The sequence below is a fragment of the Phenylobacterium montanum genome, from assembly GCF_018135625.1.
Lineage (GTDB): Bacteria > Pseudomonadota > Alphaproteobacteria > Caulobacterales > Caulobacteraceae > Poindextera > Poindextera montana.
Genome location: NZ_CP073078.1, coordinates 3,814,183 through 4,038,204 on the forward strand (window position 1 = coordinate 3,814,183; position 224,022 = coordinate 4,038,204).

At 68.9% G+C, this 224,022-nt stretch carries 212 protein-coding genes and 3 tRNA genes (2 of these 215 cut by a window edge); 112 read left to right on the forward strand and 103 right to left on the reverse strand.

Annotated features, from left to right (window positions below; all coding sequences use genetic code 11):
* The 5 genes from atpA to KCG34_RS17285 all read left to right on the forward strand — a co-directional run.
* Positions 1–1,127, forward strand: the 3' portion of a protein-coding gene (gene atpA, locus KCG34_RS17265) for a F0F1 ATP synthase subunit alpha (RefSeq protein ID WP_211936864.1). Its footprint begins 409 nt before the window's first position; the window shows 1,127 of its 1,536 coding nt (coding positions 410–1,536); the start codon falls outside the window, past its left edge; the stop codon is at positions 1,125–1,127.
* Between the two features lie 22 nt (positions 1,128–1,149).
* Entirely contained in the window at positions 1,150–2,022 is an 873-nt protein-coding gene (locus KCG34_RS17270; protein ID WP_211936865.1) for a F0F1 ATP synthase subunit gamma, read from the forward strand.
* Between the two features lie 17 nt (positions 2,023–2,039).
* Entirely contained in the window at positions 2,040–3,590 is a 1,551-nt protein-coding gene (gene atpD / locus KCG34_RS17275) for a F0F1 ATP synthase subunit beta (RefSeq protein WP_211936866.1), read from the forward strand.
* Positions 3,591–3,866 carry an ATP synthase F1 subunit epsilon gene (locus KCG34_RS17280; RefSeq protein WP_211936867.1) on the forward strand — a complete coding sequence of 92 codons (276 nt, stop codon included), beginning with the start codon at positions 3,591–3,593 and terminating at the stop codon, positions 3,864–3,866.
* A gap of 88 nt (positions 3,867–3,954) precedes the next feature.
* Positions 3,955–4,197 (forward strand): CBU_0592 family membrane protein, encoded by a 243-nt coding sequence (locus KCG34_RS17285; protein WP_211936868.1) that lies wholly within the window; start codon positions 3,955–3,957, stop codon positions 4,195–4,197.
* Here the strand turns inward: KCG34_RS17285 and KCG34_RS17290 are convergent.
* From KCG34_RS17290 to KCG34_RS17315, 6 genes are all read right to left on the reverse strand, one after another.
* On the reverse strand, positions 4,184–4,960 hold the full coding sequence (locus KCG34_RS17290) for an alpha/beta fold hydrolase (protein ID WP_211936869.1): 777 nt from the start codon (positions 4,958–4,960) through the stop codon (positions 4,184–4,186). The genes KCG34_RS17285 and KCG34_RS17290 overlap by 14 nt on opposite strands.
* Positions 4,957–5,433 (reverse strand): RNA pyrophosphohydrolase, encoded by a 477-nt coding sequence (locus tag KCG34_RS17295; protein WP_211936870.1) that lies wholly within the window; start codon positions 5,431–5,433, stop codon positions 4,957–4,959. Before KCG34_RS17295 ends, KCG34_RS17290 begins: the two co-directional genes overlap by 4 nt.
* Positions 5,434–5,453: 20 nt before the next feature.
* Positions 5,454–6,620 (reverse strand): divergent polysaccharide deacetylase family protein, encoded by a 1,167-nt coding sequence (locus KCG34_RS17300; RefSeq protein ID WP_211936871.1) that lies wholly within the window; start codon positions 6,618–6,620, stop codon positions 5,454–5,456.
* 113 nt (positions 6,621–6,733) lie between these two features.
* Positions 6,734–8,173, reverse strand: coding sequence for a S41 family peptidase (locus KCG34_RS17305; protein ID WP_211936872.1), 1,440 nt, complete (start codon positions 8,171–8,173; stop codon positions 6,734–6,736).
* A gap of 73 nt (positions 8,174–8,246) precedes the next feature.
* Positions 8,247–9,449, reverse strand: a complete 1,203-nt coding sequence (locus KCG34_RS17310) for a murein hydrolase activator EnvC family protein (protein ID WP_211936873.1) — start codon at positions 9,447–9,449, stop codon at positions 8,247–8,249.
* Positions 9,450–9,498: 49 nt separating this feature from the next.
* A complete protein-coding gene (locus tag KCG34_RS17315; protein ID WP_211936874.1) occupies positions 9,499–10,149 on the reverse strand; it encodes a hypothetical protein in 651 nt (216 codons plus the stop codon).
* A gap of 124 nt (positions 10,150–10,273) precedes the next feature.
* Between KCG34_RS17315 and KCG34_RS17320 the strand changes: the two genes are divergently transcribed.
* Both KCG34_RS17320 and KCG34_RS17325 read left to right on the forward strand, forming a co-directional pair.
* Complete coding sequence (locus KCG34_RS17320) at positions 10,274–10,693, forward strand: MAPEG family protein (RefSeq protein WP_211936875.1); 420 nt, start codon at positions 10,274–10,276, stop codon at positions 10,691–10,693.
* 72 nt (positions 10,694–10,765) lie between these two features.
* Positions 10,766–11,341 (forward strand): hemerythrin domain-containing protein, encoded by a 576-nt coding sequence (locus tag KCG34_RS17325; RefSeq protein WP_211936876.1) that lies wholly within the window; start codon positions 10,766–10,768, stop codon positions 11,339–11,341.
* A 49-nt stretch (positions 11,342–11,390) separates the two neighbouring features.
* Here the strand turns inward: KCG34_RS17325 and KCG34_RS17330 are convergent, their stop codons facing one another.
* On the reverse strand, positions 11,391–11,921 hold the full coding sequence (locus tag KCG34_RS17330) for a hypothetical protein (RefSeq protein ID WP_211936877.1): 531 nt from the start codon (positions 11,919–11,921) through the stop codon (positions 11,391–11,393).
* 185 nt (positions 11,922–12,106) lie between these two features.
* Between KCG34_RS17330 and KCG34_RS17335 the strand changes: the two genes are divergently transcribed.
* Entirely contained in the window at positions 12,107–13,180 is a 1,074-nt protein-coding gene (locus tag KCG34_RS17335) for a tetratricopeptide repeat protein (RefSeq protein WP_211936878.1), read from the forward strand.
* On the opposite strand, the gene KCG34_RS17340 is transcribed toward KCG34_RS17335, so the two are convergent.
* Positions 13,177–14,055, reverse strand: a complete 879-nt coding sequence (locus KCG34_RS17340; RefSeq protein ID WP_211936879.1) for a LysR family transcriptional regulator — start codon at positions 14,053–14,055, stop codon at positions 13,177–13,179. The genes KCG34_RS17335 and KCG34_RS17340 overlap by 4 nt on opposite strands.
* Before the next feature lie 330 nt (positions 14,056–14,385).
* Here KCG34_RS17340 and sdhC point away from each other — a divergent pair, with 330 nt between their 5' ends.
* The 6 genes from sdhC to KCG34_RS17370 all read left to right on the forward strand — a co-directional run bounded on the left by sdhC (position 14,386) and on the right by KCG34_RS17370 (position 19,542).
* Positions 14,386–14,793 carry a succinate dehydrogenase, cytochrome b556 subunit gene (gene sdhC / locus KCG34_RS17345; protein ID WP_211936880.1) on the forward strand — a complete coding sequence of 136 codons (408 nt, stop codon included), beginning with the start codon at positions 14,386–14,388 and terminating at the stop codon, positions 14,791–14,793.
* 1 nt (position 14,794) lies between these two features.
* Positions 14,795–15,190 (forward strand): succinate dehydrogenase, hydrophobic membrane anchor protein, encoded by a 396-nt coding sequence (sdhD, locus tag KCG34_RS17350; protein ID WP_211936881.1) that lies wholly within the window; start codon positions 14,795–14,797, stop codon positions 15,188–15,190.
* A 1-nt stretch (position 15,191) separates the two neighbouring features.
* Positions 15,192–16,979, forward strand: a complete 1,788-nt coding sequence (gene sdhA, locus KCG34_RS17355; protein WP_211936882.1) for a succinate dehydrogenase flavoprotein subunit — start codon at positions 15,192–15,194, stop codon at positions 16,977–16,979.
* An 11-nt stretch (positions 16,980–16,990) separates the two neighbouring features.
* Entirely contained in the window at positions 16,991–17,773 is a 783-nt protein-coding gene (locus KCG34_RS17360) for a succinate dehydrogenase iron-sulfur subunit (RefSeq protein ID WP_211936883.1), read from the forward strand.
* Positions 17,774–17,962: 189 nt separating this feature from the next.
* Positions 17,963–19,192, forward strand: a complete 1,230-nt coding sequence (locus KCG34_RS17365) for an NAD(P)/FAD-dependent oxidoreductase (RefSeq protein WP_211936884.1) — start codon at positions 17,963–17,965, stop codon at positions 19,190–19,192.
* 29 nt (positions 19,193–19,221) lie between these two features.
* Entirely contained in the window at positions 19,222–19,542 is a 321-nt protein-coding gene (locus tag KCG34_RS17370) for a 2Fe-2S iron-sulfur cluster-binding protein (RefSeq protein ID WP_211936885.1), read from the forward strand.
* 12 nt (positions 19,543–19,554) lie between these two features.
* On the opposite strand, the gene KCG34_RS17375 is transcribed toward KCG34_RS17370, so the two are convergent.
* Positions 19,555–20,778 carry an acyltransferase family protein gene (locus tag KCG34_RS17375; protein ID WP_211936886.1) on the reverse strand — a complete coding sequence of 408 codons (1,224 nt, stop codon included), beginning with the start codon at positions 20,776–20,778 and terminating at the stop codon, positions 19,555–19,557.
* A 281-nt stretch (positions 20,779–21,059) separates the two neighbouring features.
* Between KCG34_RS17375 and KCG34_RS17380 the strand changes: the two genes are divergently transcribed.
* A complete protein-coding gene (locus tag KCG34_RS17380) occupies positions 21,060–21,989 on the forward strand; it encodes a hypothetical protein (RefSeq protein WP_211936887.1) in 930 nt (309 codons plus the stop codon).
* A gap of 18 nt (positions 21,990–22,007) precedes the next feature.
* Here KCG34_RS17380 and KCG34_RS17385 read toward each other — a convergent pair whose 3' ends face one another.
* The 5 genes from KCG34_RS17385 to KCG34_RS17405 all read right to left on the reverse strand — a co-directional run bounded on the left by KCG34_RS17385 (position 22,008) and on the right by KCG34_RS17405 (position 26,833).
* The gene (locus KCG34_RS17385) at positions 22,008–23,465 is read right to left on the reverse strand and encodes a flavin monoamine oxidase family protein (RefSeq protein ID WP_211936888.1); all 1,458 of its coding nucleotides are present in this window, start codon (positions 23,463–23,465) and stop codon (positions 22,008–22,010) included.
* Positions 23,466–23,795: 330 nt separating this feature from the next.
* Entirely contained in the window at positions 23,796–24,431 is a 636-nt protein-coding gene (locus KCG34_RS17390; protein ID WP_211936889.1) for a TetR/AcrR family transcriptional regulator, read from the reverse strand.
* A 303-nt stretch (positions 24,432–24,734) separates the two neighbouring features.
* The gene (locus KCG34_RS17395; protein ID WP_211936890.1) at positions 24,735–25,211 is read right to left on the reverse strand and encodes a hypothetical protein; all 477 of its coding nucleotides are present in this window, start codon (positions 25,209–25,211) and stop codon (positions 24,735–24,737) included.
* Positions 25,208–25,876 carry a DUF5671 domain-containing protein gene (locus tag KCG34_RS17400; protein WP_211936891.1) on the reverse strand — a complete coding sequence of 223 codons (669 nt, stop codon included), beginning with the start codon at positions 25,874–25,876 and terminating at the stop codon, positions 25,208–25,210. The genes KCG34_RS17395 and KCG34_RS17400 overlap by 4 nt, the downstream gene beginning before the upstream one ends.
* 273 nt (positions 25,877–26,149) lie before the next feature.
* Positions 26,150–26,833 carry a hypothetical protein gene (locus KCG34_RS17405; protein WP_211936892.1) on the reverse strand — a complete coding sequence of 228 codons (684 nt, stop codon included), beginning with the start codon at positions 26,831–26,833 and terminating at the stop codon, positions 26,150–26,152.
* A 184-nt stretch (positions 26,834–27,017) separates the two neighbouring features.
* Between KCG34_RS17405 and rbfA the strand changes: the two genes are divergently transcribed.
* The 4 genes from rbfA (at position 27,018) to pnp (ending at position 31,179) form a co-directional block, all read left to right on the forward strand.
* A complete protein-coding gene (gene rbfA, locus KCG34_RS17410; protein ID WP_211936893.1) occupies positions 27,018–27,485 on the forward strand; it encodes a 30S ribosome-binding factor RbfA in 468 nt (155 codons plus the stop codon).
* Positions 27,475–28,422: a tRNA pseudouridine(55) synthase TruB gene (gene truB, locus KCG34_RS17415; RefSeq protein ID WP_211936894.1), complete on the forward strand. Its 948-nt coding sequence runs from the start codon at positions 27,475–27,477 to the stop codon at positions 28,420–28,422. The genes rbfA and truB overlap by 11 nt, the downstream gene beginning before the upstream one ends.
* A 14-nt stretch (positions 28,423–28,436) precedes the next feature.
* A complete protein-coding gene (gene rpsO / locus KCG34_RS17420; protein ID WP_211936895.1) occupies positions 28,437–28,706 on the forward strand; it encodes a 30S ribosomal protein S15 in 270 nt (89 codons plus the stop codon).
* Between the two features lie 325 nt (positions 28,707–29,031).
* Positions 29,032–31,179 (forward strand): polyribonucleotide nucleotidyltransferase, encoded by a 2,148-nt coding sequence (gene pnp, locus KCG34_RS17425; protein ID WP_211936896.1) that lies wholly within the window; start codon positions 29,032–29,034, stop codon positions 31,177–31,179.
* A 62-nt stretch (positions 31,180–31,241) separates the two neighbouring features.
* Here the strand turns inward: pnp and KCG34_RS17430 are convergent, their stop codons facing one another.
* Both KCG34_RS17430 and KCG34_RS17435 read right to left on the reverse strand, forming a co-directional pair.
* Positions 31,242–32,069: a BON domain-containing protein gene (locus tag KCG34_RS17430; RefSeq protein ID WP_211936897.1), complete on the reverse strand. Its 828-nt coding sequence runs from the start codon at positions 32,067–32,069 to the stop codon at positions 31,242–31,244.
* A gap of 157 nt (positions 32,070–32,226) precedes the next feature.
* Positions 32,227–32,499, reverse strand: coding sequence for a CsbD family protein (locus KCG34_RS17435; protein WP_211936898.1), 273 nt, complete (start codon positions 32,497–32,499; stop codon positions 32,227–32,229).
* 129 nt (positions 32,500–32,628) lie between these two features.
* Between KCG34_RS17435 and KCG34_RS17440 the strand changes: the two genes are divergently transcribed.
* Together KCG34_RS17440 and KCG34_RS17445 are read left to right on the forward strand one after the other, a co-directional pair.
* Complete coding sequence (locus KCG34_RS17440; RefSeq protein WP_211936899.1) at positions 32,629–33,015, forward strand: OsmC family protein; 387 nt, start codon at positions 32,629–32,631, stop codon at positions 33,013–33,015.
* Between the two features lie 10 nt (positions 33,016–33,025).
* Positions 33,026–34,285: a bifunctional alpha/beta hydrolase/OsmC family protein gene (locus tag KCG34_RS17445; RefSeq protein ID WP_211936900.1), complete on the forward strand. Its 1,260-nt coding sequence runs from the start codon at positions 33,026–33,028 to the stop codon at positions 34,283–34,285.
* Positions 34,286–34,478: 193 nt separating this feature from the next.
* Here KCG34_RS17445 and KCG34_RS17450 read toward each other — a convergent pair whose 3' ends face one another.
* Complete coding sequence (locus KCG34_RS17450; RefSeq protein WP_211936901.1) at positions 34,479–35,729, reverse strand: polyhydroxyalkanoate depolymerase; 1,251 nt, start codon at positions 35,727–35,729, stop codon at positions 34,479–34,481.
* Between the two features lie 141 nt (positions 35,730–35,870).
* Positions 35,871–36,467, reverse strand: a complete 597-nt coding sequence (locus KCG34_RS17455; protein ID WP_211936902.1) for an SCO family protein — start codon at positions 36,465–36,467, stop codon at positions 35,871–35,873.
* A 118-nt stretch (positions 36,468–36,585) separates the two neighbouring features.
* On the opposite strand from KCG34_RS17455, the gene KCG34_RS17460 reads away from it, so the two are divergent.
* A complete protein-coding gene (locus KCG34_RS17460) occupies positions 36,586–37,998 on the forward strand; it encodes an ActS/PrrB/RegB family redox-sensitive histidine kinase (RefSeq protein ID WP_211936903.1) in 1,413 nt (470 codons plus the stop codon).
* 96 nt (positions 37,999–38,094) lie between these two features.
* Complete coding sequence (locus KCG34_RS17465) at positions 38,095–38,652, forward strand: ActR/PrrA/RegA family redox response regulator transcription factor (RefSeq protein WP_211936904.1); 558 nt, start codon at positions 38,095–38,097, stop codon at positions 38,650–38,652.
* Between the two features lie 3 nt (positions 38,653–38,655).
* Here the strand turns inward: KCG34_RS17465 and mmcB are convergent, their stop codons facing one another.
* The 9 genes from mmcB to nepR form a co-directional block, all read right to left on the reverse strand.
* Positions 38,656–39,111, reverse strand: a complete 456-nt coding sequence (gene mmcB / locus KCG34_RS17470; RefSeq protein ID WP_211936905.1) for a DNA repair putative endonuclease MmcB — start codon at positions 39,109–39,111, stop codon at positions 38,656–38,658.
* A gap of 62 nt (positions 39,112–39,173) precedes the next feature.
* On the reverse strand, positions 39,174–39,692 hold the full coding sequence (locus KCG34_RS17475; protein ID WP_211936906.1) for a lipocalin family protein: 519 nt from the start codon (positions 39,690–39,692) through the stop codon (positions 39,174–39,176).
* 173 nt (positions 39,693–39,865) lie between these two features.
* On the reverse strand, positions 39,866–40,993 hold the full coding sequence (locus KCG34_RS17480) for a ferritin-like domain-containing protein (RefSeq protein WP_211936907.1): 1,128 nt from the start codon (positions 40,991–40,993) through the stop codon (positions 39,866–39,868).
* Positions 40,994–41,149: 156 nt separating this feature from the next.
* A complete protein-coding gene (locus KCG34_RS17485; RefSeq protein ID WP_211936908.1) occupies positions 41,150–41,752 on the reverse strand; it encodes an FMN-binding negative transcriptional regulator in 603 nt (200 codons plus the stop codon).
* 3 nt (positions 41,753–41,755) lie between these two features.
* Positions 41,756–42,163 carry a PaaI family thioesterase gene (locus KCG34_RS17490; protein WP_249138061.1) on the reverse strand — a complete coding sequence of 136 codons (408 nt, stop codon included), beginning with the start codon at positions 42,161–42,163 and terminating at the stop codon, positions 41,756–41,758.
* A gap of 81 nt (positions 42,164–42,244) precedes the next feature.
* Entirely contained in the window at positions 42,245–42,385 is a 141-nt protein-coding gene (locus KCG34_RS17495) for an entericidin A/B family lipoprotein (RefSeq protein ID WP_211936909.1), read from the reverse strand.
* A 30-nt stretch (positions 42,386–42,415) separates the two neighbouring features.
* Positions 42,416–44,185 (reverse strand): sensor histidine kinase, encoded by a 1,770-nt coding sequence (locus tag KCG34_RS17500; protein WP_249138062.1) that lies wholly within the window; start codon positions 44,183–44,185, stop codon positions 42,416–42,418.
* A gap of 91 nt (positions 44,186–44,276) precedes the next feature.
* Positions 44,277–44,897: a sigma-70 family RNA polymerase sigma factor gene (locus KCG34_RS17505; protein WP_211936910.1), complete on the reverse strand. Its 621-nt coding sequence runs from the start codon at positions 44,895–44,897 to the stop codon at positions 44,277–44,279.
* A complete protein-coding gene (gene nepR / locus KCG34_RS17510) occupies positions 44,897–45,088 on the reverse strand; it encodes an anti-sigma T factor NepR (protein ID WP_211940872.1) in 192 nt (63 codons plus the stop codon). The genes KCG34_RS17505 and nepR overlap by 1 nt, the downstream gene beginning before the upstream one ends.
* A 251-nt stretch (positions 45,089–45,339) precedes the next feature.
* On the opposite strand from nepR, the gene phyR reads away from it, so the two are divergent.
* Positions 45,340–46,128 carry an anti-anti sigma factor/receiver protein PhyR gene (gene phyR, locus KCG34_RS17515; protein WP_211936911.1) on the forward strand — a complete coding sequence of 263 codons (789 nt, stop codon included), beginning with the start codon at positions 45,340–45,342 and terminating at the stop codon, positions 46,126–46,128.
* Positions 46,129–46,213: 85 nt separating this feature from the next.
* Positions 46,214–46,387, forward strand: coding sequence for a DUF1328 domain-containing protein (locus KCG34_RS17520; protein WP_211936912.1), 174 nt, complete (start codon positions 46,214–46,216; stop codon positions 46,385–46,387).
* 255 nt (positions 46,388–46,642) lie between these two features.
* Here KCG34_RS17520 and KCG34_RS17525 read toward each other — a convergent pair whose 3' ends face one another.
* The 3 genes from KCG34_RS17525 to KCG34_RS17535 all read right to left on the reverse strand — a co-directional run bounded on the left by KCG34_RS17525 (position 46,643) and on the right by KCG34_RS17535 (position 48,910).
* On the reverse strand, positions 46,643–47,275 hold the full coding sequence (locus KCG34_RS17525; RefSeq protein WP_249138063.1) for a CHAP domain-containing protein: 633 nt from the start codon (positions 47,273–47,275) through the stop codon (positions 46,643–46,645).
* A gap of 118 nt (positions 47,276–47,393) precedes the next feature.
* Complete coding sequence (locus KCG34_RS17530; protein ID WP_249138064.1) at positions 47,394–48,491, reverse strand: acyltransferase family protein; 1,098 nt, start codon at positions 48,489–48,491, stop codon at positions 47,394–47,396.
* A 116-nt stretch (positions 48,492–48,607) separates the two neighbouring features.
* Positions 48,608–48,910 (reverse strand): DUF8200 family protein, encoded by a 303-nt coding sequence (locus KCG34_RS17535; RefSeq protein WP_211936914.1) that lies wholly within the window; start codon positions 48,908–48,910, stop codon positions 48,608–48,610.
* Positions 48,911–49,174: 264 nt separating this feature from the next.
* On the opposite strand from KCG34_RS17535, the gene KCG34_RS17540 reads away from it, so the two are divergent.
* Positions 49,175–50,284, forward strand: a complete 1,110-nt coding sequence (locus KCG34_RS17540) for an S-(hydroxymethyl)glutathione dehydrogenase/class III alcohol dehydrogenase (protein WP_211936915.1) — start codon at positions 49,175–49,177, stop codon at positions 50,282–50,284.
* Positions 50,285–50,384: 100 nt separating this feature from the next.
* Complete coding sequence (locus KCG34_RS17545) at positions 50,385–51,896, forward strand: hypothetical protein (protein WP_211936916.1); 1,512 nt, start codon at positions 50,385–50,387, stop codon at positions 51,894–51,896.
* On the opposite strand, the gene KCG34_RS17550 is transcribed toward KCG34_RS17545, so the two are convergent.
* Positions 51,893–52,774 carry a bifunctional helix-turn-helix transcriptional regulator/GNAT family N-acetyltransferase gene (locus KCG34_RS17550; protein WP_211936917.1) on the reverse strand — a complete coding sequence of 294 codons (882 nt, stop codon included), beginning with the start codon at positions 52,772–52,774 and terminating at the stop codon, positions 51,893–51,895. The genes KCG34_RS17545 and KCG34_RS17550 overlap by 4 nt on opposite strands.
* 101 nt (positions 52,775–52,875) lie before the next feature.
* On the opposite strand from KCG34_RS17550, the gene KCG34_RS17555 reads away from it, so the two are divergent.
* From KCG34_RS17555 to KCG34_RS26025, 5 genes are all read left to right on the forward strand, one after another.
* Entirely contained in the window at positions 52,876–53,967 is a 1,092-nt protein-coding gene (locus KCG34_RS17555) for an AI-2E family transporter (RefSeq protein WP_211936918.1), read from the forward strand.
* A gap of 441 nt (positions 53,968–54,408) precedes the next feature.
* Positions 54,409–59,334, forward strand: a complete 4,926-nt coding sequence (locus tag KCG34_RS17560; protein ID WP_211936919.1) for an NAD-glutamate dehydrogenase — start codon at positions 54,409–54,411, stop codon at positions 59,332–59,334.
* 121 nt (positions 59,335–59,455) lie between these two features.
* Positions 59,456–59,878: an MAPEG family protein gene (locus KCG34_RS17565; RefSeq protein WP_211936920.1), complete on the forward strand. Its 423-nt coding sequence runs from the start codon at positions 59,456–59,458 to the stop codon at positions 59,876–59,878.
* A gap of 132 nt (positions 59,879–60,010) precedes the next feature.
* Positions 60,011–60,571 carry a CC0125/CC1285 family lipoprotein gene (locus KCG34_RS17570; RefSeq protein ID WP_211936921.1) on the forward strand — a complete coding sequence of 187 codons (561 nt, stop codon included), beginning with the start codon at positions 60,011–60,013 and terminating at the stop codon, positions 60,569–60,571.
* Positions 60,572–60,888: 317 nt separating this feature from the next.
* The gene (locus KCG34_RS26025; RefSeq protein ID WP_211936922.1) at positions 60,889–64,968 is read left to right on the forward strand and encodes a beta strand repeat-containing protein; all 4,080 of its coding nucleotides are present in this window, start codon (positions 60,889–60,891) and stop codon (positions 64,966–64,968) included.
* A 17-nt stretch (positions 64,969–64,985) separates the two neighbouring features.
* Here the strand turns inward: KCG34_RS26025 and KCG34_RS17580 are convergent, their stop codons facing one another.
* Positions 64,986–65,768, reverse strand: coding sequence for an SDR family NAD(P)-dependent oxidoreductase (locus KCG34_RS17580; RefSeq protein ID WP_211936923.1), 783 nt, complete (start codon positions 65,766–65,768; stop codon positions 64,986–64,988).
* Positions 65,769–65,922: 154 nt separating this feature from the next.
* On the opposite strand from KCG34_RS17580, the gene KCG34_RS17585 reads away from it, so the two are divergent.
* The 3 genes from KCG34_RS17585 to KCG34_RS17595 are packed head-to-tail and all read left to right on the forward strand — an operon-like array spanning position 65,923 to position 67,964.
* A complete protein-coding gene (locus KCG34_RS17585; protein ID WP_211936924.1) occupies positions 65,923–66,558 on the forward strand; it encodes a lysoplasmalogenase in 636 nt (211 codons plus the stop codon).
* A 9-nt stretch (positions 66,559–66,567) separates the two neighbouring features.
* Positions 66,568–67,176, forward strand: coding sequence for an ABC transporter ATP-binding protein (locus tag KCG34_RS17590; RefSeq protein ID WP_211936925.1), 609 nt, complete (start codon positions 66,568–66,570; stop codon positions 67,174–67,176).
* The gene (locus tag KCG34_RS17595) at positions 67,173–67,964 is read left to right on the forward strand and encodes an ABC transporter permease (protein WP_211936926.1); all 792 of its coding nucleotides are present in this window, start codon (positions 67,173–67,175) and stop codon (positions 67,962–67,964) included. The genes KCG34_RS17590 and KCG34_RS17595 overlap by 4 nt, the downstream gene beginning before the upstream one ends.
* Positions 67,965–67,968: 4 nt before the next feature.
* Here KCG34_RS17595 and KCG34_RS17600 read toward each other — a convergent pair whose 3' ends face one another.
* Entirely contained in the window at positions 67,969–69,879 is a 1,911-nt protein-coding gene (locus tag KCG34_RS17600; protein WP_211936927.1) for an ATP-binding protein, read from the reverse strand.
* Positions 69,880–70,142: 263 nt separating this feature from the next.
* Here KCG34_RS17600 and KCG34_RS17605 point away from each other — a divergent pair, with 263 nt between their 5' ends.
* Positions 70,143–71,231, forward strand: coding sequence for a ferritin-like domain-containing protein (locus tag KCG34_RS17605; RefSeq protein WP_211936928.1), 1,089 nt, complete (start codon positions 70,143–70,145; stop codon positions 71,229–71,231).
* A gap of 59 nt (positions 71,232–71,290) precedes the next feature.
* The gene (locus KCG34_RS17610; RefSeq protein ID WP_211936929.1) at positions 71,291–72,007 is read left to right on the forward strand and encodes a MerR family transcriptional regulator; all 717 of its coding nucleotides are present in this window, start codon (positions 71,291–71,293) and stop codon (positions 72,005–72,007) included.
* A 6-nt stretch (positions 72,008–72,013) separates the two neighbouring features.
* Here the strand turns inward: KCG34_RS17610 and KCG34_RS17615 are convergent, their stop codons facing one another.
* Together KCG34_RS17615 and KCG34_RS17620 are read right to left on the reverse strand one after the other, a co-directional pair.
* Positions 72,014–73,051: an LLM class flavin-dependent oxidoreductase gene (locus KCG34_RS17615; protein WP_211936930.1), complete on the reverse strand. Its 1,038-nt coding sequence runs from the start codon at positions 73,049–73,051 to the stop codon at positions 72,014–72,016.
* Positions 73,052–73,161: 110 nt separating this feature from the next.
* Entirely contained in the window at positions 73,162–73,554 is a 393-nt protein-coding gene (locus tag KCG34_RS17620) for a hypothetical protein (RefSeq protein WP_211936931.1), read from the reverse strand.
* A gap of 314 nt (positions 73,555–73,868) precedes the next feature.
* Here KCG34_RS17620 and KCG34_RS17625 point away from each other — a divergent pair, with 314 nt between their 5' ends.
* From KCG34_RS17625 to KCG34_RS17650, 6 genes are all read left to right on the forward strand, one after another.
* Positions 73,869–74,111 (forward strand): hypothetical protein, encoded by a 243-nt coding sequence (locus tag KCG34_RS17625; protein ID WP_211936932.1) that lies wholly within the window; start codon positions 73,869–73,871, stop codon positions 74,109–74,111.
* Between the two features lie 111 nt (positions 74,112–74,222).
* Positions 74,223–74,843, forward strand: coding sequence for a hypothetical protein (locus KCG34_RS17630; protein ID WP_211936933.1), 621 nt, complete (start codon positions 74,223–74,225; stop codon positions 74,841–74,843).
* Between the two features lie 8 nt (positions 74,844–74,851).
* Positions 74,852–75,154: a winged helix-turn-helix domain-containing protein gene (locus KCG34_RS17635; RefSeq protein WP_211936934.1), complete on the forward strand. Its 303-nt coding sequence runs from the start codon at positions 74,852–74,854 to the stop codon at positions 75,152–75,154.
* Between the two features lie 66 nt (positions 75,155–75,220).
* Positions 75,221–77,098 (forward strand): excinuclease ABC subunit UvrC, encoded by a 1,878-nt coding sequence (gene uvrC, locus KCG34_RS17640; protein ID WP_211936935.1) that lies wholly within the window; start codon positions 75,221–75,223, stop codon positions 77,096–77,098.
* Between the two features lie 29 nt (positions 77,099–77,127).
* Positions 77,128–77,730 carry a CDP-diacylglycerol--glycerol-3-phosphate 3-phosphatidyltransferase gene (pgsA, locus tag KCG34_RS17645; RefSeq protein ID WP_211936936.1) on the forward strand — a complete coding sequence of 201 codons (603 nt, stop codon included), beginning with the start codon at positions 77,128–77,130 and terminating at the stop codon, positions 77,728–77,730.
* 32 nt (positions 77,731–77,762) lie between these two features.
* Entirely contained in the window at positions 77,763–79,253 is a 1,491-nt protein-coding gene (locus KCG34_RS17650; protein ID WP_211936937.1) for a sensor histidine kinase, read from the forward strand.
* Here the strand turns inward: KCG34_RS17650 and KCG34_RS17655 are convergent.
* Positions 79,231–80,100 (reverse strand): pirin family protein, encoded by an 870-nt coding sequence (locus KCG34_RS17655; RefSeq protein WP_211936938.1) that lies wholly within the window; start codon positions 80,098–80,100, stop codon positions 79,231–79,233. The genes KCG34_RS17650 and KCG34_RS17655 overlap by 23 nt on opposite strands.
* A gap of 21 nt (positions 80,101–80,121) precedes the next feature.
* A complete protein-coding gene (locus tag KCG34_RS17660) occupies positions 80,122–80,613 on the reverse strand; it encodes an Lrp/AsnC family transcriptional regulator (RefSeq protein ID WP_211936939.1) in 492 nt (163 codons plus the stop codon).
* A 242-nt stretch (positions 80,614–80,855) separates the two neighbouring features.
* On the opposite strand from KCG34_RS17660, the gene KCG34_RS17665 reads away from it, so the two are divergent.
* The gene (locus KCG34_RS17665; RefSeq protein ID WP_211940874.1) at positions 80,856–81,953 is read left to right on the forward strand and encodes an NAD(P)/FAD-dependent oxidoreductase; all 1,098 of its coding nucleotides are present in this window, start codon (positions 80,856–80,858) and stop codon (positions 81,951–81,953) included.
* A gap of 20 nt (positions 81,954–81,973) precedes the next feature.
* Entirely contained in the window at positions 81,974–82,930 is a 957-nt protein-coding gene (locus tag KCG34_RS17670) for a phosphoribosylaminoimidazolesuccinocarboxamide synthase (RefSeq protein ID WP_376788224.1), read from the forward strand.
* Position 82,931: 1 nt separating this feature from the next.
* Here KCG34_RS17670 and KCG34_RS17675 read toward each other — a convergent pair whose 3' ends face one another.
* Positions 82,932–84,074, reverse strand: coding sequence for a glycosyltransferase family 4 protein (locus KCG34_RS17675; protein ID WP_211936941.1), 1,143 nt, complete (start codon positions 84,072–84,074; stop codon positions 82,932–82,934).
* A gap of 91 nt (positions 84,075–84,165) precedes the next feature.
* On the opposite strand from KCG34_RS17675, the gene KCG34_RS17680 reads away from it, so the two are divergent.
* From KCG34_RS17680 to ppsA, 7 genes are all read left to right on the forward strand, one after another.
* Positions 84,166–84,242: transfer RNA gene (locus KCG34_RS17680), tRNA-Met, on the forward strand.
* Between the two features lie 182 nt (positions 84,243–84,424).
* A complete protein-coding gene (locus KCG34_RS17685; protein ID WP_211936942.1) occupies positions 84,425–86,119 on the forward strand; it encodes an adenosylcobalamin-dependent ribonucleoside-diphosphate reductase in 1,695 nt (564 codons plus the stop codon).
* Positions 86,120–86,209: 90 nt separating this feature from the next.
* Positions 86,210–86,617, forward strand: a complete 408-nt coding sequence (locus tag KCG34_RS17690) for an Hsp20/alpha crystallin family protein (RefSeq protein ID WP_211936943.1) — start codon at positions 86,210–86,212, stop codon at positions 86,615–86,617.
* 11 nt (positions 86,618–86,628) lie between these two features.
* Complete coding sequence (lon, locus tag KCG34_RS17695) at positions 86,629–89,040, forward strand: endopeptidase La (protein ID WP_211936944.1); 2,412 nt, start codon at positions 86,629–86,631, stop codon at positions 89,038–89,040.
* Positions 89,041–89,128: 88 nt separating this feature from the next.
* Positions 89,129–89,584, forward strand: a complete 456-nt coding sequence (locus tag KCG34_RS17700) for a BON domain-containing protein (RefSeq protein ID WP_211936945.1) — start codon at positions 89,129–89,131, stop codon at positions 89,582–89,584.
* Between the two features lie 19 nt (positions 89,585–89,603).
* On the forward strand, positions 89,604–90,260 hold the full coding sequence (locus tag KCG34_RS17705) for a phosphoribosyltransferase (RefSeq protein WP_211936946.1): 657 nt from the start codon (positions 89,604–89,606) through the stop codon (positions 90,258–90,260).
* Between the two features lie 58 nt (positions 90,261–90,318).
* On the forward strand, positions 90,319–92,721 hold the full coding sequence (gene ppsA / locus KCG34_RS17710) for a phosphoenolpyruvate synthase (RefSeq protein WP_211936947.1): 2,403 nt from the start codon (positions 90,319–90,321) through the stop codon (positions 92,719–92,721).
* A 76-nt stretch (positions 92,722–92,797) separates the two neighbouring features.
* Here the strand turns inward: ppsA and KCG34_RS17715 are convergent, their stop codons facing one another.
* Positions 92,798–93,226, reverse strand: coding sequence for a hypothetical protein (locus tag KCG34_RS17715; RefSeq protein ID WP_211936948.1), 429 nt, complete (start codon positions 93,224–93,226; stop codon positions 92,798–92,800).
* A 129-nt stretch (positions 93,227–93,355) separates the two neighbouring features.
* Between KCG34_RS17715 and KCG34_RS17720 the strand changes: the two genes are divergently transcribed.
* From KCG34_RS17720 to KCG34_RS17735, 4 genes are all read left to right on the forward strand, one after another.
* On the forward strand, positions 93,356–94,315 hold the full coding sequence (locus KCG34_RS17720; protein ID WP_211936949.1) for a 1-phosphofructokinase family hexose kinase: 960 nt from the start codon (positions 93,356–93,358) through the stop codon (positions 94,313–94,315).
* Positions 94,316–94,377: 62 nt separating this feature from the next.
* Entirely contained in the window at positions 94,378–96,096 is a 1,719-nt protein-coding gene (gene polX / locus KCG34_RS17725) for a DNA polymerase/3'-5' exonuclease PolX (protein ID WP_211936950.1), read from the forward strand.
* A gap of 409 nt (positions 96,097–96,505) precedes the next feature.
* Positions 96,506–96,751 (forward strand): hypothetical protein, encoded by a 246-nt coding sequence (locus KCG34_RS17730; RefSeq protein ID WP_211936951.1) that lies wholly within the window; start codon positions 96,506–96,508, stop codon positions 96,749–96,751.
* Positions 96,752–96,794: 43 nt separating this feature from the next.
* Positions 96,795–105,398 (forward strand): glycoside hydrolase family 94 protein, encoded by an 8,604-nt coding sequence (locus KCG34_RS17735; protein WP_249138065.1) that lies wholly within the window; start codon positions 96,795–96,797, stop codon positions 105,396–105,398.
* 332 nt (positions 105,399–105,730) lie between these two features.
* Here the strand turns inward: KCG34_RS17735 and KCG34_RS17740 are convergent, their stop codons facing one another.
* Positions 105,731–105,925 carry a hypothetical protein gene (locus KCG34_RS17740; RefSeq protein ID WP_211936952.1) on the reverse strand — a complete coding sequence of 65 codons (195 nt, stop codon included), beginning with the start codon at positions 105,923–105,925 and terminating at the stop codon, positions 105,731–105,733.
* A gap of 95 nt (positions 105,926–106,020) precedes the next feature.
* Between KCG34_RS17740 and KCG34_RS17745 the strand changes: the two genes are divergently transcribed.
* Positions 106,021–107,085, forward strand: a complete 1,065-nt coding sequence (locus tag KCG34_RS17745) for a helix-turn-helix transcriptional regulator (protein WP_211936953.1) — start codon at positions 106,021–106,023, stop codon at positions 107,083–107,085.
* A 43-nt stretch (positions 107,086–107,128) separates the two neighbouring features.
* Here the strand turns inward: KCG34_RS17745 and KCG34_RS17750 are convergent, their stop codons facing one another.
* The gene (locus KCG34_RS17750; protein ID WP_211936954.1) at positions 107,129–107,545 is read right to left on the reverse strand and encodes a hypothetical protein; all 417 of its coding nucleotides are present in this window, start codon (positions 107,543–107,545) and stop codon (positions 107,129–107,131) included.
* A gap of 187 nt (positions 107,546–107,732) precedes the next feature.
* Between KCG34_RS17750 and folE the strand changes: the two genes are divergently transcribed.
* From folE to KCG34_RS17765, 3 genes are all read left to right on the forward strand, one after another.
* A complete protein-coding gene (gene folE, locus KCG34_RS17755) occupies positions 107,733–108,320 on the forward strand; it encodes a GTP cyclohydrolase I FolE (RefSeq protein ID WP_211936955.1) in 588 nt (195 codons plus the stop codon).
* Positions 108,321–108,390: 70 nt separating this feature from the next.
* Positions 108,391–109,215 (forward strand): SDR family NAD(P)-dependent oxidoreductase, encoded by an 825-nt coding sequence (locus KCG34_RS17760; RefSeq protein ID WP_211936956.1) that lies wholly within the window; start codon positions 108,391–108,393, stop codon positions 109,213–109,215.
* Positions 109,216–109,219: 4 nt separating this feature from the next.
* Positions 109,220–110,785 carry a GMC oxidoreductase gene (locus KCG34_RS17765; protein WP_211936957.1) on the forward strand — a complete coding sequence of 522 codons (1,566 nt, stop codon included), beginning with the start codon at positions 109,220–109,222 and terminating at the stop codon, positions 110,783–110,785.
* A gap of 129 nt (positions 110,786–110,914) precedes the next feature.
* Here the strand turns inward: KCG34_RS17765 and pdeM are convergent, their stop codons facing one another.
* The 4 genes from pdeM to KCG34_RS17785 all read right to left on the reverse strand — a co-directional run bounded on the left by pdeM (position 110,915) and on the right by KCG34_RS17785 (position 115,891).
* Positions 110,915–111,637 (reverse strand): ligase-associated DNA damage response endonuclease PdeM, encoded by a 723-nt coding sequence (gene pdeM / locus KCG34_RS17770; protein WP_211936958.1) that lies wholly within the window; start codon positions 111,635–111,637, stop codon positions 110,915–110,917.
* Positions 111,634–114,087, reverse strand: coding sequence for a ligase-associated DNA damage response DEXH box helicase (locus KCG34_RS17775; RefSeq protein WP_211936959.1), 2,454 nt, complete (start codon positions 114,085–114,087; stop codon positions 111,634–111,636). The genes pdeM and KCG34_RS17775 overlap by 4 nt, the downstream gene beginning before the upstream one ends.
* Before the next feature lie 324 nt (positions 114,088–114,411).
* Entirely contained in the window at positions 114,412–115,218 is an 807-nt protein-coding gene (locus KCG34_RS17780; RefSeq protein WP_211936960.1) for a lysophospholipid acyltransferase family protein, read from the reverse strand.
* Position 115,219: 1 nt separating this feature from the next.
* Positions 115,220–115,891 carry a CDP-alcohol phosphatidyltransferase family protein gene (locus KCG34_RS17785; RefSeq protein WP_211936961.1) on the reverse strand — a complete coding sequence of 224 codons (672 nt, stop codon included), beginning with the start codon at positions 115,889–115,891 and terminating at the stop codon, positions 115,220–115,222.
* A gap of 123 nt (positions 115,892–116,014) precedes the next feature.
* On the opposite strand from KCG34_RS17785, the gene KCG34_RS17790 reads away from it, so the two are divergent.
* The 3 genes from KCG34_RS17790 to KCG34_RS17800 all read left to right on the forward strand — a co-directional run bounded on the left by KCG34_RS17790 (position 116,015) and on the right by KCG34_RS17800 (position 120,474).
* Complete coding sequence (locus tag KCG34_RS17790; protein WP_249138355.1) at positions 116,015–116,950, forward strand: phosphatidate cytidylyltransferase; 936 nt, start codon at positions 116,015–116,017, stop codon at positions 116,948–116,950.
* A 7-nt stretch (positions 116,951–116,957) separates the two neighbouring features.
* A complete protein-coding gene (locus tag KCG34_RS17795) occupies positions 116,958–117,614 on the forward strand; it encodes a lysophospholipid acyltransferase family protein (RefSeq protein WP_211936963.1) in 657 nt (218 codons plus the stop codon).
* Between the two features lie 61 nt (positions 117,615–117,675).
* On the forward strand, positions 117,676–120,474 hold the full coding sequence (locus KCG34_RS17800; RefSeq protein WP_211936964.1) for an ATP-dependent DNA helicase: 2,799 nt from the start codon (positions 117,676–117,678) through the stop codon (positions 120,472–120,474).
* Here the strand turns inward: KCG34_RS17800 and KCG34_RS17805 are convergent.
* From KCG34_RS17805 to KCG34_RS17825, 5 genes are all read right to left on the reverse strand, one after another.
* Complete coding sequence (locus KCG34_RS17805) at positions 120,471–122,624, reverse strand: ATP-binding protein (RefSeq protein WP_249138066.1); 2,154 nt, start codon at positions 122,622–122,624, stop codon at positions 120,471–120,473. The two genes, KCG34_RS17800 and KCG34_RS17805, sit on opposite strands and share 4 nt — an antisense overlap.
* A gap of 162 nt (positions 122,625–122,786) precedes the next feature.
* A complete protein-coding gene (locus KCG34_RS17810) occupies positions 122,787–123,719 on the reverse strand; it encodes a prephenate/arogenate dehydrogenase family protein (RefSeq protein WP_211936965.1) in 933 nt (310 codons plus the stop codon).
* Positions 123,716–124,828: a histidinol-phosphate transaminase gene (gene hisC, locus KCG34_RS17815; protein WP_211936966.1), complete on the reverse strand. Its 1,113-nt coding sequence runs from the start codon at positions 124,826–124,828 to the stop codon at positions 123,716–123,718. Before hisC ends, KCG34_RS17810 begins: the two co-directional genes overlap by 4 nt.
* Positions 124,829–124,863: 35 nt before the next feature.
* Positions 124,864–125,661: a chorismate mutase gene (locus tag KCG34_RS17820; protein WP_211936967.1), complete on the reverse strand. Its 798-nt coding sequence runs from the start codon at positions 125,659–125,661 to the stop codon at positions 124,864–124,866.
* A 77-nt stretch (positions 125,662–125,738) separates the two neighbouring features.
* The gene (locus KCG34_RS17825; RefSeq protein ID WP_211936968.1) at positions 125,739–126,704 is read right to left on the reverse strand and encodes a DUF2125 domain-containing protein; all 966 of its coding nucleotides are present in this window, start codon (positions 126,702–126,704) and stop codon (positions 125,739–125,741) included.
* A 41-nt stretch (positions 126,705–126,745) separates the two neighbouring features.
* Between KCG34_RS17825 and KCG34_RS17830 the strand changes: the two genes are divergently transcribed.
* Entirely contained in the window at positions 126,746–127,306 is a 561-nt protein-coding gene (locus KCG34_RS17830) for a gamma-glutamylcyclotransferase (RefSeq protein WP_211936969.1), read from the forward strand.
* Here the strand turns inward: KCG34_RS17830 and KCG34_RS17835 are convergent.
* The 4 genes from KCG34_RS17835 to KCG34_RS17850 are packed head-to-tail and all read right to left on the reverse strand — an operon-like array spanning position 127,303 to position 130,284.
* Entirely contained in the window at positions 127,303–128,016 is a 714-nt protein-coding gene (locus KCG34_RS17835; protein WP_211936970.1) for a lysophospholipid acyltransferase family protein, read from the reverse strand. The two genes, KCG34_RS17830 and KCG34_RS17835, sit on opposite strands and share 4 nt — an antisense overlap.
* On the reverse strand, positions 128,013–128,657 hold the full coding sequence (locus KCG34_RS17840; RefSeq protein WP_211936971.1) for a YdcF family protein: 645 nt from the start codon (positions 128,655–128,657) through the stop codon (positions 128,013–128,015). Before KCG34_RS17840 ends, KCG34_RS17835 begins: the two co-directional genes overlap by 4 nt.
* On the reverse strand, positions 128,654–129,550 hold the full coding sequence (locus KCG34_RS17845; protein WP_211936972.1) for a cell division protein FtsX: 897 nt from the start codon (positions 129,548–129,550) through the stop codon (positions 128,654–128,656). The genes KCG34_RS17840 and KCG34_RS17845 overlap by 4 nt, the downstream gene beginning before the upstream one ends.
* Complete coding sequence (locus tag KCG34_RS17850; protein WP_211936973.1) at positions 129,547–130,284, reverse strand: cell division ATP-binding protein FtsE; 738 nt, start codon at positions 130,282–130,284, stop codon at positions 129,547–129,549. Before KCG34_RS17850 ends, KCG34_RS17845 begins: the two co-directional genes overlap by 4 nt.
* Positions 130,285–130,341: 57 nt before the next feature.
* Here KCG34_RS17850 and KCG34_RS17855 point away from each other — a divergent pair, with 57 nt between their 5' ends.
* Positions 130,342–131,241: an MJ0042-type zinc finger domain-containing protein gene (locus KCG34_RS17855; RefSeq protein WP_211936974.1), complete on the forward strand. Its 900-nt coding sequence runs from the start codon at positions 130,342–130,344 to the stop codon at positions 131,239–131,241.
* Entirely contained in the window at positions 131,234–131,770 is a 537-nt protein-coding gene (locus tag KCG34_RS17860) for a phosphoribosyltransferase (protein WP_211936975.1), read from the forward strand. The genes KCG34_RS17855 and KCG34_RS17860 overlap by 8 nt, the downstream gene beginning before the upstream one ends.
* Before the next feature lie 38 nt (positions 131,771–131,808).
* Here the strand turns inward: KCG34_RS17860 and KCG34_RS17865 are convergent, their stop codons facing one another.
* From KCG34_RS17865 to argH, 4 genes are all read right to left on the reverse strand, one after another.
* A complete protein-coding gene (locus KCG34_RS17865) occupies positions 131,809–132,030 on the reverse strand; it encodes a hypothetical protein (RefSeq protein ID WP_211936976.1) in 222 nt (73 codons plus the stop codon).
* 92 nt (positions 132,031–132,122) lie between these two features.
* Positions 132,123–133,397 (reverse strand): diaminopimelate decarboxylase, encoded by a 1,275-nt coding sequence (gene lysA / locus KCG34_RS17870; RefSeq protein WP_211936977.1) that lies wholly within the window; start codon positions 133,395–133,397, stop codon positions 132,123–132,125.
* Positions 133,394–133,723 carry a hypothetical protein gene (locus KCG34_RS17875; RefSeq protein ID WP_211936978.1) on the reverse strand — a complete coding sequence of 110 codons (330 nt, stop codon included), beginning with the start codon at positions 133,721–133,723 and terminating at the stop codon, positions 133,394–133,396. Before KCG34_RS17875 ends, lysA begins: the two co-directional genes overlap by 4 nt.
* On the reverse strand, positions 133,720–135,153 hold the full coding sequence (argH, locus tag KCG34_RS17880; RefSeq protein ID WP_211936979.1) for an argininosuccinate lyase: 1,434 nt from the start codon (positions 135,151–135,153) through the stop codon (positions 133,720–133,722). Before argH ends, KCG34_RS17875 begins: the two co-directional genes overlap by 4 nt.
* Between argH and KCG34_RS17885 the strand changes: the two genes are divergently transcribed.
* From KCG34_RS17885 to KCG34_RS17910, 6 genes are all read left to right on the forward strand, one after another.
* A complete protein-coding gene (locus KCG34_RS17885; protein ID WP_211936980.1) occupies positions 135,152–135,784 on the forward strand; it encodes a TlpA family protein disulfide reductase in 633 nt (210 codons plus the stop codon). The two genes, argH and KCG34_RS17885, sit on opposite strands and share 2 nt — an antisense overlap.
* A gap of 237 nt (positions 135,785–136,021) precedes the next feature.
* On the forward strand, positions 136,022–136,225 hold the full coding sequence (locus KCG34_RS17890) for a cold-shock protein (RefSeq protein WP_211936981.1): 204 nt from the start codon (positions 136,022–136,024) through the stop codon (positions 136,223–136,225).
* Positions 136,226–136,324: 99 nt separating this feature from the next.
* Positions 136,325–137,059: a GNAT family N-acetyltransferase gene (locus KCG34_RS17895; RefSeq protein ID WP_249138068.1), complete on the forward strand. Its 735-nt coding sequence runs from the start codon at positions 136,325–136,327 to the stop codon at positions 137,057–137,059.
* A gap of 83 nt (positions 137,060–137,142) precedes the next feature.
* On the forward strand, positions 137,143–138,552 hold the full coding sequence (locus tag KCG34_RS17900) for an APC family permease (protein ID WP_211936982.1): 1,410 nt from the start codon (positions 137,143–137,145) through the stop codon (positions 138,550–138,552).
* On the forward strand, positions 138,549–139,583 hold the full coding sequence (locus KCG34_RS17905) for an aromatic ring-hydroxylating oxygenase subunit alpha (RefSeq protein WP_211936983.1): 1,035 nt from the start codon (positions 138,549–138,551) through the stop codon (positions 139,581–139,583). The genes KCG34_RS17900 and KCG34_RS17905 overlap by 4 nt, the downstream gene beginning before the upstream one ends.
* 66 nt (positions 139,584–139,649) lie before the next feature.
* A complete protein-coding gene (locus KCG34_RS17910; RefSeq protein WP_211936984.1) occupies positions 139,650–141,128 on the forward strand; it encodes an AMP-binding protein in 1,479 nt (492 codons plus the stop codon).
* Here the strand turns inward: KCG34_RS17910 and KCG34_RS17915 are convergent.
* Entirely contained in the window at positions 141,125–141,580 is a 456-nt protein-coding gene (locus KCG34_RS17915; RefSeq protein ID WP_211936985.1) for a MarR family winged helix-turn-helix transcriptional regulator, read from the reverse strand. The genes KCG34_RS17910 and KCG34_RS17915 overlap by 4 nt on opposite strands.
* Before the next feature lie 187 nt (positions 141,581–141,767).
* Here KCG34_RS17915 and KCG34_RS17920 point away from each other — a divergent pair, with 187 nt between their 5' ends.
* Complete coding sequence (locus tag KCG34_RS17920) at positions 141,768–142,067, forward strand: hypothetical protein (protein WP_211936986.1); 300 nt, start codon at positions 141,768–141,770, stop codon at positions 142,065–142,067.
* Positions 142,068–142,207: 140 nt separating this feature from the next.
* On the opposite strand, the gene KCG34_RS17925 is transcribed toward KCG34_RS17920, so the two are convergent.
* A complete protein-coding gene (locus KCG34_RS17925) occupies positions 142,208–143,368 on the reverse strand; it encodes a Gfo/Idh/MocA family protein (protein ID WP_211936987.1) in 1,161 nt (386 codons plus the stop codon).
* Between the two features lie 129 nt (positions 143,369–143,497).
* Here KCG34_RS17925 and KCG34_RS17930 point away from each other — a divergent pair, with 129 nt between their 5' ends.
* From KCG34_RS17930 to KCG34_RS17940, 3 genes are all read left to right on the forward strand, one after another.
* The gene (locus KCG34_RS17930) at positions 143,498–143,809 is read left to right on the forward strand and encodes a hypothetical protein (protein ID WP_211936988.1); all 312 of its coding nucleotides are present in this window, start codon (positions 143,498–143,500) and stop codon (positions 143,807–143,809) included.
* A gap of 106 nt (positions 143,810–143,915) precedes the next feature.
* Entirely contained in the window at positions 143,916–145,385 is a 1,470-nt protein-coding gene (locus tag KCG34_RS17935) for an HWE histidine kinase domain-containing protein (RefSeq protein WP_211936989.1), read from the forward strand.
* A 55-nt stretch (positions 145,386–145,440) separates the two neighbouring features.
* Complete coding sequence (locus KCG34_RS17940; RefSeq protein WP_211936990.1) at positions 145,441–145,797, forward strand: response regulator transcription factor; 357 nt, start codon at positions 145,441–145,443, stop codon at positions 145,795–145,797.
* On the opposite strand, the gene KCG34_RS17945 is transcribed toward KCG34_RS17940, so the two are convergent.
* The 8 genes from KCG34_RS17945 to KCG34_RS26195 all read right to left on the reverse strand — a co-directional run bounded on the left by KCG34_RS17945 (position 145,798) and on the right by KCG34_RS26195 (position 155,591).
* Positions 145,798–146,445: an HAD-IA family hydrolase gene (locus KCG34_RS17945; RefSeq protein ID WP_211936991.1), complete on the reverse strand. Its 648-nt coding sequence runs from the start codon at positions 146,443–146,445 to the stop codon at positions 145,798–145,800.
* A 251-nt stretch (positions 146,446–146,696) separates the two neighbouring features.
* On the reverse strand, positions 146,697–147,647 hold the full coding sequence (locus KCG34_RS17950) for a DUF3667 domain-containing protein (protein WP_211936992.1): 951 nt from the start codon (positions 147,645–147,647) through the stop codon (positions 146,697–146,699).
* Positions 147,648–147,717: 70 nt separating this feature from the next.
* A complete protein-coding gene (locus KCG34_RS17955; protein ID WP_211936993.1) occupies positions 147,718–148,410 on the reverse strand; it encodes a response regulator in 693 nt (230 codons plus the stop codon).
* Complete coding sequence (locus tag KCG34_RS17960) at positions 148,410–151,118, reverse strand: DUF4118 domain-containing protein (RefSeq protein ID WP_211936994.1); 2,709 nt, start codon at positions 151,116–151,118, stop codon at positions 148,410–148,412. The genes KCG34_RS17955 and KCG34_RS17960 overlap by 1 nt, the downstream gene beginning before the upstream one ends.
* On the reverse strand, positions 151,118–151,705 hold the full coding sequence (gene kdpC / locus KCG34_RS17965) for a potassium-transporting ATPase subunit KdpC (RefSeq protein WP_211936995.1): 588 nt from the start codon (positions 151,703–151,705) through the stop codon (positions 151,118–151,120). Before kdpC ends, KCG34_RS17960 begins: the two co-directional genes overlap by 1 nt.
* A gap of 11 nt (positions 151,706–151,716) precedes the next feature.
* A complete protein-coding gene (gene kdpB, locus KCG34_RS17970) occupies positions 151,717–153,753 on the reverse strand; it encodes a potassium-transporting ATPase subunit KdpB (RefSeq protein WP_211936996.1) in 2,037 nt (678 codons plus the stop codon).
* Between the two features lie 29 nt (positions 153,754–153,782).
* Positions 153,783–155,492 (reverse strand): potassium-transporting ATPase subunit KdpA, encoded by a 1,710-nt coding sequence (gene kdpA / locus KCG34_RS17975; RefSeq protein WP_211936997.1) that lies wholly within the window; start codon positions 155,490–155,492, stop codon positions 153,783–153,785.
* Positions 155,493–155,504: 12 nt separating this feature from the next.
* A complete protein-coding gene (locus KCG34_RS26195; RefSeq protein WP_211940878.1) occupies positions 155,505–155,591 on the reverse strand; it encodes a potassium-transporting ATPase subunit F in 87 nt (28 codons plus the stop codon).
* Positions 155,592–156,378: 787 nt separating this feature from the next.
* Between KCG34_RS26195 and KCG34_RS17985 the strand changes: the two genes are divergently transcribed.
* Positions 156,379–157,239, forward strand: a complete 861-nt coding sequence (locus tag KCG34_RS17985) for a sterol desaturase family protein (RefSeq protein ID WP_211936998.1) — start codon at positions 156,379–156,381, stop codon at positions 157,237–157,239.
* A 24-nt stretch (positions 157,240–157,263) separates the two neighbouring features.
* On the opposite strand, the gene KCG34_RS17990 is transcribed toward KCG34_RS17985, so the two are convergent.
* Complete coding sequence (locus KCG34_RS17990; RefSeq protein ID WP_211936999.1) at positions 157,264–157,635, reverse strand: hypothetical protein; 372 nt, start codon at positions 157,633–157,635, stop codon at positions 157,264–157,266.
* Positions 157,636–157,756: 121 nt separating this feature from the next.
* Here KCG34_RS17990 and KCG34_RS17995 point away from each other — a divergent pair, with 121 nt between their 5' ends.
* The gene (locus KCG34_RS17995) at positions 157,757–158,599 is read left to right on the forward strand and encodes an SPOR domain-containing protein (protein WP_211937000.1); all 843 of its coding nucleotides are present in this window, start codon (positions 157,757–157,759) and stop codon (positions 158,597–158,599) included.
* A 13-nt stretch (positions 158,600–158,612) separates the two neighbouring features.
* Here the strand turns inward: KCG34_RS17995 and KCG34_RS18000 are convergent, their stop codons facing one another.
* Both KCG34_RS18000 and KCG34_RS18005 read right to left on the reverse strand, forming a co-directional pair.
* Positions 158,613–159,092: a hypothetical protein gene (locus tag KCG34_RS18000; protein WP_211937001.1), complete on the reverse strand. Its 480-nt coding sequence runs from the start codon at positions 159,090–159,092 to the stop codon at positions 158,613–158,615.
* A 146-nt stretch (positions 159,093–159,238) separates the two neighbouring features.
* Positions 159,239–164,974, reverse strand: a complete 5,736-nt coding sequence (locus tag KCG34_RS18005; protein ID WP_211937002.1) for a beta strand repeat-containing protein — start codon at positions 164,972–164,974, stop codon at positions 159,239–159,241.
* 812 nt (positions 164,975–165,786) lie between these two features.
* Here KCG34_RS18005 and KCG34_RS18010 point away from each other — a divergent pair.
* The 9 genes from KCG34_RS18010 (at position 165,787) to KCG34_RS18050 (ending at position 174,476) form a co-directional block, all read left to right on the forward strand.
* Positions 165,787–166,959: a tyrosine-type recombinase/integrase gene (locus KCG34_RS18010; RefSeq protein WP_249138356.1), complete on the forward strand. Its 1,173-nt coding sequence runs from the start codon at positions 165,787–165,789 to the stop codon at positions 166,957–166,959.
* Positions 166,956–167,609 (forward strand): hypothetical protein, encoded by a 654-nt coding sequence (locus KCG34_RS18015; protein ID WP_211937004.1) that lies wholly within the window; start codon positions 166,956–166,958, stop codon positions 167,607–167,609. The genes KCG34_RS18010 and KCG34_RS18015 overlap by 4 nt, the downstream gene beginning before the upstream one ends.
* Before the next feature lie 84 nt (positions 167,610–167,693).
* Positions 167,694–167,882 carry a helix-turn-helix domain-containing protein gene (locus tag KCG34_RS18020; protein ID WP_211937005.1) on the forward strand — a complete coding sequence of 63 codons (189 nt, stop codon included), beginning with the start codon at positions 167,694–167,696 and terminating at the stop codon, positions 167,880–167,882.
* Between the two features lie 269 nt (positions 167,883–168,151).
* On the forward strand, positions 168,152–168,484 hold the full coding sequence (locus KCG34_RS18025; protein WP_211937006.1) for a helix-turn-helix domain-containing protein: 333 nt from the start codon (positions 168,152–168,154) through the stop codon (positions 168,482–168,484).
* Entirely contained in the window at positions 168,481–169,932 is a 1,452-nt protein-coding gene (locus KCG34_RS18030; protein ID WP_211937007.1) for a replicative DNA helicase, read from the forward strand. Before KCG34_RS18025 ends, KCG34_RS18030 begins: the two co-directional genes overlap by 4 nt.
* On the forward strand, positions 169,932–170,987 hold the full coding sequence (locus KCG34_RS18035) for a hypothetical protein (RefSeq protein ID WP_211937008.1): 1,056 nt from the start codon (positions 169,932–169,934) through the stop codon (positions 170,985–170,987). The genes KCG34_RS18030 and KCG34_RS18035 overlap by 1 nt, the downstream gene beginning before the upstream one ends.
* Positions 170,984–171,610 carry an HGGxSTG domain-containing protein gene (locus KCG34_RS18040; RefSeq protein ID WP_211937009.1) on the forward strand — a complete coding sequence of 209 codons (627 nt, stop codon included), beginning with the start codon at positions 170,984–170,986 and terminating at the stop codon, positions 171,608–171,610. Before KCG34_RS18035 ends, KCG34_RS18040 begins: the two co-directional genes overlap by 4 nt.
* 114 nt (positions 171,611–171,724) lie before the next feature.
* A complete protein-coding gene (locus KCG34_RS18045) occupies positions 171,725–172,168 on the forward strand; it encodes a hypothetical protein (RefSeq protein ID WP_211937010.1) in 444 nt (147 codons plus the stop codon).
* The gene (locus KCG34_RS18050) at positions 172,104–174,476 is read left to right on the forward strand and encodes a hypothetical protein (protein ID WP_211937011.1); all 2,373 of its coding nucleotides are present in this window, start codon (positions 172,104–172,106) and stop codon (positions 174,474–174,476) included. Before KCG34_RS18045 ends, KCG34_RS18050 begins: the two co-directional genes overlap by 65 nt.
* 118 nt (positions 174,477–174,594) lie before the next feature.
* Here the strand turns inward: KCG34_RS18050 and KCG34_RS18055 are convergent, their stop codons facing one another.
* From KCG34_RS18055 to KCG34_RS18065, 3 genes are all read right to left on the reverse strand, one after another.
* A complete protein-coding gene (locus KCG34_RS18055; protein ID WP_211937012.1) occupies positions 174,595–174,825 on the reverse strand; it encodes a DUF6953 family protein in 231 nt (76 codons plus the stop codon).
* Between the two features lie 23 nt (positions 174,826–174,848).
* Positions 174,849–175,046 carry a YodC family protein gene (locus KCG34_RS18060; RefSeq protein ID WP_211937013.1) on the reverse strand — a complete coding sequence of 66 codons (198 nt, stop codon included), beginning with the start codon at positions 175,044–175,046 and terminating at the stop codon, positions 174,849–174,851.
* A 97-nt stretch (positions 175,047–175,143) separates the two neighbouring features.
* Positions 175,144–175,548: a polysaccharide deacetylase family protein gene (locus KCG34_RS18065; RefSeq protein ID WP_211937014.1), complete on the reverse strand. Its 405-nt coding sequence runs from the start codon at positions 175,546–175,548 to the stop codon at positions 175,144–175,146.
* Between the two features lie 97 nt (positions 175,549–175,645).
* Between KCG34_RS18065 and KCG34_RS18070 the strand changes: the two genes are divergently transcribed.
* Positions 175,646–175,930: a hypothetical protein gene (locus tag KCG34_RS18070; RefSeq protein WP_211937015.1), complete on the forward strand. Its 285-nt coding sequence runs from the start codon at positions 175,646–175,648 to the stop codon at positions 175,928–175,930.
* Between the two features lie 36 nt (positions 175,931–175,966).
* Positions 175,967–176,377 (forward strand): hypothetical protein, encoded by a 411-nt coding sequence (locus KCG34_RS18075; RefSeq protein ID WP_211937016.1) that lies wholly within the window; start codon positions 175,967–175,969, stop codon positions 176,375–176,377.
* A gap of 56 nt (positions 176,378–176,433) precedes the next feature.
* Here KCG34_RS18075 and KCG34_RS18080 read toward each other — a convergent pair whose 3' ends face one another.
* Together KCG34_RS18080 and KCG34_RS18085 are read right to left on the reverse strand one after the other, a co-directional pair.
* Positions 176,434–176,703: a hypothetical protein gene (locus KCG34_RS18080; RefSeq protein ID WP_211937017.1), complete on the reverse strand. Its 270-nt coding sequence runs from the start codon at positions 176,701–176,703 to the stop codon at positions 176,434–176,436.
* Positions 176,704–176,742: 39 nt separating this feature from the next.
* Complete coding sequence (locus KCG34_RS18085) at positions 176,743–177,831, reverse strand: MrcB family domain-containing protein (protein ID WP_211937018.1); 1,089 nt, start codon at positions 177,829–177,831, stop codon at positions 176,743–176,745.
* Between the two features lie 154 nt (positions 177,832–177,985).
* On the opposite strand from KCG34_RS18085, the gene KCG34_RS18090 reads away from it, so the two are divergent.
* Together KCG34_RS18090 and KCG34_RS18095 are read left to right on the forward strand one after the other, a co-directional pair.
* Positions 177,986–178,516 carry a hypothetical protein gene (locus KCG34_RS18090; protein ID WP_211937019.1) on the forward strand — a complete coding sequence of 177 codons (531 nt, stop codon included), beginning with the start codon at positions 177,986–177,988 and terminating at the stop codon, positions 178,514–178,516.
* A gap of 16 nt (positions 178,517–178,532) precedes the next feature.
* Positions 178,533–178,865, forward strand: coding sequence for a hypothetical protein (locus KCG34_RS18095; protein ID WP_211937020.1), 333 nt, complete (start codon positions 178,533–178,535; stop codon positions 178,863–178,865).
* Here KCG34_RS18095 and KCG34_RS18100 read toward each other — a convergent pair whose 3' ends face one another.
* The gene (locus KCG34_RS18100; RefSeq protein WP_211937021.1) at positions 178,866–179,621 is read right to left on the reverse strand and encodes an SOS response-associated peptidase family protein; all 756 of its coding nucleotides are present in this window, start codon (positions 179,619–179,621) and stop codon (positions 178,866–178,868) included.
* 171 nt (positions 179,622–179,792) lie between these two features.
* On the opposite strand from KCG34_RS18100, the gene KCG34_RS18105 reads away from it, so the two are divergent.
* The 5 genes from KCG34_RS18105 to KCG34_RS18125 all read left to right on the forward strand — a co-directional run bounded on the left by KCG34_RS18105 (position 179,793) and on the right by KCG34_RS18125 (position 182,798).
* Positions 179,793–180,095: a hypothetical protein gene (locus KCG34_RS18105; RefSeq protein ID WP_211937022.1), complete on the forward strand. Its 303-nt coding sequence runs from the start codon at positions 179,793–179,795 to the stop codon at positions 180,093–180,095.
* Complete coding sequence (locus KCG34_RS18110; protein ID WP_211937023.1) at positions 180,085–180,381, forward strand: hypothetical protein; 297 nt, start codon at positions 180,085–180,087, stop codon at positions 180,379–180,381. The genes KCG34_RS18105 and KCG34_RS18110 overlap by 11 nt, the downstream gene beginning before the upstream one ends.
* Positions 180,382–180,661: 280 nt before the next feature.
* Complete coding sequence (locus KCG34_RS18115; protein WP_211937024.1) at positions 180,662–181,468, forward strand: TIGR04255 family protein; 807 nt, start codon at positions 180,662–180,664, stop codon at positions 181,466–181,468.
* Positions 181,458–182,282 carry a hypothetical protein gene (locus KCG34_RS18120; RefSeq protein ID WP_211937025.1) on the forward strand — a complete coding sequence of 275 codons (825 nt, stop codon included), beginning with the start codon at positions 181,458–181,460 and terminating at the stop codon, positions 182,280–182,282. Before KCG34_RS18115 ends, KCG34_RS18120 begins: the two co-directional genes overlap by 11 nt.
* A 6-nt stretch (positions 182,283–182,288) precedes the next feature.
* The gene (locus tag KCG34_RS18125) at positions 182,289–182,798 is read left to right on the forward strand and encodes a hypothetical protein (protein ID WP_211937026.1); all 510 of its coding nucleotides are present in this window, start codon (positions 182,289–182,291) and stop codon (positions 182,796–182,798) included.
* Positions 182,799–183,319: 521 nt separating this feature from the next.
* On the opposite strand, the gene KCG34_RS18130 is transcribed toward KCG34_RS18125, so the two are convergent.
* Positions 183,320–183,396 (reverse strand) — tRNA-Arg (locus tag KCG34_RS18130).
* A 74-nt stretch (positions 183,397–183,470) separates the two neighbouring features.
* Positions 183,471–184,430: an ABC transporter ATP-binding protein gene (locus KCG34_RS18135; RefSeq protein ID WP_211937027.1), complete on the reverse strand. Its 960-nt coding sequence runs from the start codon at positions 184,428–184,430 to the stop codon at positions 183,471–183,473.
* A gap of 144 nt (positions 184,431–184,574) precedes the next feature.
* Between KCG34_RS18135 and KCG34_RS18140 the strand changes: the two genes are divergently transcribed.
* Positions 184,575–184,823: a zinc-finger domain-containing protein gene (locus KCG34_RS18140; RefSeq protein WP_211937028.1), complete on the forward strand. Its 249-nt coding sequence runs from the start codon at positions 184,575–184,577 to the stop codon at positions 184,821–184,823.
* A 67-nt stretch (positions 184,824–184,890) separates the two neighbouring features.
* A complete protein-coding gene (gene polA, locus KCG34_RS18145) occupies positions 184,891–187,746 on the forward strand; it encodes a DNA polymerase I (RefSeq protein ID WP_211937029.1) in 2,856 nt (951 codons plus the stop codon).
* Here polA and KCG34_RS18150 read toward each other — a convergent pair.
* The 5 genes from KCG34_RS18150 to KCG34_RS18170 form a co-directional block, all read right to left on the reverse strand.
* Entirely contained in the window at positions 187,743–188,660 is a 918-nt protein-coding gene (locus KCG34_RS18150; protein ID WP_249138069.1) for a DMT family transporter, read from the reverse strand. The genes polA and KCG34_RS18150 overlap by 4 nt on opposite strands.
* Positions 188,657–189,550 carry an SDR family NAD(P)-dependent oxidoreductase gene (locus KCG34_RS18155; protein WP_211937030.1) on the reverse strand — a complete coding sequence of 298 codons (894 nt, stop codon included), beginning with the start codon at positions 189,548–189,550 and terminating at the stop codon, positions 188,657–188,659. The genes KCG34_RS18150 and KCG34_RS18155 overlap by 4 nt, the downstream gene beginning before the upstream one ends.
* A gap of 178 nt (positions 189,551–189,728) precedes the next feature.
* Positions 189,729–190,727 carry an NADPH:quinone oxidoreductase family protein gene (locus KCG34_RS18160; RefSeq protein WP_211937031.1) on the reverse strand — a complete coding sequence of 333 codons (999 nt, stop codon included), beginning with the start codon at positions 190,725–190,727 and terminating at the stop codon, positions 189,729–189,731.
* A gap of 89 nt (positions 190,728–190,816) precedes the next feature.
* Positions 190,817–191,482, reverse strand: coding sequence for a cupin domain-containing protein (locus KCG34_RS18165; protein ID WP_211937032.1), 666 nt, complete (start codon positions 191,480–191,482; stop codon positions 190,817–190,819).
* Positions 191,479–192,066 carry a sigma-70 family RNA polymerase sigma factor gene (locus tag KCG34_RS18170; protein WP_249138070.1) on the reverse strand — a complete coding sequence of 196 codons (588 nt, stop codon included), beginning with the start codon at positions 192,064–192,066 and terminating at the stop codon, positions 191,479–191,481. Before KCG34_RS18170 ends, KCG34_RS18165 begins: the two co-directional genes overlap by 4 nt.
* Positions 192,067–192,216: 150 nt before the next feature.
* Between KCG34_RS18170 and rlmN the strand changes: the two genes are divergently transcribed.
* Positions 192,217–193,371: a dual-specificity RNA methyltransferase RlmN gene (gene rlmN, locus KCG34_RS18175; protein ID WP_211937033.1), complete on the forward strand. Its 1,155-nt coding sequence runs from the start codon at positions 192,217–192,219 to the stop codon at positions 193,369–193,371.
* Here the strand turns inward: rlmN and KCG34_RS18180 are convergent, their stop codons facing one another.
* From KCG34_RS18180 to hemC, 12 genes are all read right to left on the reverse strand, one after another.
* A complete protein-coding gene (locus KCG34_RS18180) occupies positions 193,372–194,622 on the reverse strand; it encodes a glycosyltransferase family 87 protein (protein WP_211937034.1) in 1,251 nt (416 codons plus the stop codon).
* A gap of 124 nt (positions 194,623–194,746) precedes the next feature.
* Entirely contained in the window at positions 194,747–195,679 is a 933-nt protein-coding gene (locus KCG34_RS18185; protein WP_211937035.1) for a TauD/TfdA family dioxygenase, read from the reverse strand.
* Positions 195,680–195,699: 20 nt separating this feature from the next.
* Positions 195,700–196,212, reverse strand: a complete 513-nt coding sequence (locus tag KCG34_RS18190; RefSeq protein ID WP_211937036.1) for a hypothetical protein — start codon at positions 196,210–196,212, stop codon at positions 195,700–195,702.
* A gap of 4 nt (positions 196,213–196,216) precedes the next feature.
* Complete coding sequence (gene arsC / locus KCG34_RS18195) at positions 196,217–196,636, reverse strand: arsenate reductase (glutaredoxin) (RefSeq protein WP_211937037.1); 420 nt, start codon at positions 196,634–196,636, stop codon at positions 196,217–196,219.
* Positions 196,633–197,343, reverse strand: coding sequence for an aquaporin (locus KCG34_RS18200; RefSeq protein ID WP_211940881.1), 711 nt, complete (start codon positions 197,341–197,343; stop codon positions 196,633–196,635). The genes arsC and KCG34_RS18200 overlap by 4 nt, the downstream gene beginning before the upstream one ends.
* Positions 197,344–197,361: 18 nt before the next feature.
* Positions 197,362–197,835 carry an ArsI/CadI family heavy metal resistance metalloenzyme gene (locus KCG34_RS18205; protein ID WP_211937038.1) on the reverse strand — a complete coding sequence of 158 codons (474 nt, stop codon included), beginning with the start codon at positions 197,833–197,835 and terminating at the stop codon, positions 197,362–197,364.
* Between the two features lie 12 nt (positions 197,836–197,847).
* Positions 197,848–198,210 carry an ArsR/SmtB family transcription factor gene (locus tag KCG34_RS18210; protein WP_211937039.1) on the reverse strand — a complete coding sequence of 121 codons (363 nt, stop codon included), beginning with the start codon at positions 198,208–198,210 and terminating at the stop codon, positions 197,848–197,850.
* A gap of 99 nt (positions 198,211–198,309) precedes the next feature.
* Positions 198,310–198,385, reverse strand: a tRNA-Thr gene (locus KCG34_RS18215).
* Positions 198,386–198,414: 29 nt separating this feature from the next.
* A complete protein-coding gene (locus KCG34_RS18220) occupies positions 198,415–199,953 on the reverse strand; it encodes a heme biosynthesis HemY N-terminal domain-containing protein (protein WP_211937040.1) in 1,539 nt (512 codons plus the stop codon).
* The gene (locus KCG34_RS18225) at positions 199,950–200,858 is read right to left on the reverse strand and encodes a COG4223 family protein (protein WP_211937041.1); all 909 of its coding nucleotides are present in this window, start codon (positions 200,856–200,858) and stop codon (positions 199,950–199,952) included. The genes KCG34_RS18220 and KCG34_RS18225 overlap by 4 nt, the downstream gene beginning before the upstream one ends.
* A complete protein-coding gene (locus tag KCG34_RS18230; RefSeq protein WP_211937042.1) occupies positions 200,855–201,574 on the reverse strand; it encodes a uroporphyrinogen-III synthase in 720 nt (239 codons plus the stop codon). Before KCG34_RS18230 ends, KCG34_RS18225 begins: the two co-directional genes overlap by 4 nt.
* Complete coding sequence (gene hemC / locus KCG34_RS18235) at positions 201,571–202,455, reverse strand: hydroxymethylbilane synthase (RefSeq protein ID WP_249138358.1); 885 nt, start codon at positions 202,453–202,455, stop codon at positions 201,571–201,573. The genes KCG34_RS18230 and hemC overlap by 4 nt, the downstream gene beginning before the upstream one ends.
* A gap of 136 nt (positions 202,456–202,591) precedes the next feature.
* On the opposite strand from hemC, the gene tsaD reads away from it, so the two are divergent.
* From tsaD to KCG34_RS18265, 6 genes are read left to right on the forward strand one after another with little or no spacing between them, the layout of a single operon-like run.
* Positions 202,592–203,689, forward strand: coding sequence for a tRNA (adenosine(37)-N6)-threonylcarbamoyltransferase complex transferase subunit TsaD (gene tsaD, locus KCG34_RS18240; protein ID WP_211937044.1), 1,098 nt, complete (start codon positions 202,592–202,594; stop codon positions 203,687–203,689).
* A complete protein-coding gene (locus tag KCG34_RS18245) occupies positions 203,686–204,690 on the forward strand; it encodes an NAD(P)H-dependent glycerol-3-phosphate dehydrogenase (RefSeq protein WP_211937045.1) in 1,005 nt (334 codons plus the stop codon). The genes tsaD and KCG34_RS18245 overlap by 4 nt, the downstream gene beginning before the upstream one ends.
* A gap of 60 nt (positions 204,691–204,750) precedes the next feature.
* The gene (locus KCG34_RS18250; protein ID WP_211937046.1) at positions 204,751–205,038 is read left to right on the forward strand and encodes a YciI family protein; all 288 of its coding nucleotides are present in this window, start codon (positions 204,751–204,753) and stop codon (positions 205,036–205,038) included.
* A complete protein-coding gene (locus KCG34_RS18255; protein ID WP_211937047.1) occupies positions 205,035–205,385 on the forward strand; it encodes a Rieske (2Fe-2S) protein in 351 nt (116 codons plus the stop codon). Before KCG34_RS18250 ends, KCG34_RS18255 begins: the two co-directional genes overlap by 4 nt.
* A gap of 52 nt (positions 205,386–205,437) precedes the next feature.
* Positions 205,438–206,706, forward strand: coding sequence for a cation:proton antiporter (locus tag KCG34_RS18260; protein WP_211937048.1), 1,269 nt, complete (start codon positions 205,438–205,440; stop codon positions 206,704–206,706).
* Complete coding sequence (locus KCG34_RS18265; RefSeq protein ID WP_211937049.1) at positions 206,703–207,392, forward strand: hypothetical protein; 690 nt, start codon at positions 206,703–206,705, stop codon at positions 207,390–207,392. Before KCG34_RS18260 ends, KCG34_RS18265 begins: the two co-directional genes overlap by 4 nt.
* 28 nt (positions 207,393–207,420) lie before the next feature.
* Here KCG34_RS18265 and KCG34_RS18270 read toward each other — a convergent pair whose 3' ends face one another.
* The 3 genes from KCG34_RS18270 to KCG34_RS18280 form a co-directional block, all read right to left on the reverse strand.
* Complete coding sequence (locus tag KCG34_RS18270; RefSeq protein ID WP_211937050.1) at positions 207,421–208,086, reverse strand: dihydrofolate reductase family protein; 666 nt, start codon at positions 208,084–208,086, stop codon at positions 207,421–207,423.
* A 206-nt stretch (positions 208,087–208,292) separates the two neighbouring features.
* Positions 208,293–208,481: a hypothetical protein gene (locus KCG34_RS18275; RefSeq protein WP_211937051.1), complete on the reverse strand. Its 189-nt coding sequence runs from the start codon at positions 208,479–208,481 to the stop codon at positions 208,293–208,295.
* A gap of 267 nt (positions 208,482–208,748) precedes the next feature.
* Positions 208,749–209,498, reverse strand: a complete 750-nt coding sequence (locus KCG34_RS18280; RefSeq protein ID WP_211937052.1) for a creatininase family protein — start codon at positions 209,496–209,498, stop codon at positions 208,749–208,751.
* 129 nt (positions 209,499–209,627) lie between these two features.
* Here KCG34_RS18280 and acs point away from each other — a divergent pair, with 129 nt between their 5' ends.
* Positions 209,628–211,568 carry an acetate--CoA ligase gene (acs, locus tag KCG34_RS18285; RefSeq protein WP_211937053.1) on the forward strand — a complete coding sequence of 647 codons (1,941 nt, stop codon included), beginning with the start codon at positions 209,628–209,630 and terminating at the stop codon, positions 211,566–211,568.
* 68 nt (positions 211,569–211,636) lie between these two features.
* Positions 211,637–212,251: an SRPBCC family protein gene (locus KCG34_RS18290; RefSeq protein ID WP_211937054.1), complete on the forward strand. Its 615-nt coding sequence runs from the start codon at positions 211,637–211,639 to the stop codon at positions 212,249–212,251.
* Positions 212,252–212,418: 167 nt separating this feature from the next.
* Here KCG34_RS18290 and KCG34_RS18295 read toward each other — a convergent pair whose 3' ends face one another.
* On the reverse strand, positions 212,419–212,802 hold the full coding sequence (locus KCG34_RS18295) for a group II truncated hemoglobin (protein WP_211937055.1): 384 nt from the start codon (positions 212,800–212,802) through the stop codon (positions 212,419–212,421).
* 187 nt (positions 212,803–212,989) lie between these two features.
* Between KCG34_RS18295 and KCG34_RS18300 the strand changes: the two genes are divergently transcribed.
* From KCG34_RS18300 to KCG34_RS18320, 5 genes are all read left to right on the forward strand, one after another.
* Positions 212,990–215,038, forward strand: coding sequence for an alpha/beta hydrolase domain-containing protein (locus tag KCG34_RS18300; RefSeq protein WP_211937056.1), 2,049 nt, complete (start codon positions 212,990–212,992; stop codon positions 215,036–215,038).
* Positions 215,039–215,061: 23 nt separating this feature from the next.
* Positions 215,062–217,572 carry a zinc-dependent metalloprotease gene (locus tag KCG34_RS18305; protein ID WP_249138071.1) on the forward strand — a complete coding sequence of 837 codons (2,511 nt, stop codon included), beginning with the start codon at positions 215,062–215,064 and terminating at the stop codon, positions 217,570–217,572.
* Positions 217,573–217,616: 44 nt separating this feature from the next.
* Positions 217,617–219,047, forward strand: coding sequence for a M20/M25/M40 family metallo-hydrolase (locus KCG34_RS18310; RefSeq protein WP_211937058.1), 1,431 nt, complete (start codon positions 217,617–217,619; stop codon positions 219,045–219,047).
* A 24-nt stretch (positions 219,048–219,071) separates the two neighbouring features.
* Positions 219,072–220,304: a kynureninase gene (gene kynU, locus KCG34_RS18315; RefSeq protein ID WP_211937059.1), complete on the forward strand. Its 1,233-nt coding sequence runs from the start codon at positions 219,072–219,074 to the stop codon at positions 220,302–220,304.
* Between the two features lie 116 nt (positions 220,305–220,420).
* The gene (locus tag KCG34_RS18320; RefSeq protein ID WP_211937060.1) at positions 220,421–221,800 is read left to right on the forward strand and encodes a methyl-accepting chemotaxis protein; all 1,380 of its coding nucleotides are present in this window, start codon (positions 220,421–220,423) and stop codon (positions 221,798–221,800) included.
* A gap of 7 nt (positions 221,801–221,807) precedes the next feature.
* Here KCG34_RS18320 and KCG34_RS18325 read toward each other — a convergent pair whose 3' ends face one another.
* The 3 genes in view from KCG34_RS18325 to KCG34_RS18335 are tightly spaced (at most 32 nt apart) and all read right to left on the reverse strand, a layout consistent with a single transcriptional unit that may run on beyond the window.
* The gene (locus KCG34_RS18325; protein ID WP_211937061.1) at positions 221,808–222,350 is read right to left on the reverse strand and encodes a TetR/AcrR family transcriptional regulator; all 543 of its coding nucleotides are present in this window, start codon (positions 222,348–222,350) and stop codon (positions 221,808–221,810) included.
* A gap of 15 nt (positions 222,351–222,365) precedes the next feature.
* Positions 222,366–223,355, reverse strand: coding sequence for a GHMP family kinase ATP-binding protein (locus tag KCG34_RS18330; protein ID WP_211937062.1), 990 nt, complete (start codon positions 223,353–223,355; stop codon positions 222,366–222,368).
* A gap of 32 nt (positions 223,356–223,387) precedes the next feature.
* On the reverse strand, positions 223,388–224,022 hold the 3' portion of the coding sequence (locus KCG34_RS18335; RefSeq protein ID WP_211937063.1) for a GDP-mannose 4,6-dehydratase. 376 nt of this gene lie beyond the right edge of the window; 635 of the gene's 1,011 nt are visible here — the last part of the coding sequence; the start codon falls outside the window, past its right edge; the stop codon is at positions 223,388–223,390.

Genomic DNA, 224,022 nt, shown 5'->3' on the forward strand with positions numbered 1-224,022 from the left:
GCATCATCCCGCGCAAGTCGGTGCACGAGCCGGTGCAGACCGGCCTGAAGGCCATCGACAGCCTGATCCCGGTCGGCCGCGGCCAGCGCGAGCTGATCATCGGCGACCGCCAGACCGGCAAGACCGCCGTGGCGATCGACACCATCCTGAACCAGAAGTCGATCAACGCCGGCGATGACGAGAGCGCCAAGCTCTATTGCATCTACGTCGCCATCGGCCAGAAGCGCTCGACCGTGGCCCAGATCGTCAAGACGCTCGAGGAGCGCGGCGCCCTGGACTACACCATCGTCGTGGCCGCCACAGCTTCCGAGCCGGCCCCGCTGCAGTTCCTGGCCCCCTTCGCGGGTTGCGCCATGGGCGAGTGGTTCCGCGACAACGGCATGCACGGCCTGATCATCTATGACGACCTGTCCAAGCAGGCCGTGGCCTATCGCCAGATGTCTCTGCTGCTGCGCCGCCCGCCGGGCCGCGAAGCCTATCCGGGCGACGTCTTCTACCTGCATTCGCGCCTGCTCGAACGCGCCGCCAAGCTCAATGAAGACAACGGCGCCGGCTCGCTGACCGCCCTGCCGGTGATCGAAACCCAGGCCAACGACGTGTCGGCCTACATCCCGACCAACGTGATCTCGATCACCGACGGCCAGATCTTCCTGGAAACCGACCTGTTCTACCAGGGCATCCGCCCGGCGGTGAACGTCGGCATCTCGGTGTCGCGCGTGGGCTCCTCGGCCCAGATCAAGGCGATGAAGACCGCCTCGGGCCCGATCAAGGGCGAGCTCGCCCAGTATCGCGAGCTGGCCGCCTTCGCCAAGTTCGGCTCCGACCTCGACGCCGCCACCCAGCGTCAGCTGGCCCGCGGCGAGCGCCTGACCGAGCTTCTGAAGCAGCCGCAATACGCGCCGCTGCTGGTCGAAGAGCAGGTCTGCGTGATCTATGCCGGCACCCGCGGCTATCTCGACGGCGTTCCGACCGCCCAGGTCGGCCGCTTCGAGCAGGAACTGCTGGCCCGCCTGCACTCCAAGCACCAGCCGCTGCTGGACAAGATCCGCACCGGCAAGGAGCTGAAGAAGGATCTGGAAGACGAGCTGAACAGCGCGCTGAAGGCGTTCGCTGAGACCTTCGCGTAAGCCTTGAGCAGGAGCGCCTGACATGGCCAGCCTCAAGGAAATGCGTAGCCAGATCGCCAGCGTGAAGGCTACGCAGAAGATCACCAAGGCGATGCAGATGGTCGCCGCAGCCAAGCTGCGCCGCTCGCAGGACGCCGCCCAGAACGCCCGGCCCTACGCCACGCGCATGGCCGCGGTGATCGCCAACCTGGCGGCGGGGGTGTCCGGCGACGGCGCGCCCAAGCTGCTTGTCGGCACCGGCCGCGACCGCAGCCACCTGATCGTGGTGGCGACCTCGGACCGCGGCCTCGCCGGCGGCTTCAACTCGTCGATCGTCCGCGCCGCGCGCGAGCGGATCGCCTCCCTGCTCGAACACGGCAAGGAGGTGAAGATCCTCACCGTCGGCAAGAAGGCCCGCGACCAGTTGCGCCGAACCTATGGCGACCGCTTTGTGGCCAGTTTCGAGGCCGGCTCCGCACCGACCCTGGAAGGGGCTCAGATCATCGCCGACAAGGTGCTCGAGCTGTACGGGGCCGGCGACATCGACGTGGTCACCCTGTTCTACAGCCGCTTCCGCTCGGTGGTGCAGCAGATCCCGACCGCCAAGCAGCTGATCCCGGCCGAAGTGGTGGAGGGCGCGCCCAAGATCGATCTCAAGGGCGCAGCCTACGAGTACGAGCCGGACGAGGAGACCATCCTCGAGACCCTGCTGCCGCGCAACATCATGGTCCAGGTCTTCTCCTCGATGCTGGAGAACCAGGCCGGCTTCTTCGCCGCCCAGATGACCGCGATGGACAACGCCACGCGCAACGCCGGCGATATGATCAACGCGTACACGATCAAGATGAACCGCACCCGTCAGGCGCAGATCACCAAGGAGCTGATCGAGATCATCTCCGGCGCCGAAGCCCTTTAGGACGAAAGAGTTAGACGATGGCCACGACCCCAGCCGCCGCCAAGAAACCCGCCGCCAAGGCTCCGGCCAAGAAGGCCGCCCCCAAGGCCGCAGCCTCCAAGGCCGCCGCGCCGAAGATCGCCACGCCTGCTGGCGTCGCCACCGGCCGCGTGGCCCAGGTCATCGGCGCCGTTGTCGACGTCGAGTTCGACGGCCACCTGCCGGCGATCCTCAGCGCTCTCGAAACGACCAACGTCGACCAGCGGACCGGCGCGCCGTTCCGCCTCGTGCTGGAAGTCGCCCAGCACCTGGGTGAGAACGTGGTCCGCACCATCGCCATGGACACCACCGAGGGCCTGGTCCGCGGCCAGCCGGTGGTCGACACCGGCGGCGCGATCACCGTGCCGGTCGGCCCGGCCACCCTCGGCCGGATCATGAACGTGATCGGCGACCCGATCGACGAAGCCGGTCCGATCGCCGACACCTATCGCCGCCCAATCCACGCCGAAGCCCCGTCCTTCGCCGAGCAATCCACCTCGGCCGAGATCCTGGTCACCGGCATCAAGGTCATCGACCTGCTCTGCCCCTATACCAAGGGCGGCAAGATCGGCCTGTTCGGCGGCGCCGGCGTGGGCAAGACCGTGACCATGCAGGAGCTGATCAACAACATCGCCAAGGCCTACGGCGGCTACTCGGTGCTTGCCGGCGTCGGCGAGCGCACCCGCGAAGGCAACGACCTCTATCACGAGATGATCGAGTCGAAGGTGAACCAGGCCGGCGGCGGCGGCGACAGCCGCTGTACCCTGGTCTATGGCCAGATGAACGAGCCGCCGGGAGCCCGCGCCCGCGTCGCCCTGACCGGCCTCGCCCAAGCCGAATATTTCCGCGACGAAGAGGGCAAGGACGTGCTGCTCTTCATCGACAACATCTTCCGCTTCACCCAGGCCGGCTCGGAAGTGTCGGCGCTCCTGGGCCGCATCCCCTCGGCCGTGGGCTATCAGCCGACCCTGGCCACCGAGATGGGCAACCTGCAAGAGCGCATCACCTCGACCAGCAAGGGCTCGATCACCTCGGTCCAGGCCATCTACGTGCCCGCCGACGACCTGACCGACCCGGCGCCGGCCACCTCCTTCGCTCACCTGGACGCGACCACGGTTCTGAGCCGTGACATCGCCGCCCAGGCGATCTTCCCGGCCATCGACCCGCTCGACTCCACCTCGCGGATCCTCGACCCGCTGGTGATCGGCGAAGAGCACTACACCGTCGCCCGCCGGGTGCAGGAGATCCTACAGCAGTACAAGGCGCTGAAGGACATCATCGCCATCCTGGGCATGGACGAGCTGTCGGAAGAGGACAAGCTGGTGGTCTCGCGCGCCCGCAAGATCTCCCGCTTCCTGTCGCAGCCGTTCCACGTGGCCGAGCAGTTCACCAACATGCCGGGCATCTTCGTCAGCCTGGAAGACACGATCCGCTCGTTCAAGGCGGTGTGCGACGGCGAGGGCGACCACCTGCCGGAAGGCGCCTTCTACAACGTCGGCACCTTCGAAGACGCCCTGGCCAAGGGCGCCAAGATGGCCGCGGAGGCTTAAGTGGCCGACAAGCTGCACTTCTCGCTGGTCTCGCCCGAGCGTGAGCTGTTCTCGGGCGACGTCGACCAGGTCGACGCCCCGGGCTCGGAAGGCGATTTCGGCGTCCTGGCCGGCCACGCGCCGTTCATGACCGCCCTGCGCGAAGGCTTTGTCACCATCCATGAAGGCGACAAGGTCCACCGCTACGAGGTCCAGGGCGGTTTCGCCGACGTGACCCCGGATGGCTTCACCATCTTGGCCGAGCACGCCCGCGACGCCGGCGTCGCCTCGGCCTGAGGCCGGGCCGAATTCAAGCTTTGAACGCCGCTCCGGGCGACCGGGGCGGCGTTTCGCTTTTCGACCCTTCGGGGCGGGAGACGAGGCCATGACCGTTTTCGACATCGCCGGCGTGGCCGGGGTGGGCCTGATCCTCGCGGCCTATGTGGGGACGCAGTTTCGCGGGCTCGACCCGACCCGGGCGCCGTCCCTGGTGATGAACCTTATGGGCGCGCTGTTGATCCTCGGCTCGCTGGCCAAGGCCTTCAACCTGTCGGCGGCGCTGATGGAGGGCGCCTGGGCGCTGGTGGCGGCGTTCGGCCTGGTCAAGCTGGCCCTCAGGCGGCGCTGAGCCGTTCCAGGCGCCCGATCCACGAGAGGCAGGCCTCGGCCACCTCCTCCCAGCCGGGCTCGGACAAAAGCCAATGGCTCATAGGTTCGAACACCTGCAACTCGCCGCCCAGACGCTCGACCGTGCGCAGCACCGTGGCTGGCGGATGCACCAGGTCGCGACCGCCGGCAATGCCGAGCACGGGCGCAGCTATGCGGCGGGGTGAGACCATCGTGGTCATGAACGGGTCCAGCCACCAGTTCAGCGTCTCCCAGAGCGCCCGCCCGCTCTCCGGCGCCATGCGGGCGAACACCGCCTTGCGATCCGCCTTGGCCAGCCGGTCGAAGCTGTAGGTGCGGGCGATGGTGTAGTCCGGCTCGATCGCCTGCAGCCAATAGGGGCCGAGCGCATAGAGGCTGACGGCCGAGACCGCCTCCTCGACGCTGCCGCCGGCCACGCCCCAGGGGGCGGAGGGGGCCAGCAGGATCAGGCCGCGCACCGGAGCCTTGGCCGCCGCCAGCTGGGCCACCAGCCCACCGAGGGAATGCCCGACCAGGATCGGCGCCTCGGCCTGCGCCCTGACCAACTCGGCGACGCCGGCGGCGAAATCGGTCATCGAGGCGGCGGCCCGCGATCCGCCGCCGCGCCCGGCGAGATCCGGGGTCAGCACCGGATGCCCCGCCGCCTCGAAGGGCTCGCGAAAGGCGTCGAAGGCCCAGCCGCCGCAGAAGGCGCCATGGACCATGATCACCGGCGGCCTTGCGCTCTCCCTGTCGCCCTTCATATGACCGGCCCAATATGGGCGAAGGCGGCCACGACCTGCTCGTAGGCGGCGCGCTTGAACGGCACGATCAAGCCAGGCGCCTCGGCCAGCGCGCCCCAGCGCCAGGCGTCGAACTCGACCTCGTGATGGCCCTCCAGGTCGATTTCGGCTTCCTCGCCCAAGAAGCGCATGGCGAACCACACCTGCTTCTGGCCCTTCCAGCCCTTGGCGATCTTGCTGCCGACCATGCTTGGCGGAAAATCATAGGGGATCCAGTCCGGCGTGCGCGCGATCACTTCGGCCGAACGCACCCCGGTCTCTTCCATGAGCTCGCGCCGCGCCGCAGCCTCCAGGTCCTCGCCGGCGTCGACCCCGCCTTGCGGGAACTGCCAGTTGTCGATCCCCGGCACGCCATGCCGCCGGCCGTACCAGACGCGGCCGTCCCGGTGGAACAGCACCACGCCGACATTGGGTCGATACTGCGAGAGGTCCAAGCGCGCCGCCTGACTTTGATCTAGCGGCGCATCGTCACCGCAGAGGCGGGGGCGAGCTGGTAGCCGCGTTGGGCCAGAGTGGTAGCCCAGCGCGCCACCTGATCCAAGGTCAGGGGATAGGCGAAGCCCGAACCCAAGGCCTGGCCGTTGCGGGTGGCGTCGGCCTCCAGCAGGATCAGCTGCTTGTCGATCGCATCGCCCGCCAGCTGGTCGTCGATCACCGCGTCGGCGGAGGCGCGCGGAATGCCGCCGCCGCGCTTCACCGCCGTGCCGTCGTCGATGAAGGCAAGGCCGCGCTGGTGCAGGTCGCCGGTGAAGGCGGTCATGGCCTGGTCCGAATTGAGGAACTTGGATCCCAGATAGTTGGTCACGCCGAAATAGCCAGTGGCCCGCGACAGCACCCAGTCCAGCTTCTCGATGGTCTCGGCCGTGCGCCCCTGGGCCATCAGGGTGTAGGGGCCGGGGTCGTTGTCGGGATAGTCGTTCGGCTCCATCGGCGCCTCGATCAAGACCTCGTGGCCGTTGGCGCGGGCCAGGTCGATCCAGCCCTGCAGGCCCTCGGAATAGGGCACGAAGGACAGGGTCACCTCCGGCGGCAGCTGCTCGATGGCCTGGCGGGTGGTCTTGCTGTTCAGGCCGAGGCCGCCGATCACCAGGGCGATCTTGGGCTTGCCGTTGGAGTGGAACGGCCGGGCATAGGCCTGGGCCGGGGTGCGCCCGTCCTGGGCGATGATCGGCAGAAGGGCGCCGCCGGGGCCGGGCTCGGTCAGGCCGGTGATAGGGGCGGCGGGCAGGGCCTGGCCGGCATGGTCGCCCGGCGCCGGCTCGGCCCCTGGCAGGGTGATCACCGCCTGGCCCTGCGGCTGGTCGCCCGCGGCGCCGCCGGGCAGGAGTTCAAGGCCGGACACGCTGACCGGCGCGGCGCCGGGCATTTCGGCGGTCAGGGCCTCGCGCCAGCCGGGCGGGGCGGCGCTGGGGTCCGCCAGGTGGATGCGGATATGCGGCAGGCCGGCCTTGGGATTGGCCGCGGCGAGGATCAGGACCAGGGCGCAGAGCAGGAACAGGCCCCCGGCCGCCGCGGCGCTCAGCGCCGGATTGCCCAGCACCAGGGCGGCGATCTCTCGCGCGCGCCCGCCGCTGGGCTCAGGCGCGGTGGGGATCACGAAGGTGCTGCGTTTGGCGAACATCAGGCTGGCCCATACACGGCCTGCGGACCGCAAGAAGCGGTCGCGCAGAATGCGCCCGAACCTCGCCGGTTATGGTTAATAATCGGCGAACCTGAAGCTGCGGCGGCGCCGCCTCAGGGGTGGCTGGGCGCAGGCGCCGCAGGCTTGGCGTCGGCCGGTTTGGCCGGCTTGGCGGTTGTCCCCGGCGCCACCGCGGCCGGGTTGGCGCCGGGCAGGATCGCGGCCAGCTTGGGCTTGGGCGTCGGATACTTGGGCGTGGCGGCCACCGAGCCGTACTTGAGCACGTCCAGGCCGCGCTGCAGCTGGAAGTCCTTCTTGGCGTCGAAGCCGGTGGGCGGCGCCTCGGCCGGCTCGTGCGGCGCGCGGCGGACCTTGCCTTCCTCGGCGTTCAGGGCGTTGGAGAAGCTGGCCTCCGAGAACTGGAACGCCTCGTTGGCCACGGCCTCGGCCTGTTCGTAGGTCTCGGCCACCTCCAGGTCCGGCTCGATGCCGGTCTTCTGGATCGAGCGGCCCGACGGGGTGTAGTAGCGCGCCGTGGTCAGCTTCAGCGCCCCGTCCTCGCCGTTGTGCAGGGGGATCACCGTCTGCACCGAGCCCTTGCCGAAGCTGGTCAGGCCGACGATGGCCGCGCGGTGGCGGTCCTGCAGGGCGCCGGAGACGATCTCGGCGGCCGAGGCGGTGCCGGAATTGATCAGCACCACCATCGGCAGGCCGTGCAGCATGTCGCCGTGGCTGCGGGCGTTGTAGCGCTCGATGTCCTTGGGATCGCGGCCGCGCTGCGAGACCACCTCGCCGCCGTCCAGGAACATGGACGAGATGCCGACCGCCTGGTCCAGCAAGCCGCCCGGATTGTTGCGCAGGTCGAGCACCAGGCCCTTCATCTTCGGGTTCTTGGCCTCCAGGTCCTTGACCGCCTCGGTGGCCTGCTCGGTGGTCTTCTCGTCGAAGGCCGAGACGCGGAGGTAGCCGTAGTCGCCCTCCATGTGCCCCTTGGCCGACTTCACATTGATCGACTCGCGCACCAGCTTGACGTCGAACGGGTCCTTGCCCTGGCGCACGATGGTCAGGGTGATCGGCTGGCCGACCGAGCCGCGCATCTTCTTCACTGCGTCGGACAGCTGCAGCCCGATCACGCTCTGATTGTCGATGGCGGTGATGTAGTCGCCGGACTGGATGCCGGCCCGCGCCGCGGGGGTGTCGTCCATCGGCGAGACCACCTTGACCGCGCCCTCGTCGCTGGTCACCTCGATGCCCAGCCCGCCGTATTCGCCGCGGGTCTGGTCGCGCATGTCGCCATAGTCGTCGGGGTTCAGATAGCCGGAATGCGGATCCAGCGAGGTCAGCATGCCGTCGATCGCCGCCTGGATCAGCTTCTTGTCGTCGACCGGGGTCACGTACTGGTTTTCGACCGTGGTCAGGACGTCGCCGAACAGCTCCAGCATGCGGAAGGTCTGGGCCCTCGGCGTATCGGCCACCGCCGGCCGGTTCAGATAGGCCATGGTCCCGGCGCCGAGGCAGAAGGCGGAGACACCGATCAGGAGATATTTGCGCATGAGCGAGGCCCTAGGGCTCCATTGCGTCATTTAGAAGACGCGAAAACTAAGCACAGACCTCGTTCGCAAACCCTCAACGCCGGGCTGTGCGGTCCGGCGCCTTGAGCCAGAGCGCCGGGTCCACCGGCGCGCCGTTCTTGCGGATCTCCAGATAGAGGTCCGGCGGCGGCGAATCCAGCTTGGCCATCCGTCCCACGGGCTGTCCCGCCGAAACCGTCTGGCCAGGGGCGGCCGTCGCCGTCTCCAAGCCCGCAAGCACCAGATGGTAGCCACCGCCCATCCGCAAGATCAAGACGACCCCGAAGCCTTTCAGGGGTCCGGCATAGTCCACGATCGCCGCGGCGGGGGCGACGACGGCCGGTCCGTCCTTGGTGCGCCACGTCCAGCCGCGCGATCGCTCGCCTCCGCCGGGCTCGGAATCGTTGAAGCGGCGAATGAGCGCACCCGCCACGGGCGCCTGGAAAAGCTTCTGCCGGCCGAACAGCCCCGCATGTTCCGGGTCCGGCGGCAGGCGCGCCGAAACCGGCGGCGCCGTGGTCCCCGCGGCCAGGCCGTGGCCCACGTCGCGCAGGGCCTGGGCCCTCGCCTCCAGCGCCTCGATGTCCTGGGCGGCGGCGGCGGCCTCGGTGGCTGATTGGCGGGCGGCCTGGGTGCGGCTGAGGATTTCGTCCTCCAGCTTGGCCCGCTGCTCGGCCAGCGCGCTTTCGCTGGTGATCAGGGCCTCGCTGGCCGTATCCGCCTGGCGGCGCAGGCGTTTCAGCTCGGTCGCCTGGGCCTTCAGCGCCGCGGCTCGCCGCTCCAGCTCCGGCGTCATGGCCTTGACCAGGATCGCCGCCCGAACCGCGTCGCGCACGTCGCGCGGATCGACCAGCAGAGCCGGCGGCGGGTCGCGCCGGAACATCTCCAGCGCGGTCAAGAGCCGCGCCAGCCGGTTCTGGTCCCCGCCCATGCGCGCGCGCAGGTCCTCCTCGCGCACCGCCAGGCCCGCCAGGGTCAACCGCTTCAAACTGATTCCGCCGCGGCCCCGCCCCTGGTCCGCATCCAGGGCGGCCAGCTGGCCCTGCAGCTGCAGCACCTCCGCCCGCGCCGCCTGGGCCGCGGCCAGGGCCGCGTCGCGGTCGTGCTCGCGCGCGCGCTGGTCCGCCTCGACTTGCGCCAGGGCCGGATTGGTCGCCGGGTTCAGGGACGGATTTTTCACGGCCGCAGCCAGCGCCCCGGCTCCGACCACCACGGCCAGGCCGGCCAGTACGGCGGGTGCGGCGCGCCAGGCGGTCATCGCCCATGGTTAGGCCCGTTCGCCGGCCCCGTCGACGGAGCTTTGGGTCTCACCCGCTCCGCCACGGCGGCGGCGAGCCCCCTCCACCGCCTTCCAGGCGGTCCCCCTCCCCCAACGGGGGAGGAACTGAAGCTTCGCGGTTCGGAACCCATTCCTCCCCCATCGGGGGAGGGGGACCATGCGCAGCATGGTGGAGGGGGCCAGCCGAGGGCTCGTCCTCAAAGCCCAGTTCTCTCAGCGCCTGCGCCTTGTCCAGCACCTCCAGCCGCTCGCCCTCGAACCGCTCGCGCTCAAGCCCCTCGAACCGCTCACCCAAGCCTTCAGGGGGCCCAGGGTCGCGGATAATGAAGTCCTTCAGCTTCTCCTTCAGCCGCTGGGCCGCCCCGGCCGCGGCCTGGCGCAGGGCCGCCGCCCCGTCCAGGGTCTCGGCCTCGGCGGTCCTCAGCCGTTCGCCGATCCGCGCCTCCAGGGCGATCGACTGGCGCACCGCCCGGGCCACCTGTGCGAACACCAGCGCCGGATCGCGCCCGACCGGCGGCGTCTCCGCCTCGGCTGCGTCCCTGGCCTTCTGCGCCTGGGTCCGGGCCAGGCCCATGGCCAGTTCGGTCAGCTCGCGCAGGGTCTGCATATGCCGCTCCGCCCGCTCCCGATGGCTCTCGAGCGGGTCGTCGTCATAGGGCAGGGCGGTGGCCATGTGCATGAACAAAACAAGAACATTGGATTCCAGTCTGTGTCAAGGTCGGGGTGTGAAGCACGACACCTGGAAGTTGCGCCGGAAGCGGTCTATGTTCGCTTTACGCTGTAAGCAACCGGACGCCCAGGCCATGGACCAGCAATCGATCTTCGCGCCGATGGGCGCGCTCGCCCTGCTCACCTTCGCGGTCCTGGGGCTGATCCCGGCGCGGCGGTTCCGCGCCGCCTCGGCGCAGCAGGTGACGGCGGACGACTTCCGGTTCGGCGAGTCCGAGCGCGTGCCGGGGCACGTCTCCATCCCCAACCGCAACATGATGAACCTGTTGGAGCTGCCGGCGCTCTTCTATGTCGCGGCGCTGATGTACTACGTGGCCGGCCGCGTGACCGCCCCAGTCCTGGGCGTGGCCTGGACCTATGTGGCCCTGCGCGCCGTCCATTCGGCGATCCACCTGACCTACAACAACGTCTTCCACCGTCTGGTCGTCTTCGCCGCCAGCAATGTCGTGCTGGGGGCGTTCTGGGTGCTGTTCTTCGTCCGCCCACATCCCTGACCCAGATCAAGGCCGTCTTTCGGCGATGTGATCGACTGTCGCTCGCAACCCGCGCGATCGGGGGAGGTGATCATGGCGGCGATCATCCAGGCCTTGAGGGAAGAGCATCGCAACATCGCGCGCCTGCTGGACGCGCTCAGCCACCAGGTCGAGGTGTTCGCCGAGGCCGGCGATCCCGACTACGACATCGTCCTGGGTGTCGCCGACTATTTCATCGATTACCCGGACCAGTGCCACCACCCCAAGGAAAACCTGGTCTATGCCCGCCTCAAGCACGCCCATCCGGGCGAGGCGGAGGGGCTGTTCGACCTTTTGGCCGAGCACCGGCAGGTGCACGAGCGGGTGGTCCGCTTCCACGAAACCATCGATCTGCTGCTGGGCCAGTCGGACATCGCCCGCGCCAGCATCGTCGCCGCCGCCCGCGCCTTCATCGCCCTGGAGCGCGAGCACATGCAGAAGGAAGAGGCGCAGTTCCTGCCCCTGGCCGAGCGCGTGCTGACGGCGGAGGACTGGGCCCAGATCGAAGCCGCCCTGGCCGAACGCCGAGACCCCCTGTTCGGCGAGCGCGCCGAACAGAATTTCGCCGCCCTGCGGGAGCGTTTGCTGGAATGGGAGGCGGAGTTCGGGGGGCGTAGGGGGTGCGGCTAGCGGGGCTAGGAATTCGTTCCCCTCGAACCCCAAAAGCTGCCACGGCGGGTCAGGGCGCCACGACATAGCCGTCGGCAGGCGATACCCAGATGACCCTCTGGTCTTTTCCCGGTTGGGACGCGCCGTCGATAGTCGCTTTGGCGATCAGGCCATCTCCATCTGGGAGATAGGCGGTGCAGAATTCTTGGCCGTACATCGGTTTCATGGCCGCACTGATGCTAGTGCGCAATCGCGCCGTTTGGGCATCGCTCGCCGGTTTGCCGGCAATGGAAAAGCTCGAAGCGGCGATGTCTTCCGGTCTGATGAAGCCGCAGACTTGACCGCCCTTCACCGCCACGTGGGCCATCCCGCTCATGGCGATCGCCGGCGAGGTCGCGACCAGGACGGTTGAGGGATTGTCTATGCCGCCGTCGGGCCGTGCCAAATAGCCCGCCAGCGACTGACAGGTCTTGCGGCTCGTATCAGGCGAATAGCATTGCAATTTGCCGTCGGAAGCGGGCGCGATGGGGGCGGGCAAGGTTGCGGCGGAAGCTCCCGAAGCCAAGGTTAAGGCCAGAGCCGCGAAGACGGGCAAGCGCATTCATTCTCCCGGTATTTGATCGGCCGGCGGGCCAGTACCAGCCTTGGTCCGCTGTGGAATTTAAGTGTCGGGCGTGCGAGGCGCCGATCTTGGAGCGAGCCGCGCGGCGCTCCTGTACCGATTTTTCGGCAATCAGGTTCGGGTGGTCAAGTCGATCCCTTGTCCGAAGCAACGCTAGTTCTATGTTGAACGCCTTGCTGTCGGGGGATTCGATGAATCGGCGAGTTTTTGGGGCGACAGGGTTGGTGTGCCTGTTCTTGGCCGGTGCCGTCGCGGCCCAGACCACCCGAGAAAACTGGATTCGCTGCGAAAATGCAGACAATGCGCCAGTCGCAGTCGCGGCGTGTGATGAGATATTGCGTCAGCGTCTCGCCCCATCCGACCGGGTGATCGCCTTGACCGATCGCGGCGCGTCCTATCTCAATGAAGGCCGGGTCAATCTCGCAATCAATGATTTCGACGAGGCGCTGGTTTTAAATCCGCAGTACCTGGAGGCCTTGATCAACAGAGCCGGCGCACTTATGCACCAGGGTGACAGGGCTCGGGCGGCGAATGACTATAGTGCGATCGTCGCCATCAATTCTCACTTCTTCAGCGCCGAAGATTTTCTCAGTCGTGGCATCGCTCATGAGCATCTTGGCCAATTCGACCTTGCCATTGAGGACTATTCATCGGCCATTCAGCGGCGCCCAAAGATCAGCCATACCCTTTATGGTGCCTATTTGATGCGGGGCTCGGCCTACGCCCATACGGGAAGCCCCGAGTTGGCAATCGCGGACTACAACCAGGCCAACAAAATCGAACCGGACGACGCCGAAATCTATCTCTACCGGGGCCAGGCCTATGGCCAAGCCAAAGATTTCAGCCACGCGATCGCCGACATCGACCAGGCCTTGGTGCAGCGGCCCAATTGGAACGCAGCCCTGACCGCCGGATGCAGGTTCCGGGCGATCGTAAATCGCGACCTCGACGCAGCGGCGAACTATTGTGACCTGGCTGTCAGGCGGTCGGGCGGATCCATCATCGATCTCGACAGCCGGGGCTTGGTGCGCCTGCAGCAACATCGGTTCTCGGAGGCCTGGACTGACTTTGACGCGGTGGTTCGGGTCCAACCGGCCGCGGCGCATAGCCTATATGGTCGCGGACTGGCCGCGCTGCGATTGGGCCGCATGGCGGAGGGGCAAGCCGATATTGCCGCGGCCGCCAAGCTCGACGCGAAGATCGCCGATACCTACTCGGCGTACGGGCAAAGGCCCTAGCTCTTCAACCCCTCCACCAACGCCTGCGCATAAGGCCCCAGCGCCTCCAGGTCCCGCACGCAGATGGTCAGGTCCCTGATCGCCCAGTCATCCGTCAGGTCGATCGCCGCCAAGGGTAACGTCTGCGCCGCACGCCGCGCCGTCGTGGCAGGCACTACCCCCACCCCCACCCCCGCGGCGACCAGGCGGCAGACGGCGTCGAAGCTTCGCAGCTGCACGCGCAGGCGGATGGCGGCGCCCAGGGGGACGGCCTTGGCGGCCAGGAAGCGCTGCAGCGAGCTGGTGCGGTCCAGGCCGACGAAGTCGAAGCCCAGCACCTCGGCGAAGGCCAGGCGCTCGCGCTGCGCCAGGGGATGGGTGGCTGCGGCCACCACCACGAAGCGGTCGGAGCGGAAGGGGAAGGTCTGCAGCCGCCCCATGTCCACCGTGCCGGCGACGATGCCCACATCGCCCACCCCGTCGGCGATCAGGGCGACGATCTCGTCCGACAGCCGCTCCTCCAGGTCGACGCTCACCTGGGGGTGGCGGGCCAGGAATTCGCTGAGCGCCTCGGGCAGGAATTCGGTCGAGGCGTTGGTGTTGGCCAGCAGCCGCACGTTGGCCCCGCCCCCGGCATAGGCGCCCAACTCCTCGTTCAGCCGCTCGGTCTGGGCCAGGATGGCGCGGGCGTGCTTGGTGAAGGCCTGGCCGGCGGGGGTCAGGGCCACGCCCAGGCGCGAGCGGGTCAAAAGCGGCGCGCCCAGCGACTGCTCCAGGGCGCGAATGCGGGTCGAGGCGGCGGCGAGGGCCAGGGCGGATTTGGCGGCGCCGGCGGTGATCGAGCCCTCGTCGGCCACGGCGCAGAACAGGCGAAGATCGGTCAGGTCGAAGCGCATGGGCGAGGGGCATCCTTCGTCATTGGCGAAGGAAGGCTACAGCAATGGCGCATTGTGTGGGGATGAAAATGAGAGGAGGTTTCGCGGATTCGAAAGGCGCTGCGGATTGTGCGTGCGTCCTTCGAGACGGCCGCTTCGCGACCTCCTCAGGATGACTAAGATATTGGGTTGCAAAGTTAATCGTCATGGTGAGGAGCGCTCCGTCAGGAGCGCGTCTCGAACCACGCACGCGCCTCTAAACACCCCCAGCCTTCCCCTACGCCGCTTCGTTGACACCGCTCCCCTGCGGCTTAAAAGCGGCGCAGTCCGAGCCATCAGGAGTCCCACCGCATGAGCGGAACCAAGACGGGCGCGGCGGCGCGGCCGCTGTCGCCCCATGTGCAAGTCTGGCGCTGGCACATCACCATGGCCGGCTCGATCCTGCACCGGGCCACGGGCGTGGCCCTCTATGGCGGGGCGCTGATCCTGGCCGGCTGGGCGGCCTGCCTGGCCTCGGGGCCGGCGGCGTTCGGGACCTGCAAGGTGATCCTGGGCTCGATCCCGGGCAAGCTGGTGCTGTTCGGCCTGACCTTCTCGATCTTCTACCACCTGGCCAACGGGATCCGGCACCTGGTCTGGGACGCGGGCAAGGGCTTCGATCCCAAGTTCGCCGACGCCACCGCCGCCGGGGCCATCGCCTTCGCCGCGGTGATCAGCGTGTTCGTATGGGGCATCGCCGCCTGGATGGGAGCGCTCTGAGATGGCCAGCTATCGCACCCCGCTCGGCCGCGCCCGCGGCTTGGGCGCCGCCAAGCACGGCGTCGGCCATTTCATCGGCCAGCGCGTCTCGGCCATCGCCCTCGTCGGCCTCGCCATCTGGGCGGTGTTCTCGGGGCTCAGCCTGGCCAAGTACGACTATGGCGCCACCATCCTGTGGCTGCGCTCGGGCTGGAACACGATCTGGGTCGTGCTGCTGATCGGGACCGGCTTCTTTCACATGAGCCTCGGCATGCGGACCGTGATCGAGGACTACATCCACAAGACCTCGACCAAGACCCTGCTCTTGATCCTCTCGACCTTCGCCTGCTGGCTGGGCGCGGCGGTCGGGGTGGTGAGCATCCTGAAGGCCGCCTTCCTGGGCGGCGGAGCGTACTGACATGGCCGCCTACGACTTCATCGATCACAGGTTCGACGTGGTGGTGGTGGGCGCCGGGGGCTCGGGCCTGCGCGCCGCGCTCGGGGCCGCCGAGGCAGGCCTGAAGACCGCCTGCGTGACTAAGGTGTTCCCCACCCGCTCGCACACCGTGGCGGCCCAGGGCGGCATCTCGGCCAGCCTGGGCAATATGGGCCAGGACGACTGGCGCTGGCACATGTACGACACCGTCAAGGGCTCGGACTGGCTGGGCGACCAGGACTCCATCGAATACCTGGTGCGCAATGCGCCGGCCGCCGTCTACGAGCTGGAGCACTGGGGCGTGCCGTTCTCGCGCACCCCCGAAGGCAAGATCTATCAGCGCGCGTTCGGCGGCATGACCCGCAACTACGGTGAGGCGCCGATCCAGCGCACCTGCGCCGCGGCCGACCGCACCGGCCACGCCATGCTGCACACCATGTACGGCCAGTCGCTGTCCAAGTCGGTGGACTTCTTCATCGAGTACTTCGCCCTCGACCTGATCATGGACGGGGAGCGTTGCGTCGGCGTCACCGCCTGGAAGCTGGACGACGGCACCCTGCACCGCTTCCAGGCCCAGACTGTGGTCCTGGCCACCGGCGGCTACGGCCGGGCCTATTTCTCGGCGACCAGCGCCCACACCTGCACCGGCGACGGCGGCGGCATGGTCCTGCGAGCCGGCCTGCCGCTGCAGGACATGGAGTTCGTCCAGTTCCACCCCACCGGCATCTACGGCGCCGGCTGCCTGATCACTGAGGGCGCCCGCGGCGAGGGCGGCTACCTGACCAATTCCGAGGGCGAGCGGTTCATGGAGCGCTATGCCCCGTCGGCCAAGGACCTCGCCAGCCGCGACGTGGTCAGCCGGGCCATGACCATCGAGATCCGCGAAGGGCGCGGGGTGGGCCCGAACAAGGACCATATCTTCCTGCACCTGGACCACCTGGATCCCAAGGTGCTGCACCAGCGCCTGCCGGGCATCTCGGAGACCGCCAAGATCTTCGCCGGCGTCGATGTGACCAAGCAGCCGATCCCGGTGCTGCCGACCGTGCACTACAACATGGGCGGCATCCCCACCAACTTCCACGGCGAGGTGGTGATCAAGAAGGGCGACGACAACGACGCCGTGGTCCCCGGCCTGATGGCGGTGGGCGAGGCGGCCTGCGTCTCGGTGCACGGCGCCAACCGCCTGGGCTCCAACAGCCTGATCGACCTCGTCGTCTTCGGCCGCGCGGTCGGCCTGCGCCTCGGCGAGACCCTGAAGGCCGGCGCGCGCCAGCCCGAGCTGAAGCCCGCCCAGACCGACGCCGGCCTGGCCCGCTTCGACGCCCTGCGCAACGCCAACGGCGCCGTCACCACCGCCGCCCTGCGCCTGGAGATGCAGAAGACCATGCAGGAGGACGTCGCCGTCTTCCGCACCGGCGAAACGCTCAAGAGCGGCGTCGAGCGCATGGCCAAGGTCCACGCCCAGCTGCCGGACCTGAAGACCTTCGACCGAGGCTTGGTCTGGAACACCGACCTGGTCGAAACCCTCGAGCTCGACAACCTGGTCGGCCAGGCGATCGTGACGGTGAACGGCGCCCTGAACCGCGAGGAAAGCCGCGGCGCCCACGCCCGCGAGGACTTCCCCGACCGGCACGACGACATCTGGATGAAGCACACCCTGGCCAGCTACGACCCGGCCACGGGCAAGGTCGGGATCGACTACCGCCCGGTGCACACCTACACGATGACCGACGACATCGAGTACATCAAACCCAAGGCTCGGGTTTATTGAGGCGCTGACGCATGGTTCAACTGACGCTCCCCAAGAACTCGAAGATCGGCCAGGGCAAGCATTGGCCAGCCCCCGCCGGCGCCAAGAAGGTCAAGGCCTTCCGCATCTATCGCTACGACCCGGAAAGCGGCCTGAACCCGCGCTGGGACACCTATGACGTGGCGGTCGACCAGTGCGGGCCGATGGTGCTGGACGCCCTCATCCACATCAAGAACACCATGGACCCGACCCTGGCGTTCCGGCGCTCGTGCCGGGAAGGGGTGTGCGGCTCCTGCGCCATGAACATCGGCGGTCGCAACACCCTGGCCTGCACCCACGGCTGGGAAGAGGTTCCCGGCGATGCGGTGCAGATCTCGCCCCTGCCGTCCCAGGCAGTGGTCAAGGACCTGATCCCCGACCTTTCGATCTTCTACGCCCAGTACGCCTCGATCGAGCCCTGGCTGCATACCACCACGCCCGAGCCCCAGCGCGAATGGACCCAGAGCCCCGAGGACCGCGAGAAGCTGGACGGCCTCTACGAGTGCATCCTCTGCGCCTGCTGCTCGACCTCCTGCCCCAGCTACTGGTGGAACGGCGAGAAGTATCTCGGCCCGGCGGCGCTGCTGCACGCCTACCGCTGGCTGATCGACAGCCGCGACGAGGCCACCGGCGAGCGGCTGGACGAGCTGGAGGACCCCTTCAAGCTCTATCGCTGCCACACCATCATGAACTGCGCCCAGGTCTGCCCCAAGGGCCTGAACCCGGCCAAGGCCATCGCCGAGATCAAGAAGATGATGGTCGAGCGGGTGATCTGATATTTCTCCGCTCATCCCGGCGAAGGCCGGGATCCAGGTCATAGAGCGCAGAGATTTCAGGGCTGAACACCAGACCGGCGGCGCCTTACGATCTGGATCCCGGCCTTTGCCGGAATGAGCGGGCTTTGTTGTGCCCGCTTGAGCGTTCGTGAGGTTGACGGCGGCGTCATTTTTCTGCAACGGGGTGGTATGGGCGAAATGGGCGCGCATGTGGTGATCGTCGGGGCTGGCCACGGGGGCGGCTCGGCCGCCGCGTTCCTGCGCCAGTACGGCTTCGAAGGGCCGATTACCCTGATTGGGGAAGAGGTCATCGCCCCCTACCAGCGGCCGCCCCTGTCCAAGGCCTGGCTGAAGGGCGAGGCCGACGCCGACAGCCTGATGCTGAAGCCGGAAAGCTTCTACCCCGAGCACAAGATCGACCTGCGCCTGCACCAGAAGGCGCTGAAGATCGACCGCTTCGCCAAGACGGTGGCGCTGAACAGCGGCCAGATCGTCCACTACGACAAGCTGATCCTGGCCACCGGGGCCCGCGCGCGGCCCCTGCCGGCGCCGGGCGCCAACCTCTATGGCGTGATGTCCCTGCGCAACGCCATGGACGCCGAGATGCTGAAGGCCAGCCTCGGCAAGGGCAAGCGACTGGCGGTGATCGGCGGCGGCTATATCGGCCTCGAGGCCGCGGCCTCGGCCCGCTACCTGGGCGCCGAGGCGACCGTGATCGAGGTCATGCCCCGGGTCCTGGCCCGTGTCGCCTGCGAGCCCCTGTCGCAGTTCTTCCAGGCCTATCACGAGGCCAAGGGCGTCAAGTTCGAGCTCAACGTCGCCGTCACCGCCTTCGAGGGCGAGAACGGCCGCGTCACCGGGGTCAAGCTGGCCGACGGGCGGACCATCCCCTGCGACGCCGCCCTGGTGGGCATCGGCGCGATCCCCAATGACGAACTGGCCCAGGAGGCGGGCCTGGACTGCGCCGACGGGGTGGTGGTCGACCTGAACGCCTGCACCAGCGACCCCGACATCTACGCCCTGGGCGACGTCACCCGCCGGCCGATGCCGCTCTATGGCCGCGAGATGCGCCTGGAGAGCGTGGCCAACGCCCTGGAGCAGGCCAAGCAGTGCGCCGCCTCAATCGCCGGCAAGCCTGTCGCCCCGCCGGAAGTGACCTGGAACTGGTCCGACCAGTACGACCTCAAGCTCCAGCTCGCGGGCCTGGCGGTCGACGCCGACGAGATCCTGGTCCGCGGCGATCCGGCGGCCGCCAGGTTCGCCATCTTCCACCTGAAGGGCGACGTCATCCGCGCGGTCGAGGCGGTCAACGCCCCGCCCGAATTCATGGCCGGCAAGATGCTGATCGCGTCGGGCAAGCCGATCTCACGCGAACGGCTTGCCGATCCGTCCATTTCAATGAAAGAAGTCGCCGCCTAAAGAAGGATCGGGACGGCAAGAGGGAGCCCATGGCCAAGATCACCTATATCGAACACGACGGGACCGAACACGCCATCGACGTGAAGCCCGGCCTCTCGGTCATGGAAGGCGCGGTCAAGAACAACGTGCCCGGCATCGACGCCGACTGCGGCGGCGCCTGCGCCTGCGCCACCTGTCACGTCTATGTGGACGACGCCTGGGTGGCCAAGACCGGCGAAAAGACCGCCATGGAAGAATCGATGCTCGACTTCGCCGAGGGCGTCGAAGCCAATTCGCGCCTGTCCTGCCAGATCAAGGTCACCGACGACCTTAACGGCCTGATCGTCCGCCTGCCGGAAAGCCAGCACTGATCTGGATATCCCTCAAGAACCCTTCCCCCTCGATGGGGGAAGGGCAGGGTTGGGGGTGTTCGCGGCGGCGACGAGGCTGAGAGCGCGGTCTGGCGCCCTTCTCCGCAACCGGCCCCCGCTCAGCAGCTCGGCCGCCCCCGGCGTCAGCCGGCGCAGGCCCCGCCCCAGGGCCACCACCGCTCCCAGCACCAGGACCGGCTGGGCCAGCAGGAACAGCGGATAGAGCGGCGCGCCCAGCGGCCCCGTCAGGCGGCCCACCTGCGGCCCTGCGAGCCAGATCACGATCATGTGGGCGCAGAACAAGAGGAAGATGAACGGCTCAAGCCGCAAGAGCGGCTCGGCCACGCGGCTCGCAGCCAGCCGCCACGCCAAGGCCCAGAAGAACAGCGCTGCAGAGAAGCGCATGGCCAGGCCCAGCGCCTCCGCGGCAGGCGGCCAGGCGGCGGCGAAAGCCTGCCCCCCGGTCTGCAGCCAGATGCTGGCGCCCGCCAGGGCCAGATAGGGCGCCCCGAGCCAGACCAGGCTCCGTCCCGCCACCCATCGCGGCGCCCCCGACCGCCGCGCCAAGAGGCCAAGGACGAAGAACAGCAGGATCGACGGCCGCAGCAGCAACAGGGTCTGCACGTCCCACACCGACCAGGCCAGGACGAACACCGCCACGGCCGCCAGCAGCCTCGTCTCCAGCCGCGCCAGCACCGGCGCCAGGGCCAGGCAGACGGTGAGGTCGCGCAGGAACGGCATCTGCACGTCGATGTCGTCGGGTTTGGTCAGGCAGAACAGCTCGTTCAGCGTCCAGGCCCACCCCGTCGGCCGCGGCGCCGCGATCAGCCCTAGGCTCGCCGCTCCGCCGACCAGCAGGATCGCGAGCGCGTTCCACAGCACCATGGGCGCCAGTACGGTCCTGGCCTTGCCGCGCAGAAACGCCGGCCAGGGTCGGCGCGCCAGGCTGCCCGCCGCCAGCCAGCCGGAAATCATGCTCAAAAGCGGCACCGCCGCCCGGCCCAGCAGCTCCGCCAGGGTCCAGCGCAGCATCCCCTGGCCGCTGGACCCCACCGCCGCCAGCTCAGGCCCCGTCAGCCCGGTCCAGGCGTGGACATAGACCACCCCCAGAATGCAGATCACCCGGGCGATCGTGACCGCGTCCGAGGTCTGGCTGCGGACCGAGGCGCGCGGTTCGGGAGGAGGGGCCGCCGGCGCTGGCCGCTCCTCCCGCAACAGAACAACGGGAAAGGACATGCTCGGACTGAAACGCGGAACTGAAGCGTTCGAGCCAAGCGGCGGAATGGGTCGGTTTGAAGGCCGGCGCGGATCGGCGCGAGCGGCGGTCGCCCGCTCGCAGGCCGCTCGTCCGGCGCATTTATTCTCAAGTCTTGGCCGTCAAACCACCCGGCGCGTCTATTCGACCCGATAACGAAGCCTTAACCGATTCCAACTCAGCGTCGGCCCAGTATTATCGAAAATGATATTTTCTCGATTTCCAGAGATGGACCACCATGGCTGACGGAGAACTCTTTCCGTTGCTCGGCGCCGACTTGCTCGCCGCGCTGCACAAGCTCGACGAGCAGGCCGAAGACCGCCGCGACCCCGGCAGGTTCTGGGCCGTGCCGGACGTGCCGATCGATGTCCGAGCCACTGCCGAGTGGCAGGCGCGCAGCCGCGGCGAGAGCCTCGGCGTGTGGATGACCGCCGCCATCCTGAACCACGCCCGCGCCCCCGAAGCGCCGACGACGGCAACGTCAAGCGTAGCCTTCTCGCCGGACCCTGCGCCCTTCGCCGAAACCGGCCCGGAAGACATCTTCCAGGATGCGGACGCCGGCGACGTGGCCGCGCCGTACGAGATCGAGGCCCCGTTCGCGCCCGAGCCGCCCGCCGCCGATGCGCCGGCGCATGACTGCGAACCGACGCCGGTGATCGAAGCGGAGGCCGAGGCCGAGACCTTGATCGTCCCGTGCGAGCAAGCTTTGGAATCGCCGGAAGACGACCTGGCCCTAGAAATGATCGCGGCGTTCCCCGCGGACGCACACGCGCCCGAAGAGGAAGCCACGGCCGAGCAACCTCTTCCTCCGGCGGCCTACGAAACCGCCTACGCCGGCGTGACGGCCTGGGCCCCCGCGTTCCAGCCCGCCAACACGCTGCATGGCGGTTCGGGCATGGACCTGATCCGGGAGACGATCCACGGCATCATCGCCTATGCGGCGCCGGCGCCCATGCCGGAGACGGGCTTCGTCGTCGGCGACGCAGACCTGGCGGAGGCTGGCGACGCCGCGGCCACCTCCGACGATCACGCGCCGCCGATCATGGCCTGGTCGCCGCCGGAAGCGCTGGAGCCCCGGGGGCTCGAAAACGATGACCGAGCCGCCCAGGCGGCTACGTACGACGCGCCCCAGGCGCTCCGGCCCAAGCCGCGCCGCTCATGGCTCGGCTTCCTGTCCCGGCGCCGCGACTGAGGTCGCGCTGAACCCGGTTCAGGCCGCCAGCGCCGCGTGCGCCTCGGCCGCCGCCCGTTCGCCGGCGCGGATGGCGCCTTCGACATAGCCGCACCAGACGGTCGAGGTCTCGGTCCCCGCCCAGTGGATGCGGCCTACCGGCCGGCGCAGCGCCTCGCCAAAGACCGAGATCACCCCCGGCCCGGCGACGCCGACATAGCAGCCGCGGCTCCATTCCTCGCTCGGCCAATCGTTGTCGACATAGTCGATCGGCTGGGCGGCCTGGGGGCCTAAGAGGCGCGTGAGGTCGCCGACGATCTGCGCCTTGCGCTCGGCCGCGGTCCTCTGGCCCCAGGCGACCGCGTGCGAGCCCTCGAAGAAGCCGGCGATCAGGCCCGGCCCGGCCGCGTCCGGCGAGACGTCGGTATAGAGCCCGACCGGCGTTCGGTCCGACAGCACCAGGCCGTTCAGCCCCGCATCGCGCCAGAACGGCCGCGGATAGGCGATCCAGAACTTGATCGTCGAGCCCATCGGCAGGCGCTGGCACAGGCCGTCGCGCAGGGCCGGCAGGCCGGGGGCGTAGTCGATGCGCGCGGCCAGGGCCGGCGGAACCGCCACGATCACCCGCCGCGCCCGGAACGCCCCGGCGTCGGATGTGACCACCACCCCGGCCGCGTCCTGGGCGATGCGCCGCACCGGCGCGTTCAGCCGCACCGCCTCGCCCAGTTCCGCAGCGATGCGCGCGCCGACCTGGTTCAGCCCGCCGCGATAGAGCCACTTCTGCGCCCCCGACCCCATGCCGGCCAGGGTGACCAGGTCGTCGCCCGAATGGCAGTAGAACAGGAAGTACAGCATCGAGGTCTGGGACATGTCCGCCGCCATGATGCTGCTGGAGATCGACTCCATCACCGTGCGCAGGGCGGGCGAGCGGACGTTCTGCTCCACCCAGGTGGCCAGGGTCATGGAATCCAGCCGCGCGGCGTCCGGCGCGGTCCAGGGCGCCTCCAGCGGTACGGTCCTGGACAGGCCGCCGATCTTCGACACCAGGCCCAGGAACTCCGGCAGGCTGCTCAGGGCCACCCCCGGGGTATCGCGCGAGCCGTTGCGCATCACCCCGCCGATCTCGGTGATGTTCTTGCCCTCGATGAACGACGGATAGCGCTGCAGGCCGAACTCCTCGCCCAGGGCCAGCAGCCGCGTCTGGGTCGGCCCAACCCACATGCCGCCCAGGTCGATCTTCACCCCGGCGATGGCGCCCGGCTTGGTGCGCCCGCCGACCCGGTCGCGCGCCTCCAGCACCAGCACGCTGCGGCCCTGGCTGCGCAGGGCGCGGGCGGCGCAAAGGCCTGACATGCCCGCGCCGACCACGATCACGTCCACCGGCGCCGCCGCGCCCCCCTCGGCCGCGACCGCGGGCGCCGCCACAGCCCCCGCAGCCAGGGTCGCGCCCTTCAGCAGAGCCCGCCGGCTGGTTCCCTCGCCCTGTCTCGACGCCATCTCGCCCTCTCAGTTTCTTTACCGTACGCGTACGGTAATTGATCTCAAGGAGGGCTGGCCTGTCAAGCGGGCGCTCGCAGGAGCGTTGTCCGCCGGCCAAGCCCGTGGGCCCGAAGGTTGGCGGCTTCACCATAGCTCCTCATCCTGAGGCGTCCGCGCAGCGGGCCTCGAAGGACGCATTGGCGGCGCCGTGATTGCGTCCTTCGAGGCTCGACGCTTCGCGTCGAGCACCTCAGGAAGAGGAAGATTTGTGAGGCTGGTCTTGGAGTTGACGCCCGTTGCGCACTCGCCGGGAGGAGCGGAAGACTGGTTCGCAACCCATCCCAAGCGTCAGTCGGGCCGCGCCCCCAGACCTCGCAGCAGGCTGCGGACCGCCTGCTCCACCAGCGCCTCGCGCCGCCAGGGGAATTCCGGAATGGTGATCAGCACGTGGGCCAGGCCGACCATGTTGACCAGCACCAGCTGAGCGGCGACCTCGACGTCGGCCGCGTCGAACACGCCCTCGGCGACGCCTTCGGCGATCAGGCCGTCGATCAGCTGGAACCGTTCGCGGATCGCCGAGCTGTCGACATAGTAGGCCTCGTCCGGCGCCGTCACCCGGTCCTGGTGCATGAACACCACGCGATAATTGTCCGGATGCTGCAGCCAATAGGCGACGATCGCCCGCAGCAGGGCGGCCAGGCGCCGCTCCGGATCGCCCGGCCCCGCCGCCGCGGGCGCGCACTGGGCGAAAAGGTCGGCGAACACGTCCTCCCAGATGTGCCGCAACAGTTCGCGCTTGGACTTGAAGAACACATAGAAGGTCATCGGCGGGCAGCCGGCGCGCTGGGCGATCCGCCGGATGGAGACCGCCTCGAACCCCTCCTCGACGAACAGCGCCCGCGCCGCCGCGATCAGCCGCTCGCGAAACGCGGCGCTCTCCTGCGGCGTCCGCTTGGGGCCGCGGGGCTTGGAGGCGGCGGTCATCGGCGGCGCCCCACGGCCGACGCCAGGGATCGCTGGCGGCATGGCGGATGCGGCGCGCGGAGATCGGACGAGGCCTGGGTCACGCCCCCTTCATGGGCGATGGCCGGCGTCACGACAAGGGAACGGCGAGTTTCGGCGAGGTCTCTGCCGGCAGCTCACGACCCTGAGCGGACATTCGCCCCGTCGAGAGCAGATGACTCCTGCTCAGTCGAGAGGCGGGCAGCAGCGCATGTTCAGCGCCGCCGTGCTGCCGTGCCTGGGAGAGTAGGCAGCCGACGCCTCTATGAGCGCGGCAAGGACATCTCATCGCGAGCGTATGGCTGGGGCGGGCGCGGGCTGGGGAACGAAGCCGTAACCAAGCTGCGGGGGTGTCTGGCGCGGTTTGATCTGAAAGCTGAAACATTGGCGTCCTGGCCCGTGACGCCATCGCATAGCTACGCCCTCGCTTGAGGCCGCAGCGAAACGGGCGCAGAGGTCGTAGGTAGTCGAACTCGTGCGCCGGTACTCAAGGGGCGCGCCGGTCTCGGGGTCCCGGGTCTGGCCCGTTACGACGTTGCTTTGCTCGACCGCTGCCTGGAGGGTCGCGGGCAGCGCCCCTTGCTGGGTCTGATACGAGTCAACAGCACTCTCCACGCTCTGCAGGTGCGAGAGCCGCTCGCCATCCAGGCGGTGCGCCCGCACCTCGCCGGGCGGGCCGACGAGATAGAAGCCCACCGCGAGGCTGGCCACGACCAGCGCCACGGCGATGGCGGTGAAGGTGCTGGTCGACGTGAGCTTCACGGCCGCTCGTCCGTCCTGATGTCCCAGAGGAGATAGCTGAAGGCGCCGCCAGCGATCACCGCAATCGTTGCAAGCCGAAGCACGACCCGGACGGTGAGGTCACCCCCGAGCGCGTTGTAGACGAGTGCCGAGAGATCCCCGATCAGGGCCGATGCGGCGATAAACAGGGTGATATAGGTCATCCACTTGCGCGGGCGCGATTGCCGCTTCGTCGGATCGCTGGCAATCGAGCGATGGATGAGGCGCTGCATGAAAAGAAAAAGTGGAAAGGCCACCACCAGCGCGGCGATGTTGCCCCGCATGTGGTCCAAGATCAGTTCATTGCGATCAGCCCCGACAGCCCAGACAGGCGCGATCAGCGCCATGCCGTGGCGTGAAACGTCCGGAAAGGCCAGGTCGATGAAGCCGAAGACGAGCGCCCCCAGGTTAAAGGCGCTGACGTAGAGGGCGGCGAAGAAGAGGGCGTAGGAGAAGACTTCCTGGGCCGACAAGTATGGCCTTGGACGGGGTACCGGCAGAGGAAACTCGACCGGCGCGAAAGCGTTCGCGGCCGCGCGCACGTCAGCTTCGCTCCATCCCGCCTGTCTGAGGGCGCTTGCGATTTGATCGCGGGCGATCCCCTTCTCCAGCGCCAGCCGCGTGAACTCAAGAAGCTCGGTGTTCATGGGCTTCACTCGGCCGAGGGGCTAAGGTTCAGCGTAGCACGACATGCGTAGATTTTGTCGCTCATTGAAGGTCTGCCATCCACCCTCTACCGACCTTCCGAAGGTCCGGTTGTCGGAAGTCGCCGCGACTATCGTCCGCATCACCCCAAGATCGAGGCCGCGGCTCACCTCGCCAGCTTGCCCACCCAATCCATGACCACGCCCGCGAACCGCTCCGGCTGAGCTTCGTGCATCGCGTGAGTACGTCGGGCGAGGAGAGGCGGTCGAACGCCCCTACCCCCTGACCCGCCCCTGGTCGTACAGGTCCGCCAGCCAGCGGTAGTAGCGCGGCTGGGTCTGGCGCAGGTCCTTGCGGGTATAGGGCTCGCGGGTGATGGCGCCGTAGAGATAGGCGCTGGAGGTCAGGGCGAAGAAGGCGCTGTCCGACTGCAGCATCATCGCGGTCTTGGGCCAGACCGGCGGGGTGCGGGAGGCGGCCTCGGTGCGAAAGCGGGTCACGTCCGCCCGCTGGCCGGGGGCCAGGCGCTGGTCGTGATAGGCTTCCAGAAGGCCTTCCAGCAGCACCGCCTTCTTCGGCGACAGGCGCGAGACGCGGATCATCACCCCCTGGCCGGGGACGTAGCGGGCCGATTCCCCCGGCGCATTGGGCTTGGCCGGATCGGCCAGCACCGGCACGGTGCGCATGAAGGCCACGACCTCGGGCTTCAGCCCCACGTGGGTGACCAGGTCGATCTGGGCCTTGATCTGCCGCACGGCCTTGTCGGCCGATACGCCCTTGGGCGTGCGGCTGGCGTCCACCGAAAAGCCGTCGTAGCTGAAGGCCAGGCTGGGCTGCGGCTTGGCGGGGCCCAGGTGGAACAGGGGCTGGGGGCTCATCCCCACCGGGGCGTTGGCCAGGGCCGGCGATGCGGCGAGCATCGACACCGCCGCCGTGATCGCCGCTGTCGCTCGACGCATCGAAGCTTTCCCCTGACGACCCCGAGAGCCCATGCCGCCGATTCGCGCGCAACATGCACCCTCCCCGGGCAAAAGGGGAGAGGCGCCGTGGTGCTGGACACCCGCGCGCCCGCGATGTAGTAACCCCGCCCTCCCGATCCCGGGGGCCGAACCAGAAAGACCGCGCCCTTGCGCGGACGCACCCATGTCCCGCCACTCCAGACCCACCTCCTCTCACGGGCGCGGCCAAAGGCCCGCGGCCGGCCCGACCCAGCGCCAGCTGCGCGCGGGCGAACTGATCCGCCACGCCCTGGTCGAGATCCTGCGCGAAGAGGACTTCGCCGACCCCGACCTGGCCGGGGTCTCGGTCACCGTAACCGAGGTGCGCATGTCGCCCGACCTGAAGCACGCCCACTGCTTCGTCGAGCCGCTGGGCGGCGTCCACGCCGACAAGGTGGTCAGCGCCCTGAACCGCTCGGCGAAGTTCCTGCGCGGGCGGCTGGGCCACGGGATCGACATGAAGTTCACCCCCGACCTGCGCTTCCTCCACGACGAGAGCTTCAACGAGGCCGCCCGCATCGACCGCCTGTTCGACGACCCGCGCGTGCGCCGCGACCTCGAGGCCGAGGACGAGGCCGCCGCGGGGGACGGCGAGGACGGTTATGGGGCGTAGGCGCAAGGGCGACGCCGTCCACGGCTGGGTGGTGCTGGACAAGCCCCTGAACCTCGGCTCGACCCAGGCGGTCAGCCGCGTGCGCCGCGCCTTCAACGCCCAGAAGGCCGGCCACGCCGGCACGCTCGACCCCCTGGCCACCGGCGTCCTGCCCATCGCGCTCGGGGAAGCCACCAAGACGGTCCCCTACCTGGTCGAGGCCGACAAGACCTACGCCTTCACCATCGCCTGGGGCGCCACGACCACGACCTTCGACCGCGAGGGCGAGATCACCGCCCGCTCCGACGTGCGGCCCGCGCCCGAGGCCGCCGCCGAGGCGCTGAAGGCCTTCGTCGGCGAGATCGAACAGGTCCCGCCCGCCTATTCCGCCATCAAGATTGACGGCGAGCGCGCCTATGACCTGGCCCGCGAGGGCGTCGAGGTCGAACTGGCCCCGCGCAAGGTGGTGATCCATTCGGCCCGCGTCACCGGCGCGCCGGACGCGGAGCACCTCGACATCGAGATCGACTGCGGCAAGGGCACCTATGTCCGCGCCCTGGCCCGCGACCTGGCCATCGCCGTCGGGGCCTGCGGCCATGTCTCGGCCCTGCGGCGCCTGCGCGTCGGGGCCTTCAGGGCCGAAGATTCCGTCACACTGGAAAAGCTGGAAGATTTGTGCCATACGGGCCGCGCCTCGGAGGTTCTGCTTCCGGTCGAGACCGCACTGGACGACATCCCGGTGATGGCCGTGACCGCCGAAGACGCCTTCAGGCTCTCGCAAGGGCGACCGATCGTTCTGCTTCCCAGACAGGTCGAAACGCTGAAGGCGCGTCTGGCTGACCCCTCGGGGAATGGCTTCGCGTCCCGAACCGTTTTGGCGACGCATGGCGGCAGCGCGGTCTCGATCTGCGAGATGCGGGCCGGGCAACTCAGCCCGACACGCGTCTTCAACCTCTAATTTCGGAGACCCCGATGTCGATCACCGCCGAACGCAAGACCGAACTGATCCACACCCACGCCCGCTCGGACCACGACACCGGTTCGGCCGAAGTGCAGGTCGCGATCCTTTCCGAACGCATCGCCAACCTCACCGAGCACTTCAAGACCCACAAGAAGGACAACCACTCGCGTCGCGGCCTGCTCAAGCTGGTCTCGCAGCGCCGGAGCCTTCTGGATCACCTGAAGTCCAAGGACCAGGGCCGCTACCAGGCCCTGATCGAAACCCTGGGCCTGCGCCGCTAATCTGCGCGCCCTTGACGTCCTCCATGCCGTGCAGAGCTGCGCCGTTGCGGCTCAGCATGACGCCAGGGAAGGAATGATTTAAGTCTGCGTCCTTCGGGCCCTGGGCCCGGAGGACGTAAACGTATCTGCCCGCCGCTCTCCTTCGACAGGCAAGGAGGTGGCGGTTTTCAGGACCTGAGCTGCTCAGGCCCGATGTACGCCGGGGGTTCCAACGCAATCCTCGTCAGCCTGTCGATTTGGATGAGGAATCCGGAACGCCCACGGGCCCCGCCCCCTGTCCGCAGCCTGAGGAAATGGGTCCTCAGGACACGAAAGAAAGACGACAATGTTCGACATCAAACGCAAATCCATCGACTGGGCCGGCCGCAAGCTGACCCTGGAGACCGGCCGCATCGCCCGTCAGGCCGACGCCTCTGTCCTGGCCACCTACGGCGAGACCGTGGTCCTGGCCACCGTCGTGGCGGAGAAGGCGCCCAAGCCCGGGCTCGACTTCTTCCCCCTGACCGTCAACTACCAGGAAAAGACCTACGCCGCCGGCAAGATCCCGGGCGGCTTCTTCAAGCGCGAAGGCCGTCCGTCGGAAAAGGAGACCCTGGTCTCCCGCCTGATCGACCGCCCGATCCGCCCCCTGTTCGTCAAGGGCTTCAAGCACGAGACGCAAGTCGTCGCCACCGTCCTGGCGCATGACCTGGAGAACGATCCCGACATCGTCGCCATGGTCGCCGTGTCCGCCGCCCTGACCCTGTCGGGCGTGCCGTTCATGGGCCCGATCGGCGCCGCCCGCGTCGGCTTCATCGACGGCGAATACGTGCTGAACCCCACCCACGACCAGCTGGGTGAAGACAACAAGATGGACCTGGTCGTCGCCGGCACCCACGACGCGGTGATGATGGTCGAGTCCGAGATCCAGGAACTGACCGAAGAGCAGGTGCTGGGCGGCGTCATGTTCGCCCATCGCGGCTTCCAGCCGGTGATCGATGCGATCATCGACCTGGCCGAGCACGCCGCCAAGGAGCCCTGGGACTTCCAGGCCGAGGACTTGAACCCGCTGATCGAAAAGATCACCGGCCTCGTCGGCGAAGACCTGAAGGCCGCCTACAAGCTGAAGCTGAAGCAGGAACGCCACGCCGCCGTCGGCGCCGCCAAGGCCAAGGCCGCCGCGGCCCTGGTCAAGTCCGAGACCAACCCGGACGGCTATGAAGCGCCCAAGTTCGGCTACGCCTTCAAGGAATGCGAAGCCTCGGTTCTGCGCCGCGACGCCCTCCTGACCAAGAAGCGCATCGACGGCCGCGACCTCGACAAGGTCCGCCCGATCGTCTCGGAAGTCGGCGTGCTGCCGCGCGCCCACGGCTCGGCCCTGTTCACCCGCGGCGAGACCCAGGCCCTGGTCGTGGCCACCCTGGGCACCGGCGACGACGAGCAGTTCATCGACGCCCTGGAAGGCACCTACAAGGAAAGCTTCCTGCTGCACTACAACTTCCCGCCCTTCTCGGTGGGCGAGACGGGCCGCATGGGCTCGCCGGGCCGCCGCGAAATCGGCCACGGCAAGCTGGCCTGGCGCGCCGTGCGCCCGATGCTGCCGGCCAAGACCGAGTTCCCCTACACCATCCGCCTGGTGTCGGAGATCATGGAGTCGAACGGCTCCTCGTCCATGGCCAGCGTCTGCGGCTCCTCGCTCGCCCTGATGGACGCGGGCGTGCCCCTGAAGAAGCCGGTCAGCGGCATCGCCATGGGCCTGATCCTCGAGCCGGATGGCTATGTGGTGCTGTCGGACATCCTGGGTGACGAAGACCACCTGGGCGACATGGACTTCAAGGTCGCCGGCACCGAGGACGGCATCACCTCGCTGCAGATGGACATCAAGATCCCCGGCATCACCGAGGAGATCATGCAGAAGGCCCTGGAACAGGCCAAGGCCGGGCGCATCCACATCCTGGGCGAGATGGCCAAGGCCATCTCCGGCGCCCGCGAAGAGATCGGCGAATACGCGCCCAAGATCGAGACCATCTCGATCCCGACCGACAAGATCCGCGACGTGATCGGCACCGGCGGAAAGGTGATCCGCGAGATCGTGGCCACCACCGGCGCCAAGGTCGACGTCAACGACGAGGGCGTGATCAAGGTCTCGGCCAGCGACGGGGCCAAGATCAAGGCCGCCATCGACTGGATCAAGTCGCTGACCTCGGAGCCCGAAGTCGGCGCCATCTATGACGGCAAGGTCGTCAAGGTGGTCGATTTCGGCGCCTTCGTGAACTTCTTCGGCGCCAAGGACGGCCTGGTCCACGTCAGCCAGATCAGCAACGAGCGGGTGGCCAAGCCCTCGGACGTCTTGACCGAAGGCCAGATCGTCAAGGTCAAGCTGATGGGCTTCGACGACCGCGGCAAGACCAAGCTGTCGATGAAGGTGGTCGACCAGGAGACTGGCGAAGACCTGACCAAGAAGGAAAAGGCGGCGGAGCCGGCGGCCGAGTAAGGCTTTCAGCTCCTGCCGGAGTATTGGCGGGCGGTCCAGCGATGGGCCGCCCGCTTTCGTTTTCAGCCCATGCGGCCGTGGTTGCCGGACGCCGCGACGCCGGTCGAGTTCATGGCGGGATCGGCGGCCTTGACCCGCAGATTGTTCTGCACATGCCTCACGCCCGACACGTCCTCGGCGCAGTCCTCGGCCCGCCGTTTGGCGTGGCGATCTTCGACCGTGCCGCTGAGCGTCACCTCGCCGCTCTTGACCTGAACGTCGATGTCCGAGGCGTCGAGGTGGGCGTGATCGGCCAACCGGTCGCTGACGTCCTCGCGGATGCGCTCGTCCGAACGCACATAGTTCTTGGGGCCGCGACCGCGGTGCGGGCCGGTGTGACCGTCCGCCTGGTCGGCCAACATCGGGTTTTCAGCGCCGATCCAGCGGCCCAATCCCCCACGATAGGCATAGGATCCCGTATCGCCGCCCTTCCGCCCGCCGCCGGAGCCATAGCCATAGCCGCCCTGGCGTTCGCCATAGCCCGGGTTCATCTCCACGCCGCGGTTCGGGCCGTATTGGTTCTGGTGGAGCGGCCCGGCCTCGTCTCGCCCGCGCCGGTCGAAACGCCCATATCCGCGATCGAACTCGCCTGAGCGATAACCGCGATCCTCTCGCTCATAGCGATCGCGGTCGAAGCGATCCGCCCCGTAGCCCTGTCCGTAGTCGCCATAGGGATCGCCGCCGCCGGGCGAGAAGGAGCGATCCTCCTGGAGATGGTTATCGCGGCCCTGGAGCCGATCCTGGCTGTAGCCGCGCCCCTCCCTGTCATAGTCGCCTTCGTGGACCGGTGGGTTTCGACCCAGCCGCACGCGCCGATCGTGGTCGTCGGATCCGTACCGTTCGTTGGCCATGGTGAACTGCTCCTGAGGGGATCGCGCGCAATCGAGCGATCTGTTGCCAGTGAGGTCGCCGCCGCAGCTTCCCCGCTACGGCTTGCAGATCACCAACAATCCCCAGGACGCCTGGTTTCACCTTGGCCAATCAAATAGTTAGCGGATACCGCCCGCCTCAGCGCCCACGCATCAAGATGCCGAGAAGGACGCCGGCGCCGAGGGCGATGGCCAGGGCTTTCAGCGGCTGTTCAGCTGTGAAAGACTCCGCATCGGCATAGTATTCCCGTGCCCGGCCCCGCATGGCGCCAAAGCGTGACTGCAGGGAGCCCATCGCCTGGTCCACACGGCCCATCGCCTTCATGTGGCTGGATCCGGTCGCTTCGCCATAGGCTTCCTCTGCGCGGCCAATGCCGTTTCGCGCCCCGCCCAGGATCTGGTCGCTGGTCATGTCCGGTTCTCCTCTGTCGCCTTGTTCGACCAAGGCAACGCGCCGGCGCCCAAGGTGATCCCAAACCGGCCCTGGAGATTGGGCGTGGCCCAGCCTACCTCTGTCGTTCGAAGCCCAGGAGTGAAAGCCATGGCCAGAGCCCACGCCCACGTCGGCGAAACCCGCTACCGCGTCGACCTCAAGGCCGGCCATCACGCCCTGGTCGCCGACGAGCACGCCGACCTCGGCGGCCAGGACGCCGGCCCGGCGCCCTATGAGCTGCTGCTCGCGGCCCTGGGCGCCTGCACCTCGATCACCCTGAAGATGTACGCCGAGCGCAAGTCCTGGCCCCTCGCCGGTGTCGATGTGGCCCTGCTGTTCACTCGCGACGGCGACAGCCAGAAGATCGAGCGCACCCTGACGCTCGAGGGCGATCTGGACGATGCGCAGCGCGCCCGCCTTGCCGACATAGCCGAACGCACCCCGGTGACCCTGACCCTGAAGGCCGGGGTCGCGATCACCACCCGCCTGCGCTGAGGGCCCGGCCATGACCACCCAGGTTTTCGACTTCACCGGCGCCCGCGGGCATCGGCTGTCCGGCCGCCTCGACCTGCCCGACGGCCCGGTCCTGGCCTATGCCCTGTTCGCCCACTGCTTCACCTGCACCAAGAACTCCCTGGCCGCGACCCACGTCTCCCGGGCGCTGAACGGCCGCGGCATCGCCGTGCTGCGCTTCGATTTCTCCGGCCTGGGCCAGAGCGAGGGCGCCTTCGCCGACAGTACGTTCACCGGCGATGTGGCCGACCTGATCGAGGCGGCGCGGGCCATGGTCGCGGCCGATATCGCGCCCCAGCTGCTGATCGGCCACAGCCTGGGCGGGGCGGCGGTGCTGGCGGCGGCGCCGGAGCTGGAGAGCCTGAAGGCGGTGGCGACTATCGGCGCGCCCTTCGACGTCAGCCACGTCACCCACCAGTTCGCCGACGCCCTGCCGGCGATCCTGGCTGAGGGCGAGGCCCAGGTGACGCTCGGCGGGCGCCCCTTCACCGTGCGCCGCGCCTTTGTCGACGACCTCGCCGGCCACCGGCTGGCCGAGCGCATCCACGCCCTGCGCCGCCCGCTCCTGGTGATGCACGCGCCCCTGGACGAGACCGTGGGCGTCGACAACGCGCAGCAGATCTTCCTCGCCGCCCGCCACCCCAAGAGCTACGTTTCGCTGGACAGCGCCGACCATCTTTTGACCCGCTCGGTCGATTCCGAGTACGCCGCCGAGGTGATCGCCGCCTGGGCCTCGCGCTATCTGATCCCCGCGCCAGAGCAGGCTGCGCCCGACGCCGAGGCCGCCCATACCGTGATCGTCGAGGAGACCGGCGCCGGCCAGTTCCAGGCTGAAGTCCGGGTCGGCCGCACCCATTTTCTGGCCGACGAGCCGGTCGAGGTCGGCGGCCTGGGCTCGGGCCCATCGCCGTTCGAGCTGGTCAGCGCCGGGCTCGGCGCCTGCACCGCCATGACCCTGCGCATGTACGCAGAGCGCAAGGGCCTGCCGCTGGGGACCGTCTCGGTGGCCGTGGCGCACAAGCGCGCCCCCGAGGCGGAAAAGCCGGAGCGGTTCGAGCGGGTGGTCAGCCTGGGCGGCGACCTCGCCCCCGACCAGATTGAGCGGCTGATGCAGATCGCCGACCGCTGCCCGGTGCATCGTCTGCTAGAGCCCGGCGCCGAGATCCGGACGCGGCTGGCGCCTCCGCCGGCCCCGCCCGGCCAGGACGGCCATTTCGACGCCATGGGCGAGGTCTGCGGCGAGGCGGTGTGACCGCTGTCACACTGAAAGCTTCGCCGTGACGCTAGAATTCCCCAAAATGGTGAGGGGATAGGCGCATGCTCGAGCGCTGGCGCATCGGACAGGTACTGGTCGTATTCGCCGCCCTTCTGGTGGCGAGCGGCCTTGCTCTGGGCATGCACAGGGCGTCGGACGAGCACCGCGCTGCAACGAGCAGCGCAGGGCGCTAGACCGTCGCTTCCGCCTTCAGAATGAACTCGCGCACGCGGGGATAGATCTCCTCGCGGAAGCGGCGGCCGTTGAACACCCCGTAGTGGCCGACCTTGGGCTGGACATAGTCCTCCTTCAGATCGTCGGGGATGCCGCTGCACAGGCCATGGGCGGCCTGGGTCTGGCCGATGCCGGAGATGTCGTCCAGCTCGCCCTCGACCGTCATCAGGCCGATGTCCTTGATCGCCGCGGGCTTCACCAGCCGGTCACGGTGATGCAGCTCGCCCTTGGGCAAGAGGTACTGCTGGAAGACGATGTCGATCGTCTGCAGATAGAATTCCTCGGTCATGTCCAGCACCGACAGGTACTCGTCGTAGAACTCCAGGTGCTTGTCGGCGCTGTCGCCGTCCCCCGAGACCAGGTGGTTGAAATAGCGCTTGTGCGCCTCCTGGTGCCGCTCGAGGTTCATGGACATGAAGCTGTAGAGCTGCACGAAGCCCGGATAGACGCGGCGCAGCGCCCCTGGATACGGCGCCGGCACGGTGTAGATCATGCTGCGCTGGAACCAGGTGAACGGCCGTTCCTCGGCCAGCTTGTTGGTCACCGTCGGCGACAGGCGCGCATCGATCGGCGAGCCCATGAAGGTCATGCTGGCCGGGCGGCTGGTCTCGTCGTCCTCGGCCATCAGGCTGGCGGCGGCCAGCACCGGCGGGCCGGGCTGACAAACCGCCACCACGTGCGGGCGCGGGCCCATGTGCCGCAGCATTTCACGCACATGGTCGATATAGTCGTGGAAGTCGAACCGTCCCTCCAGCATCGGCACGTCACGGGCGTTGGCCCAGTCGGTGATGTAGACCTCGTGGTCCTGCAGGAAGGTCTGGACGGTTCCCCGCAACAAGGTTGCGTAGTGACCTGAAAGGGGGGCCACGATCAGCACCGCCGGCTCGATCGCCTTGCGGCCGGCGCGGCGCATGTCGGTCATGTCGCGGCTGAAGTGGACCAGCCGGACCCAGGGCGATGACCACTCGACCACCGGGCGCACACGAACATCGACGCCCTCGATCTGCACGCTGTCTATGCCCCAGTCGGGCTTGCCATAGCGGCGGGTGACGTTGGCGAACAGGTCCGAGGCGGCGAACAGGGTGCGGCCCAGCTGGGTGTCGGCGGCCGGGTTGACCGGCGAGCTCCAGGCCTCCCGGGCGATACGCGCCGCCAGACGCATCGGCGTCGAGGCGTAGTAGGCGGCTTCGTGCATCGAGTAGAGCATCAGCGGATCCTTCGCGCGAGTCGGCGCGTGTGCACTGCACAATAAATAGTGACAGATGAACAGAGGCTAATCCCTTCGGGCGAGTCGCTTCCTGCGGCTAAACGCCGTCGGCGGTTGTTTCGCACCGCAAAAGGGTCGGGTTCAGCCCTGCTTGCCCATCGCCTTGGCGATCTGGTCGCGGATGTCTTCCGGCTTCAGGCCGAAGGCGATCACGCTGTCGAAATCCCCATGGGGGTTCATCAGATAGATGGCCGATGAGTGGTCGACCGAATAGTTCGCCCCCGAACCGCTCTTCTGGAAATAGACCTTGTACTCGCCGGCGACCTTGGCGATCTGGTCCGGCGTCCCGGTCAGGCCGATGACCCCCCGCGGAAAGGACGAGCTGGACAGATAGTCCTTCAGCTGGCTCGGCGTATCCCGCTGTGGGTCGACGGTGATGAAAACCACCTGGAAATTCTTGGCGCGGGCGCCCAGAAGGTCGCTGGCTGAGCCCAAGGTCTGAAGGGTGGTCGGACAGACGTCCGGGCAATAGGTGTAGCCGAAGAAGACCGCGGTCCACTTGCCCTTGAGCAGACCCTGGTCCACCGGCTTGCCGGTCTGATCGGTCAGCTGGAACGGCCCGCCGAGCTGCACGCCGGACCCCGAGCTTCCACCCTGACCCGCAGGCTTGCCGCAGGCGCCGAGGCCCAGGGCCGCGCCCAGCATAAGGGCCAAAGCGGCGCGTCTCTTCAGGCCCATGCGGTTCACAACCTCCGGATCGCGTTTGGAGCGGGATTGGCGCGAAAGTCCGGTATCCACTTTTTCGCATCCCGCTCTGGGCTGGCCCAACTTCACAAGGGAGGCTAGGCTCAGGTTCGTGGACAACCCGGCGAAATCTGGCGCCCGGCTGGCTTTTCTCGATAAGCCTGCGGCCAGTTCAGGGCAAGATGACGGCCTGATCGGCGACGGCCTGATCGCGCACGGCCGTCTGAACCTCGACGTCCTGGTCCGGCTACGCTGGTTCAGCCTGGGCGGCGAGCTGGTCCTGTTCGGTCTGGCCTTCGCCCTGCGCCTGCACCTGCAATACCTGGCCTGCCTTTTGGTGATCGCCGGCACCGCCGCCTTCAACCTGGCGGTCAGCCTTTCGGTGCGGGCGCTGGGTCCCTCGCGCGACAGCCAGCTGGTGGTGCAGCTGGGCTTCAACATCGTGCAGGTCTCGGCGCTCCTGATGCTGACCGGCGGCATCGTCAACCCGTTCGCGCTGATGCTGATCGCGCCGGTGACCATGGCCGCCTCGATCCTGGACGAGAAGAAGGCCCTGGTCCTGGCCCTGATGGCCGCCGCGATGGCGGTAGTGATGACCTTCTGGGCCGCGCCTCTGCCCTGGCCCACCGACCCTCCGCCGGCGACGCCCGTGCTGCTCAAAGGGGTCATGCTGCTTGCCGTGCTCTCGGGCATGGGCCTGACCGCCTTCTACGCCTGGCGCGCGGCGGCTGAGGCCAAGCGCATGGAGCTGGCCCTGAACGTCACCCACAAGGTGCTGGCGCGCGAGCAGCGGCTCTCGGCCCTGGGCGGCCTGGCCGCCGCCGCCGCGCACGAACTGGGCACGCCCTTGGCCACCATCTCCATCGTCGCCAAGGAGATGGTGCGCGAGGCGCCCAATGACAGCGTGCGCGACGACGCCGAGCTCCTGGTCGGCCAGGCCGAGCGCTGCCGCGAAATCCTGACCCGCCTGACCGAGGAGCCCGACACCACCGACCAGGCCGTGCATGCGCGCATGACCCTGCTGCAGTTCCTCAACGAAGTGATCGAGCGGCACCTCGACACCGAGATCCGCGTCGAGGCGGTGGTGGCCGGCCCGCCCGGCGCCCGCCCGCCCGAGATCCGGCGCATGCCCGAGGTGCTGCACGCCATGACCTCGTTCGTCGAGAACGCGGTCGATTTCGCGAAATCCGAGGTGCTGGTCAGCGTGCGCTTCGACGAGCGTTCGATCGGCGTCGAGGTTCGCGACGACGGCCCCGGCTTTTCGCCCGACGTGCTGGCGCAGCTCGGCCAGCCCTACATCACCAGCCGCCCCAACGCCGAGGGTTCGCGCTCCGGCCACATGGGCATGGGGCTAGGATTCTTTATCGCCAAGACGCTGCTGGAGCGAACCGGCGCGGTGGTTCAGCATTTCAATGGCCGGCGCGGCGGGGCCGTAATCGCGGCCCGCTGGGCCCGCGAAGCCATCGAAGCCCCGCCCGTTCCGGGTGGTTTCGAACTGGGCGGACCCGCTCTGGGCGAATCTTAGAAAACGCTCAACAAAAAAGGGACTTGATGAGTGCAAAATATCAGCGACATCATAGGTCTCGGAAAAATAAAGCGCATGTGGCGCCTGGGGTGAGCAATGTCTGATCTGACGGAAGCTGTGGCCCAACTGCCCGACAAGAGCCTTTTGGTGATGGACGACGACTCCGCCCTGCGGGTCCGTCTGGGCCGGGCTTTGGAGTCTCGGGGCTTTCAACCCACCCTGGCGGCCTCGGTCGCCGAGGCCGTGGCCGCGGTCAAGGCCCACCCGCCCGCCTTCGCGGTGCTGGACATGCGGCTGGACGACGGCAACGGCCTGCAGGTGGTGGAGACGATCCGCAACGCCCGCCCCGACGCCCGGGTGGTGATGCTGACCGGCTACGGCGCCATCGCCACCGCGGTGGCTGCGGTCAAGGCCGGCGCGGTCGACTACCTGGCCAAGCCCGCCGACGCCGACGACGTCCTGCGCGCGCTGCTGGCCAGGCACGACGAAAACCCTGCGCCGCCGGAAAACCCCATGTCGGCCGACCGGGTGCGCTGGGAGCACATCCAGCGGGTCTATGAGCTGTGCGGCCACAACGTCTCGGAAACCGCCCGCCGCCTGAACATGCACCGCCGCACCCTGCAGCGCATCCTGGCCAAGCGCGCCCCGCGGTAGGGTCTATCCTTCCAGGGCCGCAGTGATCCCCAGGCTTCGCATCGCCGCCAGGCGGCCGAAGCCGAGGGTCAGGGCCTTGCGCCGCGCCGCGACCAGGGGGGCGTGGGGCGCGTCGATCACCACCGCCCCGCCGAAGCCGTCGGCGATGATCAGGCCCGGCCCCTCGGGCAGGTGCTGGCGCGGGAAGTGCGGCGCCACGGCGAAATAGAACAGGTCGCAATAGGGTCCATACTCGCCCCATTTGCGGTCGATCCGATAGTCCTCCAGCCCCGACTTGACCTCGATGATGGCGATCTCGCCCTTGGGGCCCAAGGCCATCAGGTCGGCCCGCCGGCCGTTGGGCAGGGTCACCTCGGCCAGGGGCATGTAGTTCAGCGACACCAGCAGCCGCGCAGCCCCGCGTGTCACCGCTTCGGTGGTTTCGGGCCGGGAGGGGCTGACGGAGACGATGACGTCCATGCCCGAATATTGTTCAGGTTACGTTCTTTTGGCAAGCCGCCTGTCGCGCGCGGTAGACCGGGCTATGTCGCTGGCGGCGCGTCGAAGATCAGCTTCGAGGTATCGAACCCCAGGGCCTGGGCGCGGGCGACCAGGGCGGCCTTTTCGGCGGGGCTTAGGTTCGGGCGGCGGGACATGATCCAGAACCACTTCGGGTTCGAGGCGGTCAGCATGCACCAGCTGTAGTCGTCGCCGCGGTCGAGCACCGCATAGTCCATCTGCACCAGGCCGCCGAAGAAGCCGATACGGAACCGGGAATTGGTGGCTTCGTCGACGATCTTGCCCGAACCGCGCCAGACCTTGGCCTGACCGTTGGCCGCGCCCATGTGGCAGGTCTGCACGACCTCGAACTCGCCGTCGGGGTCGCGCGACCAGTCGGAGGTGGCCGCCGCGCAATTGGACTGGATCTTGTTCGGCAACCGCGCCACTTCGTACCAGCGGCCGGTATAGCGCTTCGGGTCCACCGGCTTGGTGGTCGCCGAGGGCGCCGCCTCGGCGATCCAGCCGCCGAGCACGCAGGCGGCGAGGGCGACGGCAGCCATACGGGCGCCCGGACCTGCACGCCGCATGCCGCCCTTAGTCTGCACCGCCGAACCCATCCAACGCGAAGCTTGCATACCCAGGTCCCAAGTCCAAAGGATCGTCCACGACCCCCAAACACCAAATCGCCCCGCCGGGTTGCGACGGGGCGATGAGGCCTAGCTGGACCTTAAGGCTATTCCGCGGCGATGAGAACCTCGACCGCGGTGCGATCCTTGAAATTGATTTCCTGCAGGAAACGGATGCCTTCCTCGGCGATGTCGTCGCCGACCATGCGATCGCCCTCGGCCTTCAGCTCGTCCATGTCGATATACATGGCGTAGAAGGCGCGGGTGCGGTCGGTGATGATGCCGGCGTTCAGCAGGGTCTTGATCAGCACGCGGAAGATGTTGGCCGATTCCTTCATGCCCTCGCGGCGCACGTCGTCGGTCATCACCTCGCTGAAGGCTTCCATCACCTTGTCGGGATCGAGGCCGAAGTCGGCGTAGATCGCCGCCTGCTGCGAGGGGGCCACCAGGTTGAACAGCAGCACCTGGAAGCAGTGCGCCGCCCAGTCCTCGATGATCGCATGTTCTTCCGCCGTCAGCTTCGGCACCGTGCGGTCGGCCCAGATCTTGCCGAACTTGTGGTGGAAGGCCTCGTCGGTCATCACCAGCTGCAGCAGCTTCTTGCCCAGCGGGTCGGTGATCGTGTTGAAGAAGCTGGCGAAGGCGCCCATGGCCAGGCCCTCGATCAGCATCTGCATGCCGATGATCTTCTTGTAGACCTCCGGCGCGCCGATGATCTCGACCAGCAGGTCCTTCAGCACCGGGCCGCATTCCAGCGGACGGCCCCAGCGGCTCTTGATGTACTTGGCGAAGGCGGTGACGTGGCGCGCCTCTTCGCGGGTCTGGTTGGCGGCGTATTCCTGCGCCCCCTGGTCCTTCAGCACATGGCAGAGCGAGGCCGACAGGTTCAGCGCGCCCTGCTCGCCATGCAGGATCGAGGAGAAGTTGTGCAGCACGATGGTGTTGATGAACCGGGTCCGCTCCTTGGGATCGGACAGGTGGTTCGAGACATAGTCGGTCTGCAGCGCCGCGATCATGTCTTCCGGCACCAGGGGCGTGTTCTCGATGTCGAAGGGCTCGTCGAAGTCGATGTACTTCTTGTCCAGCGGATCCCAGAAGTGGTCGTGGGTCGCCGAGATGATCTTGTCGAAGGCGGTCGAGCGGGCGTTGTAACGGTCGAGTTCGAGCATCGACTCGAAGTCGTCCGGCGCCACCGCGTCGTACATGGCGTCCTTGGTGATGTTGTTGATGGTCATGCGGCCTCGCGCTCCCGTTCGCGGATTGGGGCGCATACGCGGGGGAGGTCGCGCCCTTCGAAAGCCAATGTGCAAAGGCGAAGCGTGTGCGTCAAGAAAAATGACGCTGGCGTCACGATTAAAAAGCCGTAACGGAAACGCGTCCGGCCGCCTTGTTCAGTCTAGGGTCTGGCGCACCAGCCCGGCCATTTCGGCCACGCCCAGCGCCTCCAGAGCCGACGCGACCCCAAGCCGGGCCTCGGCCGGCTTGTTCTGGCCCAGCTTGCGGACCCCCTCCAGGCGTTCGACCTGCATCTCGAAGGCGACGATCCCGTTCAGCATCGCCTCGAACCGCCCGGGCGTCATCTTGCCGCGGGTCCAGGGCGGCTTGGGGGCCAGTCGGGCCTCGAAGACGGCGGACAGGTCGTCCAGCAACGCGGCGGCGTCCTCGGCGTCCAGCCGCCGCACCGGCCCCTCGATCTCGGCCGAGAGATAGTTCCAGGTCGGCACCTGGTCCTCCAGGCCGTACCAGTCGGGGCTGACGTATGCCTCCGCGCCGGTCACCACCGCCAGGGCCACGGCGCCGTCCTCGAGCGCCCTGGCCAGGGGGTTGGCGGCCGAGAGGTGAAAGCGCAGCCGCCCATCCGACAGCAGCACCGGCGCGTGGGCGCAGAGCGGGCGGCCGTCCTTGACGCCGACAATCAGGGCCAGGCCCCGTTCGGCGGCCAAGGCCTCCAGGCGCTCGGGATCGGTTTCCAGGAACGGCTTGGCGGGGTGCATGGCTCAGATCACCATCTGGGTCTGGACCACCAGGGCCAGCAGCTTGCCGTCCGGCGCGGTGATGCGGGTCTGCCAGACCGAGGAGCGGCGGCCGACATGCACGGGCGTGGCCTCGGCGGTGACGAGCGTCCCTACAGTGGCCGAGCCCAGGAAATTGGTCTTGCTTTCGATGGTGGTGGTGCGCGCGCCCTCCGGCAGGTTCAGGTGCGCGCCGACTGCGCCGGCGGTGTCGGCCAGGGTCATGAACGCGCCGCCGTGCAGTATGCCGCCGGCGGTGCAGATCTCGTCCCGCACCACGAGACGCGCGATGACCTTGGTCTTGGAGGCTTCGACCAACTCGATCCCAAGCAGCTTGGCCAGGGGCAGGGGCTGGGCGTTCAGTTGCTCGGCGAGGGAAGGGGGCGTCGTCAAACCAGATCTCCGCGGCGGCTCGCTCAGAACTTAGGGAAGCGAGACGCCGCGGAGAAGACGGTTACAAAGACTCAAAAACGCTTAGTGGTGCTGGGCGTCCGAAGCGGTGTCGCTGACGGCGTGGCCGGCGGCGCTGACGTCTTGGCCCGCGCCCTTGACGGTGTTGCAGGCGGCCACCGAGAGGCTGGCCGCGAGCAGAGTCCAAAGCAACATCTTACGCATGGCGGTCTCCTTGACTTGGCTCCCTGCTAATCAAGACGCCTGAGCCGTGGGCTGGTTCCCCTCGCCCGCTTGCCGCGTCCGGCGCGGGGGCGCCTTTTCCAGGCCGGGCGTCGGGAAGATCAGCCGCGCCGTCGCCCCGCCGCGGCCGTTGGGGGCCAGTTCCATGCGGCCCCGCAATTGCCGGGCGAAGGCGCTCATCAGGGCCCGGCCGACCCCGATCCCGCCGCCCAGCGAGGGCTCGGCGTCCCCGCCTTCGTCGCTGATCGACAGGGTGGCTTCGGCCCCGTCGACCTCGAAGCGCACGCTCAGCAGGCCCCCGTGCGCCGCCAGGGCGTGTTTCTGGGCGTTGCTGATCGCCTCGACGGCGAACAGGGCCAGGGGCGCCAGCTTGTCCGGGTCGATGGTCAGTTCGTCCGCGGTCAGCTCGGTGCGCACCGCCATCCCCTTGGCCTGCTGTTCGATCACCATCTGGCCGATCAGGTCGCTGAGGAACTGGCGCAGGTCCACCCGGCGCATGTCAGAGCCCTGGTACAGCGCGCGGTAGATCAGGGCCAGGGCGCCGACCCGCTGGCGGGTCTCGGCCATGGCTGCGCGCGCCGCCGGATCGGCTAGGGACCGCTCCTGCAGGTTCAGCAGCGAGGAGATCACCTGCAGATTGTTCTTCACCCGGTGATGGATCTCGCGCAGCAGGGCGTCCTTCTCGGTCAGGGAATCGCGCAGCGACTGGTCGCGGGCGGCGATCGCCTCGGCCATGTCGGCCATGGTCACGGCCAGTTCGCGAATCTCCGGCGGGGCGTGGCTGGCCTGGCTGGGCCGCACCGACAGGCGCCCCTTGGCGTAGATGGCCGCGATCCGGTTCAGATACGCCAGCCAGCGCACGACCACCCGCTCGGTCACCACCCACACCGCCGTCAGGGCCAGGGTGAAGGCCAGCAGCGGGAACATGAAGCTGGAGAGTGGGTTCAAGCCCGCCCAGGAAAACAGGCTCTCGGCCGGCGCCGACAGGATCACCGAGACCTCGCCGGTCAGGGGCGCGGCGGAAAAGACCCGGCTCTCGCCGTCCTGGTCCTTGCCGAAATAGATATACGGCCCTGGTCCGTTCCGCGCGGCGCTGACCACCTCGGTCCCCGCGGCGCCGAAGGCGCCGGGCCGGGTGCGCGAGATGTAGCGGCCCTGCTCGTCGATGATCGCCACCTCTGTGCCGCGGGGCAGGGCGCGATCGGCCAGGTTAGGCCTGAGGCTGTCCAGGTTGATCAGGGCCACCAGGGCGCCGTCGAAGGCCCCGTTCCGATCGTCCGCGCGTTCGGCGGCCAGCAGGGCCGGCGCCCCGCCCAGGCCCTCGGGCGAGCGGATGATGGTGCTCTGCATCCCCTGGCTCAGACGGATGAACCAGGCCCGGTCGCGCCTCAGGGCGTCGGCCGGCACCGATCGGGCGGCGCAGGCCACCCGGCCGAAGCGATCGAAACGGATCAGGTTGTCATAGCCCGCCAGGCGGCCGGTGACTTCGCTCAGGCGCTGGGCGCATTCCAGCCCCACCGATTCCGGCGCCAGGGTCTCCAAGAGCACGCTGGCGCTTTCCATGCGCGCCCGGGCGGTGGCGGCGCTGCGCTCGGCGGCCAGACCCAGGCTGGCCCGTTGCTCCTGGGCGTCCTTCTGGTAGGCGACGGTGGTCTCGGCCGCGCCCAGGAGCAGCACCGGCGCCAGGGCCACCGCCATGGCCGCGCCCAGGCGCACCCGGATGGTCGCCAGCGTTCCCGGCATCCGGGCCGCGCCGAAGTCGAAAAGGGGTGTCGGCGCCATGGCGCGGTGACTCAGTGACCAGTCGTGCGTGAAGCCGGCATCCTGGGGCGATCGCGTTCCGGCGACAACCGCCCCCTCATGATCGGCGCGGTTATGGCGACGAGCTCAGCCGCTGTGCGTCCGCCAGGATCGAACTCATCGCGTCGCCGGCCGCCCGGCCGTCACGCTCGTAATCGCCGGATTCCAGGATCGCCTGCAGCGCCTTGCGCGCGCGGCTGACCCGGCTCTTGACCGTGCCCACGGCGCAGCCGCAGATCTCAGCCGCCTCCTCGTAGGCGAAGCCGCCGGCGCCGACCAGGATCAGCGCCTCGCGCTGCTCGGCCGGCAGCATCTTCAGGCCCATGCGCAGCTCGTCCAGCGCCACTGGCGCCTGCGGATCGTCCACCGCCACCAGGGTCCGCTCGGCGGCGTCCTGGTCGAGCTGGGTCTGGCGCCAGGAGCGGCGCTTTTCGGAATAGAACTGGTTGCGCAGGATCATGAAGGTCCAGGCCTTCATGTTGGTGCCCATCTGGTAGCTGTCGCGCGCCAGCCAGGCCTTCATCATCGCTTCCTGGGCCAGGTCGTCGGCGCTGGCCGCATCCCCGGCCAGGGTGCGGGCGAAGGCGCGCAAATGCGGGATCAGCGCCACCAGCTCGCGCTTGAATGTGGCTTCGCTCTGGGCGTCGGTCGAGGCGGAGTTGGGCTTGGCGACCCGGGCGGCGCGATCATCCATTACTCGCCATCCGTATCGTGCGCATCGGCCTGGCGTAGGATTTCGAGGAATTCCTCGGGCACCGGCTCGTTGACCACCTCGTCGAACATCTGGCGCAGCTTGACCCCGATGGCCTGCTGCCGCAGTCGCGCCTCGTCCAGGGACGGCGTAGGCGCGCGTTTGGGCGGTGTGGCGGGCGAATGCTCGATCATATCCTTGGCGTCGCGTTGACCCAACGTACGCCCCCTTTGAGGTGATGTCGGCGACGCAAGCATCGCTGAGTTGATCAACGCGTCAAGGCTATGCGTGTTCCGGGCCCTGCACGAATTGGAACTCAAAGCTTGGCCGCCCGTTTTCAGGCTGCTCGTATTCCCATATGGGCGTAGGGTCGAAACACGGCTGGGCGCCTGCGTGCCGCCCGATCGCCGCTACGGGCGCCCGCCCGGAAGCATTGGAGAGGGACATGAGCCTCCTGGTCCGCCTGGCCCCGCATCTGCCTTATGTTCGGCGCTATGCCCGCGCCCTGACCGGCGATCAGGTCAGGGGCGACGCGTTCGTGCGGCAGGCGCTCGAGGCCCTCGCCGCCGGGCGTGTGTCTCTGGATCACGGCCTGACCCCGCGGGTCGGCCTCTACCGCGCCTTTCACGAGGTCTGGAGCGCCGAGGGCGCCGATCCGGGCGCGGCCCCGGCGGCAGAGGGCGCCCCGGCCCGCCGGCTGATGCGCATCCCGCCGCGCTCGCGGCAGGCCTTCCTGCTGACCGCCCTGGAAGGCTTCACCCCGGGCGAAGCCGGCCAGATCCTGGGCGTCGACTTCGCCGGGGTCGACGGCCTGATCTCCGAGGCCCAGCGCGAGATCGACGCGGAGCTCGCCACTTCGGTGCTGATCATCGAGGACGAGCCGGTGATCGCCGCCGACATCGAGGGCCTGGTCCGTGAGCTGGGCCACGATGTGCTGGACATCGCCGCCACCCGCACCGAGGCGGTGGAGGCCGTGCGCCGCCAGGCTCCTGGCCTGGTCCTGGCCGACATCCAGCTGGCCGATGGCTCCTCCGGCATCGATGCGGTCAAGGATATCCTCGGCCAGCTCGACGTGCCGGTGATCTTCATCACCGCCTTCCCCGAGCGGCTTTTGACTGGCGAGCGGCCCGAACCGACATTCCTGATCACCAAGCCGTTCCAGCCGGAGACGGTGAAGGCGGCGATCGGCCAGGCCCTGTTCTTCCACCCGGGCGCCGGCCGCAAGGCGGCCTGAAGCCGGGCCGGACGGAACGATCCCGACCGCATGTCGTTGCCCTTTTAAGGCTGCGCTGAGGGGCTGGCCTTAAGAGGAGCCGCTCATGCTTGGTTGGGCCTTAGCCTTCATCGTGCTGGCGCTGATCGCCGGCTTTCTCGGCTTTTTCACCCTGGCGGGTCTGGCGGCCTCGATCGCCAAGATCCTGTTCCTGATCTTCCTGGTGCTGCTGGTGGTCAGCTTCGTCATGCGCGCCATACGCGGCCAGTCCGTAGTTTGACGCCGACGCGAAAAAGCCAAATTTTTTCTAATCGGCGGGGAACCAAGTTTTGGCCCCGCCGTTTTCGGTTTGCGGAGGCGGCGACGCCCCCCCCGACTTGCAGCTGGCGCCGCCAGCTGGCCGCCTCCGCAACCTACTTTCTTCCAGTACCGACCCGCAATCGCCCCGGCGTTCCCGCGCCGAGGGCGAGTTGCGCGTTTGCGAACCCGCTCGAAACGGACGCGGGGCCGAAAAGCTTGATTTCGGGAGGGGCTGTTAGTGCTCGTCCGACCCGCCGGTCGCGGCCTGGATCAGGGCGGCGATGCGATCGGTCGGGCTGGAGGCTTGGTTCATCTGCTGCTGGGCGCTTGCGCCGGGGGTCGGCACGACCGAGGCCAGTTGGCTGAGGGCGCTCTGGGCGACCACGCGGACCGCGTTCTGGGCGGCGGTGCGGGCGGCCTGCTCGCTGGACTGGTAGATGAAGCCGTAGGTCGGATAGACGGTGCTGCCGAGGTCGCGGGCGGGGTCGAACCAGACCTTGACCTGGCTCCAGTCGCCCTGGCGCGAGACGTCGACCACGGTGACGTCCTTCTCCACCTGGCCGCGGCTGCCGTCGATGATCGACCAGTTGGCGTGGGTGACCTGGATCACCCGGTCGGTCAGCACGCGGCTGACCACGGCCACGTGGCCCTTGTTCATGATGCCGGTGGGTTTGAACACCAGCACGGCGCCGGACTTGGGCGTAAAGCCCTGGGCGTAGCGGCCGGCGGCCTTCTGCCACCAGGTCCAGGCGTCGCCGAAGATCTGGATGCCCGAGATCATCCGGGCGAAGGGGGCGCATTGCAGGTAGTCGTCGGCGGCGTTGGCGGATCCAGCCGAGGCGAACAGGACAGCTGCGGACACAGCCATAGCGCCAAGGGCTTTCAACACCTGTGACCGCATGCGGAACCCCCGCCCCCCGTTACTGAGGCGTTTGGATAAACACGACGAACATGAATTGGAAGTAAAAAATTCCGCGGCGTGCTTTCTACGCCACGCCTGCCGCAAGGTCTCCGCGGCGCGCGCCCAGCCGGCGAACCCAGCCGCGGGCCGGCCGCTCGATCAGGTGATGGGCCGCAGCCGCGGCCGGGATCAGACCCGCGATCAGGAACAGCCAGGCCGTGAGCGGCAAGGCGTTCTTGTCAAAGTGGAAAAGGCGAGATGCAACGCCGACGAAGGCGAGGTTCCAGGGGACGCAAAGCATGTAGATCGCGAAGCTGATCTCTCCGAGATAGTTGAACACCCGCCCGACCGGGCCGCGATTATCTTGTGGATATCCGCCCGCGAGGCAGGCGATCAGCCCGCCGAAGGCCAGGACGATCGCAGCGTCGGGGGCGTTCATCTGGGCGAAAATCAGGCCCAGGACGCCCAGAAAAAAGGCGCCGGCCCGGCTCACGGCGCGGTCGCGGACGAGCCTTTGCGCATGGCCAAGGTAGAGGGCGCAGCCGAGCGCGAAGCAGGGGACGATTCGCAGGGCGCCCCAGCGGATGGTCGCCTGGGTCAGGGATTCGCCGGTCAGGGCCTGGAAGCCCAGGTAGAGGACGACCAGCAGGGCCGCCGCGCCCAGGACCGCGGCCTGAGGCCGGCGCCTCAGGCGCAGGGCCGCCGCGGCGAACAGGGGAAAGGCCAGGTAGGCGAACCACTCGGCCGAGATCGACCAGGACGGATGGTTCCATCCGGCCGCCGTGGCCATGCCCCAGGCCTGCGTCAGGAGCAGGTTGGCCGGCAGCGAGGGCCAGGACAGGATGTTGGGGTCGATGGCGAGGCCGGCGGCGGTCGCCGCCAGCGCCATGGCCCCGATGGCGGCGAGGCTCGCCAGATGCAGGGGATAGATGCGCGCCAGCCGGGCCTTGAGGAATGCGCCATAGTCGAAGCGGCCGTCGCGCACCTCGGCCAGATAGACGTGGCAGAGGATGAAGCCGGAGAGGGTGAAGAACACCTCGACGCCCAGATAGCCCTTGGCCACCAGGGTCGGGACCGGCGTGCCGAGATTGCGCCAATAGTCGAACAGCACCACCCACAGCGCCGGGAAGAACCGCAGCGCGGTCAGGCTATCCAGCTTTTCGATGTCGCGTGGGTTGGACACTGGCGATCCCGAATTGGGGCGTACGGGCCCCGTTCGGCGAAAGCTGTGCAGGGCGCGCGCCAGTCCCGCGCCCTGCAGCCTGGTTTCCGGGGCCGTCGCCGACGGCCCGCGGCGGATTACTTCGTGCCGTTGCAGCGGGCCAGCAGGTCCGGCGGGAAGGCCTTGCCGTCGAAGCTGTAGCTGGCCACCGGGCCGGCAGCCTTGACCAGCTGCTTGCACACGCTGATCGACTGCACCGCTTCGGTGGCGGGGAAGGCGGCGCAGACCGTGCCCAGGCACGACCAGCTGGCGTCGCCGATGATGGCCTTGACCGGCGAAGCCACCGGCTTTTGCAGGGTCGCCTCGGCGCGGCCGTCGGCCAGGGCGGAACCGGCCAGGGCCGAGAAGGCGGCGACCAGCGCCAGGGTGCGAACGATCATAGGTGTCTCCTCAAGGTTTCGGGGAGATTTGCGCGAAAATGATTAACGGTTTTCGCCGTTCGCCAGCCTTATCCCCATGACCGGCGACTAGAACTAAACGCCGCTCAGATAAGCCTCCGGCGGCGCTATGCAAGCGCTTTCGGCGTCGCCATGCGCAAATTTGCATGCGGCATGTCGTCTTGGACATCGACGGACGGGGGGCAGGGCCGCTATTGAACGGTCGAATAATAGGGGCGGAGCCGACCGCCGAAAGAGGATATGTCCATGAAGACCAGAGCCGCCGTGGCGTTCGAAGCCAAGAAACCGCTCGAGATCGTCGAGGTCGACCTGGAGGGCCCGCGCGCCGGAGAAGTGCTGGTCGAGATCAAGGCCACCGGCATCTGCCACACAGACGCCTACACCCTGGACGGGCTGGACTCGGAAGGCCTGTTCCCCTCGATCCTGGGCCATGAGGGCGCGGGCGTGGTGCTTGAGGTCGGCGCCGGCGTGACCAGCGTCAAGCCCGGCGACCACGTGATCCCGCTCTACACGCCCGAGTGCCGCCAGTGCAAAAGCTGCCTGTCGCGCAAGACCAACCTCTGCACATCGATCCGCGCCACCCAGGGCAAGGGCCTGATGCCGGACGGGTCGAGCCGGTTCAGCTACAAGGGCCAGACCATCCACCACTACATGGGCTGCTCGACCTTCGCCAACCATACGGTCCTGCCCGAGATCGCCCTGGCCAAGATCCGCACCGACGCCCCCTTCGACAAGGCCTGCTACATCGGCTGCGGCGTCACCACGGGCGTGGGCGCAGTGGTCAACACCGCCAAGGTCGAGCCGGGCGCCAACGCTATCGTGTTCGGCCTTGGCGGCATCGGCCTCAACGTGATCCAGGGCCTGAAGATGGTCGGCGCGGACAAGATCGTCGGCGTCGACATCAATGACGGCAAGGAAGAGTGGGGCAGGAAGTTCGGCATGACCCACTTCGTCAACCCGACCAAGGTCGAAGGGGATCTGGTCGCGCATCTGGTCGGGATCACCGACGGCGGCGCCGACTACACCTTCGACTGCACCGGCAACGTCAATGTGATGCGCACGGCGCTGGAAGCCTGCCATCGCGGCTGGGGCGAGAGCATCATCATCGGCGTGGCCGAGGCCGGCAAGGAGATCGCCACGCGGCCGTTCCAGCTGGTCACCGGCCGGGTGTGGAAGGGTTCGGCCTTCGGCGGCGCCCGCGGCCGCACCGACGTGCCGAAGATCGTCGACTGGTACATGGACGGCAAGATCGCCATCGACCCGATGATCACCCACACCCTGCCGCTGGAGCGCATCAACGAGGCCTTCGACCTGATGCACGCCGGCGAGAGCATCAGAAGCGTCGTGGTGTTCTAAAGGGTCTCTGCGAAAGACGCGCGCGGCCGATCCGCCCGCGGTAACCGGAAAATCACGGTGGCCGGGCATAGTCACGCGCGAATTCGCCAGAAGGCCCGTCATGCCCGCCAAAGCGCACCCTTTCTTGCGGGCGACCGCGGTCCTCCTCGCCGCCTTGGCGCTCATCTGGCCCGCGGCGATCAACGGCCAGCCCTTCTTCCATCCCGACACCCTGGGCTATGTGCGCGGGCCGGACGTGGCGGCGATGAAGCTCTTGGGGCCTCGCTTCGCCTCGCCCTGGGCCACGCTGGATCCGGGCGCGGCGGTCAAGGCGCATCAGGCGGGGGGCGCGGCGGCGCCAGGCGGCCATGCCTATGACGACAAGGAAGTCCTGGGCGGGCGTTCCATCTATTATGGCGTCCTGGCCGACCTCGGCGCCCGGACCGGCGGCTTCTGGCTGACCGTGCTCGTCCAGGCCCTGGCCGTGGCCTGGCTGGTCGAGATCGTGCTTCGGGGCCTGGGCCTTGTGAGCCTTCGCGCCTATGCCGGGGTGATGGCGGTGCTGATCCTGGCCAGCCCCGCCGCCTTCTTCGCCTCCTTCCTCATGCCCGACGTCTGGGCCGGGGTGGCCATAGCCGCGCTGGCCGCCCTGTTCGCCCTGCGTGGCCGCCTGAGGCTGCTCGATATCGCCGCCCTGTCCGCCATGACCGTGTTCGCCGCCCTGGCCCACACCTCGGTGGCGCCGGTGCTGCTCGTCCTGATGGCGGGGGCAGGGGGGCTGTGGCTGCTCGACCGCCGCCGGTCCGCGCCGGTCCTGGGGCTGGCGGTCGGGTCCGCAGCCGTCGCCGCAGCTTTCGCCGGCGGTGCGGCCTTCACGGCGATGGTCGAGCACACGGTCGGCGCGCCGCCGGTGACGCCGCCGTTCCTGACCGCGCGGGTGGTGGCCGACGGGCCGGGAACCCGCTTCGCCCAGGCCGGCTGCGGCGGCCAGGCCTTCGTGGTCTGCCGCTATGCGGGCCGCCTGCCGCTCGACGTCGATCATTTCCTCTGGGGCCAGACCGACCGGGACGGGGTGTTCCAGACCGCCTCGCCGGCAGACCGCCGGGCCCTGGGCGAGGAGCAGGCCCGCTTCGCCCTCGCCGCCGTGCGCGCCTACCCCATGGACCAGGCCCGCGCCTCCCTGGCCAACGCCATCCGGCAGGTCGGCGACAGCGACATCTCTGACTTCGACTACAAACCCAGCCTGCGCCAGACCTTCATTCAGAGCCTGCCGGCCGAAACGGTCCGCGCCATGGCCCACAGCCGCGCCTTCGCTGAGGCCTGGCCGGTCGAGGCGCTGTGGGGGCTGCAGACAGCCGTGATGGGCGCCCTGGTCCTGGCCGCGGCGGCGCTGATGCTACGCCGCCCCTCCGGCTCGGGCCGGGAACGCCGGGCCCTCGATTTCCTCGCCCTCATCGTTGTGGGCGTCCTCGCCAACGCCGGGGTCTGCGGGGTCCTGTCCTCGGTCAACGGCCGCTACGAAGCGCGGGTGATCTGGTGCGCGCCCCTGGCCCTGGCCGCCTGGCTGATGCTGCGCCTGCAGTCCCGGGCCGAGCGCGAAGCCGCCCTCGGCCTCGCCGGCTCGGAAGCCTAGAGCGCCTTCTCGAACCAGTGGTCGGCATAGGGGTTGTCGTTGAACCGGGCGACCTTGCGATAGCCGAGCCTGGGGTACAGCGCCTGGGCCTCGGCCAGGGCGCGGTTGGTGTCCAGGCGAACGGTCGCCAGCCCCCAGCGCCGCGCCTCGTCTTCCAGGGCCGCCATGATCCGCGCCGCCACCCCCATTCGCCGCGCCTCTTCCGCCGTCCACACCCGCTTGATCTCGCCGAGCCCGGGCCCCATCACCTTCAGTCCGCCGCAGCCCACGGGGCGGCCGTCCAGGCGGGCGATGACGAAGAAGCCGTGCGGCGGGCTCATCTCCGCCCCCGTGGCCGCATCGCCCTCGCCGGGATCGAAGCCGTGTTCGAACCGGGCGGCCAGTTCGCGGAAATAGCTTTCCAGGCACCAGCGCGCATCGGCGCTGGCCACGGGCTCCAGCCGCACCTCGATGCTGGCGGCGCGCAGCAGCCGCTCGACCTCGGCCATGGCCGAGGTCAATCGCTCGCGCCGGCCCACATCCAGCGGCGCCAGGATCGACTCGGCCAAGGCGTCCGAGCGGCGGTCATAGGCGGCATGCTCGGCCAGCCCCTTGGCGGTCAGCCGCGCCTCGCGCCGGCGCCGGTCCGTTGCCGAGGCCATCACCTGCGCCAGGCCCTGCGCCTCCAGCGAGCGCAGCAGGCGGCTCGCATAGCCCGAGTCCAGGCCCAACACGCGGCGCAGCTCGCCGACCTCGCGTCCCGCCGGGCCGATCTCGTAGATCATTCGCGCCTCGCCGAGCGGCCGCCCGCGCTGCAAGTAGCTGTCGTCCAGCGCTCCGACCCTCTGGGTGATCAGGCGGTTGAAGCGGCGGACCAGGGCGATCTGTTGCGCGTCCATTACCTGACTTTAGTCAGATAATTTTCGTCGGCAACCCGGAACCGCGACAGGAGCCCATCGCTTGGGTTACACCCTGCCCCGGACAGCCTTCAGGAGCCCCCATGCCGCGCGAGGCCTCGACACCCGCCGATACGGCCCGCATAGCCCTGGTGGTCATAGCCGTGGTGGTGGCAGGGGCGGCCTTCTATTGGCTGAACGGCATCCTCACCCCCCTGGCCCTGGCCCTGTTCCTGACGGTGATGATCGACGCCATGGCCAGGGCCCTGCGCGAACGGGTCCCGTTCCTGCCGGATCAGGCCGCCCTGCCCATCGCCGTCGCGGTCTCCCTGGCCGCCCTGGCCTCGACCGTGTTCCTGGTGATCAACAACGCCAGCCTGTTCGCCGGGCAGATCGCCCTCTATGGCCCCAAGCTGAACGCGGTGATCAACGGCCTGGCCCAGGCCATGGGCCTCAAGGCCCCGCCGACCCTGAACGAGCTGATCAACCGGCTCAATCCCGACGCCTATCTCGGCAAGATCGCCGAGACCCTGCAGGGCTTCGCCACCAACGCCCTGGGGGTCGTCATCTATCTGGGCTTCGTCCTCGCCTCGCGGCACGGCTTCCAGCGGAAGACCCGGGGCCTGTTCCCCACCGAGGCCTCGCGCCAGCATGCCGCCGAGGTGTTCCAGCGCATCCGCACCAGCATCGAGAACTATCTGTGGATCCAGACCGTGGCCTGCGGCCTGATCGCGGTGGCGTCCTGGGGGGTGATGGCTGGCCTCGGCCTCGACAACGCCACCTTCTGGGCCTTCGTCATCTTCATCGTCGGCTTCATCCCAATCATCGGCGGCGCGGTGGGGATTCTCGCCCCGCCCCTGTTCGCCCTGGTGCAGTTCGACCACTGGTGGCGGGCCCTGGCCATGCTGGCGGGCCTGCAGGTGATCAATTTCATCGTCGGCAACATCATCTATCCGCGCATGCAGGGCCGCAGCCTGAACATCGATCCGGTTGTGATCCTGCTTTCCCTGGCCTTCTGGGGCGCGATCTGGGGCGTCGCGGGCATGTTCCTGTCCACCCCCCTGACGGTGATGGCCATGGTCATACTGGCCCAGTTCCCCGGCACCCGCTGGATCGCGGTCCTGCTCTCCAGCGACGGGGATCCGCTGGGCGCCGAAAAGACCCCGGCGCCGCTCAAGATTACGCAAGCTTCATGATCTCGGGGTCTTGGAGTCGGATTGTGGCTTCCTATTTAAGTCTCGGACGGGCGAGTTCCCCCCTCCCCCCGTCCTAGCTGGCGCGAGCAGCCCCCCAGAATCGCGCCGCGTGTGAAGTGATCTCGCTGTCCCCCCCGGCGAGGCACGCGCCGCCGAATGGACACCATTCGGCGGCGTTTCACGTTTTTGGCCCCGTTTTTCGCTAACAAGCGCTACTTTTTGGCCACGAATCCGGATTTTCGAGCCCGATTTCGTGGGAAAACGCGAAAAATGCGTGCGAGCCTCGATTTCGGCCCGGCGCAAACCGCGCTAGAGGGAGGGCGACCGAAGCCCGGCGGCTTCGGCGCAGGAATACGCTCCGACTTGGCGCCCCTGCGGGCTTGATCCGGACACGCGCGGATCGCCCGCCCGGGCCCCGCGGTCGCTACAAAGGCTGCCTCGATGACCCTCACCCTTCCCCCGACCTCCGATTCGACCGTTCGGGAGGAACCGCCCCTGGAGGCGGCGTTCCGCGCGGCGCTGGGCGGCGGCGCGCTGAACCCGGCCCAGGCCGCGTTCATGGACCAGGCCGAGGACGACTACGATCCCAACGAACTGCCGGGCGTCGGCCTCGACGACCTGGCGGTCGGCTTCGGCGACTTCTGGGCCTGGGCCGCCCAGCGCGAGAGCCTGGACCCGGCCATCCGCATCGTCCCGGCCACCGGAAGCGACGGCCGCGACCTCGGCCTCGTGCGGCTCGAGATCCTGCAGGACGACCGTCCCTTCCTCGTGGACAGCGTGATGGGCGAGATCGCCGAGAACGGCCTGCACGTGCGGGCCATGTTCCACGCGGTGGTCCCGGTCGCCCGCGACGCCGATCATCGCCGGCTGGACCAGGGCGAGACGCATCTGGAATCGATGATCCAGGTGATATTCGACCCATTGGCTTCGGATGTGTCGGCCAAACTGCTGGCCGGGATCGAGATCACCCTCCTGGACGTGCGCCGCGCGGTGGGCGATCACGCCGCCATGCGCGCCCGCATGGACAGCGCCATCGCCGAGCTGGACGCCCAGGCCGCCCATTTCGAGCCCTCCGCCCTGCAGGAATACGAAGCCTTCCTCGAATGGCTGAAGGCCGACCACTTCATCTTTCTGGGCGCGCGAACCTACGACTACCCGCGCAATCCCGACGGCTCCTATGCGGCGGAAGAGCCTCTGGACCAGCCGGAAGACAGCCTGGGGGTGCTGCGGGACCTGCGCCGAGGGGTGCTGCGCCGCGACAACGAGCCGGCGATCCTCAGCCGCGAACTGCAGGAGCACCTCAAGCACGACGCCCCGGTCACCGTCGCCCGCTCGAACCTGCATTCGCGGGTGCACCGCCGCACCACCATGGACTATGTGGGCGTGCGCCGTTATGGCCCCGACGGCTCCGCCATAGGCGAGATCCGCTTCGTCGGCCTGTTCACCTCCGAGGCCTATGACGCCCCCGCGGTCGAGACCCCGCTGATCCGGCGCAAGATCGCCTATGTGCTCAAGCAGGCCGGCGCCGCGCCCAAGAGCCACAGCGATCGCCGCCTGCGCAACGTGCTGGAGAACTATCCGCGCGACGAGCTGTTGCAGGCCAGCGAGGACGAGCTGCTGCAGACCGCGCTCAAGATCGTGCACCTGAACGACCGGCCGCGGGTGCGCCTGTTCGCCCGGCTCGATCCCTTCGACCGCTTCGTCTCGGTGCTGCTGTTCCTGCCGCGCGACGCCTATCAGTCGGAACTGGCCGACAAGGCCGGCGCCCTGCTCACCGAGGCCTTCCATGGCGTCCTGCAGGCCACCTATCCGACCTTCTCCGACGCGCCCCTGGCCCGGGTGCAGTACATCATCAGCGTCGAGCCGGGCCGCCATCCGACCCCCGATCTCGAGGCCCTGGAAGCCGCCATCACCGAGGCGTCGCGGTCCTGGGCCAGCCGGCTGGAAGCCGCCCTGCGCGAAGATCCGCGCACCCGCGACAGCGCCGCCGCCGTCGCCCAGGCCTATCAGAACGGCTTTCCCGCCGGCTACCGCGACCTCTATCCGGTCGAGGAGGCGATCAACGACATCGAGGTGATCGACAGCCTGGCCGAGGGCGAGCCGGTGCGCGTGCGCGCCTATCGCCGGGCGACGGACTCGGTGCTCAGCTTCCGCTTCAAGCTCTACCGCCCCGGCGGCGCCGCTCCCCTGGCCGACGTGCTGCCGATCCTGGAACGCATGGGCCTGAAGGCCATGGTCGAGGAGGGCTTCCCGATCCGCCGCGCTGGCGCTGACGGCGAAACCCGGGTGGTCTGGACCCACGAGTTCCAGCTCGACGACGAGCGCGGCGAAAGCCTGGTCTTCGACGACATCAAGGCCGCCTTCGAGGCCGCCTTCGTCGCCGTGTGGACCGGCCGCACCGAGAACGACGGCTTCAACCGCCTGGTGCTCGAACTGGGCGTCTCCTGGCGCGAGGCGGCCCTGGTCCGCGCCCTGGCTCGCTATCGCCAGCAGTCGGGCCTCGATCCGTCCGAGGCGGTGCAGGCCCTGGCCCTGACCGACAACCCGAACGTCACCCGCCTGATCCTCGACCTGTTCCGCACCCAGTTCGACCCGGCCATCCAGGCCAGCGCCGACGTCCGGGTGACCATGGCCGGCGAGGTTATGGAGGAGATCCAGGCCGCGCTGCAGTCGGTCGAGAGCCTCGACGCCGACCGTGTGCTGCGGCGCCTCGCGGCCCTGACCCGCGCCCTGACCCGGACCAACTACTATCAGACGGGCCCCGACGGCGAACCCAAGCCCTATATCAGCTTCAAGATCGCCTCGCGGCAGCTCGATGACCTGCCCCAGCCCAAGCCCTATCGCGAGATCTTCGTCTGGGCGCCGCATGTGGAGGGCGTGCACCTGCGCTTCGGCCCGGTGGCCCGCGGCGGCCTCAGATGGTCCGACCGCCGCGACGACTTCCGCACCGAGGTGCTAGGCCTGGTCAAGGCGCAGCAGGTCAAGAACGCGGTGATCGTGCCGGTCGGCTCCAAGGGCGGCTTCTATCCCAAGCAGAGCCCGCGCGGCGGCAGCGCCGAAGCTGTCCGCGCCGAGGCCGTGCGCGCCTACAAGACGTTCCTCTCCGGCCTCCTGGATGTGACCGACAATTTGTCGGCCGACGGCCAGGTGATCCGCCCGCCGGCGGTGGTGGCTCTGGACGGCGACGATCCCTACCTGGTCGTGGCCGCCGACAAGGGCACAGCGACCTTCTCCGACATCGCCAACGGCGTGGCCGAGGACTACGGCTTCTGGCTGGGCGACGCCTTCGCGTCGGGCGGCTCGGTCGGCTACGACCACAAGGCCATGGGCATCACCGCTCGCGGGGCCTGGGAGGCGGTCAAGCGCCACTTCCGCGAGATGGGCAAGGACATCCAGAAGGAGCCCTTCACCGTCGCCGGCGTCGGCGACATGTCCGGCGACGTGTTCGGCAACGGCATGCTGCTATCGGAAAAGATCCGCCTGGTGGCCGCCTTCGATCACCGCGACATCTTCATCGACCCCAATCCGGACCCGGCCGTCTCCTTCGCCGAGCGCAAGCGCCTGTTCGACCTGCCGCGCTCGTCCTGGGCCAGCTACGACGCCAGCCTGATCTCCCCGGGCGGCGGGGTGTTTTCGCGCAGCCTGAAGTCGATCGAGCTGACCGACGAGATCAAGGCGCTGCTCGACCTCAAGGCCGACGCGGTCACCCCGACCGAGCTGATGAACGCGATCCTGAAGGCTCGGGTCGAGCTGCTCTATCTCGGCGGGGTCGGCACCTATGTGAAGGCGCCGTTCGAAAGCCACCTCGACGTGGGCGACAAGGCCAACGACGCCCTCCGCGTCGACGCCACCCAGCTGCGCTGCAAGGTGATCGGCGAGGGGGCCAATCTCGGCGTCACCCAGTCGGGCCGCATCGTCTTCGCCCGCGCCGGCGGGCGGATCGACACCGACGCCATCGACAATTCCGCCGGGGTCGACACCTCCGACCACGAGGTCAACATCAAGATCCTGACCGGCCTGGCCGAAGGGGCGGGGCGGCTGGACCGGCCCAGCCGCAATGCGCTCCTCGCGTCCATGACCGACGAGGTCGGGACCAAGGTGCTGCGCCACAACTACGACCAGACCCTGGCGCTGAGCCTGTTGCAGGTCACCGCCGCGGAGGACCTGGAATCGCAGAACGCCTACATGGCCCAGCTCGAGGCCAAGGGCGCGCTGGACCGGGCGCTGGAGCGCCTGCCCGACAGCCATACCGTCGCCGACCTGGCACAGGCCGGCCAGGGCCTCAGCCGGCCGGAGCTCTCGGTGCTCCTGGCCTATGCCAAGCTCGACCTTGTCGACCAGATCATCGCCAGCCAGGGGCCGGACGATCCCTATTTCGTCGCCACCCTGCAGAACTATTTCCCCAAGGCCCTGGGGCCCTTCGCCGACGAGATGAAGCGCCACCGGCTGCGGCGCGAAATCATCGCCACCGTGGTCGGCAACGACATGGTCAATATCTGCGGCCCGACCTTCCCCTCGCGCCTGCGCGAGGCGGTCAAGGGCGACGCCCGCACCCTGGTGGTGGGCTACGCCGCGTCCAAGGAGATCCTGCGCTTCGACGAGGCCTGGGAGGCGGTCGCCGCCCTCGACGGCAAGGCCCCCGCCGCCGCCCAGCATCAGATGTTCAAGCAGCTGGCCTCGGTGCTGCGCGCCCAGACCTTTAGCCTGGCCCAGCGCTCCGGCGGCCGGGGTCTGGTGGGCCAGGACGCGGCGATCAAGGTCAGCGACGTCACCGTCAAGCGCCTGATGGACTTCTACCGTCCTCGGGCCGACGAGCTGCGCCACGACCTGGTGGGCGTCCTGTCCTCGTTCGAGCAGCGCAACCTGGCCAAGCGCGTGCGCGCCCTGGTCAAGGACGGGGCGCCGGAGGACGTGGCCCGCCAGGTGGCCATGCTGCGGTCCCTGACGGTGATCTGCGACCTGGCCGACCTCGCGCGTGCGGCCGACTGGCCGGTGGTGGCTGTGGCCCGCATCTATCACCAGGCCGGGGCCAGCTTCGGTTTCGAGCGGGTGCGCCAAGCCGCCGCCAGCCTTCCCGGCCGCGACAGCTTCGAGCGCCGCGCCGTGCGGCGCCTCGGCGAGGACCTGATGGCCGAGCAGGCCGCCCTGACCCGGGTGATCATGGCCTTCTCCGCCGGATCGCAGGCCGGCGAGGACGCCGCCCGCGCCCGCAGCACCGTCGCCTCCTGGTCGTCCCTCAACGCCCAGGCCGCCCAGGCCGCCCGCGACATCCTCAAGGATGTCGAGGAAGCCCCTGGCGGCTGGAGCTTCGCCAAGCTGACCATCGCCAGTTCCGCCCTGCGCGAGCTGACGGTAGGGGTGAAGTAGGGCCAAGCGGGCCGCCGCGCGCGGCCCGCGCCACTTTTCCTCTTCGCAACACAAGCTTCGCCGTGCAACCTCCCGGCGCGGCGGCGTCAGAAAGACCGCCGGCAACGGGAGGCGATCCGACATGCACAATCTTCTGGCGCTGGTCACCCTGGCCATGCTGCTGCTGTTCTTCTGGATGGCGATTCGCGTCGGCGGCGCGCGGGCCAAGTTCAAGGTCGACGCCCCGGCCACCACCGGCCATCCCGAGTTCGAGCGCCATTTCCGCGTTCAGGCCAATACGCAAGAAGGCCTGGTGGTGATGCTGCCGGCCCTTTGGATCTTCGCCCTGGCGCTCGACGCCCAAACTGGCGGCAAGCTGGGCGACGAGATCGGCGCGGCGCTGGGACTGGTGTGGATCGTCGGTCGGGCCATCTACATGACCAGCTACGTCAAGGATCCGTCGAGCCGCAGCGCCGGTTTCGGCATCCAGGCGCTGGCGACCATGGTCGCGCTGCTGGGCGCCTTCGGCGTGGTCGCCTGGAGCCTCGCGACGCACGGAATATGACCGGATTGTTTCTGAGCGGAGCCATATTGCGGCCCCGCTGATCTGGGACAATCAAACTCCAGTAGGCCTGTGCGAGAACCCTCGCTGGGGCGTTGGGGAATAAAAGATGCGACACGACAAGGACGCACGCCGATGAAGAAAGCCCTCCTCGCCTTTGCGGCGATCGCCTGCCTGGGCGCAGGCCTGGCCGGTTGCGAGACCGCCACGCCCTACCAGCCGCTCAAGCCCGGATCCCAGCAATCGGGCGGCTATTCCGAATTCCGCATCGAGCCGGACCGATGGAAAGTCACCTTCCGCGGCAACGGCATGACCGCGCGCGAGACGGTGGAGACCTATCTGCTCTACCGCGCCGCCGAGCTGACCGTGAACCAGGGCTATGACTGGTTCGAGACCGTGCAGCGCGACACCGACAAGCACACCGAAACCTATGCCGACCCCATGGGGCCCGGCCCCTATGGCTGGCGGCCCTACTGGCGCTATTGGGGGCCCGGTTATGGCTGGCGCGGCTGGGATCCCTACTGGGGTGGGCCGTTCTGGGCCGACCAGATCGACATCCATACGGTCGAGAAGTACGAGGCCTCGGCCGAGATCGTTATGGGCCATGGGCCGAAGCCCACCGACCACAAGCGCGCCTTCGACGCCCGGGCGGTGATGACCAACCTTTCGCCCAAGATCGTGCGCCCGACCCCGTAACCGGACGCTCCCGCTTCGCCGATGCGGAGCGGGAGCGTCCGTTGCGACCTTGAAACTGGCTTGACCCGACCGTAGGGGCGGTGAAGAGTTATTAAGGCTCTTCACGGCTCGGCGGTGCGCGCGGGTGTGTCCGGAACTCCTTTGAAACTCGTTCGTTAGAGCCGCGACGGCCGGATTGTGTGCTGTGCGGGCGTATGGCGGCGTTTGCGCCAATTTTGTTTCTCAGTTGCAAAAACTCAGTGCGTTGGCGCGCCGCTCCGGTTGGGCGGCGAGGCGTATGTGCGTGGATCGGACAGAGAACCGGCAGCGGGAACGCCATGACCATCACCACCTACTACTCGGTCTCCACCGAGGCCCAGCTCAATGCGGCCATCGCCGCCATCGACGTGGGCGGAGCCTCATCGGCGCCCTCGACCAGCTATGCGATCGTGATCACCACCGACCTGGTGCTGTCATCGGCCATCACCCGGATCAACCTCGCCTCGGGCGACACCCTGACCATCACCGGGAACACGGGCAGCGAGAGCCCGAGCGTCAACATTGACGGCGGCGCCACCTATCGCGGCTTCGTGGTCCAGGCGGGGACCGTGACCCTGGACAGCCTGAGCCTGACCAACCTGCAGGCCACGGGCGGCGCCGGCGGCGCCGGGGCCTCGGCCGGCGGCGGCGGGGCGGGCCTTGGCGGGGCGGTGTTCGTCGGCGCGGGCGCGGCGGTCGACCTGACCAACGACAGCTTCAGCGGCGACGGCGCGCAGGGCGGCGCTGGCGGCGCGATCACGGCCTCGGGAACCGGCGCCGGGGGCGCGGGCAGTCCCGGGACCGGGTTCGGCAACGGCGGCGCCGGCGGCGCAGTCGGGGGCTTCGGCGGCGGGGGCGGCTCGGGCGCGGCCGGCGGCTTCGGCGCCGGCTCCAACGGGGGCGGCGGCCTGGGCGCGGGCGGCGACCTCTTCGTGCAGCAGGGCGGGACCCTGACCATCGGCGCCGGCTCCAGCCTGAGCCAGGGCCAGGTCGCGGGTGGTGCAGGCGGCCACGCCTATGGCGGCGGGATCTTCATCCAGGGAAATTCCAGCATCACCCTCGGCGCGGCGACCATCACCGGCGTGATCGCCGACCAGTCGGGCTCGGGCGGGACCGGCGTGAACGCCGGCGCCGGGAGCTTGCTCACCACCGGCGGGACGGTGCTATCGGGCGCCAACACCTTCACCGGCGGGATCCAGATCCGGGCGGGGACGCTGTCGCTCGAAGCCAAGGGCGCGGCAGGCGGCGGGGCGATCACCTTCGCCGCCGCCGGCGAGACCCTGATCATCGGCGCCGGCGACGCGCCCGCCAACGTCATCAAGGGCTTCGCCTTCGGCGAAACCATCGACCTCGCCGGCATGGGGGCGGCGACCTCGGCGACCATGACCGCCGGGAACAAGCTGGTGGTGCAGGGCGGCGGGACCAGCCCCGTGACCCTCAGCCTCGATCCGTCGGTGAGCTACGCCAGCGACACCTTCCTGCTAGCCTCGGACGGGAGCGGCGGAGCCAAGCTCACCTTCGTGCAGTCGACCTTCAACGTGGCCAGCGAGAGCGACCTCAACACCGTGCTGTCCGAGATCGACGCCGGCGGCGTCTATGCGGCGCAGAACGTGCGCTATGTGATCAATCTCGCCGCCGGGATCAGCCTGACCAGCGACCTCGACGCCATCAACCTTCTGGGCGGCGACAGCCTGGTCATCAACGGCGCCCACCAGACCCTGGACGGCGGGGGCGCGCACCGAGGCTTCTTCGTCTATGCCGGCAAGGTCTCGATCAACGACCTGACCATCCAGAACGCGGTCGCGGCCGGCGGCGCGGGCGGGGCAGGGGCCTTGGCTGGCGGCGGCGGCGCCGGGCTCGGGGGCGGCCTCTTCATCGCCTCGGGCGGCTCGGCCAGCCTCAGCGACGTGGCCTTCCTGAACGACCAGGCCATCGGCGGGGCCGGCGGCGGAACGGGGACCGGCTATGGCGGCGGCGGCGGCCTCGGCGGCGCGGGCGGCGCGGGCTCGGGGATCTATGCGGGCGGCGGCGGCGGTATCGGGCTGAACGCCCGTGGCGGCGCCCATGGTCTCAATGCGGCTGGGAGCGGCGTCGTCCTGGGCGGCGGATCGGCGTCCGGCGGCGCCGGCCAGGGCAACCAGGGCGCCGGCGGGATCGACGGCGGCGGCGGCGGCTCGGGCGGAACCTATTCCGGCAGCGGACGCGATCCGCGATCCTATCCCGGCGCGGGCGGTTCCGGAGGCGTCGCCGCCAACGCCAATTTCGGCGGCGGCGCCGGCTCGGCCGAGCACGCCGGCTTCGGTGGCGGCGGGGCGGCCTACAACGGCGCGGTCAACGGGCCGGCCTATGCCGCCAGCGGGGTCGGCGGCTTCGGTGGCGGCGGGGCCGGAGGCCAGGCTGGCGGCTATGGCGGCGGGGCCAGCACAGGTGCGGGCGGCGGCGGCGGCCTGGGCGCCGGCGGGGCGGTGTTCGTCCAGCAGGGCGGCTCGCTCACCATCACCAGCGGCTCGGAAACCGGCGGATCGGCGACCGGCGGCGCCGGCTCCGGCGGCTCGGCCTCGGGCCAGGGCCTGGGCGGCGGGCTGTTCCTGCAGGGCTCGTCCAGCCTGACCTTCGCCCCGGCGGCGGGCCAGACCGTCACCATTTCCGACGCCCTGGCCGACCAGGGCAGCGGGGCCTTGACCATGGCGGGCGCGGGAACGCTGGTGCTCAGCGCGGCCAACAGCTTCACGCGCGGGATCTACATCAAGTCGGGAACCGTGACCCTGGGCGCCGCCGGCGCGGCGGGGACGGGGGTGATCAACTTCGCCTACGGCTCAATCGCCACCCTGAACGTGACCCACGGCGCCCTGCCCTCGAACATCATCTACGACTTCCTGCCGGGCGACGTGATCGATCTTCAGGGCGTAGGAACAGCGACTACGGCTGCGCTGGGATCGGGCGACGTGCTGCAGATCACCGGCGGCGGTGTCAATCTCAACCTGCAGCTCTTCACAGGGCTCAGCTATGTGGGTGAGAGCTTCGTCGCCGCGTCGGACGGCGCCGGCGGGACCAGGATCACCGCCACCACCACGAACAACGATCACCCGCCGCACATCTATGGCGGCGGCCAGACTGTGACCGGGAACGACCACACCGCCTTCTTGCCGCTCAGCGGGATCAGCGTGGCCGACCTCGACACGACCCAGACCGAGACGGCGACCCTGACCCTGTCGGCGACCGCCAACGGGACCCTGTCGAACCTGGCCGGCGGGACCTACAGCGCCTCGACCGGGGTCTACAAGGTCAGCGGGACCGCGGCCCAGGTCACCGCGGCCCTCCAGGGCCTGGTGTTCACCCCGACCGACCACCAGGTCGCCGTCGGCCAGACCGTGAAGACTGTCTTCAATCTCTCGGTCACCGACGGGACCATGTACGCCAGCGCGACCGACACCGCCGCCGTCACGGCGCTGAACGACCCGCCCGTGATCAGCGGCGCCGGGAATTTCGTCATGGGCGGGCTCTTCACCGTGCCGATGACGCCGTTCCCGGGGATCAGCGTCGCCGATCCCGACCATGCCGCCAGCGAGACGGTGACCATCACCCTGACCGATTCCTACTATGGCGGGCCGACCGACCTGAACGGGACCCTGTCCCTGCCGACCCAGGCCTCGGGCGTGACCCTGACCAAGACCGCGGCGGGGACCTACGTGCTCTCGGCTGGCTCGCCTGCGGCCATCACCCAGGCGATCGACGCGCTCAGCTTCACCCCGATCAGCCACCCAAGCGTTCCAGGCTTCACCGTGACCTATATGGGGCTTTCGGTCTCGGACGGGACGGCGACCACCACGGCCCAGAACACCATCCAGGCCGGAGCGCCGGTGATCTCCGGCACGGTGGCGGGCCAGACCACCCGGGACAATGTCTCGATCGACCCCTTCGCCCACGTGACCCTGACGGACTCGCCGGGGGTGAACAGTCTCCAGACGACAATCCAGCTGGACGACGCCTCGGGCAATCCGACCGACGCCAACGGAACCCTGTCGGGCGCCGGCCTGACCCATGCGGGGGTGGGGATCTATACCCTGACCGCCAACACCCCGGCGGCTGAGAGCGCGGCTCTCGACGCCCTGGTCTTCACCCCGACCCTGCACCAGGTGGGCGCTGGGCAGAGCGTCACCACCCAGTTCGTGCTCGAGGTGTTCGACGGCGCCACGACCTCGGACAACGGCAACACCACGGTGACCGCCCAATCGACCAGCGCGGCTGTGGTCAGCGGGGTCCGCCTGTTCGCCCAGACGGCCAGCCAGCTTGCGCCAGCGGCGCAGGGGGCGAGCCTCGCCGCCCATGGCCAGCCCTGGACGGCCATGCATGCGCCCCTCCTCGCGCCGGCGGCGTAAGGAGGGGCTTCTTATGCTTACCGCGGGGCCATGCGGATGGCGCCGTCCAGGCGCACGTCCTCGCCGTTGAAGTAGCCGTTGGTGATCATGGTCAGGGCCAGCTGGGCGTATTCGGTCGGGTCGCCCAGGCGCTTGGGATAGGGCACGCTGGCGCCCAGGGCCGCCTTCACCGCTTCCGGAGCCGCGGCCAGCAGCGGCGTGTTGAAGATGCCGGGCAGGATGGTGTTGACGCGGATGCCGTCGCCGGCCAGGTCGCGGGCGATCGGCAGGGTCATGCCCACGACGCCGCCCTTGGACGCCGAATAGGCCGCCTGGCCCATCTGGCCGTCCTCAGCCGCCACCGAGGCGGTGTTGACGATCGCGCCGCGATCGCCGTCTTCCTGCGGTTCCAGGGTCAGCATGCCGGCCGCCGACTTGGCGATGCAGCGGAAGGTGCCCACGAGGTTGATCTGGATGATCAGGTTGAAGGCGTCGAGCGGGAAGTGCTTGATCGCCCCGGTCTGCTTGTCGCGGCTGGCGGTCTTGATGGCGTTGCCGGTGCCGGCGCAGTTGACCAGGATGCGCTCCTGGCCGATGGCCGCACGGGCCTTGGCGAAGCCGGCGTCCACGTCCTCTTCAGAGGTCACGTTGACCTTGCAGAACACGCCGCCGATCTCCTTGGCCACGGCCTCGCCCTTGGCCTCGTTCATGTCGAAGATGGCGACCTTGACCCCGAAGCTGGCCAGGGCGCGGGCGGTGGCCTCGCCGAGGCCCGAGGCGCCGCCGGTGACGACGGCGGAGACGGATGAGTCGAGTTTCATGGACTTTGCTTCCTCCAATGGCGTTAATTGCGCGGATCGCGAAAACCGATGGAAGGGGTTTAACGAGGATGGGCGCCCACGCCAACGATGACCCAACGGCGCCCCTCGCACTATTCTTTTCCGCCGACCGGCCTGCGACCGACCTGACCTTCTGATGAGCTTCTCCACCCTCCTGATCGGCCTCTCGGCCGCCGCCGGCGTCGGCTATGTGTTCCTGCTGGAGCGCCCGCCCGGCGCCTTGCGCACCCTTGTCAAGACCCTGGCCGTGGCCGCGCTGGCGGCGCTGGCCTATCTGCGCGACGCTCCGACCGGCCTCGTGGTCGCCCTGGCGCTGAGCGCGGCCGGCGACGCCTTCCTGGCCGGCGATCCCGACCGCTGGCTGCCGCTGGGGCTGGGCGCCTTCCTCCTGGCCCACGTCGCCTATGTCTGGCAGTTCCTGCACGACGGCGGCGGGCGTGCGGCTCTGGCCGCCGAGCCGGTGCGGGCCGGCGGGGTGATCATGGCCTTCGCCGCCGGGATCATGATGCTGGCCTGGCTCTGGCGCTCGCTGGGGGCGCTGAGGCCTGCCGTCGCAGTCTACGCCCTGGCGCTCTCGGCCATGGTCGCCGCCGCCTTCACCCTGCCCAAGTTCCTGGCGCCCGCCATGGCCGGGGCGGTGATGTTCATGGCCTCGGACGCCATCCTGTCGGCGGAGCTGTTCAAGGGCCTGCGTTCGCGCCTCTCCACCCACGCGGTCTGGGGGCTCTACTATGGGGCCCAGGCCGCCATCGCCTACGCCTATCTGAGATAGGGGCAGGGCATGGCCGGGGCCCTGAGGACCGAAGACCTGTCGAGCCGGCTGGCCGGGCCGTTCGACGTGGTGGTCGAGCCGGGCGAGGCCCTCGCCGTCACCGGCGCCTCGGGGGCGGGCAAGAGCCTGTTCCTGCGCATGATCGCCGACCTCGATCCCAACCGGGGCGAGGTGTTCCTGGGAGATGTCGCCCGCTCCGGCCTGCCGGCGCACGACTGGCGGCGGCGGGTGGTCTATGTGGGCGCCGAGACCGGTTGGTGGTCGGACGAAGTCGCGGCCCATATCGCGCCCGAGCATGCAGCGAGCGCCGCCGACCTCGCCGCGCGCCTCGGCCTTGCGACCGAGCTCTTGAGCGCCAAGGTGGCGCGACTGTCCACCGGCGAGCGCCAGCGCCTGGCCCTGATCCGCGCCCTGGTCCGCGCGCCGCCGGCCCTGCTGCTCGACGAACCCACCGCCGCCCTCGACCGCGACAGCGTCGGCAAGGTGGAGGACCTGCTGGCCGAGCGCCTCGCTGCGGGAACGGTCCTGGTCCTGGTCACCCACGATCCCGGCCAGGCCCAGCGCCTCGCCCGCCGCCACCTGGTGATGAAGGCCGGCAAGCTGGTCCAGCCGTCATGAACCCGATCCTCCTGACCCCGCTCGACCTGACCATCGCCGCGAGCCTATTGGCGATCGACGCGGTGATCTCCCTGGCCCTCGGCCTCGGCCTGCATCAGCGCATCGTTGTGGCGGCCGTGCGCATGGTGGTGCAACTCGTCGCCATCGGCTTCATCCTGCGCAAGGTGTTCCAGCTGGCCAACCCGGCGGTGACCGGCCTGATCATCCTGATCATGGTGGTGATCGCCGCCCGCGAGGCCGCCGCCCGGCCTGAGAAGAGGCTGAAGCACGCCGCCGGCTTCTGGATCGGCCTGGGCTCGATCAGCAGCGCCACTCTGCTGACGGCCCTCTTCGCCCTGACCACGGCGCTGCGGCCGCATCCCTGGTACGACGCGCGCTACGCCGTGCCCCTGGCGGGCATTCTGTTGGGCAACATTCTCAACGCCACCAGCCTGGCGCTGGACAGCTTCCTGGGCTCGATCAGCCGGGAAAAGGCGGGGATCGAGGCGCGCCTTTGCCTCGGCGCAGGCTTCTGGGAGGCGATCGGCCCGCATGTGCGCGAGGCGATCCGCCGGGGCCTGGTGCCCCTGGTCAACCAGATGTCGGCTGCCGGCGTGGTCACCCTGCCCGGCATCATGACCGGCCAGATCCTGGCTGGCCTCGATCCGATCGAGGCGGTCAAGTACCAGATCCTGTTGATGTTCCTGCTCTCGGGCGGCAGCGCCCTGGCCGCCGTCGGCGCCGCCTATCTGGCCGCCTGGCGCCTCACCGACGCACGCGAACGGCTGCGACTGGACCGGCTGGCCTGATTTCTCACGCCACCCGCGCGCCCTTCATCGCCAAGGCCTCGCGGATGGCCTCGGCCAGCTCCTCCAGGTGGAAGGGCTTTCTCAGCACCGGCCAATCGTTGCCTGGGGCCAGCTCCGCCAGCCGCCCGGCCGCATAGCCGGTGGCCAAAAGGATCGGCAGTTCGGGCCGCAGGCGCGAGGCCAGCACAGCCAGGTCTACCCCGCTCATGCCGCCGGGCATGACCACGTCCGACAGCATCAGGGTGATCTGATCGCCCCGCTTGAGGATCGCCAGGGCTTCCGGCCCGTTCTCCGCCGACAGCACCCGATAGCCGCATTCTTCCAGCAGGCTCTCGGTCAGGGTGCGAACCCCCTCGTCATCCTCGACCAGCAGCACGGTCTCGCCGGTCTGGCGGCGGGCCTGGGTCGGGACATAGACCGGCGGTATGGTCAGCTCGCGCGCAGGTCCCTCGGCCGCCGGCAGATAGACGGTGATGGTCGCCCCCTCGCCGGGCGGGCTCTCGACCGTCACAGCCCCGCCGCACTGGCGGGCGAAGCCCTGCACCTGGGCCAGGCCCAGGCCGCTGCCCTGGCCGATCTCCTTGGTGGTGAAGAAGGGCTCGAAGATCCGCTGCATCACCTCCGGCGGGATGCCGGTCCCGGTGTCGGTCACCGCGACCTTCAGATAGCGGCCTTCCTTCAGCCCCTCGATCTCGCCGGGCGCCATGCGGGCGCGGCTCGCGACGACCTTGATCGACCCGCCGGGCGGGGTGGCGTGGGCGGCGTTGACCACCAGGTTGAGAAGGGCCGCCTCGAACTGGGCGCCGTCGAAGCGGGCCGAGCCGGCGTTGGGCGCCACCTCGACCGTCAGGGTGATCATCTCGCCGGCGGCGCGGCGGATCATCGGCTCGATCTGGCCCAGGATCTCTGAGGCCTTGTGGATCTCGAGCTTGATTTCGCGATGGCGGGAGAAGGCCAGCAGCTGGCGGGTGAGCCGCTCGCCGCGGCGACCGGCGGCCAGGGCGGCCTCGGCCAGGCGCTTGACCCGCTCCGGCTTGTCGACCGCGCGCAGGATCATGTCCAGGCCGCCGATGATCACGGTCAGGATGTTGTTGAAGTCGTGCGCGACCCCCCCGGTCAGACGGCCCAGCGTCTCGACCCGCTGGGCCTGGGCCAGGGCGGCCTCGGCCTTGGAGCGCTCCTCGCGCACCTGCTCCAGCGCCCGGGTGCGCTCCTCGACCCGCGCCTCCAGCGAGCGCCGGGCCTCCATGGCCGCGGTCACGTCACGGAAGGTCAGGGCCACCGAATCCTCGATCCGCACGCCGCTGGAGGACATCCAGTGCTCGGCGCCGTCGACCATGATCTTGAAGTCCAGCTTGTCCGGCTTGCCGGTGCGCAGGATGTCGACATAGCGCTGGAACAGCCCGCCTGCCGCGTCCTCGGGGTACACTTCGCTCAAGGTCCGGCCGACCAGAGGACGGCTGGCGGCTGGCGCCATGCCCTCGGCGGCGGCGTTGGCGTGAACCCAGCGGAAGTCGACGATACGGCCCGCCCTGCGCATCGGCTCCAGCATCACGAAGCCGTCCAGCGAGGCCTCGTGCGCCAGGCGGAAGCGCTCGTCGGCGGCGGCCGCGCGGAAATAGGAGGAACGGGCCACGTCGCTGACCGCCACCATCAGGCCGGCGGTGATCACGAACATGATGGCGGTCACGGCCTCCGGCCGGTCCATCGGAATGTGATGCATGGCCGGCAACCACAGCCACCAGACCACCAGGGTCGAGAGGATCAGGGCGAACACGCCGGACCGCTTGCCGCCATAGAGCGTGGCGATCAGCACCGCTGGGTAGAAGACCGGGAAATTCGGCGAGGCCGAGACCCAGACCGCGGCCGCCCAGCGGATCAAGGTGGCGAGGCCGACCAGGCCGACGGCCAGCACATAGCCGCTCCAGCCGCTGGCTGGCCTGATGCTCCAGGGTAGGTTGAGTCTTTGCAGGATGCGGCCCCTTTTCCCGTAAGCTGCCAAATCCCCCCAGCCTCCGTTAGTTCCATACCGCAACCTGCGGCATTCTGGCAGGGTCCTGGAGGGCGGCGGATTGTCCCGGCTCGCCAATTTCAAAAATGCGTAGTCAAACTCCGCATTCTGTGCCAGCCTACCTTGCGTAAGCGTCCGACAAGCGGCGCCGCCCCTGGGAGAGGATCATGGCTGACTTGCGTGAGATCTATGCGATCGAGCCCGACGGCTCGCTCTGGTCGGTGCCGCAGAACTACGACGTCAATTTCAATTGGGATTACGACGACGGACGCGTGGCCATGGCCGGCCTCTATCGCAAGGGCGTGGAGATGCAGTGGGACGCCGCCACCCGCATCGACTGGTCGCAGGAGCTGGACGAGGAAAACCCGGAACAGCTGCCGGAACAGATGCTGCCCATCGCCGGCATGGCCCGCTACGAAGCCATGTCGCGCCAGGAGAAGGCCACGGTTCGCCGCCACTTCCAGGCCTGGCAGATCTCGCAGTTCATGCAGGGCGAGCAGGGCGCGCTGATCTGCGCCGCTAAGATCGTGACGCAAGTGCCGGACACCGACTCCAAGTTCTACGCCGCCACCCAGACCATCGACGAGGCCCGCCACGTCGAGAGCTACAAGCGCCTGCTGCAGAAGTTCGGCGTCGCCTATCCCATGACCAAACCCCTGCAGGAACTGATCGACCAGGTGCTGCGCGACAGCCGCTGGGACATGACCTATCTGGGCATGCAGGTGGTGATCGAGGGCCTGGCCCTGGCCGCCTTCCAGCAGATCCGCGACCACGCCCAGAACCCCCTGGCCGCGGCGGTCAACGCCTATGTCATGCAGGATGAGAGCCGCCACGTCGCCTTCGGGCGCCTGGCCCTGCGCGACTACTATCCCCAGCTGACCCAGGCCGAGCGGGACGAGCGCGAGGAGTTCCTGCTGGAGGCCTGCTACCTGATGCGTGACCGGTTCGATGCGGTCGAGGTCTGGAAGCGCCTCGGGCTCGACCCGGCCGAATGCGCCGCCCACATGTACGACAGCGGCTTCATGCAGATGTTCCGCTCCAGCCTGTTCACCCGCATCGTGCCGATCGTGAAGGACATCGGCCTGTGGGGCGACACCATCCGCAAGGGCTACGAGACCATGGGCATCCTCGGCTATGCCGACACCGACGTTCAGGCCCTGCAGGACGCCGACGAGGACATAGCCAAGAGCTTCGACGCCCGCAGGGCCTATGTCGACAGCGTGATCCAGCGCGCCGGGGCGCTGGAGACGGCTTGAACAAAAGCCCTTCCCCCTCGATGGGGGAAGGGTTCTTGGCCAATCAATCTCTTGACCCCATGCCCACGCTCACGCACCCAGGCCGCATGAAGATGCGTGAGCTGGAGCAGCGCAGCGGGGTCGGGCGCGAGACGATCCGCTACTACATCCGCATGGGCCTCTTGCCCGAACCGGCGCGGCCCAAGGCCAATGTCGCCGACTATGGCGAGGAGCATGTCGGCCGCCTGGCGACCATCAGGCGGCTGCAGGCCCAGCACTACCTGCCGCTGTCGTTCATCAAGACCCTGCTCGAACGCCCGGGCCATGGCGAGGCCATCGGCATTCCCGGCTTCGACAGCCTGCTCCTGGGGCGGCTCGGGATGGTGGTCTCGGGTCCCGGCTCGACCTGGGCCGAGGCCCCGGCCGCGACCGGCCTGCCGTTCGAAGACCTGGAGATCCTGGCCAAGGACGGGGTGATCTCCCCGTCGGGCCAAGGGGAGGAGCGGCGGCTCGACGCCATCGACCTGCGCATCGCCGAAGGTTGGGGCCGGATGCGCGCCGCCGGTTTCACGCCGGAGGCCGGCTGGTTTCCGCAGGACATCAAGATCCACGCCGACGCCATGCGTGAACTGGCCGAGCTGGAGATCGAACGCTTCTTCACCCGCGTGCCCGGCGGCCGCTCGCCGGAGGAAGCCGCCGAGCTGGGCCGCGCGGGCATCGAGATCGTCAACGACATGATCAGCCTCCTGCGGGTGAAGTTCCTGCTGGAGGCGCTCAGGCGACTGCCCGGAAACTGAGGCGCGTCAGCCCACCGGCTCGGCCCTGTTCGCCGCCAGGCTCCGCCGGACCTCCGCGAGTATCTCGTACGAGCGCACCCGCGCGGCGTGGTCGAACACCTGGCCCGCGGCCATCAGCTCGTCGGCCTGGGTCAGGCGCAGCACCTGTTCGATCTTGGCCCGCACCGTCTCCGGTCCGCCCACCGCCGCATACTGGAAGGTGTGCTCCAGGCCAGCGATCTCGGACGGCGAGGCGATCTGGGCGATGTCGTCGACCGGCGGCGGCATCAGGCCGGGCGTGCCCCGGCGCAGGGACAGGAACTGCTGCTGCTGCGAGGTGGCGAGGCGCCGCGCCTCGGCGTCGGTCTCGGCCGCGATCACCCCGATGCAGACCAGGACATGCGGCGCCTCCAGCGCCTCGGACGGGCGGAAATGGCTGCGATAGACGTGCAGGGCCTCCATCAAAAGGTCCGGCGCGAAATGGGCGGCGAAGGCGAAGGGCAGGCCCAAAAGGCCCGCCAGCTGGGCGCCGAACACAGACGAGCCCAGGATCCAGATCGGCACGTCCAGGCCCGCGCCCGGCACCGCTCGCACCGCCTGGCCGGGCAGGGCCGCGCGGAAATAGGCCTGCAGCTCGACAACGTCCTGCGGGAAGCGGTCGGCGGCCTCGGCATAGCGGCGCAGGGCGCGGATGGTGGGCTGGTCGGTCCCCGGCGCACGGCCGAGGCCCAGGTCGATGCGGCCCGGATAGAGCGAGGCCAGGGTGCCGAACTGCTCGGCGATCACCAGCGGCGGGTGGTTGGGCAGCATGATCCCGCCCGCGCCGACGCGGATGGTGCTGGTCCCGGCCGCCACGTGACTGATGACGAGGCTGGTCGCGGCGCTGGCTATGCCCGGCATGTTGTGGTGTTCGGCCAGCCAGTAGCGCTTGTAGCCCAGCCGCTCGGCGTGCTGGGCCAGGTCGCGGCTATTGGCGAAGGCCTGGGCGGCGTCCGACCCCAGGGTGACGGGCGACAGGTCCAGCACCGAAAAGGCGGGGCCGGCGGGCTCGGCGACGTCACGCATGCAAAGGGCTCCTGGACCAGAGGTCCAGAAGATTGGGAGCCGCAGGCGGCGGCGCAATCCGGGCGTCGCAATTGGTTGCGATTAGCAATGCACGGCGCCGATCCGGCCGCTCAGGCCACCGCCGCCTTCAGCTTGCCCCAGACGTGGTAGTCGACCAGCACCTTGGTCAGCTGGCCCTTGGCCTGGTAGGCCTTGAAATCGTGGATCATGTCCAGGCCTAGCGTGCAGAATCGCACCGTCACCGCCCTCGGCGGGCAGCCGACGCTGGGGGCCGAGAACAGGGCCGCGTTGATGTCGGGATTCTTGGCCGTGATCAGGGTCGCCAGGCGAATGGCCGAGGCCGCACCGGTATGATGCTGCAGGCGCGGGGCCTCGGCGAACATCTCCTGGCCGAGGGCAGTGACCTGGGCCAGGGTCATCGACCCAACGGACTGCGCCACTGCAGGCTGGGTGAGCTGCTGCAGGTCGATGTTCAGTATGACGTCGTTCATCAGGAACAGCATGGCTACTCCTGGCAAGCTCCAAGTTTTCGGATGACCTCAGCCTAGCGGCGGACCGTTAATAGGCGGTTTTCCGGCCTGCGCCGCGCCTGTGGAAAACGGCGGCTTCATGCCCAGATCGGGCGCGCCTTAACCTAGCCTCGCCACGCCTCCTTAAGCCTGGCTCGCGTAACGTCGGTCCGTTGGCGCGGCGTCAGAACGCGTCGCGACGCAAATGGCCGGCCGACCCAACCCCCGGGTCGGCCGGCCGCACCGGCGGCCCGGCGTCCACAGCTTCGGTCAAGATCGGACTCGACAAGCGGCGAACTTGCGGGAATATGAGTTCCCTGTTCGTTCCGGACGCCGCCATGCTCACCGAACGCTTCGACTCCGCTTTCGACGCCATGACCCGCTGCCGCGCCCAGGTGCTGTTCTTGCTCGACTGCTACGGCCGCGGCGGCGAGGAACGGGTCGCGATCGAGCGCCTGCTGGGCGCCCTGGACGCGGTGTCCGAGAGCTTCGCCAGAGCGTCCCGGGCAGGGACGCCGCCCCGGGGGCGCGAGGCGCACGACCTACCCTAGCGGCCTTGCAGTCGCCCAGGCCTTCCGCCGTCTTCTGGACGCCCCCGGAAAAGTACTTTACAAAATAAAGTTCTCTGCAATGATCCACCAACCTCATCGCGGAGCCACGCCATGAACGAGCAGATCTCAGTCCTCAAGAACGACCTCGCCTTCATGCGGGCGCTGGCCCAGGAGGGGCGCACGCCGCCGCCGCTCGGCGGTGCGGTGCTGGTCAGCGCCGGGGCGTTCTATGGCTTGGCCAGCGTGGTTCAGTGGGCGGCCATGGTGCGGCTCTTGCCCCTGTCACAGAGCATGGTTGCAGGGTCGTGGCTCTTGGCCACTGTGCTGTTCATGATCTGCCTATTCTTCCTGAAGCGCCGGCTGGCCAGGACCGCCAGCGCCCAGACGCCGGGAAGCCGCGCTGTGGGCTTGGCCTGGGCCGGCGTTGGCTGGTCGATCTTCGCTCTGTTCGCCGCGGTCGCGATCGTCTGCTGGCGCACGCACAGCGGCATACCGACACTGCTGTTACCCTCGATCATCCTGGCTCTCTACGGCGCGGCCTGGACCGTGGCGACGGCGGTCTCCGGCCTGAAATGGACGCGCCTAGCCGCAGCCGGCAGCTACGCCATGGCGCTGGTGACCGCCTGGATGAGCGTCGATCCTTCGGTGATGCTGGTCTATGCCGCCGCCCTGGTTCTGCTGGCCGTGATCCCGGGCATCGTCCTGATGCGCCAGCCGGCCAGCGCCGCCTGAGGCCGGCCATGGACGGTTTCGACATCGATCAGATCGACGAGGTGATCCACGGCCGCCTGAGGCTGGGGGTGATGGCGTACCTCGCCGGCGCCGAGACCGCCGAATTCAACGCCCTGAAACAGCGGCTCTCAGCCACCGACGGCAACCTGTCGGTCCACCTGAGGAAGCTGGAGGAGGCCGGCTATGTGGCTATCGACAAGAGCTTTTCCGGCCGCAAACCCCTGACCCGGATCAGCCTGACACCCGAAGGCCGCACCGCCTTCGTCCGCTATTTGGACGCCATCGGCAAGCTGGTCGACCAGGGCGGGTGAGAGGCTTGGACAACTGCTGACATACCCATCCTGCGCCCGGCGCGAGACTCGCCTATATCTGCGCCCATGAGCGAGGAGACCGAGACCGCCGCCCTGACCGGGCCGGAGCTGATCAAGGACTACGTCAAGCGCCTGCCCGACGCGCCCGGCGTGTACCGGATGCTGGGCGAGGAGGGCGAGGTCCTCTATGTCGGCAAGGCCCGCAGCCTGAAGAAGCGGGTCGGGCAGTATGCGCAAGGCCGATTCCACACCCAGCGGGTGGCGCACATGGTGCACCTGACCCGGGGCATGGAGTTCGTCTCCACCAAGACCGAGACCGAGGCCCTGCTGCTGGAGATCAACCTGATCAAGCAGCTGAAGCCGCGCTTCAATGTCCAGCTGCGCGACGACAAGAGCTTTCCCGAGATCCTGATCCGTCGCGACCACCGCGCGGCCCAGATCAGGAAGCATCGCGGCGCCCACACCATCCCCGGCGACTATTTCGGGCCCTTCGCCTCGGCCTGGGCGGTGAACCGCACGGTGAACTGCCTGCAGAAGGCCTTTCTGCTTCGTTCGTGCTCGGACAATGTGTTCGAGACCAGGACGCGCCCCTGCATGCTGCACCAGATCAAGCGCTGCAGCGCGCCGTGCGTCGACCTGATCAGTGCGGAGGATTACGACGCCCTGGTCGAGCAGGCGCACGACTTCCTGCGCGGCAAGAGCCGGGCGGTGATGACCCGCCTGTCGGAAGAGATGACCGCCGCCGCCGAGGACCTGGAGTTCGAGCGCGCCGCGCGCCTGCGCGACCGGATCCGCGCCCTGTCCTCGGTCAGCCAGGAGCAGTCGATCAATCCCCAGACCCTGGAGGAGGCCGACGTCTTCGCCGTCCATTCCGAGGGCGGCCAGGCCTGCGTGCAGGTGTTCTTCTTCCGCGCCGGCCAGAACTGGGGCAACCGCGCCTATTTTCCCAAGGTGGCCAACACCATCGAGCAGGCCGAGGAGGGGGCCGGCATCCTCGACGCCTTCCTGGGTCAGTTCTACGACACCCAGGCCGTGCCGCGGCTGATCCTGGTGAGCCACGAGCCGCCGAACCGCGAACTGCTGGCCGAGGCCTTCTCGATGAAAGCGGGCAGGAAGGTCGAGATCGCCCTGCCGGTGCGCGGGGAAAAGGCCGAGTTGGTGCGCCACGCGATGACCAACGCGCGCGAAGCCCTGGGCCGCAAGATGGCCGAAAGCTCGGCCCAATCGACCCTGCTGAACGGGGTCTGCGAGGCCTTCGGGCTTGAGGCCATGCCGGAGCGGATCGAAGTCTATGACAACTCGCACATCATGGGGACCAACGCCGTCGGCGGCATGATCGTGGCCGGGCCGGAGGGCTTCCAGAAGAGCCAATACCGCAAGTTCAACATCAAGAGCACCGAACTGACCCCCGGCGACGACTACGGCATGATGCGCGAGGTGCTGCGCCGCCGCTTCGCCCGCATGGTCAAGGAGGAGGAGGCCGGCGAGGCTTCACCCCGCCCCGACCTGGTCCTGGTGGACGGCGGCAAGGGCCAGCTGGACGCGGCGCTGGAGGTGATGGCCGACCTCGGCGTCGATGACATCGCCATCGTCGGCGTGGCCAAGGGGCCGGATCGCGACGCGGGCCTGGAGCGGTTCTTCATTCCCGGCAAGACCCCGTTCATGCTCGAGCCCAAGAGCCCGGTGCTCTACTACCTGCAGCGCCTGCGCGACGAGGCGCACCGGTTCGCCATCGGCACCCACCGGGCGCGGCGCAAGATCGAGATGACCAAGAACCCGCTGGACGAGATCGAGGGGGTGGGGCCGGGCCGCAAGCGCGCCCTGCTGCACGCCTTCGGCTCGGCGCGGGGGGTGTCACGCGCCTCGGCGGCGGACCTGGCCAAGGTCGAGGGGGTCAGTGACGCGTTGGCCCAGCGGATCTACGAGCATTTCAACAAGGCGTAACTTCGGCGGCTCTGCTAGGAGTGCAGCGCATGAAGCAGCACCTGCCCAACATCCTGACCATCGCGCGGCTGGTCCTGTCGCTCGGCATGTTCTTCGCCCTGGCGGCGATCGGGGCGCAGGTCTGGCCGGACCAGGCGGCCTGGCTGGTGCGGTTCTCGGTCGCCGCCTTCGTCGTCGCCGCGGTCACCGACTTCTTCGACGGCTGGCTGGCGCGCAAGTGGGGGGTGGTCAGCCTGACCGGCGCGATCCTGGACCCGATCGCCGACAAGATTCTGGTCTGCGGCGCCATCCTGGGCCTGCTGGCCGTGCGCGCGCCGGGCGTGCTGGTGGCGGGGACGGTGATCCTGTTCCGTGAATTCGCCGTCTCGGCCCTGCGCGAGGTCCTGGCGCCGCGGGGGATCAAGCTGCCCGTGACCTTCCTGGCCAAGACCAAGACCACCCTGCAACTGGTGGCGCTGGGCGCGATCATGGTGTTGTGGTTCTGGCCGGCCTGGGGGCTCGCCCTCGATCTCGGCGCCCTGCGGCAGGCGCTCATGGCCGCCGAGGGCCTGTTCGACTTCGCCGCGATCGTCACGGTATGGACGGGCGTGGAGTATGCGATGGCGGCGCGCAAGGCGCTGGCGTCCGGCTAGGGTCGCCAGGCGCCGCTCGACCAACCGCGACGTTGATCTCGATCAAGGTTCCAGGGGCGATGGCAGGCGATCAATCCGCCTCAATCTGGCCCAAGCCCATGACCTTGGCGACATCGCCTGCGGGAAAGCTCCTGAACTGGACCGGATTGCGGCCAGGGTCCTGGATCGCCTATCTGACGGCGGCGCTGATCGTGGCCGTAGCCCTGGCCGTGCGCCTGGCGCTGGCCCCCTGGATCGTCGGCGCCCAATTCATCACCTTCTTCCCGGCGATCATCGTCACCACGTTCGCCTGCGGAACCGCCGCCGGCCTGCTCGCCGTCGCGCTCAGTGCTGCGGCCGCATGGTTCATCATGGGGGCGGAGGGCGTGACGCCGCAGGAGTTCAACGCGCTGTTGCTGTTCGCCCTGGTCGCCGGCCTGGATGTAGCTATCATTTCCGCGCTTAGAATGGCGAACACGGCGTTGCGGACCGCGCTGGCCCAGGTGGAACGACTGAACACGGAGCTGGGCGCCAGCGCGACGACCTTCCGCGACCTTCTGGAATCCGCGCCCGATGCGATGGTCATCGTCGACCGGAAGGGCCGCATCAGCTTGATCAACGCCGAGACCGAACGGCTTTTCGGCTTCGAACGACAGGACCTGCTGGGGCGACCGATCGAGCAGCTGATGCCCGAGCAACACCGCGAACAGCACCGAATTCATTTCGCCGAGTTCCAGGCAAACCCGAGGGCGCGGCCCATGGGCGAAGGGCGCGATCTCTTTGGCCAGCGCCCGGATGGAGGCGCGTTTCCGGTCGAGGTCGGCCTCAGTCCGTTGCACGCCGATCGTGACGGCGGCGTCATCGCCGTCATCCGCGACATCAGCGAGCGCAAGGCGGCGGAGGCGCGGCAATCGCTGTTGCTGCACGAACTGAATCATCGGGTGAAAAACACGCTGGCGATCGTGCAATCCGTCGCCAACCAGACGCTGAACGCCACCAACGATCCCGCGGCGTTTCGCAAGGCCTTCAGCGGGCGGCTCATGGCGATATCAAAGAGCCATGACCTGTTGACCCGCAACGACTGGACCGGCGCGGACGTGCGCGAGATCATCGCCGAGCAATTGGGCCCCTATCAGCACGCGGCCGCCGACCGTTTCGACCTGTCCGGACCAACCGTGCGGGTGGGCGCGAAAATCGCCATGGCGCTCGGGATGATGCTGGGCGAACTGGCCACAAACGCCGCCAAATACGGCGCCCTGTCGGTGGACGCCGGACGCGTCGGCGTCAGCTGGCAGCTCAAGGCGGACGCCGGCGGGAAGATGCTGCAGTTGACCTGGCGTGAAATCGGCGGTCCCGCAGTCGCGCAGCCGTCAAGGCGGGGCTTCGGATCGCGCCTGATCGAGCGCGGCCTGAGCCATGAATTGGGCGGCAGCGCACGAATGACCTTCAATCCGGCCGGTCTGGTCTGCGAATTGGAATTCCCGATCGACGGTGAAAACCCGGCGGCGACGCTCGCCTCGTTCAGCCCTCAGGCAGCGGAATGATGTCGTCCTGATCGTTCGGCGGCAAGGCCCAGCGGCCGGCCTTCCAGTCGGCCTTGGCCTGTTCCAGGCGCTCCTTGGACGAGGAGACGAAGTTCCAGAACAGGAACCGCTCGCCTAGCGGCTCGCCGCCCAGCAGCATCACGCTGGAAGGCTCCAGGGCGGTGAGCACAACCGTCTCGCCGGGCGCAAACACCAGCATCTGGCCGACGCCATAGGCATGGCCGTCCACCTCGACCTGCCCTTTGGCGACATAGGCGGCGCGCTCGGGATATTCCGGCTGCAGGCCTGCCTTGGCGCCCGCTTCCAGTTCCCAATGGACATAGAACATCGGCGAGGAGGTCTTGACCCTGGCCTCGGCGCCGAAGGCCTTGCCGGCGATCAGCCGCGCCCAGAGACCGTCGCCCTGATAGGTCGGCAGGTCCTCAGGCCCGTGGTGGGCGAAGGCAGGGTCGGTCTCCTCCAGCGCCTGCGGCAAGGCGACCCAGGCTTGGATGCCGTGCAGGGCGCCGCCGTGCTCGCGCAGGGGACCATCGAAGCGTTCGGAATGGCTGATGCCGCGGCCGGCGGTCATCCAGTTGACCTCGCCGGGGCGGATCGCCTGGTCATAGCCTAGGCTGTCCTGGTGGCGGATCTCGCCGGCGAACAGGTAGGTGACGGTGGAGAGGCCGATATGCGGATGCGGTCGCACGTCCATGCTGCGCGGCGCCGGGCCGGCCAGCTCGACCGGCCCCATGTGGTCGAAGAACACGAACGGCCCGACCATCCGCCGCTTGGCGAAGGGCAGGACGCGGCCGACTTCGAAGCCGCCGAGGTCGCGGCGGCGCTGGTCGATGACGATTTCGATCATGTCTGGCTCCTCAACCGGAGCCTAATCTTCGATATGGGGACTGACCAGCCGCAGCGGCACCGCCGTGGAATTCTTCACGCTGCGCACGACGATGCGGCTTTCGATGTTGGACACCAGGCCCAGCGACAGCAGCTTGTCGCGCAGGAAGTCGTCGAAGGCGTGCATGTCGCGGGTGACGATGCGCAGCTCGTAGTCGGCCGCGCCGGTGACCGTGGCGCACTGGGCGACCTCGGGCCAGGGCAGCACGGCCTGTTCGAAGGCCTCAAGGTTCTGCTTGGTGGGCAGGGTCAGCTTGACCGTGCAATAGACCTCGAAACCCAGGCCCAGCTTTTCGCGGTCGAGGATGGTCACCCGGCGCTGGATCACGCCGGCGTCCTCCAGCCGTTTGATCCGCCGCCAGCAGGGGCTGGAGGACAGGCCCACCTGATCGGCGATCTCGGCCACGGACAGGGCGGCGTTGTACTGGATCAGATCGAGAATCTTGGCGTCGATCGCATCGAGCGTTTCGGGCAAGATTTATCTCCTGGGACGTCGCGGCCGAATGGTTCGTGCGGAAAAAGCCTGGAATCAGTCTATTCCGCAACCAAAAACTTCGAACATCGCTGTCGGTCGCGCCCCAGATCATGGAGCTATCGCACAAGGTTGCTTGATTGTGGCCCCGTGGTGCGACATCAGCGGCGGTCTGCAGGATCATCGGCAGGGAGACCAGCTTGAGCGTGAACCAGTCCCAGGCGGCGTTCGATTTCGACGCAGTGATGGTCGGCGCCGGCGTGGTGGGCCTGGCCTGCGGCTACGCCCTGGCCCGGCGCGGCCTGATCGTGGCGGTGATCGAGGCCGAACGGGCGATCGGCCAGGGCGTCTCCTCGCGCAATTCCGAGGTGATCCACGCCGGGCTCTATTATCCGACCGGCTCGCTGAAGGCCCGGCTGTGCGTGCAGGGGCGGCGGATGATGTACGCCTTCCTGGACAGCCACGGCGTGCCCTACGCCAAGTGCGGCAAGCTGGTGGTGGCGACGGAAGACGCCGAGATCGAGCGGCTGGAGGCGATCGAAAAGCAGGCGCACATCAACGACGTCGAGGGCATCGCCCCGCTCAGCGCCGCCCAGGCCAGGGCCCTGGAGCCGGAGCTGAAGGCGGTCATGGCCCTGACCTCGCCGGAGAGCGGCCTCGTGGACAGCCACGGCCTGATGCTGGCCCTGCAGGGCGAGATCGAGGACCGCGGCGGGGCGGTGGTGGTCGCCACGCCCTTCGAAGGCGCGGAGCCTCTCCCCGGCGGCGGCTTTACGGTCCGCGCCGGCGGCGAGGAGCCGGCCGAGCTGACCTGCCGCTATCTGGTGACCGCGCCCGGCCTCTCGGCCCAGGCCTGCGCCCGCCATATCGAGGGCTTCCCGCAGGAGACCATCCCGCCCCTGCACTATGGCAAGGGAATCTATTTCGTGCTGCAGGGCGCGCGCCCGCCGTTCCAGCAGCTGATCTATCCGCCGCCGATCAAGGGCGCGCTGGGGGTGCACTACCGCAAGGACCTGGGCGGCCAGGCGCGGTTCGGCCCCGACCTCGCCTATGTGGACAGCCTCGACTACACGGTCGATCCGTCCAAGGCGGCCGACTTCGCCGCCTATATCCGCCGGTTCTGGCCGGGGCTGCCCGAGGGCGCCCTCAGCCCCGACTATGCCGGCATCCGGCCCAAGCTGCACGGGCCGGGCGAGCCGCAGCCCGATTTTCGCATCGACGACGCCTCGGCGCATGGCCTCGACGGCCTCGTCACCCTGTTCGGCATCGAAAGCCCGGGCTTGACCTCCTCCCTCGCCATCGGCGAGGAGGTGGCCTCACGACTGGGCCTGAAGGAGCCTTAGAGCCGATGGATATCGCCACCCTGAGGGCCCGGGCCAATGAGGTGCTGGCGGACGCCACGATCCCCGAGCTGCCGAACCACTACCGCGGCAAGGTGCGCGACAACTACGACCTGCCGGACGGGCGGCGGATCATCATCGCCTCGGACCGGATCAGCGCCTTCGACCGCATCCTGGCGGCCATCCCCTTCAAGGGCCAGGTGCTGACCCAGACCGCCCGCTGGTGGTTCGAGCAGACCGCCGACATCTGCCCCAACCACGTCCTGGCCTATCCCGACCCCAATGTGGTGATCGGCCGGACCCTGACCATATTGCCGGTCGAGATCGTGGTGCGCGGCTATCTGGCCGGGACCACCGGCACCTCGATCCTGACCCTCTACAACAAGGGCCAGCGCGAGATATACGGCCATGTCCTGCCAGATGGGATGAAGGCCAACCAGAAGCTGCCGGCGGCGATCATCACCCCCACCTCCAAGGCCTTTGACGGCGGCCACGACGAGCCCCTGACCGCCGAGCAGATCATCGAGCAGAAGCTGCTGACCCCCGAGCAGTGGCAGACCCTGTCGCGCTACGCCCTGGCCCTGTTCGCCCGCGGCGAAGCCCTGGCCGCGAAACAGGGCCTGATCCTGGCCGACACCAAGTACGAGTTCGGCGTCGACGCCGCCGGGACCATCATCCTGGCCGACGAGATCCACACCCCCGATTCCAGCCGCTTCTGGTTCGCCGGCAGCTACGACCAGCGCTTCCAGGCCGGCCAGCCGCCCGAGAGCTTCGACAAGGACTTCGTGCGCCGCTGGGTGGTCGAGCGCTGCGACCCCTACAAGGACCCGATCCCGGAAATTCCGCCCGAGGTCGTGGTCGAGACCGCCGCCGTCTATATCCAGGCCTACGAGACCATCACCGGCCAGGCGTTCCAGTTTCCGCCCGAGGGCGCGGCGCCGCTGGAGCGGATTCGAGAGACCCTGGCCCAGTTCTTCTGAGCTATCCGCCGATCCCCAGGGTCTTCAGGTATTCCGGCAGCCGCCGATCCCAGGTGAAGGCCCGCGCCCGCGCCTGGGCCGCGTCGCCCAGCCGGCGGCGCAGGGCCTCGTCGTCCAGAAGCCGCCCCAGCGCCGCCTCCACCGAGGCCGGGTCTGCGCCGTCGCAGAGCAGGCCCACCTCGCCGTCCAGCACCGCGGTCGCCGCCCCGCCCTCGCGCCCGGCCACGCTGGGGGCGCCGTACCAGCCTGCCTCGACATAGGTCAGGCCGAAGCCTTCCACAGAATCCCCCTCCTTGCGCACCGGCATGGAGAAGACGTCGCAGGCCGCCAGCAGGCCGGCGCGCAGGTCGTCGTCCACGCGGCCGGTGAAGCGCACCCGCGCCTCGACCCCCAGCTCCGCCGCCAGAGCCTTCAGCCGCCCAGCGTCCTCGCCGCCGCCAGCCACCACATAGACCAGGCCCGGATGCCGCTGCGCCAGACCGGGCAGGGCGCGCAGGGTCATGTCGACGCCCTTGCGCGGCTCCAGCCGGGCCAGGGTCATCAGCACCGGCCCGCCGCCGGCGATCACCTCGGCCGCTCGCTTGATCCCCTCAGGTGAGGGCTCTGGCTGCGGCTCGATCGAGGCCTGGATCAGCACCACGCGCTCGGGCCGGCCCTTGAGGAAGGGCCGCACCCGGGCGGCGGTGTAGAGGGAATTGGCCAGGATGGCGTCGGCCCGCGCCAGCGCCGCCTCGATCTTGGCTCGCTTGCCCGGCGAGACCTCGTCCGGCTCGGGAAACTCGGAGCCGTGGGCCAGGACCGAGATCGACCCCAGGCCCTCCGGAATGGCCGCCACGCTCTTCCAGGAATCGGCGAACACTCCGCGCACGGCTTCGCCGCGGCGCGCCCGCCTCACCGCGGCGTGCTTGCGCCAGCGCCGCCAGGGCTTCGGTCCGTCGAAACGCTGGATCGGATAGGCTTTCGCGCTATCACCCGCGGCGTCCCTGGCGTCGCCGTCGGCGAACACCCGCACGGCATGTCCCTGCGCCGCCAGATGGTCGGCCAGCCCGGTCATGGCTCCCTCGATCCCGCCGACGCTGGGGAAGAAGCACTGAGTGACGATATAGATCATGGTGAGAATCGGTCCGGCGGCGGGCCGCGCCAATCTGTCCGATCCAGGAAGTGGTTCCAACCCGCTTGAAGAGCCGCGATCATGCCCCTATAAACCCGCGCTCGCTGCGACGGCAGACGCGTGCGGCTGGGTAGCTCAGATGGTTAGAGCGGTGGATTCATAACCCACAGGTCGGCGGTTCGATCCCGCCCCCAGCTACCAGGCCCAACTTTGGGCCTCGGTCTTTTCTACAGGCGCCCCCCAATCTTCAATCCCCGGCTGGTTCCGGGGCCGTTGATCGGTGTCAATGCCGCCGGCGGGGGGCTGCGCATCCTGCCGCCAGGATTCAATCCTCGGAGGGCGCCAGCGTGTCGTCACCGAAAAACCTGAGGCCCTGAAGCACGATGAACGGCGCTTCGCCCAGCGACGGGGCGGCGGAGTCGCTGGCCGGCTTCGTTTGGCGCACGCGCTATCGCGCCCCTGGTGAAGGCAGCCTTGACGACACCTTGCGCCGCGTCGCGCGCGCGACGGCCGCCGCCGAACAGGATCGGCAGGGCTGGGAGGCGCGCTTCTACGCCGTCCTGAAGGATCTTCGCTTCGTCCCCGGCGGTCGGATCCTGGCCGGCGCAGGGCGGCCGGGCGGCGCCACCCTGCTCAACTGCTTCGTCCTGCCGGGGCCGGGCGCCTCTGTCGAGCGCTGCATGGCCAGCCTTTCCGAGGCGATGGTGACGCTCTGCGCCGGCGGCGGCGTGGGGATCGACTTCTCGGGAGCGCCGCAGCGCGGAGCCGCCGTCGCGGACGGGCCTGCCGCGCCGGGTCCTGTCGCGCTGCTCGCGCTCTGGGACCAGGCCTGCGCCGTGCTCCTGGCCGAGGCGCAGCGCCGCGGCGCCATGATGGGAGCCTTGAACTGCGCCCATCCGGACGTCGAGACCTTCGCCGCCGCAAAAGGCCGCCCGGGCGCGCTCCCCCGCTTCGACCTGTCGATCGGGATTACGGATGGGTTCATGGCGGCGGTGGAGGCCGACCGGGCGTGGACGCTCCGGTTCCCCATCGCGGCCGGGGGGCGAGCCCCAGGCCGCCTGGTCCGTGCGAGGGACCTGTGGCGCCACATCATGACCTGCGCCTACGAGACCGGTGAGCCCGGGGTCCTGTTCCTCGACCGGATCGACGAAGCCAACAATCTTCGTGGCCAGGAGCGGATCGCGACCACCAACCCCTGCGGCGAAATCCCGTTGCCGGACTATGGCGGCTGCACGCTCGGATCGCTGAACCTGGCGCGCTTCGTGAAAGACCCGTTCACGGAACGGGCGCGGCTCGATCTGGCCGGTCTCGCGCAGACCGCCGCGACAGCCGTGCGGCTGCTCGACAACGTGATCGACCTTTCCCCTTATCCCTTGCCGAAGCAGGCGGAGGCGGCGCGGTCGAGCCGGCGCGTCGGCCTCGGGATCATGGGCCTGGCCGACGCGCTGGTCATGCTCGGGATGCGGTACGGCGAGCCCGCATCCCTGCAGGCCGCGGCCGAGATGATGCGGGCCATACGCGACGCCGCCTATGGAGCCTCGATCGGCCTGGCGCGCGAGAAGGGGGCTTTCCCCGTGTTTCAACGCGACGCCTATCTGGCGTCGCCATTCGTGCAAGCCCTTCCGCCCGGCGTCCGGGACGGGATCGCCGAGCACGGCATACGCAACAGTCACCTGCTGGCGATCGCGCCCACCGGCGCCATCAGCCTGCTTGCCGGCGCCGGCTCCAGCGGACTGGAGCCGATCTTCGACGAGGTCCGCTCGCTGACCGTCGCCGGCGATGACGGCTCCGCGCAGGCATTCCAGGTCCTCGATCCCGCCGTGGCCGCGTGGCGCGCCATGGGGCGGTCCGCCAGACCGCCCGGCTATGTCGAGGCCAGGGAATTGTCGATCGCGGCCCATCTCGGGATGCAGGCGGCGCTGCAGCCCTTCGTCGACAACGCCATCTCGAAGACGGTCAATGTCGCGTCCGACCTGCCTTTCGAGGCGTTCCAGGACATCTACCGGGATGCGCACCGGCTTGGTCTCAAGGGCTGCACGGTGTTTCGGGGCTGCGCGGCGCGCGCGTGCGAGGCTTGAGCCAGGTCAACGCCAGGGAACCGAGGATCGGTCACCGTCCTTCGGTAGATGCGAGGTGAAGGGCCGGCGGCGACGGCGCAGGAGGCGGCTATGGCGGGCGAGGATCCGCGGCGGTGGATGTGGGGCCAGGCGCTTGAAATGCTGGCTAGAGCCGATCGCCTGCACCGGCAACTGTTCGAGCCGGCTGCGCCGGGCGCATTGCTGCCGAGCTGGGAGCCGCCCGTCGACGTGCTCGAGACCGAACGCGACGTGTTCGTGATCGCCGCCCTGCCCGGGGTCGGCGAGCGCAGCCTGACCTTGGCGATCGAGGGCGCTGTGCTGCTGATCCGCGGACAGCGGACCCTGCCGGAGGAACTTCGTACGGCTGCGATCCACCGGATGGAGCTGCCGCAGGGCTGCTTCGAGCGGCGCGTTCCGCTGCCGCCCCGCCGCTATGACCAGGTGCGTCACCACGTGCGCGACGGCTGCCTGGTGATCAGCCTTCGCAAGCTCGCCTGAGGAGGCCGGACATGGACGACGTCAACACCGTCGAACCTGGGCAAGGCGCGCAGTCGATCAATCCGCCGCCGGCCGACGCCTTCATCGTCATTCCGGTTCGCAACACCGTGCTGTTCCCGGAGATGGTCACCCCGATCACCATCGGCCGCCCGGCCTCCGTCGCCGCGGCCCAGCAGGCCGTGCGCGAGCAGCGCCAGATCGTGCTCGTGCTGCAGCGCGATCCGCAAACCGCCGAGCCGAAGCGGGAAGACCTCCACGAATACGGGGTCATCGCCAATGTCCTGCGGTATGTCGTGGCTTCGGAGACCGAACACCACCTGGTCTGCCAGGGCGTGCAGCGCTTCCGCATCACCGAGACCGTCGAAGGCTGGCCGTTCCTCGTAGCCCGCGGCCTGCACGTCCCTGAGCCGGAGGGCGGCGGCGCCGAGGTGGAGGCCAGGTTCGTCAACCTTCGCCGGCAGGCGCTGGAGATCGTGGACCTGATTCCTCAGGCCCCTCAGGAACTCCGCCAGACCGTGGCGTCGATCAGCCGGCCCGGACTGCTGGCCGACATGGCGGCCAGCTACATCGACGTAAGCCCGCAGGAAAAGCAGGCGATTCTGGAGACGATCGAGCTGGTTCCGCGGCTCGACCGGATCGGCGCGCTTCTCGCCCATCAGCTGCAGGTGCTGCGCCTGTCCCAGGAGATCGGCGCCCAAACCCAGGCCGCGCTCACCGAACGCCAGCGCGAGGCGCTGCTGCGCGAGCAGCTCGCCACCATCCAGCGTCAGCTTGGCGAAGGCGAGGGCGGCGGCGCGGACATCGCCGAACTGGAAGCCGCGATCGAGCAGGCTGGCATGCCCGAAGAGGTGCTGGCCCAGGCCCGCAAGGAATTGCGCCGGCTGCAAAGGACTCCCGAGGCGGCGGCCGAGCATGGCGTCATCCGCACCTATCTCGACTGGCTGATCGAGCTGCCCTGGGCGGTCCCGGTGTCAAAGCCGATCGATGTGGCCGAGGCGCGCCGGATCTTCGACGCCGACCACTACGGCCTGGAGAAGATCAAGCTGCGCATTCTCGAATATCTGGCGGTGAGGAAGCTGGCGCCGGAGGGCAAGGCGCCGATCCTCTGCTTCGTCGGCCCGCCCGGCGTCGGCAAGACCTCGCTCGGACAGTCGATCGCCAAGGCCATGGGGCGCAAATTCGTCCGCGTGAGCCTGGGCGGCGTCCACGACGAGGCCGAGATCCGCGGTCACCGCCGTACCTATCTGGGCGCGCTGCCCGGCGACATCATCCAGGCGATCCGCAAGGCCGGCGCCCGCGATTGCGTCATGATGCTGGACGAGATCGACAAGATGGGGACAGGCATCCACGGCGATCCGTCGGCGGCCATGCTCGAGGTGCTGGACCCCGAGCAGAACTCGACCTTCCGCGACAACTACCTGGCTGTGCCGTTCGACCTTTCCCAGGTGGTTTTCATCGCCACGGCCAACATGCTGGACACGGTCTCGGCGCCGCTTCGGGACCGCATGGAGATCATCTCCCTTGCGGGCTACACCTCCGGGGAGAAGCTGGAGATCGCCAGGCGCTATCTCGTGCCGCGCCAGCTCGAGGCGAACGGGCTGAAACCCGGCCAGGCCGAGATCGAGGACGCCGCGCTCACGCGGATTGTCGCCGGCTACACCCGCGAAGCCGGGGTGCGCGGCCTGGAGCGCGAGATCGGCCGGGTGATGCGCAACATCGCCATGCGGGTCGCCGAGGGGGCGGCCGAGCATGTGCGCATCGGCGAGGCCGACCTTGAGGCCGTGCTGGGCGCGCCGCGGTTTGAGAACGAAGCGGCGATGCGCACCTCGGTGCCGGGCGTCGCCACGGGCTTGGCCTGGACGCCGGTCGGCGGCGACATCCTGTTCATCGAGGCGGCCAAGACCCCAGGCGCCGGCAAGCTGATCCTGACCGGTCAGCTCGGCGAGGTCATGAAGGAGAGCGCCCAGGCCGCCCTTAGCCTGGTCAAGACCCAGGCGCCCATGCTCGGGCTTGATGAGCAGGCCTTTGAAAGGATGGACGTGCATGTCCATGTCCCGGCCGGCGCCACCCCCAAGGACGGGCCCAGCGCGGGCGTGGCGATGTTCGTCGCCCTCGCCTCGCTGTTCACGGGCCGCACGGTGCGCAGCGACACCGCCATGACCGGCGAAATCAGCCTGCGCGGTCTCGTGCTTCCGGTCGGCGGCATCAAGGAAAAGGTGGTCGCCGCCGCGGCGGCCGGTGTCACCCGGGTGATGCTCCCCGCCAGGAACAGGCGCGACTTCGATGAAATCCCCAAGGAGGCGCGCGACATGCTGGAGTTCATCTGGCTGGAGCACGTGCAGGAGGCGGTCTCGTCCGCGCTGTCGCCGGCGCCACCTCCCGACCTGGGCGCCGAGAAGGCGCTGAGCGGGCCGCTCGACTGATGGCCAGGCGGCGCACCCAATGCCGGTATGGTCGGGCTGACTGGCCCGGCCGACGGATTGAACCCCTGTTGAGCCGATGGGAGTTTCCATGAGCGAACAATCCCTTGAGGAGAAGGCGCGGCGCGTCGTCGAAGGCCTGGGGCACGGCGCCCCTGTGAGCGTCTCGGTCCTGGACGCTGTCGCGACGCTTTCGGGCCAGGTTCCGGACGAGGAGACCCGGCATCGGATCGAGCAAGGCCTGCTGCAGCTCGCCGACGTGCGGAACGTGCGCAATCACCTCGAAATCGCTCCGCCCGGCGGCCCGCTCCGCAGTCAGCTCCTGACCCTCTTGGAGCGCGAAGGCGTGGCCCTGCCCAGCCTGCAAGTCCAGGCGCAGGAGGGGCTGATCGTGCTCACCGGGCGCGCCGACCACTGGTTCGACCGTGACGCCGCCGAACGCCTGGCGTGGACGCTCGGCGGGGTTCGGGACGTGCGCAACGAGATCACCCTGCCCGAAGGCGCCGCGACGCCGGAGAACGGGGACGACGAGGGCTTGCCGGACTGACGGCGGGTCGAGGCTGGCCATGTATTTTCACGACCGAACCGACGCGGGGCGGCGCCTGGCGAAAGCCCTTTTGAAGTATCAGGGGCAGGATGTGGTCGTGCTCGCCCTGCCGCGAGGCGGCGTTCCGGTCGCAGCGGAGGTCGCACGCGCGCTCGGGGCTCCGCTGGATCTCGTCCTGGTCCGCAAGATCGGCGCCCCATTCGACGAGGAACTGGCGATTGGCGCGGTCGCGGAAGGCGCGCCGCCGATCATGGCGCGCAACGAGGCGGTCATCGCCGCATGCCGCATCGGCGAACAGGAATTCCAGCAGCGGCTCGAGCGACAGCTGGCCGAGATGGCGCGCCGCCGCCGCATCTATCTCAGCGGCCGCCCGGCCATCGATCTCAGTGGGCGCATCGCCATCCTGGTGGACGACGGCGTCGCCACCGGGGCCACCACGCGCGCCGCGCTGCGGGCCACACGTCAGCGGCGACCCGGCAAGCTCGTGCTGGCGGTTCCGGTCGGGGAGGCGGACGTGATGGCCGCTCTCGCCGAGGAAGCCGACGAGGTGGTCTGCCTTCAGGACCATCTCGTGGGAGGCGGTGTCGGCCCCTGCTACGACGTGTTCGGCCAGGTCAGCGACGCGGAGGTGAATGAGCTCCTGGAACGGCTGGCGCCGCCGGACGGCGCCCCTTGATCTGTAGCAATGCGGCTGGCTTCGGGCGCCGCAGGGTAGCAGGCAGGAGGCGCCAGCCATGCCCTACATCCGCGAATTCTCCTCGCTCCGCCTGACCGACACCCCGCTTGTCGGCGGCAAGACCGCGGCCATCGGGGAACTGGGGCTGCTCGCCGCCGACGGGGTCGAAACCCCTGCCGGCTTCGCCGTCACGGCCGAGGCCTATCGCGATTGCCTGGAGCGGGCCGGCGCCCTGCCGAAGCTGCATGCCCTGTTCGACGACCTCGACCTCCGCGACCTGGCCGAGCTGGGCCGGCGCGCCGAGCGTGCGCGGGCCATCGTCTACGAAGCGGCGGCCGACGAGCGACTGTGTGCGGAAATCCGCGACGCGTGGCGGGGGATGAAGACGCGCTGCGGGCCTGGGCTGGCGGTCGCGGTGCGAAGCTCCGCCACCGCCGAGGACCTGCCCACGGCGAGCTTCGCCGGCCAGCATGACAGCTTCCTCCACATCACCGGCGAAGCCGCGCTGATCGAGGCCTGCCGCCGCTGCTTCGCCTCCATCTTCAACGACCGAGCGATCGTCTATCGCGCAGACAACGGCTTCGACCACTTCAAGGTCGCGCTTTCGGTGGCGGTGATGAAGATGGTCCGGGCCGATCTGGCCTCGAGCGGGGTCGCCTTCACCCTGGACACCGAGTCGGGCTTTCCCGATGTCGTGTTCCTCACCGGCGCCTATGGGCTGGGCGAGCCCATCGTTCAGGGCCGGGTGGATCCCGACGAATTCCATGTGCACAAGCCTACCCTGAGACAGGGCTACCGCGCTGTCCTGCGGCGCAAGCTGGGCGAAAAAGCGATCAAGCTCGCGCTCGTCCGGCGCGGCCTGAACGCCAGGACGATCGAGCGATCCGTCTCTCCAAGGGACCGCCGGCGCTTTTGCCTGGCCGACGAGGAGGTCCTGCGGCTGGCCCAGATGGCGATGCGGATCGAGGACCACTTCTCGCGCCTCGCCGGCGAGCCTCGAGCCATGGACATCGAGTGGGCGAAGGACGGCCTCGATGGCCGGCTCTATATCCTCCAGGCCCGTCCTGAAACGGCGGCGGCCCGCCGGCCCGCCGACGAGATCCAGACCTGGCGCCTGACGGGGCGTGGCGAGCCGCTGGTCCAGGGGCGCGCGGTCGGCGCGGCGATCGCCGCCGGGCGCGTGCGCGTGGTCGGCTCCGCAAAAGACCTGGCCGATTTTCAGAAGGGCGAGGTTCTCGTCGCGACCACCACAAGCCCGGACTGGGAAGCGGTCATGAAGCAGGCCGCCGCGATCGTGACCGATCGGGGCGGGCGAACCTGTCACGCCGCCATCCTGGCGCGCGAGCTCGGCATACCGGCCGTGGTCGGGACCGGCGAGGCGACGGCGAGGCTCTCATCGGGGCAGGCGGTGACCGTATCGTGCGCCGATGGTGAAAGCGGGCGGGTCTATGCCGGCGAACTGCCGTTCGTGGTCGAGAAGACCAAGGTGGCGACCCTCGAACCGACCCGCACCCAGGTGATGCTGAACCTGGCCCATCCCGACCAGGCGTTCCAGCACAGCCGCCTTCCCGTCGCCGGGGTCGGGCTGGCGCGGATGGAATTCATCATCGGCTCCGCCGGCATCCATCCCATGGCCTTGGCTCATCCGGAGCACGTTGGGTCGGCCGCCGCCCGCAGGAAGATCGCGCAGCTCGCGGCCGGCTTCGCCTCGCCCGGCGACTATTTCGTCGAGCGGGTCTCGGAAGGGGTGGGGACCATCGCGGCGGCCTTCTATCCGCGGCCGGTGATCGTGCGGTTGTCCGACTTCAAGACCAACGAGTACGCCGCGCTCCTGGGGGGGCGCGACTTCGAGCCGGCCGAGGCCAATCCGATGCTCGGCTTTCGCGGCGCCGCCCGCTACGCCCATCCGGCCTACGCCGACGGCTTCGGCCTGGAGTGCCGCGCGCTGCTCCGCGTCCGCGAGGTCATGGGGCTGAAGAACCTCGCTATCATGGTTCCCTTCTGCCGAACCGTGAAGGAGGCTGAGAAGGTTCTGCAAAGCCTGGCCGCCAACGGCCTCGTCCAGGGTCATGACGGCCTTGAGATCTATGTGATGTGCGAGATCCCCAACAACGTCATTCAGATCGACGCGTTCGCCGCGCTGTTCGACGGGATCTCGATCGGCTCGAACGACCTGACCCAGCTGGTTCTGGGCGTCGATCGGGATTCCGAAACTGTGGCGTTCGAATTCGACGAGCGGGACCCGGGCGTGCTGGAGTTCCTGCGGCAGGCGGTGGTCGGCGCGCGCTGCAATCACCGCCACGTCGGGATCTGCGGCGAGGCGCCCGCGAACGATCCCGAGATCGCGCGCTTCCTGATCGAGCAGGGCGTCACCTCCATCAGCGTCAACCCCGCCAGCGCCCTGTCGATGATGCGGCTGGCGGCTTCGGTCGAGCGGGAGGCGGTGGGCGCGCCGACTTGAGACAAGGCCGACATCGGTTGTCCGGACGATAGGCCGGCGCCCTCACGAAGGGTTCGGCCAGCCCTGATGACAGCACTCAGCCGAAATCGACGGCGCCGAGCAGCATGCTGATCCGCCCTTCGCCCCACAGGGGGAGAAGCAGCCGCGAATAGGCTTGGCCGGACGCGGCCTCGCGCCGATATCCGGTCGGCGTCCCGGCCTCGACCGTCGCGCTGCATTGCGCGCGGAGGTATTCGAACGGCCGATCGAGCGTGGTCTCGTCCAGGAACAGCCCCGCCAGGCCGTCCCCAGCCAGTTCGGCCCCCACCGTGCTGAACCGGAACCGTTCCGGCCGCTCGAACACATCGACCAGAAGCAGCTGCGGCGCCAGATCGGGCAGGTCGGTCAGCCTGGCGTCGTCCGAGAATGGCATGGACGCATTGCCCCGCAGCAGGCCTCGCCAATAGGCGTCGACCCGGGCCAGGGCCGGAGAGAGCTGGGACGGGACGGGAAACGGGTGCTTCATCGGTCTGGCTCCGGACGCCTCCAGAAAGAGAGGCCGAGACGAAGCGTTACACCGCTCCCGCATGGGCCGAATTGACCCTTCTCAAGGAACCTCTCGCGGAGCGCATCAAGCTCGCCGTTGGAGGCCGTCATGACATCAATCGCCACCCTGACGATGAACCCGGCCGTCGACGTCTCGGCCGAAGTCGAGCTCATCGAGCCGGTTCGGAAGTTGCGATGCCAACATGAGCACCGCGATCCGGGCGGAGGCGGCGTCAATGTAGCGAGGGTCGTCCATCGCCTCGGCGGCAAGGTGGTCGCCGTCTACCCGGCAGGCGGACCCGCGGGAGATGTCTTGAAACGCCTAGTCGAGGGCGATGGCGTGGAGAGCCGCGTGATCACGATCGCCGGCGACACGCGCGAGGATTTCAACGTCACTGAACGAGCCAGCGGCCAGCAATACCGCTTCGTTCTGCCTGGCCCCAGCCTCTCCGGCTGGGAATGCAGGAGCTGCCTCGAGGCGTTTGCGGTTCTGGCGGACGAAGCCGGCCTGATTTGCGCCAGCGGCAGCCTGCCGCCGGGGGCGCCGACCGACTTTTATGCGCAGGTGGCGCGGATGGCCGCTGAGCGCGGCGCCAGGCTGGCCCTGGACACGTCCGGCCACGCCTTGAAGGCGGCGCTGGGCCCCGGCGTGTTCCTGATCAAGCCGAGCATCGGAGAGCTGCGCGACCTGGTCGACGCTCCCTTGGAGGACCTGGACGCCATGATCGGCGCCTGCCAAGGCCTGGTCGACAGGGGCGCGGCGCGGATCGTCGCCCTGACCCTGGGCGCGGAGGGGGCCCTGCTGGTCACGGCCGGGCAGGTGCTGCGCGCCCCACCGCTGCCGGTGAAGCCGGTCAGCACGGTCGGCGCCGGCGACAGCTTCCTCGGCGCCATGATCTTCGCCCTGTCTTTGGGCCATGATCTCGAAGAGGCCTTTCGCCATGGCGTCGCCGGCGGTTCGGCGGCGCTGCTGGCCGAGGGCTCCGACCTGTGCCGCCGCGAGGATGTGCTCGGCTTTCTGCCTGACGTGGCGATCGGCGCCGTTCGCCCGACGGCCGCAGCGCCTTGACCCGCCTCAAGGCGGGGTCGGCGAACCTCGTCCAACAAGGTCGCCTATCGCGGGGCTCGCAGATGGCCGTCCACAACGCCGACATCGTCGCGCTGTTCGAGCGCCTGGCCGACCTTCTGGAGATCGAGGAGGCCAACCCGTTCCGCGTGCGGGCCTACCGAAGGGCGGCGATGACCTTGCAGGACCTTCCGGAAAGCGCGGCCCAGATGGTGGCTCAGGGCCGCGACCTCACCGAGCTTCCCGGCATCGGAGATGATCTAGCCGCCAAGATCAAGGAGGTGGTCGAGACAGGGCGGCTGCGGTTGCTGGGCGAGGTCGAGGCGCGCACGCCCTCGACTCTCGCCGCTCTCACCTCTGTCCCCGGGCTTGGCCCCAAGCGGGTGCATCAGCTGTACGAGCAGCTCGGGATCTCGACCCTGAAGCAGCTGGAGGCCGCGGCGCGGGCTGGCAGGCTTCGCGGCTTGCCGCGTTTTGGCGCGGCGCTCGAGGCCAAGGTCATCGAGGCGGCCGGCCGCCAGGCCACCAGGGAGCGCCGCCTGCGCATTTCGACGGCCGAGGATTTCGCCCGCGGCCTGGAAACCTGGATGAAGGCCGCGCCCGGCGTGGGACAGGTCGTGGTCTGCGGCAGCTATCGGCGGCGGCGCGAAACCGTCGGCGATCTGGACATCCTGGCGACCGCCGAGGCGGCCGCGCCGCTCATCGCTCACTTCACGCGCTATGACGAGGTGGCGCAGGTCGTCTCGCAAGGCCCGGTGCGTAGCGCCGTGCGGCTGAAGTCGGGGCTGCAGGTCGATCTGAGGGTCGTGCCCGACGAGAGCTACGGGGCGGCGCTCGTCTATTTCACCGGGTCGAAGGCGCACAACATCGCCCTTCGTCGCCGGGGCCAGGAGCGGGGGTTGAAGGTCAACGAATACGGGGTGTTCCAGGGCGACAGGCGCCTCGCCGGGGCCCGGGAGGAAGACGTCTACCGGGCGCTGGGGCTGGATTATGTCGACCCGGTCCTGCGCGAGGACCGCGGGGAGATCGAGGCGGCGGCGAACGGCGATCTGCCCAGGCTTCTCACCGCCCGTGATATCCGGGGGGACCTGCACGCCCACACCAGGGCGTCTGACGGCAAGAGCAGCCTTGCCGAAATGGCCGCGGCCGCCGCGGCCCTGGCATACGAGTATGTGGCGATCACCGACCACAGCCGGCACGCGACGATCGCCCATGGCCTGGACCCCGCCCGGCTGGCGGCCCAGATCGACGAGATCGACCGCCTGAACGAGACGCTTCAAGGCATTCGGGTCCTGAAGTCCTCGGAGGTCGACATCCTGGCGGATGGTCGGCTCGACCTGCCCGATGCCCTTCTGGACCGGCTCGATCTGGTGGTCTGCGCGGTCCACTACCAGTTCGGGCTGGATCGCAGGGCCCAGACCGAGCGGATCGTCCGGGCCATGGACAATCGGCGCTGCAACATCATCGCCCATCCGTCAGGGCGGCTGATCGAAGAGCGCCCGGGCTATGAGGTGGATCTGGAGCAACTGATCGAAGCGGCCGCTGAACGAGGCTGCTTCCTGGAATTGAACGCCCACCCGAGCCGCCTGGATCTCGACGACGTCAACTGCCGCTTCGCCAAGGCGCACGGGGTGAAGATCGCCCTCGGGACCGACGCCCATTCGACCATCGGCCTTGGAGCCATGCGCTACGGCGTCGACCAGGCCCGCCGCGGCTGGCTGGAGCCGGGCGACGTGCTGAACACCCGCCCTTGGCCTGAGCTGAAGAGGCTTCTGGCGCGCTAGCTGCGAAGGCCGCTCCCCCTAGCGCGTCCGTACGGCTCCGCTGATGCGGATCAAGGCGGAACGACCGAACGCCGTCTTCAATGCCTCTGTCACCGTCGGGAGGCAGGCTGGCGAAGCGAAGCGGTGAAACGGCCATCAGGCCGCGAATCCGCCGAGGGCGACGAACCAGTTCGCCTGTAAACCGCAGTGGTCGGGCCCATGCGTTCCAGTCCCGAGCGCCCCATGAGGAGACTCAAGGGTGGAAGGGCTGGGCGCTTGGGCTTGCTTTCGTTCCGCGCCTCGCGACGGGATGAGTTGTATCAAGGCGCGAGTACTCGGCGTATGGTCGATAAATCTCAACGCGCGTCTTAACGCAGCGGAGCAATACGGTCGATTCCAGGCCGGCCCAGCGGAAAAACGAGTGACCGGCATGATTACATTCCGAGTCGTCAAGGAAGAGCACGGATGGTCGGTCAGGACAGGCGAGCAGATGTGCACGCCGTTCTGGGCCAAGGAATCCGCCGTGCGCGAGGCCAAGCGGATGGCCGACGCCATTCGCAGCCACGGGACCTGCGCCGAAGTGCTGGTGGAGGGCCTCGCGCCCGGTGACCAGCCCAGGCTGATCAGAGGCGCCAGCGTCGCGCGGCTTGCCGCCATCCTGAACAACCAAAGGTGAAAGCCGTCGGGGCTGGCGAGTTGTAGGCTGTCGGCGGACGTGAATGACCACGCTGTTAGGTACAGAAGGCTTCGACCAGACGAGCGGCCCGCGCCAACCGCGAACGGCGGCGGCCCTGCTGGAGATGCTGCGCGCACGCCTCCGTGAAAGCCCCTCCTGGGATGACGGTGCGCCGATCAGGGCCGAACTGTTCAGCGTCGAACGTCTGGAGGAGCACGCCAGAAGCCTCGCCGCCGCACAGGACGTCGACCGGACGGCCGCTCGCGGCGCCAGTCTGGCGGCCAGGCTGGACGACAACGAAGCCATACTCCAGGCCGCCTATCGCGACGTCGTCCAGGCCATAGACGAGGGCGCCGCGATCACGCCGGCGGCCGAATGGCTGGTCGACAATTTTCACGTGATCGAAAAGCAGATGCGGGAAATCCGTTCGGATCTTCCCGCCGGCTATTATCGGCAGCTCCCAAAGCTCGCATCGGGCCCGTTCGTCCGTTACCCGCGGGTGTTCGGCCTGATCTGGGCCTTCGTCGCCCACACCGACAGCCTGTTCGACCCGGACGCGTTGTGCGCCTACCTGCGGGCCTATCAGCAGGTCCAGCCCTTGATGATCGGCGAACTTTGGGCGGTGGCCACGACCCTGCGCATCGTCCTGGTCGAGAATCTGAGGCGGATCGCTCGGCGCGTCATGGACAGCCGAGCCGGGCGCAGCGCCGCCGACGCGCTGGCCGACCGATTGCTGGGATCGGGCGGGCGCGCCGCAGAACCGGCCAGCGCCGTTCTGCCGCCCATTGGGCGTGCGCGCTTCAGCGACGCCTTCCTTGTGCAGCTCACCCATCGGCTGCGCGACCAGGACCCGGGCATCGCGCCGGCCCTGGTCTGGCTGGACGAGCAACTCGCCGTTCAGGGCGCCACCGCCGAAGCCGTCGTCCGCGATGAACATCAAAGGCAGGTCGCCGGAAGCATCACCGTCCGCAACATCATCACCAGCATGCGGCTGGTCAACGATGTCGATTGGACCGAACTGTTCGAGCGGGTCAGCCCGGTGGATGACGTCTTCCGCGACGGCGACGGGTTCCTGCTGATGGATTTTCCCACGCGGGACCTCTACCGGAGGGCGGTCGAGGAGCTGGCCAGGGGATCGCCCCTGACCGAATTGCAGGTCGCCGCGGCCGCCGTGGCCTGGGCCAAGCGCGCCGAGGAGCAAGGCGGCGCGGGGGAAGACGACCGCCGGGCCGAACCCGGCTACTATCTGATCGCCGCCGGCCGCGCGGCCTTTGAACACGGGATCGGCTTTCGCCCGCCGCTGGCGGCCTGGCCCGCCCGGCTCTACCGTACGCTGGGGATCGGAGGCTATGTCAGCGCAGGCGCGATCGTCGCGGCAAGCTTCCTCGCATTGGCTTTCTCAGTGCTCGTGGCGTGCGGCCTGCCGGGGCAATGGCTGCCGCTGTTCGCCCTGCTCGGCGCCGTGCCGGCGATCGACCTCGCCGTAGCCCTGGTCAACTTCACCGTCACGCGAGGATATCCGGCGACCTTGCTCCCGGCCCTCGAGCTGGCCGGCGGGGTTCCGCCTGAATTCCGCACCATGATCGCGGTTCCGGTGCTGTTGTCGAACCGGGAAGACGTAGAGGAGCAGATCCGTCAGCTGGAGATCCACTACCTCGCAAGCCCGGAAGGCGAGCTCTATTTCGCCCTGCTGTCCGATTGGCCGGACGCCGATTGTGAACAGCTGGGCGATGACGACGATCAGCTGCAGGCGGCCAAGGACGCGGTCGCCGCTCTCAACAGACGCTACGGTCCCGCCGCAGACGGCGATCGTTTCCTGCTGCTGCACCGGCGTCGCTGCTGGAACAAGACCGAAGGCCGCTGGATCGGCTGGGAGCGCAAGCGCGGCAAGCTGAGCGAACTCAACCGGCTGCTCTGCGGCGACCGCAGCACCACCTTCATCGATCCGCCTCGGGTCCCCGAAAACGTCCGCTACGTCATAACCCTGGACGCCGACACCCGCCTGCCGCGCGAGACCGTGCGGCGCCTGATCGGCAAGATGGCCCACCCGCTGAACCGGCCGCGGTTCGACACGGAGCGCCGTCGGGTCGTCGAGGGCTACGCCGTGCTCCAGCCCCGGGTGACCGCGGCCCTCCCGGTTGGCCACGAAGGCTCGCTTTTCTTGCGCCTCTTCTCCCGCGCGACGGGCATCGACCCCTACGCGGCTGCAGTGTCCGACGTTTATCAGGACCTGTTCGGGGAGGGCTCCTACACCGGCAAGGGCATCTACGACGTCGAGGCGTTCGAGGCCGCCCTGCGCGGCCGGGTCCCCGACGAGACGCTGCTGAGCCATGACCTTTTCGAGGGCGTGTTCGCCAGGGCCGGGCTCGCTTCGGACGTCGAAGTCGTCGAGTCGTTCCCCGCCCACTACGACAAGGCTGCGCTGCGCCACCATCGCTGGGTGCGCGGTGATTGGCAGCTGACGCCCTGGATCCTGGGCCTCGTCCCCAAGACCGAGGCTGGCGCGGGTTCGACTGGGCTGCCGGCGATCGGCCGCTGGAAGATGCTGGACAATCTTCGCCGCTCCCTGTCGTCACCCTCGATCGTCGCCGCGCTGATCTTCGGCTGGGCCTTCCCCCTTCCGGTGGCGGCGGCCTGGAGCGGCTTCGTCTTGGCGACCATGGCCATCCCGCCGGCCCTGCCCCTGTTCGCCGATCTCGTCTCGCGAAGGCCGGGGGTGACGCTGCTCAGCCACTATCGGGCGCTGGGGGCGGAATCCCGCCTTGCCGTGCAGCAGTTCCTATTGATGATGGTGTTCCTGGGACACCAGGCCTGGCTGATGGCCGACGCCATCCTGCGGACCCTGGTCAGGCTGTCCCTGACACGGCGCCATTTGCTGCAATGGACGCCGTCGGCGCAGTCGGCCTTCGCGGGCAGGCCGGGCGTCGGGCCCTACTACCGGCGGATGGCCGGCGGGATCGTCGTGGCTTTCCTCGGCGTCGCCGTGGCGGCGATCTGGAGCCGCAACACCCTGCCGCTCGCCGGCGCTTTCGCCCTGGCCTGGACCCTGTCGCCGGCCGTCGCCTTCTACGCCAGCCAATCGCCGCAGGTCCCCGGCCGCCGGCCTCTGGCCGACCCGGACGCGCGCGCCCTGCGCCTGATCGCCCGCAGGACCTGGCGCTTCTTCGAGACCTTCGTCACCGACGAACACAACCAGCTGCCGCCGGACAATTTCCAGGAAACCCCGGAGCCGGTCGTCGCCACGCGGACCTCGCCGACCAATATCGGCCTCTATCTGCTGGCTATTGCAGTCGCTCGCGACTTCGGCTGGCTGAGCACGGGCCAGGCGCTCAACCGGCTCGAGGCCACCCTGGCGACCATGGACCGGATGGCCAAGCACCGGGGGCATCTGCTCAACTGGTACGACACCCGCGACCTCAGGCCGCTCGATCCGCCCTATGTGTCGTCCGTGGACAGCGGCAACCTCGCCGGCCATCTGGTCGCGCTGGCCAACTGGTGCGAGGCGGCGGGCGCGAAGCCTCAGCCGGCTTGGGCCTATCTGGATGGCGTCGCCGACGCGCTGGAACTGTTGCGCCAGGACGCCGAACGGCTCATGCGGCGCCGGGCGGGCCAGGAGATCGGCTCGCGCCGGCTGGACGAGGCCATCGGCCAGGTCGCAGGCGCTCTGGCCGCCATTCGCCTCGCCGGCTCGGGCGCCGACCTTGATGCCGGCTTGGCCGAACAGGTCCAACTGCTGGTCGACACCGTCCACGATATCGCGCTCGAAGACCCGGACGAGTCGATCGCCGACCTGGTGTTCTGGGCCGCCGCGGTCAGGAACGGCGTCGCCGTCCACAACCAGGAAGTAGGTGGCGATCCGGCGGCTGACCTGACGCCCCGGCTCTCAGGCGTCGCCGGCAAGGCGCGCGCCATGGCGCTTGGAATGGAATTCGGCTTCCTCGTCGATTCCGACCGCCTGTTGCTCTCGATCGGCTACCGGGTCGCCGAGGGGGCGCTCGATCCCAACTGCTACGACCTCCTGGCCTCGGAAGCCCGCCTCGCCAGCTTCTTCGGCATAGCCAAACGAGACCTTCCCGCCCGCCACTGGTTCAGGCTGGGCCGCGCCGTGACCCCGGTCGGCCGAGGCGCCGCCCTGATCTCCTGGTCCGGCTCGATGTTCGAATACTTGATGCCGAGCCTGGTGATGCAGGCCCCGGCCGACAGCCTGATCGAAGAGACCAATCGGCTGATCGTCCAGAAGCAGACTCAATATGCAGTCGCCCCGCGCGCGCCGTGGGGTGTCTCGGAATCGGCCTACAACGCCCGTGACCTCGACTTCACCTACCAGTACTCGAACTTCGGCGTTCCTGGCCTGGGCCTCAAGCGCGGCCTCGCCGACAGTTCGGTCGTCGCGCCCTACGCCACCGCCCTGGCCGCCATGGTGGATCCCACCGCCGCCGCCCGCAATTTCGAACACCTGACCGCGATCGGCGCGCAAGGGCGGTTCGGCTTCTACGAGGCGCTGGACTTCACGCTGCAGCGCGCGCCTCCCGGCGAACCCATGGCGATTGTGCGGGCCTACATGGCCCATCACCAGGGCATGACGGTGACGGCCATCGCCGACGCCCTGATGGACGGCATGCTTCGGCGGTGTTTCCACGCCGAGCCGATCGTCCAGGCGACCGAGCTCCTGCTGCAGGAAGCCGTGCCGCGCGAGATCACGGCGACCCCGCCCTCGGTGTCCGCGACCGCCTCGGCCGCCCACGTCCGCCAGGCGGACGAGCCCGGGCTGTGGCGCAACGCCAGCCCCCATGGCGCCAGCCCCGCCACCCAGCTTCTGTCCAACGGCCGCTACACCGTCATGTTGACCGCCGCCGGCTCAGGATACAGCGCTTGGCGGGACCTCGCCGTGACCCGCTGGCGCGAGGACGCCACCTGCGACGACTGGGGCTCTTACCTCTTCCTTCGCGACGCATCGACCGGCGAGGTCTGGTCGCCGACCTACCAGCCTCTGGGTCCAGAGCCCTCGCACTACGAGGTCGTGTTCAACGAGGACCGCGTCGAATTCGTCCGCCGGGACGCCGACTGGTCCAGTTCGATGGAGGTGCTGGTCTCGGCGGAGGATGACGCGGAAGTGCGCCGCCTCACCATTTCCAATCTCAGTGACGTCCAGCGGGAGCTGGAGGTGACGTCCTATGCCGAACTCGTCCTGGCGCCCCAGGCCGCAGACCAGGCGCACGCGGCCTTTTCCAAGCTGTTCGTCGAGACCGAGCATCTTGCGGGCCTCGGCGCCCTCGTCGCCCACAGGCGGCGGCGCTCGCCGTCGGATCCAGACATCTGGGCCGCGCATCTCGCGGTGGTCAGGGGGGAGACCGTCGGCGTTCGGGAATTCGAGACCGACCGGGCGAAATTCCTGGGCCGCGGCGGCGGGGTGCGGGCGCCGGCAGCCGTCCGCAGCGGCCGGCCGCTGAGCGGATCGGCGGGGACGGTGCTCGACCCGATCTTCGCGCTTCGCCGCCGCGTCCGCGTGGCGCCCGGCGCGACCGTTCGGCTGGATTTCTGGACCATGGTCGCCGGTTCGCGCCAGACGCTGCTGGGGCTGGTCGACAAGCATCACGACGTCGGCGCCTTCGACCGCGCCGCCGCCCTGGCCTGGACCCAGGCGCAGGTCGAACTGCACCACCTCGGCGCCGGGCGGCCCGAGGCGGGCTGGTACCAGAGGCTCGCCGCGCACTTGATCTATGCAGTCCCGACCCTGCGCGCCTCTTCCGACGCGATCACGGCCGGGGGCGGCAGCCAGCAGGGCCTGTGGCCGATGGGCATTTCCGGAGACCTGCCGATTCTCCTCGTCCGCATCTCCGAGGTGGAGCAGCTGGCGCTGGTGCGCGAGGCGCTCCTGGCGGTCGAGTACTGGCGCATGAAGCGCCTGGCGGTGGATCTGGTCATCCTCAATGAACGGGCGGCTTCCTATGTTCAGGACCTGCAGGTGGGGATCGAGACCCTGGTGCGCGCCAGCCAGTCCCGGCCGCAGTCCGACGGCGATCGGCCGCCAGGCGGGATTTTCATCCTGCGCGCAGACCTGATCGCGCCCGAGCAAGCTCGCCTACTCGCCTCCGTCGCCCGCATCATCCTGGTCGGCGACCGCGGTCGGCTGGTCGATCAGCTGGAGCGGGCCCCCGAGGCGCCGCCGGCCCCGCGAGCCCAGCCCCGGCCCTCGCCGACCCCGTCGGAGCTGCAGCTGGCGCGGCCGGCCCCCGGGGTCGAATTCTTCAACGGACTGGGCGGCTTCGTCGAAGACGGGCGCGAATACCTGATCGTACTTGGGCCAGGCCAGGCGACGCCGGCGCCCTGGATCAACGTCATCGCCAATCCCGTGTTCGGCTTCCAGGCGCCGGCGGAGGGCGGCGGCTACGCCTGGTCGATGAACAGTCGCGAGCACCAGCTGACATCCTGGTCCAACGACCCGGTCTCGGCGAGACCCGGCCAGGCCTTCTACCTCAAGGACCTGGACCGCGGGGAGCTCTGGAGCCCGACGGCGACGCCGATCCGGAACGAGGCGGCGACCTACGAGGCGCGGCATGGCTGGGGATACAGCCGCTTCCGCCATACCTCCAACGGCATCGCCTCCGACCTGCTTGAATTCGTGCCTTTGCACGATCCGATCAAGATTTCACGGCTGAAGCTGCGCAACCTGACCGGCCGCAGGCGGCGACTGTCCGTAACCGCCTATGCGGAGTGGGTGCTCGGCTCGGCGCGCCCCGGGGCGGCGCCGTTCATCCGGACACGGATCGATCCGGCCAGCAACGCGGTTCTGGCCGACAATCCTTGGAACGCCGCCTTCGCCGACCGTGTCGCCTTCCTCGACCTGGCAGGGAGGCAGACGAGCTGGACCGGCGATCGGCGGGAATTCATCGGGCGCAATGGGGGGCTGGAATTTCCCGCCGCCCTGGCCTCCGCCCAGCCTCTGTCCGGCCGGGTGGGTTCCGGCCTTGACCCCTGCGCGGCCCTGCAGGCGCAGATCGTGATCGAGCCTTATGGCGAGATGGAGATCGTCTGCTGCCTCGGCGACGGCGAGGACGAGGCCGGCGCCCGTGAACTGATCGCGCGCTACCGGGCCGCGGATCTCGACGGCTGTCTGGCCGATGTGCGCCGGTTCTGGGACGACACGGTCGGCCAGATCCAGGTCAGGACGCCGGACCGTTCTATCGACGTGATGCTGAACGGCTGGCTGATCTATCAGACCCTCGCCAGCCGCGTCTGGGCCCGCTGCGGCTTCTACCAGGCCAGCGGCGCCTATGGGTTCCGCGACCAGCTGCAGGACGGCATGGCGCTCGCCTCCATCTGTCCTGAGCAGACGCGGGAGCACCTGCTGCGGGCCGCGGGCCGCCAGTTTCCAGAAGGTGATGTCCAGCACTGGTGGCTGCCGCATTCCGGCCAGGGTGTGCGGACGATGATCTCTGATGACCGGGCCTGGCTCGCCTACGCCGCCGCCCACTATGTCAGGACGACGGGCGACTGGGCGGTGATGGACGAGCCGGTCCCCTTCATCGACGGCCCGCCGCTCAATGAGGGCGAGCACGACAGCTTCTTTCAGCCCGAACCGGTCAACCGGACGGCCAGCCTTTTCGAACACTGCGCCCTGGCCCTGGACGCCAGCCTCGCCGTCGGCCGTCACGGGCTGCCGCTGATGGGGACCGGAGATTGGAACGACGGCATGAACCGCGTGGGCGAAGGCGGCCAGGGCGAGAGCGTCTGGCTCGGCTGGCTGCTCTATGCCGCGCTGGAGGCGTTCGCCGGGATCGCCGAGCGGCGCGGCGAAGGCGGACGCGCCGCCATCTGGCGGGCGCACATGGGCCGACTGCAATCCGCCTTGGAGACCGAGGCCTGGGACGGCGACTGGTATCGCCGCGCCTGGTACGACAACGGCGCGCCACTGGGTTCGGCGTTCAGCGAAGAGTGCCGGCTGGACGCCATCAGCCAATCCTGGGCGGTGCTGTCCGGCGCCGCGCTGCCGGAGCGGGCCGCACAGGCGATGGCCGCGGTCGAACGCGACCTGATCCTGCCTAATGACGGGGTGGCGCTGCTGTTCACTCCGCCCTTCGACCGGACGCCGCTCGACCCCGGCTACATCAAGGGCTACCCGCCTGGCCTTCGCGAGAATGGCGGGCAATACACCCACGCCGCCCTATGGTCGGTGCTGGCTTTCGCCGAACTCGGCGAGGGCGACAAGGCGGCCGCCCTGTTCTGGCTGTTGAACCCGGTCAACCACGCGCGCACGCGCGCCGACATGCACCGCTACAAGGTCGAACCTTACGTCGTCGCCGCCGACGTCTATTCGGCGCCGGGCCACGTCGGGCGGGGCGGATGGACCTGGTACACCGGATCGGCGGGCTGGATGCAGCGCGCCGGGGTCGAGGGGATACTGGGTGTCCATATCGAGGGCGACCGGCTTCGCCTGGATCCCTGCGTGCCGAGTTCCTGGCCGGGATTCCAGGTCACGCTGCGCCGCGGAGCCTCGTGCTACGAGATCGAGGTGTCGAACCCGTCCGGGGTCCAGCGCGGAGTTCGCACCGCGACCCTGGACGAGACAACGTTGGAAGCACGGCCGCTCCTGGTTCCCTTCGTCGATGATGGGCGCGTGCATCACGTGCGTGTCGTCCTGGGATGAGGCGCATGAGAGCCGACGCCAGTCCGCTGCTGATCGATCTCAACGCCAGTGACGCGCTTCCGCCCCTGTCTTGAATGCGATCGCGCCGGTCGGCGCCGCCCACGGCGCAGTCGGCTTCCGAGGTTCGCGGGGTGGTCCGTCGCGGCGCGTAGACGATGTTCCTGGCGAAAGCGGCGGCGAGCAGCAGGCGCCGGCTCCCCGGCGGACCGGCAGTGGCCGCCCGATCCATGCCTTCAGCTTCGCGCCTAGGACGACGCAAAGGGTTCGGCCATCTCCAACACGGAGCGCCGAACCCGAGCCGGCGCGCTCGCCTCGCTCCATCGCGGCTAGCGTCAATGGCCCGACTGCACTGCGCCCCGCCGCTCCGCCAGCATCAGCTGGAACAGCTGGGCGGCGGCGCGGGCGCCGACGATGGCGGCGACGGCCCAGGAGACCAGCAGCACCACCCGCGCCAGGCTGTGGACGACGAAGATGGTGGCGGCGATCAGGACCAGGGGCAGGCCGGCGAGCAGGGCTTGAGCCAACATGGGAGGCGCTCCTTTGAAAGCGGCAGGACGGCCTTGCCGCCCTATGGGAAGAGATTAGGTTGCGCCTGCGTCAGAAACGGTCGCAAGGAATTGCTGTGAGGCACGAAAAAGCCGGCCTGCTGCTCGATCTCGCCCGGCGCCTCGCCGCCAGCGCCGAGGGCCTGACCCTGGACGAGATGGCCCAGGCGATCGGGGTCGGGCGGCGCACGGTGGAGCGGATGCGCGACGCGCTCTGGAGCCTGTTCCCCAACCTGGAGGAAGTGGAGGACCCGCCGACCAAGCGCTTCCGCATCGCCGGCGGGCTGGACGGCCTGTTCCAGAACCCGACACCGGAGGAGCTGGTCGAGCTCAGCAAGGCCGCCGACGCCCTGCGCGCCGCCGGCGCCCCGGCGCGGGCGGCGGCGCTGAACGCGCTGGAGGCCAAGGTCCGCTCGGCCATGCGCGGGGCGGCGCTGAGGCGGGTCGGGCCGGACGTCGAGGCCCTGATGCGGGCCGAGACCATCGCGGTGACCGCCGGCCCGCGGCCGTTCGAGGACGAGGCGGTGATCGGCGCCATCCGCGAGTCGATCAAGGCCCTGCGCGCGCTGGAGTTCCGCTACGAGGGCGGTTCAAGGCCGGGCGAGCGGCGGCGGGTGGCGCCGTTCGGGATCATGTTTGGCCACAACAACTATCTCGTCGCCGCCGAGTTGGGATCGCAGACGCCGCGCACCTTTCGCTTGGACCGCATCGCCGACCTGGAGGTGCTGGAGATCACCGCGGCGGCGCCCGAAGGCTTCGACCTGCAGGACTTCGCCCACCGCTCGTTCGGCATCTACCAGGGCGAGGGTCCGGAGGCGGTGGTGCTGCGGATCGCGCCGGAGCGGGCCGACGACGCCCTGCGCTGGCGCTTCCACCCCAGCCAGACCGCCGAGCTCCAGGCCGACGGATCGGTGATCGTGCGCTTCACCGCCGCCGGCATGCTGGAACTGGCCTGGCACCTGTTCACCTGGGGGCCGGCCGTGCGCGTGCTGGCGCCGGAGAGCCTGCGGCAGGTGATGGTCACGGAGCTCGAAAAGGCGCTGGCGGCGCATGGACCCCCACCCCCTTGCGGGGAGGGGGCAGGGGGTGGGGGTGTCAGCATCGAGGCTGCCGGGCGGGGCGATCCATTGATCAAGACCTGAGCCGACACCCCACCCCAACCCCTCCCCGCAAGGGGGAGGGGCTCTACTGGCCGTAGCGCGCGATATAGGCCAGCGCGCTCGGGGTAAGTTCGAAGGCGCCTTCCTCAGCGGCGCTCTCGTCCCAGGGCTCGTCGGCGAGGGCCATGGCCGGTTGGCCCGCGCGGACGTCGTCGACGATGCGGAAGATCTCGTCCTCGCGCTCGTCCCAGATCACCGAGACCTCGAACAGGCGATGCGCCTCGCGCCCCAGGGGGCCGCTGATCACCGGATCGGCGATGCGGCGGGAGCTGAGGCTCAGCCTGACCCGGCCGGCGCCCATCGGCTCCTGCACATCGGCATATTGCAGGATGGCGTTGATCAGGTCGCCCGAGGGCGGACGGCGCTCGACCTGAACCTTCGCCGCGGCGGTCCGGCGGCTGTGCGAGGCGGTGCGTCCCTTGGCGTAGGCGGCGTAGGCCATGTCGATCTCCTTTGGCGCTGGGCCAGTGAGGAGACCTTAGAAAGCTGATGCGTCAGAATCGGTCGTATCGCTACGGCATGCTTGACGGCTCGCGCCCGAGCGGCGATTGCGCTGGCGACCCTTGCCGATCCGGGCCTGATCCACCACGTGCGGTGAAGCGTAAGAGGCGGCGCGCGGAGACCATGGAATGACGAAGCCCACCCAAGCCGAGGCTGAGGCCGCCGTCCGCACCCTGATCGAATGGGCGGGGGATGATCCCAGCCGCGAGGGCCTGCTCGAGACCCCCAGCCGGGTGGCCAAGTCCTATCGCGAGCTGTTCGCCGGCTACGAGGTCGATCCGCGGCAGTATCTGGAAAAGACCTTCGAGGAGGTCGGCGGCTATGACGAGCTGGTGATCCTGAAAGACATCCGCGTGGTCAGCTTTTGCGAGCACCACATGCTGCCGGTGATCGGCCGGGCGCACGTGGGCTATCTGCCGACCAATCGGGTCGTGGGCATCTCCAAGCTGGCGCGGGTGGTCAACGGCTTTTCCCGCCGCCTGCAGATCCAGGAAAAGCTGACCGCCGAGATCGCCGAGGCGATCCAGGACATCCTGCAACCCGCGGGCGTCGGCGTGGTGATCGAGGCCGAGCACAGCTGCATGACCCTGCGCGGGGTGAACACCGCCGGCTCGATGTTGATGACCAGCCGCCTCCTGGGCGTGATCCGCGACGACCCGCGCACGCGCCAGGAATTCCTGCGCCTGGCCCGCAGCGACGGCGCGCCGCTCCGCTGAACCATTTGACGGCGCCGCCGGTCGCCGACACTCTGCCCAGGTCACGACTTGGGGGAGTATCGAGCGCGTCATGCCTAACCGACCGGCGAGTTCGGCGCAGCGGCCCCTGGCCCTGGTGACCGGCGCCTCGGCGGGCCTCGGCGCCGCCTTCGCCCGGGCCTACGCCGCCAAGGGCCATGACCTCGCCCTGGTCGCCCGCCGGGCCGGCCGGCTGGAGGCCCTGGCGCGTGAGCTGAAGGACGCCCACGGGACCCAATCCCTGGTGATCCCCGCCGACCTGTCCGAGCTCGACGCCCACATTCCGGTGCTGGACGCCATCGAGGCCGAGGGCCGCCATGTGGACGTGCTGGTCAACAACGCCGGCTTCGGCATTCCCCAGAGCTTCACCACCGTGCCCTGGAGCCGCCAGCGCGAGTTCCTGATGACCCTGGTCGTCACGGTCTGCGGCTTCGCCCACGGGGTGATCCCGGGCATGGCCTCGCGCGGCCGCGGCTCGATCATCAACATCGCCTCCCTGGCCGCCTTCTCGCCCGGCGTGGCGGGCAACAGTCTCTATCCGGGGGCCAAGAGCCTGGTGCTCAAGTTCAGCCAGGCGCTGGATGCGGAATATCGGGAGCGGGGGATCAAGGTCACCGCCGTCTGCCCCGGCTTCACCAGGACCGAGTTCGGCGAAAAGGCCGGGGTGCAGGAGATCATGGACCAGGCGCCGCGCATGTTCTCCCAGACCGCCGAGGAGGTGGCGCGCGTCACTATCGCCGCCAATGAAGCCGGACGACTGGTGTTCGTGCCCGGCCTGCACAACAAGATCGCGGCCCTGCTCATGCGGCGCCTGCCGCAAGGGCTGGTCCGCGCAGCCATCGCCGCCGGCTCGGCGAAATATCACCTGGAGGAATAGACCCGTGGCGGACGCCTTCGACATCATCATCATCGGCAGCGGCGCGGGCGGCGCGACCCTGGCTCAGCGCCTGGCCCCCACGGGCAAGAAGATCCTGATCCTGGAGCGCGGCGAGCACCTGCCGCGCGAGGTCGAGAACTGGGACCCCAAGACCGTCTTCATCGACAAGAAGTACAACACCAAAGAGCAGTGGTACGACCTCAAGGGCAAGCCGTTCGTCCCGGCCACCCACTATTGGGTCGGCGGCAACACCACCTTCTATGGCGCGGCCCTGATGCGCCTGCGCAAGGGCGATTTCGAGCGCACCCAGCACGCCGGCGGGATCTCGCCCGAGTGGCCGATCAAGCTCGCGGACATGGCCCCCTACTACGACGAGGCCGAGCGGCATTGGCGGGTGCACGGCGCGCGCGGCGTCGACCCCACCGAGACCGGCGACGAGCCGCCCTACGCCTATCCGGCGATCAAGGACGATCCCGGCATCGCCAAGCTGCGCGTCCACCTGGAGCAGCAGGGCTGGAAGCCGTTCTCCCTGCCGCTGGGCGTCGACCTGGACCAGGAGCACCCGGTCACCTCGGCCTGCATCAAGTGCAAGACCTGCGGCGGCTATCCCTGCCTGGTCAAAGCCAAGTCGGACGCCCGAACCCTGGCCATCGAGCCGATCCTGCATCTGCCCAACGTCACCCTTTTGACCGGCCGCAAGGTCGTGCGGCTGGAGACCGACGGCGCCGGCAGGAGCGTCACCGAGGTGGTCTGCGAGACCGAGCATGGCGAGGAGCGCTGGAACGGGGACATCGTCGCCCTGGCCGCCGGGGCGGTGAACACGGCGGTGATCCTGCAGGCCTCGCACAACGCCGCCCACCCGAACGGACTGGCCAACGGCTCCGACCAGGTCGGGCGCAACTACGCCTTCCACACCCTGACCGCGATGGTCTCGCTGACCGCCGCGCCGGTGGACACGGTGTTCCCCAAGACCCTGGCGGTGAACGACTTCTACTGGAACGACCCGCGCGGCGGCTTCGACCTGCCGATGGGCCACATCCAGATGCTGGAATACATGTCCGGCAAGACCCTGGAAGGCCAGGTCTCCGACTGGCTGCCGCCGGCCCTGGCGCCCGACCACCTGATGGACGCGATGGCCCACCGGATGCTGAGCATGCTGGTGATCTCCGAGGACCTGCCCATGCCCGACAACCGCGTGCGGCTGGGCCGCGACGGGCGCATCAACCTCGACTACACCCACAACAATCTCGAGGGGCACGAGCGGCTGGTGAAGACCCTGGATGCAGCCCTCGACGGCTTCGTCGACCGGGCCCACCCGATCTCGCAGCACCACTTCGACCTGAGCTCGCTCTTGCCGCTCTACGGCACGGCGCACCAGGTCGGCACCACCCGCTTCGGCCACGACCCGAAGAGTTCGGTGCTGGACGTCAACTGCAAGGCGCACGAGTTGGACAACCTCTATGTGGTCGATTCCAGCTTCTTCGTCTCCAGCGCCGCGGTGAACCCGACCCTGACCATCGTCGCCAACGCCATGCGGGTCGGCGACCACCTGAAGGAGCGGCTGGGATAGGCTTTATGCGTGGTTCGAGACGCGTCCCTTTCGGGTCGCTCCTCACCATGACGAGGTTTGTTAAAGCCCACTCAAATCAGTCATGGTGAGGAGGCCGCGTTAGCGGCCGTCTCGAACCACGCCCCCGAACTATTCCCCGCTCACCGCGGTCCACGGCACGGCGTGGGCGCGGCCAGAGCCCAGGGCCACCACCACCGGCGCGCCGGCGAACAGACCTGCGAACGCCTGATCACGCACGTTGAGCCCGCCGGCATAGGCGCCGAAGGCCGGCAGGATCACCCGGCGGCCGTCGGTGACGAAACAGCGCCTGCGCACGCTGCGCCCGCGCGCCGACACGCGCGCGCTGGGATGCAGGTGGCCGGCCGCCTCGCCGGACGACGGCCCCGCCAGGGGCTCGTGGCGAAGGATCATGGAGCCGACGGACAGTTCATCGGCCACCTCGCCCGGCAGGCGCCGCGGCCCGTCGGCGTCGTGATTGCCCACCACCCAGATCAGGATGCGGCCCCGCGCGATCGCCGCCACCTTGGCCTCGTCCTTGGCCGCCATGCGCGCTTCGGCGCCGCCGTCATGCAGGGTGTCGCCCAGCAGCACCACCGCCCGCGCCGACAGGGCTTCGGCCTCGGCCGCCAGGCGCCTGAGGGTCTCGCCGGTATCGTAGGGCGGCAAAAGCTGGCCACGGGCGGCGAAGGCCGAGCCCTTCTCCAGGTGCAGGTCGGCGGCGACCAGCATCCCTTCCGCCTCGATCCACAAGGCGCCGGAGGGGCGCAACAGCGCCTCGACCCCCGCCACACCGGCGCGGACCCCGCCGCAGGGGCTAGACGCGAACTGGCTGACCCGCACAGCTGCGCTCACGCCAGGGCCTCGGCGATCAGGGCGTTCAGCGAGGCCGCCTCCAGGATCATGTCGCCGGCTCGCCCGGGCACGCTCTCGCGGCCGATCTCGACCAGGGCCGGCACGGCGAAGGGCGACAGCTTGGGCAGGTTCAGCACCCGAAGCCGCCCCTTGACCCGTTTCAGCAGGTCGCCCAGGCGCGCGATGTCCAGCTGGCCGGTGGCGGCCTCGGTCCGGGCGCATTCGAGCAACAGGTGGTCGGGCTGGTGGCGGCGAAGCACGTCGTAGATCAGATCCGATGAGAAATTCACCTGTCGGCCGGACTTCTCGTGCCCCGGAAAGCGCCGTTCGATCAAGCCCGAGATCAGGGCGCACTGGCGGAAAGTGCGCTTCATCATGAAGCTCTCGTCCAGCCAGGCTTCCAGGTCGTCGCCCAGCATGTCCTCTTGCAACAGGGCGTCGAAGTCGAGCCCGTCCATCGGCTCCAGCGCCCAGATGCAGACCGAATAGTCGTTGGCCACAAAGCCCAGCGGCCCCACCCCCAGCCGGTCCAGCCGCCGGGTGAGCAGCATGGCCAGGGTGGTGTGGGCCAGCCGCCCGTCGAACGGATAGGCGATCATGAAATGCCGCTTGCCGTGCGGAAAGGTCTCGACCAGCAGTTCGTCCGCCTGCGGAATGCCGGCATGGTCCTTCTGGGCGTGCAGCCATTCCTGGACATCGAACGGCAGGGCGCGCCAGGCTTCCTCGTCCTGGATCATGCGGCGCACGCGCTTGGCCAGATAGGTCGACAGCGGAAACTTCGACATGCCGAAGCTCGGGATCCGGGGCTCCGGATCATTGGAGCGGGTGACCAGCACGTCGGCGCCGACAATGCCCTCGAAGCGCCAGATCTGGCCGCCGAAGACGAAGGTGTCGCCGCTGGTCAGGCCCTCGACATAGTATTCCTCAAGCTCGCCCAGCTTGCGGCCGGGCACGCCGCGCCGGCCCATCAGGCGCAGGTTCAGGATCGCCGCCCCGACGATGGCCCCACAGTTCAGCCGGTGGCGCAGGGCCGTCTCGCCGTTGCGCACCCGCCAGAGCCCGTCACGCCCCTGAACGATGCGGCGGAAGTGATCGTAGGTCTTCAGGGCGTAGCCGCCGGTGGAGACGAACTCGAGCACCCGGTCGAACATGGGCCGCGTGACGTCAGCGAAGGGTGCGGCGGTGGTTATCTCCGTGAACAGATCATCGGCGCTGAAAGCCTCGCCGCAGGCCACGCCCATGATGTGCTGGGCCAGCACGTCCGGCGCGCCGGTGCGGATCGGGTCGCCATCCAGGGCGTTCTCGGCCACCGCCTCGCGCGCGGCCTGGCATTCCAGCATCTCGAAGCGGTTGGCGGGCACCAGGAGGGCCCGCGAGGGCTCGTCCAGCCGGTGGTTGGCGCGGCCGATCCGCTGCACCAGGCGCGAGGAGCCCTTGGGCGCCGCCAGCTGGATGACGATGTCCACCGCCCCCCAGTCGATGCCGAGGTCCAGGGTCGAGGTGCAGACCACCGCGCGCAGGTCGCCCCGGGCCATGGCCGCCTCGACCTTGCGCCGCTGCTCGGCCGACAGGGAGCCGTGGTGCAGGGCGATCGGCAGGTTGTCGTCGTTCAGCCGCCACAGCTCCTGGAAGGCGAACTCGGCCTGCCAGCGGGTGTTGACGAAGACGAGGGCCGTCTGCGAGCGGCGGATGACGTCATAGACCTCGGCCATGGCGTGCTGGGCGGTGTGGCCGGCCCAGGGCACGCGGTTTTCCGACAGCAGCACGTCGATCACCGCCGGCGCGCCGGGCTCGCCCATCACAAGATCAGCCATGGCCGGCGCCGGGGTCAGCCAGCGGCGGATCATGTCGGGATCGTTGACCGTGGCTGATAGGCCCACCCGGCGCATCTGCGGCGCGAAGCTCTGCAGCCGGGCGAGGCCGAGGGAGAGCAGGTCGCCGCGCTTCGACGAATGGATGGCGTGGATCTCGTCGATCACCACGCACCTCAGGTCCTCGAAATAGCGCCGCGAGCCCTCCCAGGCGCAGAACAGGGCCAGCTGCTCTGGGGTGGTCAGCAGCATGTCCGGCGGGTGGAGGCGCTGGCGCTGGCGCTTGGCCACGCTCATGTCGCCGGTGCGCGCCTCGATGGTGATCGGCAGCTTCATCTCGGCCGCCGGGGCGCGCAGGTTGCGCTCGACGTCCGTGGCCAGAGCCTTCAGCGGCGAAATGTAGAGGGTGTGCACGCCCGGCGGCGTATTAGGCTTGGGCCGCTGGCTCAGCTCCACCAGGCTAGGCAGGAACCCGGCCAGGGTCTTGCCGCCGCCGGTAGGCGCGATCAGCAGGGTGTCGCGGCCCTCCTGCGCCTTCTGCAGCATGGCCAGCTGATGCGCCCGCGGCCGCCATCGCCGCCCGTCGAACCAGTCGGCGAAACGCGGTGGCAGAAGCGTCAGGGGCGCGGCGCCGTCCATGGCTGACGGCTATAGCATGTTCCCGGTTTGTTTTGGGAGGGGCGACTCAGTTTGAAAACAGCGCAGCGGCGGCAAGGACAAGAAGCGCAATCGCCGCGAGGAGGCACACCGTCCGCCCAACCGCAAAGGCGCGAGGGGCGCTGCGGCGATCAATCCAGCCGCGCCGCCCCGGGAGAGAGCCCTGGCGCCCAGAGTAGTGAAAAGCCCAGAGCTGAAGTGCCGCGACCGCCATGAGTCCGGCAACCTCAAGCAACCTTGGTACGGGAAACACTTGCCTGCTCCATTCCTGTCGAGGCCGTCTTTGGCGGCAAAAATCGCCGCCTCTTAGTTCGCCCGCGAAAGAGACGCCGCCTTGGCCGCTTCGGCTTCCGCCCGTTTCCGCTCCACGTCCGGCAGGCCCAGCACCGAGGGCGTCACAGGGCGGCCGGTGGCCTCGGCGACCAGTTCGGCGGTGCGGTCTTCGACGGCGGCTTCCAGGCGGGCCATGAACTCTTCCTTTTCCAGGCCCATGGGCAGGGGTTCGAGGAACTCCAGCACCGCCTTGCCGGGATGCTTGGTCCAGTTTTCCTGGGTCCAGAACAGGCCCAGGGAGGAGGCCACCGGCACCACCGGCATGTCGAAGTCGCGGGCCATGTAGTAGACGCCGGTGCGGTAGCGGAACCGCACGCCGACCGGGGCCAGGTGGCCTTCGGGATAGATCAGGATCTTGCGGCCTTCCTTGTGCGCGTCGGCGGCCTTGCGGCTCAGGGCCGCGCGGGCTTCGGGGCCGCCGCAGTTGTCGACCACGATGGCGCCGATCTTCTGCAGCACCCCCTTCATCAGCGGGAACCGCTCCAGGTGGTCGCCGGTGACGAAGGCCAGGTCGTCGAACTGGGCGTAGATGGAAAAACCGTCGCCGTAGGAGGCGTGCTTGGGGGCCAGGATGAAGGCGCCCTGCGGCAGGTTCTCGCGCCCGCGGACCTCGATCTCGATGCCGGCGTAGAACCGCATGGCCCAGACCATCCGCTTCACATAGAGCGAGATGACCCGGCGCACGAGGCCGCGACCAGGCGTCAGCGCCGCAAACGCCGCGGTCAGGGTGTAGAAGACCGAGATCACCCCGAAGGCGATGTTGAACAACAGGCTGCGCATGTCAGGCTCCGGCTGCGGCCTTCAGGCGGGCCGCCAGGTGAAGGGTGCGACGAACGACGGTCACGGCCGCCAGCAGGGCGATCAGGCCGAGGCCTGCGCCCAGGATCTGCCCGGGCCGGTTCAGCAGGGGTTCGGCGATCGTGGCCAGGGCGGCCAGGGTGAGGATGGCCATGCGCTGGGGCTTGGCCCCCGGCCCGGAGAAGTCGGCCGGCTGGCCGAGACCGCGGCCGAGCTCGCGCACGTATGCGGTCAGGATGGCGAGGGCGGCGGCGAGCCAGGCCAGCGGTTCGGCCCAGGCCGCGCCCGCCAGGGCTGCGCCATAGCCGGCCCCGACCAGGAACAGAGCGTCGGCGATTCGGTCCGGCAGCTCGTTCCAGATCGGCCCGGAGGGTCCGCCGCGGCCGTGCTCCACCGCCACCATGCCGTCCAAGAGGTTGCAGACCAGCCTGAGCTGGATGGCGGCCGCAGCGGCGAGCAGGCAAGCGGCCCTCGGTGCGCCGGACGTCAGCCCCGAGGCCAGAAAGGCGCCCGCCCCCGCTGCTGCGAATACGACCGCCCCGGCCGAAACCATGTCCGGCCGCACGCCGGTCCGAGCCAGGGCCGCCGCGCTCGCGCGCGCCCAGCCGGTGTCGCGTGATTTCAGGGGCCGGCGATTGTCGAGGCCCTGGCTCACGCAGGTCGCCCCTGCGCAGCAAGCTTGGCCAATCGACTCGGAACCGTCATTCTCCCCGCCCAACGCCCTTGGGTTGTCTCATACAGCGCCATGCTCAAGCTAGCCGCAAACCTTTTCGTGAACATGCCCCGCCCGCTGCTGGTCGGATTCGGCGGGGTCTATGCGGCCCTGATCCTGGGCGGGCTCGCGGCCCTGGTCCTGCCGATGCTGAGGCCCGGCGGCGATTTCACCAACCTGCGCCAGCGGGTGGGCTCGTGGTGGGTGATGATCCTGCTCCTGACCGGCGCCCTTTTGCTGGGCTGGCAGGCGACGACATTGCTGTTCGCCGCGGTCTCGTTCATGGCCCTGCGCGAGTTCCTGTCCCTGGCCCCGGCGCGGCGTGAGGACCGGCTGGTGATCTTCCTGGCCTATCTGACCATCCCGATCTCGTGCCTGTTCGTGTTCATCAACGCCTACATGTTCTACGTGGTGTTCGTGCCGGTCTATGTGTTCCTGGCCGTGCCATTCCTGATGGCCTGCATCGGCCAGACGCGGGGTTACCTGACCTCGACCGCAGTTTTCCACTGGGGGGTGGTGACCTGTGTCTACAATCTCGGCCACATCGCTCTTCTGATGCTTGTACCGCGCTGGGACGCGCCCCAGGCCGGGGCCACGGGCCTGGTCTTCCTGCTGCTGGTCGCCACCGAGGCCAACGATGTCTTCCAGTACGTCACCGGAAAGCTGTTCGGCCGCCACAAGATCACGCCCAAGGTCAGCCCCAACAAGACCTGGGAGGGCTTCATCGGTGGCTGGATTCTGACCGCGGGCCTGATCCTCTGGGCCGCGCCCTGGCTGACGCCGCTGAAAGGGCCGGGCCTCTGGATCATCGCCGCCAGCCTGCCCTTGGCCGGGTTCGCCGGCGACGTCACCTTCTCGGCGATCAAGCGCGACCTGGGGGTCAAGGACACCTCGCACCTGATCCCGGGCCATGGCGGCATATTGGACCGGGTCGACAGCCTGACCTTCACCACGCCGCTGTACTTCCATCTCCTCGCCTATTTCGCCCTGCAGACCTATTGATCCGTCCATGGCCTGGCTGCGCCTCCTCTTCCTGATCTTCCTCGCCCGGCCCCTGGCCCGGTTCCTGACCGGCGCCGACGTGGTGCGGCGCGAGAAGCTGCCGACCAAGGGGCCGGCGATCGTGGTCGCCAACCACAACAGCCACATCGACACCCTGCTGATGCTGGCCCTGTTCTCGCCTCAGGCCCTGATGCGGGTGCGGCCCGCGGCGGCGGCCGACTATTTCCTGGCCGACCCAGTGGTCGGCTGGTTCTCGCGCAACATCATCGGGATCGTCCCGGTCGAGCGCGGCAAGGCCGGCCAGGGCGTCGACGTGCTGGCGCCCGCGCGCGAGGCCCTGGCGAGGGGCGACATTCTTTTGATCTTTCCCGAAGGCACCCGGGGCGCGGCGGGCGAGGATCTGGCGCCTCTGAAGAGCGGCGTCGCGCGCCTTGTCGCCGCCGCGCCCGAGACACCGGTGATCCCGGTCTGGATCCAGGGCGCGGGCCGCGTCCTGGCCAAGGGCGAGCACGTGCCCGTGCCGCTGACCTGCTGCGCCCTCGTGGGCGACCCGATCCGCTGGGGCGGCGATCGCACCGCCTTCATGGCCGAACTGAAGGCGGCGCTCGAGGCGCTGAAGGCCGAGGCGCCGCCGCTGAGATGGGCCGACGCGAAAGACGTCTGACTGGTCTATTGGCGACAATGTTCCGGTTTCGTTTCGGCCGAACTCAGGCTAGGACTGCCGTGTGAACGCCGTCTCGCCCGCCCTCGATCTCGCCCCAGCCCTGGTGGTGCTGCCAGGGCCGCGCGCCGCGGTTTGCGACGCAGCAGGCGCCAAGCCGCTGACCGCCGACGAGGCGCGGCGGTTGGCCACCTCGGCGCCGGTGGTTGTGGTCCATGCCGGCCTGACCGCCAAGCGTCTGGACCTGCAGGCGCCGGCTCGCTCGCCCAACATCTTCGACGCCCTGGAGTTGTTCGCCTTTGTCCGACCGGCGCGGTTCTGCGCCCCGTCCGCCGCCGGCCTCGCCCTGGCGCTCGGCATGGCCGAGCCGCGCGGGGCGGCGGACCAGGCGGTCGCCCTCAGCGAAGCCTGCCGCGGCCTGCTGGACGAGCTGGCCGCCAGCCCCTGGCCCAACCGCGAAGAGGCCCTTGCGACGGCCGAGACCCTGGCCCGGGCCGGCTGGGCCTGGGGCGCGGCGGTGATCACCGCCCTGCGCAGCCAGGCCGTGCGCGACGTGCGCCGCTCGAGCGGCCTAGACGCCTGGACCCGCATTCCCGAATGGGAGGACCAAGGCCCGGTGGGCGAGCCGGGCTCGAAACCGATCGAGCCCGAGGCCGCCCGTGAGCGCCTGGCCGAGCTTCTGGCTCGCGCCGGCCTCGACGAGGCGCGCCCGGCCCAGGCCGAATTCGCCGCCGAGGCGGCCGAGGTGTTCCGCCCCCGCGACCGCGAGGGCGAGCCCAATCTGATGCTGGCCGAGGCCGGCACCGGGGTCGGCAAGACCCTGGCCTATCTGGCGCCGGCTTCCCTGTGGGCGGAGACGAACGGCCCCTCGGTCTGGATCTCGACCTTCACCCGCGCCCTGCAGCGACAGATCGAGCGCGAGAGCCACAGCCTTTATCCCGACCCCGAGGTGCGCGCGAAGAAGGCGGTGGTGCGCAAGGGGCGCGAGAACTACCTCTGCCTTCTGAACCTGCAGGACCAGGTCAACGCCGCCATGCTGGGCAATGGCGACCTGGTGGGGACGGCGCTCGCCGCCCGCTGGGCGCGAGCCAGCCGCGACGGCGACATGACGGGCGGCGACTTCCCCGCCTGGCTGCCCGGCCTGTTCGCGGTCGGCCCGACGGCCCAGGCCAGCCCCGCCAACCTGGTGGACCGGCGCGGCGAGTGCGTGCACGCCGCCTGCCCACACTATCGGGCCTGTTTTGTCGAAAAGGCGGTGCGCGGCTCGCGGCGCGCGGACCTGGTGATCGCCAACCACGCCCTAGTGCTGAGCCAGGCCGCCTTCGACGGCGCCCGGGCCGCGCGGGGCCTGAAGACCGATGTCGAGACCACCGCCCCCAAGCGCATCGTGTTCGACGAGGGGCACCACCTGTTCGACGCCGCCGACGCTGCGTTCTCAGCGGCCCTGTCTGGCGCTGAGGCCGCCGAGCTGCGCCGCTGGATCCGCGGGCCGGAGGGGCGCGGCCGGCGCGGGCGCGGGTTGGAGACGCGGCTGGGCGACCTCGTGGGCGACCGGGAAGATGCGCGCCACGCCCTGCACGATGTGATCCGCGCGGCCTCGTCCCTGCCGGGCGAGGGCTGGAGCGGGCGCATCACCCCGCCCACTGGCGAGGCCAACCCGATCGGCCCGATCGAGGCCTTCCTGACCGCGGCCCTGGAGCAGCTGCGCGCCCGCGCTTCCCCCTCCGAGATCGGCCAGGAATGCGCCGCGCGGCCGGCCCTCGATCTGGTTCGTGAGACCGCCGCGGGCGCGGCCAAGGCTCTGGCCGCGATCGAGGCGCCGCTGATCGCCCTCGCCCGCCGGCTGGAGGATCTGCTGGACGAGGAGACGGACGAACTGGCCATGGGCGACCGCGCCAGGATCGAGGGCGCCCTGCGCGGCCTCGACCGGCGCGCGCGCATGACCCTGCCGGCCTGGCGCTCCATGCTGCAGGCCATAGCCGAGGACGCCGAGGACGATCCCGACTTCGTCGACTGGTTCGAGGCCAGCTATCTCTATGGCCGGGTGATCGACGCCGCCTGCCGCCGCCACTGGGTCGACCCCACCGAGCCGCTACAGGCCGCCGTGCTGGCGCCGGCCCACGGCGTCCTGGTGACCAGCGCTACCCTGGCCGATTCCACCCTGGACGACCCCTTCGCCCTGGCCGAGATGCGCACCGGCGCCGCGCGCTTCCCCGACCGGCCCAAGACCCTGCGCCTGGCCTCGCCCTTCGACTACGCCGCCCAGTCCCGCGCGTTCGTCGTCACCGACGTCGGCCGCGACGACCCGCGCCAGGTGGCGGCGGCCATGCGCGAGCTGTTCCTGGCCGCCGGCGGCGGGGCGCTGGGCCTGTTCACCGCCATCCGCCGGCTGCGCGCGGTCTATGACCGGATCGCCGGGCCGCTGGCCGGCTCGGGCCTGGCCCTCTACGCCCAGCACGTCGATCCGCTGGAGGTGGGCGCGCTGGTGGACATCTTCCGGGTGGAGCAGGACGCCTGCCTGCTGGGCACCGACGCGGTCCGCGACGGGGTCGATGTGCCGGGCCGATCACTGCGGCTGCTGGTATTCGACCGGGTGCCCTGGCCCCGGCCGGACCTCTTGCACAAGGCCCGCCGCGGCCGCTTCGGCGGCAAGGCCTATGACGACGCCCTGGCCCGCGCCCGCATCGCCCAGGCCTTCGGCCGCCTGATCCGCCGGGCCGACGACAAGGGCGTGTTCGTCATGCTGGACCCCGCTGCCCCTACCCGCCTGTTCTCGGGGCTGCCGGAAGGCGTGAAACTGGAGCGGGTCAGCCTGGTCGAGGCCATCGAGGCTACGGCCGAATTCCTCGGCAAGGGCGGTTAGCCCGCCGCCAGCGCCCGCTCGACTCCTTCGATCAGACCGCGCGGCGTCACCGGCTTGGCGATGTGCAGATCGGCGCCGGCCTCCAGCGCCTCGTCGCGGTGATGGGCCATGGCGTTGGCGCTGAGGACGGCGATGGGCGTGCGGGGGCGGCCCGGCTCGGCGGCCTCCAGCGCGCGGATGGCGCGGGTGGCGGCCAGGCCGTCCATCACCGGCATCTGCAGGTCCATCAGGACGAGGTCGAAGGCGCCGGTGCGGAAGGCCTCCAGCGCCTCGGCCCCGTTCTCGGCCACGGTCACCTCGGCCCCGACAGGCCCCAGGATCAGCGACACCACCTTCTGGTTGGTCGGATTGTCCTCGGCCAGCAGCACCCGCAAGGGACCGGTGTCGCGCACCGAGGCCTGGCCGGGCGCGGCCTCGCCCGCCGCCACGGCCTGGGCCTGGTCGTAGTCCTGCAGCGGCATGGCGCGCGGCAGGGGCGCGCGGAAGCTGAAGCGGCTGCCCTCGCCCGGGACCGACTGCGCCTCGATGCGCCCGTCCATCATCTCGGTCAGGGCCTTGCAGATGGAGAGCCCCAGGCCCGTGCCGCCGAAACGGCGGGTGATCGCCCCATCGGCCTGGCTGAAGCGGTCGAACAGGCTTTCGGCCATGGCCGGGTCGAATCCGATGCCGGTATCGCTCACCGACAGCATCAACTCGGCGGACCCGGTCATCTCCGCAGGTTCGACGACCCCGACCGTCACGCTGATCTCGCCCGCACGGGTGAACTTGACCGCGTTGGAGAGGAGGTTGTCCAGGATCTGCTTGATCCGGACCGCATCGCCGATGAAGCGGCCGCGCGCGGTCGGCCCGCGCTCGACGCGGAAAGCCACGCCCTTGTCGTCGCAGCGGATGCGGGCGACTTCCAGCACGCTGTCCAGCGCCGCCTCCAGGTCGAAGTCGCTGGCCTCCAGTTCCAGCCGCCCGGCCTCGATCTTGGAGATGTCCAGGATGTCCGAGACCAGCCGCTCCAGCGTGGCGCCCGAGGCCTGAATCAGGTCGACCATCTCACGCTGCTGCGGCGTCAGCTCGGTATGGGCCAGGGCGCCCAATATGCCGATCACCCCGTTCAGGGGTGTGCGCACCTCGTGACTCATATTGGCCAGAAAGTCGCTCTTGGCGCGGTTGGCGGCTTCGGCCGCCTCCTGCGCCCTCTTCATCGCCGCCTGGGCCGCCTCGCGCTCGGTGACGTCACGGCCGATGCCGAACAGCCGCTCGCCCGACAGTCGGGCGCGCCATTCGATCGGCCGGTAGCTGCCATCGGCGCAGCGGTAGCGATTGGTGATGGTGATCTCGTCCGCCGTGCTCCCGAGGCCGCGTACGCGCTCGCGGGTCGGCTCGATATCGTCCGGATGGAGCAGGGTGCGAAAGTCCTGTCCGACCACAGCTTCGGGCGCATGGCCCAGCATCCGGGTCCAGGCGCGATTCACTCTCTGAATCTCGCCCGCCAGGTTGGATATGCACAGAAGGTCAGTGGAGACGTCGAAAAACATCTCCACCTCTTCCATCGACGCCCGCTCGGCGGCGGCGGCCTTGCGGGCGCGGGCCTCGCTTTCGGCCAGGGCCCCGCGCGCGGCGTCGCGATCGAGGGTGATGGCCGCCAAGTGCGCCGCCGCGGCGATGGCGCCCATATCGCGCTCGTCGGGCCGGGCGGGCCGACGCTGGTACATGGCGAAGGCGCCCAGCGGCCGCCCGTCAGCGCCGATGATCGGCTCCGACCAGCAGGAGGCCAGGCCCGCCTGGGCGGCCAGGTCCTTGTAGTCCGCCCAAAGCGGGTCGTTGGCGATGTCCTCGACGATCACCCGTTCGCCCCGATACATGGCGGTGCCGCACGAGCCCGCCTTGGGCCCGACCAGCACCCCATCGATCGCCTGGCTGTAAAAGGCCGGCAGGCTGGGCGCCGCCGCCGATGCGATCTGGCAGCCATCCCTCAGCAGCAGGATGCTGCACAGCACTCCGGGATGGGCGGCCTCGACCCCGGCGATGATGGCGCTGAAGATTTCGGATGTCGGTTCGCCGGCTGCGATGCGCATGGCGATCTTGGTTAAGAGATCGGCCCGTTCGAACTTGCCGACGTATGCGAGATCGGGATTTTGGGCTCTGACCGCGGTCATAGCAAAGATCCAGGCGCGTAAGTGCGCGCCCGACTTTTATGCAAGACTATGACTTGCCAAGTCATGAAGCCCTGATCCCGATCCATGCGCCCCTATTGGAGGCACAACCGGCGCAGGAAATCTCTGCGACCTATCGCCCTTGACCGAGCGGAAGGTTGAAGATCAGACGCCCTTTCGGTTCCGGCCGAAGTTCGGCTCGGCGCTTTCCTGGCCGGCGGCGACGATGCCACGGCGGATGGCCCGGGTGCGGGTGAAAAGAGCCTCCAGCTTGTCGCCCTCGCCCCAGCGTATGGCGCGCGAGAGGGCCTGCAGGTCCTCGTTGAAACGGCCGAGGATCTCCAGCACCGCGTCCTTGTTCAAGAGGAACACGTCGCGCCACATCACCGGGTCCGAGGCGGCGATGCGGGTGAAGTCGCGGAAGCCGCCGGCAGAGTATTTCATCACCTCGCCCTCGGCCACCTCTTCCAGGTCTGCGGCGGTGCCGACGATGTTGTAGGCGATCAGGTGCGGCAGGTGCGAGGTCACCGCCAGCACCCGGTCGTGGTGGGCGGCGTCCATCAGCTCGACCTGGGCGCCCAGGGCGCGCCAGAAGCCGGACAGGCGCGCCACCGCCACGTCATAGGCGGGGTCATCCGAGGCCCGGGGGCAAAGGATGGTCCAGCGCCCTTCGAACAGCTCGGGGAAACCCGCATCGGGGCCGGACTGCTCGGTGCCGGCGATCGGGTGGCCGGGGATGACGAACACGCCAGCCGGGCTGGCGGCGGCCATGGCGTCGCCGATCGCGCCCTTGACCGAGCCCACGTCCGAGATGATCGCGCCGGGCTTGAAGCCGGGGGCCGCGGCTTCGCAGGCCGCGCCGATCGCCGCCGGTGGGGCGGCGAAGATCACGAGGTCGGCGTCCCTGACCGCCTCGATGGGATCGTCGGGCGTGAGGTCGGCCATGCCGAGCTCGCGCACCCGCTCGCGCACGGCCGGGTTGGCGTCGAAGATGACGATGGTCTCGGCCGCATGGGAAGCGCGCGCCGCGCGGGCCACCGACGAGCCGATCAGGCCGCAGCCGATCACCGCCAGCCGCGGGATGGGCTCGAAACTCATGCCGGCCGCCCCATGAACTCGGCCAGGTGTTCGACCACGGCGCGGTTGTGCTCTTCCAGGCCCACGGTGATGCGCAGGTGCTCGGGCAGGCCATAGCCGCCGACGCCGCGGGTCAGATAGCCCTTTGAAGCCAGGTAGGCCTCCGCCTCGGCCGCGGTCTTGCCCGGTGTGGTCGGGAAGCGCGCCAGCACGAAATTGGCCGCCGAGGGCACGACCTCCAGGCCGAGCCCGCCCAGCTGCTGGGTCAGGAACGGCCGCCAATGGTCGACCAGGGCCAGGGAGCGGGCCTGGAATTCCTCGTCGCCCAGGGCGGCGATGGCCGCCTCCTGCGCGGCGATCGAGGTGTTGAACGGCAGGCGGATGCGGTCCACCGCATCGGTCACCTCGGGCGTGGCGTAAGCCCAGCCGACCCTGAGCGCCGCAAGTCCATGCAGCTTGGAGAAGGTGTGGGTGACCACGACATTGACCGCCGAACGCGCAAGCTCCAGGCCGTCGGCGAAGGCCGGGTCGCGGTTGAACTCGGCATAGGCCCCGTCCAACACCAAGAGGACCCGCGGCGGCAGACCCTCGTGCAGGCGGCGCACCTCCTCGGCGGTGATCCAGGTGCCCGTCGGGTTGGCCGGGTTGGCGATGAACACCAGCCGGGTTCGGTCGTCGACCTCGGCCAGCATGGCGTCGACGTCGATCGTGTAATTCTTTTCCTTGGCGAACTTGACCTCGGCCATGTTGGCCCGCGCGCCGATGGCGTAGGCGCCGAAGCCGTATTCGCCCTGTATGATGTTGTCGCCCGGCTCCAGGAACACCTGGTTCAGAAGCGCAAAGATCTCATCGGTGCCGCAGCCAAACATCAGCCGCTCGGGTTCCAGGCCATAGCGCTGGCTGATCGCAGCCCGCAGGGCGTTGGCCCGGCCATCGGGATAGAGCCAGGTGCGGCCCGAGGTCGCCTCGAAGGCTTCCTTGGCCGCCGGGCTGCAGCCCAGGATGTTCTCGTTCGAGGACAGCTTGATTGGATGCTCGATGCCTTCGACCTTCGACTTGCCGGGGACATAGGGCTTGATGTCCAGGATGCCGGGCTTGGGGCGCGGGCGGTCGAGGGAGGCGTCGGTCATGGCAGGTCCTTGCGGCCGAAGCGTAAGGGCGGTGGTCAGAGGTCGAACGGGCGGGCGGCGGCGCCGATGATCCCGCTGAGGCGGCCCGGCGCGCGCGCCAGCCGCTCGTCCTCGCGCTGGTAGAAGCCGGCGAGGCGGAACAGCTTCAGCCCGCCATACTGCATCTCCAGGCTGGCGGCCACACCGTCCTGGCCCAGAGCCTCCTCGATAGACGCCGGTGAGCCGGGCGCATCGGTGATCCAGAAGGTGTCATCGTCGCCCGAGGGCTCGACGGCGATCTCGGCCACCGCCAGGGCCGAGGTCGGGCCGCGGGCGGAGAGGCAGGGCAGGGTGGCGAAGACGGTGAGGCTGGGCTCGGCCAGAAGGCGGCCCCACCAGGCGCTGGCCCCGTCCAGGGCCAAGATTGCGACCCCGCCCGGGGTTTTGGCGGCGGCCAGGGCGTCCTCCGGCTTGGCCGCCAGACGCAGCGGGGGGGCGTCGCCAAACCGCTGGCGGGCCAGCTCGACCGTGCGCGGCGTCTCGGCCCCGCCCCAGACGGTCAGGTGGAACGGCCCCTGTTGCGACAGGCTGTCCGAGATCAGTTCACGCCAAAGACGCACCGTGAGCGCGGCGCTTGCGCCCTGTCTCGGGGTTTCCAGCAGGCGGCGCAGCAGTTGCGCCTCGCGGGCGGGTCTCAGGCCGAACTTGCCGCCGTCGCCGGCCGCGCGCTTGGCCGCGGCCACCAGCTTGGCCAGGCCCGCGCGCTCATCCACCAGGCGCAGCAGCTCGGCGTCGAGCTGATCGATCCGCTGGCGGATTTCCTCCAATGTCGGCGCGGCTTCGCTCAAGCCCATCCCCGTCGTTCAAAGCGGGCGGACCATAGTGATTGCGCCGCCGGGCGCAATAGGCGGATGGCCGCGCCGGGGCGCAGTCAATAGACCCGCGGCGCCTTGCCGATCACGAAGGGGCCCAGGCGGATCTTGCCGCCCTCGAGGGTCAGGTCGGCGCGAGCAAGGCTGATCAGGCCGCCGGCCAGCCGCTGCGAGGCGCCGCCGGCGCGGCTGAAGTCCAGCGTCACCGCCCCGGCCAGATGGCCATCCTGATCCACCGAGGTTTGGCCGGACCAGGCGCCGACCCGGGCCTCGCCGGCGTCGATCTGGCCGTGCTCCAGGCTGACCGTCCCGCCAGCCTGGCTCCAGCGCCGGACCGCCGACGGCCAATCCCGCCCGCCGAGCTGGGAGACGTGGCTGAGGGTTTCGTCCCAGATGAGGTCCACCGGCTTGGCGTCGCTGATCCGCGCCAGCAGCGCGCCGGGGATCGGCGCCGCGCCCTTCAGCTGCAGCTGGAACTCGGCGCGGTCGCCCGGCAGGGGCCGCACATACAAGGCCAGCCGGTCCGCCCGGCTGATTGGCAGGGGCTGCCCGCCCGCCTGGGGCTCGAGCGTCAGGGCCTGGCCCTCCAGCGCCAGCTGCGGAACCGCCTGGCCGGACAGATGGGTGAAGCCGGCCTTGATCGCCTGGCCGTCGATGCGGATCGGCCCGCCCAGGGGGCGCGTCAGTGTCAGGCCCTGGGGCGCCAGCATCACCCAGCGGCCTGGATCGAAGGCGTAGGCCTCGGCGCGGATCTGCGGCGCGGCGAGGCTCCAGCCGGAGGGCTCGGCGATCCGGGGCTGATCCAGCTCGACCAGCAGGCGGAAGGGATAGCCGCCCACGGAGCGGCTGCTCCACGCCACCGTCCAGCCCTCGGCCTTCAGCCGCGCCGCCGTCTGGTCCAGCCGGTCGACCGCGACCTGGCGGATCGCCACCCAGGCGAGGCTCCAGCCCAGGGCCAGCACCAGCGCCAGGCCATAGGGCGCGTAGAGCCAGAAGCGGCTCGGCGGTTTACGAGGGCTCGTCAAGTCGGGCATGGTCTGGCGGACGCGGAAATTCGAGGACAGCTATGGTTGCGGGCGGTGGCGACGCACAAGGCGATCGCTGGGTGTTTGGCTACGGCTCGCTGATGTGGCGTCCGGGTTTCGACTTCATAGAGCGCCGCCCGGCCATTCTCCATGGGCGACGTCGCGCCTTCTGCATCTATTCCGTCCACCACCGCGGCACCTATGAGCGCAAGGGGCTGGTCCTGGGCCTGGCCCCCGGCGGTTCGACCCGCGGGGTGGTCTATCGCGTCCACGAGCCGGCCTGGCCTGAGACCTACGCCTATCTGCGCGAGCGCGAGCAGCCGACCGAGACCTATTTCGAGGCCTGGGTCCCGGTGCGCCTGCAGGACAATTCGTTGGTCCACGCCCTGGTGTTCCTGTCCGATCTCGACCATCCGCAATGGGCCGGGGTGCTGGACCTGGAGGTCCAGGCCCGCATGATCGCCGGCGCCAGCGGCCTTTCGGGCCGCAATGTCGATTATCTGCGCGACCTCGTGCAGCACCTTCACGAGGAAGGCATCGGCGACCGGGTGATGGAGCGGCTGCTGGCCCGGGTCGAGGCGCTGGAGGCCGAGGCGGCCTAGATCCCCGCCTCCAGCAGCGCGTTCGACGCCGCCTCCACCCGATTCTGCAGCTCGGCCATGAAGGCGCCGCGCTTCAGGCCCGCCGGGATCGGCTCCAGGAACTCGAACACCACCACGCCCGGGCGACGGATGATCCCGTGCGCCGGCCAGTGGACGCCGGAATTGGTCGCCATCGGCACGCAGGGCATGTCCAGGTCTCGATAGAGCGCCGCCACGCCGGGCTTGTAGTCGGGGGCCGCCCCGGGCTCCATGCGGTGGCCTTCGGGGAAGATCATCAGCTGGCGCTGCTCGGCCATGCGCGCGCGGCTGTCGGTGACCAGCTTCCTCAGGGCGGCGGCCTGGGCCTCGCGGTCGACCACGATCATTTTGCCCCTCAGGCAGTACCAGCCGTAGAAGGGGATGCGGGTCAGCTCCTTCTTCAGCACCAGGCAGGCGTCGTCCATCAGGGTGAAGGGGACCACGGTGTCGAGCATGCACTGATGCTTGGCGGCGATCAGGGCTGCGCCATGCGGCAGATGCTGACGTCCCCGGATTTCGACCCGCACGCCGCAGATCACCCGCAGCAGGGCGATGGTCGTCGTGCTCCAGACCTTGAAACCGAAGGTCAGCCAGTGGCGCGGCCCGACCAGGGTCGGCACCAGCAGCAGGCACATGATCACCGACCAGAGATAGAAGACGAGGGTGAACAGCAGCGAACGGATCAGGATCAAGCCGGGGCTCCGACGGTGGCGGCGGCCGCGTGGGGCTGGTCGGGCGCCGGGCGCGCCTTGCCGCCCAGGCTGATCAGTCCCTCGCGGAACAGGATGGCGAGGTATTTGTCGTATTCGACGATCATCCGCCGCGCGCCGGTCTCGCTGCGCCACCAGTGGTGGGCGTCGAGCTCGGTGGTGCGCACCGGATAGGGGGTCAGCCGCGCCTCGGGCAGGGCGCCTTTCAACTCCAGCATGGCGCGAGGCATGTGGAAGTCCGAGGTGACCACGATCAGCGAGGCGAAGCGGTGCTGGCGGGCCCAGCGGGCGGTCTCGCGGGCGTTGCCGACTGTGTTGGTGGCCTGAAACCCCAAGTCGACGCAGCAGTCATAATATCGGCGGGTGGCGCGGGCGACGCCGCGGATATCGGCGCGGCTGGCCGAGGGATTGACCCCCGAAATCAACATGCGCTGGGCCTTGCCGTCTTCCAGCAGGCGCATGGCCTCGGCGATGCGCGCGTCCGAGGCGCCGGTCAAGGCGACGACGCCGTCGGCCCTAGGCGGGTCGTTGGGCGGGGTCGAGCGGTCGACGCGCTGGGCGAAGGTCGCCAGCCCTACCGTCCACATCAACACCAGCAGCAGGATCACCGCTGCGCTTCTCATGCCATTCCCTTCAACAGCCCGATGGCGGTCACGCGCGCCGCCACCGCCGCGACCAGGGCGGCGACCAGCGGGCAGGGCAGGAGCATGATGAGGTCTGTCCAGGCCAGCGGCAGGACCGGCGTCAGGCCCTCGCCCCCGCCCAGGCCGCGCGCCACCAGCCCGATCATCGCCGCCAGGGCCGCGCCGATCAAGCCCGCCTCGAAGGCGAGCCCGGCGAAGCGCCCCTGGAACAGGGCGGCGATGAAGCGGTCTTCGGCCCCGGCCAGGTGCAGCACGCTGACCAGGTCGGCCCGGGTGGCCAGGCCCGCAAAGGTGGCGAACACGATCACCGCCATGGCGGTCAAGGTCAGCAGGACAGCCACAGCGCCGGCCGCCAGCCGCGCCAGGGCCCCCGCCCGGATCACGTCCTTCAGCCAGGCGCTATGGTCGTCGACGCTGGCGTCGATCCCCGCCGCGGTCAGGGCCTTGTTCATCGCATCAGCCGTCGCAGGCGCCTTGGGATCGAGGTCGACGCTGACCAGGCGCGGGATCGGCAGGTCCTCCATCAGGCTCTCGTCGCCCAGCCAGGGCTTCAGGAGCGCCTTGGCCTTGGCCGGCTCCAGGGCCTGGGCTTCGACCACGCCCTTGACCCCGGCCAGGGCTTCCGCGGCCCGGGCCGCTGCGGCGTCGGCGGTCTCGTCGCCCTTGGGCCGCACCACCACCGTCGCCGAGCCGGTCAGCTGGCCGCTCCAGCCCTTGGCCGCCCGGTCGGCGCTGAGCGCCGCCAGCACCGAGACGCAGGCCAGAAGGCACAGCACCGTGACCACGAACAGCAGCACCGCATCGCGCGCGTCGCGCGGCGGCAACAGCGGCGCCGGCTTGCGCGAAACCCGCTTTTTCGGCTTGCGGCTCATGGTCCGCCCTCGATGGTCAGCTGGCCGTCGTGGATGCGCATCACCGGCTTGCCCGAGCCGGCGATCAGGTCCTCGTCATGGCTGGCGACCACCACCGTCGCGCCCAGCCGGTTCAGCTCGACGAACAGGCGCAGGATGCGCACGGCCATTTCCTGGTCCACGTCCCCGGTCGGCTCGTCGGCCAGCAGCAGCTCCGGCCTCCCGACCACGGCCCGGGCGATGGCCAGCCGCTGCTGCTCGCCGCTGGACATGGCCTCCGGCAGGGAGCGTGTGCGGTGGGTCAGCCCCACCCAGGCCAGCAGCTCCTCGACGTCCGGCGTGTAGTCGGCCGGCTTGCGGCCGGCGAGGCGCAACGGCAGGGCGACGTTCTCGAAGGCGTCCAGATGCGCCAGCAGCCGCCGGTCGTGCAGCACCACCCCGATCCGTCGCCGCAGGTGCTGCAACTGGCTGCGCGGCATCCGCGCCACATCCTCGCCGAACAGGCCGATCAGGCCACGGGTGGGCTTCAGGTCCAGCTGCATCAGCCGGAGCAGCGTGGTCTTGCCCGCACCCGACGGCCCGGCCAGGAAATGGAACGAGCCCGGCGCCAGGTCGAAATTCAGGTCGCTGAGCGTCTCGCTGGAGCGGCCATAGCGCAGCCCCACCCCGGAGAAGCGCACAATCGGCGGCGGCGCCTCGAACGGGGCGGTTTCATTGTCGCTGATCGGGTCTGGGATGTCGCCGGTTCTGGACATGCTGGCCGAAATCGGCGACCTCGGGTGAGAGGGCGCTAAAGCATCCGATTCGAGCGCATGATACTGACCTGTCCCGAGTGCGCTACCCGCTATTTCGTGGCCGACGATCGCGTCGGCCCGGAAGGCCGCGTCGTGCGCTGCGCCAGCTGCGGAACCAAGTGGACGGCTCGCCCCGACGAGCCGCTGGAGCTGGATGCCGCCCATGATGAGGAAGCGCTGACGGTCGAGTCGCGGGATGAAGAGCCCGAACTGACCAGCCTGCCCGGCGAGGCGCTGCCGCGCGCCTTCCGCGAGCGCGCCCAGACCCGGGAGAAGGTGCGCGAAGCGGCCGCCGTCGGCGTGGTCTGGGCCAGCCTGCTGGTGGCGGTCACCCTGGTCGTCGGCCTTGCCGTCGTGCTGCGCCAGGACATCGCCCGCACCTGGCCCCGGACCGCCGGCGCCTACGCCCTGGTCGGCCTGCCGGTGAACCTGGTGGGTCTGGCGATCGAGAACCAGCACGCCCAGCCAGCCTTGCGCGACGGCCATGCAGCCTTGGTCATCTCCGGCCAGCTGCGCAACCTCAGAGGCCAGCCGATCGCCACCCTGCCCCTGCGCATCGCCCTTTTGAACGCCCAGGGCAAGGAGGTGCAGGTCAAGATCGCCGACCCCGGCGGGGCCAAGATCCCGCCAGGCGAGGCGCGGCGCTTCTCGGTGGACCTTTTGGACCCGCCGGTCAGCGCCAGCGATGTCGAGCTGCAGTTCATCACCGACGGCCGCTATCCGCATGTCGCCGCGCCTGTCGCCGCCCCGCCGCCGGTCCGCCAGTCCCTCCGCGGCCTGACCCAGCCCGGGCCGGCCGACGCCGGTTCAGCCGCCGAGGTGAGCGGCCCAGTCAAGGACGCCGCCCCGCTGCCGTCTTCCTCCCCCTATGCCCTGCCGCCGCAAAGCGCCGCCCCGGCAGGCCCCGCCCATGGCTGATCCCGAAGTGACCTTTCCCGTAGAACTGATATCCGAACGGGAGGTCGCAGCCCGTATCGAGACCCTGGCCGAAGCCTTGGCCCCGCGCGTCGATGACGACACCGTGGCCGTCTGCCTCCTGATCGGCGGCCTGTGGTTCGCCGCCGACCTGATGCGGGCCCTGGCGCGGCGGGGCCGGCATCCCCTGTTCGACGCCCTCTGGCTCTCATCCTATGCCGACGCGCGCAAGACCAGCGGCCGCATCGAGGTGCGCGCGCCCTTGCAATGGCCGGTCGCCGGCCGCCAGGTGCTGCTCCTGGACGACGTCCTGGACACCGGTCTGTCGCTGGAAGCGGCGGTGCGCATGCTGCGTGACGCGGGCGCGTCCGAGGTTCTGACCGCCGTCTTCGCCCGCAAGCCCTGGCCCACGGAACGCGCGGTCAACCCCGACTTCGTCGCCTGGGAGGCGCCGGCCCGCTACCTCGTCGGCTACGGCATGGACGACGCCGGCCGCATGCGCGGCCTGCCGGGCGTTGGGGCGATGGATTGAAGGAGGTCGACGGGGCGCTTCGCGCCCTTCGGCAAGGCTCAGGCGCTGACTGGCAGGCTTTCATTGGCCGCCGTGTGCAGGCGACGCAGCCAGCAGACCAGTTCATCCCCCTCGCGGACCTTGACCGCCAGGTGATAGGGCGACGCCTGGAGGCGCTCTTGGGCGACCTTGCGGGCCGCCGTGCGGTCACGCACGGTCGCCAGCTCGACGGTAGGGGCGTCAAAGCGCGTGTCTTCGATAGCCAGACAAATTTGAGGCATTTGTTCGTTTCCGATCCCTAGGCCGCGATTTCTGCCACCTTTTGTCGCGGGCGCGCAAGAGTCCTGATTCGGAACATAGTCAAGCTTGATTTTTACAGCCAGGTCGCCAGCGGCTCCCGCGCCAGCATGTCCGCATAGCTCGGGCGCGGCCGCACCACCGCCCAGGCCTCGCCCTTGACCAGCACCTCGGGGACCAGGAGGCGGCTGTTGTATTCGCTGGACATCGAAGCGCCGTAAGCCCCCGCCGAGAGGAAGGCCACCAGGTCGCCGGCCTTCAGCGGCGGCAGGATCCGCTCGCGGGCGAAGGTGTCGCCGGTCTCGCAGATCGGTCCGACCACGTCATAGGCCAGCGGCGCGGCGCCCCCCGCTTCAGGCTTCACGGGCACGATATCGTGATAGGCCTCGTACATGGCCGGGCGGATCAGGTCGTTCATGGCCGCATCCAGCACCAGGAACCGCTGTCCCTCGGGCCGCTCGTGCACGTGGATCACGCGGGCGACCAGCACCCCGGCGTTGGCGGCGATCACCCGGCCGGGCTCGAAGGCCAGCTGGATGTCGAGTCCGCCCAGCGCCCGCTTGACCACCTCGGCCAGGGCCGCCGGTTCGGGCGGGGTCGGCGAATGGAAATAAGGCACGCCCAGCCCGCCGCCGAGGTCCAGCCGCTCGACCGAAAGGCCCTCGCCCCGTAGCCGCTCGACCAGGCCCCGCATCTTGCCGTAGGCGGCTTCCAGGGGCTCCAGGTCGGTGATCTGGCTGCCGATGTGGCAGGCCACCCCGACCGGCTTCAGGTGGGCGTGGTTGGAGGCGTTGGCGTAGAGCCGCTCTGCCTCGGAGATCGAGACGCCGAACTTGTTGTCCGACTTGCCGGTGGCGATCTTGGCGTGGCCGCCGGCTGCGACATCGGGATTGACGCGGAAGGCGATCTGCGGTCGCGCGCCCTTCTCCGCCGCGACCTTGGCCAAGAGGTTCAGCTCGGGCTCGGACTCGACGTTGATCTCGGCCACACCGACATCGATGGCGAAGGCCAGCTCGGCCGCGGTCTTGCCGACCCCGGAAAAGACGATGCGTTCGGCGGAGATACCGGCCGCCAGGGCCCGGCGCACCTCGCCCTCCGAGACCGTATCGGCCCCCGCGCCCATCGCCCCCAGGGTCTTCAGGATCGAAAGGTTCGGGCAGGCCTTGACCGCATAGGCCACCAGCGGCTCGCCGTGGCCGGTTCCGCGCATGGCGTCGCGGAACACGGTGTAGTGCCGCTCAAGCGTGGCGGTGGAATAGACATAGACCGGCGTGCCGACCGCCTCGGCGATCGCGGCCAGCGAAACGTCTTCGCAGGCGAGCTCGCCCCCCTTGAGCTCGAAATGATTCATTGCGGCCCGGAGCCGGGGCTCGGGATGGCGCCCGGAGGGGCGGAGCCGAACGGGCTTGGGCCGGCGCCCGGGATCTGGGTCGAATAGGGCGCCTGGGTCAGGGGCGGATGGTTGGGGTCCGGAAGGTCTGGGGTGGTGGGCTGGGAATTGTCTTTTTTCGCCGCCTTGGCCTTGGCGTCGGCCTCGGCGCGTTTCTTGGCGTCGTAGTCGGCCTTGGCCTTGGCGCCGAACAGGGGCGCAGGCTGGTCCAGCTGGCCCGCCCGGCCGCAGCCGGCGAGGGCCAGGCTGGCGGTAAGAAGAGCCGCGAGGGCGAGGCGGGGGGTCATGAAAGCAAATCCTTCCAACGCTTGATCTGGGCGCGCACCTGCTCGGGCGCGGTTCCGCCATAGCTCATCCGGCTGGCGGCCGAGGCGGCGGGCGTCAGCACCTCGAATATGTCTGCTGTAACACGCGGCTCAAGGGCCTGCAGCTCCGCCAGGGGCAATTGGCTGAGATCGACACCCAGGGCCTCGGCCCGCTTCACCGCCGCGCCGGTGACGTGGTGCGCGTCGCGGAAGGGCATGTTCAGCCGCCGCACCAGCCAGTCGGCGAGGTCGGTGGCGGTGGAGAAGCCCGACCCGGCCGCCGCCGCCATGCGCTCGCGGTTGGGGGTCAGGTCGGCTGCCATGCCGGTCATGGCGGTCAGGCCCAGCTCCAGGGCGTCGAAGGCCTCGAAGGTCGGGACCTTGTCCTCCTGCATGTCCTTGGAATAGGTCATCGGCAGGCCCTTCATCACCACGCTGAGCGCGGTCAGGGCGCCCAGGATGCGGCCGACTTTGGCCCGCACCAGCTCGGCGGCGTCGGGATTGCGCTTCTGCGGCATGATCGAGGAGCCAGTGGAGAAGGCGTCCGACAGGCGCACGAAGCCGAACTGCGGCGTGGTCCAGATCACGATCTCTTCCGCCAGCCGCGACAGATGGGTCGCGCAGATGGCGGCCGCCGACAGGGCCTCCAGCGCGAAGTCGCGGGCGGCGACGCTGTCCATGGAATTGGCGGTCGGGCGATCGAAGCCGAGGGCGCTGGCGGTGCGATGGCGGTCGATAGGGAAGGGCGAGCCGGCCAAGGCCGCGGCCCCCAGCGGGCATTCGTTCATCCGATCGCGCGCATCGGCAAAACGCGAGGCGTCGCGGCCGAACATCTCCACATAGGCCATCAGATGGTGGCCGAAGGTCACTGGCTGGGCCGGCTGCAGATGGGTGAAACCCGGCATCAGCGTATCGGCATGAGCTTCCGCCTGGGCCAGCAGGGCGCGCTGCAGCGCCTGGAGCTGGCCGGCGCTGCGCTCGCAGGCCTCGCGCACCCACATGCGGAAATCCAGCGCCACCTGGTCGTTGCGCGAGCGGGCGGTGTGCAGCCGCCCCGCCGCCGGGCCGATCAGCTCCCGCAGCCGCGCCTCGACGTTCATGTGGATGTCTTCGAATTCCTCGCGGAAAGGAAAGACCCCGTCGGCCATTTCGCGCTCGATGGCCGCCAGCCCGCCCTGGATGGCGGCGGCGTCCGCAGGCGAAATCACCCCCACCGCCTCCAGCATGGCCGCATGGGCCTTGGACCCGGCGAGGTCCTGGGCCGCCAGGCGTTTGTCGAACCCGATCGAAACATTGATGGCCTGCATCAGCTCAGCCGGCTTGACGGAGAAGCGTCCGCCCCACATGGACTGGCCCTCAGGCGCAGGGCCGCGCGCCGGATCAGCGGTCGCGTCGGTGGGAGGCTTGGTCATGAGCGAAGTCCAGACAAAGGCGGCGGGAGCCAAGCCCAGGCGCGACTGGATCACCTACGCGCTCTGGGGCCTGTCCCTGGTGGGGGTTGCGGCGGTTCTATACGTGATCGTCGGCGCCCTGGGCAAACCCAAGACCGAGGCCGCCACCGACCTGAAGAGCCTGGCCCATGGCGAGATGGCCAAGCTGGTGGTGGCGAGCGACGGCAAGCCGGCCCCAGACGCGGCCTTCGTCGACGGCCAGGGCCGCGCCGTGCATGTGTCCGACTTCAAGGCGCCGGTGGTGATCGTCAACCTGTGGGCCACCTGGTGCGCCCCCTGCCGCCAGGAAATGCCGGCCCTGGCCAAGCTGCAGGCCGCCTATCCGGGCAAGGTGATCATCGTGCCGGTGGCCGAGGACAAGGCCGAGGACAAGGCCAAGGCGCAGGACTTCATCGGCCAGTACGCCCCCTTGCCCTTCTACCAGGACCCCAAGCTCGGCATGAGCTTCGCCCTGAACCCGCCGGCCGAGGGCCTGCCGACCACGGTGATCTACGACAAGACCGGCCGTGAGCGCGCGCGCCTCTCCGGCGGTGCCGACTGGAACAGCCCCGATGCCCGCGCCATCGTCGAAGCCCTGCTGAAGGGCGGCTGATCGGGCGCCGCTGTCGGCTCTGAACAAGCGGAAGTGAACGGAACCGACCCCCGCCTAGGGCCTGAATTGAGTTGACCTCGCCTGACACGGGAGGCACTTAAGGCTGGCAATCCGATCTCAAGGCTGCTGCCGGACGACCTCGTCTACCGAACTAGCCGACCCCAGATTTGCGATTGTCTCAGGGCCGACGCCTCCGCCGAAGCCCGCAACTGGAACGGTTGTTCGAGGAAAACGAGTATGGCTACTGGCACTGTCAAGTGGTTCAACACCACCAAAGGCTATGGCTTCATCCAGCCTGAAGGCGGCGGCAAAGACGTGTTTGTCCACATCTCCGCCGTTGAGCGCGCCGGCCTGCGCACCCTGAACGAAGGCCAGCACGTCAGCTTCGAGCTGAAGGACGAGCGCGGCAAGACTGCGGCGGTGGACCTCAAGGCGCTCTGAAGGGCGCTTTCGAGACCCACACGGCATTCCGACTTTTGGGCGGGCGCCGGCTTCTGACGAGGCCGACGCCCGTTTGTGTTTTTGCGGCGGGGCGCGGGCGTGAAAGAGGATCAGGCGGCCGAGCTGGAGGCGGTGTCGGCCAGGGGCTGGCCGCCCTTGGTCTGCGAACAGCTCGGCGACTGGCGGCTGCACGCCTCGCGCGGCTATTCCGGCCGCGGCAACGCCTGCTGGCCGATCGGCGCGCCGGACCGGCCGCTCGACGATGCCATAGAGGCGGTTGAGGCCTGGTATCGCGCGCGCAGCCTGCCGCCCCTGTTCCGCCCTGCCGACCTGCCGGCGACGGAGGCGCTGCGAGAGCGCCTGGCCGCCCGCGCCTATGGCCCACGCACAGAGACCCTGGTTATGACCGGTGGCTTGGTCGCCGACGAGGCGGGAGGCGTGATCCTGGCCGATGCGCCCGACTCCGCCTTCGCCGAAGTGTTCCTGAGCACCGCCGCCGACCCCGAGGACGCCGCCGAGCGCGTCGAGGCTGTGCGCAGGCTGGCCGCGCCCCGCGCCTTCGCCCGGCTGGAGATCGAGGGCGAGGCTGTGGCGATCGGCGCGGCCGCGGTCGACAGCGGCTGGGCCGGAATCTTCGGCATGCGCACCCTGGCCCAGCACCGGCGAAAGGGACTGGCCCGGCGGATCATCGCCGGCCTCTCCGCCTTCGCCGCCGAGGCCGGAGCACGGCGCATCTATCTACAGGTCGAGGCTTCGAACACCCCGGCGATCGCCCTCTACGAGGGCCTCGGCTTTGCGACCGGATATCGCTACCGCTATTGGACACGCGGTTAATACTTCCCTTTTTGCCTGGAAGGCCTTAGTCGTGAAGCAATGAGATCCGGAGCAACCGGATCGAACCTCATGGGGGCCGGCGGGTGAGTTCCAAGCCGCTTCGATTCTGGGACCTGGTGCTCTACGCGGTGCCCATGACCCTGTCCCTGCGCTGGCTGTCCGTGGCCGCCGCAGCCGGGCCCGCCTCCTTGCCCATGTGGATCGCCGCGGTGCTCAGCTTCATGGCTCCGTTGGTGATCGCCACCGCCGAAATGGCCGGCCGGTTCGAGGGCGAGGGCGGCATCTACACCTGGACGCGCGAGGCCTTCGGCCCCTTCGCCGGCTTCGTCTGCGGCTGGCTCTACTGGACCTGCAACATCCCGTTCTTCTCAGGCCTCCTGGTCTTCATCGTCAATGTGCTGGCCATCGCAGCCGGGCCGAAGGCGGTGGCGATGATGCAGAACCCGGCCCTGTTCCTGGCCTGCTCGCTTCTGCTCTCCATCGCCGTCGCCGCCATGCACCTGATGGGGCTGGAGATGGGCAAGTGGATCTCCAATTTCGGCGCCGCGGCCGCGGTCGGGGTCCTGCTGATCCTGATCGCCGCCGGCGCGATCCTGGCCCTGAAGCCCGCCGGCCCGGCCACCGACTTCGTCCACGCCTCCTACGCCCCGCCCCTGACAGCCGACGGCGCTATCCTGTGGGGCACCATGGTATTCGCCTTCGGCGGGCCAGAGGCCCTGGCCTTCCTGCGCAACGATGTCGAAGGCGGCATCCGCCAGATCCTGCGGGCCCTGGCCATGATCGGCGGGCTTCTGACCGTCAGCTACATCGCCGGCACCAGCGCCATCCTCTCGATCCTCACCCCCGCCCAGGCGACGCGCCTTTCGGGGGTGCCGGAAGCGGTCAGCCAGGCCCTGGGGCGCCTGGGCCTGGGCCGTCTGGCCCCGTTCTGCCTGGTGCTGATCGCCGTCGCGCTCCTGGGCGGCTACAGTTCCTGGTTCGGGGTCGCCGCGCGTCTGCCCTTCGCCGCCGGGGTGGACAATTTCCTGCCCGCCGCCTTCGGCCGGCGCCACCCCAAGACCGGCGCGCCGATCGCCGCCATCTTGACCCAGAGCATCGCCGTGATCGTGCTGGTGGTGTTCAGCGAGATCAGTCAGGCCGGCGCCAGCCTCAAGCTCGCCTACGATTTCCTCGTGGACATGACGGTGATCTCCTACACCCTGCCGTTCGTCTTCCTGTTCGCCGTCTATCTGAAGGTCCAGTCCCGGCCGGCGCCGGCAGGGGCCTGGACAGCGCCAGGCGGCGTGGCGGGCGGGCGCGCGATCGGCTGGACCGGCCTCGTGGTCGCCGTCAGCGCCATCCTCTGCACCCTCGTCCCGCCGGCCGACGCCGCCGACAAGGCGGCCGTTGTCTGGCGCCTCTTGATCGCCTCGGGCGTGCTGATCCTTGGCGGGGTCCTGATCTACGTCTGGGGCGCCCGGCGCGCCCTCGCCCTGCAAGGAGCCGAAGGATGAACGCGCCCATCCAGCCCGCCGTCGAGACCCTGCCGGCCACTGTCTACGCCGACGCCAGCCTGTGGCCGCACGAGCGCAGCCGCATCTTCGCCAAGAGTTGGCAATATGTCGGCCATGAGAGCGCGCTTACCGAGCCCGGTGCCTGGGTCGCCGATACGGTCGCCGGCTATCCGATGCTGGCCGTGCGCGGCCAGGACGGGGTGCTGCGCAGCTTCCACAATGTCTGCCGCCACCGCGCCGGCCCGCTGACGCAAGGATCGTCCGGCAAGTGCGAGGGCTTGCTGACCTGCCAGTACCATGGCTGGACCTACACGCTGGACGGCCGCCTGCGCGCCGCCCGCGACTTCGGCCCCAGCCCCGGCTTCGACCCGCGCGACTTCGGTCTCCATCCCGTCCGCGTCGAGACCTGGCGCGGCCTCGTCTTCGCCGCCGTGAGCGAAGACGCGCCGTCCCTCGCCGAGTGGCTCGCCCCGGTCGAGGCGCGGCTCAAGGGCGCCGACTGGAGCAGGCTGAAGATCGCGGCCACCCGCCAGCACCATCTGGCCTGCAACTGGAAGACCTATGTCGAGAACTATCTCGAGGGCTACCACATCCCGCTGATCCATCCTGGCCTCGAGGCGGACGTGGATTCCTCGCGCTATTCGGTCGAGGTGGACGGCCACGTCGCCATCCACCTGGCCCCGCCGCGCAAGCCGGATGCGGTCTATGACGGCCTGTGGGCCTGGGCCTGGCCCAACTCGGCCTTCAACGTCTACGGCCGCGGCCTGATGTTCGAGCGCATGTCGCCGCTGGGCCACGACAGGACCCGGCTCGACTACATCTACCTGACGCCCGAGGGCGAAGCGGTGTCCGACGAGACCATGGCCATGTCCGACGCCGTGCTTGCCGAGGACCTGTGGGTGGTCGAGCGGGTGCAGGAGAACCTCAACGCCGGGGTCTATCGCACCGGCCGGCTCTCCTCGCGCCACGAGGTTGGGGTGGCGGCGTTCCAGGCCTTCTATCGCGAGGCGATGGACGGCCTGCTCGGCTGACCCTTGCCCCGGGCGGCGCCACGGCCCTAAGTAACCTTCGATAACAAACAGGATCGGAGGACGACCATGGCCGAGGCGCTCATGTCCCTGGGCGAGGCGCTGCGCCGGCTGGCGGCCAGCCAGGGCGAGGCCCCGGCGGTCACCTGCGAGGGGCGCACCCTCACCTATGCCGAGTTCAACGCCCGCACCAACCGCATCGCCCGGGCCATGGCGGCCAAGGGGGTCAAGCTGGGCGACCTGGTCACCATCGGCCTGCCCAACTCGATCGGGTTCGTGGAGGCCTGTTTCGCCGCCTGGAAGCTGGGCGCCACCCCCCAGCCGATTTCGTTCCGCCTGCCCAAGGCCGAGGTCGAGGCCATCTGCGACCTGGCCGACCCGCCGCTGGTGGTGGCGCTGGACAGCCTGGAGACCGACCGCCCGCGGTTCGACATCGACGCCCTCCTGGCCCTGTCCGACGACGACAGCGAACTGCCCGACGCTGTCGCCCCGATCCTGAAGGCGCCCACCTCCGGCGGCTCCACCGGGCGGCCCAAGCTGATCCTGTCCGGTTCGCCGGGCGTCACCGCCAACACCCCGACCCTGGACGGCCAGCGCCCCTGGCGGCTGGAGCCCGACGACGCGGCGGTGATTCCGGCGCCGCTCTATCACAACGGCCCGTTCGGCTGCGCCCTGGCCATACTGACCCTGGGCGCGCACCTGGTGCTGATCCCGCGTTTCGACGCCGAGGGAACCCTGGCGGCGATCGACCAGCACCGGGGCAGCTGGATCTATCTGGTGCCGACCATGATGAGCCGGATCTGGAAGCTGCCGGACGAGGTCAAGGCCGGCTACGACATCTCCTCGTTGCGCGTCCTCTGGCATCTGGCCGCGCCTTGTCCGCCGGCGCTGAAGGAGGCCTGGATCGACTGGGTGGGGCCGGAGACGGTGCTGGAGCTCTATGCCGGCACCGAGGCCCAGGCCATCACCACCATCACCGGGACCGAGTGGCTGTCCCACCGAGGCTCGGTCGGCCAGGTCAAGGCGGGGGAAATGACAGCCATGAGCGAGGCGGGTGAGCCCCTGCCGCCCGGCCAGGTCGGCGAGATCTACATGCGCCGGCCCGAGGGCGCACCGGCCACCTACCAGTATCGCGGCGCCACGGCCCGCACCCTGCCTGGCGGCTGGGAGAGCCTGGGCGACATCGGCTGGTTCGACGAGGACGGCTATCTCTACCTGGCCGACCGCCGCACCGACATGATCCTGGTCGGCGGCTCCAACGTCTATCCGGCCGAGATCGAGGCGGCGCTGGACGAGCATCCGCTGGTCGCCTCCAGCGCGGTGATCGGCCTGCCGCACGAAGACCTGGGCTCGACCGTCCACGCCATCGTCCAGCCGCGCGAGGGCCTGGACGAGGCCCAGCTGCGCGCGCACCTTGCCGAGCGCCTGGTCACCTACAAACAGCCCCGCAGCTATGAGTTCGTGGAGGAGAACATCCGCGACGACGCCGGCAAGGTCCGCCGCACCGCCCTGCGCGACGAGCGGGTGGCGAGGATGAAGGGGGCCTAGCCCCCGCCCCGCCGCCGCGCCACCGCCTGGCCGAGCGGGGTGTGACCCAATAGCTTGCGCATGCCCGCGACCATGGCCTCGACCTGCTTCGGCGTCAGGCTGGCGGCGATCTTGCCGGTCAGTTCGTCGTCCAGCCCCTTGAGCTGGCGAACCAGGGCGCGGCCTTCCTGGCTGAGGGACAGGCAGGCGATGCGCGCGTCCTCGGCCGCCGCTTCGCGCGCCACCAGGCCCCGGGCGACCAGGCCCGCCACCAGCCGGCTGGGACTGCCGCTCTCGCAGACCAGCATGCCGCCCAGGGTCGACAGCGACACCGGCCCGGATTCGCTCAACACCTGCAACACCTCGGCCTGGGACGGCGTCAGCCCCAGATGCTTCAGCCCCGCGGCGAGCATCCGCCCGCCTGTCCGCTCGGCCGCCAGGATCAGGTAGCGCAGCTCCTGCGTGGGCGTCATCGTTCCTCCCGGACTCTCTCGGTCCATTTCGAATAGGAACGGTGATCGAAGTTCCCCGCCAGATCAAACTCTCTCTGGCGGCATACCCCTTGCGTGGCGGCCCGTTACAAAGGCCGATTTGAAACAAGCTCTGGTTTCGCGCGGCCGAGTTGGTTAACAAAGTCTGAAGTTCATAGGGGAAGCCCGAGTGCTCACTGTCCTGGCCCTGATCGCCGCCACCGCCGCCGCGCCGCAATCCTCCATGACCCAGATGGCCGCCGCCGCGCCCGCGCCGGTCGCCGCCCCTGCTGAAGACGTCACCGTGGTCTATCTCGGTTGCCAGATCCGCCAGACCGCCCTGGCCGAATGCCAGGTGGTCAACAACGACCCGGTCGAGCCGGGCGCCGCCGCCGAGGCCCTGAAGCTGGCCGCCGGCATGAGCGTGCCCCAGGGCCTGGGTGAGCGCCTGGGCGGCCACATCGTGGTCAAGCTGAACGTCAAGCAGTAGGGCTCGCCGCCCTAAAAGTCTTCCTCATGCTGAGGTGCTCGGCGCGTAGCGGCGAGCCTCGAAGCACGCAGCGGTGGCGCCAAAGCCGTCCTTCGAGGCCCGCTTCGCGGGCGCCTCAGGATGAGGAAAATTGTAGAGCTTCAACCCTTTCGGGCCGCGTCGTAAGCGGCCCACATCGGCGCGCACTCCACCATCCGCCGCTCGTCCATGGCCCGGTCGATGGCCATCACCGTCAAGCCGGCCTCCAGCGAATCGTGAGCGGTGACTGGGAAGGCCGCGCGGCCCTCCAGCGAGGCCAGAAGGTCCAGGGCCATGGCCTGGTCGGCGCCGTTGTGGTTGTCGCCGGTGCGGTTCCCGAAATCGATCCGCTCGGGCTTCACCCGGTCGAGCGGCGAGCGGATCATCAGCTTGTTGCGCACCAGGTCTGCCAGCAGGGTCGCCTCGGTTCCGGCGATGTACCAGCGCCGCTCCTGCAGGCCGGTCAGGGTGTTGGAGTGGAAGGCCAGCCGCACCCCGTTCTGATACTCGACCAGGGCCACCTGGTGATCGGTCACGTCCATGTCCGACTGGAAGGCGTCGTTGGAGCCGGCCCAGCCGGGATCACTCATCAGGAAGGCCTCGGAGCCGTCGTCATAGGTCCGCCGCGCTTCGGCCCGCTCGGGCGTGAATATCCGCCGCCCGCCGAAGCTCGCCACCCGCTCGGCCCTGGCCCCCGCCAGCCGGCCGAAGATGTCGAAGTCGTGGCAGACCTTGTCCAGCAGGTATGACCCGCCCCAGTCCTGCCGCCGGCGCCAGTTGCGGGCGAGATAGCCGCCATGTTCCGGCGGCAGGTGCTCGGTGGCGTCGATCGACACCACCTGGCCCAGTTGGCCGCCGTCGACCCGCGCGATCACCTCGCGCACGATCGGCATGGAGCGCATTACGAGGCCGATGTGCAGCGGCGGGACGCCGCCTCGGGCCAGGCGGCGGGCCAGTTCGCAACTTTCGGCCTCCGTACGCACGATCGGCTTCTCGGCGAAGATCGGCCAGCCGGCCTCGAAGGCGGCCAGGAGGTGCGTCAGGTGCAGATGGTTGGGCGAGCCGATCATGACCAGGTCGAACGGCCCTGCGGCCAGCAGCGCCTTCTCGTCGGCGAAGGCCCGTCCCGGCGCGATCCCCGCTTCATCAAGGATCGGCAGGCCGATCGGCATCGGGTCGGCATAGCCGGCCAGGTCCAGGCTCCAGCCGACCTCGGCCATGGCCGCCAGCACGTGGGCGATGCGCTGGCCCAGGCCGATGACGCCGATACGATAGGTCTTCACGCTCGCCCTCCCGCTTGTTTTGCCCCACTTTAGGAACAAGCCGCCTGCCGCGCCATGCATCCATCGGCGGCCTCCGGCGTTTACCACGCTGGCCGTCGAGGGTGGCGCCGCAGGTCGAGTGTATTGGCAGTGCAGATCGAATTCGTGGGCGCATCCGGCGCGACCTACCGGTATTTCCCGCGCAACGGACAAAGACTGTCGCCGAGCGGCGGCAATTTCATCTATGCGCGGGACACGGTCGAGGGGCTGGTGGTGGTCTATGCCGGCGAGGCCGAGAGCCTGGCCGCCACGGCTGACGACCGCTGGACCGAGGCCCAGGCCAAGTTCGGCGCGACCCACGCCTTCGTCCGCCTGAACGTCACCGCCGCGGTCCGCCGGCAGGAACTGGCCGACATCATCGGCGCCTATGCCCCGCCTATGAACGCTCTGGCCGAGCACTGAATCGAAGCCTCGCGCCCTGCGCGTGTTTGCAAAAGCTTTTCCTTCGCAAAATTGAGCCTAGGCTGGGATGGGGCTCTGGTCGCCCGCTACCGGATAGAGGGGCCGCATGAACGCGTTGTCGTCATATCTGAGCGCCCCGGGCTTCCTGCCGCACGGCTATTGCCTGCTTTGGCGGCCGGACCTGTTGGCGCTGCACGCCGGGTCCGACGTGATCATCGCCGCGGCCTATTTCAGCATTCCCCTGGCGATCCTGGCCTTCCTGCGCCGGCGCGTGGACCTGGTGGCCGAGCACCGGCTGATCGCTTTACTGTTCTCGACCTTCATCCTGGGCTGCGGCCTGACCCACGTCATGGGGGTGGTGGTGCTTTGGCGGCCGCTCTACCTGCTGGACGGCCAGATCAAGGCCTTCACGGCCCTGGTCTCGATCATCACCGCCTTCGCCCTGTGGCCGATGCTGCCGCGCCTTCTGGCCATCCCCTCGCCCGGTCAGCTTGCGGCCGCCAACGCCAAGCTGGTGGAGGAGGTTGCGGCCAAGAACCGGGCGGTGGAGGAACTGCGCGCCATCCGCGCCGGGCTAGAGAGCGAGGTGCGCCGTCGAGTGGCCCAGGCCGAGGCCTTGGCCAAGCGGCTGGAGATCGCCACCGAAGGCTCGCTGGTCACGGTGTTCGAGCAGGACGCCGACCTGCGCTACACCTGGATGCACAACCCGCGGCCGCCGCTGGGCGAGGCCGCGCTGGGCCAGACCGATTCCGAAGCCCTCGAGCCAGGAGCGGCCGAGGCCCTGGCCCCGATCAAGCGCCAGGTGCTGAGCTCCGGCGAGCGGCTGCGCACCGAGGTGGCCCTGCCGGTAGGCGGCCGCGAGCACCATTTCGCCATGACCCTGACCCCCGTTGGGGGCGAGGCCGAGCCCCGCGGCCTGTTGGTCGCCTCGATCGACATCACCGAGCAGAAGCGGCAGGAGGAGCGACAGGCGGTGATCGCGCGCGAGCTGGCGCACCGGGCCAAGAACGTCCTGGCCCTGGTCGAGGGCATAGCCCGCCAGACCGCCAAGTCCGAGAACCTGCCGCCATCGGTGGTCGCCAACTTCTCCAAGCGGCTCGCCGCCCTGGGACGGGCCCAGGACCTTCTGGTCCATACCGATTGGGAGGGGATCGAGCTGGGGGACCTGATCCGCGCCCAGCTCACACCGCTGCTGCCGCGTGACGGCCGCCAGGTGGTGATCGAGGGGCCGCCGGGGGTTCTGGTCAGCGCCGAGGTTGGCCAGTACCTGTCGCTGGCCTTGCACGAGCTGGCCACCAACGCCTTCAAGTACGGCGCCCTCGGCCAGGCCGACGGGCGGCTGGAGGTGCGCTGGCGAGCCGGCCGCGACGCCCCCGACGGCTACGAGATCGGCCTCGAATGGATCGAGCATGGCGGCGCGGCGCCTATGCCGGAACGGAAAGGCTTCGGCCGCCTGCTTCTGGAGACCATCCTGCCGCGGGCGCTGCAGGGCTGGGCGCGCCTGGAGTTCGGCCCCGAAGGGGTGATTTGGCGCTCAGGCTTCGATCGGCGGGTTGCGAAACCCGCGGCCGGCTAGTTCCATGAACCGATGCCCGGCGTGAGTCGTATCTACTTCAGTTGGTGAGCTTCCCATGGCCCAGGTTCTGATCGCCGAGGACGAAGCCTTCACCGCCATGGCCCTGGTCGATGCCCTGGCGGATCAGGGGCATACGGTCCGCGACGCCGCCGACGGGGCCATCGCCATCCGGATGCTGGACGATTTCGAGGCCGATCTCGTCATCACCGACCTGATGATGCCCAACCTGGACGGCGCCGGGCTGATCCGCTTTCTCGATTCCCGCCCCGGACCCCAGATGCCGGTGATCCTGATCAGCGGCGTGCCCGAGACCCGCCTGCCGGCCGATCTGCGCTACGACGCCTATGTGGGCAAGCCGATCGACCACGCGGCCCTGACCCGGGCGATCGACGCGCTGACTCAACCCGACTGATCAGGCGAAGGTCAGCCCGGTCGCTTTGGACAGATCCGCCAGCAGCTGGTCCTCGTCCCCGACCTTGATCGCGGCCATGCCCAGCTGGGCCGCCGGCTTGCAGTTGATCCCCAGGTCGTCGAGATAGACGCAGGCCTCCGGCGCGACCTCCAGCAGCTCGCACATCATCTGGTAGATGCGCGGGTCGGGCTTGCGGATGCCGGTCTTCGAGCTTTCGATCACCGCATCGAACAGCAGCATGATCTCGGCCACCTGGGCGGCCTTGTCGTGGGTTGCGGCCATGCCCGTCCCGTGGCCGGCCCCCTGCACGTTGTTGGTGATGCAGCCGACCTTGAAGCGGGCCTTGCAGGCCTTCAGCGCCTCGACCACCCGCGGGCGCACGTCGCCGGAAAGCAGCGGCAGGACCTCGGATCCCCGCAGGTCGAAGCCCAGGGCCTTGGCTTCGGCGGCAAAGGTCTCATCGAAGCCCTTGGCGTCGATCTCCGAGCGCTCGAACAGGGCCCAGGCGTTGTCATGCGGGTTGGTGGCGTTGATGGTGCGGATCAGGTCCTTGGGCAGCCCCCGCGCGGCCTCGTAGCGGTTGAACGCCTCGAAGGGCGAGGTGGTGAACACCCCACCGAAATCCCAGATCACCGCCTCGATCGCCATCGCCGCCCGTCCTTGTTCGCAACGGATCGAGACCTAGACCATTTTCCCAGAAAGGGGAGCACCGCCCGCGAAGAAATGCGCTTGGCGGGGCTCTTGCCGGCCCGAAGACCAAAGGTCCCGGAACGGGACAGGGAGGACCCGGCCATGCGCGCACAGAACCACTTCCTGGCCACCCACGCCGAAATCCTGGCCGCCATCGTCGCCCTGGCGGTGTTCATCGTCGCGGCGGGCGTGAGCCTGATCGGCTGACCTCACCCCATCGCATTCAGCCCGACCGAGATCAGGCCGAGGATGAGGACCAGGAAGCCGGCGGCGGAGCCCAGGAACAGCAGGGTCATGCGGATCAGGGTTCCGATCGCGCTCGACCCATAGGTCCCGCGCATGTGGCGGAATAGATGGACCGGGGCCAGCACCAGCAACAGGTTGGCGAGGCCGCCCGTGACTGGGTCCAGCAGGATCACCGCCGTCAAGAGCAGTCCCATGGCCGAAAGCGAGTGCAGTGAAAAGATCGCGTGGTCGAACACGTAGAAGCGCCGCTGGAACACGAAGATCAGGCTGAGCAGCAGGGTCGACATCGGCATCAGCAGGAAGGCGAAGCGCTCGCTCCACTGCTCGATGACGCCGAAGAAGCGTTCCGGGTCGTCGATGGCCGCTTTGATGCGGGCCTCCAGCCAGGCGGCGCCCGGCGACTTGGCGGGGTTCTTGGCCGCGGCGTCGATCTGGGCCAGGCCCTGCTTGATGTCGGTGCGGTCCTGGTCGGAGACGTCGGGGCTGTTCAGGACGATCCCCACGTCCGGGCGCTTGGCGGGGCGCGCAATGTGTTTGGGCGTGTCGATTGAGCCGGCCAGGAACACGAACAGCAGCATGACCAGGAACAGCCGCAGCGGCGGGATCTGCGGCGCGCGGTGGCCGTTCAGATAGTCGCGGGTCAGTTGGCCCGGTTTCAGGATCAGGGTCGGCAGGGTGCGCCAAAGGCGGCCGTCGAAATGGAACAGGCCCTCGAACACCTCGCCCACCAGATGGGTGACCGAGCGGTGGAAGTCCTCGCCCAGCTGGCCGCAGGCGTGACACCAGGGCCCCTGCAGCGGGGTCTCGCAATTGGCGCAGGGCGAGCCGATCGGCGCGGTGTGAGCCTTCCTGCGCAGGAACCGCGCCCATCCGCCGGCCGATGCGGCCGCCACGGTCTCCAGTTCCTGGGTCACGCGCTGCTCCCCGCCCTAATCACCCGCCCCGACTTATAGCCGAGGCGAGTGGAGGGCCAAGCTCAGGCGCTCACTCCGCCATGAAGCGGTAGCCGACCCCCGGCTCGGTGACGATGATCTTCGGCGCGGCGGGGTCGGCCTCCAGCTTCTGGCGCAGATGGCCTACGAAGACGCGCAAGTACTGCACGTCCTCCACATTGGCCGGCCCCCAGACCGCGGTCAGCAGCTGGCGGTGGGTCAAGACCTTGCCGCCGCCCTCGGCGAGGCGCGCCAGGACGTCATATTCCCGCGGCGACAGGCGCACCGGCTCGCCGCCGCGGCTCACCAGACGCTTGACCAGGTCGATCTCGACGTCGCCGGCGTGGATCACCGGCTGCGAGCCCGCCTGCTTCAGCTTGTGCCGCATCGCCACCCGAAGCCGCGCCAGAAGCTCGCCCACATGGAAGGGCTTTTGCACATAGTCGTCGGCGCCCTGATCCAGGGCCTCGATCTTCTCCATCTCCATGTCCCGCGCCGACAGGATCAGGATCGGCCCCTCGTAGAAGGCCCGCGCCCGCACCAGGGCCTGCTTGCCGTCCATATCCGGCAGGCCGAGGTCCAGGATCACCGCGTCCGGCGGGCGGTTGGCGATGGCGGCCAGCCCCTCGGCGCCGGTCTCGGCCCGGATTGGCTCATAGCCGGCGGCGTCCAGCGCCGGCCCCAGGAAGCGGTGCAGCTGGGGCTCGTCGTCGATGACCAGGATGCGGGGGCGGTGGGCGGACATCACAAGAGCAGCCTGTGCGTCGCCACCGACTTGGGCAGGCTGATCAGGATCCGCGTTCCCCGCCCCTCGGCCAGCGGACTGACCGCGGCGATGCGGCCGCCCATGGCTTCGGTGAAGCCCTTGGCGATGGAGAGGCCGAGGCCCGCGCCCTTGGAGCGCACCGCGCGCGGGACCCGGTCGGAGGGCTCCTCCACCCGGCGAAACTTTTCGAAGATGCGCTCGACCTCGGCCTGGGGGATGCCGGGGCCCTCGTCATCGATGGCGATCACCACATTGGCCCGGTCCTCATAGGCCGCGACATCGATCCCCGAGCCGTCCGGGCCATAGGCGATGGCGTTCTCCAGGATATTGACGATGGCCTGCTCCAGAAGGCCGGGATCGCATTCCACCGAGGTCAGGGCCGCGGGAAAATCGCGGGTGAGCTTGCGCGTCTCCAGCCGTCGATCGACGCGTTTGATGGCGGCGCTCAGCACTTCGCGCACGTCGACCAGCTCGGAACGAGTCTTCAGCGCTCCGCCCTCCAGCCGGGTCATGTCCAGGAGATCGCCCACATAGCGGTTCAGCCGCTCGGCCTCCTCGCGGATGCTGAGCAAGAGGTCGGCGCGCACCTCGGGCTTCAGCGACTTGCCGTAGTCGATCAGGGTGGTGGCCGAGCCCATCACCGTGGCCAGCGGCGTGCGCAGGTCGTGGCTGATGGAATTCAGCAGCGCCGCGCGCAGCTTGTCCGAACGGCGCAGGGCTGCGTTCTCCACCGTGGCGGCGGCCAGCTCGGCCCGCTCGATGGCCACGGCCCCCTGGTCCAGCATGGCCTCGACCATCCGTTCCTGGTCGGCCCCGCGGCTTTCGTGCACCTCCACCCCGGCCACCCCGGCCCGGCCGCGCACCCCCACCAGCGGCCAGAAGGTCCAGCCGACCTGCGGCAGGGTGCCAGTGCCGGCGCCGGCCGCCTCGCCCTTCTCCCAGGCCCAGCGCGCGGCGGCCATGGCCCCCGCGTTCAGGGTGACGATCCCCGGCGCGCCGGCGGCTGGGACCAACTCCTCGTCGTTGGGCAGGAGGACCAGGGTCCGCCCGCCGGCGGCGGCCGAGGCCTGCTCGGCCAGGACCTGGGCGGCATCTTCCTGGGTGTTGGCGCCGGAGAGCCTGCGGCTCGCGGCCAGGAGCGCGGTCACCGCCGCCGCCCGCTGCGAGGACAGCCTGGCCTGGTCGCGGACCCGGCCGGTCAGCCAGCCGGTCACCGCCGCCACCGCCAGGAAGATGGCGAAGGTGAAGACGTCGGCCGCGTGGCCGATCTGCAGGGAGAAACGCGGCTCGAGGAAGAAGAAGTTGTAGGTCAGGATGGCCAGGGCCGAGGCCGCCACCGCCGCTCGCAGGCCGAAGACGAGGCCGGTGATCAGGATGCTGGCCAGGAAGATCATGGCCAGGTCGGCGCCCGTGGAATAGCGATCCAGGAAGAAGGCCAGGCCGTTAGCCACGACCACCATGCCCAGACCCCAGGCGTAGCCTGGCCAGTCGCGCAGCAGGCTGAAGCGCGGCGGCGGCGGGGTCGCCATGCGATTGTCCGTATCCGGAGCGCCCCCGCCGACGAAGTGCAGCGCCGCGCCGCCCGATCGTTGCAGCAGCGCCCGGGCCAGGGACCGGCCCGCCACGATGCGCCACAGCTTGTCGGGCGACTTGCCCATGACGATCTGGGTGATGTTGTTGCGCCGGGCATAGGCCAGCACGGTCTCCGGCAGGTCGTCGCCGGTCAGCACCACGCTGGCGGCGCCCAGCTGTTCCGCCAGCTTCAGCGCCTCGGCCACCCGCCGACCCGTCGCCGGATCGCGCGAGGGGCGGTTGGGTCGCTCGACGTGGGCCACGGTCCAGCGGGCGTCCTGCATCAGGTCGGCCAGCCGCCGCCCGGCCCGCACCAGCGCGCTGGCGGTGGGATCGCCTGCGATCAGCACCAGGATCCGCTCCCCCGCCGCCCAGGGGCCTTCAATGCCGCCCCGGCGCATGGCCTGGGTCAGCTGGTCGTCTATGGTCTGGGCCGCGCGCCGCAGGGCCATTTCGCGCAGGGCGGTCAGGTTCTCGGGCTTGAAAAAGTTGACGGCCGCGGTCTGGGCCGTCTCGCCCATATAGACCTTGCCGGCCTTGAGCCGCTCACGCAGCTCCTCAGGCGTCAGGTCGACCACCTCGATCTCGTCGGCGGCCGACAGCACCGAATCCGGCACCGTCTCGCGGACCCGCACCCCGGTGATCTTCCAGACCACGTCGACGAGGCTTTCGAGGTGCTGGACGTTCAGCGTGGTCCAGACGTCAATGCCGGCGTCCAGCAGCTCCTCCACGTCGTGCCACCGCTTGGGATGGCGCGAGCCGGGGGCGTTGGAATGGGCGAACTCGTCGACCAGGAGCAGCTTGGGGCGCCGCTTCAGCGCCCCGTCGATGTCGAACTCCATCAGCTGGCGGCCGCGATATTCGATCGGGATCCGCGGCATCACCTCCAGCCCCTCGGTCAGGGCCTCGGTATCTTTGCGGCCGTGGGTCTCGACTACGCCCACGGCCACGTCGACGCCCTCGGCCAGGCGCCGCTTACCAGAGGTGAGCATCTCATAGGTCTTGCCCACCCCGGGCGCCATGCCGAGATAGACCTTGAGCCGGCCGCGCCCCTGCCGCTTGGCCTCGGCCAAGAGGGCGTCGGGATCGGGGCGGGCAGGCTCGTCCAGGGGCATCAAGTTTTAGCGTGTAGCACCGGAACGTGGGCGTCGAGAGCCCTGTTGACGGCCAGCACATTCACGCGCGCCTGGCCGATGAAGCCGAGGAACGGCTGCTGCGTGGCGCCGACGATGGCGGCCTGCACTTCCGACTCGCTGGCGCCGCGGGCCTTGGCGATGCGCGGAACCTGGAAGCGGGCGTATTCCGGCGAGATATCCGGATCGAGACCGCTGGCCGAGGTGGTCACCGCATCGATCGGCACCGCCATGTTCGGGTTTTCCTTGCGCAGGGTGGCGGTGTCGGCCTTGATCCGGTCGATCAGCTTCTGATCCATCGGGCCGAGATTGGTGCCGCCCGAGTTCATCGGGTCGTAGCCGTTGCCGGCCGCCGAAGGGCGCGGGTGCAGGTATTCGGGCTTGGCGAAGCCCTGGGCGATCAGTTCGGAGCCGATCACCTTGCCGCTGGCGTCTCTGACCAGGCTGCCGCCGGCCTGGTGCGGTAAGGCGACGGTGGCGATCCCGGTCATGGCCAGGGGATAGGCGAGGCCGAGAACCAGCGTGAACAGGACCACCGTCATCACGGCGGCGCGGAGTTGGGAAAGCATGAGCTTGCTCCTCAGGCCAGGTGCAGGGTGGTGACGATCAGGTCGACGACCTTGATGCCGACGAACGGCGCGACGATGCCGCCGACACCGTAGATCATCAGGTTGCGCGTCAAGAGCTTCGCGGCCCCGATCGCCCGGTACCTGACCCCTTTCAGGGCCAGCGGGATCAGCATGACGATGATCAGGGCGTTGAAGATCACCGCCGACAGGATCGCGCTGTGCGGATTGCCGAGGCGCATGACGTTGAGCACGCCCAGGGCCGGCAAGGCGACCACGAACATCGCCGGGATGATGGCGAAATACTTGGCCACGTCGTTGGCGATGGAGAAGGTGGTCAGGGCGCCGCGGGTGATCAGCATCTGTTTGCCCACCTCGACGATCTCGATCAGCTTGGTGGGGTCGCTGTCCAGGTCGACCATGTTGCCGGCCTCGCGGGCGGCCTGGGTGCCGGTCTGCATGGCCACGCCGACATCGGCCTGGGCGAGCGCGGGCGCGTCGTTGGAGCCGTCGCCGCACATGGCCACCAGGCGGCCCTTGGCCTGCTCCTCGCGGATCAGCCGCAGCTTGTCCTCCGGCGTGGCCTCGGCCAGGAAATCGTCGACCCCGGCCTCAGAGGCGATGGTGGCGGCGGTGATCGGGTTGTCGCCGGTGATCATCACCGTGCGAAGGCCCATGCGGCGCAGGTCGGCGAAGCGCTCCTTGACCCCCGGCTTGACCACGTCCTTCAGGTGGATGACCCCCATCAGCCTGCCGTTCTCGCTCACCGCCAACGGCGTGCCGCCGGAGCGGGCGATGCGGTCCACCGCGGCGACTACGTCGGCCGGAATCTGGGCCCGTTCGAGGCCGGCAAGCTTGTAGACGGCGTCCACCGCCCCCTTGCGCCAACTCATGGTCGAAGTGTCGAGGCCGGAGACGCGGGTCTGGGCGCTAAAGGCGATCGCGGTCGCCCCCTGAGGCACGTCCAGCACAAGGTTGTGCTTCTCGCGCGCCATCTCCAGGATCGATCGGCCTTCCGGCGTTTCGTCGGCCAGCGAGGCCATCAGGGCCGCGGTCAGGGCCGCCTGGGGCGTGACGCCGGGGGCCGGGATCACTTCGGTGGCCATGCGGTTGCCGAAGGTGATGGTGCCGGTCTTGTCCAGGAGCAGGGTGTCGACGTCCCCCGCCGCCTCGACCGCGCGGCCGGAGGTGGCCAGCACGTTGACCTTCAAGAGACGGTCCATGCCGGCGATGCCGACCGCGGAAAGCAGCCCGCCGATGGTGGTCGGGATCAGGCAGATGAAGAGGGCGCCCAGGATCAGCGGGTCCAGGGTCACGCCGGAATATTTGCCGAGGCCCAGGAGGGTCACCACCGCGATCATGAACACCAGGGTCAGGCCGGCCAGCAGTACGGCGAGCGCGATCTCGTTCGGGGTCTTGCGGCGGTTGGCGCCCTCGACCATGGCGATCATGCGGTCGAGGAAGCTGTCACCCTGGCCGGCGGTGACGCGGACCTTGATCCAGTCCGAGACCACCGTGGTGCCGCCGGTGACCGCCGAGCGGTCGCCGCCGCTTTCGCGGATGACTGGCGCGGATTCCCCGGTGATGGCCGACTCGTTGACCGAGGCCACCCCTTCGATGATCTCGCCGTCGGCGGGGATCACGTCGCCGGCCTCGACCAGCACCACGTCGCCGACCCCCAGCTTGTGCGAGGGCGTGGGGATGGTGGTCCCGGTATTGGGGTCGACGATCAGCTTGGCGTTGGTGGTCACCCGGGCGGCGCGCAGGCTGTCGGCCGCCGCCTTGCCGCGCCCTTCGGCGACGCTTTCGGCGAGGTTGGCGAACAGCACCGTGGCCCACAGCCAGATCGCCATCTGCAGAGCGAAGGCGGGCGAGGTGTGGCGGACGAAGGCGTCGACCGCCGAGGCCGAGGCCAGGAAGGCCACGACCTCGGTGGCGAGGATGACCGGGTTGCCGGTCAGCTTGCGCGGGTCGAGTTTGACGAAGGCGTCGAGTGCGGCGCGCCGGAGAATGGCGCCCTGCGAGCCCGAGGCGGCGATGGCGGAAGTCATCTAGATCACCGTTCTTTCGTGATGCGGCGTCAGTGCGTGGCGGTGACGGCGAGCATCTGGAAATGCTCGACGATCGGGCCGAGGGCGAGGGCCGGGAAATACTGCAGGCCGCCGAGGATCAGGATCACCCCGATCACGAGGCCGACGAACAGCGGGCCGTGGGTCGGCAGGGTGCCGGCGGTCGGCGCGAGCTTGGGCTTGGACACCACCCCGCCCGCCAGCGCCATGACCGGCACGATGAAGGCGAAGCGGCCGAGCCACATGGCGATGGCCAGGGTGGTGTTCCAGTAGGGCGTGTTGGCGCCGAGGCCGCCGAAAGCCGAGCCGTTGTTCCCGGTGGCCGAGGCATAGGCGTAGAGCACCTCGGTCAGGCCGTGCGGGCCGCTGGTGGACATGGCCTTGATGGCGAGCGGCAGGACCAGAGCCACGGCGGCGAAGCCAAGGATGGATATTCCCAGGATCAGGGCCGCCAGCATGGCCAGCTTGATCTCGCGCGCCTCGATCTTCTTGCCCAGGTATTCCGGCGTCCTGCCCACCATCAGCCCGGCGACGAACACCGCCAGCACGGCCATGACGATGATCCCGTAGACGCCGGAGCCGACGCCGCCCGGCAGGATCTCGCCGAGCTTGATCAGGAACAGGGCGATGCCGCCGCCAAGGGGCGTCAGGCTCTCATGCCAGTTGTTGATGGCGCCGCAGGAGGCGCCGGTGGTCATGGCGGTGAACACGGCCGAGGCCGCCTCGCCGAAGCGCAATTCCTTGCCCTCCATGTTCGGCGCGCCGGACAGGTGGGCGGCGACCACGGCCGGGGTCGGCTGGGTTTCGGCGACGTAGATGCCCGAGGCCGCAGCGCCCAGCATCACCACCATCACCGCCACCAGGGCGCGGGCTTCCTTGGCCACGCCGGCCACGCGGCCGAACGCGACCATGCCGCCGAAGGCCAGGGTGTTCATCAGGATTTCGAGGATCAGATTGCTGGCGGGGTTGGGGTTTTCAAACGGATGGGCGGCGTTTGCGTTGAAGAAGCCGCCGCCGTTGGTGCCCAGCTGCTTGATCACTTCCTGGCTGGCGATCGGTCCCATGGCGATCGACTGCTTGGCGCCTTCCATGGTGGTGGCGTCGACATGGGCCAGGAGGTTCTGCGGAAGGCCGAGGGCGACCAGCACCAGGCCCACAACGATCGAGATCGGCAGCAGCACATAGAGGGTCGTGCGCACGAGGTCGGTCCAGAAGTTGCCGACGCTCTCGCCTCTGTTGGCGGCGAAGGCGCGCGCCAGGGCGGCCGCGACGCACAGGCCCGCCGCGGCAGAGGCGAAGTTCTGCACCGCAAGGCCCGCCATCTGCGAGAAGTTGCTGGCCGCGCTCTCGCCCGAATAGGACTGCCAGTTGGTGTTGGTGACGAAGCTGATCGCGGTGTTGAAGGCCAGGTCCGGCGACATGCCGGCGAAGCCCTGCGGGTTCAGCGGCAGGATGTTCTGCAGGCGCAGGATGGCGTAGAGCGCGAAGAACGAGGCCGCGCTGAAGGCCAGGAGCGACATGGTGTAGGCCACCCAGCCCTGGCCCTTGGTCTTGTCGACCCCGCTCGGCCCATAGAACAGCGCCTCGACCGGGCGCAGCACCGGATCGAGCCAGGTCGGCTGGTTCTGCCAGACCCTGGACATATAGACGCCGAGCGGCCAACCCAGGCCGACGGCGAGGCCGATCGTCACGACGATCTCGGCCCACCCCTGAATGTTCATGGAGGTCCCTGCCTAGAACTTTTCGGGACGCAGCAGCGCCACGAGCATGTAGACGGCCACCCCGACGGCGGCGGCGATGTAGATGAGGTTCACGACCATCGTCAGACGCGCCTCAGTAGGACGGCATAGATGGCGAACAGGGCGAACATGCCCGCGCCAACGCCGAGATAAATCAGGTCCATCGGAGCCTCCGGTCCGCAGCGCACGGTCGGGTCAGGTTGCCCCCCAACGAGCCGAGCGCCTTGTTCCAAATCAAGAAAGCGAGCATCGCCATCCCAAGCTCAGCGGCCTGGGATGGCGAACCCTGGAGCCACCCCTTTAGGCCCGGGGGTCATCAAGGTTCGACGCCTATGGCCAAGCCCGGACATAAAGGACGCATAAAGGTCCGGCCGGTGCGGCGGGGTCTTTATGGGATGACTATGGATCGGCCCGACCTCAGGCGCCGAACCTTGAGGGCGCGGTGGACTAGAAGATCGGCTGCAGAGTTCGGAGCCGAATTCATGGGTCTTGTCGTTATCGCAGTGAGCGCCGCCACCCTGGCGCTCGTCGCGCTCAACACCGTGCTTCACGAGCCGCCGCGCGCATCGCCGAGCCGGGCGCGCAGAATTCGCGGCGTCCGGACGGTGCGCCGGTGACCTTGTCGGCCGTGACCTGGGCTTCGATCCCGGTCGGCCTGGCCGTCCTGGTCGGGACCGGCTGCCTTGCGGTCGCACTGTTGCTGTCGATCGAATGGGCGGTGGTGCGCGAGCGGCGGCCGCGCCGACGTCCAAACGCGAGCCCAAGCCCATCAAGGCGCATGGATCAGGCGGCCGTTAATCAGCGATCCATCCCTTTCCGTTGAAATGAAGGTCCGGCCCGAAGGGTCGTAGCCTGCGACGGAGCGCCCTTGCCCAGCTTCTACGATGCGCTGCGAAGCTCGGTGGAGCAGATCCCCGGCGTGATCGTCAGCCTTCTGATGTGCGCCGGCGCCTTCCTGGCCCTGGCGATCGCGGCGAAGGGCATGAAGCGCGCCTTCGCCGACGGCAAGGCTGCCGCCGAAGAGACCCGGATCAACGCCATCCTCTCGGCGATCGACCAGTTCACCGTCACCCCCGCCCTGACCCTGATGGCCGCCGCCGCGGGGCTGGCGGTGCGGCGCTTCGGCCTGCAGATGGCCGAGCCGGGCCTGTGGTCCGCGATCGGCCCGGTCCCGACCGCCCTCACCATCGTCTTCGTCGGCGACTTCCTGGGCTATTGGCGCCACCGCGCGCAGCACTCGCCCTGGCTGTGGCCCGCTCACGCCATCCATCACAGCGACACGCGCCTGACCTGGTTCAGCCTCGAGCGGATGCACCCGGTCGACCGGGCGGGATCGATGGTCGACACTATCATCCTGGCGACGCTCGGCTTTCCGCCATGGGCGTTGGGGGCCAATGTCGCTGTGCGCCACTACTACGGCTATTTCATCCATGCCGACGTTCCCTGGACGCTCGGCCGGCTGGGCTGGCTGATGAACAGCCCGGCCATGCACCGCTGGCACCACGCCCGCGACATCGAGGGCAGCGGCAGCAATTTCGCCACGGTGTTTTCGGTGTTCGACCGCCTGTTCGGCACTTACTACCAGCCGGGTCCGTGCGACCGGCCGCTGGGCGTGCGTGAGGATATGGGCCGCGGCGCGATCGGCCAGTATCTCTATCCGCTGAGGGTCTGGCTCAGGCTGGAGCCGGCGCCGCAAGCGACGCCGGCCACCGAAGTCCAGTCCGCTTAGACTGAGCCTGGCTCCGGATCGGTCTTACCAGGGCCGGTCGAGGTTGGTGGCGCGCAGCCAGTGAATGCGGTCGCCGATATAGTCCAGCCGCCCCTCCAGGGAGGCGTTCTCGCTGTCGGTCAGCTGCCCGCCGTCGTGGCGGCTGCGCAGGCTGTTCTCCTGCGCCTGCACGTCCGCCAGTTCGTCGCCGACATGGCGGTACTCGTTGCTGTCGATCGAGCCATCGTCCCGGGCCTGGTCGAGGCGATGGTAGAGCCAGTCCTCGCGCTCCTTCAGCGTCCAGTCGCGATGGTTCGACGATGCGGCCGTATCGGCCGGCTGGGTCTGGGCGATCGCCGCCGGCGCGGCCAGCGCCAGGGCGCTCATCGAGATCAAGATCAGTTTCAGAGGCTTCATCGGGCGCTCCTTGCTGTTGTCCAGCCGCCCCGGTGGCTTCACAAACGCGCGAGCGCGGCCAAGGATGCGCGGCGACCCGGTTTGCTGCGGACGATGATTCGCCTCTTGAGGAGCGGCGCCCATGGGCTTGGCCCGGCTGATCCCGATCCTGGCGGTGGTCGCGGCGGCGCCGGTCGCCTCCGCCCAGACCGCCACCGAACGCGAGGCGGCCGCCCGCAGGCTGCACGATTGGACCGGCCTTCCCGCGCGCTCGGTCCTTGCCGTCAGCCCGGAGATGGCGGTCGCCCTGATCGGCCGCGGCGCGCCCGGCAAGGCGGCCGGCCGGCTGGACGGGGTCGAACTGCAGGGCGAGGTGCTGGATGAAGCCTTCGCCCAGGCGCGCGGCTGGCGCTCCATGCGGCTGAAGGTGGACCTGGCCTGCCGCGACGGCGGCGCGACCTGGGCGCGCCGCATGACCGTCTATCCGGACCACGGCCGGGGCGGGGCCGGGCGCGAGATCGCTGTTCCGGCCGGCTGGGTCAGGCCCAAGGCCGAGGCCTATCTGGGCCAGGTGGTGTCGGCCCTGTGCGGCTCAGCTGTGGCCCTGAACGAAGAGACCGCGGAGCCGCTGCCAGCGCCCGCCCCCGAGCCTGCCCGGGCGGCCGAAAGGGCGCCGCCCGTGCTCCGCCCGGCCATGCCCTTGCCGGCAGCCCCGTCGGCGAAGCCACCTGTCTCGGCGCCAGCGGGCGGCGTCAGCGTGCAGATCGCCGCCTCGCCGGTCCAGGCCGAGGCCAATGCCGCCGACAAGGGCGCGGCCCAGCGCCTGCTCGCCGCCGATCCCGCCCTGCGCTTCCACGTCGAGCCGGCGCTATCCGGCGGTCGCCAAGTCTATCGCGCGCTTGTGTCGGGCTTCCCGGACCGAAACGCCGCCCAGCGCTGGTGCGCCAGCCTGCGCGCGGCAGGCGGCGCCTGCTTCGTCCGCTGAAGCGCGAAGGCGCTCAGGGCTGGGCGGGCGGCGGCCCCATCATCCCCGGCGGGGGCGGCAGGGGGCAATTGTCAGGGCAGCCCTCGTTGCGCGGATCGTAGGCGCGTGGCTGACCGGAATAGCGGTCTTCCACCGCATAGCCCTGGGTCTTGCCCGGCCAGGTCAGATAGCCGTTGGGGTCGGTGTCCCACGGATGCGGCGGCGAGGGCCGCACGGCGCCCCAGACCCTGCCGCCCGCACGCCAGCGCTGCTCGTCGGCCTCGGCGAAGCGATAGGCGCGGTCGTCGTACCGTTCGATCTTCTGGATGTGCACGACCTTTTCGATCACCCGCGTGCGCACGTGATGGCGGTGGTGGCGATAGACCACCGGCCGGCAGGGGGCGCAGGCCGGCCGCGGCCGGACGACATGGTGCGGGCGGCACTGGCAGGCCTGGGCAGCGCTGGCGGAAAAACCGAGGGCGATGGCCAGGGTCAGGATCAGGCGGACGAACATCGGCGCGCTCCAGGGGCTGATCAGCCTTGATAGTACCCCTAGCCGCCGCGCCCGACACGATTCACGCGGAGGGGGAGGCGCAAATCCCCTGAAGGTTGCCGACAAGAAGGACTGCGGCGGCGCCTGCGCCGCCGCAGCTTCCGGCGTCAGGCCGCAGGGGCCAGCACCATATGGGACGTCGGCTCGGCCCCACGGAAGGCGATCGGCCCGGTCTCCCCGGCATGGCTGCCCAGGCCCGCTGCCGCATACTGGCTGAACAGCGAGGTTTTCGAGCTCGTCGTCGTCGACTGACTGGCGGCGGCGGTCGGCGGCGGATCGCCGATGATCAGGGCTCCGTCAAAGCTCGATCCGGCGGTGTTCTCGGTGATGGTGAGCACCGCCTGGAAGGTCAGGGTGTTGCCGCTGAGCCCGCCGCTGGAAAGCGACCCCAGGTCCACCGCGTGGTTGGTGAAATAGGTCACCAGCGAGCCGACCGTGGTGAAGGTCTGGTGGATGATGTCCGTGCCGTCGGCATAGAGATCCAGGGTCGCGCTGGAGAAGCCCGAGCCCGTGGAGGTCCCGTTGTAGAAGCCGACGATCAGGTCGTGACGGCTGGCCAGCTGGGTCAGGTCGGCGGTGAAGGCGATCTGGCTGGTGATCCCCTGCCCGGTCGTGCCGGTGCTAGAGTGGGCGCCGCCCAGTTCGGCCAGGCCAAAGAACACCGGCGAGGCGCCGAAGGCGCTGCTGATGTTCGAGTTCGCCGCCAGCACGGCCGAGGTGGCCGAACCGCTGGGCGCCAGGGTCTCGACGGCCACCGATTGCGCCCCGGCCGTGAAGCTGGGCGCCCCGCCGCCAAAGGCGACCGAGGCCTGGGCTGTCGAGGCGCCGCCGACAACAGCGCTGGCTGCGGCCGTGCCGGCGGTCAGCAGGTGGCCGGCGGTGTCCGAGGTCGCGGCGTTGGCGTAGACATTGCCGCTGGTACCGGTGGCGGTCGTGTTGGCCACCGCCGCCCCGCCGGTCGAGCCGAAGCCGCCGGTGGCGCTGGAGCTGGCTGTGACGCTGGTGCCGGCGGTGGCGGTTGTGTTTGCCGTGGCCGAGCCGCCGGCCCCGACTGTGCCGGGCGAGTCCGCCGAGCCGCCGTTACCGCCGGTGACACCGGTGGCGACATAGACCGCCGCCGTGCCGGTGACAGCGACCGTGGCCGAGCCTGCGCCGCCAGCGCCGCCGTTGGAGCCGCTGTGGCCGGCGCCGCCGTTGCCGCCATAGGCGGTGACATAGGTGTCGACGTTGGCGCTCTTGTTGGTGTTGCTGCTGTCGTTGAAGGTCAGGTTCGAAGTGCCTGCGCCGCCCGCGCCGGCCGTCCCTCCGTAGCTCGCCCCGCCATCGCCCGCGTGAGAGTACTGGGTGAGGCTGAGCGTGCCGCCGTTGGTCGAGCCGGTGACGGCGTTGGTCACGAAGCTGTAGGCGCCGGCGCCGCCGTTGGCGCTGTTGGTGCCGGTCCCGCCCGCGCCGCCGTATCGATAGACCGCCGCCGAGCCGCCGCCCGAGCCGGACGAATTCGCGCTGGCGCTGACCGCAGACTGGCCGCCGGCGCCGGCGGTCTTGCCCGACCCGTCGCCGGAACCGCCATTGCCGCCGTAGCCATAGGCATTGGCGGTGGCGGTGACGCCGGTGGCCACGGCCGTGGCCGTACCCGTGCCGCCCGCACCGCCACTGGCGCCGGACCCGCCGGCGCCGCCGGCGCCGCCGGACGCGCTGACCGTCGAGGTGACCGTGGTGCCGCCGGTGATGGTGCTCTTGCCGGTGCCGGCGCCGCCCGCCGAGCCGGCCGCGCCCGATGGGCCAGCGCCGCCGCCGCCGCCGTTGGCGGTGACGCTGGAATTGACCGTCTGAGCGCCCTTGATCGTGCTGGTCGCCGAGGCGTTCCCGCCGGCCGTCGTCGTCGCGCCATAGGCGCCGGTTCCGCCATAGGCCTGGTTCGAGACGTTGACCGTCGCGCTCTTGGTCGTGTTGGCCGTGTCGTCGAAGGCCAGGTTCGAGGTCGCCGACCCGGCCGCCCCGCCCGTCGAGCCGTAGCTGTAGCCGCCCGCGCCGCCCGCGGCCCGCTGCGTCATGCTGAGCGTGCCGCCGTTGGTGTAGCCGGTGACCGTATTGCTCATCGCGATATTGGCGCCGGCGCCGCCCTTGGCGTTGTTGTAGCCGGTCCCGCCGGTCCCGCCCGTCTCATAGGAATAGAGCGTGGTCGAGCCAGAGCCGCTGGCCTTGGCGGTGGCGGAGGACGTGGCCAAGCCCCCGGCGCCACCGGTGAAGCCGGAGCCATTGGCTGAACCGCCGTTGCCGCCGGCCGCCTCGTCGTCGAGATAGAGGTTGGAGCCGGTTATGGTGTCGTTGGCGATCGCCGTGCCGCCTGCGCCGCCGCTGGCGGCGCTCTGGCCGGCCCCGCCCGTGCCGCCCGTGGCGTAGCTGTAGGTCGTCACCTGGCTGGCGCGGTAGAAGTTGGTGGTGTCGTCGAAGGTCAGGTTCGACACCGCTTGGCCGCCGGCGCCCGCCGTGCCGCCATAGGTCGCGCCGCCCGAACCAGCGATCGCATTCTGCGACAGGCCGAGCGTGCCGCCATTGCTGTAGCCGGTCACGGCGTTGGTCAGATAGCTGCCGCCCGCCGCGCCGCCGTTGGCGCCGTTATAGCCGACGCCGCCCGACCCGGCCTGGCGGAGGACGCTGGCCGAGGCGTTGCCGCCGGTGGAATAGGCCGCCGCATTGGCGCCGCCGCCGCCGCCGTAGCCGGCCACATGGCCGCTGCCATAGCCGGCTCCGCCGTTGCCGCCATAGCCCCAGGCCTGGACGGTGACGCTGCCCGTGCCCTTGCCTGTGGCGTGGCTGTAGCCATAGCCGCCATAGCCGCCATTGCCGCCGCTGGAGGCCCCGCTGCCGCCCGTGCCGCCGTTGCCGGTGGCCTGGCTGCTCACATTGGTCCCGCCCAGCACGAAGCTGCGGCCCTCGCCGCCGCCCGCGCCCGCGCCGGCGCCGGATGTGCCGCTGCCGCCACTACCGCCAGTGGCCGTCGAATAGCTATTGACCGCATTGGCGCCGGTGATGGTGTTGGTCGCCGTGGCGGTCGCGCCCAGCTTGCCGGTCGCGCCGCCGCCGCCGGCGCCGGCGCCGGCCTGGGTGCTGACCTGGACAAGCGCGCTCTTGGTGGCGCTTGCGGTGTCGTCGAAGGTCACGCCCGAATAGGCCGTGCCGCCTGCGCCGCCCACGCCGCTGTCGCTGCTGCCGCCGTTGCCGCCGTAGGTGTTCTGGGTCAGGTAGAGGTTGCCGTTATTGGTCACGCCGGTGACGCCGTTGGACAGCGAGACCGATGCGCCGGCGCCGCCCGTCGCGCCGGTGTAGCCGGCGCCGCCCGCGCCGCCGTATTCATAGGCCGCGGCTCCGGAACTGCCCGAACCGCTGGCGGTGATCTTGGACGAGGCCTGGGCGGCCCCGCCGGTCCCGCCGGTCTTGCCGGCGCCCTCGGCATAGCCCCCGGCCCCCCCATAGCCGTAGCTGGTCATCGACACGGTCACGCCCGTGGCGACGCCGGTGGAGTAGCCGTTGGCCCCTGCGCCGCCGTTGGCCGCGGTGGACGAGCCGCCGCCGCCGCCGGTAGCGTAGGAATAGCCCTGGATCGTGTGGGCTCCGGTCAAGGTGAGGTTGGAGAAGCCGTTGGCGCCGGCGCCGCCGTTGGAGCCGCTGTTGCCGCCGCCGCCGCCGCCGCCGGTCCCCGAGACGCTGGCCCAGAGCAGGTTGCTCTGGTTGGCGTTGGCGGTGTCGTCGAAGGTCAGGGTCGAATTGGCGCTGCCGGCCGTGCCTGTCGTCCCGCCGTAGGTCCCGCCGCCGGCGCCGCCATTGGCGTTCTGGGTCAGGTAGAGGCTACCGCCGTTGGTGGATCCGCCGACCGTGCTGCTCAGGTTGCTCCCGGCCCCGGCCCCGCCATTGGCGGAATCGTAGCCCGTGCCCCCTGAGCCGCCGTTGCGAGTCGCGGTGGCGCTGGCGCTGCCGGCGCTGCTCGTTGTCGCTGTAGCCGACGCGCTGGAAATCCCGCCGGCGCCGCCGACCTTGCCGACGCCGTCGCCGTAGCCGCCGGCGCCGCCGGAGCCCGTCGCCGTGGCGCTGACATTGCCGGTGCCCGTCGCCTTAGCGCTCGAGGTGCCATTGCCGCCTGCGCCGCCGCTTGCGTTGCTGCCGCTGGAGCCGCCAGAGCCGCCCTGAGCGCTGGCGCCCGAACTTTCACCGACACCGCCGAGGATCGTCGAGTTCGCCGTCGCGTTGCCGCCGACGCCGCCGACGCCGCCGGCATTGGCCGCGCCGCCGTAGCCCCCGCCGGCGGTCGCCCCGATCTGCACCGTGCCGACACCCTTGACGGTGTCGTTGGCGGTCGCGCCCCCGCCGCCCCCGCCGTTCGCGCCCGCGCCGCCCGCGCCGCCATAGGCGTTGGTGTTGGCGTTGACGAGGCCGCTCTTATTGGTGTTGGCCGTGTCGTCGAACGTCAGGTTGGACGTCGCCGTCCCGGCCACGCCAGCGGTGTTGGACTGGCTGCCGCCCGCGTTGCCGCCCTGGGCCTGCTGGGTGAAATAGAGGTTGCCGCCATTGGTCGAGCCGGAGACTGCGTTGGTCATGCTGCTGTTGGCGCCGGCGCCGCCATTGGCGCCGCTATAGCCGTAGCCGCCCGAGCCGCCCACCTGGTAGGCCGCGACGCTTGAAGTGCCCGAGCCGCTCGAAGTGCCCTTCGCCGTTGCTGCCGCGACGCCGCCGGCGCCGCCGGTCTTGCCGGATCCTTCAGCGTAACCGCCGTTGCCGCCGCCGACATTGTTCTGCACCGTGACGTTCAGGCCCGTCGCCGTGTCCGAACCCGTCGCCGCGCCGCCGGCCGAACCGGAGCCGCTGGTGGTGGCCGAACCGCCATTGCCGCCGCCCACCGAAACATAGGCGTTGACCTGGCCGGTTCCGGTCAGGTTGAGCGAGGAGGCGCCGGTCCCACCAACGGCGGGGTTTCCGCCGCCGTCGCCATTGCCGCCGCTACCGCCGGACGCGGACAGCGAACCGTAGACCAGAGCGCTCTGCGTGGCGTTGGCGGTGTCGTTGAAGGTCAGGTTGTCGGTCGCGTTGCCGCCCACGGCCGCGGCCCCTCCAGCGGAGCTGCCGCCGTTGCCCGCGTCGCTGGTCTGGTACAGATAGAGGTTGCCGGCGTTGGTCTTGCCAGTGACCGCATTGGTCATGGAGCTGTTGCCGCCCGCGCCGCCATTGGCGCCGCCGTAGCCATAGCCGCCGTTGCCGGAATACTGGTTCGCCGTGGCGGAGGAGGAACCGCTGGCGCTGGAATTGACGCTGGCTGTCGCGGTGGCCACGCCGCCCGCCGCACCCGATCCGCCCGATCCCTGGCCATAGCCGCCATTCCCGCCGTGGGCGTTCGCTGTCGCGGTCCCTGCGCCGCTGGCGTTGGTGACGGTCGCGCCGGCCGTGCCGGTGGCGCCGACCCCGCCGTTGGCCCCGGCCCCGTTGGGCGAACCCGTGCCAGGCGCGCCTGCGCCCCCGCCGCTGCCGCCGTAGGCGGTGGTCGTGGCGCTGGTCGCTGAGCCCGAACTGGTCGTGGTCGAGGCCGTCGCGGTCGCCGCGCCGCCAGAGGCGCCGGCTCCCGCATTGCCGCCCGCACCCGTATAGACGCCGCCGCTCTGCGGGCCGTTGGCGCCGCTGCCGCCGTAGCCGCCGGTGCCGCCCGTGGCTTCGGCGCTGTTTGTGGTGTCGGCCGAAGCCGTATTGGTCGCGGTCGCGCCGCTGGCTGGCCCGCCTGCCGTTCCGGACTGTCCTGGCGTAGAGCCGTTGGTCCCGTTGGTCCCGTTGGTCCCGGTGATGGACACGTCCGACATAGCAGCCTCCCGTTCCTGGCTGGCGAAAAGCACTCAGGCATTGACAATCGTCAGGTCGGCGCGATGCAACGAATACTCACAAGCGGATTCGCCTGGGACGAGAATCCAATTACACGCGCTTAACGCACCCATAACAGCCGGTTGAGTGACTATTATGTGACCTACGCCACACTTTACTGGTAGAGGCGAACATTGGCCTAAGACGATCTACTACTTCAATCTAGACCGCCGCTTTGCCAGCGACAACGCGCCCAGCCCCGATTGAGCGCAAAAACAACCTTGGCCTTTGGCGGGGTCAGAAGGTTAACAAACCCTGATATATCAATGTTATTCAGCGCAAGGCCGGCCCCGCCCGGGTCAGGCATCACGGCCTTGTGATTTCGCGCGCCGCGCGCGATCGCCGCCGACCACGCCTTCAGGCCGCGGCCGCCATGCTAGCAGAAGCTGACGATCCGATGGCCGATTTCGCAAAATCGCCGCCACCCTGGCGTGCAGAACAGCCAAGCTCGGGGCGTTTGAATTTTTCTTGAACGATGGCGCACTCGACAGGAGACGTACTATCTTCCGCCGTCCGCCGCTATCGGCCGACAGAAGCGACGGGTATATAAAGAGAAAATTCCGACCTCGATCGCTTTCGACCGCTATTCGCCGCGCTCATCCGGGTGTAATGTTGGGGTAATCGTTAGGGCAACAAATGCGGGAGGTTGCTGTTGGGGGCGCACACAACCCGGACGCTCAACCGGCTTGCGCCGGCCAAGATCAAGACGCTGAACACGCCGGGCCGACACAGTGACGGGGGCGGCCTCTATCTCGTGATCGAGCCGACCGGCTCCAAGCGCTGGGCCTTCATCTTCCGCTGGAAACCGCACAAGGGGGTGAAGGGGCCGGGCAAGCTTCGCGAGATGGGGCTGGGCTCGTTCAACGCTGTCAGCCTCGCTAGGGCTCGGGAGAAGGCCGCCGAAGCCCGTGGCCAGGTCGCGGACGGCATTGACCCGATCGCAGCCCGCAAAGCCGCTCAGGAGGTCCCGACCTTCGGTGAGGCGGCGGACGCCTTCATCAAGGCCAGGTCATCTGAGCTGCGCAGCGCGAAGTCCGTGGCTCGCTGGGAGCGCGCGCTGAAAACCTACGCCGCCGATCTGCGTCCGATCAGCATCGACGCCGTGACCACGGATGACGTGCTCGGGGTGCTGAACAAGATTTGGACTACGAAGCCGGAAAGCGCCCAAAAGGCGCGAGGCGTGATCGAGGCCGTGCTCGATGCCGCCAAAGCGAAGGGCCATCGCCAGGGCGAGAACCCCGCGCGCTGGAAAGGCCACCTGGACCACCTTCTGCCGCGCCGTCAGAAGCTCAGCCGAGGCCATCACGCGGCCATGCCGTATGCGGACGTGCCGGCATTCGTCGGCGAGCTGCGCCAACGCGAGGCCACGGCCGCTTTGGGGCTGGAGTTCCTGATCCTTACCGCAGCCAGGTCCGGCGAGGTGCTGGGCGCTCACTGGGGAGAAATCGACCTCAAGGCGAAGGTTTGGACGGTCCCGGCCGGCCGAACCAAGGGCGGCCGTGAACACCGTGTCCCGCTGTCGCCTCGCGCCGTCGAAATCCTGGAAGCCGTCGCCAAGATCAAGACCGGCGACCATGTGTTCCCCGGCCAGGTCAAAAAGCCGGCGAAGGAGGGCGAAGAGCCGCAGGACGCGCCGCTGTCGACCATGGCGTTCGAAATGCTGCTGCGCCGCATGAAGCGGGAGATCACCACGCACGGGTTCCGCAGTTCGTTCCGCGATTGGGCGGGCGAAGCGACCAGCTTCCCGCGCGAGCTGGCCGAGGCGGCGCTGGCCCACACGGTGGGCGACGAGACGGAACGTGCGTATCGGCGGGCCGACGCTCTGGAGCGCCGCCGCAAGATGATGGACGCCTGGGCTGGCTACTGCGAGCCCAAGGAGACGGGATCAAATGTGCGGCCGATGGCGCGGGGGGCGGCCAAAGCGTGACCGACCATTCGGAGGAGCTGCCGTTTTCGATCGTGGTCGAGCGGGCCCAGGCCTCACTTCGCCGCGCAACCGAACCTCGATATGAAGTGCCAGAGGGCAAGGGCATGGGGTCTGCCGTCCTTGTCGATCCGGGCCCCGATGAACTTCGCCAATGGTGGGCAGCCGCAGCGGCCCTGTTCCGGCAATATGCGCGGCGTCGCAGTGCTAACCCGCCCGAAGATGTGGCCATCCCAGCCAATATGGCCCTTTTAATTGCGACCCTGGCAGGGGACCTTTCGCTAGGCAGGCTGTCGGCTGCTTTGACCGACGTGACGGCCACGGGGCGACCGCCGATCGGAGAGCTTGAGGCTGCAGATATCGGGATGGCCGTTGCCTACAGGCGAGCGGCCAGTCCCATTGGCCTGGTGCTCGACGGGCGTCACGTGATTATCGAGGACCTCGCGCCCATCAAAACCCTGTCGCGATGGTTCCGCGTCGATCGACGGACGGTCCAGCAATGGCTGCAAGATTTCGAGCCGGCCTGCCCGCCTGGGCCGCTCACCCCAGAGATCCTGACCTCTCTCACTCGCAAAGCTGCCGCGCGATACAGCGCTGACCGGCCGGGGAAGATACGGGCCTCACGAGACGCCATAGGGGGTGGTGGCAACTAGTCGGTTTTCCTCATCTGCCAGCAATCCCCCTGGCCGCGCACGTTCGCTGGAGTTCGAAACCCTCCAGCCAAAAGGCGCGATGATATGCTCAATTCCTCCGATGCTCCCACCAAGGAGGCCTATCGCATCAGCGAGGCCTCCGCTGCCTACGGGCTGGGAAAGACCAAGCTCTATGAGCTGATCTCCAGCGGCCAGCTCCCTTCGATCAAGGTCGGCCGCCGCCGGCTCGTCCTGCGCAGCGGCCTGGACGCCCTCATGAAGGGGGCCGCGTAGAGCCATGGCCCATACGAAAGAGCCCGCCGACGGTGCGAACGTCGGCGGGCTCTCCAAATGCGTTCAGCTTGGCGGCGAACGCGGGAAAGCTACCGCCATTCAACCCGTCCCTCAAGCCCGGCTTCCCGGCTGGCAGGACCCGGCCCAGCTCCAGCTGGCGGCTCTGCGCAATGCGGCGGTCGCCGGACACATCGGGGGCCATGCCGGCGCGGCCCTGTTGCGCCTCGCGGCGGCCTACGCCAGCCGAGCGATCGGCGGGGAGGTTTCCCTTGGCTGACGCGCGCTATCCGGAGCACCCCGGACTCAAAGGGCCGTCCGACACTGGGCCGGCCGCTGCGGCCTCGTTCGCACCGAAGGCTAAGACCATCCGTGAACGGACCCTGCTTGAACTGGAGCGTGGACCTGCCACTGCGGAGCAGGTCGCCGAGCGCCTGGGGCTGCACTTCATGATCGTGCGGGCTCGCTGCTCTGAGCTGCGGGCGCTGGGCCTGGTCGCCGACAGCGGCGAGCGTGGCGCTGGAGCGCTTGGCGGCCGGGTCATCGTCTGGCGGGCCACGACGGCGGCCGAGCGCGAGGCCTTCAGCAGGGTGGAGGCGAAATGACCATCGCCCCCGCTCTGCGCCTGGTGGACGAGGAGCTGCCCGCGGCGGCTCCTCACAACCTCGACGCCGAACAGGCGTTGCTCGGTGTCCTGCTGTTCGACAATGCGCAGCTCGACGAACTGCCCGACCTCGACGCCGCCGCCTTCTATGAACCGACGCACGGCCGGATCTTCGCCAGCGCCCAGTACCTGATCGCGAGCGGGCTTCGCGCCGATCCGATCAGCGTTTCGGAGCGCCTGAAGGCCGACTCTGGCCTCGCCGAGCTGGGCGGCCAGGGCTACCTGGTCGATCTGGTGGACCACGCGCCCCCGGCCCTCACGGCGCGGCAGAACGCCGGCATCGTCGCCGACAATGCTCAGCGGCGCGAGCTGATCCGCATCGGCGAGGAAATGGCGGAAGCCGCCAGGACCGATCAGGAGCGCAGCGGGCGTGAGCACGTCGAAGCCGCCGAGCAGGCGTTGTTCGAACTGACCAAAGGTGCGTCTAGTCGCGGCGGGTTCCAGGGCGTCGGCGTGTTCGTTGATCGAGCGCTGGAGCTGGCGGACGAAGCCTTCGGCCGCGACGGTGGCCTCGCCGGGATCGCTACCGGCCTGATCGACCTGGACCAGGTTCTGGGCGGCCTGCACCGCTCCGACCTGATCATCCTGGCGGCCCGGCCGTCCATGGGAAAGACGGCCCTGGCCATGAACATCGCCCGCCACGCGGCGGCGGGCGGTGTGCCGACCGGCGTGTTCTCCTGCGAGATGTCGGGGGAACAGTTGGTGACCCGCCTTCTCGCCGAAATCTCGGCGATCTCCAGCGACCGCGTGCGGCGCGGCGACATCGACTTGTGCGAGCGCGGCCGGCTGCGCGACGCTGGGGCGGAAATGCGCTCGCTCCCGCTCCACATCGACGCCTCGGGCGGCCTCTCGCTGACCCAGCTCGTGACGCGAGCCCGCCGGCTCAAGCGACGCCATGGGCTCGGGCTGATCGTCGTCGACTACCTGCAACTCATGTCGGCCGGCGGTGGTCGCCGTGAGAACCGCGTCCAGGAGGTCTCCGAGATCACCATGGGCCTGAAGGCGCTGGCGAAGGACCTGGACGTGCCGATCCTCGCCCTGTCGCAGCTCTCGCGCCAGGTCGAAGCCCGTGAGGACAAGCGTCCCCAGCTCTCGGACCTGCGCGACAGCGGCTCGATCGAGCAGGACGCCGACGTGGTCATGTTCCTGTACCGCGAAGCCTACTACCTGGCTCGCCGTGAGCCGCGGGAAGGCACATCCGAGCACCTGGATTGGGAGGCGCGCCTGGATGAGGTCGCGCACCTGGCCGAGCTGATCATCGCCAAGCAGCGCCATGGCCCGATCCGCACTGTGAAGCTGCACTACAGCGACGAACTGACGAAATTCTCCAACCTGGCGCGGGCCGCCCTGCATTCGACGCGCGCGTTCGATTTCAGCGGGGGCGAATGATGACGGGCCTTCCCGATCCTCTCACCCCGCCCGGCTGCGACATGAGCGGCAACGACTGGTTTCCCCTGCACTTTCGCCGGCTGCGCCAGTCGAAATGGTGGCGTAGGGCCTCCGACGTGGCGCGGGCGCGCAGCGTGTTCCTGTGGGGTGAAGCTTACCTCTCTGTCCCTGCGGGGAGCCTTCCGAACGATGATGACGAGCTGGCCGAGGCGGCTGGCTTCGGCTTCGACGTAGCGGGGTTCCTCGCGGTCAAGGATGAGATCATGAGCGCCTGGGTGCTCTGCTCGGATGGCCGCTGGTATCACCCGACCGTCTGCGAGGTCGCGCTCGATGCGTGGAACAGGCTGAGCGAGAAGCGTCGCGCCGAACGTGAGCGAAAGGCCGCGCAGAGGGCTTCCGTCCGCTCGAAAGTCAAAGCTGTCCCGCCTCAAGCGAAGGCCGTCCCGCAGGACATCGCCATTGTCCCGCGGGACACCCCGGAAATAGCCCGGGACATCGCCACACATACAGGACAGACAGGACAACAGGATGCTGACGCATCCTTGTCGCCCAAGCGCGACGCGGCTCCGCAGTATCCCGAGCTGTTCGAGGGCGCTTGGAGAGCCTACCCGCATGTGAAGGGGCGCTCGTCCAAGCCGAAGGCCCTGGCCGCCTGGAGGCGACTGTCGCCCGATCAGCGCGATGGCCTGCCGGCCGCCGCCGGACGCTACGCTCGCGAGGGCCGAGAGCCGAATGCGGATTGTGGTGCGCCGGGAATGCACCTGTGGATCCGCGACCAGCGCTTCGCCGATTGGATGGCGGAGTCGGCTTTCCCGCCGCGGGTGGTGAAGCTGCCCGGCCGGTGGAGCGGGCCGGCGAACATCAGGGCCGCTGTGGTCGAGGCCCAAGGCGAGGAGTGGACGGTCAGCAACCTGGATCGCTGCGCCTGGCGCGACGTGCCGAGCCCGACCATCGTCTCGGAGAGCGAGACGCGCTTCCGCAAACTCCGCGACCACGTCGGCCCCCAACTGAAGGCGCTCGGCGTTCAGCTCATCCATGAAGGGGGCGCTGCGTGAACCGCGAGCCGGTCCTCTACGCGCGCGAGCTGATCGACCGTGCGCTCGCTTGGCCGCCGGAGGAACTGGCGGCCGCCAAGCGGAGGTGGTTCCAATGGCACCGACGCCGCTCGATCGTGTGGGAGGCCTACAGGCGAACCTGCGAGGAGGTTGAGCGGGCCAACGCCGATCTTCGCCGTTCGTTCATGGTCCGCGCACGCTCACCCTCGATCCCATATCCGAAACGGCCGCCGGAGCTGGAACAGTTCCCACCGGCCGAATTGAGCTGCCTGCCTTGTGGTGCTCGGACCCGCGCCGGAACGCGCTGCCGATTAACCACGATCTATGAAAATGGCCGTTGCAAGTTCCATGGCGGAGCGAGCACCGGGCAGCGTACGGACGCTGGCCGGGAGCGCGCTATCGCCAATTTGCAACTTCGATGGAAGGCGCGGTGCGAGGCCGACCCGAAACCCAAGAGGCCCTCCCGCGCCAAGCGCATTGAGATGCTTGAAGCCAAGCTCCGCGCGCAGCTCGACGCGATCGAGGCCCGATCGGAACCCCATGAAGGGGCGAGAAAAGTTGACCTATCGACGGTCGCGGCGATCGCGTCGCCAAAGGCTGCGGTGAAGGGAAATCACCAGTGAAGCTCAAGGGCCCCAATATTCGCCAGGCTCGCGCGAAATTCTCGCCCCTGCTTAGCTCCGCCGGTCTCGCGCCCGATCCTGGACCCATGCACGGCACGAGTGTAGCTTCGCAGAATGCCATCGATCCTTCTCGCGAGCGCGCTCGGCTACTTCCTTGTGACCTGGCTGCTGGGCGGCGACGCCCGTCGACGCGCCCGGTTCCAAAGGGAATGGACGGCGAGGCTGGCCGCGTCGAGGGAGGAAAACGCCCACCGCCGGATAGCCCGGCAACAGGAATGGGCTGCGGGGGAACCCGCCCGCAAAGCTGCACAAGCAGAAGCGCACGCCCGCAGCAAAGCGGCCATGGACGCCTATCTCAAGGCCCTGGCCGAACAGGTCGCCGCATCGCACGGGGCGGCCTCCCCATCGCCCGCACAACAACTGCGCGAGGTGTTTCCCGCGCTCCCATCGCCGACCACCGCCAATCGGCTTGTTTCGACTGGAGGGCCGGCCGATGAGCGGTCAAGTTTTGAGTTTCGACGACCTCATTCCGGCGCATCCGGCGAGGGCCAGGCCTAGCCATCCTGCCGGCCCGGCTCCGCTAAACCCGTTCGCCGGCCAGCATGACCCGACGCCCGATCAGTTCGCCGCCTGGATAAGCGGCGGGATGCACGACCCGCAGCTCGACGCGCAGGTCGCGCAGAACCGCGCGCAGGCGATCCAGGCCGCGACGCATGGCGGCCAGGCGCAGGGCGGTCATGGGCTCAATTTCGAGGACCTGGTTCCCGAGCCGAAGATGGGCGTCGGCGAGGATATCGCGCGCACCGTGCCTGGATCGCTGGGCCGGTCCTTCGCGAGTCTGGCTGGCCTGCCGGGCGATCTCTACAACCTCGGTTTCAACGCGCCGCTTTGGCTCGCGCATAAGCTTTCCGGGGAGCCCGGAGACTACCAGCCGCAGGACTTCGCGGCGAATATCTACGACGGGCCTCACATGGGAGGCTGGGCGACCAGCCAGCGCTTCAACGACGCGCTTCAGCAGTCCTTCGGCCAGTACCACACGCCGCAGCACTGGCAGGCGCGCACGGCCGACACCGCCATTCAACTGGCCCCCGCCGCCTTTGGTGGCGAGGATACCGTCCTGCCGCGCCTGCTGCGCGTGGGTGTGCCGACCGCGACCTCGGAAGGGTCGGGCGAGCTGGCGCGCGTCTATGCGCCGAACAATCCCACGGCCGAGGCCTGGGCACGTATCGGCGGCGGCCTCGCGGGTGGTGGCCTAGTGGGCGCAGGCGAGTATCTGAACCAAGCTCCGGAGCGGGTGCTCGGCAACGCTGCCCAAGGCCTGACGCAGGAACAAATTGACCTGGCCACGGCGCTTCGAGCGCGGGCGGCCGACCAGGGGCTCCAGCTCACCATACCCGAGGCCGTGCAACAGGTGACGGGCGGCGCGACCACGCTCGGCCGGGTGCAACGGCTCGTGGAGAGCACCAACCGCACCGCGCCGAGCATGGCCCAATACTTCGCGCAGCGGCCCGGCCAGGTTCGCCAGGCCGTGCAGGGGTTCGTTGATCAGGTCGCGCCGAACCTGCCGGCCCATCCGGGTGTGTTGGCGGGCAATGCGCAACGCGCGGCCACGGGCGCGATCGGCGACGCGAACGCCGCCATCAACGCGGCGGCGCAGCCGTTCTATGACCGCTTGCCGGGCCAGGCCCTCCCGGCGGGTGACTACGCCAAGCTGGAGCAAGATGCTGGCTATATGGCCGCGCTGGGCCAGCTCCGGGACGATTCGGTGTTGTCGCGCCTCCTGCGGGTCAATCCGCAACCCATGGACGGACCTATCTCGGCCTTTAAGCCGAAGCTGGCCACACTCGAGCCTGACGACGACGAGCGGGCCGCGATCCAGTGGGAAGGCTCGCTGCAGGACCCGGCCCATGATCCGCACGGGGCGGAGTTCGATCGACTGTCTGCGCCTGGTCCTGCGCCCTACAACGACTTGAGCAACGTCAACCGCGTCGTGCAGCAGCTCCGCATTGCTGCCGAGAACGCCAGGCCGAGCCCGGTCAAGCCGTTCTCGAACGCTACGCTGGCGACGCAATACGACAATTCCGCGGACCTTGCCGACGCCCTGGCGCGCGCCAGCTCGCCCGACTACGGCGCGGCCCGTGACCTTGTGGAGACGGGCCGGCGCACGATCCTGGATCCGATGAAGGCTGGGTCGGTCGGGACCATCGCCAGCTCGAATGACCTGGCGACGCACACGGGCGCGCTCTATCCGACCGATCCGTTCCCCGGCCAGGCCCACGCGACCGGCTGGTCCATGTCGCTGCTCAATGGCCAGGATCCCAACGTGGGCGCGAACCTGACCGGCGCGCACCTCGGCCAGCTCTTTGACCAGGTGGCGGTCGACGGCATGGGGCGGCCGAACCCCTACAGCGGCGCGGCCTTCGTCCGGAAAGCGGGCGCGGCTGGTGAGAAGGCGGCGACGCTGCAGGCCGGCTTGGACGGCATCGACCCCACGGGCGGCCTGACGAGCCGCTGGAGCGACCTGGCCGACGCTTTGGCGGCCACGGGCTGGCGCGAGCGTCCGGGCTCCATGACCGCCTTCAACGCCGACGATCTGAACACACTCAAGGCTGCGCCTGGCGTGGTGCGCTTCCTGGGCAGCGTCGGCGATCCGCTGGAGTGGACCAAGAACCTGTCCAATGCGACCGGCGGGGCGCTGTTCCGGCGCAATCTCGATCTGCTGGCGCAGATGATCACCGATCCCGACACGGCGGCCATCCTGCAACAGGCGCAGTCGCGGCGAGGGTCGGGGTCTGCCGTCGTCGCCCCACTGTTGGCCAGCTCGTCAAGTGCGACCACCGCGAGCGGCGGAGGCCAGGGCCAATGAGCGCAGCGGCGCCTGCTCCAGGTAGGTTATGAGCCGCTGGTGGCGGCTTGAGGACTACGTCATGCCGGGATTGCGCGCGCCCGATGAGATGGCGCGCTGGCGAATGCGACTAGGCGCGCTACTGCTGCCGACCTGGCTGATCGGTAGGCAGGCGGTCGCGCCAGAACTTCGCGCCACGTTCGTAAACCGCTTCGGGCGTTAGCTTGTTGAACGCAGCAAGCACACCCCTACCGACACACACATTGCCCGCATTGTCGAAATAGGCCAGCGCCTCATTGTGCAAGTGCAGGAGATGAGTGGCCGCCTCCTCCTGATACAGGAAGCGCTTTGCTTCGAATTGGTCGAGCATCCACTCGGCGGCCTCCTGCTCCGTCATTTCTTCGCGGGTGCCACGTAGGCTTGAAGGAGGTGTTCGCCATAAAAGCCGTTGGCCGCTGTTGCTCCTTTGAACCACTGGCAGCGGTACTCGTCATCGTGATAGGCGACCTCTCCCGGAACCGCGTCGACCGTCATCGGCGGCCCGCCCGACTTCAGAACTACCACATCACCCTTTTTGAATTTGTTCGCCATTGCCTCACAGTTCCCGAGTCGCACTTTGGGTGAACACCTTCGCAGGAGTCGGCAAACGGGAAAAGCGCCTTACTTCCCCCATCGCGTAAATCCTGCCTCAAGCGCTCGCCACCCATAGGTCCTCGGGTTCGGACAGCGCGCGATATCCGTTCTGCTCCAGCCACTGCCTGACTTCGTGTTGGGTCGCGAAATCCGGGAACATGCGCGGCGGCTGGCCGGAAGCCGGTTGCGCTGTGAACCGTCCGCGCCCCTTAGCGAAGTCCACCCGCCACACTGTGGAGTGCAGATGCGCGCCCGTGCCCGTGCCGTTCGTGATCTCGACGCCATGACGCGCGAACGCCGCGACGATCTTTGCTTCCGTCTCGGGCCGGACGGAGCCGCCGTCTTCAAGGGTTGTGACCGTGTTTGGGGAAACCGAGGCCGCTCTCATCAGATCGCGGACAGTCCACCCCAGGAGGCCGCGAGCTGCACGGCAGGCGGCGGCGGTAAGCTTTGCGGTCATGGGAGCCTCGATCGATAGCGGGCGTTACGATAACGCTTGATATCGATCATTGGAATAGATAACGTCCGTTATCGATTCCGTTGCAAGGTCGGACGAGATGAACGCCGCTACCGAAACCCGCCGCAAGGTCATGCTGACCGCGCATCTGCTGCGCCGCGAGGGCCGCCAGCTTGGCGACGGGCGGAACTGGTCGGACTGCCTGCGTTGGGCCTGGCGCGAGGTGAAGCATCAGGCGGCCAAGGCCGCCGCTGCCGCGCTGCGCATGGTCCGGCTTTCGCCCTCGTTGATCCGCTCGCCGATCGAGCGTGCCGTTTCGGCGCAGCGCTTTGGCCGGCGCGCCGATTTCCACGCCGCCCACATGACCGCCCGCCTCGGCGGCTGACCCTTGCAACCACGCGACCAAAGGAGCGCACGAACCATGACCACCTCCCTCGGCCTCACCCTTTTTGCGGACGTGCCCGTTGTAGAGCTGGCACAGCAGACTCGCCGCGGGCTGATCATCTGCGCTTCCCCCGCTGTAGGGGCCGCCGTTACCGCCGCCGCGATCCCGGCGACCTCGCACAGCGGCCTTGCCGACCTATGGGCGGAATGCGTGGCGGAGTGGGATCGCCTCGGGAGCGTTCCGGGCCGTGGGAATGTTGAACCCGAAGGCCTGGCCCGCTTTGAGGTTCTGGAGCTGGCGGTCCTGACCGGGCCGATCCGCTCGAAGGCTGACGCCATCGCCAAGTTGAAGGCGGCTGGGACAACCTTCGAAACCGGCCGGCGGGACGACGATCTCGACGCCGAGGCCTACAGCGAGGCACTCGCCTGGCTGGAGGCCAACGCCTGATCAGACTGGTCATATTGAAAGGCAAAGGGCGGCGCTACGGCGTCGCCCTTTTTCATTCAGTCGACGTCAGGGTCCCAGAAATCTGCCTTGAAGCCGTCCCAGGCGCTCGCCGGCTTCCGGCCCCGCTTGTGCGCGTCGTAGTCATCCCATGACCAAACCTCGCCGGGCTCCATTGGCTGCGTCTCGGCCGAGCCCAGGGACCTGATCGGCGTGACAACCAGGTCGCCCGTCAGCCTCTCGATCCGAACCTGCACGCTGACACCCGTCTCCCGGCTGGCCCTGAGGATCCGCTCCAGGTCACACTGCTTGAATTTGACCTTTGCCATTGGTCCGGCTCCCCGTTGGCTCGCCACCCTCTATGACCGTCATGCCAGCTTCCGCACCAGCTTGAACGCCATTGGGACCTTGTCCCAGGCTTCAATGTCCCAGGCCATGTCGCAGAAGAGATCGCCACCAAGCCCCACGGGCTCGCCACTTCGTCGATCGAGCTTGATGTTCGAGACGATGATAATGCCAGTTCTTCCCCGCTCCGACGTGTGGAGGTCCACCTCGTTTTTCGTCATGAAAATCGCGTCCGATCCCTCGCCAGTCGTGCCCTTGACCTCCACCTTCACCAAATCGCCGGATTTCAGGGCCTCGAAATCGAAGGATGCTGAGCCAGAAACATCGCGCGCCCGGTAGCCTGCGCTTTCGAGCCACCCTCGCGCAGCCTCCATCGCGCGAAGCTCAACTGCTTTCCGTTCAGCCGCGGAGAGCCGGAACCCTTGGCCTGCGATGGCGGCCCGTGAAGGCCGCGAAATCGCCTCAAGCTGAGCCTCTGCCAGCGTTGCGGCGTTCAGGTGGCTGCCCTGCCGTTGTGCATGATACAGCGCTCTAAGCATCCGGGTCGCTCGAATGAGGAGATAGCGGAATGCGTCGTCGTCTAGGTCTGAGACCTCAATCCGCTTTGCGACCGCCGTGGCCTTCTCAAAGGTCTTAGGCAGGGCCGCACGCGCGCCGAGACGGATTTCGTCAGTGAACGGGGCGATTGACCCAAAGCGCTCCTCAAGGACGCTTCGCGCCCAGGCACGGCGCTTGGTGAGCTCCTCATCGGATACCGCCCTGAGTTCACCGTTCGCCCAGATAGTCGATCCGCATCCGATAGTGACGAACACGGCCGATCCGTCAGCGGCGAAATGCACCACCACGTAGAAGCCATCCCTCGGCGTAGGCGACATGCTCGCCGCGCAGATACGGACCCACGGAGCCTCGGTTTTCCGACCGATCCCATCGGAAGCTCCAACAGTGAAGGTATCCGCGAACCCGCCCAAGGCGGCGCGCAGATCGTTCTCCAGGCCTCGGAATGCCGCTGGCAGAGCCTGTCGTATCAGCCGGCTGCGCTCCTGCATGGGAGGTGTGTTTTCCGGCGAATATTGCGGTTGAAGCGCGCAAACCTGCCGCAGCTCGTCGATCAATGAGTTCCCCATCGCTGAGACCGTCAAGTGAACCGCAATCGCCGCAACCGTCGTTATTGAGCAGGATTCGGCGCATACCGTCATCCGGAAGCGCGGGTCGGCGCTACCTCAAGGCCCTTGCCCTCGTTCAGAACATCTGCAGAACATCGCCGCCATGGGCGCAAAGAACCTAGACCGGATTCCCCTCTCCGAATGGCGACGCACGATCGAGTCCGTGTGGGACATGATGCAAGCGCGCTGGGAGGTGGCGACCAAGTGCAGGACTTGCGGGTTGATGATGTCCGTCGACCTCGACCTGATCACTTGGATATCAGGGTCGCGGACAAGCCTCTGGAACAAGCATCCGCGCTGCCGGCGGCTGGGCTGCGCCGGTTTCGTCGACTTCATGGCGAAGCCGCCTGGACGCTCGAACTTCGAGCCGCTGGTGGCCGAATGGCCGCGGGGCTCGATGGAGCGCAAGGCGTGGCGGCCGGAAACCATCGGCGAGATCGTGCTGGGGCCGCGTCGGCTGGCGGCGCGTTGTCGACGGTGCAATTGGAGCCGGGTTCTCGACCCTGGGGATTTGATCTCCCGCTACGGCGCGGACGCCCCCATCGACCAGATCGCAGAGTCCGAAAAGGGCCGTTGCACTCACAGGCCATGCGAGGCGGGGCTACGCCTAGTGCGCGCCCGCCGCAAAGGATAGCGCGAGAGCCCCTACCATGGACGAAATCGCCCCCTACTCCACTCTGAAGCGGCCGCCCGCCAAGCTGCTGCGGAGCTTCAACCTGCGCCAGATCGGCGACGATCGGGTCAGCACGTTTCTTCAAAACAACTGGTCCCTTGCGATCTGCTGTCGCGACTGCTCGCGCCTGATCGAATGGACACCGCCCATGCTTGCGGAGAAATTCCGAGGGAAGGAAACCGCACGCATAGCGGATATCGGATCGCGCCTGGCCTGCACTGGCGAGCGGGGATGCGGCTCGCACGAGATCGCCGTCTGGCCGCATCCGCACGATCGGGCCTGGACCTGGGACGGCCCGGCCGCTGGTTGATCAGATCAGCGGGGTATCGTCCTTGCGGTCGCCTTGGCCAACCACCTTCAGCGTTCCGGGCGGCAATGGCCGTTGGAGGTGCTTCACTTCCTCCCACGAGGCATCGCTCATCCACAGATCACGCTCCGCTTCTGTGAGCAGGATCACCGGCATTGCCTTGGCGTGATAGGTCTTTACCGGTTCGGCCGAGTCCGTGGTCAGAAAGCCGAAGGCTTCTATCTCCTCCCACCCCTTACTGATCATCCGCACGCACGCATGCGGCGTCCAGATGCCGGCGAAGAAGGCCAGCGGCCGGCTGTCATCCAGGGCGAACCAGATGTTCTTGCGCGTTCGCTCATAGTCCTGGTCGGGCTCGGCAAAGGAGGTGAAGGGCACTAGGCAACGGTTGGGCGGGCCAAGCCAGGGCCTCCAATGGGCATTGGTCTTTCCCTGGGCGTTGGTGGTGTTGCGCACGTTGGTCGAGCCCTTGTCGGGCTCCATTTTCAGGAGCTCGGTAAAGTCGACTTCCTTGCCCTTGACCCGCAGCTTGTCCGCACGATCGCTGGCGGCTTTGAACAGCGCCTGTTTTGAGCTCGGCATGCCCCAGCGCAGATCGCGCATCTCCCGCGATCCGTCCTCGGCCTTGAGAATGACCGGCGCCAGATAGTCCGGATAGACGCCGGGAATCGGCGGCTGGTTGTTGTTGCGGTCCGTCATCGCCCGGGCGAGCGCCGCCGCCTCGGCCCGCGCCCTCATGATTGCATAAAGGTTGCACACCGGCCTTCCTCCGCCTTAGGGTCAAGGGGCAGACGGACCTTGTTGGTAGCGCGGTCGAAGTGCAACCCATGACAGGCCCGCAACGACCAAGAGCTGCATGGCTCGTCAGGTAGAAGCCTTGCGGTTGATCTACTCGTGCCCTAGCTTTGCGTCAGCAGCAGCGAGGCGCGGATGTATCAGGCCCTGGATCCATATCTGAACACGTCAACGTGGCACACCAATCACGCCAACGACGATGCACGGTTCTATCAGTGCCTGCGGACAATCGTCTGCGACCCCAATTTCAACCCCGACACCATGGGCGACTACATGTACCAGCAGAAGGGGTTCACCAAGGGCGTGCATACCAATCCCCTTACCCGGGCTATTGATCACCGGGTAACCGAAGCATGGGCGATTAGGGATTTCGTCCGCCAGCACCACCTCTGCGACTGCTTGAACGATCCAGATCACGAGGCCGCCCATGCGGAATGATGAACGCGCCTCACTCCAGGTCATAAAGGACGCGTTGAAGCTCCAGCGCCTGGAGGGCAAGAAATTCGTGCTCCGCGCCTGGGCCCATTGGGGAACGTCGCAGGCCACCATCATCCACAAGCTGGATGTCACCCTGGCTCCAACGATCGAACCCGAGGTGATCCTGCGCCGCGCCCGCACGACCATTGAGGCGCAGATCGTCGAGCTTGGGTTTTCAGCCGAGGATGCGGCGCGGGCGTACCTTGAGCTCCAGGCCGAGGAGTCTCCGAGAACCCCGGCAGGCTGACGCCGGCCTACAGATGTTTGCCGTTGTCGGCGGCCACCTGGTCGATTGGATATAGATCGATTGCATGGTGCCGATGGGCGCAGGTCGGAGAAGGTCAGTCGCGTATGCTTGATCAATGTCAGCGTCGGGAAACGTACTTCGCCTAGACCGAACGCCCCGCAGTTGCGTTTAATGTGGGCTGGGCCTTATTGGTTGGTTTAGGCCAGTATGCAAATCTGGTTGCGCGTGGCGCGGCCATCGAATAGGCGACCATGAGTCCATATTGCGGTAGGAGCCTCGCGTGCCGTTTGAACCCATAAACGAGCGCCACGCAATTCGTGAAGTAGCGTTCGCGTTTCAGTTCGCTCGGCCGTTTAATGTCGAGGAGATCGATACGCTCGCGAAAGATCACGACGCAATTCGGTCAGAGTTGCCCAAACTCCAGCGCCCAATGTTTTTGCAATTCTTCGTCGGACCTGATGCATCCCAAACCCTAAACACTCCGCCGGGAGGCGCGAATTTTGAATCTTACAAGAGGGATGGGACTCTTGATTGGCGATTGAGCGTCACAAACAATCTTCTCACCGTAAATTGCCTTACATACACTCGATGGGTGGACGTCTGGGCGCGAGCAAAGCATTATATCTCCTTCGCAATGCCGCACTTAGTAAAAGAAGATAACGCAGTTTCCGATATTGGTCTCCAATATATAGATGAGTTTGCTTGGAGCGGCCCGATCGAAGAGTATGATAATCGCCTGATACTAAAGGCAGGTGGGGACAATATCCCCAATTCCATACTCGGTCGCGGCCCTCTTTGGCACATACATCAAGGATGGTTCGAACCAAGAGAGCGCCCACTCAATGGGCGCCTACTTAATAGGATGCACGTCGACGCGTTACTTGTCGACGATAAACATATTGTGCGATTTGACAGCACGCTTTCCCTCGATATCGACGAGGCTGATCGGCCCACCAAATGCGCAGCGCTGATCAACGAAGACGGCATCGCGGATCAGGTGCTTTCTGAGCTTCACGCGGTGAACAAAGCCGTCCTTGGCTCCTATATCACCGATGATCTAGCCAAGGAGATCGAGCTTGTTGGTTGACGCCCATCATGAACGCGTTCGGAGCGATATGCGTGGGCATTCGATTTCAAACCTCGGCAATGAGGCGAGAACCGCCCCGACCGATCGCCTCAAGATTCAGTGGAACGATGTAATCAGGAAGAATGAGAACCTGTTCTCAGTTGCAGGCGACCAGGTTATTATATTCTTTCAGGATTCTGGCTCGATAATCGGGGCTGTGAGCAGCTTTGAATCGCTAAAATCCGAAGTGGCCAGGTGGTTTACGGAATGCATGCAGGGATCGATTGGGGATAAATATGCGTTCACAACCAGCTCACACCTGAATCGACCAGAGTCAATTAACAAAATACTCGCTGATTCATTTGTCGATCGAGCGACCCACACAACGCACCGACCGTCTGGCGCAACGGGGACTGAGCGAGCGGGCCTTTGGGCGGCGACCTCCCCCGTCGCAGTGACTGGCCCCGAAGACGTTAACCCAAAGCCGGACGCGCGATCGTTGCTGATCGCCGAAATACTTTCGTACCGTGCCCTCTCCACCGGGTGGGATGGGTCCGACGGCGATCGCCCCACCGAAGTGGCGATCGATGAAGCAATAAAGTTTGTCGACTTTATACCGGCAAATTCAAAGGCAATGGCGACGGTCTCGGGCGACGGAGAAGTTGGCTTCTATTGGAGGCGGCCAGGCGCGTTCGTCGATGTCAGCTTTTATGGCGATGGAAAAATCTACTATTACGCTCGTATCGACTCACTCCAACTTTCGGTAAAGGGGACTGAGCCCTTCTCAGGCCGATCCATTCCGAAAGACTTGGCTGACGCGATTGAGCGGTTTTGAGAACTGATGCACGACACTGCCGATGACGATTGCACCTGTGAACGCGAGCGGCAGAGCGAGCATTCTCCGAGCGTAGTTGACTCAGGCGAAATGCTTGGGCGCCTTATTTACGCTGATGATCAGGTTGAAGACGCCACTGGCAATCTAAAGCCAGGAGCATTCCCACTCGCAGACGTTTTGGATGCAAAGCGCGGGGGCTGGTCCTTTGCACGATTGGCGCACAGCACACCCGCCTCCCTGCTGGCCAAGGGCAAAGAGTTCGAAGACAAAAAGCCAGATGGCAATCGCCGATTTCGTGGCGTCGGGAAAGGCCTAACGGGGGACGTCCGCGCGATCGCCGAATGCAGCCCTAATCGCGACCTGTGCCTCATTGACGACGGCCTGCCTGACGACCCAGCTCACGCCGCGGCCGTGCTTTCGCCTAGCGCGCCTCGATCTAAGTCGGACTTAAAAGCCGTTCGCGATAAAATGCTCGAGATCTTCTCGCCGGTTGCCTCACCGGACGACGCGTTCTGATTTTCGAGGTGCGACCTTGATGATTCCGGGGCGCGCGTTGCTCCAGATTTCGGCGCGGGTCGCGCCGGTAGCGTCGTCGAGAGATTGCTACGATGGGCGGGGCGAGCGCCACGGCCGACAAGCGGGCCTATTGCGTTGACAGGGGCCTTATGAGCTGGGTGGGCCGCAAGGGCGTCAAGCAGTCCCATGGCGGCGACCTTAAGCCTCAGGCGACGGAATAGCTCGGCTCGCAGCTCTCAGACGACCCGGCCTCGGTCGCCGGTCTGGGACTGCTCCCGCGCGTCCCAGATCAGCTCGATTGCGGCTCGGCGCACGTCGGCGGGGATCTCAGCGCCGTTCAGGTCGGCCAGTAGGTCGTCGGCGAGCGCCCTAATTTCGCAAAGGCCGCAATCCCGATAAACTGTCCGCTCCCGGCCGCCACAAATCGCCGATGATCGGCAATGCTGTTGGGGTAAATGATAGGGGGTAAACAAGCGCTACATTTAAAAGCGCCATAAAATCAACTACATAGCAAGGTAAGCTGGCGCACTCGACAGGATTCGAACCTGTGACCTCAGCCTTCGGAGGGCTGCGCTCTATCCAGCTGAGCTACGAGTGCGGACCTTGCATCGCGGCCGGGGCCGCGCGGGGTGGACTTCCTAGCCGAAAGGGGCCGCGGGCGCAACGCCGGCCTCAGTAGGCCGTAGGATCGACGCCCTCGGCCGCGTAGGTGAGGGACAGGAACACATCCTCCAGGTCCGGGTCCTCGGTGGCCAGGTCCTTGATCGCGACACCGGCCTCGCGCACCGCCGCCAGCACCGCCTCGACCCCGGCCTCGCCGGTCTTGAAGGTCACGGCCAGGTCGCCATTGCCGCGCAGCTTGCCTTCGAACCGGCCAAGGTCGGGAACCGCCGTCAGCGGCGCCCGGGGCGTGACGACCACGGTGCGGGTGTCGAGCCGCCGCAAGAGCTGGCTTGTGGGCTCGCAGGCCACCACCTCTCCGCGGTTGATGATGGCGATGGTGTCGCAGAGCTCCTGCGCCTCCTCCAGATAGTGGGTGGTGAGCACGATGGTCACCCCCTTCTGGTTCAGGGCGACCACATAGTTCCACAGCTGTCGGCGCAGCTCGACGTCGACCCCGGCGGTGGGCTCGTCCAGGATCAGCACCGGCGGGTTGTGCACCATGGCCTTGGCCACCATCAGCCGCCGCTTCATGCCGCCGGACAGCTGGCGCACATAGGCGTCGGCCTTGTCGCCCAGGCCGAGCGCGGTCAGGAGCTCCAGCGTATGCCGATCCTTGGCCTTGACACCGTAGAGGCCGGCCTGGGTCTCCATGGACTCGCGCGGGGTGAAGAAGACGTCAGCGGCGATCTCCTGGCCGACCACGCCGATCGCCGCGCGGGCGTCGCGGGCGCGATGGTCGATGTCGCGGTCCCATATCTTCACAGTCCCAGAGGTCTTGTTGACCGTGCCGGCCAGGATGTTGATGAAGGTCGACTTGCCGGCGCCGTTGGGGCCCAGGAGGCCGAAGATCGAGCCCCGGGGAATCTTCAGGTCGATGCCGTTGAGGGCGGTCTTGGCCGGCGTGGTCTTGGTGCCGGCGTAGGTCTTGACCAGGCCCTGGGCCTCGATCGCGAATTCGGGCAATTCCATCGAACGAAAAGCGCTTTCTTCAAAGAGACGGCCGCAAGGCGACCGCTGCGGCGCAGGGCCGAATTGACGCTGCCCGGACCATTGCCTAGGTATGCGCGAGCATCCGGCTTGCCAAGCCTTTCGCCGCCCAAGAGTCTATAGAGCATGAGCGCCAAGTCGCACCCCACCGCCGACGCCCTCGCCGCGCCCGAGGTGATCAAGGTCCGCTCGCACCGCGTAGCCTGCGACGGGGTGGGCGGCGCCCTGGGCCATCCGCGCGTCTGGCTGGAGATGGGCGACGCCGCCTTCGTCGAGTGTCCCTATTGCGACCGCCGCTTCGTCGCCGCCGACGCCGAAAGCCATGAAGACGAGCGCCTGGCCCCCGGGGTTTACGAAGGCGCGGGCGGGCACTGACCCCGCCATAGATATCTTCGCCCGAACGGGGCTGACCCCGCCGGCCTGAGCGCCTATCTTGCCGCTCATGACCGACACGCTCGCCGACGCGCCCCAGACCCTCGACGAAATCCCCCGCACCATGACCCAGGACGGGCCGGCTCGCCGGCTCTATCTGGTGGACGGTTCGGGCTACATCTTCCGCGCCTATCACGCCCTGCCACCCTTGACCCGCAAGTCCGACGGCCTGCCGGTGGGGGCGGTGGCCGGCTTCTGCAACATGCTGTGGAAGCTCCTGGTCGACATGAAGGCCGCGCCCGACGCCCCGACCCATCTGGCGGTGGTGTTCGACCATTCGGAAAAGACCTTCCGCACCCAGCTCTACCCGCAATACAAGGCCCATCGCCCGCCGCCGCCCGAGGACCTGATCCCCCAGTTCCCCCTGGTGCGCGAGGCCACCCGCGCCTTCGGCCTGCCGAGCCTGGAGCTGGCCGGCTACGAGGCCGACGACCTGATCGCCGCCTATGCCTGCGCCGTGCGCGACACCGGGGGCGAGGTGGTGATCGTCTCTTCCGACAAGGACCTGATGCAGCTGGTCGGGAACGGCGTTTCGATGTTCGACCCGATGAAGAGCGTACGCATCGGGCCCGAGCAGGTGGCCGAGAAGTTCGGCGTGACCCCGGACAAGGTGGTCGACGTCCAGGCTCTGTGCGGCGACAGCGTCGACAATGTGCCGGGAGCCCCCGGCATCGGGATCAAGACCGCCTCGGCCCTGATCAACGAATATGGCGACCTGGACACGCTGCTGGCCCGCGCCGGCGAGATCAAGCAGGACAAGCGCCGCCAGACCCTGATCGACTTCGCCGACCAGATCCGCCTGTCGCGCGAACTGGTCCGCCTGGACTGCAACACGCCCCTGCCGGAACCTGTCGAGCAGCTGGCGGTGGACGAGCCGGACCCTGCCTCGCTGGCGCAGTTCCTGGAGGTGATGGAGTTCCGCACCCTGGCCCGCCGGGTGGCCGAGGCCCGTGGCGGCGCGACGCCGACCCCGAAGCCCGCCTCGGCCCCGGCTGCGCCGGACATGGCTCCCGTCGACACCGGCGCCTATGCCTGCGTCCAGGACCTCGAGACCCTGCAGGCCTGGGTGGACAAGGCGCGCGCTGCGGGCGTCGTCGCCTTCGACACCGAGACCGACGCCCTGTCGTCCTCCAGCGCCAACCTGGTGGGCGCGTCCCTGGCGATCGCGCCGGGCGAGGCCTGCTACATCCCCCTGGGCCATGAGGAAGAGCAGACCGGCGGCCTGGCGCTGGAGGCGCCGGCCACCCTGAAGCAGATCCCCCTCGACCAGGCGATTGCGGCCCTGAAGGGCCTGCTGGAAGATCCGACCGTGCTGAAGGTCGCCCAAAACGCCAAGTACGACATGGGTGTTTTGGCGCGCTACGGGATCCAGGTGTCCCCGATCGAAGACACCATGCTGATCAGCTATGTGCTGGAGGCGGGCCTGCACAACCACGGCATGGATGAGCTGTCCAAGCTGTGGCTGGATCACGAGCCGATCGCCTTCAAGACGGTCACCGGCACGGGCAAGGCGCAAAAGAGCTTCAAGCACGTGGCCCTGGAGCCGGCCACCGCCTACGCGGCCGAGGACGCCGACGTCACCCTGCGCCTGTGGCGCCTGCTGCGGCCGCGCCTGTCGCGCGAGGGCCTGCTCACCGTCTACGAGACGCTGGAGCGTCCGATGCCGGCGGTGCTGTGCGAGATGGAGAACGCGGGGATCAAGATCGATCCCGAACAGCTGCGGCGGCTGTCCAACGACTTCTCCCTGCGCATGGCCGAACAGGAGGCCGAGGCGCAAAAGCTGGTCGGCCGCCCCTTCAACCTGGGCAGCCCAAAACAGATCGGCGACGTGCTTTTCGGCGAGATGGGCCTGCCCGGCGGCAAGAAGACCGCGACCGGCGCCTGGGGCACCGACGCCAGCGTGCTGGAGGACCTGGCCGCCCAGGGCCACGCCCTGCCCAAGCTCTTGCTGGACTGGCGCCAGCTCTCCAAGCTGAAAGGCACCTATACCGACGCCCTGGTGCCGGCGATCAATCCGGCCACCGGCCGGGTCCACACCTCCTACGCCCTGGCCTCGACCACCACCGGCCGGCTGTCATCGAACGACCCCAACCTGCAGAACATCCCTGTACGGACGGAAGAGGGCCGCAAGATCCGTAGAGCCTTCATCGCCGAGCCGGGCCATGTGCTGGTCAGCGCTGACTACAGCCAGATCGAGCTCAGGCTCCTGGCCCACATCGGCGACATCCCCCAACTGAAGAAGGCCTTCCAGGACGGCCTCGACATCCACGCCATGACCGCCTCGGAGATGTTCGGGGTGCCGATCGAGGGCATGCCCTCGGACGTGCGCCGTCGGGCCAAGGCGATCAATTTCGGCATCGTCTACGGCATCTCGGCCTTCGGCCTGGCCAACCAGCTGGCGATCCCGCGCGAGGAGGCCGGCGCCTATATCGCCACCTATTTCGAGCGTTTCCCCGGCATCAAGTCCTACATGGACCAGATGCGCGCCCTGGTGCGTGAGCAGGCCTTCGTCACCACCATCTTCGGCCGCAAGGTCAACATCCCCGCCATCCGCGGCAAGTCCCCGGCTGAGCGCAGCTTCGGCGAGCGCGCGGCGATCAACGCCCCGATCCAGGGCGCGGCCGCCGACATCATCCGCCGGGCGATGATCCGCATGCCCGGCGCCCTTAAGGCCGAGGGGCTCAAGGCCCGCATGCTGTTGCAGGTGCACGACGAACTGGTGTTCGAGGCCCCCGAGGCCGAGGCCGAAGCCGTCTGCGCCGTCGCCCGCCGGGTGATGGAACGCGCCGCCGATCCGGCGGTGGCGATCAGCGTGCCGCTGGTGGTGGAGGCGAGGGCGGCCAAGAGCTGGGACGAGGCGCACTAGACGGACTGCAGAATGGCCCTCCTGGCCACATGGTGCTCCCGCCAGGTGATCAGCAATGTCGCCCCGATCACCACCGCCGCTCCGACCAGGGTCCTCATCCCTGGGACTTCGTGGAACAGCACGAACCCCGTCCCCACTGCGAACACCAGGCGGGTGTAGTCGACCGGGGCTATGGCGGCGGCGTCGCCGATCTGCATGCCCTTGATGTAGGCGGCCTGGCTGCCGACGCCGAGAACGCCCATGGCGGCGAGCAGCATCAGATCCTTGATCCCTGGCCAGCGCCAGGAGAACAGGGCCGGGGGCAAAGAGAACGCCAGGCCCAGGAACGCCGCCCACACCAGGATGGTGAAGGGGCTGTGGTCACGGGTCACCACCTTCATCCCGGCTATGGCCAGGGCGAACAGGAACGCCGAGGCCAGGGCGGAAAATTCGGCCAGTCCCAGTCGCATGTGGCCGCTGGGCGCCAGCATCACCAGCACGCCCAGAAAGCCGACCAGCGTCGCGCCGATCCGCATCGGTCCCAGCTTTTCGCCCAGGGTGAAGAAGGCCAGCGGCGTGATCCACAGGGCCCGGGTGAAGGACAGGGCGTTGGCGTCGGCCAGCGGCAACTGCTGATAGGCGTAGAAGCTCAATATGGTCGCCGCGATCCCCGCCGCCGACCGGAACAGCAGGATGCCGGGCCGGGTGGCGTAGAAGGCCCGCCTCCAGTCCGGCGCGATCAGGGGCAGCAGCAGGATCACCCCGGCGAGCTGGCGATAGAAGGTCTGCAGCGCCGGGGAATAGCCGGCCCCCAGGTACTTGATCAGGGTGGTCATGGCGGTGAAGCACACCGCCGAGGCCAGCATCCAGCCCGCGCCGACCAGGTTGGGGGTCAGGGCAGACGGCTTGCCGCCAGCCTCCGCAGCCGCAGTCATCCCGCGCTGCGCCGCGCCGCTTCCTGGGCAGCCCGGAAGGCCTCGATCTGCTCGGGCGTGAAGCCCATCATGTCCAGCATGGGCGAGGCCTGGTTGGGATCCCAGGAATGGCGCCCGCCGACGGTCAGGCCGCCGTCGACCATCAGGTGGGTCCCGGTGACGAAGGCCGAGGCGTCGCTGGCGAGGTAGAGGCAGGCCTGGGCGATGTCCTCGGGCAGGCCTGCCTTTTTGACCGGCTGCATCTTGGGCGCGCCCTCGGCGATGCGGGCGGCCATCTGATCGGCCACTTCCCGCGGCAGGCCGATCGAGGCGCCGAAGATCGAGGTGGCGATCAGGCCGGGGCAGATGGCGTTGACCCGGATGTGCTCCTGGGCCAGCTGCGCCGCGGCCACGCGTGTCAGGTGGATCACCGCGCCCTTGGCGGTGGAATAGGCGAGGGGCCCCCAGCCGGCCTCGACCCCGGCCACCGAGGCGGTGTTGACGATGGCGCCGCCGCCTCGGGCGCGCATCAGCGGAACCGCGTGCTTCATGCCCAGCATCACCGAGCGCAGCAGCAGGTTCATGGTGAAGTCCCATTCCTCCGCCGGCATGTCGGCGACGCCCGCTCCGGTGCCGCCCGAGCCGGCGTTGTTGAACAGGATGTCGAGCCCGCCGAAGGCGTCCGCGGCCAGCTTGACCGCGGCCTCGATGTCGGCCTCGAGGGTCACGTCGCAATGGGCGTAGCGCACGGCGTCCGGAAAGCGCTGTTCCAGCACCGCGCCCTTCTCGTCCTGCACATCGGCGCAGACGACCTTGGCCCCCTCGGCGACAAACAGCTCGACCGTGCCCAGCCCGATCCCCGAGCACCCGCCGGTGATCACCGCCACCTTGCCGTCCAGCCGCCCCGCCATGTCGCGCTCCCTTTGGGTTATATGATCATTGTTAAGTAGCGGAGATGAGTCGCTCTGAACAAGAGCCGCTCCCCCTTGCGGGGAGGGGTTGGGGTGGGGGTGTCGGCTCTGTGCTTGCCGGTTCGGGTGTTTCACCCCCATCGCCTGCCCCTTCCCCACAAGGGGGAAGGGGTTCCCTTCACTCCATCGTCACCACCACCTTGCCCAGGGCCTTGCGGCTGGAAAGGTGCTTGATGGCCTCGCCCGCCTTGGCCAGGGGGAAGCGCTCGGACACATAGGGCTTGATCTTGCCGGCCGCGTGCAGGTCGAACAGGGCCTTCACATTGGCCTGGTGCGCCTTGGGATCGCGCGCCACCGCCGCGCCCCAGAACACGCCGACGATATCGCAGCCTTTCAGCAGGGCCAGGTTCAGCGGGATCTTGGGGATCCCGGCCGGGAAGCCGACCACCAGGAAGCGGCCTTCCCAGGCCATCGACCTCAGCGCCGCCTCGGCATAGTCGCCGCCGACCGCGTCATAGACCACGTCCGCGCCCTTCTCGCCGCAGGCCTCCTTGAACTGGCCCGCCAGCGCCTTGGCCCCATCCTTGTCGAACGGCCCGGGCCCATAGACCACGCCCGCGTCGGCGCCGTGCTTCAGGCACAGGTCGACCTTTTCCTGCGAGGACGCCGCCGCGATCACCCGCGCGCCCATGGCCTTGCCGAGTTCCACCGCCGCCAGGCCTACGCCCCCGGCCGCGCCCAGGACCAAAAGGGTCTGGCCGGGCTTCAGGAAGCCGCGGTCCTTGAGGCCGTAGTAGGAGGTGCCGTAGGTCATGATGAAGGCCGCGGCCTCGTCGAACGGCATGGTGTCGGGGATCGGGATCAGGCGGCTGGCGTCCAGGGCCAGCTCCTCGGCCATGCCGCCCCAGCCGGTGTTGCCCAGCACGCGCTGGCCGACCTTCACATTGGTCACGCCCTCGCCGACGGCCTTGACCACGCCGGAAATCTCGCCGCCGGGAGAGAACGGGCGCTCGGGCTTGAACTGGTACTTGTCCTCGATGATCAGCACGTCGGGATAGTTGACCCCGCAGGCCTTGACCGACACCACCGCCTGGCCCGGCTTCGGAGTCGGGCTCGGCTGCTCCTCCAGCACCAGACTGTCCGGACCGCCGACGCTCTTGCTGAGCAGGGCCTTCATCACAGCATCTCCCTCAAACAGATGTTTGAGAGCACGCTAGCCCATGGGGCGGTCCGGCGCCAAGGCATAGTGCGTGGTTCGAGACGCGCCTATCCCCGCACGGGCGCGCGGAACAGCCCGAGCCGCTGGAGGAAGCCGATCAGGCCGAAGAAGCGCGGCTCGCCGTAGGTCACGGCCAGGACATAGCAGGGCTCGCCCGGATCGGCCTTGGGCGCGTGGGTGAAGTCGCCCTGGGCCAGGGAGACGTCGCCGGGGCCGTAGTGGCCATGCCCGTCGGCATAGCCGCCCGACAGGACCAGGGTCAGTTCGTCGCCGCCATGGGCGTGGCTGGCGGCGCCGCAGCCGGGTTCGATGCGCATCAGCTCAAGGTGGGTCTCGCCCCGGCCGGCCAGGGGCAGGCGGCGGATGCCGATACCACCCACGCGCCAGTGCTCCGCCTTCAGCGCATCCAGCGCCGTCTCGCGCAGGGGCGAGGGCAGGCGGGCCAGCTCGGCCAGGATGGGATCGCCGCCCTCCGGCGCGGCGGCGCGATCACGCGCCTCGGCCGCCTCGATCTCGGCCAGGGTCGCCTCGAAGGCGGCGGGCGACAGCGCGACGGGCTCCTCCTCGGCCAGGAACAGGGCAGAGGCCGGGTCGTCTTCGCGCGCGAGCCAGGCGGGATCAGCGCGCATGGCGGCGGTGGTGGCGGCGAACAGGCGGATCGCCGGATCAGCCTGGCGCTCGGCCAGATAGGCGTTCAGCGAAGCGGCGCTCATGCGTCGGCTCCCGCGCCTTCCAACCTCAAACGAAGCTTGCCGAAGGCCAGGCGCAGCCGCGACTTGACCGTCCCTAAGGGCACCCCTGTGCGCTCGGCGATCTGGCTGTGGCTGAGGTCCTCGTAGAAATGGGCGCGCACTAGCTCTCGCTGGTCGGCCGGAAGCTCGGCCATGGCCAGGCGCACCTGGGTCTCACGGTCGGCCGCCTCGCTGGTCGCGTCGGGCGCGGCCTCGGCTTGCGGCTGGAATATCGGGTCGTTGGGATCCAGCGCCGCGCGCTGGTCGCGTCGGAACAGGTCGATGCGTCGGTTCCTGGCGATGCGGAAGATCCAGGTGGCGGCCGAGGCCTGGCGGCGGTCGAAGCTGGCCGCCTTGCGCCAGACCGTGACCATCACCTCCTGCGCCACCTCCTCCGCCTGGGCGGCCCCCAGGCCCAGGCGCAGCAGATAGGCCTTCAGCCGCGGGGCGAAATGGGCGAACAGGCGAGCGAAGGCGGCCTTGTCGGCGCGCGCGGCGATCGCCTCGACGCAATCGGCGAAGGCGGCCGGGTCCGCGGCCGCGCCCGGGCCGTCATACAGCGACACCACGCTCTCCCGTTCTGCCCGGTAATCCTGGCACGGCGCAGGCCGCGACGAAACGCCCATCTCGCCGCCGCCCGCCGCCATGGGCTTCGATTTGGGCGCAGGGTCGCCATCTGTTATGAGGATCGCCGCTTTCATGACGGACCTTACGCTTTGAGCGTCACACTGGATCTCTCCCGCGGCGCGCCGCCGAAGCTTGCGCCCAAGCCGAACCTGTCGGGCCTGACGCGCGCGGGCCTCGCCCAGGCTCTGGTCGAGGGCGACATCTGCGCGCCCGACAAGGCCAAGATGCGCGCCGAGCAGCTGTGGCGGTGGATGCACCATCGCGGCGTCACCAGCTTCGACCAGATGACCAACGTGGCCAAGGAAACCCGCGCCCTATTGGCCGACCGCTTCGTGGTCAGCCGCCCCGAGGTGGCCGAGCGCCAGGTCAGCGCCGACGGCACCCGCAAGTGGCTGCTGCGCTTCGCCCCCGGCATCGAGGCCGAGACCGTCTACATTCCCGATGTCGGCCGCGCCGGCGCCCTGTGCGTCTCCAGCCAGGTCGGCTGCACCCTGAACTGCACCTTCTGCCATACCGGCACCCAGGCCCTGGTGCGCAACCTGACAGCGGCCGAGATCGTGGCCCAGGTGCAGGTGGCGCGCGACGATCTGGCCGAATGGCCCTCGGACAAGGACGACCGGCGCCTGTCCAATGTCGTGTTCATGGGCATGGGCGAGCCGCTCTACAATCTGGACAGCGTCGCCGACGCCATCGACATCATTTCGGACAATGAGGGCCTGGCGCTTTCGCGCCGGCGCACCACGGTCTCGACCTCCGGGGTCGTGCCCGAACTGAAAGCCCTGGGGGAACGCACCGGGGCCATGCTGGCCATCTCGCTGCACGCCACCAACGACGAGCTTCGCAACGAACTGGTGCCGATCAACCGGCGCTATCCGCTGAAGGAGCTGATGGCGGCGATCCGCGACTATCCGGGCCTCTCCAACGCCCGCCGCGTCACCTTCGAATATGTGATGCTGAAGGGGGTCAACGACAGTCCGGCCGAGGCGCGCGAACTGGTGCGGCTGATCCGTGGGATTCCGGCCAAGATCAACCTGATCCCGTTCAATCCCTGGCCCGGCTCCCCCTACGAATGCTCCAGCTGGAGCACGATCGAGGCCTTCGCCGCCATCGTCAACAAGGCCGGCTACGCCTCGCCGATCCGCACGCCTCGCGGCCGCGACATCCTCGCCGCCTGCGGCCAGCTGAGGTCTGAAAGCGAGAAGCTGCGGGCCAGCGAGCGGCGCAAGCTCAATGCGGCTGGATAGTCAGTTCGTGGCTGGCGCCAGGGTCGCGCTTTCGCCCCGTGACATGACCACGCGCCGAACGACCAGGCTTCCGAGGCTCAGGGTGGCGAACAATCCCACCGGCAGCGGAACGACGAGGGCGAACCCCAGCGCCGACCAGGCGATCGCCAGCCCCAGGTAGTCCAGCAGGTCCAGGTCGGCTTCCCGCATCAGGAACGCCGTCGCTACGCCAAGAATCGGCAGGTCGTAGGCGAAAAGATAGGGGGTCGAGATCGCCGCCGCGACGATCAGGCCCGCGGATTTGAGCGCGGACGCAGCCTTGCTGCGCCAGAGTAGTGCAATCGCCACCGCGGCGCCGAGGCTTGTGACAACCTGGAGTCCCGTGGCAACGGCGTTCGAACCGCCGAGGCATCGGGCGAGGCCATAGATGCTCTCGAGCTTGTTCCAGCCGACGCCGCCCTCGACGACCAGCGTTTGTGCGGTCCGGGGAAGCGTCCAGAGGAATCCCGCCATCGCTTGCACGCCGAACACCGCAACGGACAGGCCGGTCAGTGCGACGGTCGTCGCCATCGCCCAGCCGATCGCCTTCCAACGCCCGCCGGCGGCCAGCGCGATGGGAATCAAAAGGCCAAACTGAGGCTTGTAGGTGAGGAGCCCGAAGAAAAGCCCGGACGCCATCGGGCTCGTATCGAGGCAAACCAGCGCCAGGGCCATGAGGCCGCCCGTCAGGAAGCCGTTCTGGCCGACCAGCGCGCAGGCCAGGGTCCACGGGGCGGCGAGCGCCGCTATCGCCGCGCTCCAGCGGCCGGACGCCTTGCCGACGGCGAAACCGTAAAATGTGGCCGTACCCGCGACCCAGGCTAGAAAGCTCAGCGCATAGGGGAGGAGCGCCAAGCCCGCCGCGACGAAGAAATAGCTTGGCGGATAGGGCCAGCCGTATTCGTGACGAAAGGGGTGGCCGAGGGTTACGACTTCGGCGGCGTGCTCGCTGGCGGCTGAGTAGGCCGATGCAGCATGGCCGGCCAGGGCGAGGCGTCCGGCCGACCAGATGGCTATGAAGTCGGTCAGCGCCGGACCGCCGTCGCCGTCCAAGATCCAGGTTCGACGGACGTACAGGATGACAAGCGTCACCGCATATCCGACCGCTACGCCGAGGCAGACCAGGAAGGCTCGCCGCTCGGCGGCGTTGAATTGAGACCACCCCACCATCGGCAAGGGCGCCTCGCCGGCTCGCCCATACCGCACATCACTGGAAAGGCCGGCTTTCGGCACCTTGATCGCTCTCTCGATCCCGACGGGTAGGCTCAGCGGAAAATGATGCGCGATTCTCGCGGGAAAGGCTTCAGCCTCTTCGCTTTCTTCCTTGTCCGCGCCGCAGCTGCGGATCCGGCCCGCTCTACACGGTCAGCCACAGGCGCAGCAGGTGCCGCTTGCGCTCCGGCTCGTCCCAATCCTCGTATTCGGTCCGGGCATGCAGGATCGAGGCGTTGTAGAGGAACTGAACGTCCCCCGGCTCGAAATCCATGTCGAGATACAGCGCCGGGTCGTTGGCGACGGCCTCCACCAGATCCAGCAACTCATGCTGGGCGGGGGTGAGCCGGGGCACGTCCGGGAAGCGCTGGGCGTTGCGGATGTACCAGCCGATGAAGAAGGTCCGCAGCCGCTCGCCGTCGTAGCGGCAGATCGGCATGGCCAGGGTGCGCGGCAGGCCGGGCGCGGCGTCGATCTCGAAGTCCCAATGGAAATCCTCGAACAGCAGCGGCGCGAGGTCCGGGCGGCGGCGCGCCACCTCGTTGAACACCGAAATCGAGCTGACGATGCGGCTGAGGCCGCCGCTCTTCGACCGCTTCAGGCAGAGCAGGCCGATGATGTCCGCCCCGTCGGTGTGAAAGTCCTGCTTGGCGTGGGTGCGGTAGAGGCGCACGCCGGGCGTGTTCGGATCGTCGCCGAGATCGCGGACATGGCCGAGAAGCTCGCCCTTGCTGTTCTGCGGCTTGGGCGCGCCGAGATGCAGGCCCATGAGCCAGTAAGCGATCGAGGCCTCCTCTTCCGACATCTGCTCGACAGGCACGCCGCGCACCAGGACGAAGCCGCGGCCATGCTCGAGCTCGGCCAGCCACGCCTTGAGCCTGGGCGCCAGGAGCGGCAGCGGCTGGTCGGCGGCGGCGATCCGATCGAGCGGCCGCTGCTGCTCGGCGAGGCGCTTTGCGGCGCGCTTCAATTCATCCGCTTCCTCGGCGCAAAGGCGGTAGATCCAGTCGCGCCGTTCGCGCATCTCCGGGCCGAGCCAGGCGGCGGGGGTGATGATCGGGATGGCGGGCAGAGTCATCGAACAGGCTCCTGAAGGCGTCATCGCCCTTGGGGACGGATCGGTCGAAGCAGGCGATGGCGGAACAGCGCCCATAGGATGATCGGCGCGCCGACGAGGCTCGGAACGGTCCAATTGGCGATCGGCGGCAAATCCCGCCAAAGCGGCAGGTTCGGGCCGTTGTCCACATAGAAGGCGGTCAGCATCAGCACATAGGATGCGCCCATGGCGGGCGCATGCACGCGCAGAGCCGTCCGCCGCGCCGCAAATCGTCCGCCCCAGGCGCATGCGGCGGCGCCGACGCCGAGCAGGAACAGGCGAGCGTCCTCGGCCCAGCGGACCGCGGCCAGCCCGGCGGCGGAGGCGGCCAGCGCCGTCAGGCACCAGACGTAGACGGCGCCGGCCCGCGTATGGCGGCCACGGCCCTTGGGGCTGAGCATGGCGACGGCGCCGCTCGCGACCGCAGTCAGTCCGAAAGCCACGTGAGCCGCGACGCCGCCGAGAAAAAGCGGATCGCTCGATGGGATCGGAATGCCGGCGACGATAGTCGCCATGAGCCTAGCTCCCCGCGATCACCACGACCTCGCCGTCCTCCTTGGTGAAGCTGGCCGGCTTGATCTCCAGCAGCTCCAGCACGGCTTCAGATGGCCGGCACAGCTTGACGCCCAAGGGCGTGACCACGATCGGACGATTGACCAGGATCGGATGGGCGACCATGGCGTCGAGAATGGAGTCGTCGCTGATGTTCGGGTCCAGCAGGCCGAGTTCGCCGGCGGGCGTGCCTTTCTCGCGCAGGGCGGCGCGAGCGGGCATGTCCATTCGCCGCAGCAGCTCTTCCAGTTGCGGACGTGTCCAGCCGGTCGTCAGGTATTCGACCACCGCGGGCGAATAGCCCGCCGCCTGGATCATGGCCAGGGCGTTGCGGGAGGTGCCGCAGGCCGGGTTGTGAAAGATGGTGATGGGAAACTCGCCGGTCATGCGGCGCGCCTTTCCTGCAGAAGCCAGCGGAACAGCAGGCTGGCGGCGACCGCGCCGGCCAGCTGGGCGAGGATGAACGCCGGGGCCGAGCTGGGCGCGATGCCGGCGAAGGTGTTCGACAGCGACCGGGCCAGGGTCACCGCCGGATTGGCGAACGAGGTCGAGGCGGTGAACCAGTAGGCCGAGGTGATGTAGAGGCCGACGATGTAGGGCGTCGCCTCCGGCCTGAAGCGGATAGAGCCCAGGATCGCCGCGACCAGGCCGAAGGTGGCGACGAACTCGGAAAAGGCCAGCGCCGGACCGTCGCGCAGCTTGTTGGATATCTGAAGGATCGGCTCGGCGAACATGGCGTGCGCCGCCCAGACGCCGAGCACCCCGCCCACGGCCTGGGCCGCGATGTAGGCCGCCGCCAGGCCCCAGCCGATTTCCCGCCGCAGGGCGAACACCAAGGTCACGGCCGGGTTGAAGTGGGCGCCCGACAGGGGGCCGAACACGGTGATCAGCACCGCCAGCGCCGCCCCGGTCGAAAGGGTGTTGCCCAGAAGGGCGATGGCGACATTGCCGCCGCTGAGGCGCTCGCCCATGATCCCCGAACCGATCACGACCGCAAGCAGCAGCGCCGTTCCCAGGGCTTCGCCCAGGACCCGCCGACCCGCCGAAAAGGCATGCAGCGGCGGCTCCAGGCTGGCCGCGGTGATGTCCCCCATATCGCGCATGATGGCGCCTTAGCCGCAGCACGCCGTCGCAGGGGTGGACGGGGCGGCAGCTTCCACTGGGGCGCAGCAGGCTTGGCGGGCCTGCCCAGCCTCGGTGGGGGGGGCATCTTCGCCGTAGGTCACGGCCTCGCCGGTGGTGTGGAACGTCTCCCAGCGCACCCCGCTGGGATCGCGCACCCAGGACTTGTCGCCCATCGCGTAGCAGCAGGTCGTCGCCTGCTGGTCGAAGGTGGTCTCGCCGGCGTCCTTCAGCCGCCCAGCCAGTTCGCCCAGTTCGGCGTCGCTCTCGACCTGGATGCCCAGGTGATCGAGCCCTGTCGCCGCGCCTCGGTTCGAGATGGCGAAATTCACCCGCGGATCATCGAGCATCCACTTGGCGTAGTCGCCCTTCAATACGGTCGGCTCTGAACCGAACAGGGTCGAATAGAAGCCGATCGATTTCGCCAGGTCCTCGACGGCGACATGGACGTGCAGGCGCTTCATGGCAGGTCTCCTTCAGGCGTTGACGTTGTTGGGCAGGCCGCAGCACGCCGCCTGCGTTGCGGCGTCGGCCAGAGGCGCGCAGACCTCGGGTCGTCCCTGGCAGCAGTCCTGCATCAGGTAGAGCAGCAGTTCGGCCATCCGGTCGTAGGCCGCGGCATAGATGATCGAGCGCCCATCCCGCCGGCTGACGACAAGGCCGGCGTTCGACAGCACATTGAGCTGGGCAGAGAGGGTGTTGGGCGTGATCTCGAGCGCGCGGGCGATCTCGCCGGCGGCCACGCCTTCCTGGCCGGCCTGAACCAGCAGGCGGAAGACCGCCAGCCGGGAGTCCTGGGCCAGCGCTGACAGACGTTTGACGGCGTCATTAGATTCCATACTTCAACAAATATAGAATTAATATCGGCGAGTCAACAGGCGTCAGCTCCAGGATCGCGACGGCCGTCGGAGCTATGTTCGTTCGCTGATTGGGAATGATGGTGCCGCCAGGGTGACTCGAACACCCGACCTACGCATTACGAATGCGCCGCTCTACCGGCTGAGCTATGGCGGCCCTCAGAGTCGGAAGGGCTCCGGAGGGGGCTATTTAGCTGTGCGCGGCGAGCTTGCCAAGCGGCGGCGCGGCGCGGGCTTGGCCGGAGGGCGCGGGCGGGGCGGCTCGGGTGGGAGCGGTTCGAGGTCGGGGCCGCCGTCGTCGAACAGGCCGGCGTCGCCGGCGTCCAGGGCCAGGTAGTCCTCGGGCGCCAAAAGCGGGGTGGCGGGTTCGTAGGCAGGCGGCAGCTCGGGCAGTTCGCTCAGCATGCGTTCGCGCCGCTCCAGCCGCGGATGAATCAGCTCTCCGGTCTCGGAAAAGGCCGAAACCAGCCGCGCCCAGTCGGTCGGGGTGTAGGCGAAGGCCCGCCCTTGTGGATCGAGATCGGACCAGTCGGCCTCGGCGGGGGCCGCGGCGCCGCGCGCCATCCAGGCGCGGGCCTCGTCGGCCTGGCCTGCGGCGAAGGCGATGCGGGCCATCAGGCCGCAGACCCGGGCGCTGGGCTGGGCCTCGGCCAGGGGCGCGGCGAAGGCGGCGGCCTCGGCCGGCTCATGCAGCAGAAGGGCGCGCTCGGCCCTGAGGAGGCGGCTCTCGCGATGCTCGGGATTGAGCTGGGCCAGGGCTTCGAAGCGGGCGGCGCGGGCCTTGGGCGTCTCGCCGCCGTTGAGGTCGCGCCAGGCGAGGGCCAGGGCGGGATGGGGGGCGAGCTTCCAGGCCTGCTCGATCAAAAGCGCCGCGCGGCCGGTCTTGCCGCTGGCGGCCAGGATGCGAGCGGCCAGCACCACGCCGGGGGCGAAGCCGGGGTTGAGCTTGGCCGACTGCAGGGCGAAGCCCTCGGCCTCGGACCGGCGGCGCGGGTCGGGGTCGGTCTCAAGCCCGGCGGCGGAGGCGGCGAGGAGGGCGGTGCGGGCGCGCTCGGCGCTGATCGGCGAGACGATCTTGCGGGTCAGGGCCGACTGCACCAGCTCGAGCGCCGCGGGCCAGTCGCCGTTTTCCAGCCGGTCCTCGATCAGGGCGCGCCAGGCCCAGCGGCCGGTCTTGGCCTCGGCATAGGCCGCCTTGGCGTGGGCCAGGGCGTCGGCACGGTCGCCCTGAGCCAGGGCGGTCTGCATCAGGCCCCGATGGGCGGCGAGGCGCATCTCGGGAAAACCCAGCATGGCGTTGTAGGCGGCCTTGGCGGCGGGGCGGTCGCCGGCGATCTCGGCCGCCTGGGCGGCCAGGAGGCGCACCAGGGCGGGGGTTTCCTCCACCAGATCCGAGGCGACCTGGGCCAGGCGGCGGGCCTCGGAACCATCGGCGGCGGCTGCGGCGAGGAAGCCCCGGGTCAGGGCGTCGGCGCCCTGGCGGCGGCGGGCCTCGGCCTTGCGGCGGGCGGCGCGACGCGGGGCCTCGGCCAGCCATAGGCCAAGCCGCCACAGGGTCACGGCGAAGAAGGCCAGTACAAGTATGGCGCAGACACCCGCTGCGGCGGTGGTGTCGGCGCGCCAGCCCAGCCACTCCACACTGGCCCGGCCCGGCTCGCCGGCCAGGGCGAAGGCGACCGCCACCGCCCCTACCAGCAACACGAACAGCAGGAAGGTGCGGATCATGGCGTGGCCCAGGCCTCGGACATCGGGGTCAGGTCGCGCAGGGCGCCGGCTCTGAGGGCGGCGATGCGGCGGTCGATGGCCACCCGCCGCTGGGCCTGGGCGCGCCAGTCGGCCAGCACCGCCTGGCCGCCCTTGGGCAGGCCGTCCAGGGCCTTCAGCGCGCCCTCGATGTCGCCATCATTGGCGTGAGCCTGGGCGCGGGCCAGGACGGCGTCGGGACTGGCGCCATTGACCTTGTCCACCCGGCGGACGGTGAAGACCGAGGCCAGGGCGTGGGCGATCTGGGTCAGGACGCCGGCGTCGGGGGCAGGGGCCCGGGCGGCCACCGCGGCGCGGTCGGCGAGGCCCGAGAGCTCGGACGCCAGGGCCGCGCGGCTGGGCGCGCCGACGGCGGCCAGGGGGCGCAGGGCGCGCAAATCGGCCGAATCGGGCAGCAGGCGATCGACCGCGGCCAGCTGGCCCTCGAAGGGCAGGGAGCCTTGCGAGACCTCGGACAGGTCGGCGGCGGCCAGGGCTTCGGCGGCGGCGTGGGCGGCGCGGTGCTGATCGGCCTCCAGCCGGTCGAGTCGGCCGGAGATGGCGCGGACCTCGGCCGAGGGGGCGGCCTCGGGCGCCGCGGCCAGGGTCGCCTGGGGCGGCGCCGTCTGCAGGTCGCCGGGCGGGGCGATGGGCGGCGCGACGACGGCCGATGGGGCGCTGCTGGCCGGCGGCGCGGGCGTCACCTTGGGCGGAAACAGGGTCGGGCCATAGCGGCTCACGGCGAAGCCCGCCGCGACACATAGCAGGCCGAACACGATCATGGCCCAGAAGGCGAGGCCGAAGCCGTGGCGGCGAAGGCTGTATTCGGCCGGGTCGCGCGGCAGGGCCATGTCAATATGGTCGGCAGGATCAGGCGCGCTGGTCATGGGTCTCCAGGCTTCCGCGGGCGGGTCCGGTCACGCTCGATCAGCTCCAGCAGCGAGGCCTCCTCCGGGCGCTCAGCCAGCAGAATCCGCCCAAAGCCCCGCTGGCGCAAGCCGGCCGCGGCGGCCTCGGAAATGACATAGGCGGTGAGGCGCCCGGCCGCCTCCGGCAGGACCACGTCGGCGACGGCTGCGGCGGCCTTGGCCGAGTGAATCAGGAAGCCGTCGATCGGCTCGGGCGGGGCGGCGAGATGGGTGCGGACGGTGCGATAGACCGGGGTCGAGCGGACCTCGATTCCGGAGTCCGCCAGCAGGGCGCCGAGGTCGGCGGCGGGCTCCTCGGCGGTCGGATTGAACACCAGGCGCGGCCGCGAATCAGCCGTTGCGATCGATTTGGCCAGGCCATGGACGTCGCCTTGCGGGGGCGGCGCCTCGACCCTGGGAAAGCCCGCCGCGCGAAGGGCCGCAGCGGTGGCCGTCCCCACGGGAAAGGCTCGCAAGGCGCGCGCCTCCGACTGCGCTGCAAACGCCGCGACCGCCGCCTGGCTGGTGAAGGCCAGGGCGTCGGCGCCGGACAGGTCGAGGTCGGCCTCGATCGGAACCACAGCCAGGACCGGCTGCACCACGGCCATAAGCCCCAGCGCCTCGATCCGCCGGGCGGTGGCCGCGGCCTGGGGCTGGGCGCGGGTGACCCACAGCCTGGCCGGCTCGGCGGTCAAATCGAGAGCAGCAGCCGCTCGCCGCCCTCTTGCCGGATCTCGGCGCCCAGCCGCTCACCTAGGGCACGCGCCGCCGCTTCGCCGTCGGCGGCATAGGCGATGCGGCCCTCGCGGCGGAAGCGCTCGCGCCCGTCCGGGGTCAGGGCTTCGACCGTCAGGGCCAGCTCGCTCCCCTCCAGCCTGGCATGGGCGCCGATGGCGGTGCGGCAGGAACCTTCCAGGGCCTCCAGGGCGCCGCGCTCGGCGGCGACGGCGATGGCGGTCGGGGCATGGCGCAGGGCCCTGACCCAATCGGCTTCGGACAGGCGTTCGGGGGTCTCGATAGCCAGCGCGCCCTGGCCCGGCGCCGGCGGATCAGCCTGGGGATCAAGCGCGGAGCGGACCACGCCGTCCAGGCCCAGGCGCTTCAGCCCCGCCAAGGCCAGCAGCATGCCGTCGGCCTCGCCGCGCTCCAGCTTGGCCAGGCGCGTGTCGACATTGCCACGCACCATCACGATCTCCAGGTCCGGCCGGGCGTTCAGCGCCTGGGCCTGGCGGCGCAGCGAGGCGGTGCCCAGGCGCGCGCCCTGGGGCAGGTCGGCCAGCCGGGCGTAGTTCGGGCTGACGAAGGCGTCGCGCGGGTCCTCGCGCTCGGGAATGGCGGCCAGCACCAGGCCGGGACGACGCTCGACCGGCACGTCCTTCATCGAGTGCACCGCGCAGTCGACCCGCCCATCCAGCATGGCCTCCTCGATCTCCTTGGTGAACAGGGCCTTGCCGCCGATTTCCAGCAGGCGCCGGTCCTGCACGTGATCGCCGGTGGTGACGATGCGCACCAGGGGCGCCACCGCCTCCGCGTCCTCCGGCCCATAGCCCAGGGCGGCGGCGATGCGGCGCTGCATGTGGCCGGCCTGCGTCAGGGCCAGCTTGGAGCCGCGGGTCCCGATGCGGACGATGGGCTGGGGCACGGGCGAGGCCTCCCTGGTGAAAATCCTGCGGGCGTGGAGCCAGCGCATCTGGCCTGCTACAGGAGGCGCGATGCGCCCGCAACCGACCCTGACCGTCCTCGGCGTCGAGACCAGCTGCGACGAGACCGCCGCCGCTGTGGTCCGGCGTTCGGCCGACGGCTCGACCGAGGTCCTGTCCTCGATCGTCGCCAGCCAGATCGCCGCCCACGCCCCCTTCGGCGGGGTGGTGCCGGAGATCGCCGCCCGCGCCCATGTGGAGATCATCGACCAGGTGATCCTTGAGGCCATGCGCGCCGCCGGCCTGGGATTTTCCGGGTTGGACGGGGTGGCGGCCACCGCAGGGCCGGGCCTGGTGGGCGGGGTGATGGTGGGGCTGTCGGCCGGCAAGGCCATCGCGCTGGCCCGCGGCCTGCCGCTGGTGGCGGTGAACCATCTCGAGGGCCATGCCGTCTCGGCGCGGCTGGGCGCGGAGATCGCCTATCCGTTCCTCTTGCTGCTGGTCTCTGGCGGGCATTGCCAGCTCCTGGAAGTGGCCGGGGTCGGCCGCTGCCGGCGGGTCGGCTCGACCATCGACGATGCGGCGGGCGAGGCCTTTGACAAGATCGCCAAGGCCATGGGCCTGCCCTATCCTGGCGGCCCGGCGCTGGAAACGCTGGCCGAGGGCGGCGATGCAGGCCGCTTCGCCCTGCCTCGCGCCCTTTTGGGCCGCGAGGGCTGCGACTTCTCCTTCTCGGGCCTGAAGACCGCCGCCGCGCGGATGGCGGATGGCGTCACCGATCCGACCGATCGGCGCGACCTCGCCGCCGCCGTGCAGCAGGCCATCGCCCGCCAGTTGGCCGACCGCACCGCCAAGGCCATGGTCGGCTACGCCCGGCAGCACGGCCCGGGCGAGCGGCGGCTGGTTGTCGCCGGCGGGGTCGCCGCCAACCGCGAGGTTCGCCGCGCCTTGACCGCGCTGGCCCAGGCTCAGGGGTTCTTGTTCCACGCCCCGCCCCTCGCCTACTGCACCGACAATGCGGCCATGATCGCGCTCGCGGGCGCCGAGCGGTTGGCCGAGGGCCTCAGCGACGGGCTGGACGCAGTCGCCCGGCCGCGCTGGCCGCTGGACGAGGCGGCCGCCTCGTCCAATCCTACCCACAAGCCCGGACGCAAGGGAGCCAAGGCGTGAGCGGATTTCAGCGGGTTGGGGTGGTCGGCGCCGGCGCCTGGGGCACAGCCCTGGCCCAGGTCTGCGCCCGGGCCGGCCGCTCCCCGCTGCTCTGGGCCCGCGAGCCCGAGGTGGCCGAGGCGATTTCGCGCGAGCACACGAACCCCCTGTTCCTGCCGGGTGTCGATCTGGACCCGGCCGTGGAAGCGACTTCGAACCTGGCCGACCTGACCGGCCTCGACATGATTCTGGCCGTGGCCCCCGCCCAGCACTTGCGCGCGACCTTCACCGCCCTCTCGCCCCAGATCCCGAAGGGCCTGCCGGTGGTGCTGTGCGCCAAGGGGGTGGAGCAGGGCTCGCTGAAGCTGATGGCCGAGGTGTTGGCCGACGTGGCGCCCCAGGCGCGGGCGGCGGTGCTGTCGGGTCCCAGCTTCGCCGGCGAGGTCGCTCGCGGCCTGCCGACCGCCGTCACCCTAGCCTGCGCCGACGAGGCTCTGGGCGAGGCCCTGGCCCAGGCCCTGGCCACCCCGAGCTTCCGCCCCTACTGGACCGATGACCTCGTCGGCGCCGAGGCGGGCGGGGCGGTCAAGAACGTCCTGGCCATAGCCTGCGGCATTGTCGAGGGGCGCGGCCTTGGCCGCAGCGCCCACGCCGCCCTGGTCACCCGCGGGTTCGCCGAGTTGACCCGGCTGGCTGTGGCCCTGGGCGCCGAGGCCCGCACACTGGCCGGGCTATGCGGCCTGGGCGACTTGGTCCTGACCTGCTCCAGCGCCCAGTCGCGCAACATGAGCGTCGGCCTGGCGCTGGGCCGCGGCGAGACGCTCGACCAGGCCCTGGCCGGCAAGCTGTCGGTAGCCGAGGGCGTGGCTTCGGCGCCGGCAGTTAGAGCCCTGGCAAACAAGGTCGGAGTGGAAACGCCAATCTGCGAGGCGGTGGCGGCGGTGCTGGCCGGTGAAAAGGGCCTGGACCAAGCGATCGGCGAGCTTCTGGCCCGCCCGCTGAAAGCGGAACACCAGGATTGACTTTCGCTCTCGCCGACGGCCCTTTCCGGCGGCCCACCAAGACCCTTTAGGAGTTCCGCCATGGCCCTGTTCGTCCTCACCTGCCTCGACAAGGCCGGCGCCCTCGACCTGCGCATGGCGACGCGTGAGGCGCACCTGGCCTATGTCCGCGAGAACCTCCGCCGCATCAAGGTCGCCGGCCCCCTGCTGGACGCGGCCGAGCAGATGAAGGGCTCCATGTTCGTCATCGAGGCCGAAAATGCGGCCGAGGTGGAGGCCTTCTCCGCCGCCGATCCCTATCGCACCGCCGGCCTGTTCGAGAGCGTGACCGTGCAGCCCTGGCGGGTGACCGTGGGCGGCTTTGCGTGAATCCGGCCCAGCCGCCGGCCGGAACGCGGCTCTGCGGCCTGGACGAGATCGCCGAGCCCGGGTCCAGGGGCTTCGTGTTCCGCAGCGGCGACCGTCTGTTCGCCGGCTTCGTCGTTCGGCGGGACGGGCGCATCCATGGCTATGTCGACCGCTGCCCCCACGCCGGCATGCCCCTGGCGCTGATGCCGGACCGCTTCCTGACCCGTGACGGCGACCTGATCCTGTGCTCGGCCCACGGAGCCATGTTCCGCATCGAGGACGGCCTCTGCCTGGGCGGCCCCTGCGCCGGCCGTGCGCTTGAGCCATGGCCCGTGCGGGTCGAGGGCGATCAGGTGGTGGCGGGCTGAGAAGCGCCGATTTCGGTTGAATGCGGCGCGGGGAAAGGCCAGCACCTAGGCCATGAGCCTTTCGCTGTTCGACTTGGCCGCGATCTTCCTCAGCCTCGCCGCAGCGATCGGCTGGCTGAACCTCAAGCTCGTGCGCCTGCCAGCGGGCGTGGCCATGCTGGTCGTGGGCCTGGTCGGCACGCTGGCGCTGGTCGGGATCGATCGGATCGCGCCAGGCCTCGGTGTCGGCGCGGTGATCGAGCAGGTGGTGCGCCAGGTGGATTTCTCCGCCGCCGTCCTGCAGTTCATGCTGGCCTACCTGCTGTTCGCCGGCGCCATGCACGTGGATTTCGAAGCCCTGCGCCGACGGGGCTGGACCGCAGCCGTGCTGGCGACCCTGGGCGTGGTGGTGTCGGCGGCGGTGGTCGGCGGCGGCTTCTGGCTGATCGGCGGCTGGGGCGGCATACGCCTCTCCTTCGCCTGGGCGCTGGTGTTCGGCGTTCTGATCAGTCCTACTGATCCGGTCGGCGTGCTCGCGGCGCTGAAGCGCACCAGCCTCGTGCCCGACATCCGCGCCCTGATCGAGGGCGAGGCCCTGTTCAACGACGGGGTGGGGGTGGTGCTGTTCGGCGCGGCTGTGGCCCTGGCGACCGGCGGCGGCGCGGCGACGCCCCTGAGCCTCGCCGGGCGGGTGTTGGTCGAGGCGGGGGGCGGGGGCGCGCTGGGCCTGCTGGCCGGGCTCGTGGCGATCCGGGCCATGCGCGCCATCGACGACTATGCGGTCGAGGTCGGCATCACCCTGGCGCTCTCCACCGGAACCTACGCCCTGTCCCAGGCCCTGGGCCTGTCGGGCCCAATCGCAGTGGTGGTGGCTGGCCTGATGCTCGGCCGCCATAGCGCGCGGGAGACCATGAGCGCGGAGACGCGCCGCTATACCCGCGCCTTCTGGACCATCGTCGATGAGAACCTGAACGGGCTGTTGTTCCTGCTGCTGGGCCTGGAAGTGTTCGGCTTGCGCTACGACCGCCAGACCGACAGTTTGGCCGCGGCGGCCATCCCCCTGGTGTTCCTGGCCCGCTGGGCCTCGCTGGCGGGACCCGCGGCCCTGCTGGCGGCCGTGGACGGCGGGGTCAAGCCGGGCCTGGTGGCCGTGCTGACCTGGGCCGGGGTGCGAGGGGGGCTATCGGTGGCCATGGCCCTGTCCCTGGCGCCCTCGCCCGAGCGCGCGATCATCCTGGCGGCGACCTATGTGGTGGTGGTGTTCTCGGTCATCTTCCAGAGCCTGACCCTGGAGCGCATCATCGTCCGCCTGGGCTACGGCCGCCCGCTGGAGAGCTCATGAGCGGAAAGGCCAGGATCAGCCTGATCGAAGCGGTGGAGCGCCTGGCGGCCCTCTATCCGCCCGGCGAGCCGCTGACCGATCCGCTGCAGCAGATCCTCTGGGAAAACATCGGCTATCTGATCGACGACGACCGCCGCGCCGTCCTGTTCGAGACCTTCAGGGCCGAGATCGGCCTGGACCCGCAGGCGATCCTGAAGGCCGACCCAAAGCGCCTGATGCCGATCGCCCAGCGCGGCGGCATGCGGCCCGAGATCCGTGTCGAGCGCTGGCGGACCATCGCCGAGATCACCCTGGCCCAGGCCGGTGGGGACCTGCTGGCGACGCTGCAACGCCTGCCCCTGACAAGGGCTCGCGCCCTCTTGAAGCATTACCCGACCATCGCCGATCCTGGCGCCGACAAGGTGCTGCTGTTCGCTGGCGTGGCGCCCCGGCCGGCGCTGGAGTCCAACGGCGTGCGCACCCTGGCCCGGCAGGGTTTCTTCGCCGAGCAGAAATCCTACTCGGCCTCCTATCGGGCAGCGGTCGAGGTGCTGGCGACCTTCGGCCAGCCCGACCGCGACTGGCTGATGCGGGCCTATCTCGCCCTGCGCGACCACGGCCGGGCGCTGTGCAAGCGCAGCAAGCCGCAATGCCTGGCCTGCCCGCTCGATCCCGACTGCGCCCACGCGCCCGTGGCGGGGCTGTAGGCGGACAGCGCCGGCGTCGGCGGCCGGCCTAGTTCTCGCGGCGCATCCGCTCTCGGCGTGCAAGTTCAGCCTCCGACGGCTCCGCCAGCTGGAACGATCCGGTGCGGACCTCGCCGGCGGGGCGATAGACGCTGAGGACCACGCCGGTCGAGGAGGTCGTGGCCGTCTCTAGCTTCAGTCCTGACGGCTTCACTCCCGAACCAAACACCCGCTTGCCGCGGCCCAGGATCACCGGAAAGGTCATCAATCGCAGCTCGTCGATCAGGTCACCGGCGAACAGGGCTTGCAACAAAACGCTGCTGCCCTGGGTCAGAAGGTCGGGGCCGTCCGTCTGCTTCAGCCGCGCAACCTCCGCCGCTGCATTCGCCCCCAGGGAGACCGAATTGGCCCAGGCCAGAGGTTCGGGTGAAGATGTGGCCACATACTTGGTCACCGCGTTGAAGCGCTCAGTCACCGGATCGGCGGGATCGGCGTATGGCCAGTGCGCCGCGAAGATCTCATAGGTCTTGCGCCCGAGCAGCAGGTCGAACGGGCGCGAAAAGGTCTCGCCCATGAACTGGCCCATCGCATCGTCCCAATAGCCGAAGGTCCAGCCGCCCTGGGCGAACCCTCCCGTGGGATCCTCCTCAGGCCCGCCGGGGGCCTGCATGACCCCGTCCAGGCTCACGAACGCGGCCGCTATAACTTTTCTCATGACGCATCTCCGGGCATGCCCCCACCTAGGACGCCCTGCGCCACGAGGTTCCGACACCGGCCCGGATATTTTTCCGGACCGCCCGTCGCGCGGGGCGGCGAACCGCCCCGCGCCCTAAGGTTCAGGCGAAATCAAACGCTGCCGCTTTCCAGCTTCAGGCGATGGCCCGGCTGGCGACGCGACAGATCCCGGTCAGAGGACCGCCGTCAGCGCATCCAGGTGGGCGTTCCAGAGCCGGTGCTCGTCAGGGCGTAGAACAGGCCCGCGAGCAACACGATCACGCCGATCGCGATCGCGGCTCCCAGATACTTTTCGAAGAGTTCCGCGACCTTCCAGGACTTGGCGTGGTGATCGCTATGGGCGTGAGTGTCGGGGTGATGCAACGCAGGCTTCATCTTCTTCCCTTTTGACTGACTCTGTTAGCGCCGCCTTTTATTTCGGGTGCAGGACAGGTTTCCGGTACAGGACATGGGGCGGCCGCGCCTCTACTTCAATCGCCGCCGGCAGATCCGCCGCTCAACGCCACAGCTACGGATCTCTTAAAGACGCGGTCGCGAACGACGCGGCGCGTCGAATCTGCACGGGTCACTAAATGAATTGTGGCGCGATTTGGCGGGTTTGTCGCGTGAATCTATCAAGGCGTGATGCAAGGGGGCTAATGCTCACCCCGGCCGGGTCTCCGCTGCGAACGCGGCCACGTCTGCGATCAGGCCCTTGGCGGCCAGCTCGACCAGTTCGCCGCCCTTTTCCGGGGTCGCCAGGCCCGGGTCCGAGCCCATGCGGCCATCGGGGAAGCGGGCGCGGAAGTCGGCGGCTTCGCGGATCGGGCCGGTGGGAGCGATCTGGGGCGCGTAGTTGGCCGCCTTGATGTGCTCGGGATAGGCCCACTGGGTGATGGCGATCTCGGAAGGGGTCGCATGACTGCCGTGGCCGACCGGGAATTGCCGCATGGCCAGGGCGTTCACGCCAGCCAGGTCCCACCAGTTCTTAAGTTTCAGCACCACGCGCGACTTGCGTTTCTCGAAGCTCGCGGCGGCGTAAAGCTCGGAGAAAGCCGCCTCGATGGTGGCGACGTTGCCGCCGTGGCCATTGAGGAAATAGATCTTCTCGAAGCCATGCGCGCCCAGGGATCGCACCCAGTCGCCGATAGCGGCGATGAAGGTCGAGGGGCGCAGCGAGATGGTGCCCGGAAAGCCCAGGTGATGCTGGGCCATGCCGATGTTGAAGGTCGGGGCCACCAGGATGTCTCCGCTCTTCTGGGCATGGTGGGCGATGATCTCCGGGCACAGCCAGTCGGTCCCCAAGAGCCCCGTGGGCCCATGCTGCTCGTTGGAGCCGATCGGCACCACCACGGTCTTGGATCGCTCCAGAAAGGCTTCGATCTCGGACCAGGTGGACAGGTGCAGCAGCATGTTGGGAACCTCGAATGAAGGCCGCCACCTAATCCGTATCCCTGCCCCGCTGTCTACGACGATGGCGCCCTTGCGTCGGGCGCCCGCCTGCGGCTACTCGTGCCGCAAACCAAATCCAGGGAGCATCCGATGAGCCAGCCCGAGGTCTTTCCTGTCCCCGAGGCCTGGGCCAAACGCGCCAGGATCGATGCGGCCGGCTACGAGGCCGCCCTGAAACGGGTCGAAGAGGACCCGGAGGGCTATTGGCGCGAGATCGCCGGGCGGCTCGACTGGATCAAGCCGTTCACCGTGGTCAAGGACGTTTCCTACAATCGCGAGGACTTCCGCATCCGCTGGTTCGCCGACGGCGTCCTGAACGCATCGGCCAATTGCCTCGACCGGCACCTTCCCGCCCGCGCCAACGACATCGCCTTCATCTGGGAGGGCGACGATCCGGCCGACAGCCGCAAGATCACCTACGCCGAGGCCCATGCCGAGACCTGCCGCATGGCCAATGTGCTCAAAAGCCACGGGGTCAGGAAGGGCGACCGGGTCACCATCTACCTGCCGATGATCCCCGAGGCGGCCTTCGCCATGCTGGCCTGCGCCCGCATCGGGGCGGTGCATTCGGTGGTGTTCGGCGGCTTCTCGCCCGACTCCATCGCCGGCCGGGTGCAGGACTGCCAGTCCACGGTGATCATCACCGCCGACGAGGGCCTGCGCGGCGGCAAGATAGTACCCCTGAAGCAGAACGTCGACCTGGCCCTGACCCAGTGCCCGGACGTGCGCACCGTGCTCGTGGTCAAGCGCACCGGGGCCAAGGTGTTCATGAAGCCAGGCCGCGACTTCGCCTATGACGAGGAAAAGGCCAAGGTCTCCGCCGACTGCCCGCCCGAGCCGATGGGCGCGGAGGATCCACTGTTCATCCTTTACACCTCCGGCTCGACCGGTAAGCCCAAGGGCGTCTTGCATACCACCGGCGGCTATCTGACCTGGGCCGCCTATACCCACGAGGCGGTGTTCGACTATCGCCCGGGCGAGATCTTCTGGTGCACCGCCGACGTCGGCTGGGTCACCGGTCACAGCTACATCGTCTATGGCCCCCTGGCCAACGGCGCGACCAGCCTGATCTTCGAAGGCGTGCCCAACTATCCGACCACCTCCAGGTTCTGGGAGGTGATCGACAAGCACCAGGTCGAGATCTTCTACACCGCCCCCACCGCCTTGCGCGCCCTGATGCGGGAAGGCGAGGAGCCGGTGAAGAAGACCAGCCGCAAGTCGCTGCGCCTGCTGGGCACCGTCGGCGAGCCGATCAATCCCGAGGCCTGGCTGTGGTACCACCGCGTGGTCGGCGAGGGCCGCTGCCCGATCGTCGACACCTGGTGGCAGACCGAGACCGGCGCCGCCCTGGTGGCTCCCCTGCCGGGCGCCACGGCGCTGAAGCCCGGCTCCGCGACCAAGCCCCTGCCGGGGGTCAAGCTGCAGCTGGTGGACGCTGACGGGAAGGTGCTGGAGGGCGCCACGGACGGCAACCTCTGCATCACCGACAGCTGGCCGGGGCAGATGCGCACGGTCTATGGCGACCACGAGCGGTTCATCACCACCTATTTCACCACCTATCCCGGCAAGTACTTCACCGGCGACGGCTGCCGCCGCGACGCCGACGGCTACTACTGGATCACCGGCCGCGTGGACGACGTGATCAACGTCTCCGGCCACCGCCTGGGCACAGCCGAGATCGAGAGCGCGCTGGTGGCCCACCACACGGTGGCCGAGGCGGCGGTGGTCGGCTATCCGCACGACATCAAGGGCCAGGGCATCTACGCCTATGTCACCCTGACGGTCGAGGCCAAGCCCAGCGACGAGCTCAGAGCCGCGCTGATCAAATGGGTGCGCCAGGAGATCGGCCCCTTCGCGGCGCCGGACGTGATCCAGTGGGCGCCGGGCCTGCCCAAGACCCGCTCGGGCAAGATCATGCGCCGCATCCTGCGCAAGGTGGCCGAGAACGATGTGACCAACCTCGGTGACACCACCACCCTGGCCGATCCGTCCGTGGTCGAGGACCTGGTGAAGAACCGCGCGGGGGCCTGAGGACGGCTCGCCAAATCCGGCGCCGATGAGCCGACGTATAGAGGCTCGTGGGGCGCGGGAGTGAGGCCATGGTCCGATTGCGGCGGCTTTGCGCGCCGGCCCTGCTGTTCGTCGCCGCTTGCGTCAGCGGCGCGGCTGGAGCCACTGAGCCCGCCCCGGCTGTCGAGGTGACCGCCGATCCCCACGGCGCTTCGGGCCTCATCCGGGGCGCGGTCGACATAGACGCCCCGCCGGCCACGGTCTGGCGCGTGCTGGTGGATTGCGCCGGGGCGCCGCGACTGATGGTCAACCTGAAGAGCTGCCGCATCCTGCGCCGCGACCCCGGCGGCCGCTGGGACGAGCGCGAGCAGATCAGCCGCGGCGGCCTTCTGCCCGGTGTCCGCACCGTGGTCCATGCCGACTACGAACCGACCGGCCGGATCGACTTCCACAGCATCGCCGGCGACCTGAAGCTGCTGCAAGGCGAATGGCGGCTGCAGTCCCTGGCCGGCGGCGCGCGCACGCGCGTGCTCTACGAGAGCCGGGTCACCGCCTCCTTCATCGCCCCCGGCCCGTTGGTGCGGACCGTGCTCCGGCGGGACATGCCGAAGACGCTCGCGAACTTGCGGGATGCGTGCGAGGCGCGGGCGGGGTCTTTGGCGGAGGATGGGTCGGGAGTCCGGATGGGGGCAGGCGGGCGCTAACGGCCCTCAGCGGCGGTGGGACCGCCGGCAACGGCGCGGCTTCGCGGGGACATGCGCCAAAGGTGCGTGTCCCCAGGGTGGCTTCTCGGCCCGTGCCGAACCCGCAAAGCTCCGCACGATCTCCTCGTCCCGGCTGATCGGTGTGTCAGCGCCGCCAGGCCGCCCCCTTACGCCATCCCCATCGCCAACCGCCCGAAGGCGTCGTTCATCCGCTGGCGCAGGGCCGGGTCGACGCCGCAGTCCTCCAGCGCCCGCGCCATGGCCTCGGTCCATTGCCGCGCCGTCTCGGGGGTCACGCCGGCGCGGGCATGCAGCGACATGATGCAGGCGCCGGGTCGGGCGGCGAACCAGTCGCGCGGGCCGCCCAGCCAGCCGGCCAGAAAGCCGGTCAGGGACTGGCGCATGGGCGCGAGATCGGCGCCGTGCAGCGCGCGCAGGGCGGCATAGGCCGGCTCCTGGTCCATCAGGTCGTAGAACCGGTCGACCACCGCCTGGACACCCTGCCGCTCGCCGATGATCTCGAACGGCGTCGTCGCCGCAACTTCACTCATGCTCCGCCTTTCCGGATGGGCGCCACAACCGATCAGATGGCCCGGCTGCGCGCCGACAGGCGCTGATCCAGATCAGCCCTCCCGGCCGACGAAAACTGGGCCCAGCCCCTTTCACCGACTCCTGCGAGCGCCTATCAAGCTGCAGCATCGCCGCCCAGGGTTGAGCGCAACGAGGGGAGGCCGGGGTTTGCACAAGCATGGTCTCTGGGCAGGCCTGGCGTTCTGCGCCGCCGCCCTGGTCGCGCGCCCGGCCGCGTCGGCGGTGGAGCGCATCGAGGTCACCGAGCGCACGGCCTTCGCCCCGGGCGTTAGATTCGGCGCCGCGGGGCCTTACGAGAAGATCAAGGGCGTCGCCTGGTTCGCGCTGAACCCGGAGGATCCGCGCAACGCCGCCGTCGTCGACCTGAAGCTGGCGCCGCGCGACGCCAGGGGTCGGGTGGTGTTCTCCAGCCCGTTCATCCTGCTCCGGCCGGTCAAGGCCCTGCCGACCACCCTGATCTACGACGTCAACAACCGCGGCAACATCGCCATCCTCGGCCAGATCGACGGCCGGGGAGCGGCGAACAATGACCCCGCCACCGCCGCCGACGCCGGCGACGGATTTCTGATGCGGCACGGCTTTTCCCTCTTGTTCTCGGCCTGGACCTGGGACGTGGCGCCCCCGCCGCCGGGTGTGAAACCGCTGGTGTTCGATCCTCCGGTCGCCAAAGGCGTCACCGGGCCCGTGGAGAATGAGTTCACCGTTTCAGCCCCGACAGACGTCGCGACCTATGCCGGGATGCGCGGCCTGACCTATGAGCCGGCGACGCCGGACGATCCGGCGGCGGTGCTGACGATGCGCGCGCGTCCCGATGATCCGCGTCGGCCCATCGACCGCGCCCTGTGGAAGTTCCTGCCGGCCGAGCAGGCGGGCGGCCCGGGCCGGGTGACCCTGCAGGGCGGCTTCAAGCCGGGTGTGATCTACGAGCTGACCTATCAGGCCAAGGACCCCAGGGTCACCGCCGCGGGCCTGGCCGGCATCCGCGACCTCCTGAGCTGGATGCGCGACCATCCTCTGGAGGGCGCGCCGCCGCCCCGGCGGATCCTAATCTTCGGCATCAGCCAGTCCGGCCGGCTGATCGGGCGCATGCTGCACGACGGACTGGATGTGGACGAGCAGGGCAAGCTGGCCTTCGACGGCGCCTATATGCAGGTGCCGGGCGCCGGCGGCTCGGCCGGGTTCAACAGCCGCTTCGTCCAGCCGACCCGCCATCCCTCGATGCTGGAGGAGCACGACTATCCCGCCGACGCCTTCCCCTTCACCTCCACGCCCGCGCGCGATCCCGTCAGCGGCCTGACCGCCTCGACCCTGGACAAGGCCCGCGACGCGCAAGGCCATCTGCCCAAGCTGTTCGTCGCCAATACCTCGACCGAGTTCTGGAACCGTGGCGCCTCGCTAGTGGCCACCACCCCGGATGGCGCGGCGGATGTTCCGCCAGCAGACGATGTGCGCCTCTACGCGTTCATGGGCGCCCAGCACTATGTCGGCCGCTCGCCCGCGCGGGCGCCTTACGTGAACTGCGTCTCCACCACCGACCACTATCTGGCCATGCGCGCCCTGATCCTGGACCTGGACCGCTGGGTCGGCGGCGAGGCTGCGCCGCCGACCAGCGCCTATCCGAGGCTGAGCGATGGGACCCTGACCACGGTCGAAGCCTATCGCACCACCTTCCCCAAGGGGATCGGGCTCTCGCCGCCGGAACAGAATCTGCGTGAGCCGCGGCTGGACTTCGGCTCCCGCTTCGCCGCCGAGGGCATAGCCGACAAGGTCCCGCCAACCCATGGCCTGGCCTATGAAACGCGCGTCCCCGCGCCGGACGCGGACGGCAACGACCGCGGCGGCGTGCGGTTGGTCGAGCTGCAGGTTCCGCTCGGAACCCATACCAGCTGGAACGAACGGGCGGCGGAAACCGGCTTTCCCTGGGCCACGGCGCGGTTCGACGGCAGCTTCCAGCCCTTCGCGCGCACTGAGGCCGAGCGCGCGGCGGCCGGCGACCCACGGCCCAGCCTTCAGACCCGCTATCCCACCCGCGCCGATCTTGAGGCCAAGCTCAGAGCCGCTGCGGCGCGCCAACTGGCGGCCGGCTTCCTGGCGCCCGAGGACGTGGAGCGGACCGTGGCCGAGAACCTCGGCCTCTACGACCGGATCCTGGCCCACGACCCGGCCGACAAGAGCTGCCGCTATCTGTTCCCATGATCGTCCGCACCCGGAGTGAAGACTTGTCCAAAGACCTCAGCGGCGCTTGCGGGCGCCTCGCCTGGGCCGCCCTGGCGCTCGGCGTCCTGATCGCCCGCCCCTCCATGGCCGCCTCGATCTGCCCGGCGCCCAGCGGAACCACGATCGAAGCCGCGACCCAGGGCCTCGAGCGCAAGGAAGGCCTGTTCCCCGTCTATCTGGACCGCGAGTGCGGGCGGGTGCTGGCGGTGCTCAAGCCCTCGGGTGGCGACGGCACCTATGGCCGCTATCTCTACCAGGTCTATCTGCGCGCCGGCCTGGGCTCGACGCCTGTGGGCCTCGACCGCTCGATGCCGGTCGACACCCAGATCCTCGCCTTCCAGCGCGCCGGCGGGCGGATCGTCGTCAATGTCGAGAACAGCGGCTTTCGCGCTGACCACGGCTCGGCCGACGAAGCCCAGGCGGTGCGGGATTCCTTCGCCTCTTCCAGCATCTGGGCGGGCGATATCCTGGCCCTGGGCGAGAACGGCGCGGCCCTGGTCGATCTCTCCTCCTTCCTGGCCCGCGACGGCTTCGGCGCCATCGACGCGCTGAAGCAGGCCGGCCAGGGCGCCTTCCACACCGATGCCGCGCTCAGCTACCCCGATGTCGGCGAAAGCCAGGTGTTCCCTGAGAATGTCGAGCTGGAGGCGCACCAGACCCTGGTCGGCGACGAACCCGGCCCCGAGGTCACCGGAATCGTGCCAGCCCCGCACAACATCACCCTGATCGAGCACTATTCGCTGATCAGGCTGCCGGAGCCGGGCTATGTCCCGCGCCTCTCCGATCCGCGCACCGGGGCCATTGCGAGCCTGGTGGCCGACTACAGCATGCCTCTGGGCCAACCCCTGGTCGCCCGGCTGGCGCACCGGTTCCGGCTGGAGAAAGTCGATCCGACCGCCGCCCGCTCGCGGGTCAAGAAGCCGATCGTCTTCTATGTCGACCGCGCTGCACCCGAGCCGATCCGCTCGGCCCTGGTCGAGGGGGCGTCCTGGTGGTCCAAGGCCTTCGAGGAGGCGGGGTTCATCGACGCCTTCCAGGTCAAGGTGCTGCCCGAGGGGATCAGCCCGCTGGACGCCCGCTACAACGTGATCAACTGGGTGCATCGCCAGACCCGTGGCTGGTCGCTGGGCATGAACATCGTCGACCCGCGCACGGGCGAGATCGTCAAGGGTGCGGTGATCCTGGGCTCGCAGAGGGTGCGCCAGGATCGGCTGATCTTCGAGGGCCTCGTGGGCGCGGACAAGACCGGCAGCGGCGCCCAGGACGATCCGATCCGCGTCTCGCTGATGCGCCTGCGCCAGCTGTCGGTGCACGAGACCGGCCACGCCCTGGGGCTGGAGCACAATTTCGCCGCCTCGAACTTCGGCGACCGGGAGTCGGTGATGGACTACCCCTCGCCGCGGGTGAAGATCGCCGGCGACAGCCTCGACTTCAGCGACGCGTATCGCGTCGGTATCGGCGCCTGGGACCGCTTCGCCATCCGCTGGCTCTATGACGAGGCCGCGCCGGGCGCGAACCAGGACGCCGAACTCGCCGCCATCGTTAGGGACGGCTACGCGCACGGCCTGAAGTTCGTCTCTGATCCCGACGCACGCCCGACCGCCTCGGCCAATCCGGCCGGCGCGCTCTGGGATGACGGGCCGGACTCGGTGGCCGAGCTGTCCCACGTGCTGGCGGTGCGCAGGATCGCCCTGGATCGCTTCGGCTTGAAGAACCTGCCGGCGGGCCAGCCGGTGGCGGACCTCAAGCGGATCATCGTGCCGATCTATCTGTTCCACCGCTACCAGGTCGACGCGGTGGCCAAGAAGGTCGGCGGGGTCGATTTCAACTATCCGGTCCAGGGCGATACGGGGCCGGTCTCGACCGTTGTTCCGGGTTCGGAGCAGAGGCGGGCGCTGGCGGCGCTGTTGGCCACCGTCGACCCGCAGGTGCTGGATCTGCCGGCGCCGCTGATCAACCTGCTCTCGGCCGGCGAGCCGATCGACCGCGACAAGGCCTTCGATGTCGAGGTGTTCGGCTCGTCGCAGACGCCGGTGTTCGACCTGGCCACGGCCGCCGAAGCCGCCGCAGATATCACCTGGGGCGACCTGCTCAATCCGTCGCGGCTGAACCGCGTCGCCGACCAGGGCGGCCGCGATCCCGGCCAGCTCGGCCTGGCGGAGTTGCTCGGCCAGTCGATCACAGCCGCTTTCCCTGGGGCGCCGGACAGCGGCTCGCGCGCGGTGATCCGCCGCCGCGTCCAGGCCCGGCTGGTCGCGCGCTTGGCCATCGACCTGCAGGACAAGACCCTCTCGCCCACCGCCGCGGCCGAGATCCGCGCCGCCCTGACCGACCTCGGCCACCGGCTGGAAGGCGGCAAAAGCGCCGACGCTCGCTGGTTCGCCGCCATGCTGCTGGACCCGGCCCCGGCGCGGCTGAAGGCCCTCGCCGAGGCGGATATGGCGCGCAAGGTCGAGCCTCCGCCCGGCATGCCGATCGGCGAGGACGACTGGTTCGCCGGGCCTGGCCAATAGATTTTCAAAGACGCCGCAAGGCGCTGTTCGCGAGGAGTTGTTTGATGCGATCCATGCTGCTGTTGGCGGGTCTGGCCCTGGGCGCCCTGCCTGGTCTCGCCCACGCCCAGTCGGCCCCAACGCCGACGCTGAGGCCTGACCAGGTCGCCTTCCACGACCTCTACAAGGAGCTGGTGGAAACCAACACTGAGCTTTCCGACGGCAGCTGCACCCTGGCGGCGGAGCGTATGGCCGCGCGTCTGAAGGCGGCCGGCTATGCCGACGCCGACATCCACCTGTTCCAGGCCGAGGGGCATCCCAAGGAAGGCGGCCTCGTGGCCGTGCTGCACGGGACCGACGCCAAGGTGAAACCCATGCTGCTGCTGGCCCACATCGACGTGGTGGAGGCCAAGCGGGCGGACTGGGTGCGCGATCCCTTCACCCTGGTGGAGGAGAACGGCTACTACTACGGGCGCGGCGCCAGCGACGACAAGGCCGAGGCCTCGGTCTGGGTCGACACCCTGGTCCGCCTCAAGACCAGCAGCTTCAAGCCCCGCCGCGACATCAAGATGGCCCTGACCTGCGGCGAGGAGACCTCGGGCGCGTTCAACGGCGCCGAATACCTCTCAAAGCACGAGCGCGGCCTGATCGACGCGGCCTTCGCCCTGAATGAGGGCGCCGGCGGGCGGCTGGACGCCGGCGGCAAGCCGATCGCGCTCAATATCGAGGCCGGCGAGAAGTTCCCCCAGGACTATCAGCTGGAGGTGACCAATCCCGGCGGCCATTCCTCCAGGCCGTCCAAGAACAACGCCATCTATCACCTGGCCGCGGCCCTGACCAAGATCAGCCAGTACGAGTTCCCGCTGGAGTTCACCGACGCTTCCAAGGCCTATTTCACCCGCATGGCCCCCCTGGTCGGTGGCGAGATGGGCCAGGCCATGGCCGCCCTGGTCAAGGACCCCGCCGACGCCAAGGCCGCCGAGACGGTGGAGAGCGACCCTGGCTATAACGGCATGTTGCACACCACCTGCGTCGCCACCATGATTGACGGCGGCCACGCGACCAACGCCCTGCCCCAGCGCGCCCGGGCCAACATCAACTGCCGCATCTTCCCCGGGACGAGCGCCCAGGCCGTCGGTGACGTGCTGACCAAGATCGTCGCCGATCCCGAGGTCAAGGTCACCCTGAAGGGCGCCCGCAGCGAGGTGACCAAGGCCCCGCCGCCCCTGACGCCCGCGATCATGCAGCCGATCGAGAGCGTGGCGGCCAAGATCTGGCCGGGAACCCCGATCATCCCCGTGCTGACCGCCGGCGCCACCGACGGCGCCTTCATGAGCCCGGTGGGCATCCCGACCTATGGCGTGACCGGCATGTTCGGTGATCCGGACGGCAACGGCGTGCATGGCCTGAACGAGCGCATCCGCATGACCTCGCTCTATAATGGCCGCGACTTCCTCTATGAGGTGGTCAAGCTCTACGCCATGCAGAAGCAGTAGAGACAGCAGAGGAGGGCGGCCGTCATGACCACACGTGAAGACTGCGCCGCCCTTGACGCCAGGGACCCCCTGGCCGGCCGCCGCGCCCTGTTCGACCTGCCGGCGGGGGTCATCTATCTGGACGGCAATTCCCTGGGCGCCCTGCCGCATGCGGCCAAGGCGCGCCTAAGGGAGGCCGCCGAGCAGGAGTGGGGCCAGGGGCTGATCCGCAGCTGGAACAGCGCCGACTGGATCAACCTGCCGGCCCGGGTAGGGGCGAAGATCGCCGCCCTGATCGGCGCCGAGGCGGACGAGGTGACTGCCGCCGACTCCACCTCGATCAACGTGTTCAAGCTGGTGGCCGGGGCCCTGGCGATGCGCCCCGAGCGTCGCGTGATCGTCACCGAGCCGGGCAATTTCCCCACCGACCTCTACATGCTGCAGGGCCTCGCAGCCTTTCTGCCAGGGGTCGAGCTTCGGGTCGTGGAGCCGGGGGCGATCCTGGCCGCCCTGGACGAGAGCGTCGCCGCCCTGCTGCTGACCCAGACCCACTATCGCTCAGGCCGGCTGCACGACATGGCCGGCCTGACCGCCAAGGCCCATGCGGCCGGGGCCCTGGCGATCTGGGACCTCAGCCACAGCGCCGGGGCCATCGAGGTCGACCTGAACGGGGCCAAGGCCGATCTCGCGGTCGGCTGCGGCTACAAGTACCTGAACGGCGGGCCGGGCGCCCCGGCCTTCGCCTTCATCGCCCGCCGGCATCAGGCGGCGTTCCGCTCGCCCCTAACCGGTTGGATGGGCCATGCCGCGCCCTTCGAGTTTTCCGATGCCTTCGCCCCGGCCAACGGGATCAAGCGCGCGCTGTGTGGCACCCCGCCGGTGCTGGGTTTATCCGCGCTGGAGGGAGCTCTGACCGCCTTCGACGGCGTCACCATGGCCGAGGTCCGGGCTAAATCAGTGGCCCTGGGCGAGCTCTTCATCGCCCTGATGGATGCGCGTTGCGCCGGCCTGGGCTTTTCCCTGGTCAGCCCGCGCAATCCGGCCGAGCGCGGCAGCCAGCTCAGCTGGACCCATCCGGAAGGCTACGCCATCGTCCAGGCCCTGATCGCCCGCGGGGTGATCCCCGACTATCGCGCGCCGCAAGTGCTGCGCTTCGGCCTGACCCCGCTCTATGTGCGCTTCCTCGACATCTGGGACGCGGTCGAGCACCTGGTGCAGGTGATGCAGCGTGAGGAATGGCGCGAAGAGCGCTTCAAACAGGTCGCCGCGGTCACCTGATCAGCCCGCCAGCTTGACAACTTGTCGCAGGCTGAGCGCCCGGCGTCGGCGATTTTCTCATCGTTAATGGCTGCTGAGGACAATGCTCCGACCGAGGGTAGGAGCTCGTACCGAGATTGGCTTTGCTGAAGGGGCTGCGCTGGCGCTCTAGCCGCACCGTCGCCGCCGCCGCCGTCCTTGCGGCCGCGGGCTTCGGCGCGGCGTGCGCGCATTGGCTTCCGGTCGCCGAAGGTCTCGGCGCAGCGGCCGCCGGCCTTGCCCTGTTCGCCGCCGGCCGCCATTTCGCCCTCTCGCCCATGCGCCGGCTGTCGCGCTTCGCCCAATCCGAGCAGACCGCGCCTCAGCCCCTGGACCTTATGGGTCGCGCCGACGACGTCGGCGAGCTGGCCCGCACCATCGACGAGCTGCGCCAGGCCGCCCACGGCGGCCTCAGCCTGAACAGCGCCCACGAGCACGAGATCAAGTGCTATCAGGCCGAACTGGAATCCCGCTCCATTGAGGCCGAACGCTCCGGCCAGGAGCGCGACATGATCATCGGCTGCTTGGGCGACGCCCTGGAGCGGCTGGCGATCGGCGACCTTTCCATCCGCCTGCACGCCCATTTCCCGGACCGGGTCGACCAGGTGCGGGTGGACTTCAACGCCTCGATGGAGGCGCTGGGCCGGGTGATGGACTCCATCCTCGAGGCCACCAAGGCGGTGGGCGAGGGCGCCATGGAGCTGTCCCGCGCCGCCGAGCAGCTGGCTTCCCGCACTGACCAGCAGGCGGTGTCGGTCCGCCATTCCGCCGGCTCGCTGGCCGAGCTGCAGGACGAGGTCGGCCGCACCCGCGGCAGCGCCGTCGAGGTCCTGGAGGTCGCAGACCTGGCCAAGGCGGCCGTGGAACGCTCCAGCGCCGTGATGCGCCTCGCCAGCGAGACCATGGTGCGCATCGAGGCCAGCTCCAGCCACATCAGCCGCATCAGCGAAGTCATCAACGACATCGCCTTCCAGACCAACATGCTGGCCCTGAACGCCGGGGTCGAGGCGGCGCGGGCCGGCGAGTCCGGCAAGGGCTTCGCCGTGGTGGCGCAGGAGGTGCGGGCGCTCGCCCAGCGCACCGCCGCCGCCGCGCGCGAGATCAGCGACCTGGCCACCACCGCCAATGACGAGGTCGCCAATGGCGGCGCCCACGTGCATGGCGCCGGCGAGCTGCTGGACGACGTGGTCCAGCGCGTCGGCCACGTCAGCGAGCTGGTGGCCGGCATCGCCCAGTCCTCGGGCGCCCAGGCCCAGTCCATCGCCGCCATCCACCAGGCGGTGCGCCAGATCGACGAGATCACCCAGAACAACGCCAGCATGGTCGCTGAGGCCAACGCCGCCAGCCAGGCCCTGGCCAGCGAAGCCGGCGGGCTGACCGCCTCCATCGCCCGCTTCAAGGGCGAGGCCGCCGGTCCTGTTTCGGAGTGGGAAGCGGCGCTGGAAGAGGCTGTCGAAGAGCAGCGCTGGAGCGCTTGAGGGGCGGTTAACGCATCTCCGCCAATATCTCCACCAGCCGCCGCCGCGCCGCCGCCTCGTCCAGGCCCATGTCGGCCAGCTCCCCCTCGGCCAGGGCGTCGCTGAGGCGTTCCAGTTCGAGCAGCCGCACAGCGATCTCCTCGCGGGTCAGTCCGGACCCGGAATGGCGGTGCAGGCGCTCGACCTGGCGCAGGCGGCTCTGGGCGCGGGCCTGGCGCACCTCGGGGTCTTCCAGAGACAGGCGGCGCAGGCTGCGGCGGAAATGGAGGTAGTCGCGGTGATGTTTCACCGCCGCCTCGACGATCGCCGCCTCGCCGGCGCCCTGGCGCACGAGTTCGCCGATGAAGCGGCGTTCCTCGTCCTCCCACAGGCGATAGACGGCGACGAAGACCTCGGTCTTGTCCTTGAACCAGCGATAGAAGGTCTGGGGCGCAAAGCCAGCCCGGCGGGCGATCTTGTTGCTGTCGGTGCCCTGGAAGCCGCGCTCGCGGAATTCCGCAGCGGCGGCTTCGGTCAAGAGGTCCTTGGTGGTGGGGGCGGGTGAATCCATCCCCGCCATTCGGCCCTAACTGGCGATCAGGGTCGAGCCGGAATCGTCCATGCGGATCGGGATCAGCTGGCGCTCGCCGAGCGCCGCGGCCACCGCGTCGCGGCGCTCAGGCGGGATCAGCAGCAGAAGGAACCCGCCGCCGCCGGCGCCGCAGAGCTTGCCGCCGAGCGCACCGGCCGCGAGGGCGGCGTCATAGAGCTCGTCGATCAGCGGGGTGGAGACGGTCTTGGACAGGCTGCGCTTGGTCGACCAGGCGTCGTGCAGCATGCCGCCCAGGTCCTTCAGCACATGGTCGCCGCGCTGGCTTTCCAGGAGGCTCTGGCCCTGGCCGACCATCGTATAGAGATGGTCCAGCGACTTTTCGATCTTGCCCGACTTGGTGTTCTCGATCTGCTCCTTCACCGTCTCGGAGGCGAAGCGGGCGATGCCGGTGTGCACCAGGTACATGGACTCGTTGATCGCATCGCGCACGTCAGCCCTCAGGCGGACTGGGGTGATGCGGTACTGCTGGCCGTCGAAATCGTAGCGGTTCAGGCTGCCGAAGGTGGCGTGCAACTGGTCCTGGACTCCGACATTCTCTTTCAGGATCTCGCGCTCGACGTGGATTGCGGTCTGGGCCAGATCGTAGCGGGTATAGCTGATGTTCTTCAGGTGCCCGATCAGCTTCAGAAGGCCCACGGTGAAACTGGACGACGAACCCAGGCCCGAGCGGCTGGGCAGGCTGGTCAGGACACCGATGTTCCAGCCGCGCTCCAGGCCCAGCATGCGGAACACCTCACGGAACACCGGGTGCTCGATCTCGTCGATCTCCTGCACCTCTTCGATGATCCGATAGGACAGGCGAAAGCCGTAGCCCATGAACCGCTCCAGCGGCACGGCGCTGATGTGCACGTACTTGTCGATCGCCGTGCCGAGGACGGCGGCGGCGTGGTTCTCGTAGTATTCCGGATAGTCGGTGCCGCCCCCAAAGAAGCTGACCCGCAGCGGCGTCCTGGTGGTGATCATCTAGCCTGCCCTTTGCAGCGTTTCTTCAGGTCTCAGCGTTTCAGGAAGGCGCCTTCGCGCCCGACCCGATCGCGCCAATAGTCCAGAAGATCGTGCATGGTCTTTTCGAACGAGATCTCAGGCGCCCATCCGGTGTGATCGCGGAACTTCCTGGTGTCGGGCACCTGCAGGTCGGCGTCGATCGGGCGCAGCCGCGCCGGATCGACCTCGACGCGGATGTTGGAGACGGTCGAATAGGACAACAGCGTGTCCAGCATCGCCCGCACCGTGGCCACGTGGTCGCCGCCGATGTTGTAGTACTCGCCGGCCTGCGGATTGTGGGTCAGCAGCATGTAGTAGGCGCGCACCGCATCGCGCACGTCGGCGAAGGTCCGAAGCGAATCCAGATTGCCGACCATCACCACCGGCTCGGACAGATTGTGCTCGATCAGGGCGATCTGCTTGGCGAAGGTCGACTCGGCGAACACGTCCCCCCGGCGCGGGCCGGTGTGGGTGAACATGCGGGTGGTCAGGGTCTTCAGCCCATAGGCCTCGGCGTAGAAGCGGCCCACCAGGTCGGTGCCGGTCTTGGAGATGGCGTAGGGCGAGGCCGGGTGGAACGAGACCTCCTCGTTGATCGGAACCTTCTCCTTCGGCACCCGGCCGAAAACTTCCGAGGACGAACAGA

Excerpts from the sequence above, each read along its gene's own strand:
- KCG34_RS17935 (WP_211936989.1), top strand. The coding sequence starts at position 143,916 with ATGAACGCGTTGTCGTCATATCTGAGCGCCCCGGGCTTCCTGCCGCAC.
- rbfA (WP_211936893.1), top strand. The coding sequence starts at position 27,018 with ATGTCCCGCCACTCCAGACCCACCTCCTCTCACGGGCGCGGCCAAAGG.
- KCG34_RS17365 (WP_211936884.1), top strand. The coding sequence starts at position 17,963 with ATGGGCGAAATGGGCGCGCATGTGGTGATCGTCGGGGCTGGCCACGGG.
- KCG34_RS17795 (WP_211936963.1), top strand. The coding sequence starts at position 116,958 with ATGGCCTGGCTGCGCCTCCTCTTCCTGATCTTCCTCGCCCGGCCCCTG.
- KCG34_RS17305 (WP_211936872.1), bottom strand. The coding sequence starts at position 8,173 with ATGCGCAAATATCTCCTGATCGGTGTCTCCGCCTTCTGCCTCGGCGCC.
- KCG34_RS17435 (WP_211936898.1), bottom strand. The coding sequence starts at position 32,499 with ATGACCAGCGACCAGATCCTGGGCGGGGCGCGAAACGGCATTGGCCGC.
- polX (WP_211936950.1), top strand. The coding sequence starts at position 94,378 with ATGGCCGTCCACAACGCCGACATCGTCGCGCTGTTCGAGCGCCTGGCC.
- KCG34_RS17605 (WP_211936928.1), top strand. The coding sequence starts at position 70,143 with ATGGCTGACTTGCGTGAGATCTATGCGATCGAGCCCGACGGCTCGCTC.
- KCG34_RS17820 (WP_211936967.1), bottom strand. The coding sequence starts at position 125,661 with ATGGGCTTGAGCGAAGCCGCGCCGACATTGGAGGAAATCCGCCAGCGG.
- KCG34_RS17440 (WP_211936899.1), top strand. The coding sequence starts at position 32,629 with ATGGCCAGAGCCCACGCCCACGTCGGCGAAACCCGCTACCGCGTCGAC.
- KCG34_RS18260 (WP_211937048.1), top strand. The coding sequence starts at position 205,438 with ATGAGCCTTTCGCTGTTCGACTTGGCCGCGATCTTCCTCAGCCTCGCC.
- KCG34_RS17705 (WP_211936946.1), top strand. The coding sequence starts at position 89,604 with ATGTATTTTCACGACCGAACCGACGCGGGGCGGCGCCTGGCGAAAGCC.
- lysA (WP_211936977.1), bottom strand. The coding sequence starts at position 133,397 with ATGAATCATTTCGAGCTCAAGGGGGGCGAGCTCGCCTGCGAAGACGTT.
- KCG34_RS17905 (WP_211936983.1), top strand. The coding sequence starts at position 138,549 with ATGAACGCGCCCATCCAGCCCGCCGTCGAGACCCTGCCGGCCACTGTC.
- KCG34_RS17610 (WP_211936929.1), top strand. The coding sequence starts at position 71,291 with ATGCCCACGCTCACGCACCCAGGCCGCATGAAGATGCGTGAGCTGGAG.
- KCG34_RS18000 (WP_211937001.1), bottom strand. The coding sequence starts at position 159,092 with ATGTTCGTCCGCCTGATCCTGACCCTGGCCATCGCCCTCGGTTTTTCC.
- KCG34_RS17535 (WP_211936914.1), bottom strand. The coding sequence starts at position 48,910 with ATGATCGTTCGCACCCTGGCGCTGGTCGCCGCCTTCTCGGCCCTGGCC.
- KCG34_RS17555 (WP_211936918.1), top strand. The coding sequence starts at position 52,876 with ATGCCGCGCGAGGCCTCGACACCCGCCGATACGGCCCGCATAGCCCTG.
- KCG34_RS18220 (WP_211937040.1), bottom strand. The coding sequence starts at position 199,953 with ATGATCCGCACCTTCCTGCTGTTCGTGTTGCTGGTAGGGGCGGTGGCG.
- KCG34_RS17580 (WP_211936923.1), bottom strand. The coding sequence starts at position 65,768 with ATGAAACTCGACTCATCCGTCTCCGCCGTCGTCACCGGCGGCGCCTCG.
- KCG34_RS17805 (WP_249138066.1), bottom strand. The coding sequence starts at position 122,624 with ATGACCGCGGTCAGAGCCCAAAATCCCGATCTCGCATACGTCGGCAAG.
- KCG34_RS17595 (WP_211936926.1), top strand. The coding sequence starts at position 67,173 with ATGAACCCGATCCTCCTGACCCCGCTCGACCTGACCATCGCCGCGAGC.
- KCG34_RS17940 (WP_211936990.1), top strand. The coding sequence starts at position 145,441 with ATGGCCCAGGTTCTGATCGCCGAGGACGAAGCCTTCACCGCCATGGCC.
- KCG34_RS17300 (WP_211936871.1), bottom strand. The coding sequence starts at position 6,620 with ATGTTCGCCAAACGCAGCACCTTCGTGATCCCCACCGCGCCTGAGCCC.
- KCG34_RS17700 (WP_211936945.1), top strand. The coding sequence starts at position 89,129 with ATGAGCGAACAATCCCTTGAGGAGAAGGCGCGGCGCGTCGTCGAAGGC.
- KCG34_RS17810 (WP_211936965.1), bottom strand. The coding sequence starts at position 123,719 with ATGAGTTTCGAGCCCATCCCGCGGCTGGCGGTGATCGGCTGCGGCCTG.
- KCG34_RS17720 (WP_211936949.1), top strand. The coding sequence starts at position 93,356 with ATGACATCAATCGCCACCCTGACGATGAACCCGGCCGTCGACGTCTCG.
- KCG34_RS17860 (WP_211936975.1), top strand. The coding sequence starts at position 131,234 with ATGGCTGATCCCGAAGTGACCTTTCCCGTAGAACTGATATCCGAACGG.
- KCG34_RS18290 (WP_211937054.1), top strand. The coding sequence starts at position 211,637 with ATGGTCCGATTGCGGCGGCTTTGCGCGCCGGCCCTGCTGTTCGTCGCC.
- KCG34_RS17525 (WP_249138063.1), bottom strand. The coding sequence starts at position 47,275 with ATGGCTGTGTCCGCAGCTGTCCTGTTCGCCTCGGCTGGATCCGCCAAC.
- KCG34_RS18295 (WP_211937055.1), bottom strand. The coding sequence starts at position 212,802 with ATGAGTGAAGTTGCGGCGACGACGCCGTTCGAGATCATCGGCGAGCGG.
- KCG34_RS18095 (WP_211937020.1), top strand. The coding sequence starts at position 178,533 with ATGGACGAAATCGCCCCCTACTCCACTCTGAAGCGGCCGCCCGCCAAG.
- KCG34_RS17715 (WP_211936948.1), bottom strand. The coding sequence starts at position 93,226 with ATGAAGCACCCGTTTCCCGTCCCGTCCCAGCTCTCTCCGGCCCTGGCC.
- KCG34_RS17995 (WP_211937000.1), top strand. The coding sequence starts at position 157,757 with ATGGGCTTGGCCCGGCTGATCCCGATCCTGGCGGTGGTCGCGGCGGCG.
- KCG34_RS17310 (WP_211936873.1), bottom strand. The coding sequence starts at position 9,449 with ATGACCGCCTGGCGCGCCGCACCCGCCGTACTGGCCGGCCTGGCCGTG.
- KCG34_RS18070 (WP_211937015.1), top strand. The coding sequence starts at position 175,646 with ATGAACGCCGCTACCGAAACCCGCCGCAAGGTCATGCTGACCGCGCAT.
- KCG34_RS17325 (WP_211936876.1), top strand. The coding sequence starts at position 10,766 with ATGGCGGCGATCATCCAGGCCTTGAGGGAAGAGCATCGCAACATCGCG.
- KCG34_RS17455 (WP_211936902.1), bottom strand. The coding sequence starts at position 36,467 with ATGGGCCTGAAGAGACGCGCCGCTTTGGCCCTTATGCTGGGCGCGGCC.
- KCG34_RS17740 (WP_211936952.1), bottom strand. The coding sequence starts at position 105,925 with ATGTTGGCTCAAGCCCTGCTCGCCGGCCTGCCCCTGGTCCTGATCGCC.
- KCG34_RS17840 (WP_211936971.1), bottom strand. The coding sequence starts at position 128,657 with ATGAGAAGCGCAGCGGTGATCCTGCTGCTGGTGTTGATGTGGACGGTA.
- KCG34_RS17890 (WP_211936981.1), top strand. The coding sequence starts at position 136,022 with ATGGCTACTGGCACTGTCAAGTGGTTCAACACCACCAAAGGCTATGGC.
- KCG34_RS17370 (WP_211936885.1), top strand. The coding sequence starts at position 19,222 with ATGGCCAAGATCACCTATATCGAACACGACGGGACCGAACACGCCATC.
- KCG34_RS17360 (WP_211936883.1), top strand. The coding sequence starts at position 16,991 with ATGGTTCAACTGACGCTCCCCAAGAACTCGAAGATCGGCCAGGGCAAG.
- truB (WP_211936894.1), top strand. The coding sequence starts at position 27,475 with ATGGGGCGTAGGCGCAAGGGCGACGCCGTCCACGGCTGGGTGGTGCTG.
- KCG34_RS17790 (WP_249138355.1), top strand. The coding sequence starts at position 116,015 with ATGCCCCGCCCGCTGCTGGTCGGATTCGGCGGGGTCTATGCGGCCCTG.
- KCG34_RS17545 (WP_211936916.1), top strand. The coding sequence starts at position 50,385 with ATGCCCGCCAAAGCGCACCCTTTCTTGCGGGCGACCGCGGTCCTCCTC.
- KCG34_RS17955 (WP_211936993.1), bottom strand. The coding sequence starts at position 148,410 with ATGTCCGCCCACCGCCCCCGCATCCTGGTCATCGACGACGAGCCCCAG.
- KCG34_RS18210 (WP_211937039.1), bottom strand. The coding sequence starts at position 198,210 with ATGGAATCTAATGACGCCGTCAAACGTCTGTCAGCGCTGGCCCAGGAC.
- KCG34_RS17430 (WP_211936897.1), bottom strand. The coding sequence starts at position 32,069 with ATGGCCAACGAACGGTACGGATCCGACGACCACGATCGGCGCGTGCGG.
- KCG34_RS17625 (WP_211936932.1), top strand. The coding sequence starts at position 73,869 with ATGAGTTCCCTGTTCGTTCCGGACGCCGCCATGCTCACCGAACGCTTC.
- KCG34_RS18225 (WP_211937041.1), bottom strand. The coding sequence starts at position 200,858 with ATGACCAGCGCGCCTGATCCTGCCGACCATATTGACATGGCCCTGCCG.
- KCG34_RS17885 (WP_211936980.1), top strand. The coding sequence starts at position 135,152 with ATGAGCGAAGTCCAGACAAAGGCGGCGGGAGCCAAGCCCAGGCGCGAC.
- KCG34_RS17865 (WP_211936976.1), bottom strand. The coding sequence starts at position 132,030 with ATGCCTCAAATTTGTCTGGCTATCGAAGACACGCGCTTTGACGCCCCT.
- KCG34_RS17960 (WP_211936994.1), bottom strand. The coding sequence starts at position 151,118 with ATGCCCCTGGACGAGCCTGCCCGCCCCGATCCCGACGCCCTCTTGGCC.
- KCG34_RS17845 (WP_211936972.1), bottom strand. The coding sequence starts at position 129,550 with ATGAGCCGCAAGCCGAAAAAGCGGGTTTCGCGCAAGCCGGCGCCGCTG.
- KCG34_RS18265 (WP_211937049.1), top strand. The coding sequence starts at position 206,703 with ATGAGCGGAAAGGCCAGGATCAGCCTGATCGAAGCGGTGGAGCGCCTG.
- KCG34_RS17855 (WP_211936974.1), top strand. The coding sequence starts at position 130,342 with ATGATACTGACCTGTCCCGAGTGCGCTACCCGCTATTTCGTGGCCGAC.
- KCG34_RS17690 (WP_211936943.1), top strand. The coding sequence starts at position 86,210 with ATGGCGGGCGAGGATCCGCGGCGGTGGATGTGGGGCCAGGCGCTTGAA.
- KCG34_RS18075 (WP_211937016.1), top strand. The coding sequence starts at position 175,967 with ATGACCACCTCCCTCGGCCTCACCCTTTTTGCGGACGTGCCCGTTGTA.
- KCG34_RS17480 (WP_211936907.1), bottom strand. The coding sequence starts at position 40,993 with ATGACCATCAACAACATCACCAAGGACGCCATGTACGACGCGGTGGCG.
- KCG34_RS18330 (WP_211937062.1), bottom strand. The coding sequence starts at position 223,355 with ATGATCACCACCAGGACGCCGCTGCGGGTCAGCTTCTTTGGGGGCGGC.
- KCG34_RS17540 (WP_211936915.1), top strand. The coding sequence starts at position 49,175 with ATGAAGACCAGAGCCGCCGTGGCGTTCGAAGCCAAGAAACCGCTCGAG.
- KCG34_RS18280 (WP_211937052.1), bottom strand. The coding sequence starts at position 209,498 with ATGCTGCTGCACCTGTCCACCTGGTCCGAGATCGAAGCCTTTCTGGAG.
- hemC (WP_249138358.1), bottom strand. The coding sequence starts at position 202,455 with ATGCAGCGCCGCATCGCCGCCGCCCTGGGCTATGGGCCGGAGGACGCG.
- KCG34_RS18185 (WP_211937035.1), bottom strand. The coding sequence starts at position 195,679 with ATGACTCTGCCCGCCATCCCGATCATCACCCCCGCCGCCTGGCTCGGC.
- KCG34_RS18200 (WP_211940881.1), bottom strand. The coding sequence starts at position 197,343 with ATGGGGGACATCACCGCGGCCAGCCTGGAGCCGCCGCTGCATGCCTTT.
- KCG34_RS17730 (WP_211936951.1), top strand. The coding sequence starts at position 96,506 with ATGATTACATTCCGAGTCGTCAAGGAAGAGCACGGATGGTCGGTCAGG.
- KCG34_RS18160 (WP_211937031.1), bottom strand. The coding sequence starts at position 190,727 with ATGAAGGCCCTGCTCAGCAAGAGCGTCGGCGGTCCGGACAGTCTGGTG.
- argH (WP_211936979.1), bottom strand. The coding sequence starts at position 135,153 with ATGACCAAGCCTCCCACCGACGCGACCGCTGATCCGGCGCGCGGCCCT.
- KCG34_RS17285 (WP_211936868.1), top strand. The coding sequence starts at position 3,955 with ATGACCGTTTTCGACATCGCCGGCGTGGCCGGGGTGGGCCTGATCCTC.
- KCG34_RS17565 (WP_211936920.1), top strand. The coding sequence starts at position 59,456 with ATGCACAATCTTCTGGCGCTGGTCACCCTGGCCATGCTGCTGCTGTTC.
- hisC (WP_211936966.1), bottom strand. The coding sequence starts at position 124,828 with ATGACCGACGCCTCCCTCGACCGCCCGCGCCCCAAGCCCGGCATCCTG.
- tsaD (WP_211937044.1), top strand. The coding sequence starts at position 202,592 with ATGCGCCCGCAACCGACCCTGACCGTCCTCGGCGTCGAGACCAGCTGC.
- KCG34_RS17560 (WP_211936919.1), top strand. The coding sequence starts at position 54,409 with ATGACCCTCACCCTTCCCCCGACCTCCGATTCGACCGTTCGGGAGGAA.
- KCG34_RS17570 (WP_211936921.1), top strand. The coding sequence starts at position 60,011 with ATGAAGAAAGCCCTCCTCGCCTTTGCGGCGATCGCCTGCCTGGGCGCA.
- KCG34_RS17665 (WP_211940874.1), top strand. The coding sequence starts at position 80,856 with ATGGTCGGCGCCGGCGTGGTGGGCCTGGCCTGCGGCTACGCCCTGGCC.
- KCG34_RS17520 (WP_211936912.1), top strand. The coding sequence starts at position 46,214 with ATGCTTGGTTGGGCCTTAGCCTTCATCGTGCTGGCGCTGATCGCCGGC.
- KCG34_RS17320 (WP_211936875.1), top strand. The coding sequence starts at position 10,274 with ATGGACCAGCAATCGATCTTCGCGCCGATGGGCGCGCTCGCCCTGCTC.
- KCG34_RS18155 (WP_211937030.1), bottom strand. The coding sequence starts at position 189,550 with ATGGCGGGGCGGCTGGACGGCAAGGTGGCGGTGATCACCGGCGGGTGC.
- KCG34_RS17750 (WP_211936954.1), bottom strand. The coding sequence starts at position 107,545 with ATGGCCTACGCCGCCTACGCCAAGGGACGCACCGCCTCGCACAGCCGC.
- KCG34_RS17330 (WP_211936877.1), bottom strand. The coding sequence starts at position 11,921 with ATGCGCTTGCCCGTCTTCGCGGCTCTGGCCTTAACCTTGGCTTCGGGA.
- KCG34_RS17290 (WP_211936869.1), bottom strand. The coding sequence starts at position 4,960 with ATGAAGGGCGACAGGGAGAGCGCAAGGCCGCCGGTGATCATGGTCCAT.
- KCG34_RS18060 (WP_211937013.1), bottom strand. The coding sequence starts at position 175,046 with ATGGCGAACAAATTCAAAAAGGGTGATGTGGTAGTTCTGAAGTCGGGC.
- KCG34_RS17590 (WP_211936925.1), top strand. The coding sequence starts at position 66,568 with ATGGCCGGGGCCCTGAGGACCGAAGACCTGTCGAGCCGGCTGGCCGGG.
- kdpC (WP_211936995.1), bottom strand. The coding sequence starts at position 151,705 with ATGCTTTCCCAACTCCGCGCCGCCGTGATGACGGTGGTCCTGTTCACG.
- polA (WP_211937029.1), top strand. The coding sequence starts at position 184,891 with ATGACCGACACGCTCGCCGACGCGCCCCAGACCCTCGACGAAATCCCC.
- KCG34_RS17390 (WP_211936889.1), bottom strand. The coding sequence starts at position 24,431 with ATGACCGCCGCCTCCAAGCCCCGCGGCCCCAAGCGGACGCCGCAGGAG.
- KCG34_RS17945 (WP_211936991.1), bottom strand. The coding sequence starts at position 146,445 with ATGGCGATCGAGGCGGTGATCTGGGATTTCGGTGGGGTGTTCACCACC.
- KCG34_RS17315 (WP_211936874.1), bottom strand. The coding sequence starts at position 10,149 with ATGCACATGGCCACCGCCCTGCCCTATGACGACGACCCGCTCGAGAGC.
- KCG34_RS17735 (WP_249138065.1), top strand. The coding sequence starts at position 96,795 with ATGACCACGCTGTTAGGTACAGAAGGCTTCGACCAGACGAGCGGCCCG.
- KCG34_RS18065 (WP_211937014.1), bottom strand. The coding sequence starts at position 175,548 with ATGACCGCAAAGCTTACCGCCGCCGCCTGCCGTGCAGCTCGCGGCCTC.
- KCG34_RS18080 (WP_211937017.1), bottom strand. The coding sequence starts at position 176,703 with ATGGCAAAGGTCAAATTCAAGCAGTGTGACCTGGAGCGGATCCTCAGG.
- KCG34_RS18030 (WP_211937007.1), top strand. The coding sequence starts at position 168,481 with ATGACCATCGCCCCCGCTCTGCGCCTGGTGGACGAGGAGCTGCCCGCG.
- arsC (WP_211937037.1), bottom strand. The coding sequence starts at position 196,636 with ATGACCGGCGAGTTTCCCATCACCATCTTTCACAACCCGGCCTGCGGC.
- KCG34_RS17635 (WP_211936934.1), top strand. The coding sequence starts at position 74,852 with ATGGACGGTTTCGACATCGATCAGATCGACGAGGTGATCCACGGCCGC.
- KCG34_RS17465 (WP_211936904.1), top strand. The coding sequence starts at position 38,095 with ATGTCTGATCTGACGGAAGCTGTGGCCCAACTGCCCGACAAGAGCCTT.
- lon (WP_211936944.1), top strand. The coding sequence starts at position 86,629 with ATGGACGACGTCAACACCGTCGAACCTGGGCAAGGCGCGCAGTCGATC.
- KCG34_RS17615 (WP_211936930.1), bottom strand. The coding sequence starts at position 73,051 with ATGCGTGACGTCGCCGAGCCCGCCGGCCCCGCCTTTTCGGTGCTGGAC.
- KCG34_RS18275 (WP_211937051.1), bottom strand. The coding sequence starts at position 208,481 with ATGAAGCCTGCGTTGCATCACCCCGACACTCACGCCCATAGCGATCAC.
- KCG34_RS17830 (WP_211936969.1), top strand. The coding sequence starts at position 126,746 with ATGGTTGCGGGCGGTGGCGACGCACAAGGCGATCGCTGGGTGTTTGGC.
- KCG34_RS17875 (WP_211936978.1), bottom strand. The coding sequence starts at position 133,723 with ATGACCCCCCGCCTCGCCCTCGCGGCTCTTCTTACCGCCAGCCTGGCC.
- KCG34_RS18205 (WP_211937038.1), bottom strand. The coding sequence starts at position 197,835 with ATGAAGCGCCTGCACGTCCATGTCGCCGTCGAGGACCTGGCGAAATCG.
- KCG34_RS17400 (WP_211936891.1), bottom strand. The coding sequence starts at position 25,876 with ATGAACACCGAGCTTCTTGAGTTCACGCGGCTGGCGCTGGAGAAGGGG.
- KCG34_RS17270 (WP_211936865.1), top strand. The coding sequence starts at position 1,150 with ATGGCCAGCCTCAAGGAAATGCGTAGCCAGATCGCCAGCGTGAAGGCT.
- sdhC (WP_211936880.1), top strand. The coding sequence starts at position 14,386 with ATGAGCGGAACCAAGACGGGCGCGGCGGCGCGGCCGCTGTCGCCCCAT.
- KCG34_RS18125 (WP_211937026.1), top strand. The coding sequence starts at position 182,289 with ATGCACGACACTGCCGATGACGATTGCACCTGTGAACGCGAGCGGCAG.
- KCG34_RS17630 (WP_211936933.1), top strand. The coding sequence starts at position 74,223 with ATGAACGAGCAGATCTCAGTCCTCAAGAACGACCTCGCCTTCATGCGG.
- KCG34_RS17475 (WP_211936906.1), bottom strand. The coding sequence starts at position 39,692 with ATGGCTGCCGTCGCCCTCGCCGCCTGCGTGCTCGGCGGCTGGATCGCC.
- KCG34_RS18005 (WP_211937002.1), bottom strand. The coding sequence starts at position 164,974 with ATGTCGGACGTGTCCATCACCGGGACCAACGGGACCAACGGGACCAAC.
- kynU (WP_211937059.1), top strand. The coding sequence starts at position 219,072 with ATGACCACACGTGAAGACTGCGCCGCCCTTGACGCCAGGGACCCCCTG.
- KCG34_RS18020 (WP_211937005.1), top strand. The coding sequence starts at position 167,694 with ATGCTCAATTCCTCCGATGCTCCCACCAAGGAGGCCTATCGCATCAGC.
- KCG34_RS17585 (WP_211936924.1), top strand. The coding sequence starts at position 65,923 with ATGAGCTTCTCCACCCTCCTGATCGGCCTCTCGGCCGCCGCCGGCGTC.
- KCG34_RS18090 (WP_211937019.1), top strand. The coding sequence starts at position 177,986 with ATGGGCGCAAAGAACCTAGACCGGATTCCCCTCTCCGAATGGCGACGC.
- ppsA (WP_211936947.1), top strand. The coding sequence starts at position 90,319 with ATGCCCTACATCCGCGAATTCTCCTCGCTCCGCCTGACCGACACCCCG.
- KCG34_RS17340 (WP_211936879.1), bottom strand. The coding sequence starts at position 14,055 with ATGCGCTTCGACCTGACCGATCTTCGCCTGTTCTGCGCCGTGGCCGAC.
- KCG34_RS18050 (WP_211937011.1), top strand. The coding sequence starts at position 172,104 with ATGAGCGGTCAAGTTTTGAGTTTCGACGACCTCATTCCGGCGCATCCG.
- KCG34_RS17620 (WP_211936931.1), bottom strand. The coding sequence starts at position 73,554 with ATGCTGTTCCTGATGAACGACGTCATACTGAACATCGACCTGCAGCAG.
- KCG34_RS18045 (WP_211937010.1), top strand. The coding sequence starts at position 171,725 with ATGCCATCGATCCTTCTCGCGAGCGCGCTCGGCTACTTCCTTGTGACC.
- KCG34_RS17500 (WP_249138062.1), bottom strand. The coding sequence starts at position 44,185 with ATGGCGCCGACACCCCTTTTCGACTTCGGCGCGGCCCGGATGCCGGGA.
- KCG34_RS17505 (WP_211936910.1), bottom strand. The coding sequence starts at position 44,897 with ATGGATGATCGCGCCGCCCGGGTCGCCAAGCCCAACTCCGCCTCGACC.
- nepR (WP_211940872.1), bottom strand. The coding sequence starts at position 45,088 with ATGATCGAGCATTCGCCCGCCACACCGCCCAAACGCGCGCCTACGCCG.
- KCG34_RS17405 (WP_211936892.1), bottom strand. The coding sequence starts at position 26,833 with ATGCGTCGAGCGACAGCGGCGATCACGGCGGCGGTGTCGATGCTCGCC.
- KCG34_RS18140 (WP_211937028.1), top strand. The coding sequence starts at position 184,575 with ATGAGCGCCAAGTCGCACCCCACCGCCGACGCCCTCGCCGCGCCCGAG.
- KCG34_RS17990 (WP_211936999.1), bottom strand. The coding sequence starts at position 157,635 with ATGAAGCCTCTGAAACTGATCTTGATCTCGATGAGCGCCCTGGCGCTG.
- KCG34_RS17685 (WP_211936942.1), top strand. The coding sequence starts at position 84,425 with ATGAACGGCGCTTCGCCCAGCGACGGGGCGGCGGAGTCGCTGGCCGGC.
- KCG34_RS17760 (WP_211936956.1), top strand. The coding sequence starts at position 108,391 with ATGCCTAACCGACCGGCGAGTTCGGCGCAGCGGCCCCTGGCCCTGGTG.
- KCG34_RS18325 (WP_211937061.1), bottom strand. The coding sequence starts at position 222,350 with ATGGATTCACCCGCCCCCACCACCAAGGACCTCTTGACCGAAGCCGCC.
- KCG34_RS18035 (WP_211937008.1), top strand. The coding sequence starts at position 169,932 with ATGACGGGCCTTCCCGATCCTCTCACCCCGCCCGGCTGCGACATGAGC.
- KCG34_RS17375 (WP_211936886.1), bottom strand. The coding sequence starts at position 20,778 with ATGTCCTTTCCCGTTGTTCTGTTGCGGGAGGAGCGGCCAGCGCCGGCG.
- KCG34_RS17775 (WP_211936959.1), bottom strand. The coding sequence starts at position 114,087 with ATGGACGGCGCCGCGCCCCTGACGCTTCTGCCACCGCGTTTCGCCGAC.
- KCG34_RS18055 (WP_211937012.1), bottom strand. The coding sequence starts at position 174,825 with ATGCTCGACCAATTCGAAGCAAAGCGCTTCCTGTATCAGGAGGAGGCG.
- KCG34_RS18250 (WP_211937046.1), top strand. The coding sequence starts at position 204,751 with ATGGCCCTGTTCGTCCTCACCTGCCTCGACAAGGCCGGCGCCCTCGAC.
- KCG34_RS18150 (WP_249138069.1), bottom strand. The coding sequence starts at position 188,660 with ATGACTGCGGCTGCGGAGGCTGGCGGCAAGCCGTCTGCCCTGACCCCC.
- KCG34_RS17495 (WP_211936909.1), bottom strand. The coding sequence starts at position 42,385 with ATGCGTAAGATGTTGCTTTGGACTCTGCTCGCGGCCAGCCTCTCGGTG.
- KCG34_RS18110 (WP_211937023.1), top strand. The coding sequence starts at position 180,085 with ATGCGGAATGATGAACGCGCCTCACTCCAGGTCATAAAGGACGCGTTG.
- kdpB (WP_211936996.1), bottom strand. The coding sequence starts at position 153,753 with ATGACTTCCGCCATCGCCGCCTCGGGCTCGCAGGGCGCCATTCTCCGG.
- KCG34_RS17915 (WP_211936985.1), bottom strand. The coding sequence starts at position 141,580 with ATGACGCCCACGCAGGAGCTGCGCTACCTGATCCTGGCGGCCGAGCGG.
- rpsO (WP_211936895.1), top strand. The coding sequence starts at position 28,437 with ATGTCGATCACCGCCGAACGCAAGACCGAACTGATCCACACCCACGCC.
- KCG34_RS17780 (WP_211936960.1), bottom strand. The coding sequence starts at position 115,218 with ATGCGCAGCCTGTTGTTCAACATCGCCTTCGGGGTGATCTCGGTCTTC.
- mmcB (WP_211936905.1), bottom strand. The coding sequence starts at position 39,111 with ATGGACGTCATCGTCTCCGTCAGCCCCTCCCGGCCCGAAACCACCGAA.
- pnp (WP_211936896.1), top strand. The coding sequence starts at position 29,032 with ATGTTCGACATCAAACGCAAATCCATCGACTGGGCCGGCCGCAAGCTG.
- folE (WP_211936955.1), top strand. The coding sequence starts at position 107,733 with ATGACGAAGCCCACCCAAGCCGAGGCTGAGGCCGCCGTCCGCACCCTG.
- KCG34_RS17655 (WP_211936938.1), bottom strand. The coding sequence starts at position 80,100 with ATGATCGAAATCGTCATCGACCAGCGCCGCCGCGACCTCGGCGGCTTC.
- KCG34_RS18310 (WP_211937058.1), top strand. The coding sequence starts at position 217,617 with ATGCGATCCATGCTGCTGTTGGCGGGTCTGGCCCTGGGCGCCCTGCCT.
- sdhA (WP_211936882.1), top strand. The coding sequence starts at position 15,192 with ATGGCCGCCTACGACTTCATCGATCACAGGTTCGACGTGGTGGTGGTG.
- atpD (WP_211936866.1), top strand. The coding sequence starts at position 2,040 with ATGGCCACGACCCCAGCCGCCGCCAAGAAACCCGCCGCCAAGGCTCCG.
- KCG34_RS18105 (WP_211937022.1), top strand. The coding sequence starts at position 179,793 with ATGTATCAGGCCCTGGATCCATATCTGAACACGTCAACGTGGCACACC.
- KCG34_RS18135 (WP_211937027.1), bottom strand. The coding sequence starts at position 184,430 with ATGGAATTGCCCGAATTCGCGATCGAGGCCCAGGGCCTGGTCAAGACC.
- KCG34_RS17910 (WP_211936984.1), top strand. The coding sequence starts at position 139,650 with ATGGCCGAGGCGCTCATGTCCCTGGGCGAGGCGCTGCGCCGGCTGGCG.
- KCG34_RS17485 (WP_211936908.1), bottom strand. The coding sequence starts at position 41,752 with ATGCACCCCGCCAAGCCGTTCCTGGAAACCGATCCCGAGCGCCTGGAG.
- KCG34_RS26025 (WP_211936922.1), top strand. The coding sequence starts at position 60,889 with ATGACCATCACCACCTACTACTCGGTCTCCACCGAGGCCCAGCTCAAT.
- acs (WP_211937053.1), top strand. The coding sequence starts at position 209,628 with ATGAGCCAGCCCGAGGTCTTTCCTGTCCCCGAGGCCTGGGCCAAACGC.
- KCG34_RS17385 (WP_211936888.1), bottom strand. The coding sequence starts at position 23,465 with ATGGCGTCGAGACAGGGCGAGGGAACCAGCCGGCGGGCTCTGCTGAAG.
- KCG34_RS18270 (WP_211937050.1), bottom strand. The coding sequence starts at position 208,086 with ATGAGAAAAGTTATAGCGGCCGCGTTCGTGAGCCTGGACGGGGTCATG.
- uvrC (WP_211936935.1), top strand. The coding sequence starts at position 75,221 with ATGAGCGAGGAGACCGAGACCGCCGCCCTGACCGGGCCGGAGCTGATC.
- KCG34_RS18190 (WP_211937036.1), bottom strand. The coding sequence starts at position 196,212 with ATGGCGACTATCGTCGCCGGCATTCCGATCCCATCGAGCGATCCGCTT.
- KCG34_RS26195 (WP_211940878.1), bottom strand. The coding sequence starts at position 155,591 with ATGGTCGTGAACCTCATCTACATCGCCGCCGCCGTCGGGGTGGCCGTC.
- KCG34_RS18165 (WP_211937032.1), bottom strand. The coding sequence starts at position 191,482 with ATGAGCGCCGCTTCGCTGAACGCCTATCTGGCCGAGCGCCAGGCTGAT.
- sdhD (WP_211936881.1), top strand. The coding sequence starts at position 14,795 with ATGGCCAGCTATCGCACCCCGCTCGGCCGCGCCCGCGGCTTGGGCGCC.
- pgsA (WP_211936936.1), top strand. The coding sequence starts at position 77,128 with ATGAAGCAGCACCTGCCCAACATCCTGACCATCGCGCGGCTGGTCCTG.
- KCG34_RS17450 (WP_211936901.1), bottom strand. The coding sequence starts at position 35,729 with ATGCTCTACTCGATGCACGAAGCCGCCTACTACGCCTCGACGCCGATG.
- KCG34_RS17550 (WP_211936917.1), bottom strand. The coding sequence starts at position 52,774 with ATGGACGCGCAACAGATCGCCCTGGTCCGCCGCTTCAACCGCCTGATC.
- phyR (WP_211936911.1), top strand. The coding sequence starts at position 45,340 with ATGAGCCTCCTGGTCCGCCTGGCCCCGCATCTGCCTTATGTTCGGCGC.
- KCG34_RS17445 (WP_211936900.1), top strand. The coding sequence starts at position 33,026 with ATGACCACCCAGGTTTTCGACTTCACCGGCGCCCGCGGGCATCGGCTG.
- KCG34_RS17850 (WP_211936973.1), bottom strand. The coding sequence starts at position 130,284 with ATGTCCAGAACCGGCGACATCCCAGACCCGATCAGCGACAATGAAACC.
- kdpA (WP_211936997.1), bottom strand. The coding sequence starts at position 155,492 with ATGAACATTCAGGGGTGGGCCGAGATCGTCGTGACGATCGGCCTCGCC.